Annotated in this window: 183 protein-coding genes and 1 tRNA gene (2 of these 184 only partly in view); 92 read left to right on the top strand and 92 right to left on the bottom strand. The window is 69.6% G+C overall.

Annotated elements, in window-relative coordinates; all coding sequences use genetic code 11:
* On the top strand, window positions 1-1,325 hold the 3' portion of the coding sequence (locus G6O69_RS22210; protein WP_217909887.1) for a bifunctional GNAT family N-acetyltransferase/carbon-nitrogen hydrolase family protein. The gene continues 217 nt to the left of window position 1, outside the view; the window shows 1,325 of its 1,542 coding nt (coding positions 218-1,542); its start codon lies off the left edge, out of view; its stop codon occupies window positions 1,323-1,325.
* A gap of 126 nt (window positions 1,326-1,451) precedes the next feature.
* Here the strand turns inward: G6O69_RS22210 and G6O69_RS22205 are convergent, their stop codons facing one another.
* From G6O69_RS22205 to G6O69_RS22185, 5 genes are all read right to left on the bottom strand, one after another.
* Window positions 1,452-3,803 (bottom strand): FG-GAP-like repeat-containing protein, encoded by a 2,352-nt coding sequence (locus G6O69_RS22205; RefSeq protein WP_172305510.1) that lies wholly within the window; start codon window positions 3,801-3,803, stop codon window positions 1,452-1,454.
* Window positions 3,804-4,123: 320 nt separating this feature from the next.
* Complete coding sequence (locus tag G6O69_RS22200) at window positions 4,124-6,460, bottom strand: FG-GAP-like repeat-containing protein (RefSeq protein WP_172305509.1); 2,337 nt, start codon at window positions 6,458-6,460, stop codon at window positions 4,124-4,126.
* Between the two features lie 246 nt (window positions 6,461-6,706).
* Window positions 6,707-9,937: an efflux RND transporter permease subunit gene (locus G6O69_RS22195; protein WP_172305508.1), complete on the bottom strand. Its 3,231-nt coding sequence runs from the start codon at window positions 9,935-9,937 to the stop codon at window positions 6,707-6,709.
* The gene (locus G6O69_RS22190; protein ID WP_172305507.1) at window positions 9,937-13,770 is read right to left on the bottom strand and encodes an efflux RND transporter permease subunit; all 3,834 of its coding nucleotides are present in this window, start codon (window positions 13,768-13,770) and stop codon (window positions 9,937-9,939) included. The genes G6O69_RS22195 and G6O69_RS22190 overlap by 1 nt, the downstream gene beginning before the upstream one ends.
* Before the next feature lie 12 nt (window positions 13,771-13,782).
* On the bottom strand, window positions 13,783-15,063 hold the full coding sequence (locus tag G6O69_RS22185) for an efflux RND transporter periplasmic adaptor subunit (RefSeq protein WP_172305506.1): 1,281 nt from the start codon (window positions 15,061-15,063) through the stop codon (window positions 13,783-13,785).
* A 269-nt stretch (window positions 15,064-15,332) separates the two neighbouring features.
* On the opposite strand from G6O69_RS22185, the gene G6O69_RS22180 reads away from it, so the two are divergent.
* Window positions 15,333-17,081 (top strand): DUF2330 domain-containing protein, encoded by a 1,749-nt coding sequence (locus G6O69_RS22180; RefSeq protein WP_172305505.1) that lies wholly within the window; start codon window positions 15,333-15,335, stop codon window positions 17,079-17,081.
* Between the two features lie 112 nt (window positions 17,082-17,193).
* Here G6O69_RS22180 and ald read toward each other — a convergent pair whose 3' ends face one another.
* A complete protein-coding gene (gene ald / locus G6O69_RS22175) occupies window positions 17,194-18,318 on the bottom strand; it encodes an alanine dehydrogenase (RefSeq protein ID WP_172305504.1) in 1,125 nt (374 codons plus the stop codon).
* 79 nt (window positions 18,319-18,397) lie between these two features.
* Window positions 18,398-19,183, bottom strand: a complete 786-nt coding sequence (locus G6O69_RS22170) for an HAD family phosphatase (protein WP_172305503.1) — start codon at window positions 19,181-19,183, stop codon at window positions 18,398-18,400.
* A gap of 31 nt (window positions 19,184-19,214) precedes the next feature.
* On the opposite strand from G6O69_RS22170, the gene G6O69_RS22165 reads away from it, so the two are divergent.
* The 4 genes from G6O69_RS22165 (at window position 19,215) to G6O69_RS22150 (ending at window position 22,207) form a co-directional block, all read left to right on the top strand.
* Window positions 19,215-20,417 carry an FHA domain-containing serine/threonine-protein kinase gene (locus tag G6O69_RS22165; RefSeq protein WP_172305502.1) on the top strand — a complete coding sequence of 401 codons (1,203 nt, stop codon included), beginning with the start codon at window positions 19,215-19,217 and terminating at the stop codon, window positions 20,415-20,417.
* Window positions 20,418-20,567: 150 nt separating this feature from the next.
* Window positions 20,568-20,641: transfer RNA gene (locus G6O69_RS22160), tRNA-Pro, on the top strand.
* Between the two features lie 137 nt (window positions 20,642-20,778).
* Complete coding sequence (locus tag G6O69_RS22155) at window positions 20,779-21,378, top strand: response regulator (protein WP_172305501.1); 600 nt, start codon at window positions 20,779-20,781, stop codon at window positions 21,376-21,378.
* Between the two features lie 223 nt (window positions 21,379-21,601).
* Window positions 21,602-22,207, top strand: coding sequence for a response regulator (locus tag G6O69_RS22150; protein WP_172305500.1), 606 nt, complete (start codon window positions 21,602-21,604; stop codon window positions 22,205-22,207).
* 130 nt (window positions 22,208-22,337) lie between these two features.
* Here the strand turns inward: G6O69_RS22150 and G6O69_RS40440 are convergent, their stop codons facing one another.
* Complete coding sequence (locus tag G6O69_RS40440) at window positions 22,338-22,814, bottom strand: hypothetical protein (protein WP_255215848.1); 477 nt, start codon at window positions 22,812-22,814, stop codon at window positions 22,338-22,340.
* A 150-nt stretch (window positions 22,815-22,964) separates the two neighbouring features.
* Between G6O69_RS40440 and G6O69_RS40435 the strand changes: the two genes are divergently transcribed.
* On the top strand, window positions 22,965-23,702 hold the full coding sequence (locus G6O69_RS40435) for a NapC/NirT family cytochrome c (RefSeq protein ID WP_255215847.1): 738 nt from the start codon (window positions 22,965-22,967) through the stop codon (window positions 23,700-23,702).
* Window positions 23,703-24,006: 304 nt separating this feature from the next.
* Complete coding sequence (locus G6O69_RS22135; protein ID WP_176397022.1) at window positions 24,007-24,705, top strand: hypothetical protein; 699 nt, start codon at window positions 24,007-24,009, stop codon at window positions 24,703-24,705.
* Window positions 24,706-24,871: 166 nt separating this feature from the next.
* Here the strand turns inward: G6O69_RS22135 and G6O69_RS22130 are convergent, their stop codons facing one another.
* Entirely contained in the window at window positions 24,872-30,565 is a 5,694-nt protein-coding gene (locus G6O69_RS22130) for an ATP-binding protein (RefSeq protein WP_255216478.1), read from the bottom strand.
* Between the two features lie 160 nt (window positions 30,566-30,725).
* Window positions 30,726-31,286, bottom strand: coding sequence for a gamma-glutamylcyclotransferase (locus tag G6O69_RS22125; protein ID WP_172305496.1), 561 nt, complete (start codon window positions 31,284-31,286; stop codon window positions 30,726-30,728).
* 31 nt (window positions 31,287-31,317) lie between these two features.
* On the opposite strand from G6O69_RS22125, the gene G6O69_RS22120 reads away from it, so the two are divergent.
* Complete coding sequence (locus G6O69_RS22120) at window positions 31,318-32,421, top strand: hypothetical protein (RefSeq protein WP_172305495.1); 1,104 nt, start codon at window positions 31,318-31,320, stop codon at window positions 32,419-32,421.
* 61 nt (window positions 32,422-32,482) lie between these two features.
* Here G6O69_RS22120 and G6O69_RS22115 read toward each other — a convergent pair whose 3' ends face one another.
* Window positions 32,483-33,094, bottom strand: a complete 612-nt coding sequence (locus G6O69_RS22115) for a hypothetical protein (RefSeq protein WP_172305494.1) — start codon at window positions 33,092-33,094, stop codon at window positions 32,483-32,485.
* Between the two features lie 74 nt (window positions 33,095-33,168).
* On the opposite strand from G6O69_RS22115, the gene G6O69_RS22110 reads away from it, so the two are divergent.
* The 4 genes from G6O69_RS22110 to G6O69_RS22095 all read left to right on the top strand — a co-directional run bounded on the left by G6O69_RS22110 (window position 33,169) and on the right by G6O69_RS22095 (window position 37,754).
* Window positions 33,169-34,770 (top strand): alpha/beta fold hydrolase, encoded by a 1,602-nt coding sequence (locus tag G6O69_RS22110; RefSeq protein WP_176397021.1) that lies wholly within the window; start codon window positions 33,169-33,171, stop codon window positions 34,768-34,770.
* Window positions 34,767-35,507 (top strand): ATP-binding cassette domain-containing protein, encoded by a 741-nt coding sequence (locus tag G6O69_RS22105; RefSeq protein WP_172305492.1) that lies wholly within the window; start codon window positions 34,767-34,769, stop codon window positions 35,505-35,507. Before G6O69_RS22110 ends, G6O69_RS22105 begins: the two co-directional genes overlap by 4 nt.
* Window positions 35,504-36,724, top strand: coding sequence for an ABC transporter permease (locus G6O69_RS22100; RefSeq protein ID WP_172305491.1), 1,221 nt, complete (start codon window positions 35,504-35,506; stop codon window positions 36,722-36,724). The genes G6O69_RS22105 and G6O69_RS22100 overlap by 4 nt, the downstream gene beginning before the upstream one ends.
* A gap of 118 nt (window positions 36,725-36,842) precedes the next feature.
* Window positions 36,843-37,754: a hypothetical protein gene (locus tag G6O69_RS22095; protein WP_172305490.1), complete on the top strand. Its 912-nt coding sequence runs from the start codon at window positions 36,843-36,845 to the stop codon at window positions 37,752-37,754.
* 12 nt (window positions 37,755-37,766) lie between these two features.
* On the opposite strand, the gene G6O69_RS22090 is transcribed toward G6O69_RS22095, so the two are convergent.
* Window positions 37,767-39,248, bottom strand: coding sequence for a carboxypeptidase-like regulatory domain-containing protein (locus G6O69_RS22090; protein ID WP_176397020.1), 1,482 nt, complete (start codon window positions 39,246-39,248; stop codon window positions 37,767-37,769).
* Here G6O69_RS22090 and G6O69_RS22085 point away from each other — a divergent pair.
* Together G6O69_RS22085 and G6O69_RS22080 are read left to right on the top strand one after the other, a co-directional pair.
* Entirely contained in the window at window positions 39,180-40,757 is a 1,578-nt protein-coding gene (locus tag G6O69_RS22085; RefSeq protein WP_172305488.1) for a hypothetical protein, read from the top strand. The genes G6O69_RS22090 and G6O69_RS22085 overlap by 69 nt on opposite strands.
* A gap of 473 nt (window positions 40,758-41,230) precedes the next feature.
* Window positions 41,231-42,955, top strand: coding sequence for a VCBS repeat-containing protein (locus tag G6O69_RS22080; RefSeq protein WP_176397019.1), 1,725 nt, complete (start codon window positions 41,231-41,233; stop codon window positions 42,953-42,955).
* 15 nt (window positions 42,956-42,970) lie between these two features.
* Here the strand turns inward: G6O69_RS22080 and G6O69_RS22075 are convergent, their stop codons facing one another.
* Together G6O69_RS22075 and pyrC are read right to left on the bottom strand one after the other, a co-directional pair.
* Window positions 42,971-44,569: a hypothetical protein gene (locus G6O69_RS22075; RefSeq protein ID WP_172305486.1), complete on the bottom strand. Its 1,599-nt coding sequence runs from the start codon at window positions 44,567-44,569 to the stop codon at window positions 42,971-42,973.
* A gap of 16 nt (window positions 44,570-44,585) precedes the next feature.
* Window positions 44,586-45,644, bottom strand: coding sequence for a dihydroorotase (gene pyrC, locus G6O69_RS22070; RefSeq protein WP_172305485.1), 1,059 nt, complete (start codon window positions 45,642-45,644; stop codon window positions 44,586-44,588).
* A gap of 38 nt (window positions 45,645-45,682) precedes the next feature.
* Between pyrC and G6O69_RS22065 the strand changes: the two genes are divergently transcribed.
* Window positions 45,683-46,138, top strand: a complete 456-nt coding sequence (locus tag G6O69_RS22065; protein ID WP_172305484.1) for a hypothetical protein — start codon at window positions 45,683-45,685, stop codon at window positions 46,136-46,138.
* A 22-nt stretch (window positions 46,139-46,160) separates the two neighbouring features.
* Here G6O69_RS22065 and G6O69_RS22060 read toward each other — a convergent pair whose 3' ends face one another.
* The 6 genes from G6O69_RS22060 to G6O69_RS22035 form a co-directional block, all read right to left on the bottom strand.
* The gene (locus tag G6O69_RS22060; RefSeq protein WP_172305483.1) at window positions 46,161-47,720 is read right to left on the bottom strand and encodes an HAD-IG family 5'-nucleotidase; all 1,560 of its coding nucleotides are present in this window, start codon (window positions 47,718-47,720) and stop codon (window positions 46,161-46,163) included.
* 837 nt (window positions 47,721-48,557) lie between these two features.
* On the bottom strand, window positions 48,558-52,736 hold the full coding sequence (locus tag G6O69_RS22055; protein ID WP_255215846.1) for a type IV pilin biogenesis protein: 4,179 nt from the start codon (window positions 52,734-52,736) through the stop codon (window positions 48,558-48,560).
* A gap of 12 nt (window positions 52,737-52,748) precedes the next feature.
* Window positions 52,749-53,639: a hypothetical protein gene (locus tag G6O69_RS22050; RefSeq protein ID WP_255215845.1), complete on the bottom strand. Its 891-nt coding sequence runs from the start codon at window positions 53,637-53,639 to the stop codon at window positions 52,749-52,751.
* Between the two features lie 32 nt (window positions 53,640-53,671).
* Entirely contained in the window at window positions 53,672-55,348 is a 1,677-nt protein-coding gene (locus G6O69_RS22045) for a prepilin-type N-terminal cleavage/methylation domain-containing protein (RefSeq protein WP_176397018.1), read from the bottom strand.
* Window positions 55,349-55,366: 18 nt separating this feature from the next.
* Window positions 55,367-55,954 (bottom strand): hypothetical protein, encoded by a 588-nt coding sequence (locus G6O69_RS22040; protein WP_172305481.1) that lies wholly within the window; start codon window positions 55,952-55,954, stop codon window positions 55,367-55,369.
* Between the two features lie 35 nt (window positions 55,955-55,989).
* Window positions 55,990-56,673 (bottom strand): prepilin-type N-terminal cleavage/methylation domain-containing protein, encoded by a 684-nt coding sequence (locus tag G6O69_RS22035; protein ID WP_172305480.1) that lies wholly within the window; start codon window positions 56,671-56,673, stop codon window positions 55,990-55,992.
* A gap of 254 nt (window positions 56,674-56,927) precedes the next feature.
* Here G6O69_RS22035 and G6O69_RS22030 point away from each other — a divergent pair, with 254 nt between their 5' ends.
* From G6O69_RS22030 to G6O69_RS22020, 3 genes are all read left to right on the top strand, one after another.
* Window positions 56,928-57,626 (top strand): Crp/Fnr family transcriptional regulator, encoded by a 699-nt coding sequence (locus G6O69_RS22030; RefSeq protein ID WP_255215844.1) that lies wholly within the window; start codon window positions 56,928-56,930, stop codon window positions 57,624-57,626.
* A gap of 89 nt (window positions 57,627-57,715) precedes the next feature.
* Window positions 57,716-59,308 carry an FAD-dependent protein gene (locus G6O69_RS22025; RefSeq protein ID WP_172305479.1) on the top strand — a complete coding sequence of 531 codons (1,593 nt, stop codon included), beginning with the start codon at window positions 57,716-57,718 and terminating at the stop codon, window positions 59,306-59,308.
* 5 nt (window positions 59,309-59,313) lie between these two features.
* Window positions 59,314-60,282: a phosphatidylcholine/phosphatidylserine synthase gene (locus G6O69_RS22020; RefSeq protein ID WP_176397017.1), complete on the top strand. Its 969-nt coding sequence runs from the start codon at window positions 59,314-59,316 to the stop codon at window positions 60,280-60,282.
* Between the two features lie 124 nt (window positions 60,283-60,406).
* Here G6O69_RS22020 and G6O69_RS22015 read toward each other — a convergent pair whose 3' ends face one another.
* The 4 genes from G6O69_RS22015 to G6O69_RS22000 form a co-directional block, all read right to left on the bottom strand.
* Window positions 60,407-61,879 carry a hypothetical protein gene (locus G6O69_RS22015; RefSeq protein ID WP_176397016.1) on the bottom strand — a complete coding sequence of 491 codons (1,473 nt, stop codon included), beginning with the start codon at window positions 61,877-61,879 and terminating at the stop codon, window positions 60,407-60,409.
* A gap of 253 nt (window positions 61,880-62,132) precedes the next feature.
* Window positions 62,133-63,683, bottom strand: a complete 1,551-nt coding sequence (locus G6O69_RS22010) for a vWA domain-containing protein (RefSeq protein WP_255215843.1) — start codon at window positions 63,681-63,683, stop codon at window positions 62,133-62,135.
* 158 nt (window positions 63,684-63,841) lie between these two features.
* Complete coding sequence (locus G6O69_RS22005; RefSeq protein WP_172305478.1) at window positions 63,842-64,321, bottom strand: hypothetical protein; 480 nt, start codon at window positions 64,319-64,321, stop codon at window positions 63,842-63,844.
* A gap of 244 nt (window positions 64,322-64,565) precedes the next feature.
* Window positions 64,566-65,339 (bottom strand): hypothetical protein, encoded by a 774-nt coding sequence (locus G6O69_RS22000; RefSeq protein ID WP_172305477.1) that lies wholly within the window; start codon window positions 65,337-65,339, stop codon window positions 64,566-64,568.
* Window positions 65,340-65,375: 36 nt separating this feature from the next.
* Between G6O69_RS22000 and G6O69_RS21995 the strand changes: the two genes are divergently transcribed.
* The 4 genes from G6O69_RS21995 to G6O69_RS21980 all read left to right on the top strand — a co-directional run bounded on the left by G6O69_RS21995 (window position 65,376) and on the right by G6O69_RS21980 (window position 71,276).
* Window positions 65,376-67,280, top strand: a complete 1,905-nt coding sequence (locus G6O69_RS21995) for a feruloyl-CoA synthase (protein WP_172305476.1) — start codon at window positions 65,376-65,378, stop codon at window positions 67,278-67,280.
* Between the two features lie 342 nt (window positions 67,281-67,622).
* Entirely contained in the window at window positions 67,623-68,408 is a 786-nt protein-coding gene (locus tag G6O69_RS21990) for a TetR/AcrR family transcriptional regulator (RefSeq protein WP_172305475.1), read from the top strand.
* Between the two features lie 187 nt (window positions 68,409-68,595).
* Window positions 68,596-69,639: a zinc-binding dehydrogenase gene (locus G6O69_RS21985; RefSeq protein ID WP_172305474.1), complete on the top strand. Its 1,044-nt coding sequence runs from the start codon at window positions 68,596-68,598 to the stop codon at window positions 69,637-69,639.
* Entirely contained in the window at window positions 69,636-71,276 is a 1,641-nt protein-coding gene (locus G6O69_RS21980) for a hypothetical protein (protein WP_172305473.1), read from the top strand. Before G6O69_RS21985 ends, G6O69_RS21980 begins: the two co-directional genes overlap by 4 nt.
* Window positions 71,277-71,312: 36 nt before the next feature.
* Here G6O69_RS21980 and G6O69_RS21975 read toward each other — a convergent pair whose 3' ends face one another.
* Window positions 71,313-71,714: a PilZ domain-containing protein gene (locus tag G6O69_RS21975; protein ID WP_172305472.1), complete on the bottom strand. Its 402-nt coding sequence runs from the start codon at window positions 71,712-71,714 to the stop codon at window positions 71,313-71,315.
* Between the two features lie 65 nt (window positions 71,715-71,779).
* On the opposite strand from G6O69_RS21975, the gene G6O69_RS21970 reads away from it, so the two are divergent.
* Window positions 71,780-72,292 carry a hypothetical protein gene (locus G6O69_RS21970; protein WP_172305471.1) on the top strand — a complete coding sequence of 171 codons (513 nt, stop codon included), beginning with the start codon at window positions 71,780-71,782 and terminating at the stop codon, window positions 72,290-72,292.
* 13 nt (window positions 72,293-72,305) lie between these two features.
* Here G6O69_RS21970 and G6O69_RS21965 read toward each other — a convergent pair whose 3' ends face one another.
* The gene (locus G6O69_RS21965) at window positions 72,306-72,980 is read right to left on the bottom strand and encodes a hypothetical protein (RefSeq protein ID WP_172305470.1); all 675 of its coding nucleotides are present in this window, start codon (window positions 72,978-72,980) and stop codon (window positions 72,306-72,308) included.
* Window positions 72,981-73,042: 62 nt separating this feature from the next.
* On the opposite strand from G6O69_RS21965, the gene G6O69_RS21960 reads away from it, so the two are divergent.
* The 5 genes from G6O69_RS21960 to G6O69_RS21940 are packed head-to-tail and all read left to right on the top strand — an operon-like array spanning window position 73,043 to window position 75,923.
* Window positions 73,043-73,477 (top strand): hypothetical protein, encoded by a 435-nt coding sequence (locus G6O69_RS21960; protein WP_172305469.1) that lies wholly within the window; start codon window positions 73,043-73,045, stop codon window positions 73,475-73,477.
* 14 nt (window positions 73,478-73,491) lie between these two features.
* Window positions 73,492-73,917 carry a hypothetical protein gene (locus G6O69_RS21955; RefSeq protein ID WP_172305468.1) on the top strand — a complete coding sequence of 142 codons (426 nt, stop codon included), beginning with the start codon at window positions 73,492-73,494 and terminating at the stop codon, window positions 73,915-73,917.
* A 3-nt stretch (window positions 73,918-73,920) separates the two neighbouring features.
* Window positions 73,921-74,949: an alcohol dehydrogenase catalytic domain-containing protein gene (locus G6O69_RS21950; protein WP_172305467.1), complete on the top strand. Its 1,029-nt coding sequence runs from the start codon at window positions 73,921-73,923 to the stop codon at window positions 74,947-74,949.
* A gap of 12 nt (window positions 74,950-74,961) precedes the next feature.
* On the top strand, window positions 74,962-75,273 hold the full coding sequence (locus G6O69_RS21945; RefSeq protein ID WP_172305466.1) for a hypothetical protein: 312 nt from the start codon (window positions 74,962-74,964) through the stop codon (window positions 75,271-75,273).
* 17 nt (window positions 75,274-75,290) lie between these two features.
* Window positions 75,291-75,923: a peptidoglycan-binding protein gene (locus G6O69_RS21940; RefSeq protein WP_172305465.1), complete on the top strand. Its 633-nt coding sequence runs from the start codon at window positions 75,291-75,293 to the stop codon at window positions 75,921-75,923.
* Window positions 75,924-76,007: 84 nt separating this feature from the next.
* Here G6O69_RS21940 and G6O69_RS21935 read toward each other — a convergent pair whose 3' ends face one another.
* The 3 genes from G6O69_RS21935 to G6O69_RS21925 form a co-directional block, all read right to left on the bottom strand.
* The gene (locus tag G6O69_RS21935) at window positions 76,008-77,258 is read right to left on the bottom strand and encodes a pesticin C-terminus-like muramidase (RefSeq protein ID WP_217909885.1); all 1,251 of its coding nucleotides are present in this window, start codon (window positions 77,256-77,258) and stop codon (window positions 76,008-76,010) included.
* 266 nt (window positions 77,259-77,524) lie between these two features.
* On the bottom strand, window positions 77,525-78,319 hold the full coding sequence (locus tag G6O69_RS21930; protein ID WP_172305464.1) for an SDR family NAD(P)-dependent oxidoreductase: 795 nt from the start codon (window positions 78,317-78,319) through the stop codon (window positions 77,525-77,527).
* Between the two features lie 49 nt (window positions 78,320-78,368).
* Window positions 78,369-81,320, bottom strand: a complete 2,952-nt coding sequence (locus G6O69_RS21925; protein ID WP_172305463.1) for a serine/threonine-protein kinase — start codon at window positions 81,318-81,320, stop codon at window positions 78,369-78,371.
* A 138-nt stretch (window positions 81,321-81,458) separates the two neighbouring features.
* Here G6O69_RS21925 and G6O69_RS21920 point away from each other — a divergent pair, with 138 nt between their 5' ends.
* Window positions 81,459-82,142, top strand: a complete 684-nt coding sequence (locus G6O69_RS21920) for a hypothetical protein (RefSeq protein WP_172305462.1) — start codon at window positions 81,459-81,461, stop codon at window positions 82,140-82,142.
* A 31-nt stretch (window positions 82,143-82,173) separates the two neighbouring features.
* On the opposite strand, the gene G6O69_RS21915 is transcribed toward G6O69_RS21920, so the two are convergent.
* From G6O69_RS21915 to G6O69_RS21895, 5 genes are all read right to left on the bottom strand, one after another.
* Complete coding sequence (locus G6O69_RS21915) at window positions 82,174-85,059, bottom strand: protein kinase (protein WP_176397015.1); 2,886 nt, start codon at window positions 85,057-85,059, stop codon at window positions 82,174-82,176.
* Between the two features lie 104 nt (window positions 85,060-85,163).
* Entirely contained in the window at window positions 85,164-86,063 is a 900-nt protein-coding gene (locus G6O69_RS21910) for an alpha/beta hydrolase (protein WP_172305460.1), read from the bottom strand.
* Between the two features lie 17 nt (window positions 86,064-86,080).
* Complete coding sequence (locus G6O69_RS21905) at window positions 86,081-87,280, bottom strand: SpoIID/LytB domain-containing protein (protein WP_172305459.1); 1,200 nt, start codon at window positions 87,278-87,280, stop codon at window positions 86,081-86,083.
* A gap of 181 nt (window positions 87,281-87,461) precedes the next feature.
* Complete coding sequence (locus tag G6O69_RS21900) at window positions 87,462-88,949, bottom strand: ABC transporter permease (RefSeq protein WP_172305458.1); 1,488 nt, start codon at window positions 88,947-88,949, stop codon at window positions 87,462-87,464.
* Window positions 88,946-89,743, bottom strand: coding sequence for an ABC transporter ATP-binding protein (locus G6O69_RS21895; RefSeq protein ID WP_172305457.1), 798 nt, complete (start codon window positions 89,741-89,743; stop codon window positions 88,946-88,948). The genes G6O69_RS21900 and G6O69_RS21895 overlap by 4 nt, the downstream gene beginning before the upstream one ends.
* A gap of 28 nt (window positions 89,744-89,771) precedes the next feature.
* Here G6O69_RS21895 and G6O69_RS21890 point away from each other — a divergent pair, with 28 nt between their 5' ends.
* Both G6O69_RS21890 and G6O69_RS21885 read left to right on the top strand, forming a co-directional pair.
* Entirely contained in the window at window positions 89,772-90,188 is a 417-nt protein-coding gene (locus G6O69_RS21890) for an HIT family protein (RefSeq protein ID WP_172305456.1), read from the top strand.
* 235 nt (window positions 90,189-90,423) lie between these two features.
* The gene (locus G6O69_RS21885) at window positions 90,424-90,882 is read left to right on the top strand and encodes a hypothetical protein (RefSeq protein ID WP_172305455.1); all 459 of its coding nucleotides are present in this window, start codon (window positions 90,424-90,426) and stop codon (window positions 90,880-90,882) included.
* Between the two features lie 16 nt (window positions 90,883-90,898).
* On the opposite strand, the gene G6O69_RS21880 is transcribed toward G6O69_RS21885, so the two are convergent.
* On the bottom strand, window positions 90,899-91,831 hold the full coding sequence (locus G6O69_RS21880; protein WP_172305454.1) for an SDR family NAD(P)-dependent oxidoreductase: 933 nt from the start codon (window positions 91,829-91,831) through the stop codon (window positions 90,899-90,901).
* A 100-nt stretch (window positions 91,832-91,931) separates the two neighbouring features.
* On the bottom strand, window positions 91,932-93,362 hold the full coding sequence (locus G6O69_RS21875) for a cytochrome P450 (RefSeq protein WP_172305453.1): 1,431 nt from the start codon (window positions 93,360-93,362) through the stop codon (window positions 91,932-91,934).
* Window positions 93,363-93,936: 574 nt separating this feature from the next.
* Here G6O69_RS21875 and tauD point away from each other — a divergent pair.
* Window positions 93,937-94,770: a taurine dioxygenase gene (gene tauD / locus G6O69_RS21870; RefSeq protein WP_172305452.1), complete on the top strand. Its 834-nt coding sequence runs from the start codon at window positions 93,937-93,939 to the stop codon at window positions 94,768-94,770.
* Between the two features lie 85 nt (window positions 94,771-94,855).
* Here tauD and G6O69_RS21865 read toward each other — a convergent pair whose 3' ends face one another.
* On the bottom strand, window positions 94,856-95,968 hold the full coding sequence (locus tag G6O69_RS21865) for an endonuclease/exonuclease/phosphatase family protein (RefSeq protein WP_172305451.1): 1,113 nt from the start codon (window positions 95,966-95,968) through the stop codon (window positions 94,856-94,858).
* A 452-nt stretch (window positions 95,969-96,420) separates the two neighbouring features.
* On the opposite strand from G6O69_RS21865, the gene G6O69_RS21860 reads away from it, so the two are divergent.
* A complete protein-coding gene (locus G6O69_RS21860; protein ID WP_172305450.1) occupies window positions 96,421-98,667 on the top strand; it encodes a pyridoxal-dependent decarboxylase in 2,247 nt (748 codons plus the stop codon).
* A 268-nt stretch (window positions 98,668-98,935) separates the two neighbouring features.
* A complete protein-coding gene (locus G6O69_RS21855) occupies window positions 98,936-99,904 on the top strand; it encodes a bestrophin family ion channel (protein WP_172305449.1) in 969 nt (322 codons plus the stop codon).
* Window positions 99,905-99,970: 66 nt separating this feature from the next.
* Here G6O69_RS21855 and G6O69_RS21850 read toward each other — a convergent pair whose 3' ends face one another.
* Entirely contained in the window at window positions 99,971-101,347 is a 1,377-nt protein-coding gene (locus tag G6O69_RS21850; protein ID WP_172305448.1) for a peptidylprolyl isomerase, read from the bottom strand.
* 204 nt (window positions 101,348-101,551) lie between these two features.
* Between G6O69_RS21850 and miaB the strand changes: the two genes are divergently transcribed.
* From miaB to G6O69_RS21805, 9 genes are all read left to right on the top strand, one after another.
* On the top strand, window positions 101,552-102,991 hold the full coding sequence (gene miaB, locus G6O69_RS21845) for a tRNA (N6-isopentenyl adenosine(37)-C2)-methylthiotransferase MiaB (protein ID WP_172305447.1): 1,440 nt from the start codon (window positions 101,552-101,554) through the stop codon (window positions 102,989-102,991).
* A 140-nt stretch (window positions 102,992-103,131) separates the two neighbouring features.
* Complete coding sequence (locus tag G6O69_RS21840) at window positions 103,132-103,824, top strand: hypothetical protein (protein WP_172305446.1); 693 nt, start codon at window positions 103,132-103,134, stop codon at window positions 103,822-103,824.
* Complete coding sequence (locus G6O69_RS21835) at window positions 103,821-104,408, top strand: hypothetical protein (RefSeq protein ID WP_172305445.1); 588 nt, start codon at window positions 103,821-103,823, stop codon at window positions 104,406-104,408. The genes G6O69_RS21840 and G6O69_RS21835 overlap by 4 nt, the downstream gene beginning before the upstream one ends.
* A 298-nt stretch (window positions 104,409-104,706) precedes the next feature.
* Window positions 104,707-105,210, top strand: coding sequence for a hypothetical protein (locus G6O69_RS21830; RefSeq protein WP_172305444.1), 504 nt, complete (start codon window positions 104,707-104,709; stop codon window positions 105,208-105,210).
* A 27-nt stretch (window positions 105,211-105,237) separates the two neighbouring features.
* Window positions 105,238-105,408 carry a hypothetical protein gene (locus G6O69_RS21825; protein ID WP_176397014.1) on the top strand — a complete coding sequence of 57 codons (171 nt, stop codon included), beginning with the start codon at window positions 105,238-105,240 and terminating at the stop codon, window positions 105,406-105,408.
* Window positions 105,405-106,433, top strand: coding sequence for a XylR N-terminal domain-containing protein (locus tag G6O69_RS21820; RefSeq protein ID WP_172305443.1), 1,029 nt, complete (start codon window positions 105,405-105,407; stop codon window positions 106,431-106,433). Before G6O69_RS21825 ends, G6O69_RS21820 begins: the two co-directional genes overlap by 4 nt.
* Window positions 106,434-106,619: 186 nt before the next feature.
* Window positions 106,620-107,069: an ATP-binding protein gene (locus G6O69_RS21815; RefSeq protein ID WP_172305442.1), complete on the top strand. Its 450-nt coding sequence runs from the start codon at window positions 106,620-106,622 to the stop codon at window positions 107,067-107,069.
* Window positions 107,070-107,106: 37 nt separating this feature from the next.
* The gene (locus tag G6O69_RS21810; protein WP_172305441.1) at window positions 107,107-108,492 is read left to right on the top strand and encodes an FAD-linked oxidase C-terminal domain-containing protein; all 1,386 of its coding nucleotides are present in this window, start codon (window positions 107,107-107,109) and stop codon (window positions 108,490-108,492) included.
* Between the two features lie 52 nt (window positions 108,493-108,544).
* Entirely contained in the window at window positions 108,545-108,991 is a 447-nt protein-coding gene (locus G6O69_RS21805; protein ID WP_172305440.1) for a hypothetical protein, read from the top strand.
* A gap of 23 nt (window positions 108,992-109,014) precedes the next feature.
* Here the strand turns inward: G6O69_RS21805 and G6O69_RS21800 are convergent, their stop codons facing one another.
* The 6 genes from G6O69_RS21800 to G6O69_RS21775 form a co-directional block, all read right to left on the bottom strand.
* The gene (locus G6O69_RS21800) at window positions 109,015-109,500 is read right to left on the bottom strand and encodes a hypothetical protein (protein ID WP_172305439.1); all 486 of its coding nucleotides are present in this window, start codon (window positions 109,498-109,500) and stop codon (window positions 109,015-109,017) included.
* A 110-nt stretch (window positions 109,501-109,610) separates the two neighbouring features.
* Window positions 109,611-111,065, bottom strand: coding sequence for a sigma-54 dependent transcriptional regulator (locus G6O69_RS21795; protein ID WP_172305438.1), 1,455 nt, complete (start codon window positions 111,063-111,065; stop codon window positions 109,611-109,613).
* Entirely contained in the window at window positions 111,062-112,561 is a 1,500-nt protein-coding gene (locus tag G6O69_RS21790) for a HAMP domain-containing sensor histidine kinase (RefSeq protein WP_172305437.1), read from the bottom strand. Before G6O69_RS21790 ends, G6O69_RS21795 begins: the two co-directional genes overlap by 4 nt.
* Window positions 112,562-112,564: 3 nt before the next feature.
* Window positions 112,565-113,785, bottom strand: a complete 1,221-nt coding sequence (locus G6O69_RS21785) for a hypothetical protein (protein WP_172305436.1) — start codon at window positions 113,783-113,785, stop codon at window positions 112,565-112,567.
* 80 nt (window positions 113,786-113,865) lie between these two features.
* Entirely contained in the window at window positions 113,866-114,960 is a 1,095-nt protein-coding gene (locus G6O69_RS21780; RefSeq protein WP_172305435.1) for a sodium-dependent bicarbonate transport family permease, read from the bottom strand.
* A 33-nt stretch (window positions 114,961-114,993) separates the two neighbouring features.
* Window positions 114,994-115,263, bottom strand: coding sequence for a hypothetical protein (locus tag G6O69_RS21775; protein ID WP_176397013.1), 270 nt, complete (start codon window positions 115,261-115,263; stop codon window positions 114,994-114,996).
* Here G6O69_RS21775 and G6O69_RS21770 point away from each other — a divergent pair.
* Window positions 115,262-115,546, top strand: a complete 285-nt coding sequence (locus G6O69_RS21770; protein WP_172305434.1) for a hypothetical protein — start codon at window positions 115,262-115,264, stop codon at window positions 115,544-115,546. The two genes, G6O69_RS21775 and G6O69_RS21770, sit on opposite strands and share 2 nt — an antisense overlap.
* Before the next feature lie 102 nt (window positions 115,547-115,648).
* On the opposite strand, the gene G6O69_RS21765 is transcribed toward G6O69_RS21770, so the two are convergent.
* The gene (locus G6O69_RS21765) at window positions 115,649-117,490 is read right to left on the bottom strand and encodes a long-chain-acyl-CoA synthetase (RefSeq protein ID WP_172305433.1); all 1,842 of its coding nucleotides are present in this window, start codon (window positions 117,488-117,490) and stop codon (window positions 115,649-115,651) included.
* Window positions 117,491-117,542: 52 nt separating this feature from the next.
* Between G6O69_RS21765 and G6O69_RS21760 the strand changes: the two genes are divergently transcribed.
* The gene (locus tag G6O69_RS21760; protein WP_172305432.1) at window positions 117,543-118,001 is read left to right on the top strand and encodes a PaaI family thioesterase; all 459 of its coding nucleotides are present in this window, start codon (window positions 117,543-117,545) and stop codon (window positions 117,999-118,001) included.
* A 15-nt stretch (window positions 118,002-118,016) separates the two neighbouring features.
* Here the strand turns inward: G6O69_RS21760 and G6O69_RS21755 are convergent, their stop codons facing one another.
* Together G6O69_RS21755 and G6O69_RS21750 are read right to left on the bottom strand one after the other, a co-directional pair.
* Window positions 118,017-119,078, bottom strand: a complete 1,062-nt coding sequence (locus G6O69_RS21755) for an aminoglycoside phosphotransferase family protein (protein WP_172305431.1) — start codon at window positions 119,076-119,078, stop codon at window positions 118,017-118,019.
* The gene (locus G6O69_RS21750) at window positions 119,075-120,037 is read right to left on the bottom strand and encodes a hypothetical protein (RefSeq protein WP_172305430.1); all 963 of its coding nucleotides are present in this window, start codon (window positions 120,035-120,037) and stop codon (window positions 119,075-119,077) included. The genes G6O69_RS21755 and G6O69_RS21750 overlap by 4 nt, the downstream gene beginning before the upstream one ends.
* Window positions 120,038-120,059: 22 nt before the next feature.
* On the opposite strand from G6O69_RS21750, the gene coaD reads away from it, so the two are divergent.
* The 8 genes from coaD (at window position 120,060) to G6O69_RS21710 (ending at window position 125,454) form a co-directional block, all read left to right on the top strand.
* Window positions 120,060-120,608, top strand: a complete 549-nt coding sequence (gene coaD / locus G6O69_RS21745; protein ID WP_346017075.1) for a pantetheine-phosphate adenylyltransferase — start codon at window positions 120,060-120,062, stop codon at window positions 120,606-120,608.
* A 12-nt stretch (window positions 120,609-120,620) separates the two neighbouring features.
* The gene (locus G6O69_RS21740; protein WP_172305428.1) at window positions 120,621-121,283 is read left to right on the top strand and encodes a hypothetical protein; all 663 of its coding nucleotides are present in this window, start codon (window positions 120,621-120,623) and stop codon (window positions 121,281-121,283) included.
* A gap of 170 nt (window positions 121,284-121,453) precedes the next feature.
* A complete protein-coding gene (locus G6O69_RS21735; RefSeq protein WP_172305427.1) occupies window positions 121,454-121,645 on the top strand; it encodes a hypothetical protein in 192 nt (63 codons plus the stop codon).
* A 96-nt stretch (window positions 121,646-121,741) separates the two neighbouring features.
* The gene (locus G6O69_RS21730; RefSeq protein ID WP_172305426.1) at window positions 121,742-122,725 is read left to right on the top strand and encodes a peptidylprolyl isomerase; all 984 of its coding nucleotides are present in this window, start codon (window positions 121,742-121,744) and stop codon (window positions 122,723-122,725) included.
* Between the two features lie 55 nt (window positions 122,726-122,780).
* Entirely contained in the window at window positions 122,781-123,179 is a 399-nt protein-coding gene (locus G6O69_RS21725) for a TerB family tellurite resistance protein (RefSeq protein WP_172305425.1), read from the top strand.
* Window positions 123,180-123,264: 85 nt separating this feature from the next.
* Window positions 123,265-124,029 carry a phosphoadenylyl-sulfate reductase gene (locus G6O69_RS21720; RefSeq protein WP_172305424.1) on the top strand — a complete coding sequence of 255 codons (765 nt, stop codon included), beginning with the start codon at window positions 123,265-123,267 and terminating at the stop codon, window positions 124,027-124,029.
* On the top strand, window positions 124,019-124,816 hold the full coding sequence (locus G6O69_RS21715; protein WP_255215842.1) for a pseudouridine synthase: 798 nt from the start codon (window positions 124,019-124,021) through the stop codon (window positions 124,814-124,816). Before G6O69_RS21720 ends, G6O69_RS21715 begins: the two co-directional genes overlap by 11 nt.
* A 35-nt stretch (window positions 124,817-124,851) precedes the next feature.
* Window positions 124,852-125,454, top strand: a complete 603-nt coding sequence (locus G6O69_RS21710) for a hypothetical protein (protein ID WP_172305423.1) — start codon at window positions 124,852-124,854, stop codon at window positions 125,452-125,454.
* A gap of 4 nt (window positions 125,455-125,458) precedes the next feature.
* Here the strand turns inward: G6O69_RS21710 and G6O69_RS21705 are convergent, their stop codons facing one another.
* The gene (locus G6O69_RS21705) at window positions 125,459-126,328 is read right to left on the bottom strand and encodes a hypothetical protein (protein WP_176397012.1); all 870 of its coding nucleotides are present in this window, start codon (window positions 126,326-126,328) and stop codon (window positions 125,459-125,461) included.
* Between the two features lie 705 nt (window positions 126,329-127,033).
* Here G6O69_RS21705 and G6O69_RS21700 point away from each other — a divergent pair.
* Genes G6O69_RS21700 through G6O69_RS21690 form a run of 3 tightly spaced genes read left to right on the top strand, consistent with a single transcriptional unit; the run spans window position 127,034 to window position 131,541 of the window.
* Window positions 127,034-129,499, top strand: coding sequence for an Hsp70 family protein (locus G6O69_RS21700; protein ID WP_172305421.1), 2,466 nt, complete (start codon window positions 127,034-127,036; stop codon window positions 129,497-129,499).
* Between the two features lie 27 nt (window positions 129,500-129,526).
* Window positions 129,527-129,976: a hypothetical protein gene (locus tag G6O69_RS21695; protein WP_172305420.1), complete on the top strand. Its 450-nt coding sequence runs from the start codon at window positions 129,527-129,529 to the stop codon at window positions 129,974-129,976.
* A complete protein-coding gene (locus G6O69_RS21690) occupies window positions 129,973-131,541 on the top strand; it encodes a hypothetical protein (RefSeq protein WP_172305419.1) in 1,569 nt (522 codons plus the stop codon). The genes G6O69_RS21695 and G6O69_RS21690 overlap by 4 nt, the downstream gene beginning before the upstream one ends.
* A gap of 11 nt (window positions 131,542-131,552) precedes the next feature.
* On the opposite strand, the gene G6O69_RS21685 is transcribed toward G6O69_RS21690, so the two are convergent.
* Window positions 131,553-132,512 carry a calcium/sodium antiporter gene (locus G6O69_RS21685; protein WP_172305418.1) on the bottom strand — a complete coding sequence of 320 codons (960 nt, stop codon included), beginning with the start codon at window positions 132,510-132,512 and terminating at the stop codon, window positions 131,553-131,555.
* 183 nt (window positions 132,513-132,695) lie between these two features.
* On the opposite strand from G6O69_RS21685, the gene G6O69_RS21680 reads away from it, so the two are divergent.
* Both G6O69_RS21680 and G6O69_RS21675 read left to right on the top strand, forming a co-directional pair.
* Window positions 132,696-133,826, top strand: coding sequence for a glycosyltransferase (locus G6O69_RS21680; protein ID WP_255215841.1), 1,131 nt, complete (start codon window positions 132,696-132,698; stop codon window positions 133,824-133,826).
* A gap of 17 nt (window positions 133,827-133,843) precedes the next feature.
* A complete protein-coding gene (locus tag G6O69_RS21675) occupies window positions 133,844-134,458 on the top strand; it encodes a class I SAM-dependent methyltransferase (protein ID WP_172305416.1) in 615 nt (204 codons plus the stop codon).
* Window positions 134,459-134,475: 17 nt separating this feature from the next.
* Here the strand turns inward: G6O69_RS21675 and G6O69_RS21670 are convergent, their stop codons facing one another.
* The 8 genes from G6O69_RS21670 to G6O69_RS21635 all read right to left on the bottom strand — a co-directional run bounded on the left by G6O69_RS21670 (window position 134,476) and on the right by G6O69_RS21635 (window position 146,217).
* Window positions 134,476-135,279 carry a lysophospholipid acyltransferase family protein gene (locus G6O69_RS21670; protein ID WP_172305415.1) on the bottom strand — a complete coding sequence of 268 codons (804 nt, stop codon included), beginning with the start codon at window positions 135,277-135,279 and terminating at the stop codon, window positions 134,476-134,478.
* A gap of 171 nt (window positions 135,280-135,450) precedes the next feature.
* Window positions 135,451-136,197 (bottom strand): hypothetical protein, encoded by a 747-nt coding sequence (locus G6O69_RS21665; RefSeq protein ID WP_172305414.1) that lies wholly within the window; start codon window positions 136,195-136,197, stop codon window positions 135,451-135,453.
* Window positions 136,198-136,419: 222 nt separating this feature from the next.
* Window positions 136,420-137,178, bottom strand: coding sequence for an IS21-like element helper ATPase IstB (gene istB / locus G6O69_RS21660; RefSeq protein WP_172305413.1), 759 nt, complete (start codon window positions 137,176-137,178; stop codon window positions 136,420-136,422).
* On the bottom strand, window positions 137,175-138,620 hold the full coding sequence (gene istA / locus G6O69_RS21655) for an IS21 family transposase (protein WP_172305412.1): 1,446 nt from the start codon (window positions 138,618-138,620) through the stop codon (window positions 137,175-137,177). Before istA ends, istB begins: the two co-directional genes overlap by 4 nt.
* A 390-nt stretch (window positions 138,621-139,010) precedes the next feature.
* Complete coding sequence (locus tag G6O69_RS21650) at window positions 139,011-140,552, bottom strand: hypothetical protein (RefSeq protein ID WP_172305411.1); 1,542 nt, start codon at window positions 140,550-140,552, stop codon at window positions 139,011-139,013.
* Between the two features lie 159 nt (window positions 140,553-140,711).
* Window positions 140,712-142,289 carry a hypothetical protein gene (locus tag G6O69_RS21645; RefSeq protein ID WP_172305410.1) on the bottom strand — a complete coding sequence of 526 codons (1,578 nt, stop codon included), beginning with the start codon at window positions 142,287-142,289 and terminating at the stop codon, window positions 140,712-140,714.
* 177 nt (window positions 142,290-142,466) lie between these two features.
* Entirely contained in the window at window positions 142,467-143,324 is an 858-nt protein-coding gene (locus G6O69_RS21640) for a hypothetical protein (RefSeq protein ID WP_172305409.1), read from the bottom strand.
* Window positions 143,325-143,421: 97 nt separating this feature from the next.
* Window positions 143,422-146,217: a serine/threonine-protein kinase gene (locus tag G6O69_RS21635; RefSeq protein WP_172305408.1), complete on the bottom strand. Its 2,796-nt coding sequence runs from the start codon at window positions 146,215-146,217 to the stop codon at window positions 143,422-143,424.
* A gap of 52 nt (window positions 146,218-146,269) precedes the next feature.
* Between G6O69_RS21635 and G6O69_RS21630 the strand changes: the two genes are divergently transcribed.
* From G6O69_RS21630 to apaG, 3 genes are all read left to right on the top strand, one after another.
* Window positions 146,270-147,589 (top strand): DUF4388 domain-containing protein, encoded by a 1,320-nt coding sequence (locus G6O69_RS21630; protein ID WP_172305407.1) that lies wholly within the window; start codon window positions 146,270-146,272, stop codon window positions 147,587-147,589.
* Between the two features lie 175 nt (window positions 147,590-147,764).
* Window positions 147,765-148,217 carry a response regulator gene (locus tag G6O69_RS21625; RefSeq protein WP_172305406.1) on the top strand — a complete coding sequence of 151 codons (453 nt, stop codon included), beginning with the start codon at window positions 147,765-147,767 and terminating at the stop codon, window positions 148,215-148,217.
* The gene (gene apaG / locus G6O69_RS21620) at window positions 148,217-148,609 is read left to right on the top strand and encodes a Co2+/Mg2+ efflux protein ApaG (RefSeq protein ID WP_172305405.1); all 393 of its coding nucleotides are present in this window, start codon (window positions 148,217-148,219) and stop codon (window positions 148,607-148,609) included. The genes G6O69_RS21625 and apaG overlap by 1 nt, the downstream gene beginning before the upstream one ends.
* 13 nt (window positions 148,610-148,622) lie before the next feature.
* Here apaG and G6O69_RS21615 read toward each other — a convergent pair whose 3' ends face one another.
* Together G6O69_RS21615 and G6O69_RS21610 are read right to left on the bottom strand one after the other, a co-directional pair.
* The gene (locus tag G6O69_RS21615; protein WP_172305404.1) at window positions 148,623-149,075 is read right to left on the bottom strand and encodes a hypothetical protein; all 453 of its coding nucleotides are present in this window, start codon (window positions 149,073-149,075) and stop codon (window positions 148,623-148,625) included.
* Between the two features lie 314 nt (window positions 149,076-149,389).
* Window positions 149,390-150,583 carry a D-Ala-D-Ala carboxypeptidase family metallohydrolase gene (locus G6O69_RS21610; protein ID WP_172305403.1) on the bottom strand — a complete coding sequence of 398 codons (1,194 nt, stop codon included), beginning with the start codon at window positions 150,581-150,583 and terminating at the stop codon, window positions 149,390-149,392.
* 262 nt (window positions 150,584-150,845) lie between these two features.
* Between G6O69_RS21610 and G6O69_RS21605 the strand changes: the two genes are divergently transcribed.
* A complete protein-coding gene (locus tag G6O69_RS21605; protein ID WP_176397010.1) occupies window positions 150,846-151,610 on the top strand; it encodes a hypothetical protein in 765 nt (254 codons plus the stop codon).
* A 225-nt stretch (window positions 151,611-151,835) separates the two neighbouring features.
* Here G6O69_RS21605 and G6O69_RS21600 read toward each other — a convergent pair whose 3' ends face one another.
* Window positions 151,836-152,165 (bottom strand): hypothetical protein, encoded by a 330-nt coding sequence (locus G6O69_RS21600; RefSeq protein WP_172305401.1) that lies wholly within the window; start codon window positions 152,163-152,165, stop codon window positions 151,836-151,838.
* 297 nt (window positions 152,166-152,462) lie between these two features.
* Window positions 152,463-153,605: an acyl-CoA dehydrogenase family protein gene (locus G6O69_RS21595; protein ID WP_172305400.1), complete on the bottom strand. Its 1,143-nt coding sequence runs from the start codon at window positions 153,603-153,605 to the stop codon at window positions 152,463-152,465.
* A gap of 44 nt (window positions 153,606-153,649) precedes the next feature.
* Between G6O69_RS21595 and G6O69_RS21590 the strand changes: the two genes are divergently transcribed.
* Window positions 153,650-154,426: a 4'-phosphopantetheinyl transferase superfamily protein gene (locus tag G6O69_RS21590; protein ID WP_172305399.1), complete on the top strand. Its 777-nt coding sequence runs from the start codon at window positions 153,650-153,652 to the stop codon at window positions 154,424-154,426.
* A gap of 3 nt (window positions 154,427-154,429) precedes the next feature.
* Here G6O69_RS21590 and G6O69_RS21585 read toward each other — a convergent pair whose 3' ends face one another.
* The 4 genes from G6O69_RS21585 to G6O69_RS21570 form a co-directional block, all read right to left on the bottom strand.
* A complete protein-coding gene (locus tag G6O69_RS21585; RefSeq protein WP_172305398.1) occupies window positions 154,430-155,950 on the bottom strand; it encodes a carotenoid oxygenase family protein in 1,521 nt (506 codons plus the stop codon).
* Window positions 155,928-156,923 carry a trypsin-like serine protease gene (locus G6O69_RS21580; RefSeq protein ID WP_172305397.1) on the bottom strand — a complete coding sequence of 332 codons (996 nt, stop codon included), beginning with the start codon at window positions 156,921-156,923 and terminating at the stop codon, window positions 155,928-155,930. Before G6O69_RS21580 ends, G6O69_RS21585 begins: the two co-directional genes overlap by 23 nt.
* 286 nt (window positions 156,924-157,209) lie before the next feature.
* Window positions 157,210-158,457, bottom strand: coding sequence for a hypothetical protein (locus tag G6O69_RS21575; RefSeq protein WP_172305396.1), 1,248 nt, complete (start codon window positions 158,455-158,457; stop codon window positions 157,210-157,212).
* Window positions 158,458-158,638: 181 nt separating this feature from the next.
* The gene (locus tag G6O69_RS21570; protein WP_172308297.1) at window positions 158,639-159,886 is read right to left on the bottom strand and encodes an aminotransferase class I/II-fold pyridoxal phosphate-dependent enzyme; all 1,248 of its coding nucleotides are present in this window, start codon (window positions 159,884-159,886) and stop codon (window positions 158,639-158,641) included.
* 218 nt (window positions 159,887-160,104) lie between these two features.
* Between G6O69_RS21570 and G6O69_RS21565 the strand changes: the two genes are divergently transcribed.
* From G6O69_RS21565 to G6O69_RS21545, 5 genes are all read left to right on the top strand, one after another.
* Window positions 160,105-161,292 (top strand): pyridoxal phosphate-dependent aminotransferase, encoded by a 1,188-nt coding sequence (locus tag G6O69_RS21565; protein ID WP_172305395.1) that lies wholly within the window; start codon window positions 160,105-160,107, stop codon window positions 161,290-161,292.
* Window positions 161,293-161,310: 18 nt separating this feature from the next.
* Entirely contained in the window at window positions 161,311-162,069 is a 759-nt protein-coding gene (locus tag G6O69_RS21560; RefSeq protein WP_172305394.1) for a carbon-nitrogen family hydrolase, read from the top strand.
* Window positions 162,070-162,209: 140 nt separating this feature from the next.
* Window positions 162,210-163,724, top strand: a complete 1,515-nt coding sequence (locus G6O69_RS21555) for a hypothetical protein (RefSeq protein WP_172305393.1) — start codon at window positions 162,210-162,212, stop codon at window positions 163,722-163,724.
* A gap of 14 nt (window positions 163,725-163,738) precedes the next feature.
* Window positions 163,739-165,265 (top strand): hypothetical protein, encoded by a 1,527-nt coding sequence (locus G6O69_RS21550; protein ID WP_172305392.1) that lies wholly within the window; start codon window positions 163,739-163,741, stop codon window positions 165,263-165,265.
* Between the two features lie 54 nt (window positions 165,266-165,319).
* On the top strand, window positions 165,320-166,954 hold the full coding sequence (locus tag G6O69_RS21545; protein ID WP_172305391.1) for a hypothetical protein: 1,635 nt from the start codon (window positions 165,320-165,322) through the stop codon (window positions 166,952-166,954).
* 87 nt (window positions 166,955-167,041) lie between these two features.
* On the opposite strand, the gene G6O69_RS21540 is transcribed toward G6O69_RS21545, so the two are convergent.
* The 6 genes from G6O69_RS21540 to G6O69_RS21515 form a co-directional block, all read right to left on the bottom strand.
* A complete protein-coding gene (locus tag G6O69_RS21540; protein WP_172305390.1) occupies window positions 167,042-168,361 on the bottom strand; it encodes an acetyl-CoA C-acyltransferase in 1,320 nt (439 codons plus the stop codon).
* Window positions 168,362-168,389: 28 nt separating this feature from the next.
* Complete coding sequence (locus G6O69_RS21535) at window positions 168,390-169,883, bottom strand: 3-oxoacyl-ACP reductase (RefSeq protein WP_172305389.1); 1,494 nt, start codon at window positions 169,881-169,883, stop codon at window positions 168,390-168,392.
* 52 nt (window positions 169,884-169,935) lie between these two features.
* On the bottom strand, window positions 169,936-170,865 hold the full coding sequence (locus G6O69_RS21530; RefSeq protein WP_172305388.1) for a MaoC family dehydratase: 930 nt from the start codon (window positions 170,863-170,865) through the stop codon (window positions 169,936-169,938).
* Window positions 170,866-170,937: 72 nt separating this feature from the next.
* Window positions 170,938-172,836 (bottom strand): acyl-CoA dehydrogenase family protein, encoded by a 1,899-nt coding sequence (locus G6O69_RS21525; RefSeq protein ID WP_172305387.1) that lies wholly within the window; start codon window positions 172,834-172,836, stop codon window positions 170,938-170,940.
* 42 nt (window positions 172,837-172,878) lie between these two features.
* Complete coding sequence (locus G6O69_RS21520) at window positions 172,879-173,586, bottom strand: TetR/AcrR family transcriptional regulator (RefSeq protein WP_172305386.1); 708 nt, start codon at window positions 173,584-173,586, stop codon at window positions 172,879-172,881.
* Between the two features lie 104 nt (window positions 173,587-173,690).
* The gene (locus G6O69_RS21515; protein ID WP_172305385.1) at window positions 173,691-174,554 is read right to left on the bottom strand and encodes a LysR family transcriptional regulator; all 864 of its coding nucleotides are present in this window, start codon (window positions 174,552-174,554) and stop codon (window positions 173,691-173,693) included.
* A 75-nt stretch (window positions 174,555-174,629) separates the two neighbouring features.
* On the opposite strand from G6O69_RS21515, the gene G6O69_RS21510 reads away from it, so the two are divergent.
* On the top strand, window positions 174,630-175,475 hold the full coding sequence (locus G6O69_RS21510; protein WP_172305384.1) for an MBL fold metallo-hydrolase: 846 nt from the start codon (window positions 174,630-174,632) through the stop codon (window positions 175,473-175,475).
* Between the two features lie 42 nt (window positions 175,476-175,517).
* Here the strand turns inward: G6O69_RS21510 and mfd are convergent, their stop codons facing one another.
* Window positions 175,518-179,153: a transcription-repair coupling factor gene (gene mfd / locus G6O69_RS21505; protein ID WP_172305383.1), complete on the bottom strand. Its 3,636-nt coding sequence runs from the start codon at window positions 179,151-179,153 to the stop codon at window positions 175,518-175,520.
* Between the two features lie 450 nt (window positions 179,154-179,603).
* Between mfd and G6O69_RS21500 the strand changes: the two genes are divergently transcribed.
* The 9 genes from G6O69_RS21500 (at window position 179,604) to G6O69_RS21460 (ending at window position 192,521) form a co-directional block, all read left to right on the top strand.
* A complete protein-coding gene (locus G6O69_RS21500) occupies window positions 179,604-179,918 on the top strand; it encodes a hypothetical protein (RefSeq protein WP_172305382.1) in 315 nt (104 codons plus the stop codon).
* 189 nt (window positions 179,919-180,107) lie between these two features.
* A complete protein-coding gene (locus tag G6O69_RS21495) occupies window positions 180,108-181,574 on the top strand; it encodes a hypothetical protein (RefSeq protein WP_172305381.1) in 1,467 nt (488 codons plus the stop codon).
* A complete protein-coding gene (locus G6O69_RS21490) occupies window positions 181,571-183,481 on the top strand; it encodes a hypothetical protein (protein WP_172305380.1) in 1,911 nt (636 codons plus the stop codon). The genes G6O69_RS21495 and G6O69_RS21490 overlap by 4 nt, the downstream gene beginning before the upstream one ends.
* Before the next feature lie 62 nt (window positions 183,482-183,543).
* On the top strand, window positions 183,544-184,551 hold the full coding sequence (locus G6O69_RS21485; RefSeq protein WP_172305379.1) for a MoxR family ATPase: 1,008 nt from the start codon (window positions 183,544-183,546) through the stop codon (window positions 184,549-184,551).
* Window positions 184,551-185,498: a DUF58 domain-containing protein gene (locus tag G6O69_RS21480; RefSeq protein ID WP_172305378.1), complete on the top strand. Its 948-nt coding sequence runs from the start codon at window positions 184,551-184,553 to the stop codon at window positions 185,496-185,498. The genes G6O69_RS21485 and G6O69_RS21480 overlap by 1 nt, the downstream gene beginning before the upstream one ends.
* Complete coding sequence (locus tag G6O69_RS21475; RefSeq protein ID WP_172305377.1) at window positions 185,498-187,516, top strand: VWA domain-containing protein; 2,019 nt, start codon at window positions 185,498-185,500, stop codon at window positions 187,514-187,516. The genes G6O69_RS21480 and G6O69_RS21475 overlap by 1 nt, the downstream gene beginning before the upstream one ends.
* Complete coding sequence (locus G6O69_RS21470; protein ID WP_172305376.1) at window positions 187,513-190,536, top strand: VWA domain-containing protein; 3,024 nt, start codon at window positions 187,513-187,515, stop codon at window positions 190,534-190,536. Before G6O69_RS21475 ends, G6O69_RS21470 begins: the two co-directional genes overlap by 4 nt.
* Before the next feature lie 101 nt (window positions 190,537-190,637).
* Window positions 190,638-190,838, top strand: a complete 201-nt coding sequence (locus G6O69_RS21465) for a hypothetical protein (protein WP_176397009.1) — start codon at window positions 190,638-190,640, stop codon at window positions 190,836-190,838.
* Between the two features lie 258 nt (window positions 190,839-191,096).
* Entirely contained in the window at window positions 191,097-192,521 is a 1,425-nt protein-coding gene (locus tag G6O69_RS21460; RefSeq protein WP_172305375.1) for a hypothetical protein, read from the top strand.
* A 6-nt stretch (window positions 192,522-192,527) separates the two neighbouring features.
* On the opposite strand, the gene G6O69_RS21455 is transcribed toward G6O69_RS21460, so the two are convergent.
* The 3 genes from G6O69_RS21455 to G6O69_RS21445 all read right to left on the bottom strand — a co-directional run bounded on the left by G6O69_RS21455 (window position 192,528) and on the right by G6O69_RS21445 (window position 196,382).
* On the bottom strand, window positions 192,528-192,764 hold the full coding sequence (locus G6O69_RS21455) for a hypothetical protein (protein ID WP_176397008.1): 237 nt from the start codon (window positions 192,762-192,764) through the stop codon (window positions 192,528-192,530).
* 849 nt (window positions 192,765-193,613) lie between these two features.
* Window positions 193,614-195,212, bottom strand: coding sequence for an IS1182 family transposase (locus G6O69_RS21450; protein ID WP_172305373.1), 1,599 nt, complete (start codon window positions 195,210-195,212; stop codon window positions 193,614-193,616).
* 114 nt (window positions 195,213-195,326) lie between these two features.
* Complete coding sequence (locus tag G6O69_RS21445; RefSeq protein ID WP_172305372.1) at window positions 195,327-196,382, bottom strand: SDR family oxidoreductase; 1,056 nt, start codon at window positions 196,380-196,382, stop codon at window positions 195,327-195,329.
* A 136-nt stretch (window positions 196,383-196,518) separates the two neighbouring features.
* Here G6O69_RS21445 and G6O69_RS21440 point away from each other — a divergent pair, with 136 nt between their 5' ends.
* Window positions 196,519-197,403 carry a LysR family transcriptional regulator gene (locus tag G6O69_RS21440; protein WP_172305371.1) on the top strand — a complete coding sequence of 295 codons (885 nt, stop codon included), beginning with the start codon at window positions 196,519-196,521 and terminating at the stop codon, window positions 197,401-197,403.
* Window positions 197,404-197,499: 96 nt separating this feature from the next.
* Here the strand turns inward: G6O69_RS21440 and G6O69_RS21435 are convergent, their stop codons facing one another.
* From G6O69_RS21435 to G6O69_RS21425, 3 genes are read right to left on the bottom strand one after another with little or no spacing between them, the layout of a single operon-like run.
* The gene (locus tag G6O69_RS21435) at window positions 197,500-198,102 is read right to left on the bottom strand and encodes a response regulator (protein WP_172305370.1); all 603 of its coding nucleotides are present in this window, start codon (window positions 198,100-198,102) and stop codon (window positions 197,500-197,502) included.
* On the bottom strand, window positions 198,099-199,619 hold the full coding sequence (locus tag G6O69_RS21430; protein WP_172305369.1) for an ATP-binding protein: 1,521 nt from the start codon (window positions 199,617-199,619) through the stop codon (window positions 198,099-198,101). Before G6O69_RS21430 ends, G6O69_RS21435 begins: the two co-directional genes overlap by 4 nt.
* A 7-nt stretch (window positions 199,620-199,626) precedes the next feature.
* Window positions 199,627-200,205 (bottom strand): FixH family protein, encoded by a 579-nt coding sequence (locus G6O69_RS21425; RefSeq protein WP_172305368.1) that lies wholly within the window; start codon window positions 200,203-200,205, stop codon window positions 199,627-199,629.
* On the opposite strand from G6O69_RS21425, the gene G6O69_RS21420 reads away from it, so the two are divergent.
* Together G6O69_RS21420 and G6O69_RS21415 are read left to right on the top strand one after the other, a co-directional pair.
* Window positions 200,187-200,624 carry a hypothetical protein gene (locus G6O69_RS21420; protein ID WP_176397007.1) on the top strand — a complete coding sequence of 146 codons (438 nt, stop codon included), beginning with the start codon at window positions 200,187-200,189 and terminating at the stop codon, window positions 200,622-200,624. The two genes, G6O69_RS21425 and G6O69_RS21420, sit on opposite strands and share 19 nt — an antisense overlap.
* Window positions 200,614-201,552 carry a hypothetical protein gene (locus G6O69_RS21415; protein ID WP_172305366.1) on the top strand — a complete coding sequence of 313 codons (939 nt, stop codon included), beginning with the start codon at window positions 200,614-200,616 and terminating at the stop codon, window positions 201,550-201,552. The genes G6O69_RS21420 and G6O69_RS21415 overlap by 11 nt, the downstream gene beginning before the upstream one ends.
* Window positions 201,553-201,593: 41 nt before the next feature.
* On the opposite strand, the gene G6O69_RS21410 is transcribed toward G6O69_RS21415, so the two are convergent.
* On the bottom strand, window positions 201,594-202,541 hold the full coding sequence (locus G6O69_RS21410; protein WP_172305365.1) for a hypothetical protein: 948 nt from the start codon (window positions 202,539-202,541) through the stop codon (window positions 201,594-201,596).
* Window positions 202,542-202,737: 196 nt separating this feature from the next.
* Here G6O69_RS21410 and amrB point away from each other — a divergent pair, with 196 nt between their 5' ends.
* Genes amrB through amrS form a run of 3 tightly spaced genes read left to right on the top strand, consistent with a single transcriptional unit; the run spans window position 202,738 to window position 205,243 of the window.
* Window positions 202,738-203,586: an AmmeMemoRadiSam system protein B gene (gene amrB / locus G6O69_RS21405; protein WP_346017074.1), complete on the top strand. Its 849-nt coding sequence runs from the start codon at window positions 202,738-202,740 to the stop codon at window positions 203,584-203,586.
* Complete coding sequence (gene amrA, locus G6O69_RS21400; RefSeq protein ID WP_172305363.1) at window positions 203,583-204,182, top strand: AmmeMemoRadiSam system protein A; 600 nt, start codon at window positions 203,583-203,585, stop codon at window positions 204,180-204,182. Before amrB ends, amrA begins: the two co-directional genes overlap by 4 nt.
* The gene (gene amrS, locus G6O69_RS21395; RefSeq protein ID WP_172305362.1) at window positions 204,179-205,243 is read left to right on the top strand and encodes an AmmeMemoRadiSam system radical SAM enzyme; all 1,065 of its coding nucleotides are present in this window, start codon (window positions 204,179-204,181) and stop codon (window positions 205,241-205,243) included. The genes amrA and amrS overlap by 4 nt, the downstream gene beginning before the upstream one ends.
* Window positions 205,244-205,261: 18 nt before the next feature.
* Here the strand turns inward: amrS and G6O69_RS21390 are convergent, their stop codons facing one another.
* Window positions 205,262-206,212: a hypothetical protein gene (locus G6O69_RS21390; RefSeq protein WP_172305361.1), complete on the bottom strand. Its 951-nt coding sequence runs from the start codon at window positions 206,210-206,212 to the stop codon at window positions 205,262-205,264.
* Between the two features lie 328 nt (window positions 206,213-206,540).
* Here G6O69_RS21390 and G6O69_RS21385 point away from each other — a divergent pair, with 328 nt between their 5' ends.
* The 3 genes from G6O69_RS21385 (at window position 206,541) to G6O69_RS21375 (ending at window position 209,097) form a co-directional block, all read left to right on the top strand.
* Complete coding sequence (locus G6O69_RS21385) at window positions 206,541-206,903, top strand: hypothetical protein (protein WP_172305360.1); 363 nt, start codon at window positions 206,541-206,543, stop codon at window positions 206,901-206,903.
* A 67-nt stretch (window positions 206,904-206,970) separates the two neighbouring features.
* Entirely contained in the window at window positions 206,971-208,260 is a 1,290-nt protein-coding gene (locus tag G6O69_RS21380; protein ID WP_172305359.1) for a dipeptidase, read from the top strand.
* Between the two features lie 42 nt (window positions 208,261-208,302).
* A complete protein-coding gene (locus tag G6O69_RS21375) occupies window positions 208,303-209,097 on the top strand; it encodes an NYN domain-containing protein (protein WP_172305358.1) in 795 nt (264 codons plus the stop codon).
* A gap of 40 nt (window positions 209,098-209,137) precedes the next feature.
* Here the strand turns inward: G6O69_RS21375 and G6O69_RS21370 are convergent, their stop codons facing one another.
* The 7 genes from G6O69_RS21370 to ybgF all read right to left on the bottom strand — a co-directional run bounded on the left by G6O69_RS21370 (window position 209,138) and on the right by ybgF (window position 220,177).
* Window positions 209,138-209,686 (bottom strand): hypothetical protein, encoded by a 549-nt coding sequence (locus G6O69_RS21370; RefSeq protein WP_172305357.1) that lies wholly within the window; start codon window positions 209,684-209,686, stop codon window positions 209,138-209,140.
* 246 nt (window positions 209,687-209,932) lie between these two features.
* The gene (locus G6O69_RS21365; RefSeq protein ID WP_172305356.1) at window positions 209,933-213,598 is read right to left on the bottom strand and encodes a serine/threonine-protein kinase; all 3,666 of its coding nucleotides are present in this window, start codon (window positions 213,596-213,598) and stop codon (window positions 209,933-209,935) included.
* Complete coding sequence (locus G6O69_RS21360) at window positions 213,595-214,443, bottom strand: glycerophosphodiester phosphodiesterase (protein WP_176397006.1); 849 nt, start codon at window positions 214,441-214,443, stop codon at window positions 213,595-213,597. Before G6O69_RS21360 ends, G6O69_RS21365 begins: the two co-directional genes overlap by 4 nt.
* Window positions 214,444-214,568: 125 nt before the next feature.
* Window positions 214,569-215,453 carry a DNA-processing protein DprA gene (locus G6O69_RS21355; protein WP_172305354.1) on the bottom strand — a complete coding sequence of 295 codons (885 nt, stop codon included), beginning with the start codon at window positions 215,451-215,453 and terminating at the stop codon, window positions 214,569-214,571.
* A gap of 63 nt (window positions 215,454-215,516) precedes the next feature.
* Window positions 215,517-217,610 (bottom strand): ATP-binding protein, encoded by a 2,094-nt coding sequence (locus G6O69_RS21350; protein ID WP_172305353.1) that lies wholly within the window; start codon window positions 217,608-217,610, stop codon window positions 215,517-215,519.
* A 99-nt stretch (window positions 217,611-217,709) separates the two neighbouring features.
* Window positions 217,710-219,122: a LysM domain-containing protein gene (locus G6O69_RS21345; protein WP_172305352.1), complete on the bottom strand. Its 1,413-nt coding sequence runs from the start codon at window positions 219,120-219,122 to the stop codon at window positions 217,710-217,712.
* 17 nt (window positions 219,123-219,139) lie between these two features.
* The gene (ybgF, locus tag G6O69_RS21340; protein ID WP_172305351.1) at window positions 219,140-220,177 is read right to left on the bottom strand and encodes a tol-pal system protein YbgF; all 1,038 of its coding nucleotides are present in this window, start codon (window positions 220,175-220,177) and stop codon (window positions 219,140-219,142) included.
* A 238-nt stretch (window positions 220,178-220,415) separates the two neighbouring features.
* Here ybgF and G6O69_RS21335 point away from each other — a divergent pair, with 238 nt between their 5' ends.
* Window positions 220,416-220,829, top strand: coding sequence for a hypothetical protein (locus G6O69_RS21335; RefSeq protein ID WP_172305350.1), 414 nt, complete (start codon window positions 220,416-220,418; stop codon window positions 220,827-220,829).
* Between the two features lie 71 nt (window positions 220,830-220,900).
* On the opposite strand, the gene G6O69_RS21330 is transcribed toward G6O69_RS21335, so the two are convergent.
* The gene (locus tag G6O69_RS21330; RefSeq protein WP_176397005.1) at window positions 220,901-221,647 is read right to left on the bottom strand and encodes a hypothetical protein; all 747 of its coding nucleotides are present in this window, start codon (window positions 221,645-221,647) and stop codon (window positions 220,901-220,903) included.
* Window positions 221,648-221,769: 122 nt separating this feature from the next.
* Here G6O69_RS21330 and G6O69_RS21325 point away from each other — a divergent pair, with 122 nt between their 5' ends.
* Genes G6O69_RS21325 through G6O69_RS21315 form a run of 3 tightly spaced genes read left to right on the top strand, consistent with a single transcriptional unit; the run spans window position 221,770 to window position 225,341 of the window.
* Window positions 221,770-223,602 carry an IucA/IucC family protein gene (locus tag G6O69_RS21325; protein WP_172305348.1) on the top strand — a complete coding sequence of 611 codons (1,833 nt, stop codon included), beginning with the start codon at window positions 221,770-221,772 and terminating at the stop codon, window positions 223,600-223,602.
* 42 nt (window positions 223,603-223,644) lie between these two features.
* Window positions 223,645-224,616 carry a sulfotransferase gene (locus G6O69_RS21320; protein ID WP_172305347.1) on the top strand — a complete coding sequence of 324 codons (972 nt, stop codon included), beginning with the start codon at window positions 223,645-223,647 and terminating at the stop codon, window positions 224,614-224,616.
* On the top strand, window positions 224,613-225,341 hold the full coding sequence (locus G6O69_RS21315; RefSeq protein WP_172305346.1) for a sulfite exporter TauE/SafE family protein: 729 nt from the start codon (window positions 224,613-224,615) through the stop codon (window positions 225,339-225,341). The genes G6O69_RS21320 and G6O69_RS21315 overlap by 4 nt, the downstream gene beginning before the upstream one ends.
* Window positions 225,342-225,361: 20 nt before the next feature.
* Here G6O69_RS21315 and G6O69_RS21310 read toward each other — a convergent pair whose 3' ends face one another.
* From G6O69_RS21310 to G6O69_RS21295, 4 genes are all read right to left on the bottom strand, one after another.
* Complete coding sequence (locus G6O69_RS21310) at window positions 225,362-226,255, bottom strand: hypothetical protein (RefSeq protein ID WP_172305345.1); 894 nt, start codon at window positions 226,253-226,255, stop codon at window positions 225,362-225,364.
* Between the two features lie 142 nt (window positions 226,256-226,397).
* A complete protein-coding gene (locus tag G6O69_RS21305) occupies window positions 226,398-227,321 on the bottom strand; it encodes a hypothetical protein (protein ID WP_172305344.1) in 924 nt (307 codons plus the stop codon).
* A gap of 142 nt (window positions 227,322-227,463) precedes the next feature.
* Complete coding sequence (locus tag G6O69_RS21300) at window positions 227,464-228,387, bottom strand: hypothetical protein (protein WP_172305343.1); 924 nt, start codon at window positions 228,385-228,387, stop codon at window positions 227,464-227,466.
* A 79-nt stretch (window positions 228,388-228,466) separates the two neighbouring features.
* Window positions 228,467-230,686, bottom strand: the 3' portion of a protein-coding gene (locus G6O69_RS21295) for a patatin-like phospholipase family protein (RefSeq protein WP_217909881.1). It continues 762 nt past the right edge of the window; the window shows 2,220 of its 2,982 coding nt (coding positions 763-2,982); its start codon lies beyond the right edge, outside the window; it ends in the stop codon at window positions 228,467-228,469.

The following is a 230,686-nucleotide window of genomic DNA, read 5'->3' as shown; positions in this document are numbered from 1 at the left end:
TCGACGGCTCGAACTTCACGGTCCCCCACGACTACGAGGCCCTCGGCATCGGCCAGGGCCTCGACAGCTTCGACCCCGAGGGCGACACGCTCTACGGGGTCGACATCGCCGTGCGCCCGCGCAGCCGCGGCCTACGCCTGGCCCGGCGCCTCTACGACGCCCGCAAGCAGCTCGCCCGCGACCTCAACCTCCGGCGCATGCTGATCGGCGGGCGCGTGCCCAACTACCACAAGCACGCCGAGAAGCTCACGATCCACGAGTACGTCGACAAGGTCCTCCAGCGCAGGCTCCGCGACCCCACCCTCAACGCCCAGCTCGCCAACGGCTTCTCGCTGCGCCGCGTGCTGCCCAACTACCTGCCCAACGACCAGGAGAGCCGCGGCTACGCGGTGCTGCTCGAGTGGCTCAACCCCCACTATGTCCCCCCGGAGCGCGTCGAGCCGTCCACCGTGCGCGTGGCCACGGTCAACTACCAGATGCGCAGCGTGACCAGCTTCGAGGAGTTCACCACGCAGTGTGAATTCTTCATCGACACCGCCGGCGACTACCACTGCGACTGTCTGCTCTTCCCCGAGCTGCTGACCAACCAGCTGCTCGCCCTGGTCCCGCCCGCGCGCCCCTCGGAGCAGGCCCGCGCCCTCGACCGCTTCACCGAGCCCTACGTCGACTACTTCCACCGCGCGGCCATCAAATACAACATCAACATCATCGCGGGCTCGCACCTGATCGTCGAGAACGGCCGGCTCTATAACGTCGCGTTCTTGTTCCATCGCGACGGGCGCATCGATCGCCAGTACAAGCTGCACATCACGCCCTCGGAGCGGCGCTGGTGGGGCGTCGAGCACGGCGACGAGATTCGCGTGTTCGACACGGACATCGGCAAGATCGCGATCTTGATCTGCTACGACAGCGAGTTCCCCGAGATCGCCCGGGCGGCCACGGCCAAGGGCGCGCAGATCTTCTTCATCCCCTACAACACGGACATCCGCGCGGCGCATATCCGCGTGCGGACCTGCGCCGCCGCGCGCTGCATCGAGAACCACGTCTACGCCGTGCTCTCCGGGCCGATCGGCAACCTCCCCCAGGTCCAGGGCGCCGACATCCACTACGCCCAGGCCGCGATCCTCACCCCCTCCGACGTGCACTTCCCCCGCGACGGCATCGCCGCCCAGGCCAACGAGAACGTCGAGGCGCTGATCATCCACGACCTCGACATGGCCGTGCTCCGCCGGACCCGGCGGCTCGGGAGCGTGCGGCCGTGGATCGACCGGCGCAAGGACCTCTACTCGGTCCACTTCCCCGGCGACGAGCCCTTCGAGGTCTGAGGTCGCGCTCGCGCTCGCGCGCAGCTTCGAGACCCAGACGAAGAAGAGGGCGACCGCGCTGCTGCGGTCGCCCTCTGCTTCGTTTTGGACGCTCGGGCGCCCGCAGCCGATCAGCCGATCAGCCGATCAGCCGATGTTGGGGCACAGCTCGACCGGGCCGAAGCTGTTGTTGTCCTCCACGCACTCGTTGAAGGCGCCCCCATCCCCGTCGTCGTCGACCGTCACCGACACGTCGTAGGGCGCCGTCCCGGGCGCGTCCATCGTCAGCTCGACCGAGATGCAGCCGCCCGCAGGGATCGCCGCCTCGGTGGCCACCGTCCCCAGCGCGCCGAACTCCGCCTCGCTGAAGCTCACGTCCACCCCCGGGCCCACGCCCAGGCAGCCCTGGTTGCACACCCGCACCGAGAAGGTCACCTCCGACAGGCACATGCCGACCGTCGTCAGGTCCTGGGCGACGAGGTCCGGCGCGCAGTTCTCCACGCCGCCTTGGGTGTTGCGGCGGTAGGAGTTGTAGGGGTCGCCCGCCGGGAACTCCCAGTTGTTGTCCTCGACCACGGGGATCGAGCCCTTCGCGTCGACGTTGGTGATGTGATAGGTGTGCTGATTCCAGATCGGCAGCGTCGCAACCCAGTTGTCGAGGCGGTCCTCGAACACCTCGATGCCCGAGTCACCGATCGCCCCCGCGCTGAAGTTGTTGTTGGTCGTGACCACGATCTCCGCCTTGAAGTCGCCGTCCACGTCCGCGATCACCGGGTACTCCACCCGCGTCCCCGAGCTCGTGATGTCGATGAACAGGATCTCGTCGTCCGTCATGTCCTGATCACAAGCCGCCCCGGGCGGATCCAGCTGACAGTCAGGCTCCACCCCAGGGTAGATCCGCAGGTACCACTCGTCCCCATAGATCACCTCGTTGCGCCCGTCCCCGTCGAAGTCGAACACCGACGAGCCCGTGCGGTTCGAGGACACGTCCTTGGTCTCCGCGTCCCACAGCTTCGTCAAGGTCTCGACCCCGTCGAAGCTGACCACCACGTAGCGCGCCCCGCCGGCCAGGCCGATGTCCGGGAAGCCGTCCCCGTCGAAGTCCGCGATGTTCGGCGGGCCGCCCATGCCCCCGCCGGGGATCTCGAACTGCGCCAGCAAGGTCCCCGTGGGTCCGTCGAGCACGTCGATCGAGCCCTGACGGACCAGCACCAGCTCCGGCACGCCGTCGAGTTGGAAGTCCGCCACGCCGCAGTAGCCGTCGCCACCCGATTGCCACAGCACCTCGCCCGCGAAGTCCGTGCCCACCGTGCCCGTGAAGGTGTAGACCGTCCCGCCGCCGATCAGCTCGGGACGGAGGTCACCGTCGAGATCCGCGACGCAGGAGAGCACCGCGTAGCTGCCGTTGGTCCCGAAGCCGCCGTCACCGACCCACAGCTCGTTGCCATCGCTGTCATAGATCGCCCGGCCGTAGGCGATCTCGGCGTTGCCCTGGAGGTCGAAGTTGGCGATCGCCGGCGCGCCCGAGGTCTGGTTGCCCGCGTAGGCCGCGGCCGTGGTCCACACCGGGTTGCCCTCGTGGTCGATCAGGTAGAGGTGGCTGTCGCCGCCGACGTTGATGATCTCGAGGTCGCCGTCGTAGTCGAGGTCACCGATCGCCGGGATCGCCGAGCCGTCGCTGCGCCACGCCTCGTCGCCCAGGGTCCACAGCTTCTCGCCCGTGTCGCCGTGCAGCACGCGGAGGATGCCGTTGGTCTGCCAATCGGCGGGTCGGTAGCTGTTGAAGATGACCTCGGGCACGCAGTCGCCGTCGAGGTCCGCGACGATCGGCGTGGCCATGGCCTGGACGTGGGTCGGCCAGTCGTCCTCAGCGATCTCGTGGTGCGTCCAGGTCACCTCGCAGCTGCCCTCGGTGCAGACCTCTTCTTTTTGGCAGTCCGTATCCGCGTCGCACGAGCGCGGCTGACGGGCGCCCCAGGTCCAGCGCGGGACCGGGTCGAAGACCCCCGTCTCGGGCATGAAGGTGCAGGCCTCGTTGGCCAGGTTGGGCACGCACAAGCCGAGCTCGCCGTCGCAGATCTCGCCCTCGTCGCAGTCGGACTCGGTCTGGGTCGCGCACGACAGCTCACTGCACGCGCCGCCCGGGGTCACGCACTGGCCGACGTAGCAGATCTCGCCGTCGCCGCAGCAGGCCGGGTCATCGACGCCGCAGGGGTCATCGTCGCCACAGTCGAGCACGCACGCGAGGTTGTCCTCGTCGCAGACCTCGTCGTCACCGCAGCACTCGTCACCGCAGGGATTTTCACAGCCGCCCGTGTCGGTGTCGAAGGTGGTGGTCGTCGCCGTCGTGCTCGCCTCCTCCCCCGTGCTGTCACCGCTCGTCGTCTCGGTCGCGATCCCCTCTTCCTCGACACCGATCTCATCGTCGCTCGCGCCGCTGTCACCACAGGCGAAGAGCAGGGTTGGGGCCAAGGTAAAGGCAAGCAGTGGGCGTCGCATGCGGCTGTTTTACTGGAAGTGCGCACGAGATCGCCACGCGCTCTCAGACCGAGCTCACCGAGACCCCGTGGGGAAATCGGGTTTTAGGGCTGGAGCGGCCATCTCCGCGCCTAGAGCCCAAAGCTCGCGCTGCGACGATCCCACGTAGGCACGAAGCGGCGCGCTCCGATCCGCCCCGTCCCCCGCGCAGGACGGGGGGCGCCAAACCCAGCGAGAGCCGTCCTGCATCGAGGGACAAAAACGCGCTTCGAATGAAGGAAGCCGCGGGCACCCGAGGCACCCGCGGCTTGTCACACCGACGCTCGCCCGCGCGGGCGAACTCAGCCGATGTTGGGGCACAGCTCGACCGGGCCGAAGCTGTTGTTGTCCTCCACGCACTCGTTGAAGGCGCCCCCATCCCCGTCGTCGTCGACCGTCACCGACACGTCGTAGGGCGCCGTCCCGGGCGCGTCCATCGTCAGCTCGACCGAGATGCAGCCGCCCGCAGGGATCGCCGCCTCGGTGGTCACCGTCCCCAGCGCGCCGAACTCCGCCTCGCTGAAGCTCACGTCCACCCCCGGGCCCACGCCCAGGCAGCCCTGGTTGCACACCCGCACCGAGAAGGTCACCTCCGACTGGCACGCCCCCACCGTCGTCAGATCCTGGGCGACCAAGTCGGGCGCGCAGTTCTCCACCCCGCCTTGGGTGTTGCGGCGATAGGAGTTGTAGGGGCTGCCCGCGGGGTACTCCCAGTTGTTGTCCTCGACGATCGGGATCGAGCCCTTCGCGTCGACATTGGTGATGTGATAGGTGTGCTGATTCCAGATCGGCAACGTCCCGACCCAGTTGTCGAGGCGGTCCTCGAACACCTCGACGCCCGAGTCGCCGATGCTGCCCTCGCTGAAGTTGTTGTTGGTCGAGACCACGATCTCCGCCTTGAAGTCGCCGTCCACGTCCGCGATCACCGGGTACTCCACCCGCGTCCCCGAGCTCGTGATGTCGATGAACAGGATCTCGTCGTCCGTCATGTCCTGATCACAAGCCGCCCCGGGCGGATCCAGCTGACAGTCAGGCTCCACCCCGGGGTAGATCCGCAGGTACCACTCGTCCCCGTAGATCACCTCGTTGCGCCCGTCCCCGTCGAAGTCGAACACCGACGAGCCCGTGCGGTTCGAGGACACGTCCTTGGTCTCCGCGTCCCACAGCTTCGTCAGCGTATCGACCCCGTCGAAACTGACCACCACGTAGCGCGCCCCGCCGGCCAGGCCGATGTCCGGGAAGCCGTCCCCGTCGAAGTCCGCGATGTTCGGCGGGCCGCCCATGCCCCCGCCGGGGATCTCGAACTGCGCCAGCAAGGTCCCCGTGGGTCCGTCGAGCACGTCGATCGAGCCCTGACGGACCAGCACCAGCTCCGGCACGCCGTCGAGCTGGAAGTCCGCCACGCCGCAGTAGCCGTCGCCGCCAGACTCCCACAACACCTCGCCCGCGAAGTCCGTGCCGACCGTGCCCGTGAAGGTGTAGACCGTCCCGCCGCCGATCAGCTCCGGCCGCGAGTCCCCGTCGAGATCGGCCACGCAAGACAGCACCGCGTAGCTGGCGTTGGACCCGAAGCCGCCCTCGCCGGCCCACAGCTCGTTGCCATCGCTGTCATAGATCGCCCGGCCGTAGGCGATCTCGGCGTCGCCCTGGAGGTCGAAGTTGGCGATCGCCGGCGCGCCCGAGGTCTGGTTGCCCGCGTAGACATCGACCGTGGTCCACACCGGGTTGCCCTCGTGGTCGATCAGGTGCAGGTGGCTGTCGTCGCCGACGTTGACGATCTCGAGGTCGCCGTCGTAGTCGATGTCGCCGATCGCCGGGATCCCCGTGCCGTCGCTGCGCCACGCCTCGTCGCCCAAGGTCCACAGCTTCTCGCCCGTGTCGCCGTGCAGCACGCGAAGGATGCCGTCGTTTTGCCAGTCGCTGGGGTCGTAGCTGTTGAAGATGACCTCGGGCACACAGTCGCCGTCGAGGTCCGCGACCATCGGGGCGGCCATGACCTGGACGTGCGTCGGCCAGTCGTCGTCGGCGATCTCGTGGTGCGTCCAGGTCACCGCGCAGCTGCCCTCGGTGCACACCTCTTCTTTTTGGCAGTCCGCGTCCGCGTCGCACGAGCGCGGCTGACGGGCGCCCCAGGTCCAGCGCGGGATCGGGTCGAAGACCCCCTCCTCGGGCGTGAAGGTGCAGGCCTCGTTGACGAGGTTGGGCACGCACAGCCCGAGCTCGCCGTCGCAGATCTCATCCTCTTCGCAGTCGGACTCGGTCTGGGTCGCGCACGACAGCTCACTGCATGCGCCGCCCGGGGTCACGCACTGGCCGACGTAGCAGATCTCGCCGCCACCGCAGCAGACCGGGTCATCGACGCCGCAGGGATCATCGTCGCCGCAGTCGAGCACGCACACGAGGTTGTCCTCGTCGCAGACCTCGTCGCCGCCGCAGCACTCGTCGCCGCAGGGGTTGTCGCAGCCACCGGTGCCCGTATCGAGGCCGGTGTCGAGGGTGCTCGAGCTCGAGTCCTCACCGGTCGCCTCGGTGCCGATCCCATCCTCGCTCGTCCCGACATCGTCGTCGCTGGCCCCGCTGTCACCACAGGCAAAGAGCAAGGTCGGGGCAAGCGCGAGGACAAATACTGAGCGTCGCATGACGCTGTTGTACTGGATGTTGCGACGCCGAAGATCGACAACTCGCGCGGAAAACTGGACGCTCGGGCTGCGTACGTCATCGCTGTGATCGCGGACCCAACATGATCGCCAAACATTGGCTGCGCTGATCCGATGACCACGCGTCGCGCATGAATCGAGCGAGTCAGACCGACGCTCGACACAGCCCCCTCGTCTGGTGACGCGCTCGCCCTCCGCTCGGGCGTGGCTCGATCCGAGCGAGGCCGATCAGCTGGGCTCGTCCATCGACGGCCCAGCCTCCGCCGCGTCTTCGGCCGCGCCCGCGTCCGCCCCCGCCCGCGAGCCCCAGAAGATCTTGAACATGCGCACGGCCCAGCTCTGGAAGAGCTCGCGCAGATCATCGAAGGCCGTGTAGCTGACCGGGACCACGATCAACGTCAAGATCGTCGAGGTCGTCATCCCACCGACCAGGGTCTTGCCGAAGGGGCCGTAGGGGATGCCCTCGGCCGGCGCGTCCGCGAAAGCCAGGGGCAGCATGCCGCCCACGGTGGTCAGCGCGGTCATGAAGATCGGGCGAAAGCGCTGGATCCCCGCCTGGACGATCGCCTCGGAGCGCGCCATGCCCTGGGCGCGGGCGCCGTTGATGAAGTCGACGAGCACGATCGCGTTGTTGACCACGACCCCGAGCAGCAAGAGCAGCCCGATGCCCGCGAGCATGTCGAGGTCGCTGTCGGTCAGATACAAAAACCACCACACGCCGACCACGCTAAGCGGGATCGAGGGCAGGACCGAGAGCGGGAGCACGAAGCTCTCGAACAAGAAGCCCATCAACAAGAAGATGAACAGGCAGGCCATGATCACGGCCAGGAACAGGTCGCGGTTCGAGTCGTCGAGGTCGCGGTTCTCCTGCTCGCCGTCGAAGGACACGCCGTCGGGGAGGTCGTAGTCGGCCAGGAAGGCCTGGATGCGCGCGATGGTCTCCTGGCGGGTCTCGGGGTCGAGCTCGAGCTCGATCAGCGCCGCGACCCGCTTGTTGTTGCGGACCAGCACGGTGTCGCCCTTGCGGATCTCCTTGGTCGTGACCGTGCGGATCGGGACCGCCGTCCCGGCGTTGGTCGGGACCTTGAACTCGAGCAGGTCCTCGAGCGCCTCGCGGTCCTCTTTTTTATAGAGGATGGTGACGTCGATCTCGCGGTCCTCGCCGTGAAAGCGCGGCAGCGGGCTGCCGCGCAAGGCGTAGGCCACGGTGTTGCCGACCAGGCCCGCCGACACCCCGAGGCGCTCGGCCATGACCGGGTCGAGAGACAGGGCCAGCTCCTCGCGCTGGCTGTCGTCGCTGGCCTCGCCGAGCAGCGAGACCACCCCGTCGAGCTTCTCGAGCTGGAGCTCGAGGGTCTCCTTGACCTTCTGGACCGTGCGGTGGTCGTCGCCATAGACGAACACCGGGAAGGAGCTCGACTCGGCGCCGTCGGAGTCGGCGAAGCGCGAGTGCTTCTCCCAGCCCGGGGGCGTGGGCAGCTGGTCGAAGATCGCCTTGCCGGTGTCGCGAAAGGGCGGGTCGTCCTTCTTGGGCGGGTCGAAGAAGATCTGGATCGTCGCGAAGCCCGGCTCGACCTGCACGAACTCGCCGTTGGCCTTCCATTCGCTGCGGTGCTCGGCGAACCAACCCTCGAGCTCGCGGAAGAACACGTCCGCCTCCTCCAAGGTCACGTCCTGGGGCATCGTGTAGGTGATCCGCACCTGACGCCCGCCGAGGTTTTGGTTGAGCGAGCGGCTCACCCCGGTCTTGGGGTTCATGGGCACCACCAGGCTGCCCATGGCCAGCAAGCTGATCAGCACCACGTCCACGCGCCGGCGCAGGCTCAGGCGCAGCAGCCGGCCGTAGAGCTCGGTCAGCCTGCCGAAGCTCGCGTTGTAGATGCGCTCGAGCACGGCCTTCCAGCCGCGATCGATGCGCATCAAGAGCGCGCCCAGGCTGCCCGGCTCGGCCTCCGCGAACACGTCGCGATCGAGCAGGAAGGCCGCCGCCATCGGGATCAGGATCAGCGCGACGAACAGGCTCGCGAGCAGCGAGACGCACACCGGCGTGACCATGCGGATCATGAAGAACTGCATGGTCCCCGAGCTCATCAGCGCCGCAGGCAAGAACACGACCATGGTCGTGGCCGTGGCCAGGGTGATCGGCAGCGCGACCTCGCTGGCCCCGTGCAGCGCGGCGGCGAAGCGCGAGATCCCCCGCCCGCGATAGCGCGCGATGTTCTCGGCCACGACCACCGAGTTGTCGACCACCAGCCCGATGCAGATCATCAGCCCGATCAGCGAGACCAAGTTGATGCTCTGGCCCATGAAGTACATGACCGGCAGGGCCATGAACATCGACAGCGGGATCGACAGGGCGATGACCACCGTCAGCCGCGCCCGGCGCAGGAAGAAGAGCAGCACGAAGACCGCGAGCACGCCGCCCTGGAGCCCCGAGTCGATGACCTGCTCGAGGCTAGAGACGATCGTGTCGCCCTGGATGAACATCTCCTCGACGCTGAAGCTGGCCAGCGCCGGGTCCTTCATCGCCGCTTCGATCTCGACCTTGATCCGCTCGCAGACCTCGACCGTGTTGGCCTCGGACTCCTTGATGATGAACACGGCCATGGACTCCTGGCCGTTGTAGCGGTCGTAGCGCTCCTCTTCGGGGTAGTCGTAGACGATGTCGGCGACGTCATCGAGGCGCAGGTCGTTGTCCCCGACGATGACCTGCTCGAGGTCCTCGACGCTCTGATACTGGGCCAGGGAGCGCAGCAGGTACTTGCCCTCGCGCTCGACCAAGGTCCCGCTCGCCAGGTTGAAGTGCGACTCGGTCAGCCGCTGGGCGATCTCGAAGATGTTGAGATTGGCGGCCTCGGCGAGCTCGCGGTCGATCTCGATGCGAATCTCGCGGTCTTCGCCCCCCCAGCTGCGGACCAGGCCGACGCCCTCGATGCGCTCGAGCCGGCGGATCAACTGGCGATCGATGATGTCGTGGGCGTTCTCCGTGCCCTTGGCCCAGTTGACGCCGTAAAAGGCGATCGGCAGGTTGTCCGCCGACTGCTTTTGGATGTTGACCTGCTGGACGTCGTCGGGGAGGTCGGCGCGGACCCGGGCGACGCGATCGCGGACCTCGCGATAGACCACGTCCATGTCGGCGTCCTGCTCGAACACCATGTTGACCCGCCCGCGGCTCGAGCTCGAGGTCGCGCTGATCTCGTCGATCCGCGGGGTGGTTGCGAGCTCGGCCTCGAGCGGCCGGGTGATCTTGTCCTCGACGTCCTCGGCGGTCGCGTTGCTGTAGGGCACCTCGACCGACATGAAGGGCGCCGAGGCCCCGCTGGGGATCAGCTCGAGCGGGATGTTGACGAAGGCGATCACCCCGAGGACCAGCACGCTGGCGAAGATCATCAGCATGGTGATCGGCCGGCGCAGGGCCAGGCCGACCACGGCGTTCTCGCGCTGGCGCGACTCGGACATCAGCGCGGCTCCCCCCTGCCCTCCTCGGCGTCTGTATCCCTCCCTGCGCCCGAGCCCGAAGGCGACGCCTCGTCCTCTTCGGCCTGCTCGGCCTGCTCGGCCTGCTCGGCCTGCTCGGCATGGGCCTCTTGCTGCGCCGCGATCTCGACGAACTCCGGGACCAGCTTGGACTCGTCGAGCTCGGCGAGTTCGCGTGCGAGCTGCTCGGCCGGGGCCAGCTTGACCGCGGAGCCGCTGAGCCGATCGACGAGCTGGTAGAGCGTGGGGATCACGATCAGCGTGAGCATCGTCGAGAAGCTCAGGCCGGCGATCACCGTGACCGCCATCGGCTGGCGGATCTCGGCGCCGTCGCCCAGGCCCATGGCCATGGGCAGCAGCCCGAGCACCGTGGTCAGCGTGGTCATCAAGATCGGGCGCAGGCGCACGGTCCCGGCCATCTCGATGGCCGCGGCCGTCGAGTAGCCGCGGGTCTTGAGCTGGTTGATGTAGTCGACCAGGACGATCGCGTTGTTGACCACGATGCCCGCGAGCATGATCGCGCCCAAGAAGGCGATCACCGACACCGGCATGTCGATCGCGATCAGGACCAGGACCACGCCCACGAAGGCCAGCGGGATCGAGACCAGGATGATCAGCGGGTAGACCAGGTTCTCGAACTGCGAGGCCATGATCACGTAGACCAGGAACACCGACAGCCCGAGCGCCAGGTAGAGCGAGCGGCTCGAGGTCTCCCACTCCTCGCTCTGACCGGTGACCGCGGTGCTGACCCCGGCGGGGAGGTCGAGATCGGCGATCGCCTGGTCGATGCTGCTCGACACGCTGCCCAGGCCCGCGCCCTCGACGTTGGCGGTGACCAGGCCGACGCGCTGCTGACCGATGCGGCGGATCTCGTTGGGCCCACGCCCGACGCGGATGTCGGCGACCGCCGAGAGCGGGATCGCGGGGGTCTGGAGCCCGAGCTCGGCCACGTCGAGGGCGTTGATCGCCGCGGCCCCCGGCGGGTTGACGGCGAGCTCGCGCAGCTCGTCGACGCTGGCCTGATCCATGCCCTCGACGCGCACGCGGATCGGGATCTTGCGGTCGCGGCGGTTGAACTTGCTGGCCTCCTGGCCCTGGACCTTGTCGCGCACGAGCTCGGCGACGTTGCGGATGTCGAGGCCGAGGCGAGCGAGGGCGTCGCGGTCGTAGACGATCTGGACCTCGGGGTTGCCCGGCTGGATCGAGGCCTTGACGTCGCGCAGGCCCTCGATCTGGGCCAGGCGGTCGCGCACGGCGTCCGTGGCCGCGGCCAGCTCCTCGAGGTCGTGGCCGCGGATCTCGACCTCGACGGGGTTCTTGAACGAGAACAGCACCGGGCGGGTGATGTTGATCTCGAGGTCGGGGACGTCGTGGATCAGCTCGCGGACCACGGCGAGGGCCTCGGCCTCGGCCTCGGCCGGCGAGGTCGCGGCTCGCGTGGCCGCGGCCGCTCCGGGCCCCTCGGCGCGAGACGGCGCCTCGGCCTCGGATTCGGCTGTGGGCTCGGACTCGGCTTCGGCTTCGGCTTCGGCTTCGGGACCCCCAGGGCCCCCCTCGTCCTTGGCGAAGCCGCGCTCGCGCTGGCTCTGCGCGGCCTGCTGTCCGCCGCCGGCGAGCAGCGAGATCGCCAGCTCGGCCGTGTGCTCGCCGCGCTCTCCCGACTCGTCGTTGTCGCTCTCGCTGCCGATGGTCGCGACCATCGCGCGCAGGTGCGGGACCTCCTCGCGCAGCATGGCCTCGATCGGCTCGACCATCGCGTCGGTCTCGTCGATCGGCGTGCCGACCGGGAAGATCAGCTCGACGGTGAATTCGGCCTGGTGGACCTCGGGGATCAGCTCGGTGTCGAGGCGCTTGGCCGCGATGATCATCACCGCGAACGCGCTGACGGCGAGCAGGACCACGGCGATGGCGTTGCGCAGCGACCAGCGGATGATCGCGCCGTAGAGCCGGCTGAGCGCCGCGAGCAGCTTGTCGAAGGCCCACAAGATCGGCGTGACGATCCAGCCACCGACCTTGCGCAGGACGCTGAACCCGGCGAGCAGCACCGCCCCCAGCAGCCCCGCGAGCGTGGCCAGCAGCTTGCCGACGATCTCGAGCAGCAGGTGGAGCACGAAGCGCAGCAGGTAGTAGGGCAGCAAGAGCAGCGTCCACCAGCGAAACGCGGCGAAGGTCTCCCTGAACTCGTGCACCGAGCTCCACCTGGTCAGCCGCCTGCGCAGGCGGATCTTCATGGGCTCGCCCTCGCCCTCGGGCAGCTGGCGCGAGGCCAGCATCGGGATCAAAAACAGCGCCACGGCCAGCGAGGCCAGCAGCGAGAACACCACCGTCAGCCCGAGGTCGCCGAACATCTGCCCGGCCACGCCCTCGACGAAGACCATGGGGAAGAACACGGCGATCGAGGTCAGCGTCGACGCGATCACCGCGCCGCCGACCTCGGAGACCCCGCGCAGCGTGGCCTGGACCAGCGAGTCGCCCTCTTCGCTGCACCGGTGGATCGACTCGAGCACGACGATCGAGTTGTCGACCAGCATGCCCACGCCCAGGGCCATGCCGCCCAGCGACATGATGTTCAAGCTGACGTCGGCGAGCTTGAGCGGGGCGAAGGTGACGAGGATCGACACCGGGATCGACAGCGCGACGATCAGCGTCGCCCGGCCCTGGCGCAGGAACAAGAACAAGATCAGGACGGCGAAGAGGCCGCCGAGCACCGCCGTGTCGCGGACCTCGCGGATGCTCGACTCGATGAACAGCGAGCGATCGGAGACGACCTCGAGCTCGACCCCGTACTCGTCGGCGAGCTTGGCCCCGATCTGCGAGGAGATCCGCCCGCGCACGCCCTCGGCCATGTCGACGATGTTGGCGTCGGCCTCCTTGTAGACCTCGATCATCACGGCCTCGCGGCCGTCGATGCGCGTGATCACCTCGCGGTCCTTGTAGCCGTAGTCGACGGTCGCGATGTGCCGCAAGAGCACGTCGCGGCCGCCGCGGCTGGCGACCACGAGCTCGCGGATGTCCTCGAGCTCGTCGAATTCGTTGACCGTGCGGATCAGGTAGCGGGTCCGACCCTCGCGCATGCTCCCGCCGGCGAGGTTGATGTTCTCGGACTCGAGCCGCGAGATGACGTCGTCGCTCGAGATCCCCGTGCGCCGCAGGGCGTCCTCGTCGAGCTCGACGTGGATCTCCTCTTCGAGGCCGCCGCGGACCTTGACCGAGGCCACGCCGTCGACGGGCTCGAGCAGCCGGCGGACCTCGCGATCGGCGACCCGGCGCAGCGACTTGAGGCCCGCGACCCCATCGTAGGCCTCGCCCTCACCCGAGAGGCTGAGCACCAGCACCGGGTCGAGGGTCGGGTCGTAGCGCAAGATCAGCGGCGCGGTGATCTCCTCGGGCAGGCTCGGCTTGATCAGGTCGAGCTTCTCGAGCACGTCCTGGTTGGCGTCGGCCATCTCCGTGTCCCAGGTGAACTCGAGGATCACGTCGGCGTAGCCCGCCCGCGACACGCTCGAGATCCGGGTCACGCCCGTGACCACGCCGAGGACCTCCTCGAGCGGGCGGGCGACGTCGTTCTCGACCTCGGCCGGGGCCGCGCCCTCGTACTCCGTGCGCACCGTCAGCTTGGGGTAGCTGATGTCGGGCATCAGGTTGACGGGCAGCATCGTGGCCGAGAAAGCCCCGAACACGATCACCGCGAAGAAGACCATGAGCACGGCGACCGGCCGCGTGACGGTGAAGCCGTAGCGCTCCATGGCGCGCAGGCGCTCCTGCATGGTCGACAGGTTCTCGACCAGCTCGTTCGTCTTCTTCGCCTGTGTCATGAGCGCTCGACCTCAGCCCGCCTTGGCGACCTCGTCGGGCTTCGCCCTCGCGGCCGCGCCCTCGCCGGGCCCAGCCTCCGCGTCGGCCGGCGCCTCCGCCTGTGCCGGGGCCTCTGCCTCGCCCGCGGCGTCTTGCTCGTCTGCGAGCGGCGTGCCGCGTGCGTCGACCTCCATGATCAGCGCGCCGTCCTTGAGCCCCGCCTGACCGGCGACGATCACCCGCGCGCCCTCGGACAGGCCCGAGCCGACCTCGACGAAGTCCTCGTTGCTCAGCCCGGTCTCGAGCAGCACCTTCTTGGCGCGCTCGCCATCGGCGATGAACACGAAGGTCTGCTCCTCCTCGTGGACCAGGGCCGGCTTGGGCACGACGAGCACGTCGGCGTGGACCTCGGTGGTCAGCGTGACCTCGGCGTACATCCCGGGCAGGAAGCCCTTGGCGCCGCCGGTGAGCTCCGGGGGCAGGCCGATGGTCACCTTGACCGTGCCCGTGGTCGCGTCGACGATCGGCGCGATGCGCTTGACCGTGCCCACGCCCTGGCGGTCCTTGGCGGCCTTGCCGACGACCTCGGCGCTCTGACCCTCCTCGAGGCGATCGAGCTCCTTTTCGGGCACGTAGACCCGGGCCACGAGGGTGTCGAAGTCGGTGACCTCGAGCACCTGGGCCCCGCTCGACACGAAGCCGCCCTCGTCGACGAAGCGCTGGGTGACGACGCCGTCGAAGGGCGCCTTGATCACCGTGTTCGAAAGCTCGTGGCTGCGGTCGCGCTTGTCGAGGCGCGCGAGCTCGAGGCTCGACTCCGCCTCGTCGTACTCGCTCTGGCTCGCAATGCCTTGCTTGAACAGACGCTCGACTCGCTCGAATTCGCGCTGGGCGTCGGCCAGGCTCGACTCGGCGCGCTCGAAGCCCAGGGCCTGGGCCTCACGGCGGATCCGCGCCAGGGTCTGGCCCTTCTTCACCTCGTCACCTTCTTCGAAGGACAAGCTGGTCAGGCGCCCCGTGGACTCGGCGTGGACCGTGACCTGCATCTCCGCTTCGATGGTCGAAGCCGCGCGGATCTTGCCCTCGATGGTCCCGCGCTCGACGGCGGTCAGGAGCACCGGCGTCGGCTGCTCCTCGGCCTCGCCGGCCGCCTCGGCCCCTTCGCCGCCGGGACCTCCCCGGCCGCCAGGACCTCCCGGGCCACCAGGGCAGCCCGTCGTCGCCCCCAGCGTCAGCGCGAGGGCGAGCGCGAACTGCCGAGGTGCCGGCCGAAAACGGCCAATTGGGGCTATCTCTGGCTTGGCTAGAGTCATGGCGGTAGTCGCAGGCGAGGTAGCACGAAGCGCCCCCGCTGTCCCGGGGAGAGCGCGCATCCGCCAGCGCTCGCTCGTCGCGGCCTGGGAGCCCTCCGACCGCCTTCGACTCTCGGACCCACAACCTAGTTTCGCGCTGACCATGTGCTTGCGCACTTCTTTGAACAGGCGTTCAAAGTAGTTTAATTTGATTTAACAAATGAAAAATAACTAACAATAATAGTGGACGTCTCCTCTCCCACACTCGTTACCATCCTGCGAGCGCTCCCATGCAACGCCACCACAGCCCGTTTTTGCTCCCGGCCATCGCCACCACAGCCCTCGGCCTCGGCCTCGGCCTCGCCCCCAGCAAAGCGGCAGCCTGCGGCGGCACCTTCTGCGACAACACGCCCGAGCCCATGCCGGTCGACCAGCGCGGCGAGGACATCCTCTTCGTGCAAGACGGGACCAGCGTCGAGGCCCACGTCCGCGTCCAATACACCGGCGAGGCCGAGCGTTTCGCGTGGCTCGTGCCGCTCCAGGCGATCCCCGAGATCAGCGTCGGCAGCGATCTGCTGTTCACCAACCTCTCGCTGGCCAGCGCCGCGAGCTGGACGAGCGCGCGCACCTACGAGTGCCCCGAGGACGAGCCGGGCTGGGACAGCGACGATGGCGGCGACTTCGTCGTGAACCTCGACGTCGCCAGCGAGCCCGAGGTCGTGTTCGAGGACGTCGTCGGCGCCTTCGAGGTCGTCGTGCTTCAGGGCGGGACCGCGGCGGAGGTGATCGAATTCCTCGACGCCAACGACTACGCCCAGGACGCCGACGCCGAGCCGATCTTGCAGACCTACCTCGACGAGGGCTTCTTGTTCGCCGCGGTCAAGCTCGCCGCCGGGGCCGAGGTCGAGGAGATCCACCCGCTGACCTTCCGCTTCCTCGGCGACGAGCCCTGCGTGCCGATCAGGCTCACGCGGATCGCCGCCGAGGAAGACATGGGCATCCGCGCCTACTTTCTGTCGACCGCGCGCTGGGCCCCGAGCAACTACGAGCACGTCGTGCTCAACCCGCTGCGCTACGACTGGTCGACGAACAGCGGCTACGTCGAGCTGCTCAGCCTGGCCGTCGACGAGGCCGGCGGCCAGGCCTTCGTCACCGACTACGCCGGCAGCTCGGACTCGGTCTCGATCTTCGGGCTGTTCTCGGCCAGCTGGAACGAGCAGGCCTTCGTCGACGTCGATCCGATCACCGCCATCGATCTGATCGCCGGCCAGGGCCTCAACACCCACCCGATGATCCAGGCGCTGCTGATGCAGTACATCCCGCCCCCCGATGGGGTCAGCGCCACGGTGTTTTGGAACGAGATCGAGGCCTACGCCGACCAGATCGACCTCGAGGCCTGGGACGGGGCGGCCTTCGCCAGCGACCTCAGCGAGCGGATCATCGAGCCGGGCATGCACGCCCTCGACCTGCTCGAGACCTGGCCGTACCTGACCCGGCTACACACCACGATGTCGCCGGCCGAGATGACCGTCGACCCGATGTTCCACCAAAACCCCGACCTCCCCACGGTCGACAACCTGCGCTCGACCCCCGCGCTCGAGCACTGCGGCGGCGACTCGGTCTACGACGTCGACCTCGAGGGCACGAGCGTGCAGGTCTGCCAGGAGGCGGGCACCAGCTACCCGGACTTCTCCGCCATGCCCGCGGCCCTGCGCATCGAGCAGGTCCCGGCCATGGGCGCGCCCCAGGTCGTCACCGACAACAGCGAGGCGATCCTCGCCGCCCACGCCCTCGCCCAGGCCGACAGCGAGTGCGCCTCGGCTGCGGAAGAGGAGACCGGCGACAGCGGCGAGAGCACCAGCGACGACGGCGGCGACGACGTCGGGGACGACGAGAGCGGCAGCGAGCCCTACGACCTCCCCTACGACATCAGCTGCGGGTGCAGCAGCAGCGAGGGCGGCCGCAACCACGCCCCCCTGGGCGTCGCCCTCGGCCTGCTCGTGCTCGCCTGTGTCCGCCCCCGCCGGCGCCGCGGCTGAGCGCGAGCGCCCTCCAAGCCACGACGAGAGACGGCCGGGCCTGCACACGCAGCCCGGCCGTCTCTGATCCTGGAGATCCAGGAGCTCCAGGAGCTCCAGGAGATCCAGGAGATCAGTGTACGAGCGACTCGAGGGTCGTGAACTCGACCCCGCAGGCCGTCGCCACCGCCTCGACGGTGCACACCCCATCCCAGGTGTTGACGCCCTTGGCGAGGTGACCGTCGCCGTGGATCGAGTCGAGGATCGCCTGCTCCACGCCCTTGTTGGCGATCTCCAGGCCGTAGCCCAAGGTCGCGTTGGTCAGGGCGTAGGTGCTCGTGCGCGGCACGGCCCCGGGCATGTTGGCGACGCAGTAGTGGACCACGTCGTAGGCGATGTAGGTCGGCTCCTGGTGCGTAGTCGGCCGACAGGTCGAGATGCACCCGCCCTGGTCGACGGCGACGTCGACGATCACCGAGCCGGGCTTCATACCCTGGACGAGCTCGTCGCTGACGAGCTTGGGCGCGGCCGCCCCGGGCACGAGCACGGCGCCGATGACCATGTCGGCGGTCAGCACCTTCTTCTCGATGTTCTCGGGGTTGGAGTAGAGCGTCTCGATGTTCGTGCCGAACACGTCCTCGAGGTAAGCCATGCGGTGCTGGCTGAGGTCGAGCACGGTGACCTGGGCCCCGAGCCCGATGGCGATGCGCGCCGCGGCCGTGCCGACGATGCCTCCACCGATGATCGTCACCCGCCCGCGCCGCGTCCCGGGCACGCCGCCCAGCAGCAGACCGCGGCCGCCGTTGGCCTTCTCGAGCGACCACGCCCCGACCTGCGGTGCCATGCGCCCGGCGATCTCGCTCATCGGCCGCAGCAGGGGCAGCCCGCCGTGGCGATCGGTGATCGTCTCGTAGGCGATGCCGCGGACCTTCTTGTCCATGAGCGCCCGGGTCAGCTCGGGGACCGCGGCCAGGTGCAAATAGGTGTAGACGATCTGCCCCTCGCGGAAGAGCGAGTACTCCTCGCGCAGCGGCTCCTTGACCTTGACGACCATGTCCGCCGCCCAGGCGTCCGCGGCCGCGTCGACCATGGTCGCGCCGGCACCTTCGAATGCATCGTCGGGGAACCCGCTGCCATCGCCCGCGCCACGCTCGACCACGACTTCGTGCCCGGCCTGGACCATGGCGCGCACGCCCGCAGGCTGCATGCCCACTCGGTACTCGTGGTTCTTGATCTCCTTGGGGACGCCGATCTTCATCGCGCGAGCACTATAGGTCGAAGCCCACGAGGCGGACCAGCGAACTGGCCGCGCGCGGCGGCGTGCGGCCAGCCTGTGATCAGCCTTGCGCGGGCGCGAGCAGCCGCTCACAGAGCTCGAGGAAGCCCTCGACCTCGCGCGCGGCGGTGACCCGATCCGGCAGGTGGGGGAAGTCCTCGACCTGGGCGACGACGTCGGCGGTGCCCACGGTCAGCGCGAAGCGATCGGGCGTGAACAGCCCGGCGTCGTTGGGCGCGTCTCCGATCGTGACCACCGTCTTGGGATCGATGCCGCGTTCCCCGAGCAAGCGCAGCAGCCCCGCCCCCTTGTCCGGCGGACGCTCGGCCAGGTGCACGTGGACGTTGGACCAGATCAAAAAAACACCCTCGGCCTCGGCGGCCGCGCGCAGGCGCGAGAGCTCGTCCACGTCGCGCCCGTCGCGCTCGTAGGCGACGTCGCCCAGGCGGCAAAAGGCATCCCCGGTCACCCGCAGCTTGGCCGCATGTTCCCGGTTCAGGTGTTCACCGACGGCCCTCAGGCGCGCGACGTCGGTGACCTCGCCCAGCCAGCGCGGCGCGTGGTCGGGCACGATCTCGAGCAGCCCGTTCTCCGCCACGCCAAAGGTCACGCCGGGGAGGTAGCGACATAGACCCAAGACCTCGCCCGCCGGGCGACCGCTGATCGGGATGATGGTGAAGCCCGCAGCCGACAGCCTGGTCAGGCCGGTGATCAACTCGGGTCCGAGCTTACCGGAACGCGTCAACGTCCCGTCGACGTCGCTGGCGATCACGCGGACTTTGCTCAGCCGCTCGGGTGGGAGCGTGGCCAGGGGCGCGGGGGGGAGCCTTGTTCGTGGGCTTGCCATGCGAGTCGTGTTAGGGTCGCGCTCTACCACGATGGCGCTCGAGCTGCAGCCCGGCGACGTCTACGCCGGAAACATCCAGATCCTCGACGTCCTCGGCAAGGGCGCCTTCGCCTGTGTCTACAAGGTTCTGGTCCCGGGCTACGGCGATCCCCTCGCCCTCAAGCTGACCAAGGAGCCGGTGACCGCGGGCGACCAGGCCCAACGGGCGCTGCGCGAGATCACGATCTTGCGCTCGCTGACCAACCCCCACGTGGTCCGGACCTTCGACTGCGGGCTGCGCCCCGACGGGCACATCTATCTGTTGATGGAGTTCCTCGAGGGTCAGGCCCTCGACGAGTGGCACGACTTCGAGTCCCCCCTCGACCCGCCGCGGGCGGCCTCCTTGGTCCACCAGGTCTGCCTCGGCCTGTCCGAGGCCCACGCCAAGGGCATCGTCCACCGCGACGTCAAACCCGAGAACATCTTCGTCGAGGACAACGGCCACGTGCGCGTGCTCGACTTCGGCCTCGCCCGATCCTGGGACGGCTCGCCGGTGGTCGGGGTCAACGCGACCAAGACGCACATGGTCGTGGGCACGCCCCACTACGCCCAACCCGAGCAGCTCAAGACCCGCCAGCTCTCCCCGGCCAGCGACGTCTACAGCATGGGCCTGCTGCTCTACGAGCTGCTCAGCGCGTGCTCGCCCTTCCACCACGGCCGGCTGCTCAACGAGGTCAAGCAGGAGTTCGCCAAGCAGCCGCTGATGTGGCTCAAGTGCCACGCCGAGACCGAGGCCGTCCCCCTCGACGAGCAGCCCGGCTGCGAGCGGCTGCCCGAGGCCCTCGTCCGCGGGGTCATGCGCAGCCTCGCCAAGCAGCCCGAGCAGCGCCCCCCCGACGCCGGCGCCCTCGCCAACATCCTCGGCTACGCGCTCCACCGCGACATGGGGGTGTCCGTGGCCGCGAGCTTGCGCATCCTGCTCCCCGGCGAGCGCCACCACGAAGATCGCCTGTTCTTGCCGGGCTCCTACCGCATCGGCAGCGGCGAGCGCTGCGAGATCAAGCTGCGCCACGACAGCGTCCTGCGCGTGCACGCGGTCGTCGAGTGGAGCGGCATGCCCCACCGCCCCCAGCTGCGCCCGATCATCGGAGACGGCACCGTGCAGCTCAACGACCGGCCCGTACACAAGCCGATCGAGCTCGGTCCCGAGGACGAGTTCTCCATCGGCGCGGTCCGCATGGCGATCGCCTTTTGAGCCTCCTGGCCGGCTCTCGAGGGGCTGAGGCCACTCCCCCGGGACCTCCCGGGGATCGTGCGCAGCCCGACTGAGCTTGCGCACGGTGCCCTCCCCCCTGGTAGGGCTTTGACATCCCCAGACGGCTCTGCTACCTACGCGCTCCGATTCCGGGGCGTAGCGCAGTCTGGTAGCGCGTTCGGTTCGGGACCGAAAGGTCGGAGGTTCGAATCCTCTCGCCCCGACACGAGGGGGGGCTCGCAAGGCGGGCCCCCCCCTTCGTTTTTCCGGCCCGCGGCGACTCGATCTCGATCTAGTCACTCGGCGCAACGCGCGATCACGCGACGCTGCCGGCTGGTTAAAAAACTGGCATGATCCACCGGTGTCCCGCCTGCGCGTTCTGATCATCGACGACGACGCCAAGGTCTGTGAGTACCTCCAGGAGCTACTCACGCCCGACGGCTGCGAGGTCGTGGCGATCAACGATCCCGAGCAAGGCCTCGCCAAGCTCAAGGCCAAGGAGACCTACCACATCCTGATCCTCGATCTGCGCATGCCGGGCATCAACGGCATCGAGCTGCTCGAGCAGATCCGCAAGATCGACAAGGACATCGCGGCGATCATCTTGACCGCCTACCCCAGCCTCGAGACGGCGACCGACGCCATCAACCTCGACGTCTCGGCCTACATGCAAAAGCCTTTCAGCGGCGAGGAGATGCGCGAGACCATCGCCCGCGTCGCCCGCAAGAAGGGCATCGTCGTCCGCCGCGAGGACGAGCTGCACATCACGATTGGTCAACGAATTCGCGAAGTCCGAAAGAAGCGCGAGCTGACCCTCAAGCAGATGGGTCGGCGGACCAACCTCTCGGTCTCGCTGCTCAGCCAGATCGAGCGCGCCGAGTCCTCGGCCTCCGTGTCCTCGCTCTACAAGATCGCCAACGCCCTCGACGTGCGCATCGTCGAGCTCTTCGGCGATTTTTGAGCGCCGCGCGGACTCGCTCACTCGCGCTACGCGCGAGCCCCTTCGCAAACTGATCGTTCGATCATTCGCAGCCAGAGGCCGGCCCCACCCCGCGCCTGCTCGCCCCGCGGACACCCGGACACCCACGCGCCCACCCGCCGCTTCGGCCCCGTGAAGGCCGCGACACGCTCGCAGCTCGCACACGCCCCGGGCACAGCGGCGCAAAAGCTGGCATGATTTCCCCGTGTCCTCTCGCCTCCGCGTTCTGATCATCGACGACGACGTCAAGGTCTGCGAGTACCTCCAAGAGCTGCTCACTCCCGACGGCTGTGAGGTGGTGTCGATCAACGATCCCGATCAGGGCCTCGCCCGGCTCAAGGAAGAAAAGGACAACTTCCACATCCTGATCCTCGATCTGAAGATGCCGGGCATCAACGGCCTGCAGCTGCTCGAGAAGATCCGCAAGGTCGACAAGGACATCGCGGCGATCATCTTGACGGCCTACCCCAGCCTCGAGTCCGCGACCGACGCCATCAACCTCGACGTCGCCGCCTACATGCAAAAGCCCTTCAGCGGCGAGGACATGCGCGAGACCATCGCCCGCGTCGCCCGTAAGAAGGGCATCGTCGTCCGCCGCGAGGACGAGCTGCACATCACCATCGGCCGACGCATCCGTGAGGTCCGCCGGCAAAAGGGGCTGACCCTCAAGCAGATGGGCCGGCGGACCAACCTCTCGGTCTCGCTGCTCAGCCAGATCGAGCGCGCAGAGTCTTCGGCCTCGGTGTCCTCGCTCTTCAAGATCGCCAACTCCCTCGACGTCCGCATCTCCGAGCTCTTCGGCGACTTCTGAGCCGCAGCCGCGGTCAGAGCCCCGCCCACAACCCCTGTGCCCAAGCCGAGGGCGGCGGCCCCCAGCGCCTCGTCCATGACGCGACCTGCAGCGCCATGGGCAGATCGCCTGGACCCGCCGGACATGCACACTAGACTGGCCACATGTTCGCGCTGTGGCCGACGTCCAGCGGACCGGGTGTCCGTCTCGTAGCCACACGCCTCTCCTTCATGAAGGTCCGCGCGGCGCTCCCCCCCGCCTGCGTTCGACCTTCTTGCGGCCTCCCGGGCACGAGCTTCGCGTCTTGACCCGCCCGGCACCCTACGCCCGCAGCCTCGCTGCGCTGCTCTTGGCCCTCGTCGGCTGTCGAGGAGCAGACGACGCCGGTGGCGCCCCGAACATCGGCCCGGCAGCCGGGGGCGATCGCGCCCCCGAGGTCACCGAGCCCGCCGCGCTCGCCGTGGACGCGAGCGCGCCACCTCCCGCGTGGCGCGAGCTCTCGGTCGCGCACTGGCTGCCCGGGCCGGCCTCGAAGGCGCGCCTCGCTGACCAGGCGCGAGCCGAGCTCGCGGCCGGATGCCCCGCGTGTCACGAACTCGAGCACAGTCAGTGGCGAGAATCGGAGCACGCTGGCGCATGGTCGAGTGACACCTTTCAGCGCGCATTTACTCGCGAGCCGCTGCGATTTTGTCAGCGTTGTCACGCTCCCGAGGCCGACCCAAATGCAGCCCCCAGCATTTGGAGCGGCTCATTGGGAGTAGGCTGCATTACGTGTCATTTGGATGATGATGGTGCGCACATTTGGACCGCGGGTGACAAAGCCAGCCCCCCCGTCGAGCTCGGCTGCGCGCGGCCGATCGCGCGCTCGCCAGCCTTCGCCGGACCCCAGGCCTGCGCGCGCTGCCACGAGTTCGACTTCCCCGACTCCGCGATCCGTGCGCAGCCGCTCGCAATGCAGTCCACCATCACCGAGCACCGCGCCTCGCTGGCGTCCGAGCGCGCGTGCATCGACTGTCATATGCCCGAGGGCGACGCGCACCGCTTCCCCGGCGCCCACGACCCGCGCATGCTCCGACGCGCGCTGCGAGTCCGCGCGTGGCGAGATGGCCGGCGCGTCACGCTCGATCTCAGCCCGGGCCTCGTAGGCCACGCAGTCCCCACGGGAGACCTCTTTCGCCGCCTCGAGGTCTCACTCCTCGCTGTCGACGCGGCGGGCGAAGAGCGGGTCCTCGGTCGCCGCTGGCTGGGGCGCCGATTCGCGCCTCGCCATCAGCCCAGCGGGCTCACCACCACCGACGAGATCGAAGACAGCCGCGTCGGTCCGGAGGGTCTGAGCCTGCGCTTCGCGCTTCCCTCCGAGTTGGCTGGAAACCTCCAGTGGCGAGTCGTTCACCAGCGAGTGCTCCACGCCGGGCCGACCCCCATGTCCGACGTACTAGACGGCAGCATCGAGCTCGCGCGCGGTCCGGTGCTCGACGCTCAACCTTCACCTCCGGTGTCGCCCACTGTCGATTGACCCTAAGATCGAAATAGGGTCTTTGGATCAGATGATTGCACCCACTATCATCCGACGACCTTTATGCGCACATTGCGATTCAGCTCATCTGATCTTACGATCAATCATTAAGTGAGACAAAAAACCCCACCGCCCCCTTGCGTCCCCTCGCCCTGCGGTGTAGTTTGACTACAATAAATAGTATATGAAACTCGCACTCAATACGAACCCTCTTTCCGTGCAAGAGAACCCAATACGTCCGGAGAAGATCACCATGGCCCGCCACGCTGTCGCCTTTGCCCCTCTCCTCGCTCTAACAATGTTCGTGGGTGCCTGTGACCCGGAAAACACCGGAGACCTCGAACCCCGAGCGCTGCAAGACGCCGACGCAAACGTGGACGTCACCGCCATCGAGATCGAAGACGCAGCCGAAACGCTGGTGCTCGCACTCGAGGACAATGATGACCAGGCGATGCAGTCCTGTGAGGAATCCCAGTCCGTCACAATTGAAGTATTCCACTTCCAGTTCTCGGACATTTTCGCCATCAACCTCGTCCCCACGGGCCTGTTCCCCCCCCGCCCCGACGATATCGACACTTTCATCGAGCCGGAGCTCGAAGATGGTTTCATCGCTGCATTCAAAGCCTTTGATCTTCAGGGAAATCTGATCGGTTTTGGAACGGAGCAGGAGGTCCTCGACTTCGCCAACGCCGAGACCGCGACCACCTTCACGCTGACCCTGCCCGAGCGCGGGACGCTGATGTTCGGCGAGCAGGAGGACATCGCGCCGCTGCTCGATGAGGTCAACGATATGGACGCCAGCCAGGACTATGTCCGGACCTATGATCCTCCTCGGGTCGACGTCTCGACGATCCCCGGGACGGGCCGCATCATCGGCGGGACCGGAGAGTTCGAGAACATCACGGGCAGCGCCATCGAGATCGGCGTGACCCACTCGATCGACCTGATCGAGCGCGAGTTCGACCTCGAGGTCTATATGGTCCTCGCCTATACGACCAACTGAGCGCCCCACCTCGGGGCCGCCCCCAGCCGAGAACCCAGCCGAGAACCCAGCCGAGAACCCAGCCGAGAACCCAGCCGAGAACCACGAGACGAGGCGCTCCCCCGCGAGGAGGGGCGCCTCGTCGCGTGTCATCCGGAGCAGCAAGCGTCCCCTCCCCTCCCCTCCCTCAGCCCAGCTCCGCCGCCAGCTCTTGCCAGCTCCCGCTCGCCGAGCAGCGCTCGTGGACGAGCTCGAGCTCGTCCACCGCAGGTAACTCGAGAGAGAAGCGCGTGCCGTAGTCGGGCCGGGTCTCGACCTCGAGCTGGCCGCCGTGCTCCTGGACGATACCGTGGGACACGGCCAGGCCGAGACCCGTGCCCTGATCTCGGCCCTTGGTCGTGAAGAAGGGGTCGAAGATCCGCGGGAGCACCTCGTCGGGGATCCCCGGGCCCCAGTCGCGCACCGCCAGGCAGACCCAGCCGTCGCGCATCGAGTGATCGATGCTGATCTCGATGCGCTTGCGCTCATCGTATTGACCATAGGCGGACTCGAGCGCGTCGCGGGCGTTTGTCACCAAGTTCAAGATCACCTGCTGGATCTGCTGCGACCGGCAGCGCACTGGTGGCAATGGACACTTCGCGTCGAATTCCACCATGATGTGATTTCGACGCAGCACCGAGCGGATCAGCAACAGCGAGGATTCGACGATCTCGTCGAGCTGGACGAGCTCGGGCTCCTCGCGCGCGTCCTGGCGAGAGAAGGCCAGGAGGTTGCGGACGATCTTGGCCACGCGCTGCGACTCGCGGATGATCTCGAGGGCGAAGTCCTCGACCAGGCCGCGCTCGCGCGGGCTGCCGTAGATGAGATCGGCGTAGTTCATGATGCCCTGGATCGGGTTGTTGATCTCGTGGGCCACGCCGCTGGCCAGGGTGCCCACGGACTCGAGCCGCTGCTGCTGGCGCAGCTGGGCCTCGAGGGTGCGCTTGTCGGCCTCGGCCTGCTTGCGCGCGCTGATGTCAGTGGCCACGGCCACGGCGTTGCGGCGCCGGCGAGTGCACGCGCCGAGCAGCGTGTCGTGGATGGCGATCGGCGCGAGGCGGACGGCGTACCAGCGCGCCCCGCCCTCGCGCGGGTGATACTCGAGCTCGAGCTCACGACGCTCGCCTCGCTCGAGCACGGCGAGCACGGCCTCCCGCCAGCGCCGCGCGCTGCCGCGCTCGAGCGCCCCCTCCTCGTCACCCCGAGCCGCCTCGCCCCCGTCTCCGTCCAGGCCGCGGATCCCCTGCAGCGCGCCGCCGTGGTTGCGAAAGACGACCTCGCCCTGCTCGTCGAGCAAGGCGATCAGATCGGGCGCGCCGTCGACCAGCGAGCGCCAGCGCCCCTCGCTGCGGCGCAGCGCCGCGTAGAGCTGCGCGTTCTCGAGGGTGCTCGCCGCTTGCGCGGTGATCAGTCGCAGCGCCTCGAGGGTCGTCGCGCTGAAGCCGTGGGTGGTCAGGTGGTTCTCGAGCACCAGCACCCCGAGCGGGCGCTCGCCCTTGGCCAGGGGCAGCGCGAGCGCCGAGCGGACTTCTGTGCCCTCGAGGTAGGGATCGCCGACGAAGCGCAGGTCCTCGCGGAGGTCGTCGATGACCACGGCGTGACCGCTTCGGTTGGCCAGGTTGATCAACGCCACCGGCGCGGCCTCTGCGAGCGAGCGCAGCGGCCTGAGCGTGGCGTCGACGCGCTGCTCTCCGCCCGCGCTGCGCGACTCTGCGACCAGCGAGAGCTCACCGCCACGATCGAGGATCAGCAGGCCATGGTCCGCGCCGGCGTGGGTCACCGCCGCCTCGAGCAGGCGCTCGATGACCTCCTCGAGGCGCAGGTCCTCGGTGATCGAGCCGACGCTGTGCAGCACCCGCGCGAGGTCGAGGTTGCCGCCCCCCGTGCTCGAGGCCTCACCCACCCCGCCCAGGCGCGGGCCGCCCCGCGACTCGACGCCCGGCTCCTCGCCCTCCACCTGAGACCCCGAGTGCCCGCCGAACACGGCCGGATGCTCCGCGCGCAGGCGGGCGAGCTTGACCTCTGCGCCCCAGGCCTCGTAGGCCTCCCAGGCCCGCCGCCAGATCCCGTCGACGGCCGCGTGCAGGCCACGGCGCTCGAAGCTCGCGGCCAGCTGCTCGGCGGCGACGCCTTCGATCCACCGGCAGCCCTGACGCCGCGCCTGCTGCCAGGCTCGGTCGAGGCAGACCAGGGCCTGCTCCTCCTCCCCGCGGGCGCCGTGGCGCAGGCCCCAGACGAGCGCGCGGTAGTGGGCGTAGTTGGCCGGGCAGTCCTCGGCCCAGCGCTCGATCAGCGCCTCGCAGCGAGGCACCGCCGCCGCGGCTGCGCTCCCGGGGCGCTCTCCCGCGAGCGTGAGGATGTAGTAGGAGGCGCACAGCAGCGTGTGGTTACGCGCGACGTACGAGGTGTTGTAGGCCACGGTCTCGATGTCGAGCACCCGCGCGCAGCTCTCGAAGGCCGCGGCCGGCTCGCCGAGGCACAGCTGGATCATCGCGACCATGCCCTCGGCGACGTAGTAGTTCATCCGCCCGCTCCCGAGCGCGAACACCCGCTGGGGCTCGATCAACCACGCCTCGCCGCCAAGCAGGGCCGCGCAGGCGTCGGGCTGGCCGTCGTCGGCGGCGACGCTCTGCCCCGCCAACGCCCGGCACGCCCCGCGCGCGACGTTCAGGGCGATCTCCATCTGCAGCGAGCCGCCCCCGCCCAGGGCGGCCCTGGCCTGGCGGCAGCGCCGGTCGAGGGTGCGCAGGTGCGTCCCGATCTCGAAGAGCATGCTGACACCAAAGCCAGCGACGAAGCTCGCCGCCTCGAGCTCGCCGCGCTCGAAGCCGCGGCGAAAGCCGAGCTCGAAGCGCGACACGAGCTCGGCGAAGGGCAGGACCCGATGCAGAGACAGCGCCCCGCCCATGGCCAGCAGCCACGCCTCGCTCGTCGAATTCGGCCTGCTCTCGGCGAGCTCGCAGGCGAGCGCGTGCAGCTCGGCCGCCTCGGCGCAGCGCCCGAGGCCCCCGCTGACGGCGACCGAGAGATCCGAGAGCGCCTTGGCCGTGGTCTCGTGCAGGCCGACGCCTGCACACAGCTCGACGTGCTGCGCGATCAGCTGCAAGAAGAGCAGGTTGTCGATCACGAAGACCGGGTAGATCAGCTTGGCGAAGATCTCGAGGACCCCGCCCGCGCGCGGGTCTTCGCAGCGCGGCATGGCCTGGAGCTGCGCGAGGCTCCGCCCGCGAAACCGCGACCACGCGCGCTCGATGCTCGCCAGGGCGAGCTCGAGCCCGCGCTCGGCCGGCGGCGCGTAGCCGAGGCGCTCGAGCGCGCCGAGGCCGAGCTCGGCGGCCTCGTGGTGGCGAGAGTCTGCCCACAGCAGCTCGATGCGCTTGGCCACGACCTGGGCGTAGTCGGCGTCGTCGAGCTTCCAGTCGAGCAGGTTGATCAGCGCCTCGTCGGCCGCGGCCCGCCGCCCGGACAAGGCGATCACCCGCGCGAGGGTGAACGCGAGCTCGAAGCTCAGCGCGTAGCCGGGCGCCGCCGAGCCTCGCGCTCGCGCGCCCGCGCACAGCTCCGCGCTCGCGGCCACGCCGTGGCGCAGGTAGCCCTCGGCGCGCTCGAAGGCGACCGTGGCCATGGCCCGCTTGCCCGCGCGCAGATCGAGGGCCGCGAGCTCGAGCCTGTCCGGGAGCGCGAGGCCGTCGGGGGCGCCCGCGTCGAGGTGGTCGACGATCTCGAGCAGGCGCTCTTCGGAGCGCTCGAGCTCGGCCTTGGCCGCCTGGCCGATGGTCCAGCGCAGCCGACGGTGGGCGCCCTCGTCGAGGCCGCGGCTCGCCGCGTCGCGGACGCTGTCGTGGATGAAGCGGTAGCCCTCGCCGATCCGCAGCAGCAAGCCCACGTCCTCGAGCTCACACAGCTGCGCGCTGAGCTGCTCGCGGGGCATGGCGCAGATCGAGCTCAGGCGCTCGATCTCGAAGCTCGGGCCAACGCAGGCCGCCCGCCGCAGCAGCTCGCGCGCGGGCTCGCCGAGCGCCTCGAGCTTGGCGCACATCATCTCGACGGCGTCGTCGGGGATCGGCTCGGCCTCGATCGCCTCGAGCTCCCAGCGCCAGCCCCGGCGACCACCCACGCCCCCCTCCTCGAGGCGCAAGAGCCCACGCTCGCCGAGCTGGACCAGCAGCTGACCGACGAAGGTCGGCACGCCGTTGGTCTTGCGCACGATCACCTTGGCGAGCTCCTCGAGGCCCTCGCTGCCCGGCAGCGCGTCGCGCAAGAGCGCCTCGACGGCGACCTTCGACAGCCCCGAGAGCCGGACTCGCTCGCCGCGAGGATGGGCCGCGAACGCGGCCTCGAGATCGCGCAGCGGGTGCCCCAGCCCCAGCCCGTCGTCGCGCCAGGCCGCGATCACCAGCATCGGGCCGAGCTCCCCGCGGAGCAGCCCCTCGACCAGCTCGACGCTGCCCTGACTCGCGCGCTGAAGATCGTCGAAGGCCACGACCAGCGGCCGCCCCGAGCCGCTGATCACCGTGAACAGGCGCTCGACGGCGATCTCGAGCCGGTTGCGCGCGGCCCCGAGCTCGACCGGCGGCGGCCGTCGCTGCGGGCCGATGATCAGCTCGAGGGTCGGCGCGAGCTCGACGAGCACCCCCGCGAGCACCCCCAGGCCCTCGCCCAGCAGCTCGCGCCAGCGCGCGAGGCGAGCGTCGCTCTCGGTCAGCAGCTGCTCGAAGAGCGCCGTCAGGGCCCGGCCCAGCCCGGAGTCCGGGTCTCCACTCTCGACGCCGAACTCACCACGGATCAGGTATCCACCGTAGCCAGCGACGGCGGCCTCTATCTCGCTGACCAGCGCAGTCTTGCCGATGCCCGCCGGCCCGATCAAGGCCACGCTGCGCCGCCCACCGCCCTCGACCACCGCGGCGAGGTGCTCGCCGAGCAGCGCCCGCTCGCGCCCGCGGCCATAGAGCTGATGCGGCAAGTTGAGCGCGTCGGGGTAGTCCTCGAGGCCGAGCTCGAGCTGGGCCCCGTCGTCGCCGGCCTCGACCGCGGCCCGCAGCTTGCGAAGATCGACGGCCAGGCCCGCCGCCGTCTGGTAGCGGTGCTCCGGCGCCTTGGCGAGCAGCTTGTCGACGATCCGCGACAGGCCCACGGGCAGCTCGGGGTTGACCAGCTCGACCGGGCGGGGGCGCTCGGCCAGGTGCGCGTGGATGATCTCCAGGGGCGAGACCGACTCGAAGGGCCGGCGCCCCGTGAGCGCCTCGTAGAAGGTCACCCCGAGCGAGTAGAGATCGCTGCGAAAGTCGACGGCGTGGCTGGTCCGCCCGGTCTGCTCTGGGGAGATATAGGGCAGCGTGCCCACAAACACCTCATCGTCATATATCTGCCGACGCTCGCCCTCCAGCAGCACCGAGATCCCAAAGTCGGCCAGGTGAACTCGCCCGCCCCCGGCCGCGATCAGGATATTCGTCGGCTTGACGTCCCGGTGCACGACCTTGGCCGCGTGGACCTTTGCGAGCAGCTCGGCGAGCTCGATCGCCATGGACCAAAAGCGCGCCACGGTCATCGCCTCGCCGCCCAGGTGCTCGGCGAGGTTGACCCCGGGCACCCGCTCGAACACCAGGATCATCTGCTCGCCCACGCGCTTGAGCTCGAGCGCACGCACGACCCCGTCGATGTCGAGGCCGCGGATCAGCTCGAACTCGTGCTGCGCACGGTCTTCGGCCAACTCCCCGTCGAGGTCGAAGACCTTGGCGATCACCTCTTGGCCATCGCGCACGCGCGCAGCCTGATACACCCGCGAACGAGCCGATTCGCGCAATAGACGATGTACTCGAAACTCTGCCAGCGGGAGTCCCATCACTTACTGTCATTACCTTAGCCACCTTCTTCGGGGCGCGCCGCACCATGACTTCAATTGGTCATTATTTGTCATCGCAACTACGGACACGTCGCCCGCGTGATTGTCCCAATGGCCGGGGGCGAGACACCCCGGCCCGCGCGGGCTCGCTCCGCGCCGATCAGCCCCTCGCCTGACACTCGCGCGCGACCAGGGCCGCGAGCGCCTCGACGTGGTCGTCCCGCGCGCCCATCTCGACGAGCGACTCGGCGAGGCGCAAGACATACTCGGCGTTGGGGCCGCTCGGTCCCACGCTGCGCGCGACCTGCCTCGCGATGTCCTCGAGGGCCGCCTCTCCGAGCCAATGCGGGTTGGCGGGCGTCGCCACGTAGACCAGGACCGAGGGCACCCGCTCGCCGTCCGCGGCGACGATCGCCTCGACCTCGTAGCGCTCGTAGCCGCCGCGCTCGCGATGATCGAGGGTCGCCAGCACCTGCGCCTCGTGGCCGGGCGCGACGCGATAGATCGCGCCCCAGCAGCGCGCCTGCTCGGGCGCCGGCAGCAGCGTCACCACGCGCCCGGGCCGCCCCGGGACCCCTCGGTGGTCGGGGGATCCCTGCCAAAAGCGGCGGTCGAAGCCGTGCACCCACGCGGGGCGGCGCTCGGCGTACGCGAAGGCTGGACGCCAGATCAGCGAGCCGTAGCCAAAGATCCAAAGCGGCGCGGGGCTGGGGGCGGTCATCGCCGCGAGTCTATCCGTTACACTGGCGGCGATGCTCCGCGCACCGAGCCGGGCTCCCCTCGCCCCATCGCTCCTCGCCCCATCGATCCTCGCCGTGGCCGTCATGGCCCTGGCCAGCGCCTGCCCCAAGCCGGCGCCGGTCAGCGAGCAGCCCGACGCCGCGCCTGCGGAGGTCGATCGTGGGCCCGAGCTCGACCTCCTTGGCCTGTGCCAGTCGGGCTGCGACCGCCTGACCCGCTGCGTCCCCGAGCTCGCCTCCGCCAGCGACGAGCAGCCCACGACGATCGCCACTCGCCTCGTCCAGACCTGTGCCCCGGCCTGCGAGCGCTTCGCCGACGTCGAGGCCGCCGCGGCCGTGCGCGACTGCCTCGGCCTCGACGCCTGCGGCGCCTACTGGGGCTGTGTCAGCAGCGAGGCCGCGCGGCCGTGGCTGGCCAGCGTCGCCCCGGTCGGCGATCGCAGCTGCGAGAACCTGTGCAGCCAGGCCAGCGCGTGCGCGATCAATACCGTCTGCGAAGCGGAGGCCGAGGCCGAAGCCCGCACCGAGGCCAAGACCGGGCCGGGCGGCGCCGCCGAGGGCTCCTCTTCCCGCCGCTCCTCTCGCGGCGCCAAGGCCCGCGATGGCGCCAGCGCCAGCGCCGGCGCCAGCGAGGCCGCGCCGGGCGTCGACTCCGCCGCGTCCAGCGAGCCCTGCATCACCGACGAGGCCCGGCGCAGCGAGCTCGAGGAGCACTGCCTGCTCGAGTGCCAGGGGACCCCGGAGGACAGCCTCGCCCGCGCCGAGCTCATCGGCTGCATCGACCACGGCTCCTGCGGCGGGCTGCTCACCTGCCTCGACAGCTGGGCGAGCACCGACTACGGCGACGACAGCGGCGGGCCGCTGCCCGGCGTCCACCCGGCGTGCGACGCCTTTTGCACCCGCGCGATCGTCTGCGGCGCCGAGCAGGACGCCGAGGGCGAGGCGCTCTCCCCCGAGGACATCGCCGAGCTCGAGCGCGCGATGACCAGCGCCCACGTCGAGTGCGCCGTGCAGTGCGGCAAGGACATCGACGCCGGCCAGGACGCCGCAGGCTTCTCGACCTGCGCCGCGGCCCAGACCTGCGAGGACTTCGGCGCCTGCGCCGAGACGCTCTAGGAGCCCGGTTTGAATTCGCACCGCCAGGCAAATCTTGGCGGCCCCGTGGTCGTTGTCGCTCTCAAACGCGAGCGAGCGTCGGCTCCGTGACCGCGGCGTAGCGATCTCGATAGGGGCTCTCCCCGAGCTGGGTCAGCCCTTGCTCGATCGCCACCAGCTCCTCGTCGATCCGCTCGAGCGCGCGCTCGACCTCGGCGAGCTCGGCGATGGCGAAGGGCTCGAGCGCCCGGGCCCGGGAGACCGCCCGCCACTTGTCGCGCAGCGACTCGGTCAGCGCACGGATCCCCGCCTCGTCGAGCGAGCGCGCCTCGAGCTCGAGGCGATCCCCCCGCTCGAGCGCCTCGAGCTCGCGCAACCACGCGCGCAGGTGTGTCCAGCTCTCCATCAGCGCCCGGCGGTAGCGTTGGTCCCGGACCTGGCCGAGGGGCGCGTCCGGGTCCTTGATCGCTACCGCGGCCAGGTCTCGCCGCGCGTGCACGAGCTGCACACGCAGCTCCCGGCTGGCCCTGAACACCCGCGACAGCCCCGACGAGAGGTGAGCCGGCGGCGAGACGTCCACGGGCGGCTCCGGCAAGGTCTGGCGCCGAGACAGCCAGCGCAGCTGCCCCCGGACCCAGAGCGTCAGACGCAAGCTGGCGTAGCAGACAAGCAAGAAACTGAAGAGCCAAGACACGGGTCGAAGCGATTATGTCAGCAAGCGGCCATGGTGTCAGCCGGTCGCTCTCTCCGTGTTACGTTCCCGGGCCGATGCGAGCGCAGCGCTCACTTCGCGGCCTTCGGACCGCCTCACACCGTCGCGCTGGTGGGCCATCTCGCGGGCTGCTTCGAGGATCATCGCGCGTCGCTGTACTCGCGGGCGCGCTCTCGTCCGTCCTCGTCAGCGGCTGCGCTGGCGAGGCGCCGCCCGAAGGTCGCGACAAAGCCAGCGTCACCCTCGAGCCCTGCGGCGCCGTGCTCGCGGACGCCCACTGTGGCGTGGTCTCGGTCCCCGAAGATCGCAGCGAACCCACGGGGCGACGCATCGATCTTCGCGTCGTGGTCGCCCCTGCAACCGGGCGCGACCCGGCCCCCGATCCAGTCTTCCTGCTCGCGGGCGGACCCGGCCAGGGCGCGGCGTCCTTCGCCGGACAGCTCGCCCCGGCCCTCGCCGAGATCCGTCGCGCGCGTGATCTGGTGTTCGTCGACCTCCGCGGCACCGGCTCCTCCCAGCCCCTGGTCTGCGCGTTCGAGGACTACGGCGACCTCCACGAGCTCCTCGGCAACGACATCGCCCTCGAGCGCATCGACGACTGCCTCGCCGACTACGCCCGGACCCTCGGCGAGGTCGACCTCAGCCAGTACACCACGCCCACCCACGCCGAGGATCTCGACGAGGTCCGCGCGGCCCTCGGCTACCGCGAGATCAACTTGCTGGGCATCTCCTACGGCACCCGCCTGGCCCTGGTCTACATGCGCGCCCACCCGGACCACGTGCGCGCGTCCGTGCTCGACGGGGTCGCCCCGCCCGACATCAACTTCAGCCTCGCGATGCCCAAGAACGCCGAGCAGTCCCTGCGCGCGGTGCTGGCCGACTGCGAGGCCCAGCCCGCCTGCGCGCGCGCCTTTCCAGGCCTCGAGCGCAAGCTCCTCGAGGTCCTCGCGCGCCTCGGCGAGGCTCGCGAGCTGCGCGAGGTCACCCACCCACGCACCGGCGCGGTCGAGCGCGTCGACGTCTCGCCCGCGGCCCTGCTCGCGGCCCTGCGCCTGGCCCTCTACAGCGGCGAGGCCTCGGCGCTGATCCCCTGGATCATCGACCGCGCCCACGCCGGCGACTTTGGACCGATGGCCGCGATGCTCGTGCGCATGGAGCAGGTGTCCCAGTCGATGAGCTCGGGCCTGTACTTCTCGGTGAGCTGCGCCGAGGACCTTGCCCAGCTCACCCCCGAGCGCCGCGCCGGGGCCCTCGCGGGCCAGCGCCTGTTCACCGACGCGACCAGCCTCGAGCAGCTCGAGGCCGTGTGCGCCCGCTGGCCCCACGCAGACCTCGACGCGGTCGCCCCCGACTTCCGCGAGCCCGTGGTCAGCGACGTCCCCACGCTGCTCCTGTCCGGGCGCTACGACCCCGTGACCCCGCCGAGCATGGCCGAGGCCACCCTCGCCCACCTCGGCCACGCGCGCCACCTGGTCGTCGAGAGCGCTCACCACGGAGTCTGGTCCCGGGGCTGCGCGCCCGCGCTGATGGCCGAGTTCTTCGCCAGCGCCGACCCCGAGGCCAGCTCGGGCGCCTGCCTCGACACCATGACCAAGCCGCCCTTTTTCTTGAGCGCCGCGGGACCGCGCAGCCCCCTCGCCCAGGGAGCTCAGCCATGATCGAAGCCGTCGATCTCTACAAGTATTTTGGCGAGCTCGTCGCCGTCGACGGCGTCTCGCTGACCGCCGAGGACGGCCGCATCACCGGCCTGCTCGGGCCCAACGGCGCCGGCAAGTCCACGACCTTGCGCCTGCTCTACGGGCTCATGCGCCCCGACGCCGGCAGCGTGCGCGTCGACGGCATCGAGGTCGTCGGCGATCCCATGGCCGCCCAGGCCCGCGTGGGCGTGCTCCCCGACGCTCACGGCCTCTACCCGCGGCTGACCGCCCGCGAGCACGTGCGCTACTTCGGCCGGCTCCAGGGCCTGCGCGGCGAGGCCCTCGACGCGCGCACGGCCGCGCTGATCGAGCGCCTCGACATGCAGGGCATCGCCGACCGGCGCACGGCCGGCTTCTCCCAGGGCGAGCGCATGAAGGTCGCCCTGGCCCGCGCCCTCGTCCACGGGCCCAACAACGTGCTCCTCGACGAGCCCACCAACGGCCTCGACGTCATGAGCACCCGAGCCATGCGCCAGCTGATCCGCGAGCTCCGCGACGAGGGCAAGTGCGTGCTCTTCTCGAGCCACGTCATGCAAGAGGTCTCGGCGCTCTGCGACGTGATCGTGATCGTCGCCAGCGGGCGCATCGTCGCCCGCGGCACCCCAGACGAGCTGCGCGAGCTCAGCGGCGAGTCCGACCTCGAGGACGCCTTCGTGGCCTTCAGCGAGGGCGCCCTCCGCGAGGGGGCCACGCCATGAGCACGCCGCCAACACCCCCGACCCGCCCGTCCATGCCCTGGTTTCTGGCCATGTGGATCGTCCTCGGCAAAGAGCTGCTCGACGCGGTCCGTGACCGCCGCGCGCTCTTCTCGGCCCTGCTCTACCCGCTCATCGGCCCGCTGCTCTCGGGCCTGCTCTTCGGCTTCATCGCCGACAAGCAGCGCGAGGCCGCCGACGTGGCGATCCCCGTCGTCGGCGCCGAGCACGGCGAGGAGCTGGTCTCGTGGCTGACCAGCCACGGCGTCGAGACCAGCGAGGCCCCCAGTGAGCTCGCCGCGGCCCGCCAGGCCGTGCGCGAGGGCGAGCTGCCCTTGGTGCTGGTGATCCCCGCGGACTTTGGCGAGCACCTCGCCGAGGGCTCCCCCATCCCCCTCGAGCTGATCGTCGACGGCTCGCGCAACGACAGCCGCCCCGCCGTCGGCCGGACCAAGCAGCTGATCGAGCGCTACGGCCACGGCCTGGCCACCACCCGGCTGATCGCCCGTGGGGTCGATCCCGCCGTGGTCTCACCGGTGCTCGTCAGCGAGGTCGAGGTCGCCAGCGAGCAACAGCTGGCGACCAGCGTGTTCATCTTCGTGCCCATGTTCGTGCTCCTCGCGACCTTCATCGGCGGCATGCAGGTCGCCGTCGACGCGACCGCCGGCGAGCGCGAGCGCGGCTCCCTCGAGCCCCTGCTCCTCAATCCCGTCCCGCGCTCGGCGATCGTCGCGGGCAAGTGGCTGGCCGCCGTGGTCTTCTCCGTGGCCTGCGTGGCGCTGACCTTGCTGTGCTGCCTCTACGTGCTCGAGTACACCGCCGTGCGCGACCTCGGCCTGCACATGGCCAGCGGGCCGCTCGTGGTCCTCGGGGTCCTGGCCGCCGCCGTGCCCATGGCGCTGATGGCCGCGGCCATCCAGGTGCTCGCAGCGAGCTTCGCCCGATCCTTCAAGGAGGCCCAGACCTATATCTCGCTGCTGATCTTCGTGCCCATGGCCCCGGCCATGATCGGCATGATGGCCGGCCTCGGCGACTCCCCGGGGCTGCTGGCGATCCCCGGGGTCGGGCAGCAGATCGTCGTCGAGAAGCTCTTCGGCGGCGAGAGCGTCGACCTCCTCCACTTCGTGCTGCCCACGCTCTCGGCCATCGTGGTCGCTAGCGCGTGCCTGGCGGCCACGGCGATGATGTTCCGCCGCGAGTCGGTGATCTTCGGTCGCTGAGCGCACGCACGGGGGCCAGTGGCCCGGAGTCTGGCCACTGGCAGCCCTGACATGGACAGGGTGCGAGCAGGTGCAGAAAAAAATGCACGGCAGATCATCGCGGGCCGACAAGGCAGATGTGGCAGGAACACTTCATCAAGGGCTCCTTCGTCTCGTCCGCGACGACCCCTGGCTCCCCTTCGATCTCCTCGGCCTCCCCCACCCGGTCGAGGGCTGGCCGCTCGATCGCCGGGCAGAGGTCGAGTACGAACCCGGCGACGATCGCCCGCCTCGCCAGGGCTTCCCGGACCTCGTGCTCGTGGTCGAAGACCCCCGCGATCCGGCCAGCGGCGTGGTCATCACGGTCGAGGCCCAGGGCCACCAGGACCGCGTCAAACGCTGGCGCATCCCCTTTTATCAGGCCGCCCTGGCCAACGATCACGCGCTCCCCACTTGGGTCGTCGTGATCTCGCTGTGCCCGCGCATGTCCGCCGATATCCGTGCCTGGCGAAGAGGGCCGCCGCCCCAGGTCGACGCGCTCCTCCTCGATCGTGAGAGCGTCCCGCTGCCCGCCGCGCTCGACGGCTCGCTGCGGCGACCCGCGGCGATCGTGCTGAGTGCAGTCCTGCACGCGACCGCGTCCGACATATCGGCCATCGAGGACGCCCTGGCCGCCCTGGCGCCACTCCCCAGGGAGGATCGAGCGCGCTACATTTCAATTCTGATGGCCGCGGCACCCAAGGCGCTGCGCGCCGAGCTCGAGTTACAGGAGACCAGCATGGACGACCACAACGGCCTACTTCGGATCGAACGCGCGAGCGGGACCTATCACCTGGGCTTCGAGGAGGGCCGCGAGGAGGGCCTCTCCCGCGGCCGCCGGGGCGCCTTCATCGACATGATCGTCGAGATCCTCGACGCCCGTGGGGTCGCCCTCGGCCCGCACGAGCGCGAGCGCCTCGACAGCTGCCCATCGGAGACCACGCTCCAACGCTGGGCCCGGCGAGCCCTCGTGGCCGAGCGGGCCACGGAGCTCTTCGAGCCCAGCGCGTGAGCCCAACCCGGCTCACTCGCCCGCGTAGACAAAGACCCCGCGCAGGTCCTCGGTGCGCGACAGCGGGACCCCGTCCTTCATCGAGGTCGCCTGGAAGCGGTAGTACATCCCCCGCGTCAACGCGGGGCCGGTGTACTCGACCTCGACCTCCGAGCTGCCGCTGACCCCGTCGATCGTGTCGTCAAACCAGATCTCCGTGCCCAGCGCGTCGTGGACGACGACGACATAGCCGTCCTCGCTGCTGTCGTCCGCGAACACGAAGGTCGGCGTCCCCGAGACCTCCTCGGGCTCATCGCGCCCGGGGCTGACCACGGCCAGCGCCTCGGTGACCTTGAAGCTGTCCTGGAGCTCCACGTCCTCCCCCGCGCCCACGCTGAGCTCGAGGATCTGCGTGCCGGCGATGCTGGTGTCGGGGTCGCGGACGAGCAGATCGTTCTCGAGCGAGGCGATCACCGTGTAGTCCCCCTCGGGGACCCCCGCGATCGTCCACGCCGAGGTCACGCTGGGCGCCTCACCGGGGTCCGGGGCGCGCAGACCAAAGGGCACCGGACCAAACTCGAAGACCTCGTCGAAGAGCGCCGTGGGGATCAGGACCACGGAGGTGGCGCTCCCGCCCGGGGCGTTGACGATGTTGACGCTGCCGCTGACCGAGCCCAACTCGGACCCGTCCACAGGATCGAGCACGACCCCCTCGACGTCCGCGTCGATGACGGCGACCGCCGCCGGGGAGATCTGCACCCCGCCCCGGTAGCCGCGCAGCTCGTAGTCGCCGCTGGCGACGTTGAAGAGCGTGAAGCTCCCGCTGCGATCCGCGATCGCGTAGTTCGTCGATCCCTCGGCGACGACGAGGGTGCCCGCCCCCAGGTCCCCGGTCACGGTCCCCGAGATCTGAAAGCTCCCGGCGGCGTCATCGAGGGGGATCATCCCGATCGTCGTCGAGGCGTTCTCGATCACCTTCAGGTAGTCATCCTCGCTGTCCTCGGGGTCGTCCTCGACCGCCTCGGCGTCGGCCGTGCTGACCGGGAAGGCCGGCTGCAGGCCGCTGGGGTAGAGCTGGTAGTCGGCCGCGCTCGCCTGCATGGTCAGCGTGACCGTGGTCAGCGGGTTCCCGTCGGTGTCGCGGACCACGGAGATCGGCAGGCTGTAGTGACCGTCGGCGTCGGAGATCGCCACGTCGCTGATCGGCGCGCTGGTGTCGTCGAGGGCGAGGATCCGCGCCCCCGCGATCGGGCTTTGATCGAGGGCGTCGACGACCATCCCGCGCAGCTCGATGGCGCCCGCGCAGACGTAGGCCTCGCCGCTCTCGTCGCCCTGGGGCGCGCAGACCAGACCGAGGGCGCAGGGATCTTCTTCGTCGGGGGAGCAGGCGTCTCCGAGCTCCCCCGCGGCCTCGACGTCCTGGTCGGCGCAGCCGGCGACGAGCACGTGTTCGGCGTCGCGGCCACGGTCAACGCCGGCTGGGTCTTCGACCACGAGGCCGAGCGCTGGCGTCACCTGGCGATCTTCGGCTTCGGCCCCGGCGGCGAGGAGCTGATGGCCGTCGACGTCTCGCACATGGGCAAGCTCCAGGACGACGACCCGCTCGAGGTCCTGTGGACGACGCAGACCGCCAACAACGCCGCGGAGTACGACGCCAGCTTGGGCCAGACCTGGTCGCGGCCGGCGCTGACCTACGCCACCTACAACAACCTGATGGCGATCGAGCCGCGCGCCTACCTGGTGTTCGGCTCGGGCTACGCCGTGGGTGAGGGCGACGAGCACCGCGGCCACGTGCTGTGGATGGTCGACGCGCTCACCGGCGAGACCGTGACCGACAAGACCTACATGGCCCCGCCCCAGCACGACACCAGCTACGACCCAAACGAGGCCCTCGCCGCCGTCGGCGACGTGGCCGTGGGCTCGCACTGCCTGTCTCGCTACTGGGGCGAGATGCAGGAGGCCTACTTCGCCGATCCCTCCGGTCGGCTCTACCGCTGGGACCTCGCCGCCCAGTCCGATGACCCCAGCGCCTTCCCCCACGTCGCCGACAGCGGCGGCACCTGGGTCAAGGACGGCCAGGGCTACGCCACCGCCGAGCCTGCACTGCGCCTGCCGGCCTGCCAGGGCACCGGCGACTACAGCTGCGCCGTCGGCCCGATCACCCCCAACGGCAACAAGGGCGACGTGTTCACCTTCTCGCCGGCGATCGTCGCCAACAACCGCATCGACGACATCGACGACCCCGGCGAGATCCTGCCCGCGGGCGACCGCGATCAGTTCTTGATCGCCCTGGTCAGCGGCAGCCCCAACGACGACGTCATCGACGGCGGCGTGGCTGGCAACGACTTCCACAGCAGCATCTACCTCATGGTCGACGATCACCGCGACAACCCGGACTCGGGCTTCGACGTGCCAAACGGCGCCCCGATCACCGCCCCCGGTGTCCACGCGGCCTTCATGCGCCTGCCCCTCAATCAGCTCACCCGCACGCGGACCATCGTGTTCCCCAACGACACCGTCGAGGACCAGACCCGGCCCTTCTCCAAGACGGCCCGGCCGATCCGTCCGCCGATGATCCGCGTGACCGGTGTCGCCCACGAGGGCGAGCAGCTCGACGCCGAGGTCTACTACGTCACCTACACGATCTACGAGCCCAGCGACTCGATCTGTGACTCGCGCTGGTACGACGAAGACAGCAAGGAGTGGGTCCTCGATCAGGGCGCCACCTACGAGGTCAGCTTCCGCCTGGTCGTCGACTCGAGCGGGGACTTCGACTTCCTCAGCGACTACGACCTGCCCGAGGACTTCGGCGACGGCTTTGGGACCAGCGCGGCCCTGTCGGCGGCCGTGGTCCGCCAGGTCGAAGGCTGCGACGACGGAAACTGCGGGGCGGTAATCAACCCACCCCAGACCTCGCCTTGTGACCCCAACGTCAACGCCCCTCCCCTGGGTGGGATGACCTCGATTCAGACCGGCTTCGGCGAGATCGACGGCTTCTCTCCCCTGGAGATCCCCCTGCCCTAAAGCGGCTCGCCGCCCGTGGACATCGGGCGTGCTCGCAGTCCACGCCCATTCGAAACGAGCTCAGCGTCCCCTCCGCGGCGGGCGGGGACGCTCTGCAAACGCTCGAGCACGACGGCTCGGCGGCCCAGACAGGCGCTAGCGCCTGATCCGGGGCGGTCGCGGCATCGCCCGCGAGCGCCGTGGCCGTACCGCCCGCGACCAGGTCCGTGGCTCCGGCGGAGGACTGGTCGGGGGGCTCGCGTTTGACGAGGGCGGGCTCGGCGGTGGCGTCGTCGGTGGCGTCATCGGTTGCTCGGGCATCGTCATGGTCCAAACCGACACGGGCGCAACTGCCCGCGTCCAATCCCAATGGGATATCCACGACTAACGCGAATGCTCGCGAAGCGCAAACCACCAACACGTGCAAAGCGCCCCCTCGCATTTCTTTGCTCTACCCGTCCTCAGCGACGCAGGGGCGACTACACTCGCGGACCATGACGACCTCATCCGCGCCACGCTTACTCCTGGGTCTTTGTGCGAGTGTGCTCAACCTTGCGTGCGCGGACCCGAGCAGTGAGGGCTCCGACGACGAGCCCGGAGGAAGCGACGACGCCTCGACCGAGGCACCCGACGACGAGGCCGCGCAGACCAGCGAGTCCGTTGGTGACAGCGAGTCCGAGGTCGGCGAGGAGAGCTCCAGCGGCGAAACCACGGACGAGGACAGCGGTGACGACGACAGCGGTGACGACGACAGCGGTGACGACGGAGGAGTGAAATTCGACTTCGAAATCACCGACATGGGCGGCGGCATGCCCCCGAGCTGCGAGGTCCCCGAAGGTGAGCTCGACGCCGTCCCGGAGTGCGAGCAGTCCGCCGTCGCCGGCAGCTTCGAGCCCGACCTGCAGTGGGCCTGGACCGGCGAGGACCTCCACGTCAACGCCATCACCACGCCTCTGGTCGCCAACTTGACCGACGACAACGAAGACGGGGCCGTCGACCTCTGCGACATCCCCGATATCGTCGTCATGACCCATGAGGGCGTGTCCAACAACCCGGAGCGGCTCTGGGTCCTCGACGGCGCCACCGGCGAGGTCCACTGGGATCTCGACCTCGGCCTGACCTTCTCGCAGACCCCGGCGATCGGCGACGTCGACGACGACGGCCTGCCCGAGATCGTCGCCGGGACGGCCAGCAACGAGCTCGTGATCATCAGCCACGACGGCCTCGTCCAATCCCAGGTCGCGATCGCGTGGCTGAGCAGCTACCGCACATCGTTTGGCCTAGCCGACTTCGACAACGACGGCGACGTCGAGATCTACCTGGGCAACGCCCTGCTCTCCCACGAGGGCGAGGTGATCTTCCGAAAGTCGGACGAGCCGCTGAACTACTACCACGCCAGCGTCGCCGCCGACCTCGACGCTGACGGCGATCTCGAGCTCGTGGTCGGGCGCAGCGCCTTCCACCACGACGGCTCGGTCTACTATCAGCACGAAGACATCGAGGCCAGCCACGCCCAGGTCGGCGACCTCGACGGCGACGGCCTGCCCGAGGTCCTGCTCTCGGGTCAGGCCGGCCTGAGCCTGCTCGAGCACGACGGCAGCCAGACCTTCGTCCACCAGACCCCCGGCGGGGATCTGCCCGTGTCCAACAACTGGCGGCGCCCCGCGGCGATCCACGACTTCGACGGTGACGGCTTCGCCGAGCTCGCGGTCAGCTCGGCCGATCACTACAACGTCATCGAGGGCGACTTCAGCCTCGTATGGCAGGCCGAGGTCGCCGATCTCACCGGCTCCGCGGGCGGGACGGCCTTCGACTTCCTCGGCGACGGCAGCGCCGAGGCCATCTACGGCGACGAGAGCTCGCTGTTCATCTTCGACGACCTCGGCCAGGTCCTGCTCGAGGTCCCTCGGCTCAGCCGCACGACCACCGAGTACCCCGTGGTCGCCGACGTCGACAACGACGGCTCCGCCGAGCTCGTCGTCGTGTCCGAGAGCGACCTCGATCCAGACGGATCACCCACCGTCCAGGTCATCCGCGACGTCGAAGATCGCTGGGTGCCCGCGCGGCGGATCTGGAACCAGCACGCCTACCACGTCACCAACGTGCGCGAAGACGGGACCATCCCCCAGCACGAGCCGCCGCACTGGGAGCAGCTCAACACCTTCCGCACCCAGGCGCAGTCCGAGGGCGGCGTCTGCCTCCCGGAGCCGGTCGGCTAGGATGTTTGCCACCGGCTAGCCCCGCTCGCAGGTGGCCTCGTAGACCGTCCCCGGCGGCCACGGTAGCGAGTCCACGCGGCCGCTGATCTCGAACTGGATCGCGGCCCCAGCATCGACACACTCGATGTCCATGTCGTCGCTGCTCACCTCGGTCGCTCCGCTCGCGTCGTCGAGGCTGACAAAGCAAAAGTCGACCCCCTCGGGCAGCGCGTAGCTCGAGGTCTCGGGGTCGACCACCCAGCCTTGCTCGTCGCGCAGGCACGGCTCGATGGCCACGAGGCTGTCGTCGGCGAGGCGCGCGACGAGCTCGCACTCGCCGACTGGCTCCGCCGGCCCACACCACGGGCTCAGCTGCGTCGGGCCCACGAGATTCAAGCCCAAGGCCACGCTCCAGTCTTCGTCGCACAGCGAGAAGCCCCCGAAGTCGAAGTTGCTGTGCTCGTCGAGGGCCTCGAGCTCGGCGAGGGCGGCCATCCTCGCCTGGGGCTGAGCACGCCGCGACCCGCTCTCGCAGGCCCACGGCCAGCCGAAGGTCGCGGTCCAGTCCTCGGCCGCTGGCGTGTCCAGCTCCGGCCAGCGCAGCACGCCGTCGCTGCCAAAGCCCCCGAGCACCCCGACGTAGACCGGGCGCTGCGCCATCAGGGTCGCCAGCGTCGAGGAGAAGCCCGCCATCGCGCTCAGGGCCGCCTCGTCGGGGTTGGTGGTGATCGCCCCGTCGAGGCCGCGATCGACGAGCTCGCAGCCCTGCGCGTCGCAGCTCGTGCTCGCCGCGTGGCATAGCGCGCTCGTCGGCGCGTCCGCGTCGGGGTCGGACCAAAACACCCGCTCCCCCAGCGGATCGAAGATCGTCGCCGAGCCCTCGGGGTGGGAGCAGTCGTCCTCGTCGCCGATGAAGATCACCGCCAAGCTGGCCTGCTCGCGCAAGAAGCCCTCGGCGATGTCCCCCGGGCTGTTCACCCGCTCGAGCAGCCGCTCGAGCGCGGCCAGCGGGCTCTCGAACTCGCAGCCCCCAAAGCCGCGCAGACCGACGCAGGGCAGCGCATCGGCCAGCGTGGTCCCCTCCTCGAGGTTGCCGCCGTAGCTGTTGCTCTTCGACTCGAACCACGGCCGCGTCGCCAAGTTGGCGTCGAGGGCCTCCGCCGGCGAGGGCCGCCGAGAGACCTCCGGGAGCGCGCAGGCCTGCGTGCACACCTCGCTCAGGTCCGAGCTGCCCGGGTCGAACTCGCTGGGCCCGACGAAGGCCTGCTCGGGCAAGCTCGAGCAGCTGTCCGTGAGCAGCTCGCCGCCCTGGGCAAAGTCGCCGCTGCAGGTCGGCCCGGGCACGCTCGTGGTCGTGACCGCCACCCTGACGTCGAGGGCCAACCACTCCGGCGTGTCGAGGAGCTCGCCGATCGCCCGCATGTTGGCGGCCAGCGTGCTCTGATGCTCGCGCATCGAGGGCGAGTCATCGATCACCAAGATCAGATCGATCTGCGCGGGGCTCGCGGCCGGATGGCTGGAGAACAGCTCGTCTTCGTCTCCGACTTCGTCGTCGCCCTCGATCTCGTCGCCACCACATGCTGCGAGCCCGAGGAGCAGTGCGAGCGAGAGCGGCCAATGGAGCGCGCGCGTCATGCCCGTGATTATACGGTCACGACACGGAGATTTTCCAGCGCACCTGCTCACCCGCCCGCAGGGGAGTGAGCACCTCGCCTCCAAAGGGCAGCGCCTCGGCCACCGTCCACGCCGAGCGGGTCAAGGTCAGCGTGCCGGCGTTGCGTGGCAGCCCGTAGAAGTCGGGCCCGTGGTGGCTGGCGAAGCCCTCGAGCCGGTCGAGCGCGCCGGCCTCCTCGAAGACCTCCGCGTAGAGCTCGATGGCAGCGTGTGCCGTGTAGATGCCCGCGCAGCCGCAGGCGCTGTGCTTGGCCGAGCGCGGGTGGGGGGCGCTGTCCGTGCCCAGGAAAAAGCGCGGATCCCCAGAGGTCGCCGCGCTCACGAGGGCCTGGCGATGGCGCTCGCGCTTGAGCACCGGCAGGCAGTAGAAGTCCGAGCGCAGCCCACCTTGAAAGATCGCGTTGCGGTTGTGGAGCAGGTGGTGCGCCGTGATCGTCGCGGCCGTGTTCGGCCCGGCCTCGCGGACCCAGGCCACGGCCTCGGCGGTGGTGATGTGCTCGAGCACGATCTTGAGCGCGGCGTGGCGCTCACGCAGGCGATCGAGCGACCCGGCGATGAAGCTCGACTCGCGGTCGAAGACGTCGACGCTCGGATCGGTGCTCTCGCCGTGCACGAGCAGCGGGACACCGCAGCGAGCCATGGCCGTGAACACCTCGTCGAGGGGATCGAGGGCCGTCACGCCGGCCTCCGAGTTGGTCGTCGCGCCGGCGGGGTAGAGCTTGACCGCGACCACCTTGCCCGAGGACGCCGCGACCGCCTCGATGTCCGCCGTGGAGGTCTGGCCGGTGAGGTAGAGCGTCATCAAGGGCTGAAAGTCCGCCCCGGGCCCCTCGCCCACGCGCGCGGCGAGGGCCGCCAAGATCCGCTCACGATAGGCGAGCGCGTCCGCGACGCTGGTCACCGGCGGCTTGAGGTTGGGCATGACGATCGCCCGGCCGAAGCGAGCGGCGGTGTCGGCGATCACCGCCTCGAGCGCGTCTGCGTCGCGCAGGTGCAGGTGCCAGTCGTCCGGTCGCGTGATGGTCAGCTCGTCCACACCGGGCTTTTATCAGCACGACGCGTTAGAATCGAGCCATGGCGTACGCGAACCACCGGCTGCTCCAAGCCCTGCAAACCACCGCTGCGCGCCTGCGGGCCGGCGCGCCCTACCAGTGGGGCCACCTGGGCATGTGCAACTGCGGCCAGCTCGCCCAGACGATCACCAAGCGCTCTCGGCGGGAGATCCACGAGGCCGCGCTCTCGCGTGGCGGAGAGTGGCGCGACCGCGCCCGCGAGTACTGCCCGACGAGCGGCTTTCATGTCGACGAGATCATCCGCGAGCTCGTCGACTTCGGCCTGAACACCAGCGACCTCGCCGATCTCGAGCACCTCAGCGACGATCGCGTGCTCCGCCGCCTCCCCGAAGCCCAGCGCGGCCGCGAGCTACGTCGCAACGCCCGCGAGGACGTGGTCCTCTACCTCGAGACCTGGGCCGCCCTGCTCGAGGACGAGCTCGACGCCCGCGCGCGCGCGCACAGCCCCGCCGCCTGAGCCCGCTCGCGCCGCTGCGCGCTCACAGGTGCCAGTGCGGCATCGTCCCGTGCGGCGCCCGAAAATAGTGGTGCGGGCTGACGTAGAGGAAGTTGCTGACCCGGCTGGTGTACAGGCAGGCGTAGTTCTCGAGCTGGATGCCAAAGAAGCTCGCGTCGTAGCGCTCGGCGAAGACCGAGCCCCAGTAGCGGTTGAAGGCGCGATCGACCTCGGCGCTGCGCCGCTTGACCGCGTCGGCGACCGCGTCCTCGTGGTCGCGCAGACGCTCGAGCCGAGCCTTGGCCTGCGCCCGCGTGTGGGCCAGCATCGCCGTCGCCTCGGCCTCGCTCAGCCCGGGCCCCTCGGCCGCCGCCGTCGCCCGGATCCCCGCCACGTCGACGAGCTTGAGCCCGCGCTGGAGGTAGCGCTGATCCGAGACCTCCTCGCTGAGCCGCTCCCACAGCTCGGAGAGCGTGAGCACCTCGTCGAGGGCCGAGCGATAGTCGGCCCGGACCCTGAGCTCGCGCTCGAGCTCTTCGACGATCAGCATCGTCCGCCAGCCCGAGGTCTTCTTGCTACGCACGATGTCGCCGTAGATGTGATCGCCGACGTAGATGACCTCGTCGGGCTCACAGCCCATGGCCCGCTGGAGCCCCATCTGGTTGCCGCCCTGAAAGATCCGCCCCTTCTTGGGCTCTGCCTGGGGCTTGCCGATCGCCCGCCCGCTCGCAAAGTCGATCTCCTGGAAGGGCTCGCTGCCCGTGAAGAAGCCCGGCTTGCAGCTCCCGACCACCATCCAGTCGAAGTAGCCCTGCCAGGTCTCGTAGGCCTCGCCCTCGCCCCCGAGCAGGTAGCTCATCACCGCCTGCGTGTAGGGGAAATAGCTGTTGGTCAGCAAGAACAGCTTCTTGCCCGCGGAGCGCAGCTTGTGCAGCGCCGGCCCGAGGTCGGGGTCACGGTCGAAGTAGGCGCCGACGTCGGCCTTGATCCGCGACTTGATGCTGTCGTCTTGGTGGGCCTCGTCAATCGCCCGGCGGACCTGATCCCATGCGGTGGAGTAGTCCGGCGGCCCGCCCCCACCCCACAGCTCTGGCCGCTGGTCGATGAGGTCGACGGCCGCCGCATAGAGCGTGACCTCGGGCAGGGCGAAGAGCGTGTCGACGTAGCTAAAGCGCGTGCGCTCCTGGCCGATCCGCTGGGCGCGATAGATGGCTTTGCGCTGGGGGCGGTCGAGGGGGGTGCGGCCGTGATAGACCCGGCCGACGTAGCCGTGGCGGTCCATCTTGAGCAGGTTGCCACGGTGGGTGTCGACGACCAGGCCGCGAATCGCGAACTCGGGGTCGGGCTGGACCTCGTAGAGCGCTTCGGGCCAGCCGGCGGCGACGAGCTTTTCTACGGTGGCCTCGAGCGAGAGCGCTTCTAGTCGGTCCTGGCGATAGCGCGCAAGGGTGTAGTCCATGTCGAAGCCGACGACGGGGACGGCTTCGAAGTCCAGGTCCCGATTGGTGAAGATTCGCCGCGTACGCGGGGGTTCGCGGTCGTGGCCCAGCGCGCGGAGGAGGCGTTGGATGGGTTTGGGGAGTTCCTGCTCGCTGCTGGGCATGGAGGAGGGTCTAGCTTAGCACCAAGTGGAGTCTTTGGTCTCTCGCTCGCTGGGTCTGGTTTTGGGAGTCGGGCCGTGGTGACGACGAGCACGCGCACGGGGCAGCAGGGGACCCTTCCGACTCAAACAGATCGCTGACTGCTGGCGAATTTGGGGCGGCGATTGGTGGCCTTTGCCTGGGTTGGCGCTCCGAAGTTGGGGTGCGTACGCTAAACTCGTCGGAAGGGTCCCCTGCTGCCCCTTTTGTGCGCGTCTTCGGCGGGAGGTCTGCCCGCCGCAGACGATGGGGATGTCCTTCTCCCCCGAGCGATGCTCTCCTTCACGCAGCATAGCGACTGCGACTGGAGCAGACAGCTCTCCCCCCAGCGATGCTCTCCTTCACGCCACACAGCGAGCGAACTGAAGCAGACGGCTCTCCCTCCAGCGACGCTCTCCTTCACGCCACACAGCGAGCGAACTGGAGCAGGCAGCTCTCCCCGATCGCCACCACCCTCTCCACCGTCGGAGGCGGGCAACCCCCCCCGCCAAAGACGCGCACAAAAGGGCCAGCAGGGGACCCTCTGGGCGAGTTTTGCATACGTACCCAAACTTCGGAGCGACACCACACGCAAAGGCCAAAAACCCTCTCACAGCCACCCCGTCGGAGTCCGCAAGCCTGTCTGAGCCCAGAGGGTCCCCTGCTGGCCCGTGCGCGTGCTCGTCGTCACCACCACCTCCTAAAAAGACCAAGACCCTCCCCGCCATCACCACCACCCTCCTAAAAAGACCAAGACCCCCAACAAAAAAAGGGCCCCCCCGAAACCGAGGGAGCCCCCAACCCCGCAGGGCCCCAGTACCCTAAAGCGGGATCTCCAAAGGCGTAAACCCGTTCAACTCACTCGACCCAGTCTGAATCGAAGTCATCCCCCCCACCGGCGGCGCGCTCTCGTTCGGATCACAAGGCGAGTAATCCGGCGTCGTCAACACCGCCCCACAGTTCCCGTCCGTACACTCCCCGACCTGCTCCACCACAGGCCCCTCCAGCCCGCCCCCCGAGCCAAACCCATCTCCATAGGTCCCCGGCAGCGTATACCCATTTTGGAAGTCGAAGGCCTGACCGTCCTCGACCACCAGCCGGAAGGTCACCTCATAGGTCGCCCCCCGGTCGTACACCCACTCGTTCGCCTCGTCGTCGTACCAGCGCGAGTCGCAGCTCTGCTCCCCGGGCTCGTAGATCGTGAAGGTCACGTAGAACACCTCCACCGCCTGCTGGATCCCATCCACCGCCAGCCCCGTCACCGAGATCGCCGGCGCACGGATCGGCCGCGCCATCTTCGAGAACGCCCGCGTCTCCACCTCCGTCGAGTCGTCCGGGTAGGTCAGCGTCCGCGTCCGCGAGATCTGGTTGAGAGGCAGGCGCATGAAGTGCGAGTGATCCCCCGCGGCCGTCGCCGGCGCGTTCGTGGGGATGTCGAAGCCCGCCGCCTCGTTGGGCGAGCGGTGGTCGTCCGCCAGCAGGTAGATGCTGCTGTGGAAGTCGTTGTCCTCGTCGCCGCCGTCGACCGCGGCATCGCTCGCGCTGCCGGACACCAGCGCGATCAGGAACTGATCCCGATCCTCCTCCGCGAGCAGCTCGCCCGGATCTTCGATGCTGTCGATGCGGTTGTTGGCGACCACCGCCGGCGGGTAGGTGAACACGTCACCCTTGGTCCCGACCGAGCCGATCGCGTTGATCGTGCACGAGAAGTCCCCCGTGCCCTGGCAGGCCGGGAAGCGGAACGCCTCCGTGGCCAGCGCGTAGCCCTGACCGTCCTTGGCCCAGGTCCCGCCGCTGTCCGCCGCGTGCGGGAAGCTCGACACGTTCGAGGTCTCCGTGGCCAGGTCCCAGCGGTACAGTCGGCCCGCCGGATCCGCCACGTAGGCCTCCTCCATCTCGCCCCAGTAGCGCGACAGACAGTGGGAGGACACCGCGATGTCCGAGACCGCCGCGACGTCCTCGTCCGTGTCGTAGGTCGTCCCCGAAGCCGGCGGCGCGAGGTAGGCCTTCTCGGTCACCGTCTCACCGGTGATCGCGTCGACCACCCACATCACCCGCCCGCGGTGAGCGTCGCCCACCCCGTCGCTGTAGCCCGAGCCGAACACCAGGTAACCCTTGGGCTCGAGCGACATCTGATGGTTGGGCACGCCGTAGGTCAAGGCCGGCCGCGACCAGGTCTCGCCCAGCGTGTCCGCGTAGTCCCCGGCGATCCCCGAGGTCGAGCTCGTCCACAGCACGTCGAAGGGATCGTCGTCCTGCAGCCGGCCCATGTGCGCCACGTCGATCGCGACGATCTCCGAGCCACCCGCGCCCAGGCCGAACACCGCGAGGTGCCGCCACTTGTTCGCGTCGTCGTCGAACACCCAGCCGGCGTTCGCCGTCGAGGCGATGCCGAACACGTGATCGTCCAGCGAGTTGGGCTGGCCGAAGTTGCTCGGCCCGTTGACCGAGAGCACCCGCGCGTTGTTGATCAGCGCCATCGGCAAGAAGCCGAACAGCTCGTTGCCGCTGTCGTAGTGGAAGGCGTGCAGGACCCCGAAGTCGTCGCCGATCAGCACCGCCTCCGCGTAGTCGTAGTGCACCCCGAAGCCGCTCCCGCTGGTCGTCGCCCACGCCTGGCTCGAGAACGACTTGAGCGTGTCCGGCACGTCGTCGCCCTGGGCGTTGCGCCGGCCGGCGCAGTGCGGATCGCTGATCCCCACGCTCGGCAGGAAGTTGTTGTCGTGCTCCGGCACGCGCCGGACCAGCAGCGGGGCCGCGTTCGACAGCCCCGGCAGCTTCCAGTCGTCGGGTAGATCCACGCCGATCAGCAGATCGACCATCGCCTGGATCTCCGCGCTCTCGTTGCCCGCCGTCAGCGGCGGATCGATCTTGCCCTGGCTGTCGAGGCTCATGACCAAGGACGTGAACGCCCCCGTCGCCGCGCCAGCTTCGTGGATCTTGATCCGCTGGTTGCTCTCGTCGTGGGTGTAGAGCCGGCGGTCCGTCGGCGCCGTGTCGAGCAGGCACTCGCCCGCGTCCCAGGCCCGGCCGATCGCGCACGGGCCGAAGCTCTCCTCCTCCTCGGTGTCGATCGCGAGGTCGTTGGCGTTTTGACAGTAGTCCGTCAGCACGCCGGGGTTGTCGGGATCCTCCTCGTCACAGGCCGCGCGGACCACGTGCCCGCGCCACGGCGGCGTATCCGTCCACGCGCTGATCGAAGTCTGGACCGCCGCCTGATCCGAGAGCGGATCGTCGGGATCGCTGAGCTGGAAGTCGTTGGCCACCGTCGGCGCGCCGCCGGGGACCTCCGTGTCCACGTCCTGCGTGATGATGTCGACCAGCGCCTCGCTGAGCTCCTCGTGATTGCTGGCCAGGTAGGCGCAGTCGTTGGCGGGATCCTCCGGGTCGCGGCAGGTGTCCCAGTCGAGGTCGTTGGCGCCCGCGCAGGGCGTGGTGATGTCCTCGGCGCCCGAGGCCGCGCAGGCCATCTGCTGCGCGCGGTCGAAGGTCTCCGCGTCCGCGACCACGCCGTCCGAGAGCGCGATGAAGTAGGTCTTCACCCCGAGCATCCGCCTGGTGTCGCGCAGGCGCTCGTAGAGATCCGAGCCGCCTTGCTTCCACCACGGATCCGGCTGGCCGTCGGTCACGATGATCAGCGAGAGCGGCCGGCAGACCTGGTCCGCCCCGTTGGTCCGCATGAACGCCAGGTAGTGCGCCACCGTCTCGTGGGCGAAGGGCGCGTTCGAGACCGGGACCACCGCCTTGAGCCCGGTGATGTTGTTGTCCGCGTCGAGGTAGACCGCGTACTTGGGCTGACCCATGGCGACCTTCATCGGCGTGCCACCGGTGACGTCCGAGCCGCCCGCGTACTGCTTGTCGGTGATCCCGTCGAGCATCAAGCGCGCGTCCTCGGTCGTCAGCGGGCCCTTGTCCGCCGCCGCGATCCCGGGGTCGTCGATCACCGCCTGCGAGTAGAAGGGCGCGTACAAGGTCGTGCCGATCAGCTGGTTGCGGCGGACCACGCCCAAGCGGTGCGTCTCGTCCGTCTCCGTCGCGCAGGTGTCGTTGTCGGTGCACTCTTGGTGCGAGAAGTTGTTGGCGCTCTGGCCGTCGTAGTACGAGTAGCCAGGGTTCCCGTCGACGTAGGGCCAGTAGTAGAAGTCCCGGCCGCAGACGCTCGACAGCTTGGCCGCGTCGTCGTTGCCCCAGTCGCCCCAGCTGTTGAGGGCGATCGCCTCCTGGTTGCTGTCCGAGCAGTCGAGGTTGGCCCGCCGACCCACGAAGCGCGGGAAGAACTGGACCTTGCGCACGTAGTTGCTCGAGTCCTCGTAGTCCGTCAGCGTGCCCTCGCTGAGGTAGAGCGGCTGATCCGCGAGCTCGGCGGTGCTGTTGTTGGGCATCGAGATCCCGCCCAGGTCGTCGTGACGCAGGTAGGGGAAGGGCCGGTTGTCACCGCAGAGCAGCCAAAAGCCCTGGCCCCCGAAGGGGTTCGAGGCCGGCTTCCACTGCGTCGAGTAGGGCTGGTTGACGTTCTCGATCCACGTGAAGCGGCGCTCCTCGGCGGTGTCGAGGTCGATGCAGGGCTCCGGGATCGTGTCCACGCTCGTGGGCGGGACCGCGTTGCCGAAGGTCATCAGCGCGAAGTCGGCCCGGTCCTCGTTGTCGGCGATCAGCTCGCGGATCACCTGGCGCGAGGCGTGGATCCGGCTTTGCAAGAAGCCCGCGTCCTCGTCCTCGCAATTGTCCCACCAGCACTTCGTGTCCGGGTAGGTCGCGCCGGGCTTGTAGGTCTCGTCCATGCCCATCGAGCCCGAGTTGTCGAGCAAGAACAAGATCCGCGGCTTGATCTGACCGAAGCTCTGGCCGCGGATGATGTAGAAGGGATCCAGGCGCGCCTCGCTGCGCGCGGCGTAGCCGAACACGCCAAAGGCGAGCATCGCCAGCGCGAGCGCGTGGACCAGCCCCCGCGTCAGCGCGCCCTTCATGCGACGACGTTGATGTTGATTGCGCGTAGTCATCGTCCTCACCTCTCAGCCCTCGTAACCCAGGAAGTTTTCGATGCAGACGTCGGCCGTGACGTTGTCGTTGTTGTGGCCGCCGCCGTAGCCCAGGTCCGGCGAGCTCATCGACCAGGCCTGCTTGTCACCGCCGGGCGCGAGCACGAACTCCTGCTCCACGGCGATCGTGGTGTTGCGCAGCGTGGCCATGCCCGTGAGCACGACGCGGCCGTCGCCGTCGGTGGTCCAGCTGCCCGCGCCGCCGCCGTCGATGGCGTCGGCCGAGTTGTTGCGGATCCACAAGCTGACCCGCGCCTCCGCGTCGGCGCCGGGCAGGAGGTCGCGCAGCGGGACCTGGACCCAGTCGATGTCCACGCCGTTGGCGTCGGGCAGCCGGGCGATCGCGCCCTGACGCATGCAGGGCCGCCCGGCGCAGTCCGACTTGCCCGTGACCCAGCGGTTCTTCTGACCGGTGCCGGGGGCGTCGCCGCTGCCGTCGCCGCCAGGGATGCAGTCCTCGAAGATCGACGCGCAGGCGTTTGGATCCGCGGCCGGGTTGTAGCCGATCAGCGCCTGGTCGAGGACCGTCTGCATCGCGGCGCCTTGGTTGATCGCGTCGCGCAGCTGGGCCGCGCCGAGGTCGACGGTGGCCTGGGCGGCCATCAGCGCCCGCTCGCGCGCGACCAAAGCGTTGGCCTGCGAGACCTCGCGGTTGGCCGTGCGCACGACCAGCACGCCGACCGTGAGCAGCGAGACCGTGAGCAGCATGACGCTGACCATCGTCGCGCCTCGCTGTCGACGCATGGTGGTCGCGCCTCGCTGGCCGTGGCGTCGCATGGTGGTCGCGCCTCGCTGGCCGTGGCGTCGCATGGTGGTCGCGCCCCGCTGGCGTCGGCTTCGATTATTGGCTCGGGTGTCGTTCATGTCGTCTCCCTCGAGTGAATGTGCCGACTCGGTCAGCGAAGGTCCTGAGGACGCCAGCGCGCGTTGCGGACCTGGAAGCGCTCGGTCAAGGTCCGATACTCACGATTCAGGATCACCGCGTCCATCGTCGGGCGATCTTCGATGGCGACCAATTCATTGTAGAGCGCGTCAGTCGCAACATCTGCGCCACCCGCGAGGGTGTCTGGCTTGGCGACCAAGGTCACCCGAATCACCTGCGGGCTCATGCGAAAGCCAGGCGCCGTCTTGGCCTCGGACGCCGGCCCTGCGCCGGCCCACTCCGCCGCGTTGCGCTGCGCCGTGCCCCACGACACGCAGTCTGGCGCCCAGTTCTCCTGGGTCGCGTTACCGATCCATTCGTCATTTCCGCGGTCGTCGACGGCGTCGCGCTCGTCGACCTTTCGGTTGGCCTGATTGGCCAATGGCCCGTCTCCAGGCCCCTTCTCCTCGAAGCCGACATCGGGCGCCGGGACCTCGCCATCGGCGACGGGGATCGCGAGGCTCGACCAGCCGTCGCAGCCGACCGCGACCTGCATGTCTTCGATCATCGGGCCAATCGCCACGCGCGGCGGCTGAACGACGCCGCTCGGTAGATAGAGCGTCGGCATCCGACAGCTGGCGCCCGTGCAGCCCGGGTAAGTCTCGACATTCCCGCCCGCGCTCGGATCGCCCTCGCGCCAGCCGATGATATCGGAACGCACGAGCATCGGCCGCGAAGGCACGGTGTAGTCGATCTCGTAGCGAGACCAGCGCGCGCGGCCGAGCGGCACGAGCTCGAGGCGAGGCACGCCCGCGGGGTCGAACCAGTCGCCGCCGTCGACCCCAGCGCCCGAGGCGTCGTCGGGGACGACGGTATTATTGAGCCCGAGCAAGACCTCGAGGTTCATGTTGAACTGCGAGGTGTTGCCAATCGGCAGGCTCCAGTTCGTCACGCTCCCGCCCGCGTCGACCTCCCCGGTCACCTGAATCAGCGCACACTGGGATTGGTTGGTCGGGTAATAGGGCTTTTTGTTGTCGAGCACCGGAACGACGAGCACGAAGGAGCCCGGCGCGAACATCTGACGCACGGCGCTCTTTTGCGTGCCGTTGGAATTATCGAGCAAGGTGCTGCTCTCGAATTCGATCACCGCGTTGACCCCCGAGGCCGAGGGCAGGGTCGAGACCTCGAACAGCCCCGATCCCGGGACCATGTTGAGCTCACCGCGGAACACGTCGAAGCTGTCGGCCGCGCTGGAGGTCGCCGCGGAGGTGGTGTTCGCGTCCCCGGCGAGGCTATTCGCGCCGTCGTCGGGCGAGCTGCGCCAGTGCGCCTGCACGCCGTCACGCAGCACCCAGTAGGGCTCGTTGGTGACCCCGTCGACGTAGACGTTGCCCAGGTCATCGCCCCGCATCGCGCCGGGGTTGATCAGCTTGCCCTCGCTGTTCGACCAGATCCGAATCTCGCTACAGGTCCGGCCAAAGCCGAGCCCGGCCATGCGTAGGTCCGTGCCGATCGAATGCATCGCCCCCTCGAGGGCCTGCTGCACGAGCACCTGGCGGTGGTGCATGTTCGCCGTGTCCTTTTGAATGGTCGCAAAGGCAAACACACCCATGAGCACAATCGACGAGACCAAGATCGCAACCATCAACTCGATGAGCGTGAACCCGGCCGAGCGACGAAGCTTTGCTAGCGTTTTTTGGCTGATGCTCATTGCCTTACTCGCAGTGGCTCACAGGCCCGCATCGTTGACTCGAACCGTGCGCAGCTGAACGCCGCGAACCCAGGGCAGATAGTTGGCCGAGCTCGGATCGATGTTATCCGGGATCAGGTCGCTGACCGTGACATCGGCCGGCGGAGGAAATGCCGGGTTGGTGTAGTCGATCCACAGCACGGTGACCTCGACCTGGAGCGCGTCGGGGGTGCCGAGGCCGTTCTCGGGCCAGCGATCGACCGTGCGCCCGACCCAAAAGAAGTCTGCGCGCATGCCCGGCGGCCGATCCCCGGTCGCGTTGGGCACCGCGCCATAGTCACGCAGCTCCCAGGTGCCCAGCGTCGCGTCGTCATAGGGCAGCGCTGGGTTTTGTCCGCCGTTGAAGTCGTACTCCATCAGCTCCCCGAAGCTCGTCGCCATCAGCTCGGCCATGACCTCCTGCGCCAGGCGCTCGCCCTCGCGGGTCTCCATGGACGCGCGCTGAGCCTCGATACCCCGGCTCTCCATTGCGACGAGGCCGACGACCGCGACGATGAACACGATCAGCGAGACCATGACCTCGGCCATGGTGAAGCCGGCTTCACCGCGTCGAGTTCGGCGACGCACGCCATCATTTGAGTGCTTGTTTTTTGTTCGCGTATTCATGGCGCGGGGATCTCGTCAAACTTGCGAATTAGACCACCGGGGAACATCTCGATGATCGAATAATTGGCAGAGGCTGAGCTGGCGTTCATGATGACCATGGTCATGCCCGCGTCGTCGAGGGGGTTGTCTGGATCGACGAAGCTCCCGTCGGGCATGAAGGTCAGGCTCTGAATCCCACCGAGGCAGTTGACGGGCATGGCCGCGTCGTTGGACTCGCTCGGCGCCGAGATCCCGGGGGCCATGCCAGTGATGCATGCCTGCGTGCCCAGCAGCCCTCCGTCGATCTTGTCGCGATAGTTGCCCCAGAGCAGGACCTCGTCCTTGGTCTCTGGATCCGTCCAATAGACCTCCAGACGATCGGACTGGATCTCTATCCGAACCTCGGTCTGATCATCGATCGCCCGATTGCGCGCCTGGATGACCGAGCCGACGAGGTCATCGGTGAATCGATAGTAGGCGCCCTCCCATTGATCATTGCGAATACCGATGAAGGCGACGACCGCGACGATCGAGATGACCGTGACGACGATCATCAGCTCGGTGAGGGTGAAGCCGCGTTCACCGGCGCGAGATCGCTCAGCTATGAAATATTTGCGTACAGGCCGCAAACACTTCTTAGCGCGAACTACGCCAGGCGCCTCACGCGGCGACTTTGTGCTGCTGTAAATGGATGAAATCATTTCTCTTCTACAAAATCGCGCAAAAAACGCGAAGGCTTCTTTTGAAGATGATCCGTATCCGTGCTCACGGAGCTCTCATGGATCAAGCAAGCCGCGTACCGCTGCGCCGAGGAGCGCGATTTTTATCTTTGTGATCGCCTGGATCGCCGTTTTTTCAGCACTGAAGCCCTTTTTTGACTCAGTCAGTCATCCGGCTAACATTCTTGTCGATTTTCGTAGTGATCGGTACCATGATACCCAGCCTACGGACGGCCATGGACCGAAATCAAGACGACAAGCGAGTTCTGTGGCATCTGCGCAAGATCCCCCTGTTGGCGACCGTACCACCGGCCAAGCTACAGGAGCTCATCTCTCAGGTTGAGCTGCGCGAGATTCCCCGCCGACAGGTCATCTACCTCCCCGGCGACCCCGGCGAGCAGGTCTACTTCATCAACGGCGGGCGGGTGAAGACCAGCAAGGTCACCCGCGACGGCAAGGAGCTGACCTTGGCCTACCGCGGCGCCGGTCAGATCTTCGGCGAGCTCGCCGTCGCCGACGGCACCCCGCGCGAGGAGATGGCCGAGGCGATGAAGAACGCGATCATCACGGAGCTGCCCGTCGAGGTGTTCCGCGAGCTGCTGCTCTCCGACGCCAAGCTGTGCTTCGAATTCATGTGCGAGGTCGGCAAGCGCCGCAAGCAGCTCGAGACCAAGCTCGAGCACCTCGTGTTCAAGGACGTGCAGGCCAAGCTGGCCGCGCTGCTCCTCGACCTCGCCGACGAATACGGCCAGGAGACCGAGGACGGCGTGCAGATCGGCCTGAAGATCACCCACCAGGAGATGGCGAACCTGATCGGCTCGACGCGTGAGACGATCTCGCTGACCCTGGCGCAGTTCAAGAAGAAGGGGCTGATCAACATGAACGGGCGCACGGTCGTGGTCCTCGATCAAGAGGGTCTCAAGGCCGCGACCTGAGGACCCCAGACTTGGGCAAGCGATCGCGCAGGCCCTCCCGCAAGCGGGGCTCGTCGAGCTCGACGTCGAAGCCAACGACGCTCGAGCTCGTGCTGCATCCCGACGCGCTCATCGACGACGCGCGCATGCGCGAGGCGATCGCCGACAAGCTGCGCTGGGCTCACGACGCCCGCTTTGACTGGCGCCTGCGCCGGCGCAGCATCGACGCGCGCGGCGGTCGGGTCCGCGTCCGCGCGCAGCTGGAGGTCTGGCCCGAGGGCCTCCAGCCGCCCCCCGCTCCCCTGCCCCAAGCCCTCGAGCTGCGCCCGATGACCGGCGCGGTCGAGGTGCTGATCGTCGGCGCCGGGCCGGCGGGGATGTTCTGCGCCTGGCAGCTCGCCCGCCACGGGATCCGCTCGCGGATCCTCGAGCGCGGCCAGGCCATCCGCGAGCGCCGGCGCGGCCTCGCGGCCCTCAGCCAGCGCGGCGAGCTCGACCCCGAGTCCAACTACTGCTTTGGCGAGGGCGGCGCGGGCACCTTCAGCGACGGCAAGCTCTACACGCGCTCGGACAAGCGCGGCCCGGTCCGCGAGATCCTCGAGGCCTTCGTGGCCTACGGCGCCCCCGTCGAGATCCTCGTCGACGCCCGGCCGCATATCGGCACCAACAAGCTGCCCCGGGTGATCACGGCCATGCGCGAGCACCTGCACGCGGCCGGCGTCGAGATCGAGTTTGGCTGCCGCGCCGACGGCCTGATCCTCGAAGGCGGCGCCCTGCGGGGCGTCGCGCTCGCCGACGGCCGGCGGATGCTCGCGCCCAAGGTCGTCGTGGCGCCGGGGCACTCGGCCCAGGACGTGCTCGCCTGGCTGGCCCGAGCCGGGGTCGCCCTCGAGCACAAGCCCTTCGCCATCGGTGTCCGCATCGAGCACAGCCAGCGCGCCATCGACCGCATCCAGTACGGCGAGCTCGCCGGGCACCCTGCCCTGGGCGCGGCCAGCTACCGCCTCGTGGAGCAGGTCCCGAGCGGCGCCGCGTGGTCGTTTTGCATGTGCCCCGGGGGCTACATCGTGTGCGCCGCGGCCCAGCCCGAGCGCCTCGTGGTCAACGGCATGAGCCCCTCGCAGCGCCGCGGTCGCTTCGCCAACAGCGGCTTCGTGGCCCCGGTCGGGCCCGAGCAGCTGCGCGCGGCCGGCTACGACCCCAGCGATCCCTTCGCGGGCCTCGCCTACCAGGCCGCCCTCGAGACCAGCGCCTTTCGCCTCGGCGGCGGCGCCTTCGTGGCCCCCGCGCAGACCCTCGCCGACTTCGTGGCCGCGCGCCCGAGCGACGCCCTCCCGGACACCAGCTACCACCGCGGGGTCGTGCCCAGCCGCCTCGACGAGATCCTCGGTCAGCTCGCGGCGCCCCTGCGCGAGGCCCTGCTTCGCCTCGACGACAAGATGCCCGGCTTCGCCTCGGACGAGGCGATCGCCGTCGCCCTCGAGAGCCGGACCAGCTGCCCGGTCCGCGTCCTCCGTGGCCGCGAAGACCTCGCCTCGCCGAGCCTCGCCGGGCTCTACCCCTGCGGCGAAGGGGCGGGCTACGCCGGCGGGATCGTCAGCGCAGCCCTCGACGGCGTCGCCGTCGCCGACGCCATCTCCCAGGCCGGCCGCGGCCACCAGCTTCGGGCGCAGCGCCCCGACGCCGGGCATACTTCCCCCTGACGCCCGTGGACTTTCGCAAGACCTTCTTCATCCTGCCCAACCTGTTCACGCTCGCGAGCGTGTTTTGTGGGCTCTACAGCATCGTGCTCTCCGCTCGCCTCGGTGAGGAGGGCGGCGTCAGCGACGACGAGCTGCTCTACAAGGCCTCCTTGGCCATCGTCTTTGGCCTGCTCTTCGACGGCGCGGACGGCCGCGTCGCCAGGCTGACCAAGACCCAGTCGGACCTCGGCACCCAGCTCGACAGCCTCGCCGACGTGATCACCTTTGGCGTCGCGCCGGCGATCCTCGTCTATCGCTGGGACCTCGCGGCCCTCGGCCGCTGGGGGCTGGTCATCGCCTTCGTGTTCACCGCCTGCGGCGCCCTGCGCCTGGCTCGCTTCAACGTGCTCGCGATGCGCGAGCAGCAGGCCAAGCTCGCCGAGCAGGCCAAGGGCGCGGCGCAGATCATGACCACCGAGCGCATGGGCCCGGCCCCGGCCAAGGACGCCGAGGGCCAAAAGAAGAAGCCCGCCCAGTTCATCGGCCTGCCGATCCCCATCGCCGCGAACATGCTCGTCGCCCTGGTCCTCGCCAACCGAGCGATCGGCGTGACCCATGTCAGCAACCACGCCGCGATCGCCGTGCTCGTGCTGGTGCTCAGCTACCTGATGATCAGCCGGGTCCGCTTCCGCTCCTTCAAGGACCTCCGGCTCAACCGCCGCTCGATCGCGGTGCTCGTCGTGCTCATCGGCCTCGCCGCCTTCACCTTCGTGCGCATCAACGCCCCGGCGGTGCTCGTGGCCCTGCTCAGCTTGTTCGTGATCCTCGGCCTCGCCGAGGAGCTGGTCTTCTACCGCCGGCGGCGTCGAGAGGAGCTGGCCGAGACCCGGGCGGGCGTGCCCGATGACGACGAGCGCGAGGTCCTCGAGGAGCTCGGCGTCGTCGTCCACGCCGAGGAGCCCGCCCAGGCGAGCGAGCCCCCCAGCCCCTCCTGAGCCCGCCGACCAGGCAAGCTGCGCCGCGCCGCGCCGCGCCGCGCCGCGCCACGCCGAATGGAGACGAAGACAAAGAGCCCCGCTGGCGGACCAGCGGGGCTCTCTCGCAAGCAGGACGCGCGGCTCAGCCGATCGGCGCGATCGAGTCCTGGATGATGCCCGTCAGGCAGTTGATCGCGTCGGAGAAGTCCGAGTCACAGACCGACTCGATGCAGCAGCGGATCTTGTCGTCCTCGTTGAGGGCCTCGCAGACCTCCTTGACGCGGACCGGCGGGACCGCCTGGCCGGTGAAGCCACCCATGCCGTCTTCGCCGGTGCAGCCCGGTCCGATGCCGAACTCGAACTCCTTTTGCGCGGCGCTGACCTCGTCTGCGATGTCCTCCGGCAAGATGTCGCCGTCGGGGTAGGCCCCATCCACCCACTGGCGGTAGACGAGGCTCTCGACGCCGCCCTCCGTGGGCTCGAAGGGCGGGCTTTCGTTGTGTGCCGTGACCGGCGGGACGCCGAGGATCCCGAGCATGATGACCTCCTTGTTCTGCGAGGCGATCAGCTCGTCTTGCAGGTAGGTCAGGTAGCGCGAGAGCGGGTGGAGCACGCCGGTGTCGATGGAGGTGCAGTCCGCGTAGACGCCGTTGGCGTCGGGCGTGCCACAGTCGACGCCCGCGTTCCAACACACCGCCGAGGTCGCCTGCGATTTGGTCTGGGTGTCGGGGTTGATCTCCCAGTAGGTGTCGAGGTCGGCGCTCGTGAAGTAGGCGTAGCCGTCGGGCGAGCGCACCGAGCAGTCCGCCTCGTCGGTGATCACGACCACGGCCAAGGTCGCACCATCACGCAGGAAGGGCTTGGTGCCCTGGTTCCACTGCGCGCCGGGGTTGAGGGCCTGGAGCATGGCCTCGAGCGGGGCCTCGTAGCCGCAGCCGACCACGCCCTGGGGCCCGATGCAGCTCAGCGCGCCCTCGACGTCGTTGCCGGGGACGTTGGTGTTGTCGCCCTCGAAGTGGATGAAGGAGTCCGAGGGCTTGAGCGAGACCGGGCAGCCGGAGGTGCAGGCCTCGGGGAAGGAGGGCGGGTTGCTGCCCAGGCCCGTGAAGTCGTCGAGGCGATCGATGCAGGGCGTGTCGACCGGCGAGCCCTGGGCCGGCTCGTAGCCGTCGGGCTGGAAGGCCGTGCACTGCGGGTGACCGAGGTCGGTGGTGGTCACCATGATGTTGACGTCGGGGGTCAGCGGGTTGCCCTCGCTGTCCTGGAGGTCTTGCAGCTTCTGGACCAGCAGCGGGAAGTTGGCCGACAGGTTGACCTGCTCCTCGCCCATGGTCCCCGAGTTGTCGATCACGAACAGCAGGTCGATCTGGTTGCAGGTGCTGTCACCCGCGGCGCAGCCCGGCGTGCCCGAGGTCGTGGTGTCTTCCATGTCGAGGAGCGGCCCCGTGGAGCCCTCCTCAGTGGTCTCGTTCTCGTCGCCCGAGTCGATGTCGTCGTCGGCCGAGCCGAGGGTGTCACCGAGGGTGATCGCCACCGAGGTGTTCCCCTCGCTGCCGTCGTCCGAGCACGCGAACACGAGGCCCATGGCGCCGACGAGGCCTGAAGCGAAGATCAAGTTTTTACTGGTACGGTGCATCGTTCCTCTGCAATCCAGCGGTCGCCAGAGCCTACACGCAACCCGAAGCCCAGGGCAAAAGTGCGCACACACGCGGCGAGCCGCGCCCCCAAGTGTCCAGGCGGTATCTTCGCACTCGGCCCCAGCCCCAGCCCCGTGTCCAGCCCATGGTGTTCGAGCCCAGCCCGAGCTCGCACAGTACCCGCGTACCTGCGAACTCGAGCCGAGCCCGAGCGCGACTCGTCAGTGAGGGTCAGCCCACAGGCACGAAGACTTCTTGGATCGTGTCCGTCAGGCAGCCGATCGCGGCGCTGAAGTCATCGTCACAGACCGACTCGATACAGCAGCGGATCTTGTCGTCGTAGTTGAGGCCCTCGCAGACCTCCTTGACGCGGACCGGGGGGATGGCCTGACCGGTGATCTCGCCCATGCCGTCCTGGCCGGTGCAGCCCGGCCCGATCCCAAAGGCCCATTGCTGGTAGTCGACGTCGATGCCCTTGAGCGCGTCCTCCGGCAGGATGTCCGACTCCCGCCACTTGCGATAGACGAGGTCGTGGACGCCGCCGGCGGTGGGCTCGTGGGGCGGGTCCTCGTTGTGTGCGGTCACCGGGGGCACACCGAGGATCCCGAGCATGATGACCTCCTTGTCGAGGCCAACGCGGATGTACTCCTGCAGGAAGTCGTTGTAGCGACTCATCGGGTGCAGGCCCTCGTTGCTGTCGTCGGCGTAGCAGTTGACGTAGACGCCCTCGGCGTTGGGGCCGTTGCAGGTCACGCCCGCGTTCCAGCACAGCGCCGAGCTGGCCAGCTTCTCGCCGTCGAGGGAGGCGAAGTAGTCGTCGTCGGTCATGATCGCGTAGTCCTGCACGGAGCAGTCGGCTTCGTCGGTCACGATCGCGATGGCGAGGATCGCCCCCTGGCGCAGGAAGGGCCGGGTGGTCCCGCCGTTGGGGCAGGCCGCGGGGTCGTCGGGTGACCCGCAGTTCCACGCCGCCGTGGGGTTGAGGGCCTGCATCATCGACTCGAGCGGCGACTCGTAGCCGCAGCCGTCGATGCCCTGGGGCCCGATGCACGCCAGGGTCTGCGCGACAGGGCTGTCGAGGACACCGTCGCCGTTGATGTCGACATCCTCGACCGGGGGCACGTTGTCGCCGTCGGGGCCGAAGTGGATGATCAGCTCGTCGTCGATCGGCTCGAGGCCAGGCTCGGCGCAGACCTCGGTGCAGGCCTCTTCGTAGACCGGCGGGTTGATCTGCGCGAGGCCGGTGAAGCCGTCGAGGCGCTTGACGCAGGCGCTAGCGACCGGGGCGCCCTGCTCGGGGTCATCGCTCGCGAAGGGCTTGCACAGCGGGTTCCCGAAGTCCGTCGTCGTGACCATGATGTTCACGTTCGGCTCCAGGGGCTGGCCGTTCTTGTCTTCGAGGCCCTCGAGCTGCTGGATCAGCAGCGGGAAATTGCGCGCGAGGTTGAGCTGCTCCTCGCCCATGGTCCCCGAGTTGTCGATCACGAACAGCAGGTCGATGAGGTTGCACTCGCCCTCTTCGTTGCAGCCGGGCGGGTTCGGATCTTCGGGCGGGAGGTCGAGGCAGCCGGTGATCGGCGGGCATCCGTCGGTATCTGCCTCTCCTTCGTCGACGCCGTCCTCCGTCATGGTGTCGTCGGAGTCGAGGTCGTCGGCGCTGTCGTCCTCGACGATGACGGTCGAGCCGGCCTCGTCGTCGCCGTCTTCGCGATAACTCTGACAGGCGACAGCGAGGAAGAAGGGCAGCGACGCGAGCAATGCAAAGTAAGTGGATCGCTTCATGGGAGCCGAGTTCCGAAGCGAGCTTACCAAAACTGCTGTCCCGCGGTCTTCCTCAACCCGCACATGACTCTTCGACCGCGCCAAGCACGCGAGCGCGCTCCGCCGTGCGCCCACGTTCACAGGCCCTCAGCGCATACACAGCGCCAGCCAGCGCTGACTCAGGCCAGCTCGGGCGTCGCGCGGTCGAGGGCGTCGAGGCCGTCGAGGATCGCGTCCACGTCCCCGCTCCCCTCTCCGGCGCGCGCGCTCAACCAACCAGCGGCCTCGAAAGGCTCGTGGAAGATCCGCGTCTCGGCGCCGAGCGGGAACATCTGCGCCGAGATGCTGGCGACGATGCTCCGACCCACGCCGAGCACCGTGTCGACGACCCACGCGACGGCCTCCACCGAGGGCCCGCTGCGGAAGGCCTCGGCATAGAGCGAGCGGACCTCGGCGCAGGGCGGCGGGAAGGGGCGACCCGACCAGATCAACACGCTGACCGAGTCGAAGTGACCGTGGAGCTGACGAAAGGCGTGACACTCCCGCTGCGCCCGCTCCACCGAGGGCTGCTGCGGGTGATAGAGAATGAACACGCTCCCACGGACGGCGGCGAGACCACGCGGCAGGCAGACCTGCTCGGGGAGACTCCAAGTATGCATCAACGTCGTCACCATCTTCAGCGTATAGGCTTACGCCTGGGAGGGAACTCAAAAGTGATTCGCGTGGCTTTAACGAGGGTTGGGCGGTGATTTCTAGCGCGCATCTCAGTACGCGTCGCGACCACTGTTCGGAAATTGGTCCAAAGGACATGTAGGTCTGCGCGAGGCCGCGCGGGCGCTGCTCTTCGAACCTGCGTCGGCGTGCCTGCGACGCTCGACCTGCGGAGGGAGATCGGCCCCCGCGTCACTCCGGCCCAGACGGGACGCGGACGATGGTCAGCTCGCGCAGGTTTCCCCCACGCTCGAATCGCAGCAGCGCCTCGCTGCGACCGGCGAAGGCCGCGTCGAGCTCGCGGATCGCATCGAAGGAGGCCAGCTTCACGCCGTTCACCTCGAGCAAGAGATCCCCGTCGCGCAGGCCGAGGAGCGCGGGCAAGCTGCCCGCCTCGAGCTTCGACAGCCGCAGCCCCGCCACGCCGTCGACCGAGCGCCCGGGCAGCAGCACCGCCTCGCGACCGAGCTGGCTGGGGTCGCTGGCGAGGGCGTCGATGAACGCGGCGCTGACCGTGCACCGGCGCCCCGACGCCTCGCAGTCCACGGCCTCCGCGGCGCCGGGGATCGGCTCGTAGGCGAGGCGCTCGCTGAGCTCGGCGCCCTGCTCTCGGCCCTCCTCCACGGCCCGCTGGGCGAGCTGGTCAAAGGTCTTCGCGGCCTCGTCGAGGCCGCGCGCGAGCTCCTCGCGGGCGCGCTCGACCTTGGCGTCGACCTCGTAGCGCTCCCGCGCCTGGTCGAGCTCCTCCCCCGCCCGCTCGCGGACCTGGGCGAGCTCCTCGCGAGCGCGCTCGACCTTCTCGTCGACCTCGTAGCGCTCCCGCGCCTGGTCGAGCTCCTCGCCTGCCCGGGCCGCCGCCCGCTTCGCCTGCGCCTCGGCCTCGGTCAGCAGCTCACGGCTGCGCGCCTCGTGCTTGGGGTCGCAGGCGAGAGCGAGGAGGGCGAGCGCGATCCAGGAGCGACGCATGGCCCCCAGTATAGTCACGACTGATACCCTGGTCGCATGGCCGCCCAGCTCGACCCCAAGCAAGCAGCGTGGCTGCTCCCGCACCTCGCCGAGCCCGCGGTCCGCTGTGAGCAGCGCAGCGACGGCGCGCAGATCCTGTCGAGCCTCCACCCCCTCGGCGAGGTCCCGCGCTGCCTCGGCGATCTCCTGGTCGCCAACGCTGCCCGCCACCCCGAGCGCGTGTTCTTGGGCGAGCGCAGCGATCCCCAGCGCGTCGACTCGGCGTGGCGATCGCTGACCTGGGGCGAGGCGCTGCCGGCGGTCCGCGCCCTCGCCCAGGCCCTGCTCGAGCTCGGCGCAGGCCCCGAGCGCCCGCTGCTGCTGCTCTCGGGCAACGCCATCGCCCACGCCCTGCTCAGCTTGGCGGCCATGCACGTCGGCGTCCCGGCCACGCCGGTGTCCGTGGCCTACTCGCTGATGTCCCGGGACTTCGCCAAGCTCCGGCTGATCGCCCAGCGGGTCACCCCCGGGGTCGTGTTCGTCGAGCGCCACGCCCCCTACGCCGCGGCGATCACCGCCGCGGGCCTCGACGCGCTCCCGCTGATCACCGCCGAGCTCGACCCCGCGCCCGCCGAGGCGGCCCACCGCGGCCCGGTCCACACCTTCGCCCGCCTGCGCGAGACCTCCCCGAGCGCCGCCGTCGACGAGGCCTTCGCCGCCCTCGGCCCCGACAGCGTGGCCAAGATCCTGTTCACCTCGGGCTCCACCGGCGTGCCCAAGGGCGTGATCAACACCCAGCGCATGCTCTGCTCCAACCAGGCCGCGCTCGCCGAGCTGTGGCCCTTCCTCGCAGAGGACGCCGCCGCTGGTCGCCCGCCAGTGCTCTGCGATTGGCTACCCTGGAATCACACCTTTGGCGCCAACTTCAATTTCAACATGGCGATGATGCACGCCGGCAGCCTGTGGATCGACGGCGGTAAGCCGATCCCCGGCGCCTTCGAGGCCACGCTTCAAAACCTCCGCGAGCGCGCGCCTACCCTCTATTTCAATGTCCCCCGAGGATTCGAACTATTGATCGCTGCGCTCGAGGCGGATCCCGAACTGCGCGATCATCTCTTCTCCCGGCTGCGGCTGCTCTTCTACGCGGGCGCTGCCTTGCCGCAGAACCTCTGGGCCCGCCTCGAGGCCCTGTCCGTCCTCGCCCGCGGCGCGCGGGTCATGATGGTCTCCGCGTGGGGCTCGACGGAGACCGCCCCCTGCTCCACCGTCGTGCACTGGCCCATCGAGCACGCCGGGGTGATCGGGAACCCCATGCCGGGCACGCAGATCGCGATGGTCCCCAGCGGCGACAAGCTCGAGCTGCGCGTGCGCGGGCCGAACGTGACCCCTGGCTACTGGCGCGATCCCGAGCTGAGCGCCGCTGCGTTCGACGAGAGCGGCTTTTACCGCATCGGCGACGCCGGCAAACTCGCCGATCTCCAGCGGCCCGAGCGCGGCGTGATCTTCGATGGTCGCGTCGCCGAAGACTTCAAGCTCAGCTCCGGAACTTGGGTCCACGTCGGCAAGCTCCGCCTCGAGCTGATCGCCGCCTGCGAGCCGCTGATCTCCGATTGCGTGATCGCCGGCCACGACCGCCGCGAGCTCGGCGTGCTGCTGTTCCCAAACCTCGCAGCATGCCGCGCGCGCTGCGGACTCGAGGCGAGCGCGAGCGCCGAGCGAGTTCTCACCGCTTCACCGGTGCGAGAGGCCATCGCGAGCGCGCTCGAGGGGCATAACGCCGCGCATCCTGGCAGCAGCGCACGATTCGAGCGCGCGCTCTTGCTCGCCACCCCGCCATCCATCGATAGCGGCGAGATTACGGACAAAGGCTACATCAATCAGCGCGCGGTACTCAGCCGTCGCGAGTGTGATGTCCGTGTACTCTTTGGCGACAGCCCTGTGGTGATTCGCCCCAAAGAGTAAGACAGCTTTCTAATTGATTGTCGGGCAATCTAGGGGCTCGTCAATGGGACCGGCCCGCGAGAATTTCGGGCCTTGATTTCCAGTTGAAATTGCGTGCATTCTCATAGTGACGAGCCACCCGGCGTCTTCCAGCAGGCCGAAAAATCGCCCCATGGAGGCATTATGCCTCAGAACATCTGGCCAGGACGGCCAATCGGGGTGCGCTCACAGCGAAGCTGTCGAATACATGCACCAACGAATCGACGTTTACCGCCCTTCATTGTGATTGGCGAGTTGATTGAGCTGACAGCAAGTATCAATTCAGCACCGCGCCTCGAGCGCAGCCTACGAGAGACACACAAGATGCCCAAACCCACCTTCCTCAACCTCCCCGACGAGAAGCGCCTTCGCATCACCGAGCTCGCGATCGACGAGTTTTCGACGTACCCCTACCGCCAGGCGTCACTGTCGCGGATCGTGTCCCGCGCAGGTATCGCCAAGGGCAGCATGTACCAGTACTTCGACAATAAGCTCGATCTCTACCACTGGCTCCTCGTCGACGAGCTGCCCCGTCGGCGCGAGGCCTGGCAGGCTGGCCGCGAGGGTCAAGTCGGGCGCGGTGGACTGTTCGAGACCGTCGAACAGCGCGCCCTGGCCGCGGTTGGTTTCTTGCTCGCGCATCCCCGTCTCGCTCGCCTGGCGACGACGGCCATGGAGCCGACCACCGACGCCGAGCTGCGCCCGCTCCACGAGGAGCTGCGCCGCGAGGAGCTCTCGGGGCTGACCCAGGCGATCCGCGACGCCCAGGGCCGCGGTGAGGTCCGCGAGGAGCTCGACGCCGACGCCCTCGCCCACATGATCGAGGCCCTCGTGCTCCGCGGGATCCCCGAGGCCGTCCTCGCCCACACCCGCCTGGACGTCCACGAGCTCATCGCCGAGCCCACCCGCGGGCAACAGGTCGACGAGGAGTCGTGGCGCTCGCTGGTCCGCCAGAGCCTCGACCTGATCCGCTCGGGCATCACGGCCGCCAGCGTCGGTGACGACGAGGCCGGGGCGCCGCTGGGCTGGAGCAGCCCCGCCAAGACGCCCGCCCCCGCCCCCGCCCCCGCCCCCGAGGTCAGCCCGGTCCCCGAGGCCGCGCCCCGCTGAGGGCCGCGCCGAGCTGTCCGCAGCCCAATCAGCTCAGCCACGCGCTCGCCGGTCGTCCGGCGGGCGCGTCGTGTTTTGGCGACAAAGCCATCGGCACGAAGACCGAGCGGGGTGTTGTGTTGGCTTTCACCGCGGACTGCTAGGCTCGCTCGGCCATGATCCCCCCGCGAGCCCAAGGAGCCCCGTCTTGAAAGCGATCGTCCTCGATGAGCACGGCGGCCCCGAGGTCCTGCGCCCCGTCGAGCTCCCCGACCCCGAGCCGGGGCCCGGCGAGGTCGTGGTCGAGATCCACGCCTGCGCCCTCAACCGCCTCGACATCTGGGTCCGCGGCGGCCTACCCAACCTGCGCCTCGAATACCCACACATCCTCGGCAGCGACATCGCCGGGGTGGTCCGCCGCGTCGGCCCCGGGGTCGACGCGAGCGAGATCGGCCGCGAGGTGGTGCTCAACCCGGGGCTCAGCTGCGGGCGCTGCGAGGCCTGCCTCTCGGGCTGGGACAACCTCTGCCCGCGCTATCACATCCTCGGCGAGAACACCCGCGGAGGCTACGCCGAGGCGATCGCCGTGCCCCTGACCAACCTCGTCGACAAGCCCGCGCGCCTGTCCATGACCGAGGCCGCCGCCTTCCCGCTGACCTTCCTGACCGCCTGGCAGATGCTCGTGGTCCGCGGCCAGATCGCCGCCGGCGAGACCGTGCTGCTCCACGCCGCGGGCAGCGGCGTGGGCTCGGCCGGGCTACAGATCGCCAAGCACCACGGCGCCACGGTCATCGCCCTGGCCAGCACCGACGCCAAGCTCGCCAAGGCCCGCGAGCTCGGGGCCGACGAGACCGTGCGCAGCAGCGACCCCGACTGGCCCAAGCAGGTCCGCGCCCTCGCTGGCGTCGGCCGCCGCGGGGTCGATCTCGTGTTCGAGCACGTCGGCCAGGCCACCTGGGAGCAGAGCATCAAGCTGTGCCGCACGGGCGGCCGGGTCGTGACCTGCGGGGCGTCCTCCGGCTGGGACGCGCGCACGGATCTGCGCCACGTGTTCTTCCGCCAGATCCAGATCCTCGGCTCGACCATGGGCTCGAAGGCCGCGATGTTTCGGATCGCGGCGCTGATCGAATCCGGCGCGCTCTCGCCCGTGGTCGACCGCGTCTTCCCCCTCGCCGAGGCCGCCCAGGCCCACCGCTACCTCGATCGACGCGAGCAATTCGGCAAGGTCGTGCTCGCGGTCCGCCCGACATGAGCGATCCCGCGGCCAAAGACAGCGAGAGCGGCGCGGCCCCCCCTCCGCCGGAGGAGCCGCGCCCCGGTCCCGAGCTGTGGGCCCCGCGGCTGAGCGCCGCCATCGCCCTGCTCCTCGCCCTCGCCTACATGTTCCTGGGCGGCGCCGGGCCGGGGGACTTTTGCGTCGACGATGCGTGGATCCACCTGTCCTACGCCAAGAGCCTGCGCCTCGGCGACGGCGCCTCCTATAACCCCGGCGACTGGCAGACCGGGTTCTCGAGCCCGCTGTGGATGCTGCTGCTCGCCGCCTGGCCGACCGAGGGCGACACGGTGCTCTCGGTCAAGCTGCTCGGCGCGCTGCTCCACGCCGGCGAGGCCGGCCTGGCCAGCTTGCTCGCCCTCGAGATCGCTCGCGCCCGCGCGAGCTTGGCCCGGCCGATCCCGCTGTTCTCGATCGCCTTGCTCGCGGGCGTGCTCGTGGCCACGGCGCCCACGCTGCTGCAGAGCGCGGGCTCCGGCATGGAGATCGGCCTGTGTAGCTGCCTGCTGCTCGCCGCCGTCTACACGAGCTTGCGCGAGCAGTGGCTGCTCACTGGCGTCGCCGGGGCGCTGGCCGTGCTCGCCCGGCCCGAGGCGCTGTTCTTCCTCGCTACCTTCGCCGCGATCTTGGCCGTCGGCCGGCGCCAGCGAGCCGCCGTGGCTGCGGGCCTCGGCGCCGCCCTGGGCCTCGGCGCCTGGGTGATCTACTGCCTCGCGCTGACCGGCTGGCCGTGGCCCAACACCGGCTACGTCAAGGCCGGCTCCGGCAGCCTCGCCGGCGGCCTCGACTACCTCGCAGCCCAGGTCTTCCCCTGGCAGCCGTGGATCGTCGGCTTCGGGGCCGGCCTCGCGCTGATCGCCGCCGCGCTCTACACCGACCTCACCGGCGAGGGCGTGCTCGAGGGATCCACCGGCTCGCCCAGCGATGACGCACCCGCCAGGCACGCGACGCCCAGGGCGCGCCACGTCGAGCTCGTCGCCCTGCTCGTCGCCTGGATCGTCGCGACGCTGGCGATCGCCGTCAGCCGCCCCCTCGATCCGGCGATCTCGTTCTACCAATCGCGCTACTTCGCGATCTTCGCCGCGGTCCCCCCGGTGCTGATCGCCATGGGCATCGCGCGCACCAACCGGCTGCTCTGCCTGGCCCTGACCCTACCGATCGCCGTGTTCACGGGGCTACAGATAAACGAGCTGCACACGCTCCAGCGGGCCCAGGAGCGCGGCGTCAGCCTGCTCCACGGCGACCCCGCGCGCGCGCTGGCCAGCGAGCTCCCGCCCGACGCGGTCGTCGCGGTCGAGGGCGCGGGCTCGGCCCGCTACAAGACCCCGCGGACCATGACCATCGTCGACATCATCGGCCTCAACGACGCCGAGATCGCCCACGCCGACGGCGACGCCGCCAAGGCCTGCGTGCTCCTGCGTCGCGAGCCCGACTACTTCGTGCTCCCCGATCACATCGCCGCGTCCTTGGCCAAGGTCTTCGCCCTGCGGCCGATGGCGGAGTTCGTCGATCCAAAGTGGGCGCAGATCGAGGAGCCGCGCGAGGTCCACGTGTTCTTGTTCGCCGTCGAGGGCGTCAACCCGCGCTGGCGAGCGCGCTGCACCACGGGCGAGTGAGCTGCGGGCAAGTGAGCCGCAGCGCCTCAGCCGGGCTCACAGGCGAACGCGGCCAGCACCAAAGCTGAGCTCGTCGCGCTCGCTGAGGTAGTCGTCGAGCAGCGCGCGATCGGCCGCGGACATCTGCTCGAAGCGCACGCCGACCCACTCGAGCGGGCCGTACTTGCGGCGATGCACGACCTCGGCCAGCGCGCACAGGTTGCGGCCGCGCTCGGGCAGCGGCACCGCGAGCCAGGAGAAGCGGTGATCCAGGCCTTGCTCGCCCGCTTGCCTGTCCTTGGGGCGCACGCGCAGCAGCGACATCCCATGCCGAGAGAGATCGACGACCATGAAGCCCTCCAGGGCCCCTGCCTCGGCCCCAGGGGCCACGAAGCTGCCGATCACGTGGCGAGCGTCATCGCGTCGCTCGCTGCCCTCGCTGATGGAGATCGCGCTCATCCTCACCACGCTGCACCAAGAAATTGGGATGCACAAAAACGAGCCAAAATCGTAGTGTCCCGGACGTGAAGGAATCACCCCTAAAGAAAACTCTAGGAGCCGTATTCACCACCCTCGTGCTCTTCGCCTGCAAGGGCGAGGCTAGCAAGGATGCCAAGGCGGACGCCAAGGCGGAGCCGCTGCCCATCCCGCCCAAACCCTCGAACGGCGCGCCTGTCGCCGCCGAGTTCGTGAAGTTCGTGGGCGAAGGCGAAGGCCGCGGCGTCGAGCTCCACCTCTACAACTTCGACGACAAGCCGGCCCTCGGCTACGTCGTGCTCGCGCGCTACTACGCCGGCGACGAGCTGCTCGAGGTCAAGGCCGGCACGCCCTTCGCCTCCGACTCGGACTTCACCTCGCTCGCAGGAGCCAAGTACGAGTGCGAGCCCAAGGCCCACGCGACCGTCGAGCTCGACGGGCGCGCGCTCTCGGTCCCGGCCACGGCCACCCGCGCGGAGGTGCTGGTCAGCAAGGTCGACACGACCGGCGGCGAGACGCTGTGGAGCCAGGAAAACTGGAGCGAGTGGCCGGCGGGCTGAACCCGCGGCTTCGTCAACGGTAGGGCGCGCTCGCGGCTGCCAGCAGCGCGCCCTCGAAGCCGCGCAGCTGCTCGGCGATGCGCGCCAGACCTCGGCGACGCCGACGACCCTCGCCCGCGCCGTGCTTGGCCTCGGGATCTCCGATCGTCCACCGCAGGGTCTCCCCGATCCCCGCGTCGCGCAGGCCGAGGTCCTCCAGGCGGCGGCGCTCGGCCTCGGGCAGCTCCTCGAGGCGGTGGACCCACTCCCAGGCCGAGCGCAGCGCGACCTCTGCGTCGAACTCCTGACCCTCGATGGCGCTACACACCAGGCGCGCGTCGGCGACCAGCGCAGCGAGGCGCGGGCCGAGGCTCTCGAGCTCGGCGCGCACCTCGGCGTCGAGCAGAGCCATGCGCGCAGCCGAGTCTCGCTCCTTGATCATCCGCCCCGCCCACACCCCCACGGGCGCGAGCAAGGTCATCCCCATGGCCGAGGACATGATCAGGTCGAGCATCGGATATTCGTGACTCGAGGCCGGGGCGACCGTGGCCGTGAGCGCGGCCAGGAGCAGCGAGGCCCCGCCCCAGCTCGAGAGCACGGCGATCTGGAGCGCCAAGGTGCGCCGCCGGATCCGTCGCTCTGCGAGGCCGCGATCGTCCGAGCCAGGGACCACGCCCATGACCTCGATCCGCGTCAGCGATCCCGCCACGAGCTCGACAATATCAAATCCCCTTGTGTCCTCGCCCAGTATCCACGCAAGATCACCCGGGCATGTCCAACGACGAGTACCCGATCCCGGAAGACTTCGCGCACCTCGGCGAGACCGACTTCATGCGCGTATTCGAGCATCCCGGTCGCAGCGTGGTCCTCGCCGTCCGAAAAGCAGGCACCGCATTCCCCCTCGAGGATGTCACCGCCGTCCATCGAGCGATCACCACCTTTGGCTATACCGAGACCTGGGGGCTGATCTTCGACACGCGCCCGGTCACGGGCAACAGCGACCCTCGCTTCGAGGAGGCGATCACCCGGGTCAATGATGCATTGCTGCGCCACTTCAGCCGCATGGCCGTGCTGGTCCGCTCGGCCATTGGACAGCTCCAGGCCGAGCGCCTCGTCATCCCCGGCGAGCGCATGTTGGTGACCGCCGACTTCGACGCGGCCCTGAATTTCGTCGCACCGAACAGCGATCCGAGCGCCCAGAACTGATACCTTCCGCCGCGATGCGCAACGCATGCAGCCCCCTGCTCGCCCTCGCCTTGCTCGCCCTGCCCGCTCTCGGCGGATGCAACAAGCAGCGCTACGAGCTCGACACCAAGTCGCCGGCCAACGCCGGCCGCGTCGAGATCGTGCTGACTGTCGACAAGACGGGCAACGGCGACATTAGCCTTACCTTCGAACACCTCGCCCCGCCCCAGCACATCGACGAGTCGCTGAGCGCCTACGTCGTCTGGGTCGAGAGCGCCGGCAAGGACGCCCACAAGCTCGGCGTGCTCCGCTACAAGCCCAAGAAGCGCACCGGCGAGCTCGAGGCGACCTACTCCCAAGACAAGATGAAGATCATCGTGACCCTCGAGGAGGACACCAACGTCGACGCGCCCACGGGCGCGCGGGTGCTCGAGGCCGAGGTCGTCGCGCCCAAGCCCTGAACCATGCGCGCGCTGGTCCACGCCGGCGAGCCGCCGACCCTGCGGCTGCTCGACGACGCGCCAGAGCCCACACCGGGCGCGGGCGAGGCCCTGGTCCACGTCCGCGCCGCGGGGATCTGCGCCACCGACCTGACCGTGCTCCGCGGCTACGCCGACTTTCGCGGGGTCATGGGCCACGAGTTCGTCGGCCGCGTCGATCCGAACGACGCCGATCCCAGCCTCGCCGGGCGCCGGGTCGTCGCCGACATCAACCTCGGCTGCGGGCGCTGCCGCGACTGCCTCGCGGCCGACGGCCACCACTGCGCGGCCCGGCGCGTGCTCGGCATCCGCGGCGCCCCCGGGGCCTTCGCCGAGCGCCTGTGCGTCCCCCGAGACCGCCTCGCGCCCGTCCCCGACGACCTCGACGACGAGCGCGCCGTGTTCGCGGAGCCCCTCGCCGCCGCCCTCCATGTCCTCGACGAGCTCGAGAACGTAGCCGTCGATGAGCCGATCGCGGTGATCGGCGACGGCAAGCTCGGCCTGCTCGTGACCATGGCCCTCGCCGACGCCGGGCGGCCGGTGCTGCTCGTGGGCCACCACGCCGACAAGCTCGCCCTCGCCCGCGCGGCCTCGCCCGACGCCCGCCTCGAGCTCCGCCTCGAGTCGGAGCTCGCCAGCATGGGCGAGAGCCACCGCCGCCAGCTCGCGGCAGTGATCGAAGCCAGCGGCCACCCCTCGGGTCTGGCCCTCGCCATCGCCCTCGCTCGCCCGCGCGGCCTGGTGATCCTCAAGACCACCGTCGCCGCGCCGATCCCCCTCGACGTCTCCGCCGTGGTCGTCCACGAGCTGCGGCTGATCGGCTCGCGCTGCGGGGACGTGCGCCGCGCGTTGGCTCGGATGGCCACCGGGGGTCTGGATCCGCGGCCGCTGATCGCCGGGCGCTACCCGCTCATATCGGGCCTGGATGCCATGCGTGCGGCCAAAGAGCGCGGGGCCCTGAAGATCTTGCTGACCTGCGACGATTCTCCACGCCCCCGCGCCCCCCAAAGCTGATACGCTCGCAGCGTGCGTCAACCCACGGACGTCGGTACCTACGGCCCGACGGAGCTCGCCCTCGGCTGGGAGCGCGCCCTGGTCGGACCTGCCCGCGATCGCCCCCTCGCCCGCGCCGTCGTCGGCACCTTTGGGCTGATCCTCGGCGCGAGCTCGGGCATGTTCCTCGGCGGCATGGTCGGTGTCGCGATCGCCATGGCAGTACTACCCATGGCCCCACAGCTGGCATTCTTCATCGTGCTGTTCACGACGCTCAGCTGCGCCTCGGCCGGCGCGGTGATCGGACCGCGCGTCCTCCAGCGCGAAGCCTTCGACGACTGCTGATCCAGCACCGGGACCTCATGCCTACCATCACCTTGCGCCAAGGCGACGACCTCACCTCCATCGCCCAAGCCAACGGCTTCGACCCGGCGACGATCTGGGATCACCCCGACAACGCCGAGCTCCAGGAGCTGCGCAGCAACCCCCACGCCCTGCTGCCTGGCGATCGCTTGGTCGTGCCCAAGCGCGAGGAGCGTGAGGAGCCCGTGGCCACCGGGACGTCCAAGACCTTCTACCTGAGCACCGGCCCCGTGAAGCTGCGCCTGCGCCTGACCAAGCACGGTCAGCCCCGCGCCGGCGAGGCCTTCGAGCTCGAGTTCGAGGATCAAAACACGATCTCGGGCAGCACCGACGGCGACGGCTGGATCGACCAGGTCATCCCCCACGACGCCAAGCGGGTGACCCTGCGCCTCGGCGAGGACGGCAGCGAAGAGCACCTCCTCGACCTCGGCCACCTCGATCCCCACGACTCGCCCTCGGGCATCCAGCAGCGCCTGCGCAACCTCGGCTACTACATGGACGAGATCGACGGCAAGCTCGGGCCGATGAGCAAGGCCGCCGTGCGGGCCTTCCAGGAGGCCGAAGGCCTGAGCGTCGACGGTGTCCCTGGCCCAAACACCCTGGCCAAGCTCTACGAAGTCTACGGCGGCTGAGCGGGGCGGGGCGGCGCAGGCGGAGCGGCGCAGGACAGCTCGGCCGAGCCTCACATTGGCGCGCGAAGGTCGAGCGCAGGGCCGCTACTGCCCCGACACGTAGTTCGCCTCTTTGTTGCGCCGCGTCGTGTAGGAGTCGCCAAAGTTGCGCAGGTTCGAGGTCGCGCCGGCCCAGTCCTGGGTGGTGACCTGCTTCCAGAAGTTCGGCGTGCGCCCAGCCAAGCTGCCGTACTGAAAGGTCACCGAGGCGATCACGGTCTGCCACTTGGGATCGAGGCAGCCGAACTTCATGGTCGAGGCGTTGTTGTAGGCGCTGATCAGCGAGCTCGTGGCCTGCTTCTTCGCGGCCTCGTTGATCTGCTCGGCCTCGGCCGCGGTGATCGTCAGCGGGTTCGCGTCGAGGAAGTTCTTGGCGACCATGCCCTGCTTGCCCAGGTAGGGCGTGAAGCGCTCGATCAGCGTCTCCGAGAGGCCCAGGCCGCGGAGGTCGGAGACGTTGCGCGCGCCGAGGTCGAAGCCCGAGCCCACGGTCGCGCCGCTCATCGAGTTGGCCGCGTCGGGGACGTTGGCCTGGAGCACGCTGCCCTCGAGCTCGTGGATGAAGTGCCAGTCGATCTGCGGCTCCTTGTGCTCGTCCTTGGTGCACTTGCCCTGGACGCAGTCCTCGTCCGCGGGCGTGTCCTCGACCAGCTCTTCCTCTTCCTCTTCCTCTTCCTCGACGTCGGGCTCGACCTCTGGCGGGTTGCTGACCGGCTCGGGCTTGTGCAGGGGGACCGGCGGGGCCTCGGTCTTGGTCGGGCTCCAGTTCGACTTGTCGCGCTCGTTGAAGCAGACCTGGCAGGTGCCCGGCTCGCGGATCCCAGTGATCCGCGCGCGCCCGTATTGGTCGAGGCTGCCGGTGCGGATGCTGCCGTCGGGCAGGCGGATGCGGAACGGCTCGAAGGGCACGGGGTTGTCCTCGGCGTCGAGCAGCTCGATGGCCACGGTGTAGGTGTCGACCGGCTCGCGCTCGTCACCGCCGCCATCGTCCTCGCTGTCGACCTCGCGGCGCTTGCCCGCGAAGGCCTGGCGCTGGAGCATGCGGATCGTCAGGCGACCGCGCTCGAGCATGCGGATGATCTGCTGGCGCTCGTCCTCGGCCCCGTGCCCGCGCGAGAGCAGGCCAAAGCTCAGCCGGCGCAGGACCTCGCGCTCGCTCGCGCTTTGCAGCGTGCGGATGAAGCGGGCGGCCTCGGCCAGCGAGAGCACGCCCGCGCGCTGCCCTCGCTGGGGATCGAAGCCGCTGTGGACTTCGAGCTGATACTCGTGCGCGCCGCGATTGATCCGCTCGTACATGGGGCTACCAGGCTGGGCGAGCATAACAAACTCGACACCCCCTCGGGCGCCCTGCCGCCCCGCGCTCCCTCGGCCTGACGGACCCCTCGGGGCGGATTTGGCGGATTGCGCGCACCCCCAACCAGCCCCACGACCAGGGCGACCACCGCGAGCACGCCCCCCAGCGACCAGCCACCGGCGATATCGGCCGCCGGTCCATGACGAGCATGGACCTTTGATTTTCGGGGCACCGAGCAAGCGCCCGATGCCTCGCCCTCGGGGCCTCGTCAGGGTTGGTTGAGGCGCCCCGTGATCCGCAGGAGCAGGCCACGCGGCAGCAGCCCCCCGGAGCGGACCAGGAGCTTGTTGATCAACCCCGGCACCGCCATGCGCTCGCCCCGGAGCATCGCCTGGTAGGCGTGGCGAGCGACGTCCTCCGAGCTCGCCACGACCCCGCGCTCGAACAGCGCACTCTTGGCGTTGCCCGCGACCGCGCCGAACTCCGTCGCCGTCGGCCCCGGGCAGCTGACCGTGACGCTCACCCCGGTGCCCGCGAGCTCGTGGGCCAGGGCCTCGCTGAAGTGATTCACGAAGGCCTTGCTGGCGTAGTAGGTGGCCATGTAGGGCCCAGGCTGGAAGCCTGCGGTGGACCCGAGATTGAGGATCCGCCCGCGGCCTCGCTCGACCATCCCCGGCAAGAGCAGCCGGGTCAGGTGGACCAGGGCGCGGATGTTGACGCTGATCTCCTCGAGCTCGCGCGCGAGCGCGAGCTCGGCGAAGGCCCCGCTCGTCCCAAAGCCGGCGTTGTTGACCAAAAACTCCGGGTCCAGCCCCTCCCCGGCCAGCGCCGCCGCGATCGCGTCGGGGGCCTCGGGGTCGCTCAGATCCATGGCCAGGGGCAGCGCCGTGATCGAGTGGGCGGCCTCGAGCTCGTCGGCGAGCTCGCGCAGCCGAGCCTCGCGGCGGGCGACGAGCACGAGGCCGTGGCCGTCCGCGGCGAACAGTCGGGCGAGCTCGCGGCCCAGGCCCGCCGACGCGCCGGTGATGACTGCGACTGGCTGACGCTCGCGCTGATCTTCCACCAACGCTGGCTAGCACAGCCCCCCGAGCACGACCAGCCCAAGCCGGGGCTCAGAGCCCGCCCAGGCCCATGAAGCGCTCCATGTCGATGGCCTCGAGCTGCTCGCGACCCATCGCGCCAGCGTGACCAAAGGCCGCTCGAGCCTCCGCGTAGCCGGCCTCGACGCCCACCTGGTCCCCCTTGGCCATCGCCACGCGCATGGTCAACAACCCAAACTCGCCTCGCTCGAGCGCCGTCGCATCAGTCTCCTCGCTGAGCGCCCGCGCTTGCGCGATCCAGGCCGCGGCGGCCTCGACTCGCCCGCGGACGAGCTCGAGCCTGGCCTTCTTGAGCAAGGTCGACATCACCTCGTCTTGCGTCGTTCCGGCGCTGCCCGAGAGGATCTCGAGGGTCGTGTCGCAGGCAGCCATGGCCTCGTCATAGCGCCCGAGCAAGGTCAGCGCTTCGGCCCTGGTCGTGTACAGCATGCCGCGGAGGATCAGCGGGAACTCCCCCTCACCCGACAGCGCGATCGCCTCGTCGATCGCCTCGAGCGCCTGCGCACCGTCGCCGCGCTTGATGTTCAGCGTGGCCAGGTTGCCCAGCAAATAGATCCGCGATCCCTCGCTCTTGGCGATCTGCTCGAGGATCCCCTTGGCGCGCTCGAGCGCGTCGCGGGCCACGTCGAAGCGATCCACCGCGAGGGCGGCGCTCGCCATGTTCGACAGCGCGCTCGCCATCTTCCGGCTCTCGCCGCCATAGATCGCCTCGGTCCCGTCCACGACCTCGCGCAGCAGCGCCAGGGAGACCTCCGCGTGGCCGTCCTCGAGCTCGAAGATCCCCATGGAGGTCTTGGCCACCAAGATCCGCGGGTGCTCCTCACCAACGTGCTCGCTCCAGATCTCCACCGCCTGACGCACGTACTCGCTGGCCTCTTTGGTGCGGCCGGCGTTGCGCAAGGCCGCGCCGATGTTGTGCAGCGAGTCGCCCACGTACATCGAGCGCTCGCCATAGACCTCGGCGTAGAGGTCTCGCGCGCGCTCGTAGAGGACTACGGCCTCCTCTCCACGCCCGCGATTGGAGATGGCCAGGCCGTAGTTGTTCAGCAGCATCGCACGGACGGCCGGCGGGTCCCCGGCGCGCTCGAGCAGGCTGTTGCCGACCACGTACCACAGCTCGAACACCTGCTCTTGCTCCTGCTGCCTGGCCACGGAGAGCAGCCCGGACGCCGCCCGGACGGCGAGCGCGTCCTCGCCCCCCGCAACCGCCACCGAGAAGGCAGCGCGGAGCTCGGCCTCGGCCTCGACCTCGGCCTCGCTGTCGTCGGCGACGCGCCCGAGCTCGTAGTGGGCCTCGGCCTGAACCGGCGCGTAGCCGAGCTCGTCCGCCGCGATCAGGGCGCCCTCACCGAGGGTCCGCGCCTCGTCGAGGCGCCCGGTGATGCGCAGCAAGCCGACGCGATCGAGGCTGCTCTCGATCATCGTCAGCGAGGCCCGGGCCTCGACGCCGCTGGGCGGCAGCGCGCGCGCGGACAGGGTCTCACGATCGGCGCAGGCGTCGAGGTCGTCGAGGCTGCGGACCAGCGCGCCGGCGTTGTCGAGCACCTCCACGTCCGCGTCCTCGAGCACCGTCAGCACCTCGCCAAAGCGACGCAGCCGCCGGTCGAGGCAGAGCATCCGACGGTCGAGGAGCTCCTCCGACTGAACCCCGCGCACGCGGGTGTCCTCGCAGGCCTCGACCTGCGCCTCGAGGTAGCGCCCTCGCCACGCATCGAGGCTCGCCAGGGTCCGCGCGGCCGTATCCTCGGCGTAGGGGCGCTCGACCCCCGCCAGCGCCTCGCGCACGCGATCCCGACGCGCGTCGGTCCACAGCGCGGCGAAGGCCTGCTCATCGGCCTGGCAGACCTCACCCTCACCCTCGCCCTCGCCCCGCAGCGCAAAGCCCAGCACCGCGGCCACGGCCACGGCCACGGCCCCACCGGCGAGCGCCCAGACCCGGCGCCGACGCGGAGGCTCGAGGGCGTCGAGCAGCGCCTGCATCGAAGGGAAGCGCTCCTCGGCCTCGTTCGAGAGCGCGCGCTCGAGGGCCGCGCGGACCCGGCGCTCCAGCTCGATGCCCCGCGGCGGCTCGCGCAGGTTGCCCTGGATCACCGCGAACATCACCTCCTGGACGCTCTCTCCCCCAAAGGGTCGCTCACCGCAAAGCGCCTCCCACATCGCCACGGCGAAGGCGAACTGATCCGTGCGCGCCTCGACCCCGACGCCGGAGAATTGCTCGGGCGCCATATAGGCCGGCGTCCCCAGGAACGAGCCGGTCTGGGTGACCTTCGAAGACAGCGTGATCGGAGACGAGCTCGACATCTCCGGCTCGACCGACGCGCTCGACTCGGCCGCGTCGTCCTCGAGCCGCGCGAGGCCAAAGTCCGCCACCGCCACCCGCCCGCGCTCGTCCATCAGCACGTTCGCCGGCTTGAAGTCGCGGTGGACCAAGCCCGCCTCGTGAGCCGCCGCCAGGCCCATCCCCGCCTGGCGAAACACCGGCCAGACCTCGGCGAAGGGCCGCGCCGCGTTGCCCATCCAGTCCTGCAGATCCCCCCCGGCGATGAACTCCATCGCCAGCCAGACCTGCCCCTCGTGGGTGCCAACGTCGTGGATCACGACCACGTTCGGGTGCGAGAGCTTGGCCATGGCCTTGGCCTCGCGCTGGAGCCGAGCCGCCGCCAGCTGCCGGTTGCGGCCCTTGGGGCGCAGCAGCTTGAGCGCGACCTTGCGATCCAGCTCGGGGTCGTAGGCCTGGTAGACCACCCCCATCCCGCCCTCGCCCAGGCGCTCGATGATCACGTAGCGGCCGACGCTCGCGCCACGCCCGAGCGGGCCCTCGAGCGGCGCCGCGAGGTCATCGGGCAAGCCCACGAGGGTATCGTCGAGATCCCCCTCGGCGCTCCCGAGCTCCCCGCCACCTTCCTGAGAGAGGTCGTCGGGTACCCCCTCGATGGTCTCGATGTCGGCCTGAGTCCCGGTCACGAAGCAGGCCAAGCATACCCGAAGACTCGTGAGCTCCCCGCAGCGGGGTCCGCTCACCGACAGGCGCTGGGCGAGCGCCCCCACTTTCGGCCGCCGAGATTGGCAGCCGACCCAGATCTTCGTGCTAGCGTGATCACCGTGCGTCGCCCCTGGCCCGCTCTCATCGCCACCGCCGCCATTGCTCTGCTTTTGGTCGGCCTATTTTTGTTCAGGGCCCTGACCACAGAAACAAAAGCACCCGCTCGTTCTGGTGCCCGCGTCTCCGAGTCCGATCTCGAACGCCACGCCTCGGATCCCGGCACACGTACCCCCAAGCCAGTACGCGCCCTGGACGCCCCGAACGCCCCGGACGCCACCGCCACACCCGCGCCCACGGACCAAGATACAAACCCGGCAAAGGACGAGCGCGCGCAGGCCGACGAAGTCCGCGCCAAGCTCGCCTCCGCGAGGCGAGAGCAGCAGGCCAAGGCCGACGCCAACTCGACCGCCGACGGCCAGCTCGAAGACCTCATCGGCCTCGACCCCGAGCTGCTCGAAGCTTTCTCCACAGACTTCATGCCCCTCGCCGACGAGTGCATCACCGCGGCCCGAGAGCGCGACCCCCAGCTCACCGGCATGCTCGCCGTCGAGGTCGACCTCTCGGGAGATCCAGCGGTGGGTGGCGCCGTCGAGCGCGTCGACTTCCCCGAGCAAAACGAGATCCACGAGGACGAGCTGAAGACCTGCGTCCGCGAGACGGCCCTGAGCATGGTCCTGCCGGAGCCCGCCAAGCCCGGCCAGGAGCGGATGATGCTGACCATGCCGATCGGCGAAGAGAGCTGAGAGTCTGTGACTCTGAGCTCACCGGCCGCCATCAGTACGCACGCACACCCATGAAGCGCGCGAGCATGAGCGACTCCCGCCTGTCGACGCCCATCGCCCCAGCGTGACCAAAGGCCGCCCACGCCTCGGCGTACCCAGCCTCGACCCCAGCCGCGTCCCCCCTCGCCATCGCCACGCACATGCTCAACATCCCGAGGTCCCCGCGCATGACGGGGAGCGTGTCGACCTCCTCGACCATGGCCCGGATCTGCGTCAGCCAGGTCGCCGCCGCCTCCGGTCGTCCCCGGCGCAGCTCGAGTCGCGCCTTCTCGAGCAGGGCCTCCATCACCTCGCCGCCGTCGGTGTCGGGGTTGTCCGCGAAGATCTCGAGGCCCCGATCATAGGCGGCCATGGCCTCGTCGTAGCGCCCGAGCATGGCCAGCGCGTCGCCCCGAGTCGTGTGCAGCTGGCCGCGGAGCAAGATCGGGAGCGGCTCCCCCTCGGCGAGCGCGATCGCCTGATCGATCGCCTCCAGCCCCCGCGCGCCCTCCCCCCTCGAGATGTCGAGGCCGGCCAGGTTCCCCAGCACGTAGAGCTGCGATCCCTCGCTGTCCGCGAGCGTCTCGAGGATCTCCTTGGCGCGCTCGAGCGCGTCACGGGCCTCATCGAAGCGACCCACCGCGAGCGCGGCGCTCGACATGTTCGACAGCGCGGTCGCCAGCCGCTTGCTCTTGGGCCCGTAGATCACCGCATAGCTGTCCACGACCTCGCGCAGCAGCACCAGCGCGCTCTCGGCGTGGCCGATCTTCATGTCGAAGACGGCCATGGAGGTCTTGCCCACCATGATCCGTGGGTGCTCCTCGCCGACGTGCTCGCTCCAGATCGCCACCGCCTCGGCGATGCTCTCCCGAGCCTCCTCGGTGCGGCCGAGACCATAGAGCACCATCCCGATGTTGTGCAGCGAGTCCGCGACCGGCATCGAGCGCTCCCCCTCGACCTCGGCGTAGAGCTCGCGCGCGCGTCGCTGCAAGACGACGGCCTCCTCCCCGCGGCCGCGATTGGAGAAGGCCAGGCCGTAGTTCATCAACAGCATCGCCCGGCTGCGGGGCGGATCCCCGGCGCGCTCGAGCAGGCCGTCGCCGATCATGTACCAGAGCTCGAGGGCGTCATCCCGCCCCTGCTGCCTGGTGACGGTGAGCAGCCCCGCGGCAGCCCGGGCGGCGAGCTCCTCCTCGCCGTCCACGAAGGCCAGCGAGAAGGCCTCGCGGAGCTCGGCCTCGGCCTCGACCTCGGCCTCACGATCGTCCATCACGCGCCCGAGCACATAGTGCGCCTCGGCTCGATCCGGCGCGTAGCCGAGCTCGTCTGCGGCGATCAGCGCGGCCTCTCCAGCCGCCTGGGCCCTCTCCAGCCGCCCCGCGGTGCGCAGCAGCTCCACGCGATCGAGGCTGGCCTCGAGCGCCGCCAACGCGATCCGCCCTTCCACACCGCTGGGAGGCGGCGTTCGGGCAGAGAGGGTCTCACGATCCGCGCAGGCCTCGAGGTCGTCGAGGCTGCGGACCAGCGCATCGGCGTTGTCGAGGACCTCCACGTCCGCGTCCTCGAGCACCCTCAGCACCTCGCCGAAGCGCCGCAGCCGACGGTCCAGGCATAGCACGCGGCGATCGAGCAGCTCCTCCGACTGGACCCCGCGCACGCGGGTGTCCTCGCAAGCCTCGACCCGCGCCTCGAGGTAGCGCCCCCGCCAAGCCTCGAGGCTCGCCAAGGTCCGCGCGGCCGTGTCTTCCGCGTAGGGACGCTCGACCGCCGCCAACGCCTCGCGTACGCGATCTCGGCGCGCGTCGGTCCACAGCGCGGCGAAGGCCTGATCATCGGCCTGGCAAACCTCACCCTCGCCCTCGCCCCGCAGCGCAAAGCCGAGCGCCGCAGCCACCACCACCGCCATCGCGCCGCCAGCGAGCGCCCAGACCCGGCGCCGAAGCGGGGGCTCGAGGGCGTCGAGCAGCGCCTGCATCGAAGGGAAGCGCTCCTCGGGATCATTCGAGAGCGCGCGCCCGAGGGCCGCGCGGACCTGGCGATCCAGCTCGATGCCCCGCGGTGGCTCGCGCAGGTTGCCCTGGAGCACCGCGAACATCACCACCTCGACGCGGCCGCCGCCAAAGGGCCGCTCGCCGCACAGCGCCTCCCACAGCGCCACGGCGAAGGCGAACTGATCCGCGCGCGCGTCGACCCCCGCGCCAGAGAATTGCTCGGGCGCCATATAGGCCGGCGTCCCCAGAAACGAGCCAGTCTGAGTGACGCGTGAAGACAGCGTGATCTGGGTCGCCGTCGGGATCTCCGGCTCGACCGACGCGCTCGACTCGGCCGCGTCTTCCTCGAGCCGCGCGAGACCAAAGTCCGCCACCGCCACCCGCCCGCGCTCGTCCAGCAGCACGTTCGCCGGCTTGAAGTCGCGGTGGACCAAGCCCGCCTCGTGAGCCGCCGCCAGGCCCATCCCCGCCTGGCGAAACACCGGCCAGACCTCGGCGAAGGGCCGCCCCGCGTCACCCATCCAGTCCTGCAGATCCCCCCCGGCGATGAACTCCATCGCCAGCCAGACCTGACCGTCGTGGATGCCCACGTCGTGGATCACCACCACGTTGGGGTGCGAGAGCTTGGCCATGGCCTTCGCCTCGCGCTGGAGCCGGGCCGCCGCCAGCTCCTGGTCGCTCCCCTTGGGGCGCAGCAGCTTGAGGGCGACCTTGCGATCCAGCTCGGGGTCGTAGGCCTGGTAGACCACCCCCATCCCGCCCTCACCGAGGCGCTCGATGATCACGTAGCGGTCGACGCTCGCGCCACGCTCGAGCGGGCAAGTCAGGACCTCACCGGGCGCCTGCTCCTCCCTGCCCTCGGCGATCGTCTCGATGTCGGCCTCGGCGCCCATCTCGGCACCAGCCAAACATAGCTGAAACCCCGACGTTCATGGCTAGCCAACGCGGCTGCTAGACCTGCGCGTGGCCGCCCTGACAGCCAGTGTCTGAACCTGCCCCCCCCGTACCTCGCTCAGGCCGTGCCGCCCTCACCAGCGTCATCGATGGCGGTGACGAAGCCAGCGACGCGCGCCGCGACCTCGCGCGCGGCGAGCACCGGGGCCATGTGCCCGAGCTCGGCGAACTCGACCTGCTCGACACGAGCCGCGGCGGCCTCCTGCCAGCAGCGCGCGAGGGCCTGGGCGCAACGCCGCCCGGCCAGGGTCGACTCGGCGCCGGACATGGCCAGCAGCGGCAGGTGCCCGAGGGCCTCGGCGTAGCGCGAGCCGGGGATCTCGTCCAAGGTGGTCTCGCGGACCTCCTCGAACATCTTGCGTCGCGCTCGCAGCCAGCGCCCGCGCTCGTCCTCACCGAGCTCCGCCCACGCCCCAGCGCCGCTCCAGTAGTCGACGAAGCGCTCGAGCCAGGCCTCGCTGCCGCCGAAGTCCTCGGCCAGGAAGCGCCCGTCGGCGTCGTAGTTCTCGAGCTCGCGGACCGCCGCCGCGTCTTTGGGATCCTCGCTCGCGCGCAACACCCCAAAGCAGGTCGGCTCGAAGAGCGACAGCGAGCGCAGGCGCTCGGGCCGACGCAGGCCCACCGCCAGACCCACGCGGCCGCCGTAGGAGTGGCCGACGAGATCCACGGGGCCCTCGACCAGCGCGAGCACGGCCTCGGCGAGATCGACGTCCCGCGCCGTGGTGAACGGGCCCGGCCCCGGCCAGTCATCGGTCTGCCCATAGGCGATCAGATCCGGCGCGAGGACCTGATAGCCGCGCGCGCTCAACATCTTGCCCAGGCGCCGCCACTGCAGGCCCGACAGCCCGGTGCTCCCCAGGCAAAGCGCCGCCCGCCCGCCCGGCTCCCCCCAGCGGTGTATGGCCGCTCTCAGCCCCCCGAGTTCGATGAATTGCGGCCCGCTCGATTCTCGACTCATGCGTCCAGGCTATGCCCTCAGCGGCGCCGTCGCCAGCCAAACAGCCCAATCAGCAGCAGCGCGCCCACGCTCCCGCCAAAACCCCGCGCCGGCTCGACGCTCGCGCAGTCGCAGCCCTCGCCGCTGCCAAAGGCGTCGTCGCGGAAGCCACCGTCGTCGTCGGATCCAGCGTCAGCGCCAGCCTCATCGGCGACATCCGCCGCGTCGTCCTCTCCGCTCTCGCCGCTCTCGCCGGTGGCCTCGGGCACGCAGTAGCCGTCGGTGCAGATCAGGCCGGGGTCGCAGCCCCCGCCCATGGTGCACTCGCAGCCGAGGCTGCCGACGTTGCACAGCCCGCCCTCGGAGTCGCCGTCGATGTCGGGATCGGGGCCGTCGTCGCTGGTCCCCGTGGTCGTGCCGCCCTCGTCGGTGCTCGTCTCGCCGCTGTCGGTCGTCGTCTCGCTGCCGTCGTCGGAGCTCGTGTCGTCGTCGCCGCCGAGGTCCATGATGCACTCGCCCGGCGCCTGGGTGATGTTGATGTCCGCGCCGTAGTAAAAGCGCAGGATGTCCTCGTAGTCGTAGCTGTTGTCGTTCTCGAGGCAGCGCGCGCCCCACTGCGACATGCAGCCGCGGTTTTGCCCGTAGCCCACGTCGCCCACGTCGAACACCCAGCCCAGCGCGGTCTGCTCGACGTCGTCGCCGGTCTTGCCCTCGTTGTAGGTGACCCAGCCCTCCGTGCCCACGCCGGGGGTGCCCACGCAGCTCGGCGCCGCGGTGTTGGGATCGCCGGCCACGTAGAAGGCGTAGGTCAGCACGTCGTTGTAATTGACATAGAGCCCGCTGGTCTCCTCGACGGCCTGGTAGGCCTTGGCGCTGGGCTCGGCCGAGCAGGTGTAGACCTGGCAGCCCTGGCTGTCGCACACGCTCCCGGAGTTGGCCATGTAGTAATAGGCCACGGAGCGCGCGGCGATCGCCTGGGCCTTGAGCGCCTCGAGGTTGGCCCCGCCGTTTTCACAGGTGATCACATGGGGCAGGTAGTCCGTCTCCATGTCGATCGTGCCCACCCCCTCGACGACGATGGAGCAGTAGGCGCTGTCGGGCGCGGGGACCGAGTAGCCGGTGCCGGGGGTGTAGTCGAAGCGAAAGTGCTCCTCGTCCTCGCTGGGGGTGCAGGCCAGGCCAACGCCAAAGGCGAAGCCAACGATGACGACGAGAGGAACCAGGATCGAGCGCTTCATGACGGCCAAATGGTCGCACGAGCCTCGCCGCGGGCGAAAGCCATTCGCGCTGCCCCGAGGTTTCGAGTTTGCGACACGCACCGAACCCCAGCGGGGGCCCGGCGGCTTGGTCTCGACCGCTGGCCGCGCTCACGGCGGAGCGGGCCGTTGACCTGGCCGCAGCGCGTGCGGCCGCGGGCGCTCACTGGCCCGTGAGCACCCGCGCCGGATCCGTCCGCGCCGCTCGGCCCGCGGGCAGCGCGGCCCCGGACACGCACGAGCCGACCGCGAAGCCGAAGGCCGCGACGATCAGCGCCCAGTGGAACTCGAAGTAGGTCTTGGGCTTGTAGGGAAAGTCGGGGAGATAGCTGCCCGAGACCCAGTCGAAGAGCGCCGCCGCTCCCATGGCAGTGAGCACCCCGACGGCCCCAGCCAGCAAGCCGACGATCGCGGCCTCGCCCAGGATGATCCGCCGAATGTCCCGACGGCTCGCGCCGATCGCTCGCATGATGCCGATCTCGCGCTGGCGCTCGTACACCAGCATGAAGAACACGTGCATGATGTTGACGGCCGCGATCCCCACGATCACCACGCTGACGAAGCCGAACACCATCATGAAGATGGTGATCAGCAGCGCGGCCTGCTCGGCGCCCGTGTCGGTGACGTCGAGCTGGAGGCCCTTGACCGCCGCGGCGACCGCGGCGACGTCGTCCTTGGAGCGGATCTGGAGCACCGCCGAGTGGTAGATCTCAGCGGTCTTCTCGCCGCCAAAGTCGACGTTCAGCCGGCGGATGTAACCCACGGGCATGGTCATGCCCAGGTTGATCGCCGTGTCCGAGAAGCCCACGAGCACGCCCCGGGCCTCGTAGGTCATGTCCTTGGCCGAGGCCTCGACCATCGACGCCCCAAAGGTCAGCTCGAAGGTGAAGCCGATCGCGGACTCGGGGTTGATCTTGGGGAAGCCGTGGGCCCGGCGGATCGAGCCGTTGTAGAGTTCGACGATGTGGTTGGAGACGATGATCGGGATGTAGTTGCGACACAGCGGCTGCTCGATCGGCTTGGCCGGCGGGTCCTGGTTGCGCGAGCGCGCCCGCTTGGCCTGGCGCTCCCAGGCCGCGTTCTCCTCGATCCCCCAGCAGTAGGTGTTCTCGCCGTGAGCCTCGACGCACTGCTCGTCGCTCTCGCAGGCCGTCGCCACGGGCAGCGTCTGCCAGCCCTCGTTGAAGTCGCCGGTCCCGGCCTCGAAGTCCTCGAAGGCCCAGTCGCGGTCGATGTCCTCGCGGACCAGGTCAGGCTCGACCCCGTCGGCGATCAGCTCCGCGCGCAGGTTGTTGCCGAACAGCTTCTTGCCGCCGTAGACCATCGAGGGCGCCGTCAGCTTCATCTTGGGGTAGACCTCGACGACGCTGGGGATCGCCCGCAGCTGCTCGACCTTGGCCGCGTCGATGACCTCGTTGGCCAGGGGCACGCGCAGCACGCTGACGTCGAGGTCGAAGCTCTTGGGCACGACCTCGATCTTGTCGAGAGGAAAGATCTCCCCGAGCACGACCTTGCGGACGCCGCTGCCCAGGGCCAGGAAGAAGGTGAAGGCCGCGATCCCGACGACGATGCCCACGGACGCGAGCAAGAAGTGCCGACGGTTGCGCTTGAGGTCGTCGAGGGCGATGCCCAGCAGCCGCGTGGACCTCATGAGTTCGCCCCCCTGCTGCCCTGACCGCTGGCCACGAACTCGGGGCCGGAGACGGGCTGCCAGGCCGACGAGGACTTCGGGGTCTCGGTCAACGAGCGCGAACCGAACTCGCCGGCCCCCTCGACGATGCTCCCGTCGTGAATGCGCACGACCCGCTTGCAGGCCTGCGAGATCATCGCGTCGTGGGTGACGATCACCAAGGTGATGCCCTGCTCCTCGTTGAGCTTGCGGAAGAGATCGAGGATGGCGTGCGCCGTGGACGAGTCGAGGTTGCCCGTGGGCTCGTCGCAGATCATCAGCTTGGGTCGGTTGAAGAGCGCCCGGGCGATGGCCACGCGCTGCTTTTGTCCGCCCGAGAGCGTGAAGGGCATGGCGTCGCACTTGTCCGAGAGCTCGACCTGAGCGAGGACCTCGCGGGCCCGGGCCTCCGCCGCCCTGGCGTCGAGCACCTCCCGGCCGCGGGCGAAGACCGCGGGCAAGCTGACGTTCTCGAGGCAGGTCATGTGCTCGAGCAGGTGAAAGCTCTGAAACACGAAGCCGATGTTTTGGTTGCGATAGTCGCTGATCTCGACGTCACCGAGCGCACGCAAGCGCTTGCCGTCGACCTCGACCTCACCTTCGTAGTCGCTGTCGAGGGCCCCGAGGATGTTGAGCATGGTGGTCTTGCCCGAGCCCGAGCGCCCGACGATGGCCACGAACTCTCCGGGGTCGATCTCGAGATCGACCCCTCGGAGGACCTCATTGACCACCTTTTTGGTGGTGTAGCGCTTGCGGACGCCTCGCAGGCGAATCATCGCGCGAGACGATAGACTATCGGCGACCATGAGCCAAGCGACCGTATTCGACAAGATCCTCGACGGCCAGATCCCCTGCCACCGCGTCTACGAGGACGAGCACGTGCTGTCCTTCCTCGACATCGCACCGCTGTCGCCGGGCCACACCCTGGTGATCCCCAAGCAGCGCCGCGCCTTCCTCCATGAGCTCGATGACGAGGTCGCGGCGGCGATCGGCCGCGTGCTGCCCCGCATCGCCCGCGCCGTCATGTCGGCGAGCGGCGCCAGCGAGTACAACGTGCTGCAAAATAACGGACGCGGCGCGCACCAGGCCGTCTTCCACGTCCACTTCCACATCATCCCCAGGCTCGACGAGCGCGGCCTCGGCGTGGGCTGGACGCCGGGGCAGCTCGAGCCCGAGGCAGCCCGCGAGCTGCTCGCCGCGATGCACAGCGCCCTCGCCTGAGTGACTCCCCCCTCCACCTGCTCGCTCGCGACCACGCGCGGCGTCCCGCTCGCCATCCAAGTCACCATCCAAGTCACGAGCACGGCGCCGCCGCCCCCCGAACACAGGTCCAACCCAGCTCGGGAGGTAGGGCCGAGCCACGCCCGCCCAAGCTTTGCCTGACACACGGTACCGCTCCCCCTCGCTTGCGACTACAATGACAACTGCTAGCGAGAGCGCTGGGGAGACAGGTGTCATGAACCGAGCATTCGACGGACAGCCAAACCAGCCGAGCGCGCCCCCCATCTACGGTATGGGCGCGCCATCCGAGGCCCCTCGGGCCCCACACTACGGCCACGCGGCGCCGCCTCTCTACGGCGCCGCGCAAGGTCACCAGCCCAGCGCGGGGCTCCCTCCCTACGCCCAACTCGATCCCACCAGCGCCGAGCTGCGCGAGCTCAGCGATCAGTCCAACACCTGGCTGCTCGTCGTCGCGATCGGATTTTGGCTCGGTTTTGGCCTGCTCACTGGACCGCTCGGTTGGTACTTCGGCGCGCGCATGCGCAGCAAGTACCGCGCGCTCGGACATCACCCCTGCGCCGCGGCCAACTGGGCCTGGGGGCTGGGGATCGCCAGCTCGCTCTTGAGCCTGTTCGCTATCCTGGCGCTCGTCGCGTTCATCGCCTTCATCGCCGCTGGCCTGCCCCTCTACTAGTGTGCGCGGCCGCCCCTCACCCGCGCGCGCGCAGGCACGCCTCGAGCCCCGCGCGATAGTCCGGGTAGGCGAACTCGACCCCGAGCCGCTCACGAACGCGGCGCGCGTCGACGCGTAGGTTGTCCTGCCAAAAGCTCCGCGCCATCGCGGACAGCTCGGCGTCCTCGAAGGCCACCGCTGGCGGCGGCGGCAGCCCGAGCAGTTGCGCGGCGTAGGCCAGAACCTCGTCGCTCCCGGCCGGGTTGCCGTCGGCGACGTTGAAGGCTCGCCCAGGCCCGGCGCAGCCGTCCGCGAGCGTCAGCGCGGCGGTGAGCACCTCGACGATGTCGTCGACGTGAACGCGGTTGAACACCTTGCCGGCCTTGATCACCCGCCGCGCCCGGCCGCCCTCGACCCGCTCGAGGGCGCTGCGTCCCGGGCCATAGATCCCCGCGAGGCGAAAGACATCGGCCCCGCGCGCCAGCCAGGCGTCCTCGGCGAGGACCCGGCGACGCGCCCGCGCCTTGCTCGGCCGCCGGGGCATGTCCTCGTCGACCCAGGCGCCCCCGTGGTCGCCATAGACCCCGGTCGTCGACAGATAGGCGAGCCAGCGCAGCTGACCGCGCGCGCGCAGCTCGTCGAGCGCTGCGGCGTGCCAGCGCAGCGCAGGATCGACCCGCTCGCCCTCACTCCGCTCGTCCTCTCCCCCCTCCACCTCTCCGGGCATGATCGAGTGCAGCAGGTGCGTGGCCCCACGCAGCGCCTCGCTGCCGGCCGCGTCCAGCGGCCGCTCGCCGTCGAAGGCCACCAGCGACCACCCCTCGCCCACGCCCTCGCGCGCCAGCGCGGCTCGCTTGGCCGCGACGTCGCGGGTCGTCCCGACGATCTCGAAGCCTCGCGTCTCCAGACGCCGCGCGAGGCGGACAGCGCAGTAACCAAGGCCAAAGCAAAACAGGCGCGGCGCGGGCACCCGCCAGATCTAGCAGGTTCGTCGTCTGGCGACAGCCCGCCCGCGCCCGCCAGCTGGCGAGCGACCGCGCACGACCCTCGCGCGCGACCCTTTGCTCGCCTCATCGTCGGACGCTGCCCGAGCACGACGAGCCGCAGTCCATCGAGCCCATGTCGCTGTCTCGATGATCGCCGCCCGAGCCGCCCTTGCCCGGCGCCGGCCCGGTGACCGCCATGCGAATGTCACGGTCGGGTCCGACCGAGAGGCTCGTGCGCACGGGGAGGACCTCGTCGATCTCGCGCAGCTCGAGATCGTGGCGGCTGATCAGCGTGCCCAAGGCGATCGCGCCCTCGAACTTGGACAGCATCGCGCCCAGGCAGCGGTGGTCTCCAAAGCCGAAGGGCATGAAGTCGTAGGGCCGCGGGCGCTTGCCGTAGAAGCGCTCTGGGCGGAATTTATCCGGCTCGACCCAGCGCTTGGGGTCGCGGTGCATCAGCGCCATCACCGTGCCGACCAGCGTGCCCGCCGGCAGGTTCCACTGGCCAAAGGTCCAGGGTCGCGCCAGCCGACGCGTGGTGTAAGGGGCCGGCGTCCGAATCCGCATGGCCTCGTCGAGGACCGCGTTGACGTAGGCGTTGCGCGTGTACGCGGTCGCGTCGTCCTCATCGTCCAGCGTGCTCAGCTCGGCGCGCAGGCGCGCGAGGACCTCGGGGTTGCGAAGCAGGTAGTAGAGCGCCCAGGTCAGGGTGTAGGCCGTGGTCTCATAGCCGGCCATCATCACGCTATAGACGTTGTCACGGATGACCTCGAAGGAGATCTCCTCGCCGTCATCGAAGCGCCCGAGCGCGAGGGCGTCGACCACCGCCGACGCGGAGCCCCCCTCCCGTCGCGCCCGCGCCACCGCGCGGACCAAGAGCGGCTCGAAGCGCCGCGCGGCCTCGCGGAAGCGGTGATAGGGAAGCAGGCCACCGAGCGAACGCTGCGTCTGCCGAGCGACCAAGAAACTCGGGTGGATCGCCGACGTCACCTCGGTGGCCGCCTCGGTCAAGATGTCCTCTTCGCTCTCGCTGCGCGGATCGAAGAGCACACGCACGATAACTCGGGTGGTCAATTCACTCATCGCAGTGCGGCACCCAAAGCCGTCCTGGCTGGCGATCTTGTCGCCGATCTTCTCGGCGATCTTGGCGATCTGCTCGCCCCACTTGGGCATGGCCGCGCGACAAAAATGAGGGTTGAGGGCCTTGCGTAGCCGCCGGTGCTCCGCACCGGAGGTCAGTATGACCGAGCGCCGACCCAGGACCACGTCGAAGGTCTGCGGGATACCGCCATCAAAGGTGTCCAGCGGCGCCCGGACCAGCTCCTTGATCATCTCGGGATCCGAGGTGAACACGGTCGTCCCCGTGAGGTCGCGGAGCGTGAAGGTCTGGCCATAGTCCCGCTCCCACTCCTCGAACGCGCCGCAGATATCGCCGGCCAGACGGATGGAAGAGAGCACCCGGGAGCGCGGCCCCGCGGGCAGCCGCGGCTGAGCGCCCGCAAGTGTGTTGAACATTCGAGCTGTCGAATTCATATACTAGAACACTAGGCGCACAACGCATAACAAGCAAGATTTATTTTATGTAATAGACACCAACAACTCTAACTACTTGCACTCTAGTGAGTGGCGGTGCCACCAAAGGGGCATTTTCCCCCAAGACCCAGGCGCCACCGGGACTTTAACCCCAATCCAGCCAGCACGAGAGACTCTATCATGAGAATCGTCAGGCATTCGCGATTCCTCAAAAGCATCAAAATTACAATCGCACCACAGCGTGCCAGGCATTCATCACAGATTGGGGCATCTTTCCACATCGCTAGCAGTGATCAGGTTGCAGGCCCACTCACAGACCCTGGCGCTCAGCGCAATGCACGTGATCGCCGATAGCATCGACAATTGGAGCCAATGCGTCCTTTGGATCAGCGAGCAACCTCGCTTGCGAAGCTCGCGCACCTCAGGAGAGACCGGCGGGCCCGACTTTCTCGTGGTGCCAAAACACGCGGGCTGGCACCCCTGCCCAAATCTCGCGTGCAAGCCGGGTCGCGAGATTTTTCATTGACCCCGGCGGTAGCTCTGGCAGCTTCCGCCCGTGGCACCCACCCTCGAGATCCACCCCATCGCGGGCCCGCTCGGCGCGGAGATCCATGGCGTTGATCTTCGCGCGCCCCTCGAGCCCGCGCTCGTCGAGCAGCTGCGCGCGGCCCTGCTCGAACATCAGGTGATCTTCTTTCGTGATCAGCCGCTGAGCCCCAGCGATCACGCCGCCTTCGCGCGCAGCTTTGGTGAGCCCGCGCTGCACGGCGCCTACACCCACGTCGAGGGCTTCCCGGAGCTGACGATCCTCGAGGTCACCCCCGAGTCGCCGCCCAAGATCGACACCTGGCACACGGACATGACCTTCATGGAGTGCCCGCCCCTGGGCTCGATTCTCCGCGCGCGGGTCATCCCCCCGCGCGGCGGTGACACCATGTGGGCCAGCCTCTTCGCCGCCTGGGAGGGGCTCTCGGACCGGCTCCAGCGCTACCTCGACGGCCTCGAGGCGGTCCACGACTTCCGCCACGGCTTCCGCCACAGCCTCGCCGAGCCAGGGGGAGAGGCGCGCCTGCGCGAGATGATCTCGGCCCACTCGCCGGTCCGCCACCCGGTGGTCCGCACCCACCCCGAGAGCGGTCGCAAGGCCCTCTTCGTCAACCGGCTGTTCACCACCCGGCTCGTCGGCCTCAGCGAGCGCGAGAGCGACGCCATGCTCGCCATGCTCTTCGAGCACCTCGAGACGCCCGAGTACTCGTGTCGCTTTCGCTGGCGCCCGGACTCGATCGCCTTTTGGGACAACCGGGCGACCTTGCACCGGCCGGTCAACGACTTTTGGCCGGCGCACCGCCGGCTCGAGCGGATCACCATCGCCGGCGACCTACCGCGCTGACGCTCGCCCCGGCTGCCGCCCAGCGGTGCCCTCGCAGCGGCTCAGCGGCCGCTCAGCCCCGGCTCAGCGGCCGCTCGGCGGTTGTTCAGCGATCTTCGGGGGCGACCTCGGGGTCTTTGGGCAGGTGCTCGAGGGCGTCGTCGAGCACCTCCTCGCCGACCGCGTGGGTGTCCGTATCGGCCCGCGGCGCCTCCTGAACCACGGCCGCGTCCGGGGTCAAGGTCAGCTCGATGAGGATCGGGAAGTGGTCGCTGCCGACCTTGCCCAGCCGGCGCAGCTCGACGAGCTTGAAGTGCTCCGAGTGGAACACGTGATCGAGGGGAAAGCGCGCCAGCGGGTGATCGGCGTGAAAGGTCGCAAAGGTCCCTCGCCCAACGCGGGGATCCAGCAGCCCGCTGATCTCCTGAAACAAGCTCGTGGTCGTGCTCCAGGCCACGTCGTTGAGGTCGCCAGCGACCAGCCGCGGCCCCGTCATCGCCTCGAGCTCGCGCGCGACCAGGACCAGCTCCGCGTCGCGCTGGGCGCTGCTCTGGCGTAGGTCGGCCCGGGGCGGGCGCGGGTGCAAGAAGACGGCCTGGACGCGCCGGCCACCCTCGAGCTCGATCTCCACCCACACGCTCGGCACCTCCTCGACGACCACGCGGCGGACCTCGGCGGCCGCCAGGGGCAGCCGCGAGTAGACCAAGATCCCGTAGGTGTCGTCCTGCGGGACCTTGACCGTGTGCCCGTAGCCTTCGGCCTCGAGCACGTCGATGGCGGCCATCCACGCGTGATCGGTCTCGACGGCCACGACCACGTCGGGATCGACCTCGCGCACGGCGGCCAGCCAGCGCGCGTACTCGCGGTTGTTCATGAACACGTTCGAGATCAGCAGGCGCAGCCGCGGCCCGGTCGTCTGGCCTGTGACCGCGTGGGTCTGGACGCGCGCCAGCGGCGTATAGGGAAAGATCCGCACGACCTGATAGATGACCGCGGCGGCCAGCGCCGCGACGCTCGCCCACGCCCACCACGAGAGCGACCCCCCCCACAGCTCGAGCCCTCCGAGGACGAGCACGAGGCACACCATCACCACGGTGATCTGCACCCGCGGAAAATCGAACACCCGGATCCACCAGTGCGGCTCGCGGATGAAGGGCAGCAGCGTCCCCGCGATGAAGATCCACGCGAGCGCCAGGACGATGGACTCGAGGACGAGCACGGGCAGGAGAGTGTAAGGGGGCGCCGCGCCACCTCGCCCAGCAAGCGCCACAGGGGGCCCGCGCGGGCCGATCAGCACGAGAAACGGTCTGCGCGGCGCGGGGTCCCGGGGGCGGCGCACCGCCTCGACCCGGCCACGCCCCGGCGCTCCTCCGGCCCACGCCCTTCGCTCGTCGCGGGCCGCCGCTCCTGGCCCCGCTGCGCTCGCCCATGACCTCGCGCATGCACCTGCGAGGGCTCCCTCGGCCTCGACCCATTCAAGTCAACACATTGACTACTATCAACGTCTTCCAACCGGCCAGCCGACTCCAAATATTTAAATCCACCAATTACATTCTCATGAGGTCGTCGATCCTATATATGGTTCTCTCGCTGGTGCGCGTGGCCGACCTGGAGTGACGCCAGCGTCGGCGGGAGCGTGCCGAGCTCCGAGGTCGCAATGACGCCGCCGAGATGACACAAAAACACCGTCACAACTATCGCGGTCGCGGCTTCGAGGGGCTGCTGCGTTCGGTCGAGCGCCTCGCCAGCTCCCCCGAGGCGCCCCGCCTGGGCGCGCGCACCTCCGCCGCCAGCTCCGGCAGCTTGCTCGGAGACGAGCCCGGAAATCGCCAGGTCGCGGCGTGGTTCCTCGGCCCGCGGGCCGAGAACGCCCAGCTCTTCGAGCGCCTGATCGTCGAGAGCCTGCGCGACCACGCCTTTTGGCGGCGAAACTTCCACCCCACGGACCCGCCGGCGATCACCGAGCAGATGAAGCGCGACGAGGGCTACCTCGACTCCCTCGACGTGCTCAACACCGAGTTCAACGCGATCCTGGCCGCGCTGAAGAAGTCCGCGCCCTTCTTCAGCGCGCGCTACCAGGGCCACATGACCTGGGATCAGACCCTGCCAGGCATGGCCGGCTACTTCGCCGGGATGCTCTACAACCAAAACAACGTCGCGCTCGAGGCCTCGCCGGTCACGACCCTGCTCGAGGTCGAGGCGGCCAAGGATCTATGCAAGATGCTCGGCTACCACGAGGACGGCCTCGTCCAGCCCTGGGGTCACCTAACCTGCGGCGGGTCCACGGCCAACATCGAGGCGCTGTGGGCCGCCCGCAACCTCAAGTTCTACCCGCTCTCCCTGCGCCAGGCGCTGATCGCCGATCCCAGCTTGGCCGAGGCCCGTGAGCTCACCGTGACCCTGCCCTCGGGCGAGGCTGGGAAGCTCGTCGACCTCGACACCTGGACCACCCTCAACCTCGGCGTCGACGAGGTGCTCGCGCTCTCGGGGCGCATCGAGGCCGAGTTCGGCGTCTCCCCCGAGCTCGTGAACACGGCGATCTCGCCGCTCTCGCTGCAAAACCTCGGCATGGTCGGCTTCTCCCGCCGCTTCCTCCAGGACGTGCCCGAGCCGGTCATCATCGTGCCCGGCTCCAAGCACTACTCCCTGCCCAAGGGCGCGGCGATCCTCGGCGTCGGCGCGGACTACATGTACAGCGCCCCCCTCGACGTCCACGGCCGCGTGGACATCGGCTGGGTCCAGGACACCCTCGACGCCTGCGCGGCCGAGCGCCGGCCGGTGATCTCGGTGGTCGGCATCCTCGGGACCACCGAGGAGGGGCTCGTCGACGACATCGCCTCGCTCCTCGACCTCCGCGACCAACGCTACCGCCCGCAGAACATCGAGTTCACCGTGCACGCGGACGCGGCCTGGGGCGGCTACTTCGCGGCGCTGCTGCGCACGGACGAGGGCGCCGAGCCGTTGCGCGACGGCCCCGCGCCGGTCTTGCCGATGAGCACCTACGTCACCCGTCAGTACGAGAACCTCCACCGCGCCGACACGATCACCGTGGACCCGCACAAGACCGGCTACCTCCCCTACCCCGCCGGCGCGATGTGCTACCGAAACGGCGCGATGCGCAGCCTGATCGCCTTCGAGGCGCCCTATATCAATTCCGATGGGAGCGCCGACACCAGCTTGGTGATCGGCAGCTACGGCATCGAGGGCTCCAAGCCCGGGGCCGCGGCGGCCGGCGTCTACCTCAGCCACGCCGTCGTCCCCACGACCCAGTCGGGCTACGGCAAGATCCTCGGGCGCACGCTCTACAACACCAAGATGTTCCACTACCGCCTGCTCGAGATGAACGATCCGAGCGAGAACTTCACCGTCGTCCCCGTGCCCCAGCTCGAGCTCGAGGGGGCGCTGAGCCGGTTCTCGAGCGAGGCGGAGCTGATGGCCGCGCTCGCCGAGCGCGTCGCGGGCAAGCCCCACGCCGAGATCCTCGCCAACGACGAGGCCCTCGAGCTGCTCAGCGAGATCGGCTCCGACCTCAACATCATCACCTACGCGTTCAACTTCAAGCGCGGGGGCGTGCTCAACCAGGACCTCGAGGCCGCCAACGCCTTCAACAAGGCCGTGTACCAGCACGTCGGCATCCAGGCCGACGGGCGCCAGGTCCAGGACTATCGGGTGATCCTGAGCACCACCGACTTCAAGAAGGACACCTACGGCGGGGTCTTCTTCAACGACTACAAGCGCCGGCTGCTCGCGCTCGACGATGCCCCCGAGGTCGCGAGCGAGAACTCGATCACGGTCATGCGCTCGGTGATCATGGACCCCTGGCTGAGCGAAGACGCCGGCGGTCAGCCCTTCATGGACACGGTCATCGACGAGCTGCGGACGATCCTCCGCCAGGTCAGCGCTGAATTCGGCGCCTGAACACAGCATCGCACGGGCGCTGCGGTCTGCGGCGCCCGCGTTTTTTTCCTGTCTCTCACCGGTGAACATTCGGGGCGCCACGCAGCGATCCCCCCACACGAGTAGGGCCGAGTAGGGGCCGAGTAGGGGCAGCGCAGCGCCCTCCACACGAAAATCCTGGATGTCGAGACCCGGCCCCGAAGCCGGGCCCCCGCGAAATTCTGCGTTCTGCGCCCTCTAACCCGGGGATGGGCAGACTGCGCGAAATTCCGCGCTATCGAGTCTGGACATGATCGTCTCACGCAACCTCCGGCTCCGCCACGTCCTGCACAGCACGTGGCCGAGCCTGCTCTACTTCACCGGTTTGTCGATAGCGGTCTACTTCCTTCACCATGAGTTCGACCTCAGGACGCTCTCCCTCCCCTTCAACGCGGTCGCCACGCTCAGCACCGCCTTGGCCATCTACCTCGGCTTCAAGGCCAACCAGGCCTACGACCGCTGGTGGGAGGGGCGCAAGATCTGGGGCCTGCTGGTGAACTATAGCCGGGCCTTTTCACGTGAGATCCTGACCTTCGCCCAGCCCACGGAGGCGGCCGAGCTCAACGCGCTGCGCAGCTGGCAGCAGCACATGCTGCGCAGGCACATCGCCTTCGTCCACGGCCTGCGCGTGTTCCTGCGCAAGCCCAACGGCTTCGTCGACCGGCGCGAGGAGCTGCTCAAGCCCGAGAACAGCTACGAGGACATGGCCGACTTCCTCGACCCCGCCGAGTACGAGGCGGTGACCTCGATGAAGAACCCGCCCAACCACATCTTGACCTTGCAAGGTGAGGAGCTCGTCGCCGCCAAGCACAACGGCTGGCTCAGCGACTACCGCTTCGTGCAGCTCAGCCAGACCCTGACCGAGTTCAACAACCACCAGGGCATGGCCGAGCGCATCAAGAACACCCCGCTGCCCCGGCCCTACAGCTTCTACTCCCGGGTCTTCGTCTATCTGCACGGCACGCTGGTGCCCTTCGCCTTCATCGAAGACCTGACCTGGCTCAACATCCCGCTCTCGCTGACGATCAACTTCGTGTTCTTGACCCTCGATCTCGTCGGTCACTACACCGAAGATCCCTTCGAGAACCGCATCGCCGACGTGCCGCTGACCGCCATCGCCTTGACCATCGAGGAGAACATCAAGGAGATGGCGCAGATCAAGCTGCCCGCGCACCCGCTGCCCCAAAAGCCCCCGCCTGTCGAAGGCGTGGTCTTCTAGCCGAATGAAAAAGGGCCGCCCCAGCTGGGAGCGGCCCTTTTTGCGTGGCGTTGTGCCGTCGAGGCGCTACTCGGGCACCTTGCCCTCGCCGGGCTTGGAGCCGGGCGCCGGGGCCTTGCCCTCAGCGGGGGCCTTGCCCTCAGCGGGGGCCTTGCCGTCAGCCGGCGGGGGAGCCTTGTCGCCAGCCGGCGGGGCGCCGGGGGCTCCGTGGGCGTCGCCGGCTTCCGGGGGCGCCTTGGCGTGGGGATCGACCATGCCCGCGTGGGGATCATGGGGGTTGCCCGTGCGCGGCTGGAGGCCGCTCTTGGACCGGTCGCGGGCACGCTTGCGCCGCTCGGCCTTGGGATCGGGGCCCAGCAGCTCCTCCATGGCGTTCTCGATCTCGTAGCTCTCGAGCAGCGACTCCTTGAGCTCGCGCCGGCCCTGGTGGAGCTTGCGCGCCGCGAGGCGCTCGCTGATCTGGTCCTCGAGGGCCTCGAGGGGCAGCTCGCCGGCAGGATACTTGCCGTAGACCTTGATGACGTGGAAGCCGAACTTGGTCTTGATCGGCTTGCTGACGGCGCCGGGCTCGAGGGCGAAGGCCGCGTTGGAGAACTCCTCGACCATGCGATCGGCCGAGAAGATGCCGAGGTCGCCGCCCTTGCGGGCGCTCGGGCCCTCGGAGAACTCGATCGCCAGCTGGGCAAAGTCCGCGCCCTCGGCCGTGGCCTTGGCGTAGATCTCTTCGGCCTTCTCGAGCGCAGCGGCCTCCCACTGCTTCTTCTCCTCCTCGGAGGGCTCGGGCACGGCCTCACCGGGGCCGGGGCGCTCCTCGGGGCCCACCCGGACCAGGATGTGCGCCGCACGGACGCGCTCCTTGTCCTTGGTGTAGTTGGGCTTGATCTTGTCGTACTCCTCTTGGATCTCGGCGTCGGTGACCGCGAGCTTGCCGTCGGCCTCGAGGATGGCGCGCTCGAGCAGCTCGGAGATGTAGAGCTCGCGCAGGCTCTCCTCGCTCTCACCGCGGCGGCGCAGGTGCTTCTCCCAGTCCTTGATGCCGCGCTTTTGCGCCTCTTCGCGCTGCTTGAGCGCGTCCTGGTCGTAGCTGATGTTGCGCTTGTTCGCCTCTTGGCGCAGGACCTCCTGGTAGATCAGGCGGTCGGTGATCGACTTGCGATAGCGACGGTCGGCGGTCTTCGGGATCTCGCGGCCACGGTCCTCGTACTTCTTGAGCTTGAGGTCGTAGATGGCGTGGAAGTCGGCGGCGGTGATCTCCTTGCCGTTGACGACGGCGACGGCACCTTCGGGCAGCCCGGGCAGGGAGTTGGCGCTGGCCGAGCCAGCCTCGGCACCTTCGACCGCACCGACGCTGTCGACGGCCTTTTGAGGCTCGGGGGCTTTGGTGCAGGAGGCGGCGAGCGCGAGACAGGACAAACTGAGCAAGAACGCTGCTGTACGGGGCATGGGACTCCGTTGTCGGGCACCCTCGGAGGTCGCGGCGCCCATTTGAGCGCGCATTGTAGTGTGCAGACCGAGGGGTGACCACCCCGGCTTCGCGCTCCGGCGGGAGCCCACGCACGCAGGCGCCCTTCACGCAAGCTGTCTCGCGGCTGGCACTGACACCCTGCCAATTGCACCCCACGCTGCTTGACGTATGGTCCCGCGAACATGACCAGCCTGGTCCAGATCCGTCGTCCTGGGGCCCCCGACCCCGCGCAGACGCGCGACCTCGAGGAGGCCTCCGAGCCCGCCGCGGAGGTCGGCCCCGACAGCTTGCGGATCTACATGGAGACCTTTGGCTGCCAGATGAACGAGGCCGACACCGCCCTGGTCCTCGGCCGCCTCCAGGCTGATGGCTGGGTCCGCGTCGACGATCCCGGCGCCGCCGACCTCGTGCTGGTCAACACCTGCGCCGTGCGAGAGAAGGCCGAGAGCCGGGTCTACGGCCGCACCAGCCAGCTGCTCGAGCACCGCAGCCGCAACCCCAACCTGGTCATCGGGATCACGGGCTGCATGGCCGAGCACCTGCGCGACAAGCTCGAGACCCGCGCGCCCCATGTCCGCCTGGTCGCTGGCCCGGACAGCTACCGCAACATCGCCGCCCTCGCCCGCCAGGCCGTCGCCGGCGAGCGGGCCGTGGACGTCGCCCTCGACAAGACCGAGGTCTACGAGGGCCTCGACGGGCAGCTCGATCACCGCGGCGACGGGATCTCGAGCTACGTGACGATCCAGCGCGGCTGCGACAAGTTCTGCACCTTTTGTGTGGTGCCCTTCACCCGCGGCCGCGAGCGCGGCGTCCCGCCCCGCGAGGTCCTGCGTCAGGTCCGTCGCCACGCCGCGGCCGGCGTCCGCGAGATCACCTTGCTCGGCCAGACCGTCAACTCCTACGCCTGGGAGGACGTCGACTTCGCCGCGCTGCTTCGGGCGGTCGCCGCCGTCGAGGGCATCGAGCGCGTGCGCTTCACCTCGCCCTACCCCGTCGACTTCTCCCCGGCGGTGATCGAGGTCCTGGCCAGCGAGCCCAAGGTCTGCCCCTACGTCCACATGCCGGTGCAGTCCGGCTCCGACCCCGTGCTCGCGCGCATGCGCCGGGGCTACACCCTGGACGAGTATCGCGCCCTCGTCGATCGCCTGCGCGCGGCCGTGCCCGACATCGCGATCTCCACGGACCTCATGGTCGGCTTTTGCGGCGAGACCGAGGAGGACCACCGCCAGACCCTGGCGCTGATGGAGGCCGTCGAGTTCGACTTCGCGTTCATGTTCGCCTACAGCGATCGCGAGATCACCTACGCCAGCAAGAAGCTCGAAGACGACGTGCCCCACGCGGTCAAGCAGCGCCGCCTGCGAGAGGTCATCGCGCTGCAAGAGCGCCACACCCGGGCCAAGCACGCCGCCCGCGTCGGGACCCGCGACCGCGTCCTGGTCGTGCGCACGACCAAGCGCGGCGACAAGCTGCTCGGGCGCACGCCACACTTCCGCAAGGTCTTGCTGCCCCTGGGCTGCGCCGAGCCGGGCGAGATCGTGGACGTGGAGATCACCGCGAGCACCGGTCACTCGCTCCACGCTCGCCGCCTGACGCAGGCCGAGCTGACCGAGCCGAGCGCCTGAGCTCCGCCTGCACCCCGGCCAAGGGTCCCGACCTCGCAGGCTGTCGCCGAGTCGAGGTGGTGTGGCGGTCATCGTCGCGGGTTGATCTCGCCCGTTGCCCGCGTCGATCCCTCGCGCACAGTAACGATATGGACGACGCGGTGGAGCGACCATTGGTCACCGACTACCTGCGTGTCGCCGAGCACGAAGGCCTCGACCTCGAGCTGCGCCTGCGGCTCGGGGCCGTCGAGGTCGGGCTGATCGCGGTGCGCGAGGGGGCGGTCGTCGACGCAGAGTTTCCGGGGGTCGAAGGCGACGCGGCCCTCGAGTTGATCGCCGAGATCGCGGGCCTGCGGGTCGAGCCCACGGCCAGCCAGGCGCGGCCGCGCCGGATCACCGCGAACTGGCGGACGCTCTTCGCCAGCCAGCTGCGCGCCGATGATCCCGACCGGGTCACCCGTACGAAGCTGGCCTACGCGCAGCTGCGCGCCCTCGCCCTGCTCGACGGCGAGGCCCAGGCGCAGCCCCAGGCGCGCGCGAAGACCCGCCCGGCGAGCTCCCCGAGCACGCCGACCACCTCGAGCTCGCCCGCCCTGTCCTCGGCCTCGCTGGCGATCCTCGACTCCCAGGACGCCGCCGAGCAGGCCCTGCTCGAGCTCATGCACTTCGGCGCCATCGAGGCTTACCTGCGCGGCGACCTCGAGCTCGCCCGGGTCGCTGCCTCGCGCTGCGCCGCGCTCTCGGGCAGCGCCACCGATCGCGCCAACCTCGAGCGCATACGCCTGCGCCAGCTCGAGCGCGACGCGTGGCGCCACCGGGATCACCAGGCCCCAGCCGAGGACGCAGACTCGTGATCTGGGATCTCGATCAGCTCCTCGACCAACAGCCCGACGAGCTGCGCGCCGTCGTGCTCTCTGCCCTCCCCGACGGCTTGGTGGCCTGGGCGTGGACCCGCGACGGCGGCCCCGTCGCCGCGCTCGAGTTCGCGGCCCTCGATCGGGCGGCGACCGCCTGCCTCGGCCGCCTGCAGGCGCCGCCTTCGGCCATGACGCTGTCGCTGATCACCGACGAGCTGCGGATCTTCAGCAGGCCGCTGGACCTCCGCTCGCCCGCGCGTGGGCCCGCGCAGCCAGACGGCTACCGGCTGATCGCCAACTTCGTGTTCGACGGCGCGACCCTCCCCGGGCTCGCCATGGCCCACAGCAAGCAGCTGTGCGTCCGCCTGCGCGAGGCCCTGCTGACCAGCGCCTTGCTCGAGCGCGACACGCTGCGCGAGGCGCTGATACGTGCCCTGGCCGAGCACGGCGATCCGCCGGCGCTGCTGGCCCGGATCGCCGAGGGCGCCGGGATCGCGGCCAACGCCCTCGCGGCGCCGGGCCGGCTGCCCGAGAGCGTGCGCGAGCGAGTCGCCCTCGAGCTCGACGCCGCCCTCGCTTAGGCGACCATAGTGCCGCCTGACGCGCGTCTCGGCGGCACCCTTGGCGCCGCGTTGGCGGGCAGCTTCGCCCTAGCCCAGACGAGCTGACCCACCCCTGCCCCCGGCCTCTCCCCAGCCTGGCGCAGTGCGGTCAGTTGGGCCGTTTTTTGTACGGATGGCCATGACCCACAATGACCCGATCGCGTCATGCTGAGCCATGGAGTCACGATCATCGAGAATTCAAAATTACAGTCATGCTTGAAAGCACCGTTGGGTGGTGATTTGCTCGAGCCACGGGGTGCCAAGGACGGCGCCCGCGATGAAGGAGCGAAGCAGCATGTTCGACAACATCATCCATCCAGACAGGCAGTCTCACGTCTACCCCGGCCGGACCTCGATGATCCGAACCGCGCGCGGGATCATGACCCTCCAGACCGAGATCGCCGGCGCGCCCCTGCAGGTGGTCACGATCATCGACTACCGCGGCCGCGTGCTCCAGCGCTTCACCAACGACGTGCCGGCGCACCTGACCACCGAGGCCGAGCTCACCGCCTTCGCCAACGAGCTCCACGCGACCATCGATACCCAGGTCCAGGCCAAGCTCACCGCGAGCGCGCGCCCCAACCCCGGGCGCGAGCGAGAGCGGCGCCTCGCCGTCGCCGAGCTCTATCGCCGGGCCCTCGACGCCTACGCCAAGGGTGACTCGCTCACCGCCCGCGCGCTGCTCCGCGCCTGCGATCGCATCCGCCCCGGCGAGCCTCGCGTCCGCGCTGCGCTCGAGGACCTTGCGAGCGCGGCCGGCTGCAGGGCTCCGGCCGCCTGATCGACCCGCGAGCGGCCACGCTGTCATGTGGTAACGAAAGACACGGCGTCGACACCAAGCTGCCTCGCGGACTTCGAGCATGGTCTCCAGGCCCTCGAGGTCGCAACCTTGCAGCGCTCGAACATCCATCGAGCAATGTTTTCTGGGTACATCGATGCATTTCATCCGCTAGCCGTGCGAGCCTGTGTCATGCAGTGAAGCTCGAAGACATCAACCTGGCCGACATGCTCTCCTTCAACCCGGATCATGGTCGGCTACAGCTCGGCGATGACCGCATGCTGCTCTTTCGCCAGGACTCCCTGGCCGTGCTTCGCCAGCTCCTCCACGAGCAAGTCGGCGCGCCACTCGCCCGCTCGATCCTCGCCCGCTTCGGCTACCAGTGCGGCCAGGGTGACTACCGCATGCTCGAGCAGAAGTACGACTGGGACACCGAGCGAGATCGCCTCGGCGCCGGCCCGGCCATGCACTCCTGGGAGGGGATCGTCCACGTCGAGCCGACCTTTGTCGACTTCGATCGCAGCACCGGCCACTTTCACATGACCGGCATCTGGCGAAACTCCTACGAGGCCGAGGTTCACCTCGAGCAGCTCGGGCCCGCGGACGCCCCGGTCTGCCACTCGCTCACGGGCTACGCGAGCGGCTGGGGCACCGCTTTTTTTGGCCATCCGGTGGTGGCGATCGAGACCCGCTGCGTGGCCTGTGGCGATCCCCGCTGCGAGTTCGAGGTCCGCACGCGCGAGGCCTGGGACGAGCGCGCGCGCCCGTGGATCCAGGCCCTCGAGCCCATCGAGTACTCGCTGCGCGCCGAGTACGAGCGCAAGGCCGAGCTCGTCAAAGCCCAGGCCGAGGCGATCAGTCAGCTGTCCACCCCGATCATGGAGATCTGGGACAGCGTGCTCGTGCTCGCGATCGTCGGCCTCGTCGACGCGCGGCGCTCCGCCGAGATCATGGACGCGCTGCTCGTGCGCATCGCCGAGACCCAGTCGCGCTGCGTGATCATCGACGTGACCGGCGTCGACGTGATCGACACGCGCACCGCCGACTGCCTGGTCCGCATCGTCCAGGCCGCCGCCCTGCTCGGCGCACGCTGTGTGCTCACCGGGCTCAGCCCGGCCATCGCTCAGACCCTCGTGCAGCTCGGCGCGACCCTCCAGGGCGTCCGCACCCTCCGCAACCTCAAAGAGGGCCTCGAGGATTGCCTGCGCTTTTTGGGCGCGCGCTAGTATGCGCATTTTCGAACAGGCCCGCGCCCGCGCCCACGCCCAGGGCGGGTTCCCACGCCAACCGACGCGTCGCCGACTTCGGCGACACCCCGCGGCACGACCAAACCGCCCTACCTGTCCCCAGGTAGCCACAAAACCCGGCACGCGTCGCCTCCCCCCCACTCTAGCGCTATGGTCGGGATCACGATGACGCCAGCCCTGTCGCGGCCTGGGTGCGAACATGTCCGAGAAATTCGCACAATCAGCGAGGCCCGAGCCGCGCAGACCTGGGCCCTGCGCCTGGCCGAAGAGCTGGGCTTCGAGCGTGACGCGCAGTGGCGAATCGCCATCTCCGTCAGCGAAGCGGCGACCAACATGGTGACCCATGGCGGCGGTGGGTGCCTGAGCCTGCGAGGGATCACCGAGCCCCACGAGGGCCTGCGCATCGAGGCTCGCGACGCCGGGCCTGGCATCGACGACCCCGAGCGTGCCTTTCAAGACCACGTCAGCCGCGGCGTCGACCTGCGCGAGCAGCCCTCCAACCCGCGACCGCGGGGGCTGGGCGCGGGCCTGGGCGCGATCCGTCGGCTCACCGACGACTGCGGCTGGGTGAACCTCGAGCCCGGCGGGCTGCTGTGGGCAGAGGTCTATCGCTGAGCTGTCGCCGCCCGCGATTCGGCGGTAGCGTGGATCGATGCCCTCCTCCGCGACTGCCCCCGCCTGGCGCCGCGCCCTCGAGGCGGCGCTCCCCTCCGGTCGCGTCGTCGCGGATCCCGACATCCTCGAGTCCCACCGCTACGACCACGCCAGCCTGGTCGACGCCGGGGTGCCGGCGGTCCTGGTCCGCGCGCGCTCGACCGCCGAGGTCCAGGCCGTCATGCGCGTGGCTCACGAGCACCGCGTCCCCGTGGTCCCGCGCGGCGCGGGCTCGGGCCTGGCCGGGGGCGCCAACGCCATCGACGGCTGCATCGTGCTCTCGCTCGCGGCCATGAACCGGATCCTCGCGGTCGACCCCGCGGCGATGATCGCCGTTGTCGAGCCCGGGGTGATCAACGCCGAGCTCGGCCGCGCCGTGAAGACCCACGGCCTGTTCTACCCGCCCGATCCCGCGAGCTACGAGATGTGCACCATCGGCGGCAACGTGGCCACCAACGCCGGCGGGCTGTGCTGCGTCAAGTACGGGGTCACCCGCGAGTCCGTGCTCGGCCTCGAGGTCGTGCTCGCCGACGGCTCGCTGCTGCGCTGCGGGAGCGCGACGATCAAGAGCGTCGCCGGCTACGACCTCACCCGGCTGTTCATCGGCGCCGAGGGGACCTTGGGCGTGGTCACCCAGGTGACCTTGCGCCTGCGCCCCAAGCCCCCGCCCGCGGCGACCCTGGCCGCCTTCTTCCCGAGCATGGCCGCCGCCGGCGAGGCGATCGAGCGCATCGTCCACGACCGCACGCCGGCGCTGCTCGAGATCATGGATCGGGCCACGCTGCGCGCCGTCGAGGCCTGGAAGCCCATGGAGCTCGACACCGACGCCGCGGCCATGCTGATCGCTCGCAGCGACGCGGCCGACCCCGGCGCGGAGATCGAGCGCTTCGCCGCGATCTGTGACGCGGCCGGGGCCAGCGAGCTCGCCCACAGCGACGACGAGGCCGAGGGCGAGATGCTGATGGCCGCCCGCCGCCTGTGCTACCCCGCGCTCGAGCGCATGGGCTCGACCCTGCTCGACGACGTCGCCGTGCCGATCTCCCGCATCCCCGAGATGTTCGCGGCGACCGAGGCCATCGCCGCGCGCTTCGGCCTGACCATCGGCAACTTCGGCCACGCCGGCGACGGCAATTTGCACCCCACGATCGTCTTCGACGCCCGCGACCCCGACTCCCTCGCCCGCACCCGCGCGGCCTTCGACGCCCTCGTCGAGGACGCCCTGCGCCTCGGCGGCACGGTCACCGGAGAGCACGGCGTCGGCCTGCTCAAGCGCGGCGTGCTGGCCCAGGAGATCGGCGACGCGGGCGTCCACGTGCACAAGGCGATCAAGCAGGCCCTCGATCCCCGGGGCATCCTCAACCCGGGCAAGCTCGTGCCCGACTGAATCCGCGGGCGGACGCAGCGAAGCCCCCGGTCGACGCGCTATGCTCCGGCCCATGCGCGCCCCCTCGCTCCTGCTGCCCTGCGCCCTGCTCTTTGTCCCCCTGCTCGCCTGCGGCCCCAAGGGCAAGGTCAGCGTCCCCGAGGGCGCCGACAAGACCTGGGCCGAGATGAACGAGGACGAGCGCATGGCCCACATGGGCGCCGTGGTCCTCCCGCGCATGCGCGCGGTCTTTCAAGCCCACGACCCCGAGCGCTACGCCAGCTTTGGCTGCGCCACCTGCCACGGCCACAGCGGGAGCTTCGAGATGCCCAACCCCGAGCTCCCCGAGCTCGACGCCAGCAACTTCTACAAGCAGGAGCGCCAGGAGCACGGCGACATGGTCAAGCTGATGTGGAAAGAGGTCGAGCCGACCATGGGCGAGGCCCTGGGCGTGACCTACAGCTTTGGCGGGACCATCGAGTGCCACAGCTGCCACGTCGTCTTGAACGAAGACGAGTGAGGCGAGCCGGCGCGAGCGAGGCGCTACTCGCTGGCAGCGAGCAGCGACTCCACGAAGGGCCCGAGCTCGGCGGTGTCGATCGGCCGGCCGTCTGGGCCGAGCACGGCCTCGCCGAGCCAGATGATCGCCTCGTCTCGATCCCCAAACACCCGCATGGGGAAGGCCCGCGGGATCAGCTCGATCAGCCGCTCGATCAGCGTGCGCCCAGCCTCGAGCCAGGGCCGGCTGCCCTCGAATGCCGCGGCCACGCACTGCAGGCGCTCGCCCAGGGAGGCCAGCCCGCGAGCGATCTTCCTCCGGGTCTCGAGCTTGGGCAGCTCGCTGTGACCGCGGCCGATGAGCAGCAGCGCGGCGCCGCTCGGGAACTCGTCCGCGATGGACTCGAGCTGTTTGCGGAGTTCACGGAGTAGCTCGTCGTCGAGCGCCCCATGGCTGACCCAGACCAAGATCTGGTTCCAGCGAGCGAAGAGGTGGCCCTCCCGGCGTAGCAGCGCGTCGTCGGCGTCCACCTCCCCATGGTAGGGCGCCCCGGTGCCCCGCGGCAATCGCAACCGTCCCCGCCCGCCGCGGGCCTGCGACGGCACGACATGACAGGCTCGCCCAGCCTCCCCCACCGGGCTCAGCTGCTCGCGTAGCGCTGGAGCCGGGCGAGCAGGGTCTTGCGGTCGATGCCGAGGATCTTCGCGGCCCGGGTCTTGTTGCCCCCGACGGCGTCGAGGACCCGCGTGATGTAGCGGTGCTCGACCTCGGCGAGCGGCTCGAAGCCCTCGAGCTCTTCTTCGGTCGCGACCTCACCCGGGCCGGTGTTTGGCCCGGGGAAGTCGCTCCCCGACGCGACCACGGCGCTCGCGTCGGGGAGCGCCGCCGCGGGCTTGGCCGGCTCGGCCACGGGCTCGGGGGTGAGCGTCAGCGGGCGCGGAAGATCCTCGGCCGAGATCCGCACGCCGCCGCTGAGCGCGAAGGCGTGCTCCATCCAGTTGCGGAGCTCGCGGACGTTGCCCGGCCAGTCGTAGCTGCGCAGCGCGGCCTCGGCCGCCTCGTCGAGCTCCGGCGGCCGGGGCAGGCCGCGGCGATCGGCGAGCTCCTCGAGGAAGTGATCCGCGAGCAGCAGCACGTCGTCGCCGCGCTCGCGCAGCGCCGGGACCTCGACGCGCATGACCGCGAGGCGAAAAAAGAGGTCCGCCCGGAAGCGCTGCTCACGGACCGCGGCCTCGAGATCTTGATGCGAGGCCGCGATCACCCGGATGTCGACGGCGTGCTCGCGGTCGCTGCCCAGGGGGCGGACCTTGCCCTCCTGGAGCGCGCGCAGCAGCTTGGGCTGGAGGCTCAGGGCCATGTCGCCGATCTCGTCGAGGAAGAGCGTCCCGCGGTGAGCCTGGCGCATCAGCCCCAGGCGGCGCTCGCCGGCCCCCGTGAACGCGCCCTTCTCGTGGCCAAAGAGCTCGCTCTCGAGCAGCTGCTCGGGCAAGGCGGCGCAGTTGAGGGCGATGAAGGGTCCGTCGGCGCGCAGGCTGCGACGGTGCAGGGCCCGGGCGATCAGCTCCTTGCCGGTGCCGCTCTCGCCTCGCAGGAGGATCGGCGCCTCCGTGGGCGCGAGGTGCTCGATGAGCTGGTAGAGCCGCTGCATCTTGGGATGCAGCCCGTGCATGCCCTCGAACTCTCGCGTCTCCGAGGCGTCGCGCAGGCGACGAAGCTCGCTGCGCATGCGCCGGTGGTTGAGGGCGCGATCGAGGACCAGCTGCAGCGTCGAGCGCTCGAAGGGCTTGGTCAAAAAATCATAGGCGCCGGCGCGCATGGCCTCGATGGCCGCGTCCATGCTGCCAAAGGCGGTCATCACGATGACCGGGATCTCGGGCTGATCCTGGATCAGGTCGCGGCACAGCTGTATGCCCGAGCCCCCGGGCATGCGCAGGTCCGTGACCACGACGTCGAAGCGCTGCTCGCCGGCGCGGGCCAGGGCCTCCTCGGCCGAGTTCGCGGCCTCGGCCGTGTAGCCGAGCTCCTCGAGGTCGTCGACGAGCAGCGCCGACATGGCCGGCTTGTCGTCGACGATCAGGATCCGTCCGCGGCTCATGCGACCCCCTTGGGCTGATCCGCGGCGTCCTTGGCCTTGTCCTCGTCCGTGGGCGCGTCGATCTCCGGCAGCCACACGCAAAAGCGCGAGCCCCAGCCGCGCTCGCTCTCGACCTCGATCCAGCCGCCGTGTTCACGGACGATGCCATAGACGATGGACAGGCCGAGCCCGGTGCCCTCGCCCGGCTCCTTGGTGGTGAAGAAGGGGTCGTAGATGTGGTCGATCACTTCGGGATCCATGCCGTCGCCGTGGTCGCGGACGCTGATCCGAGTATAGGGGCGGTCGGCCTCTGCGCCCGGGTGCGGGTCGAGGCCGTGCTCGACCGAGAGATCGATGCGTCCGCCCTCGGGCATGGACTGGGCGGCGTTGATCAGCAAATTCGTGATCACCTGCTGGAGCTGGCCGAGGTTGGCCTCGATCCACGCGGGCTCGTCGGCGCTCGGGGCCATGAAGCGGACCTCGGCCTTGCGCTTGCGCAGCAGCGGCTCCACCAGGGTCATCGTGCGCCGGACCATGGGCAGCGGCTCGAAGGCGGTGCGCTCGAGCTTGGCGGGCCGGGCGAAGTCGAGCAGGCCGCGGACGATGCCCTGAACCGTCTCGCACTGCTCGACGATGATCTGCGCGTCGGCGTGGACGGCCTCGCCGCGGGAGCGCCGGGCGACCCGCTGGGCCCGGCCAGCGATCACGTGCAGCGGCGTCCCGAGCTCGTGGGCGACGCCCGCGGCCAGGGTGCCCAGGGTCGCCAGGCGATCGGCCTGGCGCAGGTTCTCGACGGCCTCGAGGCGCTGGCGGGTCTCGCTCTCGAGGGCCTCGCGGGCCGTGGCGAGCTGATCGCTCGTGCGATCGAGCGCCCGCCCGAGCTCACCGATCTCGTCGAGCTGGGAGAGGTCCGAGTGCACGAACTCGCCCGCGGCCAGCGAGCGGGTCTGGGCGACCAGGGCCTGGATCGGCCGCCCGACCATCCAGCGCCCGGCGGCCACGCCGATCAGCGATGTCGTGAGCAGCAAGAAGCCCGCGACCTCGGCGAAGCGGCGCATGCCCTTGGCGAGGTGCTCGCGGCCGTCGGCCAGCGGGGTCGAGAGCTCGAGGCCGATCTCTCGCCCGTCCGGGCCCTCGAGGGGGATCACGGTCACCAGCGCGTCCTCGCGGCTGAACTGGAACAGGTCCCCCTCGAGCTCGGGGGGGAATTCGGTGGGCGCGAGCTCGACGAGAGACTCGAGCTCGCCGTGGACCTGGTCGCCGTGAAGCACCCGCACGGCGACCTCGTGCTCGCCCTCCGCGGCGACCTCGACCACGCGCTCGGCCGCCGCCAGATCCCGCTCGCGCCAGGTCAGCTCGGCGGCCTCGCGCAGCGCTCGGCCCAAGATGCGCTGGTCCCGGCGAAGATCCTGCTCGTAGATCGAGGCTTCACGACGGCTGCGCAGCCCGGCTTCGACGGCGAGCACCATGATCACCAAGGCGACCATGACGATGAGGATCTTGAGGGCGACGCGCATGAATCAAAACCACAGCTGAGTCTGGACCTGGGCGAGGTGAACCGTCGGTGCGCTGGGTCCGCTCAGTGTCTGCGTAGCAGAGTAATGGAGCTGCGCCCGAATGTGGTTCCCCCACAAGTACCAGACCAGGCCGCCCTCCCAGATCCCCTGGAGGCCGGCGTCGCTGCCCAGATCCAACACGCCTGCGCGCCCTTGGACCTCCAAGGTGCGCTCGAGGACCACGACCCCGAGCTGCGCCTGGCTGCCCCAGCCCACGTCGAAGAGCTTCGAAGTGCGCGCTTCCCACCGGCCGAAGCCCTCGGCCAGGAAGTGTAGGCGTGGGGTCATGACGACCACGTCGCCGCCCGCGACCATCCGCCGGCGCGGATCTGCCTTGGCGTCCGTGTCCGTCGGCGTGTCGGCGTGTCGGTCCGTCCACCCGTGCAGACCCAGGCCCACCTTCGCGCGACGGCTGCCTGGCTTGGCCGGGTCGAGATCGACGCCCGGTGTCTGCGTATAGGGCACGGGGCCCATGGGGTTGTAGGCCAGACGCGCCGTGACCAGGGGCTGGAGCTCGACGGGCGTGCCGTTGTTGTAGCCGCCGGCGTTGAAGACGCCGATGTCGTACTCGAAGCGCCCGCCAAAGGGACGCCCGAACACGGTCGCACCCAGGGCGCGGTCCGTGTGGAAGGCGTCGTCGACGGTGCCGCGGCCGGGCATCGACAGCCGGGGGATCGGCGTGTCCCAGGCCCGGGAGACGTGCGGCCGATACTGGCCGACGTCGACGCCGAAGGCCGCGAAGGGCTGATAGACGATCTCCGCGTCGAGCAGCCGCGGCTTGGGTCCGGCGAACTCGGGCTGGATCAGCACCCGCAGGTCGCCGTCGAGCAGGCTCGCGTGCAGGTTGGGGCGGACCATCGGCAGGCTGAAGCCCAGGGACTCGAGGCCGCCGTCGATGGTCGCGCCGTAGCGCATCACCGTGAGCAGGCCGAGGCCGAACTCGGCGTGCGGCGTCGCCAGCCAGGCGCCTCGCTCGAGGCCAAAGCCGCCCTCGAGCTTGGAGCGGGGCTTGTCCTCGCTCGCCGGCGGCTCGGGGCGTGGGGGCGGCTTGGCGACGGCGGGCCTGGGCGTGGGCGCCTCGGCCTGCGCGTCGGCGCTGGCGCTGTCCACCGAGCTGTCCGTATCCGAAGGCTCGGGCGCAGCCCAGGCGAGGCTGGGGAGCGAGAGAGCGAGACTGAGCAACATGGGAGAGAGCAAGACCAAAGGGCTCCGCGCCCGCGCACCCGAGGGCGCGCGGACGCGGAACCGAGACCAGACCACCGAGCTCACGCGACCCCCGCGAGGATGCCGGCGAGCGAGAGATACAAGGGGATACCGATCGTGACGTTGTAGCTGAAGGTCAGACCCAGCGAAGCCGCCAAGGGCAAGGTCGGGCTGGCCTCGGGGAAGGCCAGGCGCTGCACCGCCGGCACGGCGATGTAGGACGCGGCGCCGCAGAGCACGGCGAAGAGCACGTAGCTCCCGAGCTCGAGGGGCGTGCCCGTGACCAGCGCGTAGCCGTGGGCGACGAGCATGCCGATGCCCGCGAACACGTTGGGCGCGAGCAGGCCGAAGGCCACGAAGCGCCAGCCTGCGTCGCGCAGATCCTTGAGGCGCTTGGCCGCCGTCATGCCCATCTCGAGCAGGAACAGGCAGAGCACGCCCTGGAAGAGGTCGACGAAGAGCAAGTCGTCGGCCGCGACCACCGAGGGGCCCTGGGTCCGGGCGACGTAGCCCACGGCGATCCCGCCGAGGAGCAGGTAGAGGCCAGGGTTGAGGAAGACGTCGCGCAGGACCTCGGGGTCGAAGATCGAGCGCTGCCCCTCGCCTTCCTTGCCCGCGACGACGCCCTTGAAGCCGGGCTCGCCCACGACGTTGCCGTCCTCGTCCATGCCCACGCGGCGCAGCCTGGAGATCAGGATCAGCGCGACCAGGCAGCCGGGGATCTCCATGATCGCCAGCATCACGGGCATGTAGGCCGCGAACGCGATGTTCGCGGAGGTCAGCACGCCCAGGCAGGTCACGAAGGTGCCCGCCGAGTCCGAGCCGTAGTAGCCCGCGACCGCCGCGGCGTCGATCTTGCGCAGGCCCGTGCCCGCGCGGAGGATCTGATAGGCGAGCAGGCCGATCCCGAGGTTGGTGAAGAAGCCGACGACCATGAAGCCGATGGCCCGCGACAGCTCGTCGGGAGCGAGCATCGCCAGCTCCTCACCGCCGTGCCAGCCGATCGAGACCAGCAGGTAGAGGGTCAGGGCCTGGTAGAGCTGCTTGGGAAACACGAAGGGCACGCGCAACAGGGGGATTGCGAAGCCCAGGTAGAAGAACAGCAGCAACGGCTTGAAGAGGTTGTGTTGAACGTTGTGCAAGAATTCGAGGAACATCGTGGACTCCGGCGCGCTGCGCCCGACTCGGCCCTAAGCACGAAGCGTGCCGTCCCTCGAAATCCGCCAAACAGCCCGGCGACAAACACCGTGCAAGACGCGCGGGGGCGCGCCGAGGCGGCTTCCCTCACCGCGATCGAGTAGGCCTTGGACGCCGGCGAGGAGAAGCTCCTCGCTCGCCCCCGCCACGCGCAGCCGAGGCCCGCGCGATTCACTACACATGCTCGCCTTCCAGCCCTCGCGGCGGTCCTCCACCTCCTCGGTCTCGCGCTGGAACGCGCCATGCATGAGGGCAGCGATCATGGCCAGGCTCGAATTCATTCTCCTGCGCGATCGCCTCGACTCCCTCATCGCTCACCTCGAGGAGCAGGGGCTACGCCACTACACCGTCTACGAGGTCAGCTCGGGCAGCGGACCCAAGCACGGGCTCAACGAAGACCGCAACTTCGACCGCGACGGCAGCGTCCACGTGCTCGTCCTGTGCGAGACCGAGCGCGCCCGCAAGGCGCTGCAGACCAGCGCCGACATCCTCCACCGCTCCCGGGGGATCGGCTTCGTCACCCTCGTCGACGCGAGCGTGACCTGATCACCGCAGCCAGCACCCGCCCCACCCAGCAGCAGTGGCCCCGGGGGCTCGTTCGCCCCTCGCGAGCTCCCGGGGCCCCAGGGGTCCGCCAAGCCGCTCGGCTCAGATCTTCCACCCGCCCGAGAGCACGGCCTCGCGCCGCGCGGGGGTCAGCGCCACGTAGCTGCGGCCCTCGACGTCGCGGATCAGCAGCTCGTCGGCTATCGCCGCCGGATCCCAGCCCGCGTCGCGCAGCCCCATCTTCTCGTGCTTGAAGGTCCCCGTGGTCCCCATGCGCTCGACCAGGCGCAAGAAGCGGGGCTGCGCGTAGTCGGGCAGCTCCTCGACGACGTGGGCGTAGAAGGCCGCGGGCGAGAAGCCGTGGTCGACGACGAGCGCGGCCATGCCCGCCCGCCCCTCGGACCCGGGGATCTCCACGCCGTAGACGTTGCTCTCGCGCACGCCCGGGGCGGCGTTGAGGGCCTCGGCGACCTCCTGGGTCGACACGTTCTCGCCCTTCCAGCGGAAGGTGTCCCCGAGGCGATCCACGAAGTGCAGGTGCAGCAGGTGGTCGACGCGCAGGAGGTCCCCGGTGTTGAACCACGCGTCGCCGCGGGTGAACACGTCGCGCAAGACCTTGCTCGAGCTCGCCCGCTCGTCGGTGTAGCCGGCGTAGGGGTTGCGGGCGTCGATGCGGCCGATCAGCAGACCGGGCTCGCCAAAGCCCGCGCGCTCGCAGCGACCCCGCGCGTCGCGGTGGACCGCCCCGGTGGCCTCGTCCCAGCGGACCAGCGCCATCTTCCAAAACAAGAGCGGGCCGACGGTCCCGTTGAAATTCAAGAGGTTGGCGGTCTCGGCGTTGCCCTCGGTGGCCGCGTAGAACTCGACGATCCGCTCGACCCCGAAGCGGGCCCGAAAGTCGGCCCAGATGTCCTCGCGCAGGCCGTTGCCGACGAAGACACGCACCTGGTGGTCGCGGTCCTGGGGCCCCGGCGGCTGGTTGTGGAGGTAGCGGCACAGCTCCCCGATGTAGAGGCAGACGCTCGCGCCCTCGTCGCGGCACTCGGACCAAAAACGCCGCGCCGAGAAGCGCCGGGTGAGGACCAGGCGGCTGCGGTGGGCGATCGCCCCGGGCACGCCGATCACCGAAGCGTTGGCGTGATAGAGGGGCAAGGACAGGTAGAGGCAGTCCTCGCCGGTCATCTGCGCGAGGCCGCCAAAGACGTCGCCGGCCCGACGCAGGCGATGGTGCTTGACCACGGCGGGCTTTGGCAGGCCGGTGGTCCCGCTGGTGTAGACGTAGGCGGCGAGCGCCGACAATCGCAGCTCGTCGACCGCCGCCAAGGGCAGCGGCGAGCGACCGGCGACCAGCGGGTTCCAGCTCGCCCAGCGCGGGTGCTCGCCTCGGATCGTCTCCCCTGGCTGCAGCTCGACGTCGATCAGCACGCGCGCGTCGGACACCGGGAACCCGCTGGCATCACTGGCATCACTGGCGGTATCGCCCCCTCCCCCGCCCTCGCGCAGCGCCTCGAGCCCCTCGAGCTGCGCGTCGCCGACGAGGATCGCAGCCGGCCCGCAGCTGTCGAGGGCGTGGCGCAGCGCCGGGCCGGTCAGCGCGGGGTTGATCAGCGAGGCCACCGCGCCGAGCTTGACCAGGGCGTAGAAGTGAAACAAGAACGCCGGCCGGTTCTCGAGCAGCAGCGCGACCACACAGCCACGCCCGATCCCCAGCGCCTGCCAGGCCCGGGCATGGCGGTTGACCTCGGCGTCGAAGCTGCCCACGGACCAGCTGCGCCCTTCGAAGCGCAAGAAGGGGTCCCCGGGGCGCTCGCAGGCCCAGGCCTGGAGATCCGCCGCGATGTTTTGGGTCGAGTCCGGATCCCAAAAAAAGTTGGTCTTCATGGCCCGGGCCACGCTGGTCAGGCGATCGAGCTGCAGGCGAGCTTGTCCGAGGAGCGCGGGCATCGTCGCCAGTGTAGTCCTCCGAGCCCGGCCTGGCTGTGGCAAGCTCTCGGCGATGTCGGCCGAGTCCTCGATCCAGAGCCACTATCCCAAAGCCGTCGCACAGTGCTTTGGCTGCGGCGCTCACAACCCCGCTGGCCACCAGCTCCAGAGCTTCGGCCGGGGCGATCACACCGTCGCCCACTTCACGCCCAAGCCCGAGCACATGGCCATCCCCGGCTTCGTCTATGGCGGGCTGATCGCCTCGCTGATCGACTGCCACGGGACCGGGACCGGGACCTGGGCCGCTTTGAACGCGGGCGAGGCCGGCGACCCGATCCCGCGCTTCGTCACCGGCAAGCTCGAGGTCAGCTACGAGAAGCCGACGCCCATGGGCGTCGAGCTCGAGCTGATCGGCCGCGTCCGCGAACAGAGCGCGCGCAAGGTGGTCGTCGACATCGAGCTCTCGGCGGCGGGGGTCGTCACCGCCGAGGGCACCGTCATCGCGGTGCGCATGCCCGAGTCCTGGGGCTGAGCCCAGCCCGACAGCTCAACCCAACAGATCAGCCCGGGCTGGGCGGCTGGCGAGCACGGCCTCGTGCAGCGACCACTGGCCGCGCGCGCGGTGCAAGTTGTGCTCACCGCGGCCGGGGAAGCGCGCGGCGTCCCAGCCAAAGTAGCTCTCGAAGAGCGCGTCGGCGGCGAAGCGCGCGGCGAGCTCGAGGCTGATCCACTCCGGGCCCGCCAGCAGGCTGCGGCGCTCCTCGGCGTCGAGCGCCCCGCCGCCCGCGTCGCCCCAGCCCTTGGACCAGCCCGCCCACGAGGCCGCGAAGATCTCGAGGTCGAAGCGCGCCTGGGCCTCGTCCTCGCCGGCGCGGTTACACCACGAGCGCCACGCATCGCCGAGCTCGTAGGCCAGGGTCATCGGCGCGACGGTGTCGAGGTCGATGAGCGCGAGCGCCTGGGCGGCCTCGCCCTCGCCGGTGAACAGCAAATTGTTGATCTTGAGGTCACCGTGAGACGGGCGCGGGCGCACCGAGGCGGGGATCGCCGGCAGGGACTCGGCCCCCTCGAGGATCGCCTCGGCCAGGGGCGCGACCGCGTCGTGCAGCCGGTGGCCGCGGCCCTCCTCGACGGCCTCGCGCAGCCGAGCGAGGTGACGCGGCGTGTCGTGAACGCCCACGCGCAGCGCCTCGAACTCGTGGTCGAGGTCGCGCAGCGCCCCGTGCCAGCGGCCCACGAATTCGCCGGCCACGCGGGCCTGCCCCGCGCCCTCGAGGACCTCGAAGCCGACCCCCTCGAGCGCCGTCTGGAGCCGCCAGATCCCGCCGCGCTCGCCCTGGTCGCGGGTGTCGACCCACCAGCCGCCCTCGTCCGCCTGCACCAGCCGCGGCGAGGCGACCCCCTTGCGAGCGAGGTGCTCGGTGACCGCGACGATGTTGTTGTGGATCGCCGGGTCGAAGATCGGGCTGAGCTTTTGCAGCACGAAGCGCCCCTGGGCGCCCTCGACCAGGTAAGTTTGATTGATCAGCCCGCGACCGAGGGGCGAGACGGAGGCGTCCGCCAGGCCCCAGCGATCGAGCACCGACCCAAAGTCGGCGGCTGCCGTCATTGGGGCGCCGCCGCGCCACCCGGCGCCTTCGCGCCGCCTTCGCCTGCCTCGCCAGCCGACTCTTTTTTTTCGCCGGCCTCGGCCTGCTGCTGCTCCCACTGCGCCCGCGTCGGGTACTTCTCCGCGATCGCCGAGAGCTCGGCGAGCCGGCCCTCGACCATGGCCGTGTCGCGCTCGCGCTCGCCCTCGGGCAGCGTCGCCGCGCGCTCGAGGTAGGTGCGCAGCAGCGCCGCCGCGGCCTCGACCTCCTCGCGCACGGGGATCTGCGCGCGGATCACGGCCTCCTCGTAGAGCCACGCGAGGCGGTCGTCCTTGGCCCGCGCCTCGGCGATGCGGGCGACGGCCTCGTCGAGGTGCTCGGGCTGGAGCGAGAGCACCTGCCCGAGGGTGAAGATGTTCTCCGCCGAGGGATCGCGGCTGATCACCTTCTCGAGGGCGGACTGCGCGGCCTCGAACTCGCCGCGGCTGCGCAGCGCGTCGGCCAGGCGCAGGTAGAGATCGGCGTCGGCCTTGGGATCGTCGATCTTCGCGGCCTCGACCATGTAGTAGTGCGCGGCCGCCCGTCGGTTCTTGACCTTGGCCATGGACAGGCCGAGCTCCCCGTCGCAGCGCGCGCTGGCGGGGATCTTGTTCGCGCACTGGCGCAGGACGCTGCGCGCCAGGGCGACGTTCTTCACCGCCAGGTGCTCCGCGGCCTCCGCGAGCGCCGCCTCGAGGGCCTCGTCGTCGAGCTGCTCACCCTCGCGCCCCGCGGGCGCCTCGAACTCGGGGTTGCGCAGCGGGCTGTCGGAGTCCGACTTGGGCTTCTGCCCGCGGTCGAAGGGGTTGACCTTCTCGACCTTCGAGGGCTCGGGCTGCCCCTTGTCACAACCCTGCGTCGAGATCGTCGCCGTGGCCGCGAGCGTGGCGACAGCGAGCAGAAAAAAGGACTTGAGCGCGGGCGCGGACGACGGGCGCATGAAGCGGAAGTATACTGCGGGCGTGAGCGGATCAACCCCCGGCTCAGAAGCCTCCGACGGCCTCTATCTCGCGGTCTACCCGGGCTCCTTCGACCCCATCACCTTGGGCCACCTCGAGATCGTCGAGCGCGCCGCGGCCCTCTTCGACGAGGTCATCGTCGCCATCGGCCATCACCCCACCAAGCCGGGCTTCTTCCCCTTCGAAGAGCGCGTCTCGCTCATCGAGGAGGCCTGCGGCCACATCCCCAACGTCCGCGCCGCCCACTACACCGGGCTGATGATCGAATTTTGTCGCAGCGTGAACGCGCGGGTGATCGTCCGCGGGCTGCGGGCGGCCGGCGACTTCGAGCCCGAATTTCAGATGGCCCTGGCCAACCGCGAGCTCGAGCCCGGGGTCGAGACCGTGTTCTTGATCCCCGAGCCCACCAAGCAGTTCATCTCGTCGTCGCTGATCCGCGAGATCGCCAGCCACGGCGGCCCCTTCCAGCGCTTCGTCCCCAGGTCCGTGGCCGTGGCCATGGAGGCCCGCTACCCGCAGTTCTACGCGGGTGGGGGCACGCGCGAGGCCTGAGCCGCCGCGACCATGGCAAAGCCAGAGGATCAGCGCGGGGCCGGCTCCGGCGAGACCAGCCTCGCCAGGCGCGAGGGCACCGACATCGCCAAGCTCTCCCCGGGCGAGGCCTGGCGCGGCGACGAGCACGGCCTGCGCCTGCAGGCGGCGCGCGAGGCCGGCCTCGACGCCAGCGAGGTCGAGCTCGAGCTGTTCACCGAGGGCTTCAAGACCGGCATGACCCTCGATGATCCTGCCGATCACGCCATCGTCTTGCGCGGGCGCACGGTCCTGCGCGAGCGCCAGCTCAGCAAGGCCCTGCGCCCGACGATCCGCTTCCTCAAGCTGCCCGCGGACCAGCTCGCCCTGCGCGTCCACGACGGCGAGTTCGAGCTGCGCGTGGCCAGGACCGTGGCCGAGCAGGGCTCCCCCGCCCTCGACTCGGCCAAGACCGCGCTCAAGCTGTGGCTGGGCTTCGGCCTGCTCGGGCTGCTCGCCTGGAACACCCTCGAGATCGCGTGGCTCTCGGCGTTGCTGTGGGGCGGCGCGCTGCTCGGCGGGGCCTTCGTGCTCCGCCGCGGCCTCGTGTCCGGGCGGGCGATGCTCGCCGCAAGGCTGATCACCGCCTTGGCCATGCTCGCCCAGGAAGAGAAGCTGATCCTCCCCCCGGCCCGCGGCGGCGAGGGCACCCGCTAGGAGCCCGTGCTGAAACCCAACACGACACCTCGCTTGGTCTTTTCGCCGAGGGCTTTGTCGCCAAAACTTGCAGTACGCCCAGTACAGCGGCGTTTTGGCTTCGCGCCCTCGACGAAAACCCAGCGCCAGGAGCCGCGCTGGGTCTCACCACGGACTCCTAGGAGCCCGTGGTGAGCCCCGATCCCGGCCTGTGCAAGCGCTGCCTCGAGGCCAGGCGCATCGTCAGCGCCAAGGGCTCGAGCTTTTGGCGCTGCGCCGTGTCCGAGCGCGCCCCGAGCTGGCCAAAATATCCGCCGCTGCCGGTGCTGCGCTGTCCCCACTACCGCCCCGGCGAGCCCCAGGGATCCCCCGGCCCGCGCTAAAATTGGCCCCAGCCCGCCTCCTGCGGCGCTCGGGCGGCGTTCGAGCACCTGATAGGCGGTCTTTTCCCACGCAGGCCGGGGTGCTAAACCCGAGCCGTGCGCGCCCCCGTCTTGGCTCTCACCCTCGCAGGCGCCGCCATCGCCCTGCCCTGCGTGCTGGCCCCGGCGAGCGCGGCCGCGGACCCCGTCGTCCTCGATCGCGTCGTCGCCGTGATCAACGACGGCGTGATCTTGCAGTCCGACCTCGACCGCTGGCTGATGTTCGACGAGGAGATCGCCTACGAGCTCGCCTCGATGCAGAGCCAAAACCCCAGCGACGAGCAGATCGCCCGCAAGCTCGACGAGCTCACGCCGCGGGCCCTCGACAACCTCATCGGCCGCACGCTGATGCTCGAGCAGGCCACCACCTTTCAGGTCGACGCCAACGAGCAAGAGGTCGAGGCCTACCTCCAGCAGCTCGCCCGCGGGGCCCAGCTCGGCGGCGTCGCCGAGCTCAAGCAGGCCGTCGAGCAGAGCGGGCGCTACGGCACCTGGGCCGACTACCGCAACAAGCTGCGCGAGGACATCATCCTCTACAAGCTCCAGGGCATGCTGCTCAACGTCTCGGTCAGCGACGCCCAGGTGCTCGAGCGCTACCGCGAGCTCAGCAAGGGCGAGGAGGCGCAGATGGAGGTCCGCCGGCTGATCTTCCGCGCCGGCGACGACGCGGATCAGCGCGACGCGGTCTACAAGCAGGCCAAGGCGGTGGTCCGCCGCCTGCTCGACGGCGAGGCCTTCCCCGAGGTCGCCGCCGAGCTCGGCCAGAGCGGCGAGCCCGAGACCGTCACCCGCAGCTCCGTGTCCCTGCCCATCGGCGAGCGCCTGTTCAAGGCCGACGCCGGCGACGTGGTCGGGCCGCTGCGCTCGGGCCAGGGCTTCGTGGTCTTCCTCGTCGACGAGGTCGTGGCCTCGGATCTGCTCGGCTTCGAAGAGGCCAAGGGCAGGCTGCGCGCCGCCCTCGAGGACGAGGCCCGCATGGCCGCGCTGCGCGATCTCTACGAGCAGCTGCGCGCCCGCGCCCACGTCGACATCCGGCTCTGAGCGGGCCTGTTCGGTGCACCCGCGGGGGCGGCGGGCGGAGTGTATGCTCTCGCCAATGTCGACCTGGGACGAGTCCGACCCCGCCGCGATCGCCTTCTTGTTCGTCGCCTGCGCCCGCACGGCGGACGGTGAGCTGGCCGAGGCCGAGGTCGTGCGCATCGTCGAGCGCATCGCCGCCTGGATGCCCGGCGCGTCCATCGACGAGCTCCACGAGATCCTCGCCCGCGCCGTCGAACTCTTTGGCGCGGCGCCCGATCCACGCGCGCTCCATGAGCTGGTCCACGCGACCAGCGACCGCCTCGCCGCGCTGCTCGCGGTCGAGGAGCGCGAGCGCCTGGTCACCGAGCTGATCGGCCTGAGCTACGCCGACGGCCAGGTCGACATCGGCGAGACCGACTTCGTGCTCGCCGTGGCCAAGATCCTCGACGTCGAGGTCGCGCTCGCAGACGACTAGAGCGGCGATCAGTTTGGAGGCGCGTCGCGCCATTCACCGTCGGCGCCCCGCTTTTCTTTGCGCCCTCCCCCACTATCATCGCCGGATGGCCGACACCATCGACCACGCCGCCCTCGCCGCCGAGCTCGAGACCCTCTCGCCGCGGCGTCAGCTGCGGCTGATCTACGAGCGCTTCGACGTCGACGAGGTCGGCCTGAGCTTCTCGGGGGCCGAGGACGTGGTCCTGCTCGACTTCGCCTGCGACGTGCTCGGCGACCGCAAGCCGCGGGTGTTCACCCTCGACACCGGCCGCCTCCACGCCGAGACCTACCGCTACCTGGCCACGGTCGAGGATCACTACGGCCTGCGCGTCGAGGTCTGCTTTCCCCAGGCCCAAGCCGTCGAGGCCATGGTCCGACAAAAGGGCCTGTTCTCCTTCTATGAGGACGGCCACCAGGAGTGCTGCGGGATCCGCAAGGTCGAGCCGCTGCGCCGCAAGCTCGCCGAGTTTCGCGTGTGGATCACCGGCCAGCGCCGCGACCAGAGCCCGGGCACCCGCGCCGCGGTCCCCGTGTTCGAGATCGCCGAGGGCCACACCGGGCTGCCCGGCGCCCCGCTCTACAAGCTCAACCCGCTGGCCGGCATGGCCTCCGCGGAGGTCTGGGAGACCATCCGCGCGTTCGAGATCCCCCACAACCCGCTGCACGCTCGCGGGATGATCAGCATCGGCTGCGAGCCCTGCACCCGGGCGATCTTGCCGGGCGAGCACGAGCGCGCCGGGCGTTGGTGGTGGGAGGAGGCGACCAAAAAGGAGTGTGGGCTGCACGCCGCCAACCTCCGGGCGCAGATCGAGTCCGGCGATGACAGCTGAGCCGAGCGGGCCCGACGAGCTCGACGAGCTCGACATGCAGACCCTCATCGTTCACCGCGACGATCGGCTGATCGCCCTCGCCAAGCCCAGCGGGGCCCTCGTCCACCGCGGCTGGGCCAGCGAGGGCCCCGTCCTCGTCGACGCCCTGGCGAGCTGGCTCGGCGCCCGGGTCCACCCCCTGCACCGCCTCGATCGCGGGACCTCGGGGGTGCTGCTCTTCGCCCTCGACGAGGACGCCACGCGCCACGTCGGCAAGCAGTTCGAGGCCAGCGCGGTCGACAAGCGCTACTGGGCGCTGGTCCGCGGCCTCGCCCCCGAGCAGGCCATCATCGACCACCCCCTGCGCCCCCACGACGCCAAGACCGGCAAGCGCCGCAAGGCCGACGACCCCCAGGCCGAGCACCGCCTGCCCGCCCAGACCCTGCTGCGTCGCCTGGCCTGGGCGCCCTTCGAAGACCGGCGCTACTCCCTGGTCGCCGCCCGCCCGCTGACGGGTCGCACCCACCAGATCCGCCGCCACCTCAAGCACCTCGCCCACCCGATCATCGGCGACGTCCGCTACGGCAAGGGCGACATCAACCGGCTGTTTCGCGCCCAGCTGGGGCTGCACCGCCTGGCCCTGCACGCGCGCTCGCTGACCCTCGAGCACCCCGATGGCGGGCTGCTCGAGCTGCGCGCGGCCCTGCCCCCCGACCTCGCCGGGCCGCTGGCCGCCCTGGGCATCACGCTGCCCGAGCCCCCCGAGGACGACCCGCCCCTCGAGCCCGAGGCCGGACTCGACAGCTGACGAAAGCGACGCGCTCGGCCCCCGTTGGCTCGGTCATGAGCGCCCAGCCTCCCGCCCTCGCCCTGCTCGCCGTGCTCCTCCTCCCTCGGGGGCCCACGCCACAGACGAGCGACCCGGAGGAGGCGCCCGAGGCCGAGGACGCCAGGGACGGCACGGTCACCGAGATCGTCGTGAAGGACGAGCGCCCCAGCTGGCTCTTCCCCGGCCTCGACCACCCCCGCGTCCAGGCCTACTTTCGCAGCGCCAGCATGCTCGGGCCGTCGCTCTTCGACGCCGCCCCCCTGCCGCCCCGGCCGCTGGTCCGGGCGGGCAGCGTCCGCGTGCACGGGGCGGCGGATCGCCAGACCAAGCGCCTCGCTCGTCGCTTCGCTCGCAGCCTCGTCGCCGACGTCCGCCCGGCCCTCGAGGCCTGCTACGTCGACGTCCTCGCCCGCTCGCCCACGGACGCCGCCCGCCTGACCCTCGCGCTCCAGCTGGGCGCCGAGCGGGGGCCCGTGCACCTCGCCGCCGGCCAGCTCGGCGACGTCTACGGCAACGCCTGCGTCCTCGGCGTGCTCGAATTCGCCGAGCGCGAGGGGCCGGCCCTCGAGGGCGTGGCGCTCGAGATCCCCGTGTGGTTTTGGCTACAGAGCCAGTGAGCGCTCAGCCACCGAGCGCCACCTCCAAGACCGCGATGGTCGCCTCGAACTCGCGCTCTTTCGCGAGCTCGAGGGGCGTGATCGGGTCGCGATAGGACGCGCCGTAGGGCGCCGCCGGGGACCAGCCAGCGGCGATCAACGCCTCCACGGCCGACGCGACCTCGCCGTCGTGGACGCCCTCGACCACGACCTGCCCGATCAGGTCGTCCCCGCAGGCGCAGCGCTCGGGCCCGACCCCGTACGTGGCAGCGACCTCGATGAGCTGCGTGCTCGCACCCGCGAGCACGCAGCTCTGCTCCTCGCTCGTCGACTGGCGCAGGTCTGCGCCGTGCTCGAGCAGCGCCGCGAGGGACTCGGGCTGGTCGTGAAAGACCGCGCGAAAGACGGCCTCGTCGATGTCCTCCTCGGGCACGGACCCGTCCTCGAGGATGTCGCGGAGCTCGTCGGCCTGACCGTCCGCGGCGTAGTAAGCCAGCATGCTGCCGTAGGTGTTGGTCAGCACGACGACCTGCAAGGCGCGACCGATGACCACCAGCATCAGCGCGGCGCCAGCTGCCACCCCCACCTGGGCCCAGCGCCGACCCTCGAAGCGGGCCCAGGTCGTCCGCAGCCCGCGGCCGAACCAGGTCAGGCCGACGATCAGCGCCCCGACGGCCGCGAGCCCCGCGCAGACCTCGTAGTTGTCGGGGAGATCCGTGGCCGTCCCATAGAACTCGAGCTGAAGACCCCAGTCGAAGGCGGTGTTCGGCACGCCGATCGCCGCGATCAGCAGACACAGCCAGCCAATGAGCGAGACGACCATGCCGAAACGAGACAGCTCTGGCCGCGCTTTGGAGGGATCACTGGGCCGAGAGGGCGATTCTGTGTCGCTCACGCCCACGAGCGTAGAGCAAAATGCTAGCGATCGAGACGGCCGACGGAGAGGCGAAACGAAACGCAACAGTCGTCGCCTGGGAACCCCAAAAAGCAAAGAGCCCGGCAAGCAGCCGGGCTCTCTTTCGAGTCTTACACAGGGCCTTCCCTGGTCCCGTGGAGACGACGAGCGACTTCCCTGTCGCGCCGTTCGCTCGCCTTCTTTGTATCGTCTCGGCTCAGAAGTCGCAACACTTATATTGAAATTTTTTGGACACCCAGATTTCAGAGACACTGGAAGACAAGGTGTAATTTTCACCCCGAGATGGTTTCAGCACTGACCATTTTTTCAGATTCATATTGATCACCCTTTGAACGAGATTAGAACCTCGATGGAGGTACCGAAGCCACTTTCGAAGCTTTCATCGGATCAGCCGACTGTCCTTGCGAACATGGCGACTTCACGGTCAATTTTGATCGTCAGGACACCCTGGGCTGCCGATCTGACGACGAAAGTTCAGCTCCACTGAAGCCTGTTCCAGCCCAACTGGAACATCGTGCGCGACTTTGCGCCAATGGAATTCAGTGGAGTTGGAATTTCTTCTAGCGTCACGACGCCGGGAAGCCTCCCGCGCGCTCGTGCGTAGCCACGGCTCAGCGAGCGCAGATGCCGTCGCGTGCTAGGGTTTCGCGGCGCTGAGCCCACGCTTCGCACGTCGATATCACCATGTCGGACAAGGCCCTCTACGTCGGCTTCGACCTCGGGACTACCAACTCCGCCGCCGCCGTGTTCGACGGTGAGCAGACGAAGGTGGTCCGCAACAGCCAAGGCAGCAACCTGACCCCCTCCGTCGTCCGCATCGACGGGCAAGGACGGATCAGCGTGGGGGCCCGGGCGCGGCGCTTCCTCGAGCGCGACCCGAGCAACACCCACAGCGAGTTCAAGCGCCTGATGGGCACGGGCAAGGCCTTGCGCTTCCCCTCCGCGGGGCTGGACAAGCGGCCGGCCGAGCTCGCGGCGCTGATCCTCGAGTCCCTGCGCAAAGACGTGGAGGACCAGTTCGGGGTCGCCCCGCGCAAGGCGGTGATCTCGGTCCCCGCGCTCTTCGAGCTGCCCCAGAGCGCCGCGACCTCCGAGGCCGCCAAGCTCGCGGGCTTCGAGTCGATCGAGCTGCTGCAAGAGCCGATCGCCTCGGCTCTGGCCGCGGGCTGGAGCGCCAGCGACGACAGCGGGGCCTGGCTCGTCTACGACCTCGGCGGCGGCACCTTCGACGCCTCCTTGCTCGAGACCACCGACGGCTTCCTGCGCGTGGTCGGCCACGACGGCGACAACTTCCTGGGCGGGCGCGACTTCGACTGGGCGATCGTCGACTGGGCCATCGCGCAGATCGCCGACCGCGAGGGCGTGGAGATCAGCCGGGCCAACCCCGAGCACGCCAGCGCCGTGCAGGCCCTCAAGCAGGCCGCCGAAGAGGTCAAGATCGAGCTCTCGCGCAGCGAGGACGCGCTCATGGTCCCCGCCCGCGCGCTGGTCGTCGGCGACGACGAGGTCGACGTCGAGCTCGAGCTCACCCGCTCGATCCTCGAGACCCTGTGCGCCGGCCTGGTCGAGCGCTCCGTCGAGGTCTGCCGCCGGCTGCTCCGCCAGTCCCGCGTCGAGCCCGAGCGCCTCGAACGCATCGTCTTCGTCGGCGGGCCCACGCTCACCCCCTTCTTGCGCGAGCGCGTCGGGGCCATGCTCGGGGCGCCGATCAGCGAGGGCCACGACCCCATGACCCTGGTCGCCCAGGGCGCGGCGATCTACGCGGCGACCTCGGGCCTCGACGCCCGCCCGCCCGCCGACGCGAGCCAGCCCAAGATCCTCGGCCGACGCCTGTGGCTTCAGTACCCCGCGGTGTCCTCGGACCTCGCCCCTCACGTCGTCGGCCGCGTCGTCGACAGCCCCGGCCCTCGCCCCGCCCGCCTCGAGCTCCAGCGCGGCGACGGCCTGTGGACCAGCGAGTCGACCACCATCGACGGCGAGGGCGGCTTCGTGATCGGCGTCGAGCTGCTCCCGCGCAAGGCCAACGTGTTCAAGCTCGTCGCCAAGGACGCCGAGGGCGCGGCCGTGGCCGTGGATCCGCCGACGATCACCATCGTCCAGGGCGTGACGATCAGCGACCCCCCGCTGTCGCGGACCATCGGCGTGGCCCTGGCCAACGACACCGTCCGCACCTACTTCGAGCGCGGCACCCCGCTGCCCGCCAAGCGGACCTTCACCCACAACACGGTCGAGTCCGTGGCCAAGGGCAGCGAGGGCTGCGTGCTCAAGATCCCCGTGGTCCAGGGAGAGTTCGACCGCGCGCACCTGTGCCGCCTGGTCGGCACCCTCGAGATCCCCAGCGAGGGCATCACGGCCAGCTTGCCCGCGGGCGCCGAGGTCGAGCTGACCTTGGAGCTCGACCGCGGCGGCCGGCTCTCGGCCCGGGCCCTGGTCCCCAGCCTCGACCAGGTGTTCGAAGAGGTCGCCCACCTGCTCGTCCCGGCCGCCGATCCCGAGGTGCTCTTCGCCAGCGCCGAGGCCATGCGCGCGCGCCTGGGGCAGCTGCGCGGCGACGCCTTCCGCAGCGGCACCCCGGCCATGCTCGGGATCCTCGATCGCGTGGAGCAGGGCCTCAGCGAGGTCGAGCGCGACCTCGAGGCTGCGCGCGGCGGCAACGAGGACGCCGGCCAGCGCGCGCGCCGAAGCCTGATCGAGCTCGACGCGGAGCTCGAGGAGGTCGAGCAGAGCAAGCGCTGGCCGGAGCTCGAGGAGCGCAAGGTTCGGACCATGACCTGGGCGTCCTCGTGCATCAGCCAGTACGGCACCCCGCGCGAGCAGAAGCTCTTCGAGGAGGTCGCCGACGCCATCGACCGCGCGGCCAAGGAGCACGATCCCCGCGAGCTCCAGCGCCAGCTTCGCCTCGCCCGCCAGCTCGGCGAGACCGCCTGGTACCGCGACCCCGGAACCTGGGAATACCTGTTCGAAGACGCCGCCTCCCAGGCCGACGCGGCCAGCGACCTGCCCCTGGCCCAGTCGCTGATCCGCGAAGGTCGCGAGGCCCTCGGCCGCCAGGACAACGCCAGCTTGCGCCGCGTCACCGAGCGCCTTTGGCGACTGCTCCCCGCCGACGCCAAGACCCGTCGGGCCTCCTTCGACTCCGGGGTACGATAGCCGCGCCCCTTCACCCCTCCGGTCCCCATGTCCGGCAAGCAGCACCTGGCCTCGAACCCCTTTTACGTGCTCGGCCTGCGCAGCGACTGCGAGCGCGCCGAGGTCGAGCGGGCGGGCGCCACGCTCCTGGGCATGCTCGAGCTCGGCCTGAGCGCGGCGCTGCGCTACCACAGCCCCCTGGGCGAGCACACCCGCACCCCGGAGCTCGTCCGCGAGGCGATGGCCGAGCTGCGCGACCCCGAGCGCCGCCTGCTCCACGAGCTGTGGGCGACCCTCGAGCTCCCCGCCAGCAGCGAGCCCGGCGTGGAGACCTCGACGGCGCCGGCCGACACCAGCGACCCAGACACCAGCGACCCAGACACCAACACAGCCGCGTCCTCGCAGGCACAGCAGGGCGAGCCCACGCCTTCGCCCGATCTCGCCTCGACCCCCTTCCCGGCCCTTGCGACGCTCGGCCTCGAGAGGGGGCGGCGATGATCCCCGTATTCATCGCCAGCCTGCTCGTGCTCCTGCTCGCCCAGGCCTCGTCCGCGTCGCGTGGCAAGTCCGCCGGGGGCTCCTCGGCGGGCGTGAGCGCGGGCGCGGTGATCGCCCTGGCCGTGTGGCTGAGCCTCGGCCCGCTCTTTTTGGCCGAGCTCTCCGCGACCTACCGCGCCCTCGCCAGGGGCCAGTGGCGCGAGGCCGTCGAGGCCCTCCCCGTGCTGGCGCTGTGCGCCCTGACCCTCTTCCCCTGGCCGATCACCCGGCTCGTGCTGATCCCCATGGGCTGGCCGCGCCTCGCCTGGGCCCTGACCCGGCTGAGCTTTTGGATCTGGCGCGGCGACGTGCGCAACGGAGCGGCCGTCGCCGCGGCCTGGGCCGCCGCGCGCAAGCCCGAACCCAGCCCCGACCTGCTCGCGTGGATCGAGCGTCGCCGAGACGCCCTCCCCAGGCCCGGCACGGTCCGCTGGCGCATGGGCGGATCGGGGATCGTGGCCACGGGCATGCTCGCGGCCGCGCGCAACGACCGGGTCACGGCCCGGCGCATGCTGCTCAGCGTCGACGCCCTCGACGACGCGGCCTCGCCCAAGCGCGCCCTCGTGCTCACCTGGGAGTGGCTGTGCGCCGAGGCCGTCGAGCGCGGGGCGTGGCGCGAGGTCGCCAGCTTGGCCGCCAGCGCCCCCGTCCGCTCACGGAGCACCCGGCTGCTCGCGACCATCGCCGACCGGCTGCTCGGCAACGCGCCCACCCCGAGCGACGCCCAGCTCTACTGGCGCTGGCTCCTCGCCCCCCACCGCCTGGCCACCCACCCGCTGCTCACCCTCGCGCTGACCAAGCCGAGCACCACCGGCCCCAGCGAGCGCAGCGCCGGCGCCAGCCAGCTCCCCGATCCCCCGCTCCCGCCCCAGCGCGACAGCCTCGCCTTCGCCCTCGGCCTGCACGCCTTCACCCTCGGCCGCGCGCCGGAGCAGCTCGACGCCGCCGCGCTCGACCGTCTGGGCGCCGCCTGGGACCGCGCCTTCGCGGATCCTGCCCTCGCCCGCCGCCTCGTCACCCGCGGCCTCGCCCTGCGCGTCCAGGACACCGGCCCCACCCTCGCGGCCCTGCGCCAGAGCGTGCGCGGGGATCTCCTCGCCCTCGTGCGCCGCGCCAAGCTCGGCCCTGGCAGCCTCGACGCCCAGGGGGAGACCAGCGAGCTGCTCTCCCAGGCCGTCCGCGAGCTCCACGCGCAGGTCCTCGACGGCCTCGAGATCGCCGTGGGCGCCCTCGACTCGCGCGTCTCCTCGCACCGCGAGCTCCCGCCCATCGACGAGTGGCTCGGCTTCCTGGCGATCCGAGAGCAGTATGCCGAGGCCGCCTCCCTGGGCGGCTCCAGCCTGCGCCGCCTGGCCTTTCAGGAGGTCCACAGCCCGCTTTGCGACCTCGCCGTGTGGCTGTGGAACGAGCGCAGCGAGCGGGCCCTCGGCAACGCGATCTTCCAGTGGCTGCTGACCGAGGCCATCGCCGTCGACGACGCCGAGGCCATCCGCCTGCAAGAGCGCAACGTCGGCTGCGGCCTGTGAGCGCCCCCGGCTCAGCCCGCGCGCACGGCCGAGAACACCAGCAGCGTCACGTAGCCGACGTAGAGCGCCGCGAACACCCCGCCCTCGACGCGGTTGATCCGCCCGCGCTCGCGCACCGCGATCGAGAACAGCATCAGCAGCACCGTCAGCCCGAGCATCACCGCGTAGTCACGAAAGAGCAGCGCGCGCTCGACCTCTCCAGGATCGATGAAGGCCGGGAAGGGCAGCACCGCGAGCAGGTTGAAGGCGTTCGAGCCGAGCACGTTGCCGATCGCCATGGCGTGCTCGTCGCGGATGGCCGCGGCCACCGAAGCGGCGAGCTCCGGCAAGCTGGTACCCACGGCGACCACCGTGAGCCCGACGATCAGATCGCTCACCCCCAGGGCCGACGCAATCGACGACGCCCCCCAGACCACCCCACGGGACGAGCCGACCAGCAAGACCAGGCCCACGCCCAGCCACAGCCCGGCCCGGCCATAGCCCATCGAGGGCTCCCCCACCTCGTCCTCCTCGCTCGCCGCGCGCCCGCTGCGGATCGCCCGGATCAAGAAGAGCACCAGCACCGTGACCAGCACCGCCCCGTCGAAGGGACCCAGGTACAGATCCCAGAGCAGCGCGCCGGCCACCAAGGTGATCACCAGGACCACCGGCATCTCTCGCCGGACCACCTCGCGGTGCAAACTGATCGGCTTGATCAGCGCCGAGACCCCGAGCACCAGCGCGATGTTGGTGATGTTGCTGCCCACGGCGTTGCCCATGGCGATGCCGCCAGACCCGTCGAGGGCCGCCGTCGCCGAGACCAGCATCTCGGGCGCGGAGGTCCCCAGCCCGACGACCAACATGCCGACCAACAGCGGCGACACGCCCATGCGCCGCGCCAGGCTCGAGGCGCCGAGCACGAAGCGGTCTGCGCCGAACACCAGGCCAACGAGCCCGGCGACCACGGCGAGCGCTGCGAAGACGAGGCCCACGGCTGCGCAGCATACGTCATGGCTCAGCTGCCCGCGCAGCGCATACTTTCGAGAGCTTCCGCACCCCCACCTCGGGACTGGCAGCCCGTGGAGAAACCCTGCGCGGCCGCGAGCACATCGCGAGGCACGGATTGACCCTCGGGCCCCTCCCCTTCCGCCCTCGACATGCTATCCACCGGCCCGATGAGCGCACGAGGAGAAGCGCGCCCGGGGATCTCGGTCGTCATCCCGGTCTTCGACGAGGTCGACTCCCTCGAGGAGCTCTACCAGGGCGTGACCGCGTCCTGCGAGTCCATGGGGCGCGGCCACGAGATCCTGTTCGTCAACGACGGCAGCCGCGACGGCTCGGATCGCAAGCTCGACGAGCTCGCCGAGCGCGACCCTCGGGTCCGGGTCATTCACTTTCGCCGCAACTTCGGCAAGTCGCCGGCCCTGGCCGCCGCCTTCGAGCGCGTCCGCGGTCAGGTCGTCATGACCCTCGACGCCGACCTCCAGGACGACCCGGCGATGATCCCCGACTTCGTCGAGCGCATCGACGCCGGCGCCGACCTGGTCTCGGGCTGGAAGAAGCGCCGCCACGACCCGATCGGCAAGACCGCGCCCTCGAAGGTCTTCAACTGGATGGTCCGCCGGCTCAGCGGCATCCCCCTGCGCGACTTCAACTGCGGCTTCAAGGCCTATCGCATCGAGTGCATCCGCGAGCTCTCGGTCTACGGCGGCTTTCACCGGTTCTTGCCGGTGCTCGCCGGAGCCAAGGGCTTCCGCATCGAGCAGCTCGTCGTCAACCACCGCCCGCGCAAGCACGGCGTCAGCAAGTTCGGCGTCAAGCGCTTCTTCGACGGCATCCTCGACCTGCTCACGGTCCTGCTCGTCACCAAGTACCGCACGCGCCCGCTGCACTTCTTCGGCCTGCCCGGCATGATGCTCAGCGGCGTCGGCGTCAGCCTGCTGCTCTACCTGACCGTGCTGTGGTTCTTCGGCCAGCCCCTGCACGAGCGCCCGCTGCTGACCCTGGGCGTGCTCCTGACCATCACCGGCTTTCAGTTCCTCGGCTTCGGCCTGCTCGGTGAGCTGCTCGTGCGGACCACCATCACCCCACGCGAGATCTACTCGATCCGCGGGACCCACGAGCGCATCCCTCCGCTCGAGCGCATCGCCGCCCCCGACGACCTCACCTCTCAGGACGGCCCGCGCATCATCGACCCCTCGGCCGACACCCGCCGCGACCTCCCGGTGGTCCCTCCCGAGGCCGTCGCCCAGACCGCGGCCGCCTCCCAAACCCCTCCCACGCCCTCGACCCCCGAGGACGCCTGACCTCAGAGGAGCCCGTGGTGACCGCGACCAACGTCGACGAGCGCAGCTCGAATCAAAAGAAGCACGAGAGCCAAAACCCGATCCAGCGCGCGCTCATCGACCGCTTTCACGAGCAGGCGATCCGCATGGTCGGCCTCGCCAAGCCCGCCTCGATCCTCGAGCTCGGCTGCGGCGAGGGCTACGTCCTCGACGCCCTCGTCAAGGGCGGCGTCGAGGCCGAGCTCAGCGGCGTCGAGCTCGACGGAGCCGCCGTCGCCAAGGCCCAGGCCCGGCTCGGCGCCGCCGCGACCGTCGAGCAGCAGGACGCCCGCAAGCTCGCCGCCGACGGCCGCCGCTTCGACATGGTCATGATGCTCGAGGTCCTCGAGCACATCCCCGAGCCCGAGCAGATGCTCCCGATCATCGAGGCGCTCAGCAACCAGTGGCTGCTGCTCAGCGTCCCCTGGGAGCCGATCTTCTGCGCCCTCAACTTTGCCCGCGGCAAGAACCTCAGCCGCTGGGGAAACGACCCCGACCACGTCAACCACTGGACCAGGCGGGGCTTCGCCAAATTCATCGGCGAGCACTTCGAGATCATCGAGCGGCCCGGCGTCTTCCCCTGGACCATGGTGCTCGCGCGCAAGCGCGGCTGAGCCTGTCAGCCCCGCGACTACGACTGGGGCCGAACCATCAGCCCACCGCGCGCGTCGATTTCGGCGCGCAGCAGCGTGCGCTCGCGGATCATCACCTCTCGGACATGATCCCGCAGGCGCTCGGCGTCATGGTCGAAGTCCCGCGGCTCGACCGGATCCAGCACCTTCACGACCGGGAAGATCATCTCGTCGATGGTGAACACCCAGCTGCTCCGCGGCAGCGTCTCGCGCACCCCCTCCATCAGCACCGGCAGCACCGGCTTGTCGGCCCGGCACGCGAGCACGAAGGCCCCGATCTTGAACGGCCGCATCTCCCCGGTCTCCGAGCGCGTCCCCTCGGGGAACATCGCCACCGTGTTGCCCATGGCCAGCTGCTCCTCACAGCGGCGCATCATCCGGTGGCGGCTGTTGGGATCTCCGCGCTTGATGCCCACGTAACCAGCCATGGCCATCATCCACCCCAAAAAGGGCACGCCAAAGAGCACCCGCTTGGCCACCCAGCGAAACTGCTTGCGCAGAGAGAAGAGCGCCAGGATGTCGCCGCTGGACTGGTGGTTGCAGACCAGCACGTAGGCCTGGTCGTCACGCATCTTCTCGCCGTCTTGGACCTGGATCCGCCACAGCGACGCCCGCTGTAGATGGTTGGCCCAGGTGTAGGCGTACCAGTGCGAGAAGCGCCGCCGACGGTCGAAAGGCGTGATCACCAGCCATGGGATCGCCACCGCGAACCAAAACACCGTCAGGCTGGCCACGAGGTAGCCCCAAAACCACAGCGAGAAGAGCTTCATGCGCAAGGTTGGTTGGGGCTCGGCTTCGCTCATGCGCGCACAAACCTTGCCAGGATCCCGGGGGCGATGTCGAGCGATGAGCGGGTCTACGAGTGAACTTCTGGGGTTTTGGCTCACCGAAGGGACGCGGGTTGGGGGGATGTTGGCTCGTTTCGGCGGCTTTACAGTCTGGGGAGGCTGTGACTTGGGTGTGGGGTGGGCGGCTTAGTTCGGGACGTCTGCGCCTACGTAGCCCGCTTCGCCCACCACCGCGTTCCGCGGCTCTCCGTCGATGTCCGTCTTCGGATCGCCCTCTGCCCACGTAGCGAAGGTTGCTAGCTCGGCGGGTGCGTTCGCCGTGAGGTGGAAGTCGCCGTTGGCGAAGTCCGTGAACCAGTTCGAGTCCTCTCCGAAAGGCTCGGACGCGTCTGCCTCCAGGAATACCTCTTCCATAGAAGCTCCTTCACAGTCTATCTCTGGAGCAGCGCCCAAGTTTACAATAAACGTCTTTTTCACACTCGACCCGTCCCCTCCGCTCCCACAAGAAATACCATTTGCAGAACCTCCCAAACCTGCACCTATCGTCGAGTACAAAATATCAAACGTCGCCAACCCAACACTCACGGCATCCAACGTCCCTCCGCCAGAGTTCGCAGAGCTCACAAAAGAGTCCCGAACATATAGGTACCCATTATCGACAACAATAGGAACATCATCACTCTTCGCCGCCCATATGTGCGTCGCATACACGGACGAACCCGCATTCGAAATCGATATCGCAGAATCCAGTGAATCCAAAAACTTCACACCATCAACAAATAGCTTTGCCCCATTCCTCGCCTCCAACGACGGGACCGTACCTTCATTCCTCCACACAGGCTCTTCTCCTTCCGCCCCCACAAACGCCAAAACCATCGCGCCCGAAACATCCACAGACTCTTGATACCCCCCGTCCGTCATCTCATGCAGCACAATCACCCCATAATCCCCAACATCCTCAACCGCCGCCCCAATCGTACAAAACGGCACATCCTCCGTCCCCCAGCTACTTGATCAGCGTCAATTATTTTTTCCGATTGGCGACGATTATTCCTGCCGGTGCGAGACTTGCGCGTCCCCGTGCACGGCGACCTCGCGCGCGGGGTAGTTGTCGTTCGGGCAGTTGTCGCAGCCCGGTGTAGTTGTCGTCGGGCGTCAGCCCTTCTTGCGCCCCTTGGCCTTCTCGGTCCGGTAGCTGGACACGTTGAATTCCAGGATCACCGAGTGGTGCACGAGCCGGTCGATCGCGGCCGAGGTCGCCATCTTGTTGTTGAAGATCCGGTCCCACTCGCTGAAGACCAGGTTGCTCGTCAGCGCCGTCGAGCGTCGCTCGTAGCGCTCGGCCAGCAGGGTGAAGAGGACCTCGGCCTCCTCGGCCGACTGCTTGACGTAGCCGATGTCGTCGAGGATCACGAGCTCGAAGTTGTCGAGCCGACGCAGCTTCCGGGGCAGCTCCAGATCTCGCTTGGCCGCGAGCAGCTCCTGGATCAGCGAGTAGGTCGGCGTCCACAGCACCGAGCGGCCCTGCTCGACGAGGGCGTGGCCGAGGGCCGCGAGGGCGTGGCTCTTGTCGACGCCGGGCAGGCCGAAGGCCAGCACGTTGATCGCCTCGTCGAGGAAGTCGCCGGCTTGCAGCTCGCGGAGCTTGCGGACCACCGGTCGCGGCAGCCGCTTGTCGTCGAGGGTCTCGAAGGTCTTGCCGACGCTGAGCTTCGAGGCCCGGCGCAGGCGAGCGACTCGGCGAGCGTGGCGGGCCTCGGCCTCGAGGTCCAGGACCTCGGCGATCGTCGCCAGCGCTGGCTCGTGGCCGTCGGTGACCAGGCGCGGGACCAGCTCCTCGGCCGCGCTCGTCAGCTTGAAGCTGCGCAGCAGCGTGGTGATCTGCTCGGCGTGGGCGGGGGGTCGAGGGTTCACGCCGCACCTCCGAGCAGCTCGTCGTAGACGCCCAGATCGGGCTCGCCGACCTCGAGCTGCGGGACCTCGGACTCCGTGGGCTGGACCCGCTGCTTGACCGTCGCGTAGTCGAAGGGCGCGCCGGCCTCGAGCAGCTGCGCGAGTTCGGCCTCGACCGTCGACTCCATCGTCATCGCCGCGAGGTGCAAGATCCTCACGTAGTCGACGTGGCCGCGCCCGGGTCGAGCGCGCTCGAGCGCGTCGTAGGCCCGGCGGAAGATCAGCGAGGGGTACAGCTCCTCGCGGAAGCAGTAGTTGGGGAAGGCCCCGGGCTTGCGCACCAAGGAGGCGATCACGTGGCGGTAGTCGATGCGGTGCGCGCCTTCGCCTCGCAGCCGCGGGAAGGTCTCGACCACCTCACCGCCGTAGCGCAGCTCGACCTCGTTGGCGTGCAGCCGGACCTCGACCTGGTGGCCGATCAGCTGCGAAGGCACCGAGTAGATCCGCCCCCGCACCTTGATCGTGCTCCAGCGCCGGACCTTCGGCGTCTCGGTCGTGTAGGTCGGCACCGGCTTGATCGGCAGCGGCCTCAGCAAGGGGCTCTCGAGCTCGAGCTTCGCCGTGACGTGCTGGTTGTGCTCGCGCTCGAGGGTCTGCTGGACGAAGCGCTCGTAATCCTCGACGCTGGCGAAGTCCCGGCTGCCCCGCAAGATCAGCGCCTGCTTCAGCAGCTTTTTGGTTCGCCGATGCCGGACCTCGACCGCGCCGTTTTCGTGCGACTTGCCCACGTTGATGCGCCGGACCGTCTCGATGCCCAGATGCGTGCACGCGTCCGCGAAGCGCTTGTTGAGGCTCCGGCCCCGCGCCTTCTTCAGCTCGTGCGTCGCCGCCGACATGTTGTCGAGGGTCAGCTTCCGCGGCACCCCGCCCAGGGCCCACAGTGCCCGCTGGAGCCCCTCGACCAGCGCCTCGTAGCTCTCCGACAGCGCCACGCAGGCCCAGGTCCACGCGCTCGCGACCAGGACCAGCTCGAAGAGCAGGTGGCGGAAGGGCTCGCCCGCGATCGTCACCTGCAGCTCGTTGCAGTTGGTGAAGTCCAGCGCCGCTTCCTCGCCGGGCGGGTGCTCTTGCTGGAAGTAGACCTCCTTGTCTGGTCCGTGCAGCGCTCGCCAGTCCCGGACCCGCCGCTGCATCGTCCGCAGCTGGCCCTGGTTGAAGCGCTCGGGCTTCTCCTCGATCAGCTGCTTCAGCAGCGTCTTGGCTTCGAGCTCGCCCTCCTTGTCCCGCTCGAGCAGCGGGACGATCTTCTCCTCCCACACCCCCTCGAAGGGATTCTTGCGCGTCCGCCAGTGCCGCGGCTCCTTGGTCTGCGAGGGCAGTGGCCCGCTCTGCCACTTCCGCGCCGACCTCACGCTCATTCCCGCCGCCGCTGCTGCGGCCTGCTGTGTCTTGCCTTGGTTCATCTTGCTCCGTAGCAGCCGTACTTGCTCGTCCGTGACCACGTGGGGGCTCCTGCTCCCCAGCGTCCCACGCGCGTTCTGGCTGGCTCGGACCGGCAGGTTTAGTTGTCGTCGACCGGCAAAAGTTATTGTCGTCGATCACACCTCCGCTGGCGCTCTGCATGAAAGCGTTCCGGACAGCGCTGCTCCCAAGGCGAAGCCAAAGCTCAGGGTGAAAAGCTTGCGCGTCTTCATGCCTCGAGTGTCCGCTCCAGGCTCGGCCTCCGTCAAGCCGTACCTGCCCGTCTTTGCTGCCTCGTGCCTTCGTCGACAAGGATGCCCGCCCCAGCCTGGCACCCTTGCCGGGTACAGGCGGGGCCTCAGGAGAACCCGCCTGCGGCTTCAGGCTCTACCTCAGTTCGGGACGTCCGCCCCTACGTAGCCCGCTTCGCCCTCCACCGCGTTCCGCGGCTCTCCGTCGATGTCTGTCTTCGGGTCGCCTTCTGCCCACGTCGCGAAGGTTGCTAGCTCAGCCGGCGCGTTGGCCGTGAGGTGGAGGTCGCCGTTGGTGAAGTCCGTGAACCAGTTCGAGTCCTCTCCGAAAGGCTCGGACGCGTCTGCCTCCAGGAATACCTCTTCCATAGAAGCTCCTTCACAGTCCATCTCTGGAGCAGCGCCCAAGTTTACAATAAACGTCTTTTTCACACTCGACCCGTCCCCTCCATTTTGACAATATACACCACTTGCAGAGCCTCCCAAACCTGCACCTATCGTCGAGTATGCAATGTCGAATGTACCTGCCGTTACACTCACGGCATCCAACGTCCCCTCCCCTGCACTCACAAAAGAGTCCCGAACATATAGGTACCCATTATCGACAACAGAGATGGGAACACCATCACTCTTCGCCGCCCATATGTGCGTCGCATACACGGACGAACCCGCATTCGAAATCGATATCGCGGAACTCGACGAATCCAAGAACTTCACACCATCAACAAATACCTTTGCCCCAAACCTCGCCTGCAGCGATGGAAGCACACCTTCATTCTCCCACACAGGTTCTTCTCCAACCGCCCCCACAAAAGCAATGCCCTCGCCACCTACAATATCAGCAGACTCCTCATAAGACGCCCCCGTCATCTCATGCAGCACAATCCCCCCATACTCCCCCACATCCTCAACCGCCGCCCCAATCGTACAAAACGGCACCTCCTCCGTCCCCCAACTACTATCACTACACCCACCATTATCCCCATCCACATGCACCGCCTCCCCTTCAAAACACTCCCCACTGTCCAGCTCACACGCCCCACTTGCACACTGCGAGTGCTCCGTACACGCCACACAAACCCCTCCATCGCACACCGGCGCCTCCGCCGTGCACGCGCTCACGTCTTCCTCCGTGCACACCACACACTCTCCGCTTCCCTCCTCGCACGCCGGCGTCTCGGGGTACTCCGAGCTGCAGCTCACGCTCTCTCCTTCCCCACACCCCACGCAAGACCCTGCCTCGCACAGCGGCGTCGCCCCTCCACAGTCTGCGCTCTCCTCACACTCTCCTCCCGTCGTCTCCGTCCCCGACGTCTCCATCCCCTCCGTCGTCTCCATCCCATCCGTCGTCTCCTCCGTCCCCTCCGTCGTCTCTCCGCTCGTCTCCGCTACCTCTTCACACTCTCCCCCCTCCCGTCCTTCGCACAGCCAGCAGTCCAACGGCGGCGCCGTCTCGGTGCATCCATCCGACAGCACCTCCAGCTCTCCGCTGCACGTCCCGTCCGTGCAGTAACCCACCTCCCAACCGTGCTTCGCTCGGCAACCTTCGTCTCCCGCTGGCTCCTCCCCGTCGAAGCCATTCGAGCAGTCCACCTCCGCTGGCGCTCTGCATGAAAGCGTTCCAGGGAGCGCTGCTCCCAAGGCGAAGCCAAGGCTCAGGGTGAAAAGCTTGCGCGTCTTCATGCCTCGAGTGTCTGCGCCAGCCTCGGGCGTCGTCAAGCCGTACCTGCCCGTCTTTGCTGCCTCGTGCCTTCGTCGACAAGGATGCCCGCCCCAGCCTGGCACCCTTGCCGGGTACAGGCGGGGCCTCAGGAGAACCCGCCTGCGGCTTCAGGCTCTACCTCAGTTCGGGACGTCTGCGCCTACGTAGCCCGCTTCGCCCACCACCGCGTTCCGCGGCTCCCCGTCGATGTCTGTCTTCGGATCGCCTTCTGCCCACGTCGCGAAGGTTGCTAGCTCAGCCGGCGCGTTGGCGGTGAGGTGGAGGTCGCCGTTGGTGAAGTCCGTGAACCAGTTCGAGTCCTCTCCGAATGGCTCGGACGCATCTGCCTCCAGGAATACCTCTTCCATAGAAGCTCCTTCACAGTCTATCTCTGGAGCAGCGCCCAAGTTTACAATAAACGTCTTTTTCACACTCGACCCGTCCCCTCCGCTCCCACAAGAAATACCATTTGCAGAACCTCCAAAACCTGCACCTATCGTCGAGTACAAAATATCAAACGTCGCCAACCCGACACTCACAGCATCCAGCGTCCCCTCTCCTCCACTAACAAACGAATCACGAACATATAGGTACCCATTTTCGACAACAATAGGAACATCATCACTCTTCGCCGCCCATATGTGCGTCGCATACACGGACGAACCCGCATTCGAAATCGATATCGCAGAACTCGACGAATCCAAGAACTTCACACCATCAACAAATACTTTTGCCCCCAGGCTTACACGCAGAGACGGAAACACTCCCTCATTCTCCCACACAGGCTCTTCTCCAACCGCACCTACAATTGCCACACTGACACTCCCGCCCGCGAATTCAAAAGATTCCTCATACCCCCCGTCCGTCATCTCATGCAGCACAATCACCCCATACTCCCCCACATCCTCAACCGCCGCCCCAATCGTACAAAACGGCACATCCTCCGTCCCCCAGCTACTATCACTACACCCACCATTGTCCCCATCCACATACACCGCCTCCCCTTCAAAACACTCCCCACTGTCCAGCTCACACGCCCCACTTGCACACTGCGAGTGCTCCGTACACGCCACACAAACCCCTCCATCGCACACCGGCGCCTCCGCCGTGCACGCGCTCACGTCTTCCTCCGTGCACACCACACACTCTCCGCTTCCCTCCTCGCACGCCGGCGTCTCGGGGTACTCCGAGCTGCAGCTCACGCTCTCTCCTTCCCCACACCCCACGCAAGACCCTGCCTCGCACAGCGGCGTCGCCCCTCCACAGTCTGCGCTCTCCTCACACTCTCCCCCCGTCGTCTCCGTCCCCGACGTCTCCATCCCATCCGTCGTCTCCATCCCATCCGTCGTCTCCTCCGTCCCCGACGTCGTCTCTCCGCTCGTCTCCGCTACCTCTTCACACTCTCCCCCGTCCCGTCCTTCGCACAGCCAGCAGTCCAACGGCGGCGCCGTCTCGGTGCATCCATCCGACAGCACCTCCAGCTCTCCGCTGCACGTCCCGTCCGTGCAGTAACCCACCTCCCAACCGTGCTTCGCTCGGCAACCTTCGTCTCCCACGGACCCGTCGCCGCCGAAGCCGTTGGCGCAGTGGTCTGGGGTGGGGACCACACACGAAATTGTCCCCGGGAGCACGAAGCCCAAGCCAAAGCCGAGGCCCAAGATAAGAAGATGGCGCGTGTTCACCTCTCGAGTGTGGGCGCGCTCGTCGATGTGCGTCAAGTCAGATGGGGATCCTCGTTGGCCACCAGTCTGAAGTCTCGAGTTTGTCGCAGGACTTCGAAGTCGCAGGACGACGCCCGCGCCATATCGGGCCTACTGCGAGGTCGGGGGTCGACGGCTCGCAGCGGCTGAGAAGGCAGCTCGTGGTCGACATCACCACGGGCTGTTCTTCATGGCTCAAAAGGAGACGCCGAGGCCGTCCCAGCGGACGCGCGCGCTCTCGCGCGAGCGTGCCTTTTTGCGTTTACTTACGTCGATGGCGATCATGACGACGCCCGCGACTAGCGCGGCGCCCCCTACCGCCAAGGCGGCGTAGCCACCGGGCCGATAGTCCCGCGAGTCGATCGGACGCTCGGGGATCTCCTCGATCCCCTTGACCAACAAACCCGCGCCGGCGCCGACGCCCGCGAGGCCGATCACGCCCACGCCGATGCCCGCGAAGCCCAGCGGCCCGATCGCCTCGACTTCCTCGCCGCCCTCTCGACCGCCATCGCCCTCGGCTCCGTCTCCGCCAGCTTCGGCTCCCGCCTCTGCGCCGCCGTCGCCTGCGGGCGTGCGATCGGCCTGCGACTCGGCGGCGAGCTCGAGGAGATCGTCGAGCACCTTTTGAACCAACTCGACCAGCTCGGTGCGCGTGCACAGCTTGCAGTCGGACTGCCGCGCGCTGCCTGCGACGATCTCGTCGTCCTGCTCGATCGAGAAGCCCACGACGTAGCCGGGGTTCTCGGGATCATCGAGACGCTCGATCGCCACGACGATCACCGGATCGAGCTCGTCGATCGGCTCTTTGAGGCCCTCGGCGTCGAAGGCCACCTTGGCGTCCTCCTCGATCTTCGTGGCGATCGAGGCACCGTCGGAGCCAAGCTCGTCGACGTCCACGCGCAGACCTGCGCGCTTGGGGCTCGCTTCGGCCAGCGCCTCGAACACCACCAAAGTCGGCGCCGGAGGCTCGGCCGCTCTGAGCAGCGCCGGCGCGCCGAACAGCCCGACGAAGAGAGAGGTCGCACAGAGGATTGCGACGCCTTGACGCGTCACCTTGGGTCGGTCGAGGGGAGCTCGCACGGCAGAGGCCAGGAAACACCGGATCCCCCCGCTCGGCAAGTGCGTGAACCACATGGCCAGGCGTGCAGGTCTACCTGTTTCGCTTCTCGCAGATCGTGACCCAGGCCTTGACCTTCTTGTCGGACAGGTTCCTGCCCTCGTTGACGCACTGGGACCAACGCTCGAGCTCCATCAGCGCCTGCACGCGCAGCTTCGCCCGGTCGTTGCGGCTGCGCCAACACGCGCGCTTCTTGGTCAGGGTCAGGACCTGATTCCACTGGAAGGCTTGGGCAGCCTTCTCTGCGTCTTCCCGCATCCGCTTGCAGGTGAAGGTGGCGTGGGCGGGTACGACATCCTCCCCGGTGTCCGTGTCGGTGTCCGTACCCGTCCCCGTGTCGGTCTCGGTCCCGGTATCGGACCCCGTGTCCGTACCCAGACCCGTGGAGTCTGTCTCCAGCGAAGCGGGGATAGCGCCCCCTGTCGTCCCCGGTGGATCCCCCTCGGCCTCGGAGCCCTCCGCGGAATCCTCCGCACCCAACTCGGCTGCGCCCCCCTCGGCTACCTCGTCGCCGCCGCGGTCCTCGATGGAGCTGATGACCAGCCCCGCGACCAAGAGCACGATGATCGCCCCCACGATCAGATAGATCAGCGGGCGGCGCTCCTGCGTCACTGGGGCGCCCTGGGGCAAGCGGTTGATCGGCAGCCGACCACGCACGTTCTGCGGGATCTTCCCCTCGGTGAGCGAGGCCTCGAAGAGGATCGAGGTCGCCCCGGTCTGAGTCCGCGGCAGGCCGCGGAGCACATCTTCGAGACGGGCCAGGAAGATCTGGGCGGTCCGCGGGCGGCGGTCCGGCTCGAGGGCGATGCAGTCGTCGATCAGCTCGATGAGGTCCTCGGGCAGCGGCGGGAGCTCGTTGTCTTCGCGGCGCTTGCCGACCGAGGGCGCCTCCTCGGTGGTCTTGAGGGCGATGATCTCGAGCACGTTGGTGCCGTGCCAGGGCGGGTCCCCGGTCAACAGCTCGTAGAACATGATGCCCATGGCGTAGATGTCGAAGCGCTCGTCGACCTCGCGCCCCTTGGCCTGCTCGGGCGCCATGTACTCCGGCGTCCCCAGGGCCTGGCCGACGTTCGTCAGCCGCTCGGATCGGTTCGCGGAGGCCGAGATCCCGAAGTCGAGGACCTTGACCAGCTCGCCCTCGTCCCGGCCGCGCTCGACGAGCATGACGTTGTCGGGCTTGAGGTCGCGGTGGATGATCCCAACCTCGTGCGCGGCCCGGATCGCCCGGGCGACGTCCCGCATGACGTGGCAAGCGCGGGGCACCGGCATGGGGCCGTTGGCCTGCACCTCTTCATAGAGGTTGCGCCCGGTCAGGAACTCCATGACCAGGTAGAGGCGACCGTCGGACAGCTCGCCGGCGTCGAAGACCTCGACGATGTTCGGGTGGCCGGCCGCGCTGGCTGCCCGCGACTCGGCGCGGAAGCGCTGCGCGACGGCCTTGGTCCGGCTCCAGTCGTGGGTCAGCACCTTGATCGCCACCGAGCGACCCACGGTCACGTGCTCGCCGAGGTAGACGTAGCCCATGCCGCCGCGACCGAGGCGCGAGAGGATGCGGTAGCGATCGGCGATCACCGTGCCCGACTCGATCAGCTCGGCCGCGTCGAGGCCTGGCGAGGGGTGGCCGGCGCGAGCCAGCGACCGTGACTGTCGCTCCTCTTCCTCCTCGTCGTCTCCGTCCTCGCCTTCGCCACCTTCGGCCGCGCCCCGGCTGCCCTGGCTGCCGCCGGCCTCCGCCGCGGCGTCCGGAGCGTCTCCCGCCGCCGGCCGGCCCCCGCTCTTGGCACCGCTTTGGCTGGCCGCGGCGCCATCCAGGGCGCCACTTTGCTCGAGGATCTGCGTGCCGGAGGCCACGCGCCTGTTGGTCAGCTCGCGCAGGAGCTCCGAGCGCATGGCCGCCTCGACCTCGCGCGCGTTGCCAAAGAGCTTGCGCATGAACTCGGCGACCTTCTCCTGGCCCATCTCGGGCGAGTGGTCGGCGAGCCACTGGTTGAGCGCCATCATCATCGCCCGGGCGTTGTCCCAGCGCTCGTCACGGTCGCGGTAGAGGCCCTTGGAGACGATCGCGTCGAGCTCGTTGTCCACCCGGCGGCTGCGCGAGCTCGGAGCCGGGGCGTCGAAGCGGGCGACCGTGTCCGTGCTCATGCCCTCGGGCGAGCGCAGCGGGCGACCGGTCAGCAGCTCCCAGAGGATCACCGAGACGGCGTAGACGTCGGCCCGGCCGTCGAGGGGCTCGTGGCGAGCCTGCTCCGGGCTCATGTAGCCGACCTTGCCGAACACGACACCCGGGAGCGTGAGGCTGGCCTTGAGGCTCGAGGTCGCCAGGCCGAAGTCCGCCAGACGAACGGCCCCTGCCCAATCGATCAGCACATTGGAGGGCGAGACGTCGCGGTGGACCAGGCCCAGGCCGGGGAAGGTGTGGGCGTAGTGCAGACCGCGCAGGACCTCCCGGCAGACGTAGACCGCCAGGGGGACGGGGAAGGCGCGCCCGACCTCGGCGCAGCGATCCCACACGTCGGCGAGGTCCCGGCCTTCGATCGCTTCCATGGCGATGTAGAGCTGGCCGTCGATCTCCCCCGCGGCGCGAACGTCGACGATGTTGTTGTGGTGCAGGCGCACCACGAGCCGGGCTTCGTCGAGAAACCGGGTCCGGTAGTCGTGATCCGGCAGGTTCGGGCGCAGGAGCTTGACGGCGCACATGCGCGCCAGGGGTCCAGTGCCGATCCCCGCCAGGTGGACCGTAGCCATGCCGCCCTCCCCGAGGGTCGCCAGCAGCGTGAGGTCGCCAAGAACCCGCGGTGGGTCCAGCCGCTCGAGCGCGCCCATGACCATGGCGGGGACGCTACCACGGAGAGGCCGATTCCGAGTAGACTTTGCCGGCTCCATGCCCGACACGCCCAAAGCGCGCAAGGCCCCGGGGATCCTCTACTACGACCCCAACCCCACCACGGCCAAGCTGGCGACGGCCAGCTTGCGGCTGGCCGGCTACGAAGTCTACAACGCCGCCGGCCAGCGCGAAGCAGTGACCATGTTCAAGCGTCACGGCGCGGGTGGGGACAACTCGATCGTCGCGCTGCTCCTCGACGCCTCTACTGATCCAGCGGTCAGTTCTGGCGTCCTGCGAGAGCTCGTGCGCCTCCCCGGAGCCTCCGACATCCCCGGCATCCTCATCGTGAGCCGGCGCAACCCCAACCCGATCCCCGCGGCCGCGGGCCTCCCCACCGTCAGGCGTCCGTTCTCGAGCCCAGCCTTGCTCAAGGTGGTCGGCGAGACGATCGCCTCCGTCGACACCGGCCGGCTGCCCACGGACATGGCCGCCGCCCCAGATCAGCGCAAGGTCCAGCTCCAGCGCCTGCTCGCCAAGCACTTGCCTGGCGTCGCGGCCAACGAGCAGGCCCTGTCCGCGCTGCTCCACGATCTCGAGGGCAGCGAGGAGCTGCCCAGCCCACCTGGCGCGCAGAGCCTACAGGTCGATCTCGCAACCACCCGGCTCGAGTCGGTGCTCGAGATGCTCAGCGACGACTCGGTGACGGGCGTGCTCTCGCTGAAGTCCAACGAGCGCGAGGCCAAGCTCCACCTCGAGCGCGGCCGCATCCGTCTCGCGGAGTACTTCAGCGACGACGAGGACCTCAAGCTCGGCCGCTTCGTGGTCGAGGGCGGGTTCATGCGTGACGACGAGCTCGAGGACTTCTTGAGCAGCCGCGACCCCGCCCGCCGACCGCTGGGCCAGCGCCTCGTCGACGCCGGCTTCATCACGCCGACCGAGCTGGCCTCGGTGATCATCGCCCAGGCCCGCGAGATCACCTGCCACCTGCTCACCTTCCGCATCGGCGTGGCGGGTTTTTGTCCCCTCGAGCAGCTCGACGCCGTCGCCGCGAGCGGCGCAGAGGAAGGCAAGATCGAGCTCGCGGTGTCCGAGGCCCTGCTCGACGGCCTGCGCCGCCTCGACGAGGCCGCGCTCATGGGCCCGCACATGCCCGAGCTCGACGACGTCTACGTCCGCGACGACGCCAAGGTCAGCCGCATGGCCCGGGAGATCCTCGCCCGCGACGAGCTCGACGTCCTCGAGCTGATCAACGGCCGCAACTCCGTCAAGGAGATCGCCCGCCGCACCCGCACCGGCACCTTCGCCGTCGCGCGCGTGGTCTACCGGCTCAGCAAGTCCAACGTCGTCCGCCGACGCATCACCCCCGTAACGGTCTAGGAGCCCGTGGTGAAACCCAACACGACACCTCGCTTGGTCCTTCCGCCGATGGCGTTGTCGCCAAAACTCGCGGTACGCCCGGTACAGCGGCGTTTTGGCTTCTCGCTCTCGACGAAAACCCCGGCGCCAGGAGCCGCGCTGGGTTCCACCACGGGCTCCTAGGAGCCTGACAGACATGGCGCAGACCGACAGCTGGAAGCAGGTGCTCGTCGTCGATCCCGATCGCGAGAGCCGTGAGCGCGTCATCCAGCTGCTCCGCGAGGCCGCCGGCGACGAGGGCGAGGGCTCCGAGCACCACCTCGGTATCATCGAGGCCAAGGACGGCGACACGGCGTGGGCGATGCTCGAGTCGGCGCGCCCCGATCTCCTGGTCTGCGAGATCCTGCTCGAGGGTCTCAACGGTATGCAGCTGCTCCGCCGAGCCCGCGAGCGCTTCGACGCCGAGGCCCCCGCGGTCATGTTCGTCACCTCGATGAGCGCCGAGGTCGACCGCTACTGGGCCCTGCGCAACGGCGCCGCGGCCTTCGTCGTCAAGCCCTTCGAAGAGGGTTACTTTCGCGAACGCAGCGCTCGGCTCCTCCGCAACGAGGTGCCCGAATTCGATGGCAACTGGCCAAACGAGTTGTGATGCCGGAGATCTCCGAGACCACCAGCCGCGGTATCGTCGTACGCGTTCAGGCCTACTACGTCCCCGAGCGCTCCCAGCCACGAGACGGGCTGTGGTTCTTCGCCTATCAAGTGGGCATCGAGAATTGTGGTGACGAGACCGTCAAATTGCTGAGTCGGCACTGGATCATCACCGACAGCAACGGCAACACCGAGGAGGTCCGCGGCCCCGGCGTCGTGGGCGAGCAGCCGGTACTCCAGCCCGGCGCCCGCTTCCAATACACCTCCGCGTGCCCCCTGCCGACGCCCTTTGGGACGATGCACGGCAGCTATCAGATGATCACCGATGAGGGAGAGACCTTCGACGCGAAGATCGCCCCCTTCTCGCTGAATCTGCCCAACGCGGTAAATTGATCGTTTTGCCGCCTCAGCTATCCAGCGCGTCGGTGGACTCGTAGCGTGTAGAGCTCGTCACCCCGCGACGCGAGATATGCCCGTCGTCGACGAGGCGACGCAAGGAAGCCTGGAGCTTCCAGCGCGGGCCACCCACCCGCGCGCGCAGGTAGCTGGCAGAGACCTCTCCATGCGCGCCGAGGATGGCCTCGAGCACCCGCCTGTCGAAGGCCTCGCCCTTGAGGCGTTTGGCCTCCTCGAGCGCGACGGGATCGATGGGAGGGCCACCGTCCTTGGGCAGCGCGAGCTCCCCGGTGGCTTGGAGCAGCTCTCCCACGGTGATGGAGCGCAGCGTAGGTCCGTGTGGGCCGCGAAAGCAGTCCTGGAGCTTGTCCAGCGTCAGCTCGGGGCGAGAACGGATCACGGAGACCAGCGCCTGGCGCCTGGCTCCGTCGAGGATGGTTTCGATGTGATTGAGTTGCGGCATCGTCGGTGCTCGTGGAGGGGAACCCAAGTTGGCGATCTTGTCGTCGCGTGAGCGACAGGATCGATCCCGGGAATCGCCTAGAGGTCGGGGCCGACCTCCGAGCTGACGAACGGCGCACTGAGCGAATCTCACCCGGACCGGGGCATAGCCAGGAGCACTCGCTCGATAAAAATATAGAGATGAGCTCCATGAGTCAACGACATCGAGTCATCGGCTGCTCGCCAACGTTTATCGCGAGTTCATCCCGAAACCCAGCTCACAATGAATGACGGTTCATATCACAGCGTCCTTGCATCGCACACCGGGGCCCTCGCTCACGGCAGCTCGACCTCGAGATGCAGCTGCGCGCCGACGATGACCTCCACGCGCGCCGTCCCCTCCGGCGCCTCGAAGCTCCGCCCGCGGCCCTCGGCGATCAGGGCCCCCTGCCCGTCCCAGGCGCTCCAGCGACGCAGCGGCTCCCCCTCCTCGAAGCCCACGCTGGGCGCACGCCACCGACCCTCGCCGGCGTCGAAGCTCAAGCTCGCGTGCATCGCCGACGCCACGTCCAGGGGTGTCTGCGCGTCCGGGTAGCCGAAGAAGGCCGGGTCGACGTCGACCCCCCGCCAGTCGCAGTGCACGTGGGTCTCGTACTCCACCAAGAAGCCCGCGTTGTCGCTGCACGCCGCCTCGAGGGTGGACAGGCCGACGTTGACCGGATCGAGGTCGAAGCCGTCGCCGTACTGGTGCCGAGACCAGGTCGCGCCGCCGATCATCTCGTTGTAGCAGGGCGGCCGGTAGCCCGAGTTGACGACGATTGGGCCGACCAGATCGCGCAGGTCCTGGATGCGCTCGACGGCGTGGGGCTGAACCACGGCGTAGCGCCCCTTGTAGGACTGGGCGAGCTCGTCGAGGGTGAAGTTCGGGGCGACCTGCGTCGAGGGATCGACGGCCTCGAGGTCGATATAGCGGACCGGGGCTCGATAGTTGACATTACCCATGTACAAGCCGGGGTACGCGTAGCAATCCGGCGTGGGGCTGGGCGCCACCAGGGGCAAGCACACGCCGCCGTCCTCGTTGGGCCCTGGGAAGCAGGCCGCGTCGAATTCCTCGCCGCCCGTCGTCGTGTCCTCTCCGCCGGTCGAGCTCTCGCCGGTCGAGTCCTCGCTGCCCTCGCCGCCCTCGCTCTCGCCCTCGCTCGTCCCCTCGTCCGTCGAGCCCTCGCTCCCGCTCGTCTCCTCGCCTCCGCTCGTCCCCTCGTCCGTCGAGCCGTCTTCGTCTCCGGCCTCCGTACCGACCTCGTCGGCGAAGCCCTCGCCGCCCTCTCCACACTCGCAGGGGCCGTAGCCCGAGCCATCGAGGCTGCACCAACGCACGCTCTCGCTCCCGTCCGCGCAGGTGCACATCAGGCCGTCGCCGTAGTCACAGACGATCTCCCCGTCCTCGGCGCCCGTCCCCACGCTGCACCCCCAGCTCAGGCCCAAGCCAGCGCCGAGGATCGCCAGCGCTCGAAGTCGTCGAATAGCCATGCAGCGATAGTCCGCCGACCTGGCGCTGGGGACAAGACCCCAACGCGGGATGAGTGGCGTGCGGCCCGTCCTCGCGCGTCTCCGCCGGCCCCCACCTCGAGGTGAGGCCACCAAGACCGCGAATCGGCGCCGCGCTTCGCCCCAAGCGCGAGCATCCCCCACGCCCCGGCGGGCTCGACCCGCGGCCGGCTTGCAAACAAATCCGCGCACGACCGAGGACCTACCTGCCGGACGCGAGGATGCGGCGCCGGCGGAGGAAACCATGTCCATTGCTCATCGCGGCGCTCTGGCGCCGTCGACAACCTTGCTTTCGCTCTCGCTCGCGCTCGCCGCCTGCTCGAGCACCCATCAATACGACCTCGCCACCATGGACGCGAGCGCGCAGCTGCTCGACGCGCAGCCGGTGCCGGTCCGTGGCAGCGGCGTGGTCACCGATGACCGCGCGTCCCTCGAGGCCCAGCCTTCGAGCCAGGCTGCGCGCATGTTCCCCGCGGGCGCGCGTTATCGCGTAGCCATCGCCGACAAAGGCGACCTCGCCATCGCCATCCTCGATCCCCACGGTCGCCTCCTCGGTCGCCTGCACCTGCGGACCTCGACCGCAGACGCCAACGGTCAGGGCGTCGAGATCGAGTTCGAAGATCAGCTCGGCCGCCGCGCGTCGATCTCGGCGCGGACGCAGGCCGACCACATCGAAGGCTGGGCGCAAAGCGATGGCCACGGCGCGCACTGGCGCGTGCATCGCTCGGAGATCGGCGAGCTCGCTGGCGAGCGCTGGAGCCCCGCCATCCACGGGCAGGCGCGCGAGCGCGAGCTCATCGATCTCGCGGAGCTCGAGGCTGTCAGCGGAGATCTCTTTGCGCTCGCCGACGCTCTGACCCCAGCGCGCAGCGCCGCGACGGATCCCTGCGAGCTCGCCGAGCTCCTCGTGCTCGGGCAGCTCGCCGTCGATCTCACCATCCGCACGTGGCGAGGCGAGGCCCGTCGGCAGCTCCCCGCTCTCGCCCACGCCACCTGCGACGACCGCTAAAGCGGCGATCGGTCCGGAGGCGCACGCTCGGGCGCGCCTTCGGACCTCTCGACTGGGCTCCTAGAGCGGCGATCAGTTTGGAGGCGTGCTCTCAGGTGCGTCTGGGCGGTCTCGTGGCGAGGAGCGAGGCCGAAGCTGTGGTGGACCCACTGTGAGCGCCGAGCGACAAAGACCACGGGGCCGCCCAGATGTGCCTGAGGGTGCGAATCCAAACTGATCGCCGCTCTAGTTGTCTTCGGCGCGGATGATCGCGTCGACGTCGTCGACGAGCTCGCGCAAGACTGCGCGCCCGACCTCCGCGACCGCGGACTGAGCCTCACGGCGCGAGGCGATGGTCGGCGCGGCGGATCCTTGAACCTCGATCATGTGCTCGAGCATCGCAACGATCTGCCGACGCATGCTCTCGCGGCCCGCCTTGAAGGCGATGCGCGCGACCTCCTCATCGTAGGCGTCGAAGGTGTAGGGCGTCTCCTCGTGGGACGCCTCGAGCGCCTGCCAGAACTCGTCGAAGTCCTGCCAGGTCAAGACTTTGAAGCGTGCCGAACTATCGGTCATGGTCACCTGTACACAGAGGGAGCGGAGTCCCCAACCAGCACGCTACCACGCTCGACCGCCTCGTCCATCGGTCTTCGCTTCCTGTCGAGCACGCGCGCTCAGCTCGCGGACTTGGGGCGTCTCCCCACCACAGTGAGTGCCTCCGGCGCCCGAATCGGTCACGAAATCATCGAGCTTTTTCGCCCGGTGCTCTCACACGCGCCTGTCCTACCGACCAGCGCATGATCGAAAGACGAGCAAGTCCCAAGCTGGGACATATGCTTGGTCGGCGAGCGAGGCAAAGCGCCCCACTTTCATCTATAGACCCATCTGCTTGGCGATGATCACCTTCATGATCTCATTGGTGCCCGCGTAGATGCGCTGAACTCGCGCGTCCACGTACGCACGCGCGATCGGGTACTCGAGCATGTAGCCGTAGCCGCCAAAGAATTGCAGGCACTGGTCGACCACGCGGCCGAGCATTTCGCTGTGCCAGAGCTTGGCCATGGAGCACTCCTTGACCAGGTACTCCCCCGCCACGTGGCGCTGGGTCACCGCGTCGAGGAAGTGCCGGCCGACCTCGATCTCGGTCGCGCACTCCGCAAGCTTGAAGCTCGTGTTTTGAAACTTGGCGATGGGCCGGCCAAAGGCCTCGCGCTCCTTGCAGTAGGTCAAGCTGTCCGCGAGAACCTGCTCGGCGGCCGCCTGCGAGGCCAGCGCGACGATCAGCCGCTCTTGCTGGAGCTTTTGCATGAGCATCATGAAACCCGCGCCCTCGGGGCCCAGGCGATTCCCCGCGGGAACGCGGCAGTCCTCGAAGGCCAGCTCCGCCGTGTCCTGCGCGGCCATGCCCATCTTCGCCAGCTTCTTGGCCTTCACGAAGCCGGGCGTGTCCGCCTCGACCACGAACAGCGAGATGTTCTGGTGGGGGTCGGTGCTGTTCTCGGTCTTCGCGGCGACGACGCAGAGGTCGCAGAGCATGCCGTTGGAGATGAAGGTCTTCGAACCATTGAGCACGTAGTGCTCGCCTTCGCGCTTGGCCGTGGTCCGCAGGGCCGCGAGGTCCGAGCCGGTGTCGGGCTCGGTCATTGCGATCGCGCAGATCAGCTCGCCGCTGACGCAGCCCGGGAGCCAGCGCTGCTTTTGGGCCTCGTCGCCGAAGCTGTGGATGTAGGGCGCGACCACGTCCGAGTGCAGGGGGATCGCAAAGCCCGAGTCGTAGATCCGCGCGAGCTCCTCGATGACCACACACGAGTGCAGGAAGTCGCCCCCGGGCCCACCGTAGTCCTCACCCACCCACGGGCACAGCAGACCCACCTCCCCAGCCGCGAGCCATGCCTCGCGGTCGACGCAGCCCTGCTCCATCCACTGCGCTTGCTTGGGCACGACCTCGCGCTCGAGGAATTCGCGCACGGACTTGCGGTAGACTTCGTGGTGTTCGTCGTAGAGATCGCGCTTCATCGCAAGTCAGTGTATCCCGCGGGCAGGGCTGCTAGCGTTGCGCCGTGCGCCCCCCCGCCCCTCTCATGCTCAACGAGCTGCGCCCGAGCGCCACGACCATCGACGTGTGGGAGCTCGACCTCGCCAAGCCCGAGAGCGAGGCCGACCGCGCGCTGTTGACCGCGGCCGAGCTGACCAAGGGCGAGCGCATCATCATCCCCGCCAAGCGCACCCAGTCCCTGCGCGCCCGCGCCGAGCTGCGCCGCGTGCTCGGCCGCTACCTCGGCCTCGCCCCCGAGCAGGTCCGCTTCATCTACGGCGAGCACGAGAAGCCCGACCTCGACCCGGCCCAGCAGCCCGGCGCCCGCGGCCCCGCGCCGGTGCTGAGCTTCAACCTCTCCCACTCCGAGGCCGTCGGGCTGGTCGCGGTGGTCTTGTCCGAGGCGCCGCGCCAGCTCGGCGTCGACGTCGAGCACGCCCGGGAGAACCGCGACCTCGACGGCATCGCCAGGTCCTTCTTCGCCGCCGACGAGGTCGCCTACTTCCTGCGCCTGCCCGAGCGCGAGCGCCCCGCGGCCTTCTACCGCGCGTGGACGCGCAAGGAGGCCTACCTCAAGGCCCTGGGCACCGGGCTGAGCTTTCCCTCGAACAAGTTCTCGATCAGCTTCGGCCGCGACGAGACGCCGCGGGTGCTGCGGACCGAGCGAGAGGGCGACGACCCCCGGCGCTGGCAACTCCTCGACCTGCGCTGCGAGGCCCCGGGCTACGCCGCGGCCGCCTGCTGGGATGGCGCACCCCTGAGCCTGCGCCGCTTCTGGGGACCCACGAGCGCGCCGGGCTGAGTCTCAGCTCGGCGCGAAATTGCCGTGAAAGGTGGCCGGGAGGCCCTGGTCGTACCAAGCCCGGGCCAGCGGTGGGCGCCCGGGCGCCTCGGCGTCGACGACCACCAGGCAGGAGCGATCGCGGCGCCCGTCGTAGACGATGCTCAGCAGCCAGCCGCCGTCTTCTCGGCCGGCGCGGGCAGGATCGGGGACGAAGACCGCCTCGCTGGGATAGGTCTCCGCGCCAAAGTCCCACGCCCAGGTCCTTCCCGTGTCGAGGTCGACCTTGGTCAGGTGATCTTGCAGCCCCGGGCGCACGCCGCTGGTCTGCGCGTGACAGCCCAGGTAGGCGTAGCGATAGCGGCTGCCCTCGACGCCGGGCGCGACCCGGGGGAACTCGCAGCTCGGGTGCAGCGCTGCCTCGAGCTCGAGGCTCTCCCGGCGCAGGTCGAGGCGCCCGCGGACCAGCTCACCGTCGATCGCCGCGCGTATCGGCGCGGGCCGGGTCAGCTGCAGGATCCACTCGTTGATGCTCGGGAAGTCGGGGTAGCGGACGAAGTCGACGATCAGCCGGTCCTCGCCCTTCTCGCCATCCTCGAAGGCGTTGGCGAAGTGAAACGCGAAGCAGGGGTCGACGCTGAAGCGACGGATCCGCGCGGGCTCGTCGATCGGCACCGCGATGATCTCCGTGCCCAGCTCGGGGCGCCAGGCCAGGGCGTCGACGTAGGCCCGCCCGGTGAGCGCGAGGGCCAGCGGGCGCAGGACCACCGGCGCGATCAAGAAGAGCAGATGCCTCTCGCTGGCAACGAAGTCGTGGATCATCGTCGGCCTGCGCAGGGCCACGCGAGTCAGCGTCCTCGCGGGGCCCTGACGCGGGTCGTCGGGCAGCGCGAACACGTCGATGCGCGGGCCCTCGCGGTCGAAGCTCAGGCCGTAGCCGTAGGTGGTCGAGCGCGCCGCGACCCGGTGCGGGTGCGCCGAGAAGGCTCGCCCGACGATGCCGCCGAGGTCCCGCACGCCGAGGGTCTCGAGGCTATGGGGATCGAGCTCGTAGGGCGGCGAGCCCTCGTGGAGAGCGAAGAGCCGCTCGCGCCAGGGCAGCACGCTGGTGTTGGCCGCGTGCTTGACCCGCCCCTCCCGCAGCCCCCGCAGGTGGCTGCGCAGGCTCGGAGGGGGTGTCCCGAAATTCGCGAAGAGCCGGCGCTTGGCGACCCGCTCCTCCGCGCGATCCGGCGTCTCGACGTAGCGCACCGCCCCCGTCACGCGGCCATCGGCGATCCGCGTCGCGCTCACGGCCCCGTCGCCGTCGAACCAGTGCCCGTAGCGATCGCCGTAGCTGCTCAGCGCCGCCGGTCCGTTGCGAAACAAGGTCCCGCGCAGGCCCTCGGGCAAGCTGCCCTCGAGCTCGAGCTGCTCGGGACCGTGCTCTCTCGCTAGGCTGCGGATCGCCGCCCGGGCGCGGCGAAAGTCCTGGCTGCGCGGGGCGCCTGCGTTGGCCTCCGCTTCGGGTTTGCTTCCGCTCTCAGCCTCGACGCGATCGTTCATCGCTCGCCGTCATAGCACGCGGCACCGAGGCACCTCGCGCCATCCGGCGGCGGAGCACGAGCCCACCGAGCAAGCAGATCGGCGCCAGGGCCAGGCGCCAGGGTGAGCGCTCGCCAGCGTCGCCCTCGACGCCACACTCGCAGCCCTCGTCGTCGAGCTCGTTGGACAAGATCACGCAGTCGCACTGCTCGCAGCCGCTCGGCAGCAAGTCGACACCGCTCTCGTCTCGCAGCCAGCACAGCTCCGGGAGCGGCACGCCATAGACCCCGCCCTCGCCACAGTCGCCGCCGCGCGAGAGCACCCCCGCCAGGCGCCACTGCCCGTCTTCGAGCTGGACCAGCGCCGGTCCGCCCGAGTCGCCGTAGCAGGTGTCCTTGCCGTCACCGCCGGCCCGAAATTCGCGGCCGTTTTCGGTGTAGCTGGTGATCGCCGCGTCGACCTGCTGCTTTTGGCCGATGATCCCGTCCTCGTCCTGGCCGTAGCCCACGAACACGAGCTCGGTGCCCACGCCCATGGCCGCGTCGAACTCGTCTTGATCGGTGATCGGCACGATCGGGTCGACCTCGACCGCCTCGGGCAGGCGCACCCAGGCGAAGTCGTGGATCTCGTCGCCGCACTCGCTGGGCAGGCAAAAGTCCTCGTGGCTGCCCCAGGCCTCGGCCTCGATCAGCGCCGAGGGAGCGGAGATGCTGTCGCCAAAGCTGATGTCCACGCTCCCGCTCGGCGCGGGGTCGAAGCAGTGCGCTGCCGTGAGCACCAAGTTGGGCGCGACCAAGGTGCCGGTGCACAGCTTGTCGGTGCGCACGGCGACGACCGCAGGCCAGGCGCCGGGCTCGACGGTCTCGCCGCCGTAGATCGCCTGCGAGTCGGGGGCCACCTCGACCTCTGTGGCGCCCTCCAGAGGGGGCTGCGCAGCCAGAGGAGACGAGAGCGGCGCCCACAGGGCCGCGGTGAGGGCGAGAGCGAGGGCCATGCGCGAACGAGGATAGCCGCTGAGCCGTCAGCGGACTACCGCGGCTGGCTTTTTTGCCCCACCGCGTCCACGCGCCCTCGTCGCTCGGATGGGCGCCAAGCCCCTGCGCCAGGTGCTAGTGTGCGCGGCAGAGGACTTGAAGGGTCCCAGGCGCCGGACCGCCGGTTGCTGACGAGGCGCGAGGAGGGAGTTTGTCGGGCACAAATGACTGACGAGCAACGAAGTCAGCGGCCGGTGCTCCAAGCCTGGGGCCCTTCAAGTCCTCTGCCGCGCACACTAGAGCGGCTCAGGGGTCGGTGCAGGTCCCGTCGCAGGTGAAGCTCACCCCGTTGCCGTAGAACCCGTAGCTGTCCGAGGCGGTCTTCACGTCCTCGGGGTAGTTCTCCTCGTCGGCGCCGAAGCCGAAGTCAGAGTTGGTCACCGTGATCTTCGAATCCACGCTGAAGCTCTTGTTGAGGCGCAGCCCGCCGCCGCCTTGGTAGGTGGTGTCGTTGAGCGCCTCGTTGCGCTTGACCGAGCTGGTCGAGATCGTGCAGCTGTCCACGACGTTGCAGCCGTAGTCCATGTGGATCGCGCCTCCCTTGAAGTCGGCGACGTTGTCCACGAGCGTCGAATCGACGATGTGAAAGCGACCATAAGTGTGGATCGCTCCGCCGGAGTCCGCCGTGTTGTTGGAGAACACGCAGCCCGTGATGCTGACCTCGGGGACGGCGACCAGACTGCTGCTCCCGTCGATGCACAGCGCCCCCCCGAGATCTGCGCTGTTGTCGTCGAAGACCAGATTCTCCAAGCTGACAAGATTGTCGGCGTTGTTCTCGATGAACATCGCGCCGCCACAGCGGACGTTGTAGCTGCTCGGAATGCTGCCCATGCCGCCGGTGAATGTGATCCCCCGGATGACGACGTCAGTCGCCTCGATGAACAACATCCCGCCGTCGCCAGCGGGCTGCCAGGTCGTCAGCTCGGGACCCGCGCCCTCGATCGTGATCGAGTCGTCCACGGTTACCGTCTCGTTGTAGGTCCCCGGACAGATCTGGACGATGGCACCGTCGGCGGCCGCAAACACGGCGCCCGCGATGGTCGAGTAGCGCGCGGACTGGTTGTTTTCCAGGGTCAGGATCACCGGATCGAGGTCGTCGGCGCACTCGAAGTCGAACCCGTCGCCGGTGGTCTCCGAGCCCGTGTCCGTGTCCGTGCCGGACTCGCTGGACTCCTCGCTCCCGCTGGACTCCTCGCTCCCGCTGGACTCCTCGCTCCCGCTGGACTCGGAGTCCGAGCTACTCGTGTCCACGTCGTCCTCTCCCGAGCTGCTCGTGTCCACGTCCTCCGAGCCCGTGTCGCTCGTCCCAGCCGTGTCCGAGTCTCCGCTCGTGCCCTCCGAGCTCGTGTCCACGTCCTCCGAGCCCGTGTCGCTGGTGCCCGCGGTCTCGCTCTCCCCGCTGTCGTCGGAGCTGGAGTCGCCACAGGCGAAGGTCGAGGCCAGCAAGGCGAGCGTCGCCAGGGTCGTGATCGGGAATCGGGGTAAAACATGCATGAGGCGGGCACCCTACCCCTAAACGATGACTTCGACACAGTGCGCCAGAACTCCCCTGGGGATATTTTCCCAGGCGCTCGAATTGCAGCGCGGCGTGCCTCGCAAACCGCGCACACGGTTCTCGAGCCAGCGCAATCCCTGATCACGCTGGGGGCTCCAGCGCGAGCCCTCGATGCAATGGCTAACGCAGCGCCTTCAAGGCCGCGGCGACCCGAGGCAGCGCCGCAGCGATGTCCTGCTCGCTGACGGCCCCGACGCTGAGCCGAAACCAGCCCTGGCCGGACTCGCCGACGCCAAAGGCCTGGAAAGGCACGACGCCGACCCGGGCCGCGTCGAGCAGGTAGCGGCGCACGTCCTCGTTGGTCTCGAGCAGCTCCCCATCCGGCGTGCGCTTGCCAAAGGGCGCGATGCGTACGGTCAGATAGATCGCGCCCATGGGCGGGATGGCCTCGACCGGCAGGCCGTCCTCGGCGAGGGCCGCGAAGCCGCGGTAGAGCCCGCGCAGGCGCGCGAGCAGGCCGGACTTGAAGCCCGCGTGATACTCGGCGATCGCCTCGGGGTCGTCGAGCAAGCCGACGGTCGCGCGCTGCTCTGCGCGCGGCGCCCAGGCTCCCACGTGGCCGAGGATCGCCGACATCCGCTTGATCACGTCGACCGGACCGACGGCCCAGCCCACGCGCACGCCCGTGGCCGCGAAGGCCTTGGAGATGCCGTCGACGAAGATCGTCCAGCGCGCGAGCTCGGGGATCAGCTGCGGCGGGGTCAGGTGCTCGACCCCTTCGAAAGTCAGCATCCAGTAGATCTGATCGTAGAGCAGGTAGAGCGGGCGCTCGCCGGCCTGCTCGCGGCGGCGGTTCTCGGCCAGCACGGCCTCACAGATGCCCTGGAGGGCGCGATGATCGAAGGCGGTGCCCGTGGGGTTGAGCGGCGAGTTGAGGCACAACAGCCGCGCCTTGGGCAGGGCCTCGAGCACGGCGTCGCCCGTGGGCAAGAAGCGCGTCTTCGGCCCGCACACGAGCTCGAGCGGCTTCGCGCCGATCATGTGGCAGTAGTGGTTGTTGTTCCAGCTCGGCACCGGGTAGGCCACGGTCTCGCCGGGATCGACGAGCGCGCGATAGGCAGCGTAGATGCACGGCCGGGCGCCGCTGGCGATCAGCACCGAGTCGACCGGGTAGCTCAGGCCGAGGCTGCGCCCATAAAAGCGCTGGACGGCCTCGCGCAGCTCGAGCATGCCGTTGCTCGGCGGGTAGTTGGTCTGGCGCGCGGCGAGGGCGTCTTGGATATCCTCGCTCAGGCGCGTGGGGATCGGGAACTGGCCGGGATCGAAGTCGCCCACGGTGAGGTTGCAGACCTCCACGCCCTCGCGCCCGAGCTCGCGGATGTCCGCGGCGATCTTGAGGATCTCGCTGCCGACGAGCCCGCCGGCCATGGTCGACACCCGCCCCGTCGCGGCCTCGGGCGCCGCCGCGGCCGCGAATTCACCCAGGTTCAACCTCGACTCGACAGGCACGAACATGGGCAGATGATGCCGCAGGGACCAGGCCGCGACCACCGAGTGACCACCCGCGTCGACGTGGGCAAGGTCGCATGGATCCGCGCAGCGTGTTGCGCAGATCCGCGGGCGGGGCGTGCACTACACTCGCCGCGATGACCGGCGCGCGCCTCCCCTGGCTGGCCTCACGGCTGCAAGGCTTTGGAACCACGATCTTCGCCGAGATGACGCGGCTCGCCAACGCCCACGGCGCCGTCAACCTCGGCCAGGGCTTCCCCGACTTCGAGGGCCCCGCGTTCATCAAGCGCGCCGCGATCGCGGCCATCGAGGCCGGCCACAATCAGTACTGTCGCACCCACGGGCTGCCCGAGCTCAACGCGGCCATCGCCGCGCACCAGCGCCGTTTTTGGGGCCTCGACTACGACCCCGAGACCGAGGTCACCGTCTACGCCGGCGCGACCGAGGCCATCTACGCGACCTTGGCCGCGCTGTGCGAGGTCGGCGACGAGGTCGTCTTGTTCGAGCCTTACTACGACTCCTACCGCGCGAGCGTGGCCATGGCCGGGGCGCGCGAGCGCCTCGTCTCGCTGCGCGGCCCCGACTTCGGCTTCGACGTCGACGAGCTGCGCGCCGCCTTCTCGCCCAAGACCCGGGCGATCCTCGTCAACTCGCCGCACAACCCCACGGGCAAGGTCTACAGCCGCGCGGAGCTCGAGCTGATCGCCCAGCTCTGCGTCGAGCACGACGTGCTCGCGATCACCGACGAGGTCTACGAACACCTGGTCTTCGAGGGCGAGCACATCCCCCTGGCGGGGCTCCCCGGCATGCGCGAGCGGACCGTGCTGATCTCCTCGGCGGGCAAGACCTTCTCGTTCACGGGCTGGAAGATCGGCCACACCTGCGCGCCCGCGGCGATCACTCGAGCGCTGCGCAGCGCCCATCAGTTCATCACCTTTTGCAACGGCACGCCCTTTCAGCTCGCCATGGCCGAGGGCTACCGCGCGCCCGACGAGTACTTCGAGGGCTTCAGGGCCGACTACCTCGCCCGCCGCGACAAGCTCTGCGCCGGCCTCGCCGAGGTCGGCCTCGACGTCCTGACCCCCGCCGGCACCTACTTCGTGCAGACCGACATCCGCCCGCTGGGCTTCGACGACGACTTCGAATTTTGTCGCATGCTGCCCGAGCAGGTCGGGGTCGCGGCGATCCCGACTTCGGCCTTCTACTCGAGCCGCGCCCTCGGCAAGCACCTGGTTCGCTGGGCCTTTTGCAAGAGCGATCCGGTCCTCGACGAGGGCCTGCGCCGGCTGACCAAGCTCCGCGAGCGCCGCCCGGGCGCGCGCTGATGCCACGAGGACCGACCCATGAAGCTCGCCGCCCTACAGACCGACATCGCCTGGGAAGACCCCGCCCAAAACTTCGAGCGCCTGCGCCCGCGCCTGCGAGCCGCCGCCGCTGCTGGCGCCCGGCTGATCGTCCTGCCCGAGATGTACGCCTGCGGGTTCTCGATGAACACCGCCGCCATCGCGGAGCCCGAAGACGGGCCGAGCGCCCGCTTCCTCGCCGAGCAGGCCCGGACCCTCGGGGTGTGGATCTGCGCGAGCGTCCCCTTGCGACCCAGCGGCGAGGGGCTCCCGGCCAACGCGATGCTCTTCGCCGGCCCCGGCGGCGAGACCCAGCGCTACGACAAGCGCCACCCCTTCACCTTCGCCAACGAGCACCTCCACTACCGCGCAGGCGAGCGGACCACGACCTTCACCCTCGAGGGCCTGCGGCTGAGCCCCTTCGTCTGCTACGACCTGCGCTTCGCCGACGACTTTTGGGCCGTCGCGGAGGCCACCGACCTCTACGTGGTCGTCGCCAACTGGCCCGAGCGCCGCCGCGAGCACTGGAAGACCCTGCTGCGCGCCCGCGCGATCGAGAACCAAGCTTGGGTCGTGGGTCTCAACCGCGTCGGCGAAGGGGGCGGGGTCGTCTACAGCGGCGACAGCATGATCATCGACCCCTGGGGCGAGGTCGTGGTCCAGGCCAGCCGCGACGAGACCATGCTGCTCGCCGAGGTCGATCCCGCCCGCGTCGCGCAGGCCCGTCAGAAGTTCCCCGTACTCCAGGACCGCCGCTGATCTCGAGGGCAGGTACGAGCCCGCGGCGTCGCGGCTTTGCGCGCTCAGCGGGCCGCCCCAGCCTCGCCCGAGCCCGCTCGCGCACTGAATATCTGGCGATCGTCGACACCCGACGAAGGGTCTCGCTAAGCTGAGGCCCCATGGCTTCTCATCGCTTCGCAGGGTTCGCCGTCGCGGTCGCATCCCTGGCTCCAGCGGCTTGCCTCGAGCCCAACCCCTTCTATGATCCGAACTATGGCCAGGACGAGGTCGACACCGAGGAGAGCGTCGGCACCACGACCGAGACGGAGACGGAGACCGACGTCACGGAGACCGACTCGAGCTCCGAGACCGAGGAGCCGGATCACTGCGGGAACGGGGTCCAGGACGACGACGAGACCAGCCTCGACTGCGGCGGGAGCTGTGATCCCTGCGCGGACGGTGAGCCCTGCCAGGCTGCGTCCGACTGCCAGTCACAGATCTGCGACGGCACCTGTCAGGCCCCGACCTGCGACGACGAGGTGCAAAACGGCGAAGAGGTCGGCACCGACTGCGGTGGACCTTGCATCTTTTGTGAGTACACCAGCTTCATCAACGAATTCGACGACTTCGAGGGCACCAACGCCCAGCTCCCGCGGGTGACCATGTTCGAAGATGGCAGCTTTGCGATCAGCTACGTCGGCGGCGGCACGCCACGCGGACGATGGTTCGACGCGGACGCCTCCGCCATGGGCCAGGGCCTCGAGCTCGGCGTGGACCTCAGCTACAAATCCGGCGCCATCCCCCTGGGCAACGACGAGCCCGAGCAGCTCACCATCGACGCGCTGCTCGCAGGCAGCTCCGAGAACGACAACCTCTACCTGCTCCGCCACGACCCCGAAGACAACGCCATCAACACGCTCGAGATCGACTACGAGGCCAGCAACGCGGTGAGCTCGGGCGACCTCGTCGTCTCTGGCGACCGCGTGACCGTGGCCTGGGAAGAGAACAACCAGATCCTCCTGCGGCGCTGGGACTATGGCATCGGCGGAGGCGCGTGGATCGACATCCAGCCCTTCGAGGCGGAGAGCGAGCCCGGGAGCTACTGGGGAGAACAACCCGCCTTGACCCTGGGCAGCGACGGCGTCATGGCCCTCGCCTGGGTGCGCTGCGTCGCCAGCGCAAACAACCCCTGTGACGTCGTCGCGCGCCGCTTCGACATCGACTGGATCGATCCCGATCCCGTCATCGTCACCACCAACGCCGAGGCCTACGCCGCCCCCGATGTCGCCCGTGACCCCGACGGCCGGACCATGCTCGTGTGGACCCGCCTCGACCTCGGGGCCAACGACGTCACGAAGCGCCTCCTCGACGAGGACTTCACGCCCCTGGGCGAGCCCGCCCATTTACAGCTCAATGCCGATCCGCCCGTCGAGAGCGCCATCACCTACCTCCCCAGCGACAGCTTCGCCGTCGCGTGGACCGACAACGACAACGAGCGCGTACACCTGCGTCGCTTCCTCAGCGACGACGACAACTCGCCCAAGCTCCCCGACCTCGGCGACGAGGCCCCCTGGCCCGACTCCGACAACCCCAACGACGTGGCCATGGCCGCCACCGACGGTCGCCTGATCGTCGTTTGGTCGGGGATCGTCGACTCTGTCACACAGGTTCAGGGTCAAGTACTGTCATACTGAACCCAAGCAAGCCCATGACTACCTCGCGCAACGCAGCGCTCCTCTCACTCGTCAGCCTCGGCCTCGCCAGCTGCCTCGAATCCAACCCAGACTATGACCCCAACTACGAAGGTGGCGAGCTCACAGACGAGAGCACCGACGACCCCGACACGGACGAGACAAGCTCCTCTTCTTCCGACCTCGGCGAGAGCGAAGAGAGCGGCGAGGATGAAGAGGCCGGCCACTGTGACAACGGCGAGCAAGATGGCGACGAGACTGGGCCCGACTGCGGCGGGAGCTGCTCGGGCTGCGCTGATGGGCTCGGCTGCGGCGTCGGTGCAGACTGCCTGTCCGGCGTCTGCGAGGACATGGTCTGCGCCGCGCCGACCTGCTCGGATGGCGTGGAGAACGGTGATGAGCGCGACGTCGACTGTGGCGGGAGCTGTCGGCTGTGCGAGCACTCGGCCTTTCAGGCCAAGCTCGACGACTATGCTGGGTATGACGCGTTCTTGCCCGCGGTCGCGGTCTTCGAGGATGGCTACTTCGCCATCAGCTACTTCAACTATTTCGCCGATGAAGCCCGCCTGCGCTGGTTCGACGACCTTGGCGACGCCCTCGGCCCCAGCGTCGAGATTGACGAAGACAACCCATTCAATTTGTTCAACGCCTACAACGACATCGCCCTGTCCGCGAGCGATGACCTCGACGCCCATACCATTTTCACTGCCCAACCCACGGACATTCTCGATGACAACATCTGCGACCTGATGCTCCTCGAGCGTGACTTTGACGCAAGCAGCCCCACGAGCACTGAGCTGATCTCAGAGGGGAGCGACACTAGTTTTTTTGATATCGCCAGGACTGACGAGACCTTGAGTATTGTCTGGCAAGAAAACTCCCAGGTTCTGTACCGACGCTGGACGCCCACTCTCGGCTGGGTCGGCGAATCGACCAGCCCCGAAAACACCCAGCCGCTCCACACTGGCGCCCGACCAACAGTATCCGGCAACGGAGACATCGACATCATCACTTGGGTCCGTTGCACCAATGAAGACCCCCCAGCCTGCACACTTTCAGCACGCCGACGCAGCCTCTCCCAAAACATATGGCTAGATGGGAGCCCCGTCGAGATTGTTGCCGTCGATGACCCTAGCAACACCTTTTCCAGGGTGGCAATCTCCGACATTGATCGAGTCGGTCTAACCTGGTCCACGAAAACCACCATCACCGCAGCGATCCTCAACAGCTCGCTCCAAGTGGAAGACACCCCCTGGGTTCTGCAAGATGGCCTCTCCCAAGCCACAATCGGCGATATCGCGGCGCTCAGTGATGGTAGCTTTGCCATCGCCTGGCCCGACTCAAAAAATGACCGCGTGCACATTCGCCGCTACTCCTGGGCCCAGACCCCCCTCGTCACGGACTATGGCGACGAAGCCCCCTGGCCCGACTCGACTGAGCCCTGGTGGGTACGCATGGACTCGACCGACGAGTTCATCGCCGTCGTTTGGACAGCCGAGACCGACGGCATCTTCGAGGTCCAGGGCCAAGTCCTGAGCTACTGACAAGACAACAAAGGGCGATGAGCCCGAGCCCTCCGACTCCTCTCATCGCCCTTCATGGACGCCCACGCGGGCGCCCCTTCGCCCGGCGCCGAGTCCAGCTCGGCGTTCTCGAGCACCGCCCCGGCGCCGAGCCCACCAGCCGCACAAAACCCCAGCAAGCTCATGAATACCTCGCGCAGCTCAGCGCTTCTCTCACTCATCGGCATCGGCCTCGCCAGCTGCCTCGAACCCAACCCCGACTATGACCCCAACTACGAAGGCGGCGAGCTCACAGACGAGAGCGCCGACGACCCCGACACGGACGAGACAAGCTCCTCTTCTTCCGACCTCGGCGAGAGCGAAGAGAGCGGCGAGGATGAAGAGGCCGGCCACTGTGACAACGGCGAGCAAGATGGCGACGAGACTGGGCCCGACTGCGGCGGGAGCTGCTCGGGCTGCGCTGATGGGCTCGGCTGCGGCGTCGGTGCAGACTGCCTGTCCGGCGTCTGCGAGGACATGGTCTGCGCCGCGCCGACCTGCTCCGATGGCGTGGCGAACGGTGATGAGCGCGACGTCGACTGTGGCGGGAGCTGTCGGCTGTGCGAGCACTCGGCCTTTCAGGCCAAGCTCGACGACTACGCTGACATCGGAACATTCACGCCCCACGTCGCCATATTCGAGGATGGCCACTTCGCCATCAGCTATCTAAATGACTCGCTCGACGAGGCCCGGCTGCGCTGGTTCGACGACCTCGGTGATGCCCTGGGCCCCAGTGTCATAGTCGACGAGGACAACCCTTTCAATCTCCAGGCTTTCTACAATGACATTACCCTATCTGCGAGCGACAACCTCGACGCACACACGGTATTCGCAGCACACCCCACGGACCTGCTGAATGACAACATCAACGACTTGATGCTCTTCGAACGCGAGGCCGATGCGAGCACCCCCGCGAGCACGGAGATGATCTCGGAGGGGAGTTCGGCCAACTTTTTCGACCTCGCCTGGGCCGGCGATACCCTCAGCGTCACCTGGGAAGAGGACGATCAGATCCGGCACCGACGCAGGAGCCCCACTCAAGGCTGGCTCAGTGACACGAGCAGCCCCGAGAACGCGCAGGCGCTCTACACCGGCGCCTATCCCGCCTTGTCCAGCAACGGCGAGGTGGACATCCTCGTCTGGAGCCGCTGCACCATCGAGAATACACCCGAGTGCGCACTAGCCATGCGCCGGCGCAACCGCGCCCAAGACTCGTGGATCGACGGCAGCCCCGTGGTGCTCACCTCAATCGACGATCCCTTCGATACCTTCGCCCGGGTGGCGATCTCCGATAGTGGCCGTGTCGGCGTGATCTGGTCGACGGACAGCACCATCAACGCGGCGATCTTCAACAGCTCGCTGGTGCTCGAAGACACCCCCTGGGCCCTGCAAGATGGCCTCGACTACCCCATAACCGGCGACATCGCGGCGCTCAATGATGATAGCTTCGCTGTCGCCTGGTCGGACACCAAGAACGACCGCGTACACATTCGCCGCTACTCCTCGCCGCAAAACCCCGTCGTCGAGGACTATGGCGACGAGGCTCCCTGGCCTAGCGCGACTCTCCCCTTCTGGGTACGCATGGACACGACCGACGAGTTCATCGCCGTCGTTTGGACAGCCGAGGTTGACGGCATCTTCGAGGTCCAGGGCCAAGTCCTGAGCTACTGACAAGACAACAAAGGGCGATGAGCCCGAGCCCTCCGGCTCCTCTCATCGCCCTTTGTAGACGCCCACGCGGGCGCCCCTTCGCCCGGCTCAGTCCAGCTCGGCGTTCTCGAGCACCGCCCCGGCCCCGAGCCCCCCAGCCGCACACAGCCCCAGCAAGGCGTGCGTCTTGCCGGTCAGGTGCAGCTCGTTGGCCATGGTCGTGACCATCCGCGCCCCCGTCGCCCCAAAGGGGTGACCCAGGGCCACGGAGCCGCCGTGGACGTTGAGCTTGTCCGGATCCACGCGGCCCACCGCCTTGTCACGGCCGAGCCGCGCCCGGGCGAAGTTGTCGCTCGCCAGCATCTCGAGCACGCTGAGCACCTGGGCCGCGAAGGCCTCGTGCATGTCGACGACGTCGACGTCGCCGAGCTCGATGCCCGCGCGCTCGAGCGCCTTGGGCATGGCCAGGGCCGGACCCATGAGCAGCTGGTCCGCCGGATCCACGCCGACGTAGGACCACGAGGCGAAGCGGGCCAAAGGCGTGTAGCCCAGGGCCTTGGCCTTCTCCTCGCTCATGATCAGCACCGCCGCGGCTCCGTCGGTCAGCGCGCTCGAGTTGGCGGCGGTCAGGCTGCCGTTCTTGGCGAACACCGGGCGCAGCTTGGCCATCTTCTCGACGCTGGTGTCGCCGCGCACGATCGTGTCGTGGTGGACCCACTTGCCGTTGGGCAGCTCGATCGGCGCGACCTCGTCCTGGAAGCGCCCCGAGGCGATCGCCGCCGCGGCGCGCTGGTGCGAGCGCACGGCGAACTCGTCTTGGGCCTGGCGCGTGATCTCGTTGCGCACGGCCATGCGCTCGCAGGACTCGCCCATCAGCTCGCCCGTGGTCCGCTCGGCGATCTTGGGGATCCTGGGCAGGATCTCGGTGATCGGCATGAGCTGAGCGGCGATCGCCAGCAGGTCCTTGGGCGTGGCCTTACCCTTGCCCATGAGCAGCGGCCCGAGGGTGCGCACGACCTTCTGGGGCAGCTTGATCTCGGCGTTCGAGGTCGAGTCGGAGCCGCCGGCGATGACCACGTCGGCCTCGCCGCGCTCGATCGCGGCCACGGCCAAGGTCACGGCCTGGAGCCCGCTCGCGCAGGCCCGGGTGCAGGTCATGGCCTCGACGCTGGGCGAGAGCCCGAGGTCGAGGGCGATCTCGCGGCCGACGTTGGGCGAGGCGCTGGGCAGGATCACCCCGCCCCAGGTGATCGCGTCGATCTCCTTGCGCGGGAGCTCGGTGCGCTCGAGCAGCGAGGACACCGCGGCGTTCCCCAGGGCGATGGTGTCGAAGGGCAGGTACTCGGCGAAGGCCTTGACGAAGGGGGTGCGGGCGCCGGCGACGATCACCGCGCGCTGACGAACTTGGTCTTGCTTGGACACGGGCATTGGTTCGCTCCTGTGTGGGTCGGCGGGCTCAGGCGCCGACGAAAGACTGGCCGCAGACGCGCAGCACGTTGCCGGTGATGCCCTGAGCGCCGGGCGTGGACAGGAAGGTCAGGGCGTCGCCGATGTCCCGGGGCAGGCCGCCCTGGCCGAGGCTCGACAAGCGCCGCCCGACCTCGCGGATGACCACGGGGATCGCCGCCGTCAGCCGGGTCTCGATGAAGCCCGGGGCCACGGCGTTGACGGTGATCCCGCTGTCGGCGAGCTCGTCGGCCAGCCGGCGCACGTAGCCGATCACCCCGGCTTTGGTGGTCGAGTAGTTGGTCTGGCCGAGGTTCCCGGCGATCCCCGCGATCGAGCTCAGCGCGATGATCCGCCCGCCCTCGCGCACGACCCCCTCGAGCAGGGCCTCGGTGATCCGGACGAGCGCGTCGAGGTTGATGGCCACGGCTTGATCCCACTTGTCGGCCTTCATCCGCGCCAGGGTCTTGTCGCGGGTCACCCCGGCGTTGTGGATCACGATGTCGACGCCGTCGAAGTTGTCCTTGAGGAAGGTGGCGATGGTCGTCGGCGCGTCGACGTCGCTGACGTCCACGAGCAGCGGCGTGCCGCCGATCTCCCGCGCCGCCGAGCTCAGCAGCTCGTCGTCGCCGGGGCGATCGAGGCAGACCACGTGCGCGCCCTCGTCGGCGAGCAGCTTGGCCGTGGCGCGGCCGATGCCCCGGGCCGCGCCGGTGACCAGCGCGACCTTGCCCTCGAGCGGGCGCGTCCACGGGATCTCGGCGGGGTCGGCCGCGGGGTCGCCCTCCATCGGCGCGCTCACGTGCACGGGCTGGCCCGAGACGAAGGCGCTGCGCTTGCTCAGCAAGAAGCGCAGCGGCCCGGGCAGCCAGGCCTCGGCCTCCTCGCCCAGGTAGATCAGGTTGGCCGTCGAGCCGCCCTTGCCGATCTCCTTGCCCAGCGAGCGCACGAAGCCGTCGAGGGCGCCCTGGACCGCCGCGATCTCGGGGCTGGTGCTCAGCGCGGGCTCGCGGCCGATCACGACCACGCGGCCGCACTTTCGCAGGCTGCGGATCAGCGGGTGGAAGAACTCGTAGATCGCCCGCAAGCCAGCGGCGTCGACGATCTGCGTGGCGTCGAAGACCAGCGCGTCGAGGCGCAGCTTGTCGGGCAGGCCGTCGAGGATCAGCGCCCGCGGGGGCCGGCCCCAGGCGTCGCCGGCCTGCTCGAAGGCGGGCGGGATGACCACGCCGCCGCTGGCGACCAGGGCCGTGGCCCCGGCCTTCGCCAGGGTCTCGGCGAGCACGGGGATCAGCGCCGAGTCCTCGGCCGCTTCGCCCTCGCTCCCCTCGCCAAGGGGCCGCGAGTAGCCGCCGACCGCGATCTCGTAGTCGTGGAGCGGGCGCTCCTCCATCGGACCCCGGGCCCGGGTGAGGCTCTGGGGCATGGGCAGGGGGAGACCGAGGGTCTTGACCAGGCGCCGGGCCTGGGGGTTCTTGCCGAGCTGCAGCAGGATGTCGTTCATGATGATTGTCCTGGATCGGATCGTGGTTGTCGGAGCTCAGAGTCTGTGACTCTCAGTCGGGCTTGGCCGCGCGGGCCGTGCCCACGAGGTAGGCCGAGCCGCCGGGCGCGGGCCCGACCCAGACCTTGTCGTGCGCGTCTTGGGCCTCGAGGTAGAGGCCGACCTTGGCCGGCAGGGTCAGGGGCTTGGTGAATTTGACGTCGAAGCTCCCCAGGCCGCCGACGTCGCCCGCATAGCGCGAGCGGATCAGCCCCTCCCAGGCCTTCGCCATGGTCGCGAAGCCGTGGAGGATCGTGTTGCGAAAGCCAAAGGCCCGGGCGTAGGGCGGCACCCAGTGGACCGGGTTGAAGTCGCCGGTCAGCATCGCAAAGGCCAGCCCGGCGTCGGCGGGGATCTTCCAGCGCGCGAGCTCGGTCGCGTCGAGGGCCACGCGCTCGGGGGTCTTCTTGGGCTTGGGTCCCTTGGGCTTGGACTTGTCGCCCCCGCCCAGCGGCACGATCGCGTACATGGTCGCGACCACGGCGTCGGGGCAGCTGGGCGTGCTCGTGACCACCCGCTCCTCGAGCACCACCCGGCGACCGTTGTCGTCGATGTTGATCAGCTGCGCGACGACCTCGAGCGGCTCGTCGATGGGCAGCGGCGCGTTGACCTCGACGCGGCAGCCGCCGTTGAGGACCTTGAAGATCGGATAGGGCAGCGACTCGATCAGCTTGCCGACCAGCGGAAAGCCCCACTGCGGCCACAGGTGCGCGGGGACCTGGTGCTTGTAGGCGCCGGGGTCTCCGCCGCAAAAGCGCACGTAGTCGCGGACCAGCTCCGGGGGCCGCGGCGGGAGCTCGGCGCGGATCTCCGGGCCGGGCAGCGGGCCGACGCCCTCCGGGGCCTTGCCGGTGAGCTTGCGGCGCAGGGCCTCGACGGCCGTCTGCCCGAGCATTGCGAGCACGGGGCCCTGGCTACGGATGTGCTTGGTGGGGAGCGCCATTGGGGGTTCCTGAGCTTGGGGATGAGCGGGTGAGGGATGGGAGGATCGCTGGAGATCGATAGCGCGTCGCTATCACTCGGCCGCAGCGTCGCCCGCATCTTCGCGCGCGAGCTTGGCGAGCAGACGCTGGCCGGTGGTCGAGATCTCGTCGTGGAGGAAGCGGTCGCGCGGCTCACAGCGCTCGAGCCAGCGCTCGAGCAGCTCGCGGCGCTCGCCGTGGGCCTTGGCCTGATCGAGCAGGATCTCGGCGATCTGCACGTCGGCGAGGATCCGCGTGAGCCGCTCGGCGTGGAGCATGGCGAAGGCGAAGTCGCGCTTGGGGTTCCAGTCCTTGAAGAAGGACTGCGTCCAGGTCGAGACCGGCTTGTCGCCGAGCGAGCGGACCTTGTCCACGGCGGTCTTGCGGATCAGCAGCTGGACCGTATCCGCGGCCAGGACCTGGAGCTTGGCCACGCGGCGCTCGAGCGGGTCGCGGGCCGAGAGCGCGCGCCAGCGGGCCTGGGCGAGCTCGCGGACGAAGGCCTGGGGGTTCTTCATCACGGCGCCGAGCGTGTCCTTCATCGCCATCAGCGACTGGATCTGGCTGGTGCCCTCGTAGATCGGCAGGACCATGGCGTCGCGCAGCAGCTTCTCGGCGCCGTACTCCTTGATGTAGCCGTTGCCGCCGTGGATCTGGATGCAGCGCTTGGCGTGCTCCACTGCCTTCTCGGAGGCGATGTACTTGAGCAGCGGCGTCGCCCGGCGGGCCGCGGCCTTGTGGCGGGCGAGCTCGGCGTCGAGCTCGGACAGGGGCACCGGCGAGAGCTCGGGGGCGTGGTCGCGGGCGAGCTCGAGCTTGGTCCCGATCTCCTCGTGGCAGCAGGCCCAGACCGCGAGCGCGCGGATCGCCTGGATGTCCGTGCGCATCTCCTCGAGCATGTCGGCGATCATCTCGTGGCGATCGATGGTCTTGCCCATGGACGGGCGCTCGGCGGCGTAGGCCGCGGCCTTGCGGTATGCCGACTCCATCAACCCGAGAGACTCGAAGCCCACGCCGACGCGCGCGTTGTTCATCAGCGTGAGCATGTAGCGGAAGCCCTCGCCGCGCTCGCCGAGGAGCAGCGCCGGCGTGCGATCGAAGCTGATCGCGCAGGTCGCCGAGGCGTTGTGGCCCATCTTCTCCTCGACGCGATCGATGGTCGCGTAGCGCACCCGGCCCTCGGGGGTGTCCTCGTAGGTCGGGACCAAGAAGAAGCTCAGCCCGTCGAGGCCCTCGCTTCGCTCGGTCCGGGCGATCACGAAGTGGAAGCGACCGTGGCCCGAGGTGATGAAGATCTTCTGGCCGGTGACGGTCCAGTTGCCGTCCTCGTCCTGCTCGCCGATCGTGCGCAGCCGGGCCATGTCCGAGCCGGCGTCGGGCTCGGTGATGTCCATGGCGCCCCAGGCCTCGCCCGAGCCGATCTCGCTCATCCAGTCGGCGAAGCGAGTCTCGGCGATCCCGCCCGCTTCGGGGTCGAAGCGGGTCGAGCCCTCGCGGATCGAGAACACCAGCATCGCCATGGCCATGCCGCCGTGGAAGCCGTAGTGGGTGACCACCGACTGGTCGGCCCGGGCCATCAGCTCGGCGCCGAGAAAGTAGACCAAGAGCGGCGAGTTCATCCCGCCGAGCTCCCGCGGCAAGGTCAGCCAGTGCAGGTCGAGCTCCTGGATGCGATCGAAGATCGTCTGCATCCGCTCGCCGAACACCGCCTCGCCGTCGACGACCTTGGCGTGCTGACTGTCGAGCTCCTCCGAGTAGGGCGCGATCTCTTCGGCCACGAACTCGCCGATCATCTGCAGGAAATCGCGGTAGTTGTCGACGGCCTCCTCGGCGCTCGCCGGGGCGTCCTCGGCCTTGAAATTCCACTCGGTCGCGCGCACGAGCGGATCCCAGTCGATGCCGTGATCGACGTACCAGCGCAGATCGTCATTGTCCTCGAAGAAGTTGGCCATGTCGTGTGGGTCGCTTTGCTCGGGTTGAAGGGGGCGCCGCGCTCAGCCGGCTTGCTCGATGGGCGCGGGGGCGTCCGGCTCGGTGTCGACGTCGGTATCGGTGTCGGTGTCGGTGTCGACCTGAGGCTGCGGGCGCGGGCGAAACAGGGCGGTCTTTGCGATGCGCTGGAGCTCGGCGCAGTGGCGCGCGAGCAACACCTCGCGGTCGTCTTCGGGCACCAGCGCGGCGACGCTCTCGAAGGTCGCCAGGCTGCTGATCACCATGATCGACATGTGCGCCACGTAAGCCTGCGGATCGACCTCGTAGCGCAGCCGCCCGGCCTCCTGACCGCGGCGGATGTAGTCGGCCACGATCGTCGCCCACGGACGCACGTGGCTCTCGATCAGCGGCTGCATCTCCCCCGGACGATCGAGGAGCTCGCGCAGCACCAGGCGCGCGCGGTCGCGGTCGTGGGCGAAGAAGCCCACGGTGTTCGAGAGCACCGAGTCGAACTGCTCACTGCCCGAGGTCGCGGCCTGGAGCAGCTTGGGCAACGCGTCGTTCCAGTGGGCCAGGATCTCCTCGAGCACCGAGCGGCGCAGGGTGTCCTTGCTCTGAAAGTGATAGAGCAGCGAGGGCTTGCGGATGCCCACCGACTTGGCGATGTCGGCCAGCGAGACGCCCGAAAAGCCGTGGGCCGCGAACAGACGCGTGGCCTGGTCGAGGATCTTTTGCGCAATATCCGCGCGATTGGAACGAGGGGTAGGCACGAAACTACCGGACAGTTGGTCATTGCCTACCACTTGGTAGAGAGCGATTCAAGCGCGCGAATTCGTTCACAGCCGGCGAGGGCGGCGCCAGCTCCCGATATCGCTCATTGTTCGCCGATCGCGTCCGCCAGCCAGGCCATGACCGCCCGGACCCTCGGCAGCCCTTGCTTGGCGCCGTGGACGACCATCCACAGCTCGCGCGCCGGCAGCGGGCCGATCTCCCGCGCACCGACGGTGGCGGCCGCGACCTCGCGCAGCCCCAGGCGCGCCGCGAAGGCCTTGGGCAAGACCGCCACGCCCAGGCCGGCCGCGACCGCCAGGCCGAGCGCCTCGACGTCCTCGACCAGCACGCTCGCTGGCCGATCTGCAAACGCCCGCTCCGCGTAGCGCTGCTCGGGGATCTTGGCCAGGGAGCCGGTGAGCCCCAGCCATGGGATGCCCTCAGGATCGCCAGGATCCAGCTCGCGCTCGCCGTCGACGAAGAAGCCGTAGCGCTCGCTGCCCACGCGCTGCGCGACCAGCTCGCCGCGCGTGGGTCGGACGAAGCGCAGGGCGACATCGGCCTCGCCCGCGGCCAGGCTCGAGATCGCGTTGTCGGCGAGCAGGCGCAGGCGCAGCCGCGGATGCTCCCGTCGCAAGCTCGGCAGCGCGTCGATCAACACCCAGCGCAGCACCTCGCCCACGGTGCTCACCGTGACCTCGCCAGCGATCGCCGGCCCGTCCTCGAGGGCCGACTCGGCCGCGAGCGCGGCGGCGATCATTGGCTCGATCGCCGCCAGCACGGCCTCGCCCCGGGCCGTCATCTCCAGCGGCGGCCCGCGCAGCAGCAGCGGCGATCCGGCCTGCGCCTCGAGCTTGCTCAGCTGGCGGCTGACCGTGGACTGGCTCACCCCAAGGACCTCGGCCGCCGCGCTCAGGCTGCCCAGACGGACGACGCTCTCGAAGGTGTGCAGCAGGTTCCAGTCCATGCAAATACGGATTCCTGACTGCCATTTTTGTCCGTTGCCATGCGTCTGTGCAAGGCGAAGTCTGAGCTTCGCGCCATGCAGATCCACCAGCTACGCAACGCCAGCCTGATCCTGAGCGTGGGGGAGCACCGCCTGCTCGTCGATCCCATGCTCTCGGACCCGGGCGCCTTCCCCAGCTTCAAGCTCACCGGCGAGAAGCGAAAGAATCCCCTCGTCCCCCTCCCCCCTGGCACCGACGCCGCCCTCGAGGAGGTCAGCGCCGTCGTGCTCACCCACGAGCACCCCGATCACCTCGATCCCCCGGGCCTCGAGTGGATCCGCCGCCGTGGCCTGAGCGTGTGGACCAACGCCGTCGACGCCCCAAACCTCGCGCGCAAGGGCGTGAAGGTCGAGGTCCTGGGTGATGGCGCCCTGGGCATGGCCGTCGAGGTGCTCCCCGGTCGCCACGGCCACGGCCTGGTCGGGTGGCTGATGGGCCCGGTCCACGGCTACTACCTGGCCCACCCCGGCGAGCCCAGCGTCTACCTGACCGGCGACGCCGTGCTCACCGACGCGCTGCTCGAGATCCTCGATCGTCTCCGCCCAGACGTCGTCGTGGCCCCGGCCGGCGCGGCGAATTTCGGCATCGGCCGCGACATCTTGTTCTCCGTCGACGAGCTCATGACCGTGATCCGCCACGCCCCCGGGCAGGTCGTGCTCAACCACCTCGAGGCCCTGGATCACTGCCCAACGACCCGGGCCGAGCTGCGCCAGCGCCTGTCCGCCGAGGGCCTGAGCGAGCGCGTCCACGTGCCCGAAGACGGCGAGGTCCTCAGCTTCGCGCGCGCCCCCGTGGACGCGCCCCCGCCCCAGCTGCGCGGCGACCTCGGCGAGCGGCCAGGGCTGCAAAAATGGCTCACGGCCAAGTTCGCCGGCACCTGAGCACGAAGTCCTCTAGAGCGGCGAGCAGTTTGGAGGCGCGCTCTAGCCCTGCGCCGCGCGGTCGAGGCGAGCGAAGGTCACCAGCTCGGCGAGCACGCCCTCGCAGACCTCGAGCTGGCGCGAGCAGTCCTTGCCCGTGCGGTTGGGGATCGTCGCGACGATCCGCTCGCCCCCCGGCGCGAGGCGGATCCGCCCCTCGGTCGCGTCGCCCAGGCTCAGCGCCGACTTGGCCGCCAGCGGCGTGTCCTCGGCCAGGCGGATCGAGAGCTTCATCCCGCGCAGCTCGATGCTCAGCGCGTGCAGGCGCCGGCCGTAGCTCTTGCACGCCATCATCAGGGCGAAGTGTCGGGCCTCCACGGGCAGCTCGCCGTAGCGATCGTGGAGCTCCTCGAGCACCTCACGGACCTCGTCGGCGTCGCGGGCCGTGCTCAGGCGGCGGTAGAAGTCCAGGCGCGCGCCCACGTCCTCCACGTAGCCGTCGGGGATGAAGGCCGGGAGATCGAAGGCGAGCTCGGGGTCGGTCTCTCGCAGGATCGGGTCCCCGCGCAGCTCGGCCACGGCCTCGCCGAGGATCCGCGCGTAGGCCTCGAAGCCGATCGCCTGGATGCTGCCCGACTGGCGCTTGCCGAGCAGGTCGCCGGCGCCGCGGATCTCGAGGTCGTGGCTGGCCACGTTGAAGCCCGCGCCCAGCTCGCTGTGGCGCTGGAGCGCCTCGAGGCGCCGGCGGGCGTCCTCCGACAGGCGCTCGAGCGAGGCGACCATCAAATAGCAGTAGGCGCGCAGCTTGCTGCGTCCGATGCGTCCGCGCAGCTGGTAGAGCTGGGCCAGGCCAAACTGATCCGCCTGGGCGACGAACATGGTGTTGGCCCGGGGGATGTCGAGGCCGCTCTCGATGATCGTCGTCGAGACCAGCACGTCGGCGCGGTGCTCGACGAAGTCGAGCATGGTCTGCTCGAGCATCTCCGGCGGCATCTGGCCGTGGGCGACGAGCACCCGGGCCTCGGGCACGAGCTCGCGGATGCGCCGGGCGTGCTCCTCGATCCCGAGGATCCGCGGGACCACGTAGAACACCTGCCCGCCCCGGGTCAGCTCCTTGCGCACGCCCTCCTCGATCACCATGTCGCCGTGGCGAGTCAGGTAGGTGCGCACGGCCAGGCGGTCGACCGGCGCCGTGGTGATCATGCTGATCTCGCGCAGCCCGAGCAGCGACATGTGCAGCGTGCGGGGGATCGGCGTGGCCGTCAGCGTGAGCATGTCGACCGAGGTCTTGAGCTTCTTGAAGCGCTCCTTTTGCTTGACCCCGAAGCGCTGCTCCTCGTCGATGACCACGAGCCCGAGGTCCTTGAAGCGGACGTCGCGGCTGAGCAGGCGATGAGTGCCGACGACCACGTCGACGCTGCCCTCGCGGATCCCCGCGATCGCCTGCTTGGCGTCGCCGTCGGCGGTGAAGCGGTTGAGCACCGCGACGTTGATCGGGAAGGCCTCCATGCGCTCGGCGAAGGTCAGGTAGTGCTGCTGGACCAGCACGGTGGTCGGGGCGAGCACCGCGACCTGCTTGCCGGCGGCCGCGACCCGGAAGGCCGCGCGCAGGGCGACCTCGGTCTTGCCGAAGCCCACGTCGCCGCAGACCAGGCGATCCATGGGCTGCCCCGAGCTCAGATCGCCCTGGACCGCGTCGATCGCATCGGCCTGATCCGGCGTCTCCTCGAAGGGGAAGGTCTGCTCGAACTCGGCGTACATCTCCCCGCCCTCGGGGTAGGCGTGGCCGGTCAGCGCCTCGCGCTGGGCGTAGATCTGCAGCAGCTCCTCGGCGAGCTGGCGGACGTCGGCGCGGATCTTCTTGGCCTTGACCTGGAAGCTCTGCCCGCCCATTTTGTCGAGCTTGGGCGCCTTGGACTCGGCCGAGACGTAGCGCTCGATCTCGCCGATGCGGTGGACCGGCAGGTAGAGCTTGTCGCGCTTGGCGTACTCGACGATCACGAAGTCGCCCTGGATCCCGTGGGTCGCCAGCTTGGTCAGGCCCTGGTAGCGACCCACGCCGTGGACGAGGTGGACCACGTAGTCGCCGACGCTCAGCTGCGAGAGCGAGGCGACCCCGACCCCGCGCTTGCGCCGACGCTGGCGCCGGCGCGTCACGCTGCCGAAGATCTCCGACTCGCTGACGATCAGCAGGCGATCGGCCGCGCTCGAGAAGCCCTCGGACAGGCTGCCCGGGAGCACGCGGACGCGATGGTGCTCGGCCTCGGGATCCAGCGCCTGCCCGCCCAGCGCCTCCAAGTCTGCGTCCTTGCTCGGCGCCTGAGGGTTGAGGCCGTAGCCGCGCAGCATCGCGGTGAGCCGCTCGGCGTGGGTCAGGTTCGGCGCGACGAGGATCACGTCCCAGGTGTCGCGGTCGCTGGGATCCAGAGCCCCGCCGAGGACCGCGTCCTCGTGCACGCCCAGGCCGCGGATGTGATCGACCACCGGGCGCAGCAGCTCGCCGCCCTTTTGTCCGCGCGCCGCCTCGAGCTTGGCCCGCAGCTCGAGGTTGCGGCCGAGGTCCACGCGCATCAGCTTGCGGCGGTCCTTGGCCGCGCGCTCCGGCTCATGAAGGTCGAGGCGCCCCCCGACCACCGGGATGTCCTGGATCCGCTCGCGCAGCTGCTCGCGAGACACGAAGAAGCCTGCCGGCGACGCGATCAGGTTCTTGGCCGCCAGCGCGCGCGCATACTCCTGCTCGTACTCGTCGGCCATGCGCTCGCCCAGGCCCAGCAGGGCCTCGGGCTCGTCGAGGAACCACCGCGAATTCTCGGGCAGGTGATCCCACAGCGCGGCCATCCTCGCGTGGAAGATCGGCGTGAGCGCGTCGATGCCGAAGAAGTCCACGCCCGCCTTGAGGTTCTCGATCACCTGGCGAGTCGTGCTCGTGGGGACCTCGGCCTCGTCGCCCAGGCGCAGCGCGGCCAGGCGAAGATCGTGGTCGCTCGTGGCGATGGTCTCGCGCACCGGGTGCACCCGCAGCGAGCGGATCTCTCGCAAGCTGCGCTGCGAGTCCGGGTCGAACAGGCGCACCCGCTCGATCTCGTCGCCCCACCACTCGAAGCGCGCCGGGAACGGCTCGATGGGCACCCAGACGTCCATGATCCCGCCGCGGATCGCGAAGCTCCCGGGATCGCCGACCACGTCCACGCGCCCGTAGCCCGCCGAGACCAGGAAGTCCGCCGCCTCCTCGCGGCCGAGCTCACCGCCCTGCTCCCAGACCCGGCATAGCGCCGCGAACGCCTCGGAGGGGATGGTCTTGCGTAGCAAGCTGCGCAAGCTCATCACGATCAGCTCGGGCTCGTCGCCGCGCAGGCGCTCGAGGGCGGCCATGCGCGCGCCCACGCTGCGCGGGTCCGGGGACACGTCGCCGTAGGGCGACACGTCGATCTCGGGGATCAGCAAGATCCGCGTGTTCGCGTCGTCGCGCTCGCGCTCGGCGTCGAGGCCCGCGAAGAAGCTGACGTCCGCGACCACCGAGCGCGCCGTGGCTTCGTCGGGCGCGACATAGACCAGCGGGGCGTCCGTGTCCGGGTCGGCCATGGCCCGGGCGAGGAGCAGCCCCCGGTAGCCGCCCTCGGCCCCCAGCACACGGGTTCGGCGGCCCTTGCGGAGGGCCTCGAGGAGCGTGGGGAGGGCCTCGAGCGCTGCGTGGGCCATGGGCGGCGCAGGGTAGCCGATGATGACCGCGGGCGCTGCGCTTGCTCAGGCTTTGAATCGAACAACCTATATATTCTATCAGAGCACTAGGCAACCGATAGGAGCATAAATTCCTCGAGTCCCCCGCTCTGGCGTGGCAACCGTGGGCCATGAAACTCGCCATCCTCGGTGCCTCCGGCGGCTGCGGCCGAGAGCTGATGATCCAAGCTGCGCGGCGCGGACACGAGCTGCGCGCCATCGTCCGCCCGAGCGCCGATCATCACGGTCACCGGGGCGGTGGCCTGAGACCCGCGGGATCGCGCTCGCCTCTGCGCCGACTACACGCGTATGCACCCATCCACCGCCCTTCCCTCCTGCGCAGACCCGGCCCGTGCCTTGGCCCTTCCCTTCGCTCCCTCTCACCTCCGCGCCCGATACCGACACATCATCGAGTGCGCCGCATCTCCAGACATGGCCGACACAATCCCCGAGCTCAACCCGACCTCTCCCCTCGATCCCGACGACGTCCCGCCACGCTGGGAGTACGAAGGACTGACCTGGGCCCAGCACAGCGAACGCGTCCGCGGGCAGGGCCTCGAAGAGGGCCTCGTCCTCGCCCGTCGAGAAGCGCTCCTCGCCTTGCTGGAGATCCGCCACTTCGAAGCGAGCGCACGCCAGCGGCAGCGCATCGATGACTGCAAAGACGCCGACTTGCTCTCGACGTGGTTCGAGCGCGCCAAGACGGCCCCCGCCGTCGGCGAGATCTTCCGCGACCCAGGGCACTGAGCTCCCCAACCCAGACCGCGAGGGGATTCCCGGAACGGCCCCGGGCGTTCGACCCGCCGGCGACCTCTACCCCGAGGTTGGCACGTCGTGCGTCTACAACGGCGGCCCATCCCTGAACGAGCGTCACCTGCGCGACATGGTGTCAAAGCCAGCAGCCCCCACCCTGACCGACCTGCTAGGCTTGCCCCCGTGGCGCGTACCGCCGACCGCACCCTCACCGTGATCTGCGCGCTCGCGCTCCCCCTCACCGCCGGATGTCGCCCCTCGGACACGGCCAGCGCGACCCCGGTGGAAGAGGATCCGGTCGAGGACGTTCAAGGCCCCGATGCCGCGGAGTCCCCGAGCGCGCAGGCCCAGCAGGAGCAAGACGCGGCTGCCCAGCGCCGCGCAGAGGAGCAGGCCAAGGTCGAGGCCGCCGCTCAGCGCATCACGCGAGAGGTCTCTGCCGCCCGCGAGCTGCCCATCACCGGGGAGTTTGCCGTGCAACTGATCGACAAGCCCGGTGTCCGAGCCTTCGTGCACGAGGTCATGTACGAGGAGATGACCCCCGAGGAGCTCCAGCTGGTCGGCCGCATCGACGCCTCCATGGGCGTGCTCCCCGTGGGCAGCGACATGGAGCAGGTCCTCCTCGACATGTACGAGCTCGGGGTCCTCGGCATCTACGACCCCAAGCGCAAGACCTTGCTGATCGGCGACTACGTCGGGCGCATGGAGCTCGGCATGGTCGTCGGCCACGAGGGCGCCCACGGGCTGCAGGACATGCACTTCGACCTCGAGGCCCTCAACCACATGCACAAAGGCCGCAGCGACCTGGACACGGCGCAGACCTTCTTGATCGAAGGGGACGCCCAGGCCGCCTACCTCGCCTGGGTCGCCGGCGACGAGGGCCTCGCCAGCATCGGCGACGACCTGCTCCAGCTCCAGGCCGACGCGGTCCTGGCGATCGACGACTCGATGGGCATCCCCCACCCGATCCTCGCCCGCCAGCTCCAGATGCCCTACACCGACGGCACCATGAACGTGCTTCGCCTCGCCCGGGACCGCGGCTGGGCGGCCGTCGACGCGCTCTACACCGAGCTCCCGCACTCGAGCGAGCAGATGCTCCACCTCGACAAGCTCGCCGCCCGCGAGCCGCCCCTGCCGGTGAGCGTCGACCCTCAGCCCCTGCTCGATCTCGCCCCGGGGCACCGCGTGGCCTGGGAAGACGAGCTCGGCGAGGCCACCTTGCTGGCCATGCTCGCCGACGTGGCCAGCCCCAGCGTCGCCCGAGCGGCCGCCGCGGGCTGGGGTGGCGATCGCTTCATCGCCCTCGAGCGAGAGACCGAGCCGGGTCCAGCCCCGTTCCTCGTTGGCGTGATCGCCTGGGACAGCACGGCCGACGCCAAGGAATTCGAGGCGCTCTTCCGCCGCTACCTCGAGACCCACAAGGCCCAGACCCACACGCTGGCGCGCAAGGGCAAGCAGGTGCTCTTCGCCACCCACTTCGCCGAGGCCGGCGGCGAGGCGCCACTCGACGCCAAGGCCGTCGAGCGTGCGGGCTGGGCCGCCTTCTCCGTCGGCACACCGCGCAAGTCCGGCAAGTCCGCGCGCGCACGAAACCAGCCATCTTCGGCCCCCGCCGCCGTGCTGGCCACCACGAGCAGGAGCACGCCATGAGCCAGCGACCACAGCTTCGCCCCATCTACCGGCTGCTCGCCCGCGTCCAACGCCGCGAGCGCCTCGCCGAAGCCCTCGCGCTGATCGTCCGCGTGGCCCTGCCCGCCGGTCTGCTCCTCGCCGCGGTCGCGGTCATCTCAGCCAGGGCCCTGATGACCCCCATGGCCTGGGCCTGGGCCGCCTCCGCGCCGATCCCCGTGGTCCTGGCCTGGGCGATCTTCCGCCCGCGATCCCTGCGCGCCACGGCCCGCCGCGTCGACGGCCACTACCGCCTCCACGATCGCCTGGGCAACGCCATCGAGTTCGCCGAGGACGAGGCGGCGATCCCCAACGAAGACCCGCGGACCCGCGAGATCGCCGAGCTCGCCATCGCCGACGGCGCCCGCGCGGTCGACGGCCTCACCGCCAAGCCAGTCATCAGGCTCGCGCTGCCCAAGCCGCGGGTCCTCGACGGCCTCTCCCTCTCGCTCCTGCTCGCCGCCCTGCTCCTCCCTCAGCGCGAGCCCGAGCGCCTCGATCACCGCATCCTCGCCCAGGACTCGCTCCCCGAGCTCGAGACCGAGGGCCCCCGCAAGGGCGTCGACATGACCGAGGCCCAGGCCAACATCAAGGTCCTCCAGGGCCTCGAGGACTCCAAGGAAGAGGCCGTGGCGCGCATCGCCGGCGAGATGCTCGGGGTCCTCGAGGATCTCGAGAAAGGTGAGATCGACCAGGCCACGGCCCTCGAGCGCCTCGACCGGCTCGAGCAGGAGCTCGCCGCCGCCGAGACCGACATGGAAGAGCAGCTCGAAGAGGATCCCTGGATGCTCGCCGAGGGCATGCGCGAGCTCGCCGAGGATCTGCGCGAGCACGAGATCATGGACGAGGTCGCCGAGGCCCTCGCCAAGTCCGACGCCGAGGAGGTCGAGGAGGAGCTCCAAAAGCTCATGGACAAGGCCGAGGCCGAAGGCGGCGACCTCAAAAAGCAGCTCGACGACGCCCTCGCGGAGATGGAGCGCTCCTTGGCCCGCAGCGCCAAGGAGAACACCGGGACCGAGAAGGCCATGGAGCAGGCCGAGCGCGAGATGAAGCGCCAGGAGAAGAACCCGGCCGAGGATCCCGAGGAACAAGAGCGGGAGATGCAGCGTAAGAAGGAGCGCCTCGAGGAGCTCCGCCGCCAGCACGAGCGCGAGCAAAAAGCCCGCGAGAAGCTCGACCAGCTCCAGCAGCTCTCGCGTCAGTCCAAGGGCAGCAGCCAGTCCAGCGGGGCCAAGCAAAAGCGTCAGGACGCCGGCAAGCAGCTCAGCAAGGGAGCCAGCGACGCGACCAAGAAGGCCCGCCAGATGAAGCAGCTCACCGAGGTCCGCGACTCCCTCGATCAGGCCAAACAATTCGTGCGCCGCGCCAACCAGGACAGCGAGTCCAAGAACCGCCGCAAGCAGCAACAGCAGCGCTTCTCCAAGGCCGCCAAGGGCAAGAAGGGCAAGGACGGCAAGCCCGCGACGATGCTCGTCGAGGGCGAAGTCGGCGACAACCCCGACGGCATGATGATGGGCGAGGGCCAGGAGGGTCAGGGCGAGGGAGAGGGCGACGGCCAAGGCGAGGGCCAGAGCCAAGCCATGGGCCAGCAGCCTGGCGCAGGGGTCGGCCCCGGCATCGGCGAAGGCAGCGTCGAGGCCCTGGGCGACCCCGAGCGCACCGACGTCGACGTCAACAACGAGCGCGTCGACGCCCAGCAAGGCAAGGGCCAGACCCGCGCCGAGGTCATCGAGACCGCGAGCCAGGAGGGCTTCGCGACCGAGTCCTACAAGAAGGTCTACCGCGACTACAAGAGCTTCGCCCAGTCGGCCATGGACAGCGACGAGCTCCCCGAGGGTCAGCGCACCCGTGTCAAGCGCTACTTCCGAATGGTCCAGCCACAGGACTGATCGGACACGCCTCACTCCCACCTCAAAACCACCAGCGATCCGCGCTACCCTACACGCCCCCAATGTCCGAGACCGAAGCACCCGACACCGCCGCTCAACTCGAGGCCCTCGCCGAGGACCTCCGCAAGCTCGTCGACGAGGTTCAGCGCGTCGTCGTTGGCCAGGACGCGGTCATCCGCGGCGTGATCACCTGTCTGCTCGCCGGCGGCCACGGCCTGCTCGAGGGCGTCCCCGGCCTGGGCAAGACCTTGCTGATCCGCACGGTCGCCGAGGCCGTGTCCATGAGCTTCAACCGCATTCAGTTCACCCCCGACCTGATGCCCGCCGACATCCTCGGCACCTCGGTGCTCGTCGAGGGTGAGGACGGCAGCGTGGGCCGCACGCTCCAGTATCAACCTGGGCCGATCTTCGCCAACATCGTGCTCGCCGACGAGATCAACCGCGCCACGCCCAAGACCCAGTCGGCGCTGCTCGAGGCCATGGCCGAAAAGCAGGTCACCGCCGGCGGCCACACCCGCAAGCTGCCCGCGCCCTTCTTCGTGCTCGCGACCCAAAACCCCCTCGAGCAAGAGGGCACCTACCCCCTGCCCGAGGCCCAGCTCGACCGCTTCTTGTTCAAGATCAACGTCGACTTCCCCGACGAGGAGGAGTTGATCGCCATCCTCGACCGGACCACCGGCAGCCACCACAGCGAGATCCAGCCGGTGATCGACGGCCCGCGCCTGCTCGAGCTCCAGGCTTTGGTCCGCGCCATGCCGGTGACCCCGAGCCTGACCCGCTACGTGGTCCGCGTGCTCCGGGCCACGCACCCCGACGACAAGAACGCCACCGACGGGGTCAAGCGCTACGTCCGCTTCGGCGGCAGCCCGCGCGGCGCCCAGTCGGTGCTGCTCGCGGCCCGGGTCCGCGCCGCCCTCGAGGGCCGGCGCTCGCCCTCCGAGGACGACGTCAAGGCCGTGGTCCCCCAGGCCCTGCGCCACCGCGTGCTGCTCAACTTCGAAGGCGAGGCCGAGGGCGTGTCGACCGACGCGGTCCTCGAAGAGGTCCTGGCCAAGGTCCCCACCGACTGATGGGCCTGCGCGAACGCATCGGCCTCGGCGGCGCCAAGGCCCGTCGGCAGCAGGTCGTGCTGCCGGACATCTTCGACGAGGAGTTCCTGCGTCAGCTCGAGCTGCTCCAGGTCATCGCGCGTCGGTTGATCCGCGGGCGCCAGCGCGCCGAGCGAAAGACCAAGAAGACCGGCAGCGGGCTCGAGTTCGCCGACCACCGCGAGTACTCCCCCGGCGACGACATCCGCAACGTCGACTGGAACGTGCTCGCTCGCCTCAACCAGACCCTGGTCCGGCTGTTCGAAGAGGACGAGGACCTGCCCCTGCGCCTGGTCGTCGACGTCAGCGACTCGATGCTCACCCGCGGCGGCCAAAAGCTGCTCTACGCCCAGAAGATCGCCGCCGCCTTGGCCTACGTGGGCCTCGCCGGCCTCGACCGCGTGGGCCTGACGGCGATGAGCGGCAAGGTCCACGAGACCCTCCCGGCGATCCGCGGCAAGGGCCGAATCTTTCGCGTGTTCGACTTCCTGCGCAACGCCCCCCACGGCGGCCCCACCGACATCTACGCCGGCTGCAAGCGCGTCGCTGCCCAGTCGGCCCTGCCCGGCGTGACCGTGGTGATCTCCGACTTCTACGACCTCCAGGGCGCCTTCGACGGCCTCAACATGCTGCGCTTTCGCAAGCACGAGGTCGTGGCCATCCAGGTCGTCGACCCGATCGAGGCCAACCCCCTCGACACCGGGGCCCGCGGCGACGTGACCCTGGTCGACGTCGAGGGCGAGTCGAGCCGCGACGTGACCTTGAGCGTGGCCCTGCTCGAGGCCTACGCCGAGGCCCACGAGCGCTTTTGCAAGCACCTCGAGAACAAGTGCCGCGCCCGCGGCATGCCCTACTTCCGCGCCTCCATCGACGAGCCCTTCGATGATCTCGTGCTGCGGATCTTCCGGCTCGGGGGGGTGCTGCGCTGATGGAGTTCGCAGGCTGGGCAGCGGCCGACCTCGCGGTGCTCTTCGCCGCCGGGGCCGGCGTGGTCACCCTCCTCTACCTGCTGCGCATGCGCAGGCGCCAGATGGTGGTGCCCTTCGCGGACCTGTGGGAGCAGGTCACCCGCGAGAGCGAGACCCGCCGGCTGTGGCGAAAGCTCCGGCGTTTGTTCTCTTGGCTGGTCCAGCTGCTGCTCTTGGCCCTGGTCTGCCTGGCCCTCGGGGATCCCCGCCCGGAGGTCTGGCTGCGCGAGCCGGCGACCACCGCCATCGTCATCGACACCTCGGCGAGCATGGCCGCCCAGGCCGACGAGGACGGCGACACCCGCCTCGACCTGGCCCTCGAGCGCGCCCGCGCCGAGGTCGACGCCCTCGGCCCAGCCGACCGCGCGCTGATCATCGCGGCGGGCAGCGAGGTCTCGGTGCCCGCGCCGCTGACCGGTGAGGGCGGGACCTTGCTGCGCGCCCTCGACGAGAGCGTGCGCGTGGGCCCCGGCGAGGCCGACCTGTCCCGCGCCCTGCTCCTCGCCCGCAACGCCCTGGCCGACCAGGCCACCCCGCGGATCCTGGTGCTGACCGACGGCGCCCTCGACGACGCCGGGCTCACGGCCCTGGCCCGCTGCACCGAGCGCGCCCAGCAAGAGGGCGAGGCCCGCTGTGAGGTCCTGCCCCTGGGCGAGGATCAAGAGGTCGGCAACGTGGCGATCACCGCCTTCGCCGCGCGCCGTTACCCCACCAACCGCGACAAGGTCGAGGTCCTCGTCGAGGTCCAAAACCTCGGCGCCGAGCCGGCCAGCTTCGAGCTGCGGGTCACCGCCGACGAGCTCCCGGTGGGCGGCAAGGTGTTCGAGCTCCAGCCCGGCGCGGTCGAGCGCGAGGTCCTGCCCAAGCTCGACGCCGCCCGCGAGCGCCTCGTCGCCGAGCTCGTCCCCCTCCCCGACGACCCCGCGAGCGCGGCCGCCCTCGGCCCGGCCATCGACGACCGCGCCTACGCCGTGATCCCGCCCCTCGACCCCATGGACGTCGCGCTCGTCACCGACGGCAGCAACCTGTTCCTCGAGGCCGCGCTGCTCACCCTCGACGACTACGTGCGCCTGACGACCCTGCCCCCCGAGGAGGGCGCCCCAGGCAACCCGGCCATCGACCAGGCCAACCTGGTCTTCTACGACCTCGCCGACACCCCCCTGCCCGAGTCCCTGCCCGACACCAACTTGGTGATCTTCGACCCCTACCGCCTCGAGGACTCCCCGGTCCCGGTGCGCAAGCTCGCCGATCTCCGGGCCCCGCGGCTCTCGGAGCAGCGCAAGGACCACGAGCTCCTCGACGGGGTCGTGTTCAAGGACGTGAACATGAACCGGGGCACCAGCTTCGAGCTCGACCCCGGCGACATCGCCCTGGTCAGCCACCTCGGCGCCCCGATGGTCGTGCTGCGCGAGGACGACACCCACGGCATGTTGCTGATCGGCTTCGACCCGCGCGGCTCGGACCTCCCGCTGCGCACGGCCTTTCCGCTGCTCGTCGCCAACGCCGTCGACTACTTCGGCCGCCGCGAGGCCGGCTTCGTCGCCGCCGTGCCGATCGGGGCCAGCCGCGAGCTCGCCCTCGCCGACTTCGGCGTGCCCAGCGAAGGCGTGAGCCTGCTCGAGGTCACGCCCCCGGATCCCGACCCCGACGACGACAGCGAGCCCACCCCGGTGCGCGTGCGCGCCCAGGACGGGCGCTTCCGCATCCGCGCCCTCGTCCCCGGCGTCTACGGCATCACCGTGCGCGACGGCGAGGCCGCCGACGCCCACTTCGAGGTCGCCGTCAACCAGGCCAACACCGCCGCCTCCAACCTCGAGTCCCGCCTCGACGAGGACGTCGTCCCCGAGGCCAGCGCCGCCGGCGAGGCGCCCGAGCCGGCGCCCCTGTCCGAGGGCCCGCTGTGGACGCTGATCATGCTCGCCGCCGTCGCGCTGATCGTCGTCGAGTGGGCGAGCTACCACCGAAGGAAGACTGTATGAGCGCGCCCTCTCGCGAGCCGAGCACCGGCGGATCACGCGTCGGCCCCGACCTCAGCGGCGTCCGGGCCAGGCTCGCCACCCGCCCGGGCAAGCGCGCCGCCAAGCGCGGCAAAGGTGGCAAGGGCAGCAAGGGCGGCCGAGGCGGTGAGCTCTTGCGCCACCCCCTCGCCCTGCCGGTGATCGCCCTGCTCGCCGGCCTGCTCGTGGCCCGGATCCTCATGGGCGCCATCCCCCTACGCGGCGCCCTCGAGCTCGACTTGCCGCTGTGGCTCGCCGAGCTGCTCAGCGAGCAGCCCGGCGACCAGCGGCTGATCATCGCCCGTCCCCACGCGCTGTGGCTGATGCCCGTGGCCCTCGGGCCGTTCATGATCGTCATGGCCACCCGGACCCTGGTCGACGTCCGGGCGTTCCAGGTCGTCTTTCAGGTGCTCTTGCGCCTGCTGGTGCTCATGGCCGTGGCCCTCGCCCTCGCCCAACCCAGCTTGCGCTCGCCGATCCGCGGCAAGACCGTGGTCTTCGTCGTCGACGTGTCCGAGAGCATCGACGACCAGCAGCTCGCCGGGGCCCAGCAGCTCGTGCGCGCGGCCATCGACCTCGCCGCCCAAGAGGAAGACCAGGGCGTCGAACGAGAAGATCGCACCCGCGTTCGCCTGGTCACCTATGCCGGTCGCGCCCACGTCCACGACCTCCTCGAGCTCGACCCCGAGGACGGCTCCAGCGGCGCCGACGCGCTGACCCTCGCCCGCGACCCCGACAGCGCCCTGGCCTCGGACCACGCCAGCGCCCTGCGCCTGGCCGAAGCTCTCCTCGACCCCGACACCGAGGGCCGGGTGGTGCTGATCACCGACGCCACCGGCGACCTCGCCGAGCGCGAGGGCCTGGGCCAGGCGATCTTCGACCTCGAGGATCGCGGCGTCGCCGTGCACACCCGCAGCTTCCCCGCCGAGGTCCGCGGCGACGTGCTCATCGAGGCCGTGCACCTGCCCCGGGAGCTGCGCGTCAGCCAGAGCTTCGAGGTCGCCGTCGACATCGTGGCCACCAAGCCCGGCAAGGTCCGGCTCTACCTCGACAAGAACGGCAAGCCCAACCCCATGGAGCCGTCCCAGGAGGTCGAGCTGCGCGGCGGTCGTCAGCAGGTCAAGCTCGCCGCGCGGGTCACCGACCCCGGCCCCGTGCTCTTCTCGGCCCGCCTCGACACCAGCGAGATCGCCGCCCAGGACAACCGCAGCGCGCTCAACGACAAGGCCGCCGTGGTCGGCGAGGTCGTCGGGCGTCCGCGCGTGCTCCTGGTCAGCACCGACCCCAGCGCCGCCCTGTCCCGGGCCCTGGGCGCCAACCACCTGTCCGTCGACTCCGTCGCCCCAGCCGAGGTCCCCGCCAGCGGCGAGGGCCTGCGCAAGTACGACCTCGTGGTCTTCTCGGACATCCCCTCGCGCTGGATCTCCTCGGCCCAGGAGGCCGCCATCGTCCACTACGTCAAGGAGCTCGGCGGCGGCTTCATCATGGTCGGCGGCGAGAGCAGCTTCGGCGTCGGCGGCTGGGGCGGGAGCACCCTCGAGCAGGTCCTCCCGGTCCGCTTCTCCGGCGAGCGCCAGCGCGAGCAGCCGACCTTGGCCCTGGTCCTGGTCATCGACAAGTCGGGCTCCATGTCCAGCGAGGACCGCCTCGACCTGGTCAAGGAGGCCGCCCGGGCCACCGCGCGGACCTTGGACCCCAGCGACGAGATCGGCGTGATCGCCTTCGACAGCTCGCCCCAGGTCCTCGTCCGCCTCCAGCCCGCGGCCAACCGCCTGCGCATCTCCTCGTCGATCAGCCGGCTCACCGCCGGCGGCGGCACCAACGCCATGCCGGCCCTGCGCGAGGCCTACCTCCAGCTCGCCGGCTCCAAGGCCCTGGTCAAGCACGTGATCTTGCTGTCCGACGGCGAGTCGCCCGAAAACGGCATCAACGCCCTGCTCGGCGACATGCGCGAGGCCAACATCACGGTCTCCTCCGTGGGCGTGGGCGAGGGCGCCGGCAAGGACTTCCTCTACCGCGTCGCCGAGCGCGGCCGCGGGCGTTACTTCTTCTCCAAGGACGGCACCGACGTCCCGCGGATCTTCTCCCGCGAGGCCCGCGAGGTGAAGCGCAACGCCCTGGTCGAGCGCGCCCTCTACCCCCGGGTCACCAAGCCCGTGCAGCTCCTGCGCGGCATCGACTTCGAGCGCGCCCCCGGCCTGCGCGGCATCGTGCCGGTCAAGCCCAAGGCCCAGTCCGAGGTCATCTTGCGCACCCACCTCGGGGATCCGCTGCTCGTCCGGGCCCGCCGTGGCCTGGGCCGCGTGGCCGCGTTCTCGAGCGACGCCAAGCCGCGCTGGGCCGCCAACTGGGTCAGCTGGAGCGGCTTCTCGCGCTTTTGGTCGCAGCTCGCCCGCGACACGATGCGCCAGGGCGCGGGCCTGCTCGGCGGCGCCACCATCAAGGTCAGCCCGGCCGCGGATCCCGGCGCCTGGCGGGTGATCGTCGACGTCGAGTCGCCCGAGGGCTTCGCCAACGACCTCGCCGGCGCGGTCACGATCGTCGACCCGGCGATCCCCGAAGAGAAGGACGCGCAGGGCGAGCTCGTCGACAACGGCCGCGAGCGCGAGGTCCTGCTCGAGCTCACCGCCCCTGGCCGCTACGAGGCCGTGATCCGCGACATCGAGGCCGGCCAGCGCCTGCTCAAGGCCAAGCTCTACGACGACAGCCTCAGCCCGCCCCGGCTCGCCGCCGAGGCCATCTCGCAGGTCAGCGTCCCCTACCCTGCCGAGCTCTCGCCCCAGACCCTCGAGCCCAACGGCGAGTGGCTCGCGGGCCTCGTCGAGCGCGGCAGCACCGAGGGCTCCATCGACGCCGTCGTGACCACGCCGGGCGACCCCGGCGGGCGCACCCGGACCAAGTCCTTGTGGCCGCTGGTCCTGGTCTGGCTGCTGCTCCCGCTGCTGGCCGTGGACCTGCTCTTGCGCCGGGTCAGCTTGGGCGTACGCAAGATCGGCGCCTGATCTCTCGCTACGAGCGAGACCTCGCAGGCGCGGCCCAGATTTACTCGGGGCCGCGTCTGTGACTTTGGGAGGGCGCGCAGATCCAAGCTATAGCGGCGTTCGTGCCAACGCGATCACGCCCATGGCCGAGCAAGCTCGGCCTCACCTTGCCCGCCCTCGCGCTCTCGGCCATCGCCTGTCGCACCACCTCGGGGCCCGACACCACCGCTCCCGACGCTGCCCCGGCCACGCCCCCAGCGACGAGGCACAGGCCGAGCCCGCGCTCGAGCCCGCCCTGCGCGTGCGGATCACTCCCGCGCTGACCCCCGCCCCCACCGTCGCCGTGCAGATCGAGCTGCACGGCCCCGCCGAGCCCGCCCCGAGCCTGCAGCGCTGGGGCATGCCCGGCCCCCTCGCCGACCAGACCCTCGCGATCACGGCCACCGACGCGCGCGGATCGATCGACGTCGAGCTCGAGCGCGACGACGCCGGCGGCCTGCACCTCATCCTCGCGCGCGCCCCCCCAGCGGCCCCTGCGCCTCGACTACAGCCTGGCGCCCACGCCCACCGCGAGCGCCAGCTTGCCTCGCCTGAGCGTCGACGATGGGCTCTTCTTCGCCACCGGCGAGGCCCTGCTCCTGCTCCCCGAAGACCCGGAGCGCCTCGCCGATCGCCTGCGCCTGGACCTCGACGTCGACCCCGCCGCCTTCGTGGACCCCAACGCCGACGCCTCCCCCACCGGCCTGCCCGAGGCCCGCGCCGCCTCGAGCTTCGCCGCGACCGCGTCCACCAGCCTCGAGGGCTGGCCGTTCGAGCTGCGCCGCGCGGCCTTCATCGCTGGGCCGCTCGAGTGGGTCGAGCTCGACAGCATGAACGGCCACGACCGCTGGCTCGGCGCCGGGCCGAGCCGCTTCGACCACCGCTGGTCCGCGGCCGAGACCGCCGGCGTGCGCACGGCCATCGACGGCGCCATCGGCCTGCCCACCCTCGATCCCCTGGTCACCCTGCTCATCTCCGGCCCGCGCGCGCCCACCGAGCCGACCTTCGTGGTCGAGCTGCGCGGCCGCGGCCTGGTGGTCCACGCCGATCAAAACGCCTTTTGGGACGCCAGCGCGCGCATGAACGTCGCCCAGGCCCTGAGCGCGCGCTGGCTCGGCGGCCGCGTGCTCGTCCACGAGGCCCCCGAGCTCGACCACCCCGAGGCCCGCACGCTGTGGTTCACCGCCGGCACCACCCGCTTCATCGCCCGCGAGCAGCTCTTCGAGCTCGGCCTGCTCGCCGACATCGACTACGCCGCCGAGATCGACTGGGTCGAGCTCGAGCTCGCCACCAACCCGCTGCGCAACCTCGACTCGGCGCAGCTCGCCGCGATCGTCGACAGCAAAGATCCCCGCGCCGGCCTCGTCCGCGCCCTGCTCACCGCCCGCGGCGCGATCTACATGGCCTGGCTCGACCAACGCCTGCGCACCCGCGACTCCAAGTGGGGCAACGACGGCGTCAGCGAGTCGCTGCGCATGTTGGTCTCCGACGCCGTCGCCAAGCAGCGCCGCGAGTACCCCCTGAGCGAGCTGCTCCACTTCGCCGCCTTTCAGCTCGACTACGAAAACCCGCCCGAGGCCATGCTCGACCAGAAATTTCAGGCCGTCGTCGGTGACGGCCAGCGACCCGAGCTCCCCGCCGACACCTACGGGCCGTGCTTCTCCCCCAAACGCCGCAAGCTCCGGCCCTTCGCCCTCGGCTTCATCGACACCAGCGAGCCCGGTGCCGAGCGGCCCAGCTTCACCATGCTCGACCCCGAGGGCCCCGCCGCCGCCGCTGGCCTGCGCGCGGACGATGTCCTGGTCGAGCTCGACTATCTCCCCGGGGATCCCAAGTCCGAGGTTCGCCTGAAGGTCGAGCGTGGGGGCGAGGTCGTGGACATCGACTACCTGCCCGAGGGGGCATCGACGCGGGTGATCCAGTGGGTTCGGGATCCCTCGGTGCCGGTCGAGGCTTGCGTGCGCTGAGCCGCCTCAGGGTATCCGATGGCCAAAGAAGTAGCGCACGCCGTCCTCGTAGCGCTCGGCCTCCGGGCTCGCCAAGAACCGCTCTGCGATCGCCGCCGCCTGTAGCGGGCGCCAGCGGCCCTTGACCTTGGGATCGAACATCGCGCGACAGTCGATGCCTGTCGCCGCCTCGAAGCGCCGGCGCACCCAGCTGGGTAGATACTTGTACTTCGCCGTCGACAACGCGATCAGCCGCTCAGCCATACCTCGTACGCTCGTGAGCTCTCCTCGCCACAGCAGCACCTCGTCACTTCCAAAGCGGTTTGCCAGTTCATCACAGCGCGCCGCTACGGAGCTCCTGTACGCATCGAAGCGCCGACCACCGAGACCACTGAGCGTTGGGACAATCGCAGAGTCGATCACAGAGGCGACATACATGAGGATGACGCTGTCTTCATCGTCTTCATCGTCAGGATCACTCGCAATCGACTGGAAGATCTCGAGCATCGTGGGGACATCCTTCAGTCGCCCACGGAGCGCCAACGCCTCACTCCAGTAGCAAAGTCCCTCTGCCATGAGCTGACCTGTCGACAGGCGCACGAGTAGTTCTTCAAACGCACTTCCTGGCTCCGCGAGCCCCATCAAGTCACGACATGATGTATGAAGAACGTCATGACTCGCGCCTGCCACATCCAGCGCAACGCGAACATGACGAAAATCTCCACACACCGCGCTCTGATAGGCTGAAACCCAGGCCTTCCCGGGGTCAATCCTAGGGTTTGAAAACGAGGACTTCGGGGGCGAAGTCGAAAACCCGAAGCACCCCTTCCCCTCCCAGTCAAAATCCGTGTACATCACAGCGCCACCACCCGATCATTGAAATCCCGGCCCCCCTTCCGCCTCGACCTTCACGTCCGTGGACCAAGCCCACCGCGACGACCACCACGCACCACTGTCGCCCCAAATGATCGACCTGCGCGCCGCCCCCCGCGACCATGGAGCTGGTGTTCCGCGTGATCTGCATGGGCGCCCAGGCAGCTTACTCCCCGGGCACGACAGGGTCGACAGCAAACTTGGGCCGCCTAGAGCGGCGACCAGTTTGAATTCGGTGAGCTACGCCGCATTTGCCAGCTTCGGGCACTCCAGCTCATGCTGGATGACCTGCAGATTGACGAGCACTGCCGCTCGCGTGGAGTCGTACTCATTCTTGCGCATGCCGAGGTAGCGAGCTCGGTTGCCTTGGCGCTGGCCGACATGAGTGAGCGTATGCTCGACGACGACGCGCTGTCGCAGTCGCGCGCGTCCGCGCGGTGCTCGTTGGAGGACCCGTAGTTTCGCTTGCAACGGCTCGTTGGCGGCGATTCGGAGGCCTCGGCCCCGGTCCGAGGTCGTGCACTTGGGCTTGAGCTCGCAGGCGTTGCAGACATCAGCCTCGAAGCGGGCGCTCTCGCCGAGGAGCATGGGTTGGGTCTGTCCCCCTGGGCAGGTCACCGTCTGGCTGACGAAGTCGAGGCTGAAGTCGGTCTTGGCGAATTTGTCGCCGTTGGACTGCCGCCATGGCTTGCAGATGACCTCGACGCCGCTGGCCACGAGTTCGGGGACGTCCGAGCTCTCGATGTAGCCCCGGTCGAAGTGCAGGCTCGCGAGTTCGAGGCCCAGATGTTCGACTCGGTCGACGAGCGTGGGGAGGCTGTCTTTCTCCGGCTGGTTCGCCGGAGCCACCGTCACAGCGAGGATGAGCTTGGTGTGAAGACTGACGACGACGTGGCGCTTGTATCCGTTGAAGGACTTCGTCTTGGTCTTGCGACCGTGACGCATGTCGGGGTCCTCGACGGACACACGCCGGTCTTTCGCCACGCCCCGCTTGATGCGCTGGCCTCCGCGGTCGGGGTCGGGCTCGAGATCCTGTCCACGTAGCTGCTCGAGTAGCGCGAGCTGGTCTTGCAACGGAGGCTTGCTGCTCTCGCTCGACAGGTTCGTCTCGACCCACTGTTCGAGCGTCTCAATCTGTCCGAGCAAACGGTTCAACGCCGCGCTCTTGGCCGCAGGGTTGGACCAGTCGATATCGAGCGCCTTCTTGATGCTCGGCTCCGCGAGCAGCGGGATGCCGAGCTCGTCGACGAGCAGCTCCGCCGGTCGAGCGCGTAGCTCGGCGACGCACAGCACGACCTTCCACGCCGCGTGAGCGAGGAGGTTGAAGGTGTCCTCGACCCGACCCGCACCTCGAAGCGGGCTCGAGTCCACGGCGACGTCGAGCTTCTTGGGCAGCTTCTTGAAGTCGAAGGCGCCAGTTCGCTTGGCGAGCTCCCGAGTGCGCTCGAGCAGCTTGCGGTCCATGTCGTGAGCGATGAGCCGCTCGCGGAAGTTGAACAGCGAGCCCTGGGAAAACGGCGGGTCATCGCAACCAAGGCAGCCGAGGACCAGCTGCCATCGAGCATCACAGGCGGCGAGTTCGACGGCCTCCGAGTCCGACGCGTTGGAGTAGCCCTGAAGCAGTAGGGCCATGGCGAGCAGTGCGGGCGGCATCGGGTTCTTCCCGGCTCCGGTGTCGCGGTACATCTGCTCGAGTTCGGCTTGGAAGTCGTCGTCGAACAGCTCGAGCCGGTGGTCACACAGGAAGCCAAACAGCTTGCGCTTCTTGCCGACGCGCTTGCGGATGCGGGCTTCGCGGGGAGACAGAGTGACGGGAGGGTTCCAGCGGGGGAGCGTCATGCGTGGCCTCGTGCGAGGCCTACGGGATCACGACCGCCAGACGTTGTCGAACCGCGCCGCTAAGCGATCGGAATCTATTAACAATTCAAACTGATCGCCGCTCTAGGAGCCCGCTCAGCTCGCCCGCGCCAGCTCCCCTGCGTCCGCCTTTATCAACCCGCGCTCGCCAAACCACGCGACCTCGTCGCGGATCGTCTCTTCCATCGGCCGAAAGCGGACCCCTAGCTCGCGCTCGCTCTTGCTGGAGTCGAAGCGAGTCCGCTCCGCTTCTCCGCGCACCGTCCTGACAGTGGCCATGCTCAGCAGCACGGGGCGCCCGGTCAGCCACGCGTAGGCCTCGCTCAGCGTGGCGATCACATAGACCACAGGCACGGGGATCTTGCGCTTGGGGCCCTCGCGTCCGGTCGCCCGCGTGTAGATCTGCAAGAGCGTCGCCGCGTCCACGTGGCGCCCGGCCGCGAGGTAGCGCTCGCCTCGGCGCCCCTTCGTGGCCGCGGCGATCATCGCCTCGGCCACGTCGCGCGCGTCCACGAAGGCGAAGGTCGTCGGGGGGATGCCCGCCAAGTCACCGTGCATGAAGTCGAGGGTGAATTGACCGGCGGCGGTCGGGCCGGCGTCGCCCGGGCCGTGCATCCAGGCGGGGAGCACGAAGCAGCCGTCGACCTCGGGGTGGCGGTCGAGGAAGGCTTCGACCTCACGGTCGGAGTAGAGCTTGCTGCGGTAGTAGTCGCTCTCGACCGGCTCTTGGCGCGCCATGGTCTCGTCGATGGTCGAGCGCGGCGGGCCGTCGAGCACGGCGGTGGAGCTCGTGTGAACGAAGCGACGGATCCCCTGGCGATGCGCCGCCTCGAGCAGCTCGCGCGTCCCCTGGACGTTGACGCGCTCGAGCTGGGCCCAGTGGCTGCCGCCCTGGAAGCTCTCGCGAAAGTAGGCCGCGGTATGAAAGAGCACATCCGTGCCCTTCAGCGCCGCTTCGAAGCCCCCGATGTTCAACATGTCGCCGACCACGACCTCGACGCCCTCGAGGCCCTCGAATTGCGCGCGAGCCTTGTCGGCCGAGCGGGCGAGGGCGCGGACTCGGATACCCTGCGCGACCAGGGCGCGGACGAGGTTGGAGCCGAGCAGGCCCGTGGAGCCGGTGACGAAGGCGAGCGTTGGCTTGGTCTTCATGGCGCCCATGGTGATCCGCGACGCCTGCCGGCGGTACACCCAGGGGCGACAACCTGTTTTTCACCAATGAAAAACAAATGCATCCCTGAGCGCAGTATCCGTTGATGAAGGCCAGCCTGCGTGAGATCGTTTTTAGGTGACAAAATCCCAGCAGCCCTCCTGGGACGACCTCAAGATCCTCTTGGCGGTCCACCGACACCGCTCCTTCCTGGCCGCGGCGCGGGAGCTGGGCATGTCCACGGCGACCGCGACCCGGCGCATGTCGGCGCTCGAGCATAGCCTCGGTCAGAAGCTGGTGATCCGCACGAGCCAGGGGACCTTCGTCGAGCCGGGCGCGGAGGCCCTGGTCCGCGCGGCCCGGGACTTCGAGCTCGAGATCGGCGGTCTGCACCGCGCGGGGCAGATCGATGGCGAGGTCAAGATCTCGGCGGGCGGCGGCTTCGCGCCGGCCCTGGTCGAGGTGCTCGAGACGCTGCGCCGCAGCCACCCCAAGCTGCGCTTCGAGCTGGTGATCGAGAACCGCCGCGCGGCGATCGGCCAGCGCGAGGCGGACATCGGGCTGCGCACGGTTCGCTCGCGCTCCGCCGACGTGGTCGAGCGCAAGCTCGGCGAGCTCCAGCTGGGACTCTACGGCGCGCGCGCACTGATCGAGCGCCTCGGCGGCGCAGCGGCCGTGGCCGACGACCTCGGCCGCGCCCCCTTCGTGGTTCAGCACGAGCAGGCGCAGCTCGGCGGCCTCGGCCGCCTCCTCGCCGAGTCCAAGGCCAACGTGGCGCTGTCGACCAACTCTCCGCGGGTGCTCCAAGACGCCATCTGCCTGGGCGTGGGCCTCGGCGTGCTCCCGGTCGCCGTGGGCAGCAGCGAGCCCGGGCTCCTGCGCCTGCCCCTGCCCGAGGCGCTCCCGGCCCTGCCCTGTTGGACCGCCGTCCACCGGGAGCTGCGCGAGGTCCCGAGGATCCGCGCGACTCTCGACGCCCTCGCCGACTACTTCGACGCCCACGTGGACGCGGACGGAGCTTGATTCAGGCGACCCGAGCCCGCTCCCAACTCGCGGGGCTGTCTTCGACCGCGAGCTTGTCGAGTCCGGTCGACCCCTGTCCGGCCCACGGGCTCCAGTTCAGTCCTCGTCGCTGTCTTCGCCGCCCTCGCCGCCCTCGCCCCCCTCTTCGCCGCCCTTGTAGCCGCGGGCCAGCTTGCGCTGGAGGCTGCGCCGGTGCATGCCCAGGCGCCGCGCGGCCTCGGACACGTTGCCCTGGCAGTCCGTCAGCACGCGCTGGAGGTGCTCCCACTCGAGCTGATCCAAAGGCGTGGCCGTGGTCGCCGCGGGAGCGTCGAGGAGCACCGGCTCGGTGCGGTCGAAGGCCGCGAGCAGCTCGTCGATGGACGCCGGCTTTGTCAGGTAGTGGACGGCGCCGAGCTTGATCGCCTCGATCGCGGTGGCGATCGAGCCAAAGCCGGTCAGCACGACCATGCGCAGCCCCGGCAGCAGCCGGCGCAGCTTGGCGACGACCTCGAGGCCGCTGTGCCCGGGCATGCGCAGATCGATCACCGCGCGGTCCGGTCGCCAGGCCTCGGCCTCGGCTAGAGCCTCGTCGTAGTCGTGGGCCACGACCACCCCAAAGCCGCGCCGGCGCAGGCCGCCGGCGAGGGCCGTACAAAAGGCGCGATCGTCATCGACGATCATGATGGTCTCCGCGCTCGAGGGGCTGTCTGCGCTCATGGCTGGTCCTCCATGTCGGCGTGGGCCAAGGGTAGCTCGACATGCGCCGTGGTGCCCTCCCCCGGGGTCGAGTCGAGCTCGATGCTGCCCCCGAGCTGGCGCAGGTGGGCGCGGGCGAGGTAGAGGCCCAGACCCATGCCCTGGCCTTCCGGCCGCGTGCTGTGAAAAGGATCAAAAGCCGCGGCCAGGCCCTCGGCGTCCATGCCCACCCCCTGATCTCGGACCTCGATGATCAGCCGATCCCCCCGGGCCTCGAGCGCGACCGACACACCCCGGCTGTGATCTCCGGTCTGCCGGCAGGCCTCGGCCGCGTTGCTGACCAGCTCGCGCAGCAGCTGGCTGAGGACCTCGAGGGGCTGGCGACAGTGGCGGGTGGCCACGTCGCCGCGAGCCTCGACGCGCAGCGGCGGCTCGAGGGTCGGGAGCGCGTCGAGCTCGGTGAGCAGCGCGGTGATCGGCCAGGAGTGGCCGACCCCCAGGGCGCTGACCCGCAGCTCGGGGCTGGCCATGCGCGAGACGATCAGCTTGCAGCGCGCGACCTGCTCGCGCACCGTCTCGCGGGCCTCGTCGGCCTCCTCCTTGGACATGTGTGGGAGCTCGTCGACGAGCAGCGCGATCGTCCCCAAGGGCGTGCCGAGCTCGTGCGCGGCCCCGCCAGCGAGGGCGCCGATCGCCGTGAGGTGGCGATCTTCGAGGGCGACCTGGCGCAGGCGCGCGAGCTCGTCGCGCTGGCGAGCCAGGGCCAGGGCGATGCGCTGGACGAACACGGTGATCAGCGCGCCGACGATGCCAAAGGCGACCCACATGCCGCGCTGGTGGCCCTCGAAGTGCTCGCCGTGGCCGCTCGCGGCCTCGGCCTGCGCGCTCGCCTCGCTGCCAGTGTGCATGTCGTGCATGTCGTGCATGGCCTGCTCGCCATGTCCGTCGTGCTCGTCATGCTCGTCATGTCCGTCATGGGTCATGGGCGAGCCGCCGTGCTCCATGGAGACCATGGTCACCGCGTCCTCGACCGCGTGCGCACCCTCCTCGACGGCCGCGAACGCGAACAGCCCCGCGAAGCAGGCCACGCAAAAGCCCGCCAGCGCCCAGGTCCAGCGCGGCGAGACCTGCGTGGCCAAGGTGATCGGCAAGAAGTAGAGGGTCGTGAAGGGGTTGGCCGGGCCGCCGCTGAGCGCGAGCACGAAGGTCAGGGCGACGACGTCGATCAGCAGGTGGCCGACGGCGAGGCCTTCGCTGGCGCGATCGTGGCGCAGCGCCGACATGCTCCCGAGGTTGAGGCCGGCCCAGACCGCGACGCAGATCATGATCGCCAACGGGTGCTCGCTCCGCGGGATCAGGCCCGCCGGCAAGCTGTCTCCCGCGAGGACCGCCAGGATCACCGCCGCGCCGACGAGGGCGACCAGCACCCAGCGCGCGGCGATCAGGTTGCGCAAGGTGATGCGCGCGTTGGCTGGAGGGAGCGCTCCCACGGGCCGCTGGCGATCGCCCTCACCGCTGACTTTGTCGCGCGCGCCCATGCGCCGCTCACTCTACGCAAAAGCCGAAGCTCAGGCTGTCCTGGGCCCCGCCCTCGGCGAGCTCGAGCGCGAAGGCGACCTCCCAGTAGCCCTCCATGTACAGATCCAAGCTGGCGACGCTGTACTCCCCGGGGTTGCCGGTCGCGCTGACCACGGGGGCGACGCTGCTGCCGTGGCCGTGATCGGGCATGGTCGGGGTGACGGTGATCCCGAGCTCGTCGAGAACCAGGCCGTCGGCGTCCGTGAAGTTCAGCACCCAGGTGTTGTCGCCCATGGCCGGCGGCGCCGGTGCGGCGGACACGAAGGTCGCGCGGACGAGCTCCCCCGAGCGGCTCAGGCCCACGGCGAAGTGATCACCGCGCGCTTCCTGGGCGCAGACCGAGCTCTCGGTGTCGCTGTCCTCGTCCTCACCGTGGTCGTGGTCTTCCTGGCAGGTGCCCAGGCCATCGTGGATGTCGCAGATCTGCCCGGCTTCGATGTCGCAGTCCGTCGCGCTCTCGCAGGGAGAGCCGATGCCATCGTCGTCGCAGGCGAAGAGCACGAGGCACAGCGCCGCGATCGGTCCGAATGCGCAGGTCCGAGACATGGCGGCAGGCTAGCCGGCGTGGCTGGGTCCACGGCTGCGACAAGATGTCGCGGCGTCATCACGTCGCAGGACGCCTGTGCGCCGCCGGGCTAGGAAGCCGCGTGCCCTCGCCCTCCCGCTCGCTCGCCGCGCTCGTCCTGCTCGCGCTCGGCGGGCTCGGCTGCCTGTCGAGCTTCGCGCCCAACTTGCGCGCACGCGGAGTCCACGAGGCCCTGCACCCGCAGACCACGGGCGAGGTCTGCATGGGCTGCCACGTCAGCGAGCGAGACGCCCTGGCCCAGCCGGACACGCCCACGGCCGCGCCGATCGTCGCCGACTGGATGCTCGCGGACGAGCGCAGCTGTACCGGCTGCCACCGCGTGCGCGAACCGAGCCCCGGGCGCCACGCCCAGCGAGGAGCGGGCCCGCGTGTGCCCTGAACGTCGCAGCGCGCTCTGCCCCCGCCGCCCCGCCCTGAACGCGCCGCGGCGGGTGCTCGCGGCGCTCTCGACCTTGCTCGTGGCCGCGGCCCTCGCCTTGCTCCCCGCCCGCGCCCGCGCCCACCACGTCGCCGGCCACGGCAGCTCCGAGGGCGTGCGCAGCATCAACAGCCTCGGCAGCCGCGGGGCCTCGGCGAGCACGCGGCTGATGCTCCTCGACGAGTTCACCCACACGGGCTCCGGCCTCGTCCCCGCCCAGCGCAACGAGCTGACCTTGCTCGGCGAGTACGCCCCGATCCCGGCGCTCTCCTTTGGCGCCCAGCTGCCCTTCACGGTCATCGCCGAGCACCCCACCGACGCCGAGGACCAGACCCACGTCGGCTACGGCGACACCCGTGCCTTCGTCCGCATGACCCCCTACGCCGACAAGCTGATCCACCGCACCTTGACCTTCGGTGTGGCGGCGAGCTTCCCCACGCGCAGCTTTCGGACCACCGTGGACGCCGGCCGGACCTGGACACTCACGCCGAGCCTGATCTTCACGCGGACCTACGCCAAGCTCTACTGGCAGGCCCTCGGCCTGGCGACGATGGAGTGGCGTCCTGCCGGCGTCGCCCTCGATCTCAGCGCGGGCGCCCAAGTCGGCGGCCGCCTGCTCGAGGGCAAGATCGCCGTGGGCGGCGGCGTGCTCGTCGACGTCCGCACGGTCAACGCCTGCCGCAGCGTCGCCGGCGAGCTGGCCTACTGCGCGGGCAACCGCGCCGGCGAGCAAGAGCGCGAGGTCGGGGCCACGCGCGCGACGGCCCTGGCGACCTTCGCCTGGAACATCGACACGCGCTGGTCCCTCAACCTCTCGCTTCAGGCGCCCTTCACCCCGCGTCGAGACTTCGACTTCGGGACGAGCGTGGGCGTGGGCGTGGTGTTCTGAGCAAACGCCCACGCCCACACCCACGCCCACGCAAGCCGCGACTACTGGCAGTACACGCCGATCTGGAACTCGTAGTTGTACGAGCCCGCGCCGCCACAGCCCACGCCCACGTTGGGCAGCGGGTTGCACGAGTTGGCGACGTAGTACTGGCTGTTGGGGACGATCGAGGTCCCGGCCGGGCAAGGGTCGCCCCACTGGTTGATGAACTCCTGCGTGTCCCAGGTGCCGCCGGTGAACAGGTCGACGTTGACCTGGGCGCCGTCCTCACAGTCGGCGAGCATCTCGGCCGCGGTCCCGCCGGCGATGCACATCTTGCGGGTGCCGACCGGCTCCGCGCTCACGGCCGAGGGCGCGTCGCAGCAAAGATCCACGGTCACGATCGCGTTGCTGCCGTCGTGGGTGCAGTCGGTGACCAGGGCGGCGTCGACCGGCGAGCTGATGTCGCTGCCCACCTGCTGGTTGCAGGCGTTGCGGTAGTGCCAGCTCGACAGGCTGCTCTCGGCGTTGGCGATGGCGTCGTCGCAGGTCCAGCCGGGATAGTAGAGCCCGCCCACCGCGGCCTGCTCGTCGAGGTCACAGGTCAGCCCGGGAGGCGCCTCGCAGCACAGATCCACGGTCACGATCGCGTTGCTGCCGTCGTTGGTGCAGTTGGTGACCTGGGCGGCGTCGACGGGCGAGTCGATGTCGCTGCCCACCTGCTGGTTGCAGGCGTTGCGGTAGTGCCAGCTCGACAGGCTGCTCTCGGCGTTGGCGATGGCGTCGTTACAGGTCCAGCCCGGGTAGTAGAGCCCGCCCACCGCGGCCTGCTCGTCGAGATCGCAGGTCAGCGTCGAGGCGCGCAGCGATTCGTCACCGGAGGCGCTCACGTCGAGGCCCTCGCTGGGCTCCATGGCGATCGGCTCGTAACCGGCCTCATCGACGTCGCAAGCCGAGGTGAGGGTAGCGAAGGTGGCGAGAGCGGTGAGGACGAGGTGCTTGGAGGTCTTCATGCACCGCCCCTTTCGTCGCCAGCGTCAGCGATCGAACGCAGCTGGCTCAAAAAAATTCACGACGCTCCAGCGTTGCCGGGTGCCGCCCCCGCCGCCGTCCTCGCGCTCGCCGCCGACATCGCGGAGAAGGACCACCAAAGCCCGCCTGCGCAGCATCTGCGGGACTCCCAGCCCCGGCGCCTGGCATGCTCGAAGGGTGCACGCCCACTCCCGCCCCCCCGCGGTCTCGGGTCGCTTTTATCCGGGTCGACCAGCCCAGCTCGCCGAGACCGTCGACGAGCTGCTCGACGCGGCCCCCCTGCCCGCGCGCCCGGGCGCGTCGATGGCTGTGCCCCAAGCCGTGCCCAAGGCCCTGATCGCCCCGCACGCCGGCTACGTCTACTCCGGCCCCATCGCCGCCAGCGCCTACGTCCACCTGCGGGCCGCGGCGGCGCGCATCCATCGAGTCGTGCTCCTCGGCCCGGCCCACCGCGTCTACGTCGAGGGCGTGGCCCTGCCCGCCGCGAGCCGCTTCACCACCCCCCTGGGCGCGCTCGAGGTCGACGCCGAGCTCGCGGCCCGCGTCGCCGCCTTGCCCTTCGTGGTCCACAGCGACGAGGCCCACGCCCTCGAGCACGCCCTCGAGGTTCAGCTGCCTTTTTTGCAGCGCGTCTTGGACCACTTCACGATCCTCCCCCTGGTCGTCGGCGCGGCCAGCCCGACCCAAGTCGCCGCGCTCCTCGAGCAGGTCTGGGGCGGCCCCGAGACGCTGATCGTGATCTCCAGCGACCTCTCCCACTACCACGGCTATGACCAGGCGCGGCGCCTCGACGCGGACACGGCCGCGCAGATCGTCGCCAACCATGGCCCGGGCATCGACCCGAAGCGCGCCTGCGGAGCGCGCTGCATCGACGGCCTGCTCGAGCTCGGGCGCCGGCGGCCGCTGGACATCGAGCTCCTCGATCTGCGCAGCTCTGGAGACACGGCCGGCCCCCGGGATCAGGTCGTGGGCTACGCGGCCTTTTGCGTCCACGAATACGAACACGAACACGAGGTCTTGCCATGAGTACACGCGGCGACATCCTCCTCGGCCTGGCCCGCGCCGCCGTCGCGGAGACCCTGGGCATGCGCTGGCCGCTGCCGCCGGCGGCCACCATCGAGGCCTCCCCCTGGCTCCAAGAGCCCGCGGCGACCTTCGTGACCATCGAGCGCGGCGAGCAGCTCCACGGCTGCATCGGGACGATCGAGGCCCACCGCCCGCTGCGCGAGGACGTGGTCCACAACGCGCGCATGGCCGCCTTTCGCGACCCTCGCAGCCGACCTCTGCGCGCCGACGAATTCCCCAGCGCCCACTTCAGCGTCTCCGTGCTCGGGCCACGCTCGCCGCTGCGCTTCACCACCGAGGCCGAGGCCCGCGCGGCCCTGCGCCCCGAGATCGACGGCCTGGTGCTGCGCTGGCGCGGCCACCGGGGCGTGTTCTTGCCCCAGGTCTGGGGCTCGCTGCCCACGCCCCGCGAGTTCCTCGATCACCTCAAGCGCAAGGCCGGCCTGGGCATGGATTTTTGGGCCGCCGACGTCCAGCTCGAGCGCTTCGAGGTCGACAAGTACTTCGAGCCCCACCACGCCCAGCCGCCGAGCGCCCGCGACTCGGAGCGGGCGTGAGCGCCCACCCGGCCCGCTACTGGCACCCCCGCGCCGACGGCCGGGTCGTCTGTGATCTCTGCCCCCGCGAGTGCGCCCTGTCCGAAGGCCAGCGCGGGCTGTGCTTCGTGCGTCAAAACCAAGGCGGCGCCCTGGCCCTGACCACCTACGGCCGGTCCTCGGGGCTGTGCATCGACCCGATCGAAAAAAAGCCGCTGAGCCACTTCTACCCCGGGTCCTCCGTGCTCTCCCTGGGCACCGCCGGCTGCAACCTCAGCTGCAAGTTCTGCCAGAACTGGGACATCTCCAAGTCCCGCGACATGGACACGTTGGCCGAGACAGCCTCGCCCACGGCGATCGCCGCGGCCGCCTCGCGCCACGGCTGCAAGAGCGTGGCCTTCACCTACAACGACCCCACGATCTTCATCGAGTACGCCATGGACATCGCCGCGGCCTGCCACGAGCGAGACCTGAAGACCGTGGCCGTGACCGCCGGCTACATCCACGCCGCGCCACGTCGAGACCTCTATGCGGTCATCGACGCCGCCAACGTCGACCTCAAGGGCTTCTCCGAGGACTTCTATCGCTCGCTGACCGGCGCCCACCTGCAAAGCGTGCTCGAGACCCTCGAGTACCTCGCGCGCGAGACCGCCGTCTGGCTCGAGATCACGACCTTGGTGATCCCCGGGCACAACGACGGCGAGGCCGAGCTGCGCCGCCAGTGCGAGTGGATCCTCGAGCACCTCGGGCCCGAGGTGCCCCTGCACTTCTCGGCCTTCCACCCCGACTTCGAGCTCCTCGACGTACCCGCGACCCCGCCCGCGAGCTTGCGCCGGGCCCGGGCCATCGCCAGGCAGGTCGGCCTGCGCCACGTCTACACGGGCAACGTCCACGACATCGAAGGCGACACCACGAGCTGCGCGCGCTGTGGGCAGGCGCTGATCATCCGCGACTGGTACGCGCTGCTCGAGTATCGCCTCGACACCGCGGGCGCCTGCCCCAGCTGCGGCGCTGCGCTGGCGGGCTGCTTCGATCCTGCACCCGGCGACTTTGGACGCCGACGCCTGCGCGTACGGCCGTGAAGCTCGAAGGCGAACGCCTCAGGTCCCCGGCGGCTTGGAGCCGGGCGGACGCTGCTGAAAGCCGCCGGGCTGCCCCTGGGGTTGACCGCCCTGCGTGGGTCGGGGCGGATAGCCGCCCTGCTGCGGCTGTTGTTGCTGCTGCGCGTAGCCCTGCTGGCCGTGCTGCGCCTGCGCGTAGCCCTGCTGGCCGCCCTGCGTGGGCCGGGGCTGATAGCCGCCCTGCTGCGGCTGCTGCGGCTGCTGCTGGGCATGGCCCTGCTGGCCGTGCTGCGTCTGCGCGTAACCCTGCTGACCCTGCGGCTGCTGAGCGTACTGCGCCTGCGCGTAGCCCTGCTGACCCTGAGCGACACCCGGCTGGCCGGGCTCCGCGGGCACGGGCAGCGAGGGCACCTGCACGCCACACAGGCGCGCGAACACATAGCCCGCGCCAGCAAAGACGATCACCGCGGTCAGCAGCGTGGTCAGCGAGCCCGCCACGGCCGACCAGCTCGGCCACAAGAAGATCGTGGTCAGCAGGTTGTCGAGGCTGAGCACCGTCGTCACGGCCCCGCTCAGCGCGATCGCGCCGGCGGTCAAGCGCATGGCCTTGGGGAACTGCTCGTGGTTGGTGCGCGGAACGCCAAACATGAGCGCGCCGCCCAAGGTGATCGCGCCGACGAGCAGATCGGGGAGCACGATCTTGAGGGTGGCCAAGAACTCGTCGAAGGTGATCAGCAGGTGCAGCAGGCCCTGGAGGCCGCCCGCAAACAGCGCAGTGCCCACGAGGAGCAGCGCCGAGATGATCACCTTGAGCCCGAGCTGATCGTCGTCCTTCCACGGACAGCCAGGCGCGAACAGCTTGCCCAGCACCAAGAGCAGGTAGATCACCCCGGCGATCGGCAGCGCCCACAGCCCTCCGACGAGGGTGCTGAGCGAGCCGCCGGATGGCAGCGTGGGGATCGAAGGCGCGAGCGCGAGGGGGATCGACATCTCCCACACTCTACCAGGTGTGGGTCTCGCTCCGCTGCACCCAAAACTGAGGCGCGCGCGCGAGATTACAGCTGCACTGGAAGCATTCCGGCCTGCTAAAAAATGGCGAGACGCGCATCGAATATGCCTTTTGCGCGCACACGATTTTCAATGATTCGCGACTAGAACTTACATGTATGCAGGCACGATCATCAATATTTCCATGCCTCGAAAAACCCGACAATTCGCGCTCCCAGACGGCATTTTTCAATCTTCAACGCAAAAATCCACTGTCACTGAACCGGCACTCTGCGCGATTCGAAATCATCACTTGCAAAGTATGATGTAGATGGTCAACAGTGAATTGGTGCCCCTGAGTTCGTTCAAGTTTCACACCCAGCGCGGCCACGCACGGCTGCGCTTCACCGACGGTCAGGGTCGAGATCTCGAGGGACACGCGGTCCTCCCCATGGCGGCCTTCACCGCGGACCTCATCGCCGAGATCGCCAGCCGAAGCCGGGGCAAGCTCCGCGGCTTCAGCGTCGATCTCGGGCGCGGTGTGCTCCGCGCGACCATCGACAAAAACGGCAGCGTAGAGGTCGTGCGCATCGATGGACGCGACTTCGAACGCGAGATTCGCCCGCGCTCCGGGGCGCTGATCGAGTGGGCCGAGTACCACTTTGGCGGCAAGCTGGAGCCCGATTGGTCGTGACGCCGGCGCTGATCTCGAGTCGCGCGCGGGCCGTGGCCGCGCCACTTCGATGTGCGAGACTGCGGCCATGGCCAGGCTGTCTCTCGCGCCCCTCGCACTCCTCGTCTCGCTCGCCGGCTGCGAGCGCGGCCCGAGCGTGGCCCCCGAAGACAGCGCGCAGGCGCAGACCCAGACCGACGCCGCGGCCGGTAGCGAAGGTGGGGACCTCGCGGCGCGAGCCGACGCCCTCGCCCACCGCGTGCTCATCCTCGACGGCCACGTCGACGCGCCCATGAAGGCGGCCCAGGCCGCGGAGCAGGGCCAGCCCCCGCCGCCGGTCCACGACCACGCGCAGACCAACTTCGACCTCGCCAAGGCCCGGAGCGGAGGCCTCGACGCCCCCTTCATGTCGATCTACACGCCGGCCTCGCTGCAGGCCGAGCCCGGGGCGAGCAAGGCCTTCGCCGAGGCCAACATCGACTACGTCCACTCCCTCGCGGCCGAGCACGCCGAGGTCTTCGCTCTCGCGCGCACGCCAGACGAGGTCCGCGCCAACTTCGCGGCCAACAAGATCTCGCTCCCCCTGGGCATGGAGAACGGCTCCCCCCTCGAGGGCGAGCTCGCCAACCTCGCGCACTTCCACGCCCGCGGGGTCCGCTACATCACCTTGGCGCACAGCGAGGACAACGCGATCTGCGACTCGTCCTACGACGATCGCCACACCCACCAGGGCCTCAGCGCCTTCGGCCGCGAGGTCGTCGCCGAGATGAACCGCCTGGGCGTGATGATCGACGTCTCGCACATCTCCGACGACGCCTTTTGGCAGGTGATGGACCGCAGCGCGACGCCGGTGATCGCCTCGCACTCCTCGTGCCGCCACTTCACGCCGGACTTCGAGCGCAACATGAGCGACGAGATGATCCGCGCGCTCGCGGACCAAGGCGGGGTCATCCAGATCAATTTTGGCGGCTCGTTCTTGTCTGCCGACTACCGCGCGGCCAGCGACGCCCAGCGCGAGGAGATCATGGCGCAGTTCGAAGCCCGCGGCCTGAGCTGGTCCGACCCCGAGGGCCAGGCGCTGGCCGATGACTACCGCGCCGCGCACCCGATCCCCCCGGTCGACGTCGCCCTCGTCGCAGATCACATCGACCACGTGGTCGAGCTCGTCGGGGTCGAGCACGTCGGCCTCGGCTCGGACTTCGACGGCGTCGGCGACAGCTTGCCCACGGGCCTCGAGGACGTCTCGATGTACCCGAACCTGCTGCGCCTGCTGCTCGAGCGTGGCTACAGCGAGGCCGACATCGAGAAGATCTGCTCGGGCAACGTGCTGCGCGTGTGGCAGGCCGTGGAGGACCACGCCCGCACACTCGCAGGCTGAGCGGGCGTTCGCGTCGCCGCCGCCGCCATGCTAGGCATGGGCGTGGCCAGCCCATCCGACGCGCCCAACATCGCCATCTACGCCGACTACGAGAACGTCGCCCTCGGCGCCCGCGAGGCCAAATACAAGAGCTTCGACATCGAGCTGGTGCTCGAGCGCCTGCTCGAGCAGGGCAACGTGGTCGTGCGCAAGGCCTACTGCGACTGGACGCGCTACAAGGCGGCGCGCAAGGCCCTCCACGAGCGCGGCTTCGAGCTCGTCGAGGTCCCCCACGTGAAGATCTCGGGCAAGAACTCGGCCGACATCCGCATGGTCGTCGACGCCCTCGACCTGGCCTACACCAAGCCGCACGTGTCGATCTTCGCGCTGATCACCGGTGACAGCGACTTCTCGCCCCTGGTCGGCAAGCTGCGCGAGAACGGCAAGCACGTGATCGGCATCGGCGTGCGCAAGTCGACGAGCGACCTGCTCGTCGAGAGCTGCGACGAATTCATCTACTACGACGACCTCGTCCGCGACCGCAAGGGCGCACAAAAGTCGACCAAGACCCGGCGCAAGACCTCGGCGTCTTCCTCCGAGGAGCAGCGCAAGCTCGAGGCCCTCGAGCTCGCCCTCGACACCGTCGAGGCCATGTTCCGCGATCGCACCGGGACCTTGTGGGGCTCGATGGTCAAGCAGGCGATCAAGCGCAAGCGGCCCAACTTCTCGGAGAGCTACCACGGCTACCGCAGCTTCAACGAGCTGCTCGAGGACGCGAGCGCCCGCGAGCTGCTGGTGATCGAGAAGGACGCCAAGTCCGGCGGCTACGTGGTCGTCGAGCTCGGGCCCGAGGCCTGAGAGGCCTGAAGCTCGCGCCCGATGCTCGCGGTCCGAGCGCTCAGCAGGCCGCGGCCGCGGCCGCGGCCGTGACCGTGTAGGGCGGGAGCACGTTGAGGCGCTCGAAGTCGAGGCCGAGGCTCTGGACCAAGGTGATCAGGTCGTCGACGTGCAGGCGGCCGCTGGCGAAGGCCGCCTCGATCGCCAGGGGATCCCCGATCTCCTCGCGCTCGTCCTCGCTGACCGCCACGGCGCGGCGGCGGCCGTCGGGGAAGTGCAGCGCGAAGGCTCGCATCCCGGGGTCGGGCTCGCCGTGGATGACCACGACCCGGACACCGCGGCGGATCGCCAGCTTGGTCCAGCACGAGCTCGGGCGCAGGGCCAGGCGCCCCGACTCGTCGGAGAGCACGGTCCAGCCCTGGTCCCGGCAGTGGCGCAGGTACTCTCGGTCTGGCCGGCGGTCGCGCTCGTCCTCGACGAGGCCGAGGACGGCGATACCGGGCACGGGCTCACCGATGACTTCACAGTCGCGGTAGCCGGAGTCGGCGAAGATGGCCTCGACTTCATCGTCGTCGAGGTCGCCCTGAATCATCACGAGGCTCAGCTGCATGTTCAATCGCTGACAGGGTTGGTCGCGGGAACCGGGGCAATGGGACCACGGTAGGCAGAGCTCGGCAAAGATCCGACACATAGGCGCTGAAATGACGTCCAGGCAGGGCTGAGATCGCTTTTCTTGCGATCTCGAGGCACGCTGGATCTCCAGTTTTTTTCCTGGCTGGCGCGGCTTGGTGAAGGCCGCGCTGCTGCCTCGCGGCTCGGGTCATTCGAGCCACGTGGCAGCAGCGTGGCGCCGCCCTCAAGCGCCTGGAGCTGCATCCGCGTCTGCGCCCGCGTCCGCGAAAGCCCGGACCTCGGCCAGGGCGCGCTCGAGGCCCTCGAGGTCGCCGGCCGAGGCCTCGCTGCGGCGCGCCTCGAGCACCGCCGCGGCCGCCGCTGCGCGCCGCTGGGCCTCTGCCTCGTCACCGAGGGCCCGCGCCGCGCGGCCGATGTCGAGCTCCACCTCCCACAGGTGCTGCGAGCCGAGGCGGGCGAGGCCCTCGCGGGCCTGCGTCGAGGCTGCGCGCGCGGCCTCCCAGTCGCCGCGCGCGAGCTCGCAGCGGCCGAGCTCGAACAGGGCGATGGCCGCGTACTCGTGGCGACCGACGGCCTCGCAGGTCTCGTGACCGCGGCGAAAGCTGGCCGCGGCCTCGTCGAGATCCCCGCGGGCCCGGAGCACGCGGCCCAGGCCCACGCGGGCGTCCGCCGCCGAGGCCACGTCACCGAGCTCGCGGCAGATCGAGATCACCCCCAGCATCCCGCGCAGCGCCTCCTCGCGCGCGGGCTGCTCGTCGCGCTCGGCCAGCACCATGGACAGGTTGGCGAGCTCGATCATCTCGCGGCGGCGCAAGGAGAGCGCCCGAGCCTCGCGCAGGGCCGCCCGAAAGTGGACGATGGCCTCGCCCTCGCGGCCGCGGCCCGAGTCGACCACGGCCTGCACCGACTCGGCACAGTAGAGCGCAAGCGGCTCGCCGCAGGCCCGGGCCTCGGCGGCGGCCTGCTCGGCGTGGGCCTCGGCCCGCCCGAGCTCGCCCCTGCGCGCCTCGACCCAGCCGAGCTCGCGCAGGGCGAGGACATGGAGCACGCGCAGCTGCGGCTCGGGAGTCGCCTCGACCACCGGGCCGAGGACCTCGGCTGCTCCGCGCCAGTCGCCGAAGCGGGCCAGGGTGTGGCCGAGGGCGACCCGAGCCTCCCACTCGGCCTCGAGGCGCGCGGCCTCGCCCCCGAGCAACGCGGCCGCGGAGGTCTGCGCCCGCGCCAGGGCCTCACGCCCGACCCGCGCCGACTCGTCGAGCTCGCCCTTGCCGAGGTGGCAGCGCGCCAGGGACAGCGCGGCCTCGAAGTGGACCAGGGCCAGGGGCTGGAGCGGCCCGGCGGCCCCGGGCAGCCGCGACTCGTCCTCGCCGCCGCGCCGGGCCAGGCGATCGAGGGCGGACGAGGCCGCGCGCAGCCGCGTGATGCCCTCGGCGAAGCGACCGACTCGCGCGTCCAGGGTCCCGGCGAGGGCGTCGATGCGCGCGCGCTCGGCCGCGCCGAGGACCCCCAGAGGATCCCCGCCAGCGCGCTCGAGGGCCTCGACGGCGACCTGGGCGTGCTCGAGGGCCCGCTCGGCGGCGTCGTGATCGTGGCGCCCGAGCGCCTCGCGGGCGGCGTGCATCCCCCAGGCCAGAGTCCGCGGCCAGTCGGCGATCGCCCGGTAGTGCCCCGCGAGGATCTTGGCGATGCGCTCGGGCGCGTCGAGGCCGACGAGGGCCTCGACCACGGCGCGGTGCAGCCGGCGACGCTTGCGGGTGCCGATGCGCTCGTAGAGCACCTGCTGGACCTTGGCGCTGCGCAGGGCCAGCTCGACCTCGCCGCCGGCGACGGGATGCTCGACGAGCAGGCCGCGGGCCACGGCCTCGTCCACCAGATCGTCGAGGGCCCCGCCCTCGCCCATGCCCATGGCGCGCTCGAGCACCTCGAAGCGAAACTGCTCGGCGATCACGGCGGCGACCTCGAGCACGCGCAGCAGCGGCTCCTCCAGCGAGGTCAGCTGGTCCCCCACGGCCGAGCTCAAGCTCGCGGGCAAGACCTCACGGCCGAGGCGTTCGCTGACCCAGCCGCCGGCTCCGTCCTCGGCCGGGTGGATGCGCTCGCTGGCCACGAGGTGGCGGATCAGCTCCGAGAGGTCGTAGGGGTTGCCGCCGCTGACCCGCCGCAGACGGCGGAGGTCGCGGGGGTGGATGTGCAGGCGGCCGAACACCGCCTCGAGCCAGGCACGCAGCTCGTCCTCATCGAAGGGGGCGAGCACCAGGGTCGTCCGCGCCCGCAGCCCGACGAGGCCGAGCAGCCAACGCGAGAGCTCCGTGCCCGCGTCGGCCCGCGCGGCCTCGCTGCGCGCCGCGGCCACGAGCACCACCGGGGCGCGGGCGTGACCGCCACGCAGGAGGTAGCCCAGAAACTCGAGGTCGCGGCTCGGCGCCCGGTGAAGGTCGTCGAGCACCAGCACCACGGGGCCCGCACCACCTGCCCCATCTGCAAAGCGCCGCTCGAGCTCGGCGAAGCCGCTGCGTCGGTCCGCGCCGACCTCGACCTCGTCGTCGCGCTGGCCGGTGCCGGCCCCGAGCATGCGCAAGAAGGTCTCGGCCGCTGGCGCCCGGTCGCCGTCGTGGGCGTAGAAGCGACCCTCGAACACGGTCGCACCGGTCGCGCGGGCGTCCTCGGCGAAGCGCCGCAGCAGCCGGGTGCGCCCCGCCCCGGCCTCGCCGAGGACCAGCGCGAAGGGGACCTCGCCCCCGACCTGCGCGACGGGCAGGAGATCGAGGAGCGCGTCGAGGTCGAGGCGACGCCCGACGAAGGGCGGCATGGCCAGCGCCGCCCGGACCCGCTCGGCGTCGTCCTCGGGGTCCTGGGTGGGCTCGTCGCGGGCCTGGGTGGGCTCGTCGTGGAAGCCCTCGGACTCGCCGGCGCCCGACAGCGAGGCGCCGCTCGAGGTCAGCGGACCCCAGCCCGCCTCGCCCTGGCTCCCTCCTCGGCCCGACCCGCGACCCGCGACGGCCGTGCGCTGAGCCGTGAGGCGATCGCTGCCGGTGCCCAGAGCCATCGCCGCCAACGCCAGCGCCGAGCCGGGGCGCGCCGCCGGGTCGTGGGCGAGGGCGGCCGCGATGGCCGCGCAGATATCCGCGGACAGGTCGGGGACCAGCGCCCGCGGATCTTCGCGCTCGCCCTCGCAGATCCGCACCACGGTGGTCACGGCGTTGCTCGCTCGATAGGGCGTCACGCCGGTGGCGAGCTCGTAGAGCATCACCCCGAGGGCGAAGATGTCGCTGGCCGGCCCAAAGGCCCCGGACTCGATCAGCTCCGGGCTCATGTAGCCGTAGGTCCCGACCAGGCGCTGGGGCCCCTCCGGGCGCAGCTCGGGCTCGTCTTCGAGCACGGCGGCCAGACCGAAGTCGAGGACCTTGACGATCTCGCCGCCGTCGTCGCTGCGCGCGAGCATGACGTTGCCCGGCTTGAGGTCGCGGTGGACCACGCCGCGGCGGTGACCGGCCTCGACGGCCTTGCACACGTCCGCGAAGATCTCGAGAGCCCGCGCCAGGGGCGGGCGCCCGGCCGCGAGCACCCGCGCGAGGGTCGGGCCCTCGACGTACTCCATCACCATGTAGGGCCGGCCGTCCTCGGCCTCGCCAAAGTCGAACACCTGGACGACGTTTGGGTGGCGGACGCGGGCCAGAGCTCGAGCCTCGCGCAAGAAGCGAGCTCGGTTGCGCGCGCTGCTGCGCTGCGGGAGGACGGACTTGATCGCAACGACGTCGCCGAGGGGGCGGCGCTTGGCCGCATAGACCGAGCCCATGCCGCCGGCACCGATCTGCTCGGTGATCTCGTACTTGTCCGCGATCACCCGACCCGGCCGCCACTGCGGCTGAGCGACCTGGCGCTCGCTCATGGCGCGCGCTCCTCGACGCGCTCGGCCTGTCGCGCGTCTGCTGGGAGCAACCCACGCGCGCGCGCGCGACCGACCAGCCGGCCCGGGTAGTCCGTCATGATCGCGTCGACGCCCAGGTCCATGAGCATGTTCATCTGCGCTTCTTCGTCGATTGTCCACACATGAACCTGGAGGCCGCGCTCATGGGCCGCGCGGACGAAGCCCCGCTCGACGACCCGCAGGCCGTTGTGCGCCACGGGGACCTGGAGCGCGTCGAACTCCACGGGCAGCACGCCGGCCAGGCCGACGCGCGCTGCCGCCCAAAACGAGAAGATCTCCGCCTTGCCCGCCGAGGTCGCCACGCTGCCCCGGGCGAGGTTCCGAAACCCACGCACGAGGGCGTCCTGCTCGCTGGCGACGAGCACGCGATCATGCACCCTGCGATCGTCGATGAAGCGCCACAGCGCGGCGATCATCGCCGGCTGGGCTTGCTTGATCTCGATGTTGACCCGCACGCTGGCGTCGAGCTCGAGCACCTCCTCGAGGGTCGGGACGAGCACCCCCCGACCGCGGAAGGGGAAGCTGTGGCCGTCTGGGGTGAAGTGGTAGCCGGCGTCGAGGCGGCGCAGCTCGGCCAGAGAGTACTCCCAGACCTTGCCGCGTCCGTTGGTCGTCCGCTCGAGTTCGTGATCGTGGAAGCAGACGATGTGCCCGTCGCGGGTCATGTGGACGTCGGTCTCGATCCACCCGCAGCCCGCCTCGAAGCCCCCGCGGAAGGCCTCCATGGTGTTCTCGGGCCACAGCGCAGCGCCCCCGCGATGCGCGAAGCAGGCGAGCCCTTCGGTTCGAAAGTATGGCCGGGACATCTAGGAGCCCGCGCTGGGTTCCACCACGGGCTCCTAGCAGCCGCGCGAGCGTCGAGGACGGGGACCTCGCTGCGCGAAGACGTGGTCGTGGACGTGGTCGGTCTCGGCATGGACGACTGGGACGCTTATATACTCTCCACCCAGCGCCCGGGGCTGGCTTCGCTGACCAGACCCAGGAGCTCGGCCTGGCACAGCGCCAAGGTGGTCGCCCCAGGATCTGCGCTAGCGTCTGCGCTCAGCCCCGCGGGGCCGGCCTCTGCCAGCGCCCGCTCGAGCCAGCGCAGCTCCTCGGGCCACGCCACACCTTCGTCACTGGCGCCACACAGCCACGCTTCGAAGGCCGCCGTCAGCCTGGCCAGGGCCGCGGGGTCGCCGTCGTGGGGCGGGGCGGGCAGGCCCCGCGCGCCCGCCCCGATCAGCGCTCCGCAGCCGCGGGTGCCAGCGAGGGCGGCCAGGGGCAGGCCCGCGCGCAGAGCCAGGCGGCCCGTGAGCGAGGAGCCCGAGCGCAGCCCCGCCGCGGCCACGAGGACCGCGTCGCACAGGCCGACGACCAGCTGGTTGCGCGAGGCGAACATCCCTCGACGAGGCTGCGCCCCCCGGGGCTGCGCGAAGAGCAGGCCGGCCTCGGGTGCCTCGAGCATGGCCGCGAACAGCCCGCGGTGCCCCGGCGGGTAGAGGTAGTCGCTCCCACAGGGCAGCACCGCCAGCTGCGCGATGCCCCGCTCCACGGCCAGGCGGTGGACCGCACCATCGACACCCAGGGCCCCGCCAGAGACCAGCGACCACCCCAGCGCCTGCGCGCGCGCGAGCACTGGGGCGAGGGCGGCCAGGGTCGAGGCCCGCGCGGCCCGGCTGCCGACCACAGCCAGGCGCGGGCGCGGTGGGATCGGTCCGGCGAGATCGTAGCTGTGCTCGGGGCGGCCGCGCAGGCCGAGGGCGGCGCGAGTGACTGAGCGCGTGTGAAGTTCGGGGCCGAAGCCCGGGCGTTGGCGGCGATCGGAGGCTGACACACCGGGGTCTTCGGCCCGCGCGAGCGCGGCGTGCACTCGCAGACCAAAAAACACCGACAAAGATCAGGGCATGGACCAGCTCTCCCCGCTCTCTGCGCTGAGCAGGGCCGGGAGCAGCACGCGGAAGATCGCGCCCGACTCCTTGGGCTCCTCGATCATGATCCCCCCGCTGTGCGCGCGGGCGATCTCGAGGGCCGCCGCCAGACCCAGGCCCCGGCCGGTGAGCTTGGTCGAGAAGAAGGGCTCGAAGATCCGCGGGCGCGCCCCGGCGTCGATCCCCGCTCCGCTGTCGCGGACCCGCAGCCAGACGTAGCGCCCCGGATCCAGAGAGGTCTCGGGCGCCAGCCCCTCGAGGTCGGCCGCCTCGAAGTCGTCGACGCCCGTGGTCAGGCTCAGCTCGCCCCCCGCCTCGCCGATGGCCTCGGCGCCGTTGCTGACCAGCTCGAGCACGAGGTGGCGCAGCTGGGCCGGGTCGCCCTCCACCGGGGGGAGCTCCGGGTGCAGCGAGAGCCGGACGCCGATCTCTCCGGGCACGACCGCGTGGATCGGCTCCGCGAAGCCGGCGATCAGCGAGCTGAGATCGAGGCGCTCGGCCTCGAAGCGCCCGCGCCGGCTGAAGGCCAGGAGCTGACGGACGATCTGCCCGGTGCGGTCCGCCGCGGCCTCGAGATCGAGCAGGCAGATCGCCGCCAGGCCTTCGGGGTCGAGCTCATCGAGGGCGATGCCCACGTTGCCCAGGGCGCTGCTCAGGAGCTCGTCGAGCTCGCCGGCCATGCCGCCGACCAGCACCGAGAGGCTCTCGAACTTGTGCGCCTTGGCCCCAAATTCACGCTGCGAGCGCTCGAGCCGGCGGCGCTCGCTGACGTCCTGGGCGAGGGCCTGGACCACGGGGCCGAGCTCGCCCTCGCGGCGCACCCTCACCGTCAGCGCGAGCTCGCGGATCTCGCCGTCGACGAGCAAGCGGTGCTCGAGCTGGAGCCGCCCCGTCCCCTCACGAACGAAGACCTGGAGCGCCTGCCGGGTCCGCTCGACGTCCTCGGGGTGGAGCATGGCCAAGAGCCCCTCGAGGCCCTGGCCCTCGGCGGGGCCCGCCCCGCACAGGCGCTCGAAGTGGGCGTCCCAGTCGAGGCGATCGCCCTGGACGGTCCAGGTCCAGCGGCCGATCCGCCCGAGCTCCTGGGTCTCGGCGAGCTCCCCCTCGCGCTCGCGCAAGACCTCGCTCGTGCGCACCTCCTCACTGACGTCCGTGACCACCCCGCCGTACCACCGCGCCCCGTCCTCACCCTCGATGGGAAACTTCACGCCTCGCCACCAATGGATCTCCTTGTCCGGGCCGAGCGCGGGCTCGAGCACGTGGACCGGCGCGTCGGTCTCGCGAACCTCGTCGTCGATGGCCCGCGCCCTGCCTGCGAGGCTCGCCGGGAGCAGCTCGACCTCGAGGCGGCCGACGACCTCCTCGGCCGAGATCTGAAAGCGATCGACGAGGCCAGCGCTGACCCAGCGCAGGCGGCCGGCCTCGTCACCGAGCAGCGCGATCTGACCGCTGCCGTCGACGAAGTCCCGCAGTCGCCGCTCGCCCCGCTCGCACTGGGCCTCGAGCCCTCGCTCGCGGCGGCTCGCCAGCAGCTGCGCCGTCGCGACCCGGCAGACCTTGAAAAACGGCTCGAGCGCGTCGACGAGGGTCATGTCGAAGCCCCCGCCGCGGTTGACGAGCACGAAGAGCGCCGCGCACTCGCCGTCGACGACCACCGGCAAAGCCGCGAGGTTGTCGATCGCCGGCATCAGCGGCTCGTAGCCCAACAACAGCGGCGCCTCGAGCTGCCCGAGCCGGGCCAGGGGCGCCAGCTGGCGCATCTCGACCTCGTCACCCCCGAATACGTCGTGCAGCCACAGCGAGAGCGCGCCGTTGAGGTCGACGGTGGTCGCCTCGATCTCGATGAGGTCGAAGCCGACTTCGCCCTCGCCCCCTCCCTCGCCCTCCCCCGGCTTCACCGTGCGCAGCACCAGGCAGCCCGCCGCCGCGCCGCTCGCGTCCAGCAGCTCGAGCAACATCTGCTTGATGACGCCCGCGCCCTCGAGCCGCCGCGAGCTCTCGCTCAGGCGATCGAGGACGCGCTCCGCGGCCGCTTGGATCCGCGTGGGGTCGAGCTCGCTCATGGCGAGCATCCTACCCCGAGCGTCGCCGGGAGAGGAGCCGCGGGCCGCGGCAGGGGGCGCTCGACGGTGGCCCTGGACCGCGGCTCTGGACCGCGGCGCTCAGTTGCCCAGGCGCAGCTCGCCGGACGCCTCCGCCGAGCCGTCCTCGCTGCTCGCCGAGCCGTCCGCGTCGGCCGAGCCGCCGCGCCGGCCGGCGCTGTAGGGGTCGAAGTCCGGGGCCTCCTCGCCCGAGGCGACCAGCTCCACGTGGTCGCCGGTCACGACCTCGCGCTCCGAGTGCGTGAGCACGGTCAGCGCGCTGGTGCCCTCGATCTGCAAGACGAGCAGCCGGGCGTAGACCTCCCGCGGGTAGCCCTTGTCGTAGGGCTGATGCAGGCGGTGATCCGGGGTGTAGCCGTCGCCCTTTTGGACCACGTCCAAGGTGTTGCCCCGGCGCACGCCGTCCTCGGCCCCGATGTTGACGATCACGAACATCGTCTCGCCGTTGATCGTCTGCTCGCGGATCGTCTCGACGACGAGGCCGTTGGTCGTCGCCTCGTTGGCGGTGGGCTGCACCCGGACGAAGCGGGTCTTGAGCTCGCCGACCCGCTGGCCGCGCTCGACCGGGCGCACGGAGTCGACGATCGTCGCCTGCGCGGACTTCTCGGCCACCTCCTGGATGTAGACCTCGCCGACGACCTCGACGAGCCAGCCGATGCGCTTGGCCTTCTTTTGCCGCCGCCCCTTCTTGCCCTTGACGGTGATGTCGTAGACCGGCTTCTTCTTGCGATAGACGCTCAGCCGCTCCCCGGGGATCGGCGGGTTGTCCTCGGCGTAGCCGATGTAGGCGGTGTCGAGAGTCGACATCATCACGTGGGGGTCGGCGCCACCGACGATCTCCATGGACTTGTCGAGCTCCTCCTCGTCGATGAAGGCGTAGCGCTCGAGCAGGTAGGTCTGGCTGGTGTCCGGGGTCGGATCGTAGGTCTTGGCGTAGCGCAGGCTGTCGCCCTCGGACCCGCCCACGCCGCCGCTGGCGTAGGGATCGCTCAGCCGGATGCGGTCACCAGGGAAGATCCAGTGGGCGTTGGTGATGTGCGGGTTGTACGACCAGATCTTCGGCCACAGGTACATGTCGCCAAAGTAGTAGAGGCAGATCCCCGAGAGCGTGTCGCCCTCCTGGACCACGTGATAGTCGGGGATGCCCTCGCTGTAGCCGTCGCTGAGGTAGGCGCTGGTGTCGACGATGTCGTAGCCGAGCTGATCCCCGGTCCCCGTGGGACCGTAGGTCTGATCGGCGGTCTGCTGGCGCTGGCGATCGAGCACCCCCGGGTCAGCGGTGGTGTTGGGGTCGAAGCTGGCCTCCGAGGGCGCCGAGAACCCGCCGATGCTGACACCGCTGCCGGCGCTGACCGTGGTCGTGCTCGCGGCGCTGCCCTGGCTCGAGCCCGAGGGAGGAGCCGCCTCGACCTGCAGGCCGACGAGGGCGAGGACACAGAGCGCGGAGGAAGGAAGGAGCGTGCGCGTGATCATGGTGGGTCCTCGGGATCTCAGTCGTCGAGCTCGGCGAGCTTGCGCTTGGCGATCTTGCTGGCGTTCGAGCGTGGGTAGGCGGCGACGAGCTGGGTGAGCACGTCGCGGGCGTTGGCGGCGTCGCCCAGGCGGCCGTAGCAAAGGCCGATCTTGAGCAGCGCGTCGGGGGCCTTGTTGCCGCCGCCGTAGCGCTCGACTACGGCCGTGAACGCGGCCAGGGCGTCGGCGTAGTGGGCCTGGTCGTAGGCGGCCTCGCCTTGCCAGTAGAGCGCGTTGTCGGCGTAGTCGTGGTCGGGGTGGGCCGTGACGATGGCCTCGAAGGCCTGCTCGGCGTCGGCGTAGCGGCCGTCGCGGTAGATCGACATCGCCGCCTCGTACTCGCGGACCACCGGGCCACCGCGACCGCGGGAGCCCTTGGCCGTCGCCTGGCGCGGGCTCTCCTTGGTCGCCTGGACCAGCTTGCTGCCCACGAGGCGGTAGCTGGCCGTCTCGCCGTCGGCCGCCTCCGAGGGCGCCCCGGCGTCGCCCCTGGCGTCGACATAGTCGCCGAGGGCCGGGTCGTCTCGGCCGTAGTCGGGCGCCCCGCTGTTGGGCACCGTCGACAGCGAGACCGAGGCCCGCCGTCCCATGTGTGCGCTGGTCGGGGGCGGCTCCGGTGCGGCCGCGGGGCGGCTCTCGATGGACCGCTCCTTGGGCGTAAGCTTGATCACGGGGAGCTCCTTGGGCCCCTCGCTCGTGTCCTGCTGCTCCCAGCCCTGCTGATCCCACTCCACCTCGCCAGCCTCGGCGCTCAGGGAGATGGGCTCTCCCCCGCGGCGCGTTGCGACGGCCCAGTCGTCCTCGCGCTCGAGCAGCCGCAGCTCCTCCTCGAGGTTCTGGATGCGCGTCCGCAAGCTGGCGTTCTCGCGGCGCAGCGCGTCTATCTCGGCGCTCGCCTCGGCAGAGGGGGTCTCGCTCTCGACGGGTTCGTGGGCGCAGCCGAGGCCCGCGAGCGCCAGCCAGGCGCTCGCACAGATGCTCGGGAGCGTGGGAAGGGAGAATCGCTGAACCGGCATACAGTCCTCGGCGCGCGCAGGTCGGCGCGCAGCGTTAAGCTAGCAAGCTCGCCCCCGTGGCCGAAAAAACCCACGAAGGGCCCTGGCGCCAAGGCGAGAATTGACCCAGCGCTCGCGTCGACGATGGCGAGGGGCGGCCCGGACGCCCCCTCTCCACCGCGCCGACCCAACGCACTGGTCCCCCCGCCCGGCTTGCTCGGCATCGCGCGATTCAGCGAGGATGCCCGTAGGAACCCACATGTCAGCTCGACGCCGGATCACCGCCCTCGCCTTCACCACCACCCTCGTGGTCTCCCTGCTCAGCCCGCTCCCGGCGGCCGCGGACAGTCAGGGGGAGACCGGGACCATCGACTCCGTCGAGGTTTACTCGCCCTCCTCCGACGACTACGCCAAGTACCACGGCCGGCTCTTCGTCACCGGCGCCCGCGGGCAGGCCGAGTACCGCTGGGGTGGGACGACCTGCGGCAGCAAGACCATCACCGACGCCATGGCCACCCAGCTGGTCGTGGCCCTGGACGCCGAGAACACCCAGATCGTGCCGCGCTTCAAGTCCGGCCAGGGCGGCAAGCGCTGCCTGGTCGGCTTTCAGCTCGAGCGCGAGGACAGCTCCAAGGGCAAGAGCAAGGACAAGGGGAAGGGCAAGGTCAAGTAACCTGCGCCGCGCCCCCTGGTGCGATCACCCCTGTCGCTTCGCACAGGGGTAGCCGCGCCTGAGGAGCCCGCTCAGACCGCGGCGGGCCGGCGGGCGTCGGCCGCAGGGCGCCGGAAGGGTCCACCGCTGCGACCCCGGCTCAGCGCCCGCCGCTGGGCCCTGAGCGCGCGCTCAAGGCTGCGCCAGCGCCGAAGATCGGCCTGGGTCTGGGGGTCCTCGTCGAAGGTCCGCTGGATCTCCAAGGTCCCCCTGGCCACGAGCGACTCGCCGATCCGCGCCCCCAGGGCCGCCGCGCCGACGACCAGCGAGGCCGTGATCACGATCAGCAAGAGCCCGCCGATCAGCGGCATGTCGGCGTCGTCGACCACCCAGTAGAAGCTCAGGCCCATGATCGCCACGGCGAGGGTCACCCCCCACGACAGCGCGGCCCGGCGTACCCAGCGGACGCGCCGCGCGGTGTCCTCTCGCGCCGCGAGCTCGCGCTGGGATCGAGCCTCGGCCAGGGCCCGGATCCGCGGCAGGGCGCGGCGGTCTCGCTCGCTGCACAGCTCGAGCTCGCCCTGAAAGTCCCCCCGGCGCACGACGACGCGCACCCGCGCCTGCCCGCGCTCGCCTCGCCCGACCCCACCGCCGCCCTCTTCGTCGCTTTCGTCGCTGGGTTGGCGCTGGATCTGGGTCTCGTAGCCCAGCTCCTCGGGGAAGATCGAGCGCCAGGACGAGAGCACGCCGCCCACGAGCGCGGCGAAGTCCTCGCGGACCTCGGTCGGTCGATGGCCAGCCAACGACACGGCCCAAGCGATCTCCCGTGCACCCTCCATTGTCTTTCAAAGTAGGCCCAATCATGGGGGGCGTCCAGGCGAGCGCAGCCACGCTCGCGCGCGCTCGCGGACCTGGCGCCTCCATGCTGGTCGCCGCTGTAGCGAAGCTGTAGCGTGCGACGGTGACCAGCGCTTCCCTCCGCAGGTGGACGTCTTGGATCCGCGCCTCGGCCCAGGGACCGCTGGCACCTCTGATCGCCCGCGTCGGCGGTGAGGCCCTGATCTCGCGCCCACAGCTGGAGCTGCTGTGGCGAGGCGCGGCCCGGGAGGTCGGCCTGCGCGTGCTGATCTCCGCCGCCCGCGAGCGCATGATCGACGCCAGCGAGGACGCTGGCGCCCTCGTGCTCCGCGGCCTCCCGGGCGGCGCCATGACCCTCCCCCTCCGTGGGCGCCGCCCCTTCGAGCTGCACCGCGTGGACCAGGCCCGCCTCGATCCGCGGGACGATCTTCGCCTCGACGCGGGGCTGGGACTCGCGGGTGGGCCGGCGCCGCTGCTCGCCGCGCTCTTCGATCACGAGGGCTGCCCCGCGCCCGCGCGCGCCCGGGTCCTCGCCGAGCTCCAAGATGGCGTCTTCAACCTGGCCAGCGCCCGGCTGGCCGACGCCCTGCGCTCGCTCGCGGCCCGGGCCACCGAGGGCGAGGGCGCTGCCGATCCCCGCCTCTCGGATCCCGAGCACTTCGTGACCGAGGGTCACCCCTGGCACCCCATGGCGCGCACCCGCCTCGGCCTCGGCCACGCGGACGTCCTGCGCCACGCGCCCGAGCTCCTCGCCCGCGCGCGGCTGCCCTTCGTCGAGGTCGAGGCCGATCTCCTCCAGGTCAGCCCGGCCTGGCTCGAGCGCTCGGAGCAGCTGTCTGGCGCCGCCCACCGAGACGCCCGTGCCCGTGGGCGCCTGCGTCTGCCGATCCACCCGGTCCAGGCGCGGCGACTCCCGAGCCTCTTCCCCGCGGCCTGGTCGAGCGGCGCCATGCGCCTCGTGGACGACGGCGCCCTCGACGCTCGCTCGCTCCTCAGCCTGCGCACCGTGGCCCTCGACCGCCCCCCGGCGGGGCCGCCCTTGCACCTCAAGCTCGCGCTGAGCGTGCACACCACCTCGGCCCGGCGCCGAGTCTCGCCCATGAGCGTCGCCAACGGGCCACGCGTGAGCGCCCTGCTCGAGCGCATCCTCGCCACCGATCCCCACACCGCCCCGCTCTCACTCATGGCCGAACACGCCTGCGTCGGCCTCGACCCCGAGCGGGCGGGAGCGGCCGCCGGCGAGCTCGGGCTGATCGTCCGCCGGGCGCCCCCCGCCAACGCCTGGGTGTGCGCGGCCATGGGCGAGCGCTGGCCGGGGGAGGAGGCCCGGGTGCTCGAGCGTGCCTGCGCCGGCTACCCCGGCGACCGCGGCCAGCGAGTCCGCGCGCTCCTCGACGACTGGCTGGCCAAGCTCGCGGGACCAGCCCTGCGCCTGCTGTGCCTGCACGGCGTGGCCCTCGAGGTCCACCTGCAAAACACCCTGGTCGCCGTCGAAGACGGGCGCGTGCGCGGGTTTTGGATCCGCGACCTCGGCGGCATCCGACTGCACGCCCCGCGCCTGCGCGCCGCCGGCTGGGACCTCGCCCTCGCCCCCGACTCCTTCATCATCACCGAGGATCTCGAGGAGGTCCGCGGCAAGCTCGAGCACACCCTCTTCCACGCCAACCTCGCCCACCTCTTCGAGGTCGCCGCCGAGGTCGGCGGCGTCCCCGAGGCGCAGAGCTGGGCCCGCGCCCGCGCCTTCGTCGACGCCACGCTCTCGCGCTGGGCCGCGGCCCCCGAGCTCGCCACCGGCCATCGCGCCGCCCTGCTCGACGACCGCGCCCGCCTGCTCGCGCCGCGCGTGCGGGCCAAGGCGCTGTTGCGCATGCGCATGCACGATCGGATCAGCGACTACGACTACACCGAGGTCGACAACGCCCTCGCCGGCCGTTGAACCTGCTACCTTTCCGGCCCGCCCTCCCAGCCCGCACTCGCTTTGTCCCGGCTCCACCCCAATTTTCTGATCTGCAGCGAGCGCTCCGGCTCGAACCTGCTGCGCTCCCTGCTCAACGCCCACCCCGAGATCTACGCCCCCGAGCCGATCCACCTCGGGGCCTTCTGGGAGCGCGTCGAGGAATTCGGGGACCTGCGACAAAGCGCCAGCTGGCGCGCGCTGCTCGCGGCGATCGTCGAGTTCCTCGCCGGCTGGAAGGGCAGCCTCCACCCCAGCTTGCGCCTCGACGTCGCCAGCCTCGACGCCGCCATCCCCGAGCGCAGCTTCGCGGCGATCTACGACCACCTCTACGCCCTGGGGCTCGCGGCCGCGGGCAAGCGTCGGCTGTTCATCAAGGAGAACCACACGGCCCAGCGCGCGCCGATCTTCCGCGCGGCCTACCCCGACGCCAGCTTCGTCTACCAGGTCCGGGATCCGCGGGACTTCCTGGCCTCGTGCAAGGCCTTCCCCAGCTACAAGTACGGCTCGGCCCAGGCCGCCATCGAGATCTGGTGTGCCGACCAGCAGGCCACCATCGAGCTGCGCGCGCAGCTGCCCGCCGGCCGCGTGCACGCGGGCAGCTACGAGGCGCTGATCCACGACCCCGAGGCCGAGCTCGTCCGGCTGTGCGCCTTCTTGGCCGTGGACTACGCCCCCGAGATGCTCGAGTTCTACAAGACCGAGGACGCCCGGCGAGCGGCGACCCACGCCGCGTGGCGAAACCTCGGCAAGCCGATCATGACCGGCAACGCCGGGCGCTACGCTCAGACCCTGACGCGCGATGAGATCGCCATGGTCGAGGCCCACTCCGGGGCGCTGATGGATCGCCTCGGCTACCCGCGCAGCCTGGCCGCCGCGGACCTCCCTCCCCTGCCCCCGAGCGCCCCCGACGCCCGGCCGCCGCACCTGCGCCACGTCGACGAGGCCTCGGGCAGCGCCGTCGTCCATCGCATCATCGACCGCCACCTCCCATGAGCCCCCTCGAGTACGCCCTGCTGATGGTCGCCGGCCTGCTCACGGCGACGCTCTCGGGGGTCCTCGGCATGGGCGGCGGCGTCACCTTGCTCGGGGTGATGACCGCCCTGCTCCCCGCCCCAACGGTCGTCCCGGTCCACGGCGTCGTCCAGCTCGTATCCAACTCGACCCGCGCCCTCGGCCTGCTGCGCAACGTGGTCTGGCGGGTGGTCTGGCTCTACGCCCCGCCCATGGTGCTCGGGGTCGCCGCCGCCACGGCGATATGGTCCGGCGACAAGCTGGTCTACCTGCGCCCCGCGGTGGGCCTGCTGCTGATCGTGTTTTTGATCGTTCGCCGCAAGGCCCCCAAGCTGCGCAACCCGCCGCGCTGGGTCTACGCCGCCCTCGGCCTGGTCGTGGGCTTCGCCAGCGTGTGGATCGGCGCCACCGGCCCCATGCTCGCGCCCTTCTTCCTGCGCGACGACTTTGAAAAGGAGCAGGTGATCGCCACCAAGGCCGCCTGCCAGGCCCTGGGCCACATGCTCAAGATCCCCGCGTTCTTGTTCTTGGGCTTCGACTTCCTCGAGCACGCGCCGCTGCTCGGCGGGCTCGTCGTCACGGTGATCGTGGGCACGCTGGTCGGCCGGGCGATCCTCACCCGGCTCGACCGCGAGCGCTTCGTCGGCCTCTTCGAGGCGATCTTGCTGCTGCTCTCGCTGTGGCTGATCGTCGGCGTGTTCGTCTGAGCCACCCGGCTCGGCTTGGCTCAGCTCGGGGCGAGCAGCTCCGCCACCGAGGGCACCGAGCCGACACGCCCGGCCCAGACCTCCAGCTGCTCCGCCGGAGCCGCCTCGATCTGTGCCCACTGGCCCGCGTCGGGGACGAGGCCGTTTTTTGCAAACAGCGCCGCGAGCAGGCGCTGCATCCCCTGACGCTCGCCCTCCCGACGGCCGGCCAAGAAGGTCCCACACTCTCGTTCCAATTGACTGACTTGCATGCGTTCCTCCACGGGCATCGCGCCCAAGATGTTCTGACGGTTCGCCTCCGAGAGCGCCGCCAACACCGTCGCAGTATAGCGCTGTCGAAGCTGCGCCGGCTGCTGGCGCGCGACCTCCAGGGCCGTCACGGCCACCTCGAGATCCCCATGGTGGCCGTGCAGCGCCCCCGACAAGATCGCGTCTGTGGGGTGTAGGAGCCCTCTCGCAACCGATTCGACCCGCGGGACGCTGCGCCGGTCGAAGAGGTAGGGCTGAATCTTCAGGGCCGACCCAATCTCCCAAGTGGCCAGATTCCGGGACACTCGATCTTTCAAGCTGACGATGCCCAGATGCACGGGGAGGTCGTGACGATCCACGAGCAACCCCAGGTACGCCGCGATCCGGCGGCGTTTGATTGGATCATTGTCCAGCTGAACCTCGACGATGATCATCGTCCCGCCACCGGGGTGCGCGGGGTCCTCCAGCATCAGCAGCAGATCCATGGTCCGCGGGAGCACCCTCAGGACGCGCTGTGCGTCGCGGTAAAAGGCCGTGTGACGGTCCACCAGCCGGTTGGGCGTGGTCGTCAGCACCCGCCCGTCGATGCCGCGGACCAGGCGAACGACCAGGGAGGGATCGAGGAGAAAGAGCGAGACGAGACCTTCGTGGAGCGTACTGATCATGACGCAGGGTCTTCGGCCCGCGTCGCCAGCAATTGCATATTATTTTTACGCACGAAGCTGCGCCAGCTCCGTGGGCTACCAGTCTGCGATGCAGGGTCCGGTGCTCCAAGCCTGGGCCCCCTCGGGTCCTCTGCACCGCACACTATCCCCTGCTGGGCGCGAGCAGCTCCGCCACCGAGGGCACCGAGCCGACGCGCCCCGCCCAGACCTCCAGCTGCTCCGCCGGAGCCGCCTCGATCTGCGCCCACTGGCCCGCGTCGGGGACGAGGCCGTTTTTTGCAAACAGCGCCGCGAGCAGGCGCTGCATCCCCTGGCGCTCGCCGAGCTGCTGGCCTTCCTCGCGCCCCTCCCGACGGCCGGCCAAGAAGGTCCCACACTCTCGTTCCAATTGACTGACTTGCATGCGTTCCTCCACGGGCATCGCGCCCAAGATGTTCTGACGGTTCGCCTCCGAGAGCGCCGCCAACACCGTCGCAGTATAGCGCTGTCGAAGCTGCGCCGGCTGCTGGCGCGCGACCTCCAGGGCCGTCACGGCCACCTCGAGATCCCCATGGTGGCCGTGCAGCGCCCCCGACAAGATCGCGTCTGTGGGGTGTAGGAGCCCTCTCGCCACCGATTCGACCCGCGGGACGCTGCGCCGGTCGAAGAGGTAGGGCTGAATCTTCAGAGCCGACCCAATCTCCCAAGTGGCCAGATTCCGGGACACTCGATCTTTCAAGCTGACGATGCCCAGATGCACGGGGAGATCGTGACGATCCACGAGCAACCCCAGGTATGCAGCGATCCGGCGGCGCTTGATTGGATCATCATCCAGCTGAACCTCGACGATGATCATCGTCCCGCCGCCGGGGTGCGCGGGGTCCTCCAGCATCAGCAGCAGATCCATGGTCCGCGGGAGCACCCTCAGGACGCGCTGTGCGTCGCGGTAAAAGGCCGTGTGACGGTCCACCAGCCGGTTGGGCGTGGTCGTCAGCACCCGCCCGTCGATGCCGCGGACCAGGCGAACGACCAGGGAGGGATCGAGGAGAAAGAGCGAGACGAGACCTTCGTGGAGCGTACTGATCATGACGCAGGGTCTTCGGCCCGCGTCGCCAGCAATTGCATATTATTTTTACGCACGAAGCTGCGCCAGCTCCGTGGGCTACCAGTCTGCGATGCAGGGTCCGGTGCTCCAAGCCTGGGCCCCCTCGGGTCCTCTGCACCGCACACTATCCCCTGCTGGGCGCGAGCAGCTCCGCCACCGAGGGCACCGAGCCGACGCGCCCCGCCCAGACCTCCAGCTGCTCCGCCGGAGCCGCCTCGATCTGCGCCCACTGGCCCGCGTCGGGGACGAGGCCGTTTTTTGCAAACAGCGCCGCGAGCAGGCGCTGCATCCCCTGGCGCTCGCCGAGCTGCTGGCCTTCCTCGCGCCCCTCCCGACGGCCGGCCAAGAAGGTCCCACACTCTCGTTCCAATTGACTGACTTGCATGCGTTCCTCCACGGGCATCGCGCCCAAGATGTTCTGACGGTTCGCCTCCGAGAGCGCCGCCAGCACCGTCGCAGTATAGCGCTGTCGAAGCTGCGCCGGCTGCTGGCGCGCGACCTCCAGGGCCGTCACGGCGACCTCGAGATCCCCATGGTGGCCGTGCAGCGCCCCCGACAAGATCGCGTCTGTGGGGTGTAGGAGCCCTCTCGCAACCGATTCGACCCGCGGGACGCTGCGCCGGTCGAAGAGGTAGGGCTGAATCTTCAGGGCCGACCCAATCTCCCAAGTGGCCAGATTGCGGGACACTCGATCTTTCAAGCTGACGATGCCCAGATGCACGGGGAGATCGTGACGATCCACGAGCAACCCCAGGTATGCAGCGATCCGGCGGCGCTTGATTGGATCATCATCCAGCTGAACCTCGACGATGATCATCGTCCCGCCGCCGGGATGCGCGGGGTCCTCCAACATCAGCAGCAGATCCATGGTCCGCGGGAGCACCCGCAGGACGCGCTGCGCGTCGCGGTAAAAGGCCGTGTGGCGGTCGACCAGCCGGTTGGGCGTGGTCGTCAGCACCCGCCCGTCGATGCCGCGGACCAGGCGAACGACCAGGGAGGGGTCGAAGAGAAAGAGCGAGACGAGACCTTCGTGGAGCGTACTGATCATGACGCAGGGTCTTCGGCCCGCGTCGCCAGCGATTGCATATTTTTTCTCCGCGCGAGACCGCGCCCACGCCACACGCCTCTCAGGCGAGCTCTTCTTCGATGAGGCTCCTCGACAGCGCCGTCATCCACTCGGCCACGCTCGTGTTCGGGCCGATGCTCTGACCCGCCATGACCTCGCGATCGAAGAGCTCGTCCCCGATGTGCCGACCCAGGCTGCGGTAGGCCTCGAACTGCGCCTCGTCGAAGGACTGATCCCCCGTCGACTGGTGCGGGAAGCTGGGGTTTTGCCGGCGATACTCGAGCAGGTCGTCGCGCTCGTTCCCCGTGACGCTGGACTTGATGTAGAGCAGCAGGCCCTTGGCCAGGCCCGGGCCGTAGTCGATGGTCCCCAGGGCGACGTGCTCGCGGCTGTCCCCGTTCTCGCCCAGCCCGATCGGGCCGGAGTCGATCTCGATGGTCACGCCCAGGTCGATATGGGCGAAGCGGATCAGCTTGAGCAGCGCGCCGCAGCGCAACTCCGGATCGGCCTCCCCGTCCACGGCGATCACGAAGCGGCACTGGCGACGCAGCAGCTCGTAGACGCCGAGGTTCTCGAGGTGCCCGCCGTCGGAGATGTTCTGGAACAGGCTGCGCTCGTCGACGCTGCCACGCAGCTCATCGAGCAGGCAGAGCATCCCGGGCGCCTGGATCCGACCCAAGCTCCCCGGCCTGGCGCGCAGCCAGTAGCCCATGCGGACGTTGAACAAGGTGATCAGCAAGGGCGCCCCGGGCACGGTCATGGTGCCCATCTGCGAGGACACGGCGGCGCCGGAGATCGCCATCGCGGCGCCGAGATCGATCTCGGGGTTGAGGCGCTCGAGCTCGGGCGTCTTTTGATAGCCGAGGATCGGGCTGCCGCAGTAGCGCTTGCTGAACGAGAAGAAGTCCGTGTCCCGCCCGCGCAGCTCGAGGTTCTTGCTGCCCGGCAAATTGAGCGCGGCGTTGAGCAGGTGGTAGGGGGCCTTGTGCTGGGAGTTGAGCTCGCTGAGGGGCTTTTGAGCGATCGCGCGGACCTCTCCCTTCCCGTCCTCGGGCCGGTCGACCAGGTAGGCGCGGCCGAGGCGGTCGCGGTAGATCCGGTGCAAGGAGGTGTGGTTGACGTCGACGCCCACGCTGGCCAGCAGCGCCAGGCCGATCGCTACCGCCAGCACGATCCCCGCGATGGTCCAGTCCGAGACCTCGCGCCCCTCCCACATCCACTCGCCGGAGAAGAGCACGTCGTAGATCTTGAAGTAGGCCAGCAAGATCACCCCTCCGCTCAAGCTCAGGGTCACCCCCTGGAGCAGCTTGCCGACGAAGCGACCGATGGCCTGAGCAAGCACCTGGAGCACCGGGCCGAGGACGACCTGCGCCCCGGCGGCGACGGCCGCGAGCAGCTCGGGGTCTTGGCTCATGAGCGCGCCGAGGACGTTCCCGCCAGCGCCCGAGCCGGCCGACAGCGCATGAAAGCGAACATGCGCCCACACGAAGAGCGGAGGCGCCGCGACGATCCCCGCGGTCACGATCGTCAGCCAGGCCAGCAGCTTGCTCCCGTGCTTGCGCAGCGACGAGTCCGGCCTGTTCGAGAGGCGCTGAAAGATCGGGAAGAGCAAGATGAAGACGCCGTAGATACCCAGCACGGGCATGGTCCACGCCGGCATGGGAGGCACCATGCTCGCCGCTTCGACCTCGTCTCCCGCCGCTTCGGCGTCCTCTCCCCCTGCTTCGGCGTCCCCCGAGGAGCCGGCACCAGCCACGCTCGCGTCGCTGGTCTCCGAGGGCTCCCCTTCGCGGTCCACCTCGCTGCCTTCGGCGGACGCGGGCGCCTCCTTCCAGCGCTCGCAGAGCCCGCTCGTCGAGTCCTCACAATAGCTGTCGAGGGTCTGGCCGCCCAGGCCGGCCCAGGTCAGCGAGAAGCCGACCAGCACCATCCCCAAGAGCGCGGGCATCAAAGCCACCAGATTGACCAGCGCGCCTTGTATGTACTGCACGAACACACCTGCGAGGTCCAGCGCGCCGCCCTCGAACAAGAACTTGCTGTGGTTGCGAAGGTGCCGCAGCGCCCCCGACTCGACCTCGACCTCGTCGCTGCGCCGGAAGGGCAGCTCGTCCGCGCCGGGGCCGACGTCCTCCGCCTCGCTGTCGAGGTAGCTGCTCAAGAAAGTCCCCGTGTAGCCGCCCCCCGAGACCGTCGACAGGTAGTCGACCTGCTCGAGCATCCCCTTGGCCGCGAGGGCCTCGACCACGCCCAGGGAGAAGGTCGCCGAGCGGATCCCACCGCC

The organism is Pseudenhygromyxa sp. WMMC2535 (assembly GCF_011083025.2).
Note: the sequence above shows the minus strand (reverse complement) of the source record. Positions and strands in the feature narration are given on the sequence as shown.

What these genes read in the sequence shown, in the direction of transcription:
- G6O69_RS22205 (WP_172305510.1), bottom strand. Translation starts at nt 3,803, where the DNA reads ATGCGACGCCCACTGCTTGCCTTTACCTTGGCCCCAACCCTGCTCTTC.
- G6O69_RS22200 (WP_172305509.1), bottom strand. Translation starts at nt 6,460, where the DNA reads ATGCGACGCTCAGTATTTGTCCTCGCGCTTGCCCCGACCTTGCTCTTT.
- G6O69_RS22195 (WP_172305508.1), bottom strand. Translation starts at nt 9,937, where the DNA reads ATGTCCGAGTCGCGCCAGCGCGAGAACGCCGTGGTCGGCCTGGCCCTG.
- G6O69_RS22190 (WP_172305507.1), bottom strand. Translation starts at nt 13,770, where the DNA reads ATGACACAGGCGAAGAAGACGAACGAGCTGGTCGAGAACCTGTCGACC.
- G6O69_RS22185 (WP_172305506.1), bottom strand. Translation starts at nt 15,063, where the DNA reads ATGACTCTAGCCAAGCCAGAGATAGCCCCAATTGGCCGTTTTCGGCCG.
- G6O69_RS22180 (WP_172305505.1), top strand. Translation starts at nt 15,333, where the DNA reads ATGCAACGCCACCACAGCCCGTTTTTGCTCCCGGCCATCGCCACCACA.
- ald (WP_172305504.1), bottom strand. Translation starts at nt 18,318, where the DNA reads ATGAAGATCGGCGTCCCCAAGGAGATCAAGAACCACGAGTACCGAGTG.
- G6O69_RS22170 (WP_172305503.1), bottom strand. Translation starts at nt 19,183, where the DNA reads ATGGCAAGCCCACGAACAAGGCTCCCCCCCGCGCCCCTGGCCACGCTC.
- G6O69_RS22165 (WP_172305502.1), top strand. Translation starts at nt 19,215, where the DNA reads ATGGCGCTCGAGCTGCAGCCCGGCGACGTCTACGCCGGAAACATCCAG.
- G6O69_RS22130 (WP_255216478.1), bottom strand. Translation starts at nt 30,565, where the DNA reads ATGGGACTCCCGCTGGCAGAGTTTCGAGTACATCGTCTATTGCGCGAA.
- G6O69_RS22125 (WP_172305496.1), bottom strand. Translation starts at nt 31,286, where the DNA reads ATGACCGCCCCCAGCCCCGCGCCGCTTTGGATCTTTGGCTACGGCTCG.
- G6O69_RS22120 (WP_172305495.1), top strand. Translation starts at nt 31,318, where the DNA reads ATGCTCCGCGCACCGAGCCGGGCTCCCCTCGCCCCATCGCTCCTCGCC.
- G6O69_RS22110 (WP_176397021.1), top strand. Translation starts at nt 33,169, where the DNA reads ATGCGAGCGCAGCGCTCACTTCGCGGCCTTCGGACCGCCTCACACCGT.
- G6O69_RS22105 (WP_172305492.1), top strand. Translation starts at nt 34,767, where the DNA reads ATGATCGAAGCCGTCGATCTCTACAAGTATTTTGGCGAGCTCGTCGCC.
- G6O69_RS22100 (WP_172305491.1), top strand. Translation starts at nt 35,504, where the DNA reads ATGAGCACGCCGCCAACACCCCCGACCCGCCCGTCCATGCCCTGGTTT.
- G6O69_RS22080 (WP_176397019.1), top strand. Translation starts at nt 41,231, where the DNA reads ATGACGACCTCATCCGCGCCACGCTTACTCCTGGGTCTTTGTGCGAGT.
- G6O69_RS22075 (WP_172305486.1), bottom strand. Translation starts at nt 44,569, where the DNA reads ATGACGCGCGCGCTCCATTGGCCGCTCTCGCTCGCACTGCTCCTCGGG.
- G6O69_RS22065 (WP_172305484.1), top strand. Translation starts at nt 45,683, where the DNA reads ATGGCGTACGCGAACCACCGGCTGCTCCAAGCCCTGCAAACCACCGCT.
- G6O69_RS22060 (WP_172305483.1), bottom strand. Translation starts at nt 47,720, where the DNA reads ATGCCCAGCAGCGAGCAGGAACTCCCCAAACCCATCCAACGCCTCCTC.
- G6O69_RS22055 (WP_255215846.1), bottom strand. Translation starts at nt 52,736, where the DNA reads ATGACTACGCGCAATCAACATCAACGTCGTCGCATGAAGGGCGCGCTG.
- G6O69_RS22050 (WP_255215845.1), bottom strand. Translation starts at nt 53,639, where the DNA reads ATGAACGACACCCGAGCCAATAATCGAAGCCGACGCCAGCGGGGCGCG.
- G6O69_RS22045 (WP_176397018.1), bottom strand. Translation starts at nt 55,348, where the DNA reads ATGAGCATCAGCCAAAAAACGCTAGCAAAGCTTCGTCGCTCGGCCGGG.
- G6O69_RS22035 (WP_172305480.1), bottom strand. Translation starts at nt 56,673, where the DNA reads ATGATTTCATCCATTTACAGCAGCACAAAGTCGCCGCGTGAGGCGCCT.
- G6O69_RS22030 (WP_255215844.1), top strand. Translation starts at nt 56,928, where the DNA reads ATGGACCGAAATCAAGACGACAAGCGAGTTCTGTGGCATCTGCGCAAG.
- G6O69_RS22010 (WP_255215843.1), bottom strand. Translation starts at nt 63,683, where the DNA reads ATGAAGCGATCCACTTACTTTGCATTGCTCGCGTCGCTGCCCTTCTTC.
- G6O69_RS22005 (WP_172305478.1), bottom strand. Translation starts at nt 64,321, where the DNA reads ATGCATACTTGGAGTCTCCCCGAGCAGGTCTGCCTGCCGCGTGGTCTC.
- G6O69_RS22000 (WP_172305477.1), bottom strand. Translation starts at nt 65,339, where the DNA reads ATGCGTCGCTCCTGGATCGCGCTCGCCCTCCTCGCTCTCGCCTGCGAC.
- G6O69_RS21995 (WP_172305476.1), top strand. Translation starts at nt 65,376, where the DNA reads ATGGCCGCCCAGCTCGACCCCAAGCAAGCAGCGTGGCTGCTCCCGCAC.
- G6O69_RS21990 (WP_172305475.1), top strand. Translation starts at nt 67,623, where the DNA reads ATGCCCAAACCCACCTTCCTCAACCTCCCCGACGAGAAGCGCCTTCGC.
- G6O69_RS21980 (WP_172305473.1), top strand. Translation starts at nt 69,636, where the DNA reads ATGAGCGATCCCGCGGCCAAAGACAGCGAGAGCGGCGCGGCCCCCCCT.
- G6O69_RS21975 (WP_172305472.1), bottom strand. Translation starts at nt 71,714, where the DNA reads ATGAGCGCGATCTCCATCAGCGAGGGCAGCGAGCGACGCGATGACGCT.
- G6O69_RS21960 (WP_172305469.1), top strand. Translation starts at nt 73,043, where the DNA reads ATGTCCAACGACGAGTACCCGATCCCGGAAGACTTCGCGCACCTCGGC.
- G6O69_RS21955 (WP_172305468.1), top strand. Translation starts at nt 73,492, where the DNA reads ATGCGCAACGCATGCAGCCCCCTGCTCGCCCTCGCCTTGCTCGCCCTG.
- G6O69_RS21950 (WP_172305467.1), top strand. Translation starts at nt 73,921, where the DNA reads ATGCGCGCGCTGGTCCACGCCGGCGAGCCGCCGACCCTGCGGCTGCTC.
- G6O69_RS21940 (WP_172305465.1), top strand. Translation starts at nt 75,291, where the DNA reads ATGCCTACCATCACCTTGCGCCAAGGCGACGACCTCACCTCCATCGCC.
- G6O69_RS21935 (WP_217909885.1), bottom strand. Translation starts at nt 77,258, where the DNA reads ATGTACGAGCGGATCAATCGCGGCGCGCACGAGTATCAGCTCGAAGTC.
- G6O69_RS21910 (WP_172305460.1), bottom strand. Translation starts at nt 86,063, where the DNA reads ATGAGTCGAGAATCGAGCGGGCCGCAATTCATCGAACTCGGGGGGCTG.
- G6O69_RS21905 (WP_172305459.1), bottom strand. Translation starts at nt 87,280, where the DNA reads ATGAAGCGCTCGATCCTGGTTCCTCTCGTCGTCATCGTTGGCTTCGCC.
- G6O69_RS21900 (WP_172305458.1), bottom strand. Translation starts at nt 88,949, where the DNA reads ATGAGGTCCACGCGGCTGCTGGGCATCGCCCTCGACGACCTCAAGCGC.
- G6O69_RS21895 (WP_172305457.1), bottom strand. Translation starts at nt 89,743, where the DNA reads ATGATTCGCCTGCGAGGCGTCCGCAAGCGCTACACCACCAAAAAGGTG.
- G6O69_RS21890 (WP_172305456.1), top strand. Translation starts at nt 89,772, where the DNA reads ATGAGCCAAGCGACCGTATTCGACAAGATCCTCGACGGCCAGATCCCC.
- G6O69_RS21885 (WP_172305455.1), top strand. Translation starts at nt 90,424, where the DNA reads ATGAACCGAGCATTCGACGGACAGCCAAACCAGCCGAGCGCGCCCCCC.
- G6O69_RS21875 (WP_172305453.1), bottom strand. Translation starts at nt 93,362, where the DNA reads ATGTTCAACACACTTGCGGGCGCTCAGCCGCGGCTGCCCGCGGGGCCG.
- G6O69_RS21860 (WP_172305450.1), top strand. Translation starts at nt 96,421, where the DNA reads ATGACACAAAAACACCGTCACAACTATCGCGGTCGCGGCTTCGAGGGG.
- G6O69_RS21855 (WP_172305449.1), top strand. Translation starts at nt 98,936, where the DNA reads ATGATCGTCTCACGCAACCTCCGGCTCCGCCACGTCCTGCACAGCACG.
- G6O69_RS21850 (WP_172305448.1), bottom strand. Translation starts at nt 101,347, where the DNA reads ATGCCCCGTACAGCAGCGTTCTTGCTCAGTTTGTCCTGTCTCGCGCTC.
- miaB (WP_172305447.1), top strand. Translation starts at nt 101,552, where the DNA reads ATGACCAGCCTGGTCCAGATCCGTCGTCCTGGGGCCCCCGACCCCGCG.
- G6O69_RS21830 (WP_172305444.1), top strand. Translation starts at nt 104,707, where the DNA reads ATGAAGGAGCGAAGCAGCATGTTCGACAACATCATCCATCCAGACAGG.
- G6O69_RS21815 (WP_172305442.1), top strand. Translation starts at nt 106,620, where the DNA reads ATGACGCCAGCCCTGTCGCGGCCTGGGTGCGAACATGTCCGAGAAATT.
- G6O69_RS21810 (WP_172305441.1), top strand. Translation starts at nt 107,107, where the DNA reads ATGCCCTCCTCCGCGACTGCCCCCGCCTGGCGCCGCGCCCTCGAGGCG.
- G6O69_RS21805 (WP_172305440.1), top strand. Translation starts at nt 108,545, where the DNA reads ATGCGCGCCCCCTCGCTCCTGCTGCCCTGCGCCCTGCTCTTTGTCCCC.
- G6O69_RS21795 (WP_172305438.1), bottom strand. Translation starts at nt 111,065, where the DNA reads ATGAGCCGCGGACGGATCCTGATCGTCGACGACAAGCCGGCCATGTCG.
- G6O69_RS21790 (WP_172305437.1), bottom strand. Translation starts at nt 112,561, where the DNA reads ATGCGCGTCGCCCTCAAGATCCTCATCGTCATGGTCGCCTTGGTGATC.
- G6O69_RS21785 (WP_172305436.1), bottom strand. Translation starts at nt 113,785, where the DNA reads ATGTTGCTCAGTCTCGCTCTCTCGCTCCCCAGCCTCGCCTGGGCTGCG.
- G6O69_RS21780 (WP_172305435.1), bottom strand. Translation starts at nt 114,960, where the DNA reads ATGTTCCTCGAATTCTTGCACAACGTTCAACACAACCTCTTCAAGCCG.
- G6O69_RS21770 (WP_172305434.1), top strand. Translation starts at nt 115,262, where the DNA reads ATGGCCAGGCTCGAATTCATTCTCCTGCGCGATCGCCTCGACTCCCTC.
- G6O69_RS21775 (WP_176397013.1), bottom strand. Translation starts at nt 115,263, where the DNA reads ATGATCGCTGCCCTCATGCATGGCGCGTTCCAGCGCGAGACCGAGGAG.
- G6O69_RS21765 (WP_172305433.1), bottom strand. Translation starts at nt 117,490, where the DNA reads ATGCCCGCGCTCCTCGGACAAGCTCGCCTGCAGCTCGATCGCCTGACC.
- G6O69_RS21760 (WP_172305432.1), top strand. Translation starts at nt 117,543, where the DNA reads ATGTCGGCCGAGTCCTCGATCCAGAGCCACTATCCCAAAGCCGTCGCA.
- G6O69_RS21755 (WP_172305431.1), bottom strand. Translation starts at nt 119,078, where the DNA reads ATGACGGCAGCCGCCGACTTTGGGTCGGTGCTCGATCGCTGGGGCCTG.
- G6O69_RS21750 (WP_172305430.1), bottom strand. Translation starts at nt 120,037, where the DNA reads ATGCGCCCGTCGTCCGCGCCCGCGCTCAAGTCCTTTTTTCTGCTCGCT.
- G6O69_RS21740 (WP_172305428.1), top strand. Translation starts at nt 120,621, where the DNA reads ATGGCAAAGCCAGAGGATCAGCGCGGGGCCGGCTCCGGCGAGACCAGC.
- G6O69_RS21725 (WP_172305425.1), top strand. Translation starts at nt 122,781, where the DNA reads ATGTCGACCTGGGACGAGTCCGACCCCGCCGCGATCGCCTTCTTGTTC.
- G6O69_RS21720 (WP_172305424.1), top strand. Translation starts at nt 123,265, where the DNA reads ATGGCCGACACCATCGACCACGCCGCCCTCGCCGCCGAGCTCGAGACC.
- G6O69_RS21715 (WP_255215842.1), top strand. Translation starts at nt 124,019, where the DNA reads ATGACAGCTGAGCCGAGCGGGCCCGACGAGCTCGACGAGCTCGACATG.
- G6O69_RS21710 (WP_172305423.1), top strand. Translation starts at nt 124,852, where the DNA reads ATGAGCGCCCAGCCTCCCGCCCTCGCCCTGCTCGCCGTGCTCCTCCTC.
- G6O69_RS21700 (WP_172305421.1), top strand. Translation starts at nt 127,034, where the DNA reads ATGTCGGACAAGGCCCTCTACGTCGGCTTCGACCTCGGGACTACCAAC.
- G6O69_RS21695 (WP_172305420.1), top strand. Translation starts at nt 129,527, where the DNA reads ATGTCCGGCAAGCAGCACCTGGCCTCGAACCCCTTTTACGTGCTCGGC.
- G6O69_RS21690 (WP_172305419.1), top strand. Translation starts at nt 129,973, where the DNA reads ATGATCCCCGTATTCATCGCCAGCCTGCTCGTGCTCCTGCTCGCCCAG.
- G6O69_RS21680 (WP_255215841.1), top strand. Translation starts at nt 132,696, where the DNA reads ATGAGCGCACGAGGAGAAGCGCGCCCGGGGATCTCGGTCGTCATCCCG.
- G6O69_RS21670 (WP_172305415.1), bottom strand. Translation starts at nt 135,279, where the DNA reads ATGAGCGAAGCCGAGCCCCAACCAACCTTGCGCATGAAGCTCTTCTCG.
- istA (WP_172305412.1), bottom strand. Translation starts at nt 138,620, where the DNA reads ATGAACCAAGGCAAGACACAGCAGGCCGCAGCAGCGGCGGCGGGAATG.
- G6O69_RS21650 (WP_172305411.1), bottom strand. Translation starts at nt 140,552, where the DNA reads ATGAAGACGCGCAAGCTTTTCACCCTGAGCCTTGGCTTCGCCTTGGGA.
- G6O69_RS21635 (WP_172305408.1), bottom strand. Translation starts at nt 146,217, where the DNA reads ATGGTCATGGGCGCGCTCGAGCGGCTGGACCCACCGCGGGTTCTTGGC.
- G6O69_RS21630 (WP_172305407.1), top strand. Translation starts at nt 146,270, where the DNA reads ATGCCCGACACGCCCAAAGCGCGCAAGGCCCCGGGGATCCTCTACTAC.
- G6O69_RS21625 (WP_172305406.1), top strand. Translation starts at nt 147,765, where the DNA reads ATGGCGCAGACCGACAGCTGGAAGCAGGTGCTCGTCGTCGATCCCGAT.
- apaG (WP_172305405.1), top strand. Translation starts at nt 148,217, where the DNA reads ATGCCGGAGATCTCCGAGACCACCAGCCGCGGTATCGTCGTACGCGTT.
- G6O69_RS21615 (WP_172305404.1), bottom strand. Translation starts at nt 149,075, where the DNA reads ATGCCGCAACTCAATCACATCGAAACCATCCTCGACGGAGCCAGGCGC.
- G6O69_RS21610 (WP_172305403.1), bottom strand. Translation starts at nt 150,583, where the DNA reads ATGGCTATTCGACGACTTCGAGCGCTGGCGATCCTCGGCGCTGGCTTG.
- G6O69_RS21605 (WP_176397010.1), top strand. Translation starts at nt 150,846, where the DNA reads ATGTCCATTGCTCATCGCGGCGCTCTGGCGCCGTCGACAACCTTGCTT.
- G6O69_RS21600 (WP_172305401.1), bottom strand. Translation starts at nt 152,165, where the DNA reads ATGACCGATAGTTCGGCACGCTTCAAAGTCTTGACCTGGCAGGACTTC.
- G6O69_RS21595 (WP_172305400.1), bottom strand. Translation starts at nt 153,605, where the DNA reads ATGAAGCGCGATCTCTACGACGAACACCACGAAGTCTACCGCAAGTCC.
- G6O69_RS21585 (WP_172305398.1), bottom strand. Translation starts at nt 155,950, where the DNA reads ATGAACGATCGCGTCGAGGCTGAGAGCGGAAGCAAACCCGAAGCGGAG.
- G6O69_RS21580 (WP_172305397.1), bottom strand. Translation starts at nt 156,923, where the DNA reads ATGGCCCTCGCTCTCGCCCTCACCGCGGCCCTGTGGGCGCCGCTCTCG.
- G6O69_RS21575 (WP_172305396.1), bottom strand. Translation starts at nt 158,457, where the DNA reads ATGCATGTTTTACCCCGATTCCCGATCACGACCCTGGCGACGCTCGCC.
- G6O69_RS21570 (WP_172308297.1), bottom strand. Translation starts at nt 159,886, where the DNA reads ATGGCCGGCGGGCTCGTCGGCAGCGAGATCCTCAAGATCGCCGCGGAC.
- G6O69_RS21565 (WP_172305395.1), top strand. Translation starts at nt 160,105, where the DNA reads ATGACCGGCGCGCGCCTCCCCTGGCTGGCCTCACGGCTGCAAGGCTTT.
- G6O69_RS21560 (WP_172305394.1), top strand. Translation starts at nt 161,311, where the DNA reads ATGAAGCTCGCCGCCCTACAGACCGACATCGCCTGGGAAGACCCCGCC.
- G6O69_RS21555 (WP_172305393.1), top strand. Translation starts at nt 162,210, where the DNA reads ATGGCTTCTCATCGCTTCGCAGGGTTCGCCGTCGCGGTCGCATCCCTG.
- G6O69_RS21550 (WP_172305392.1), top strand. Translation starts at nt 163,739, where the DNA reads ATGACTACCTCGCGCAACGCAGCGCTCCTCTCACTCGTCAGCCTCGGC.
- G6O69_RS21545 (WP_172305391.1), top strand. Translation starts at nt 165,320, where the DNA reads ATGGACGCCCACGCGGGCGCCCCTTCGCCCGGCGCCGAGTCCAGCTCG.
- G6O69_RS21540 (WP_172305390.1), bottom strand. Translation starts at nt 168,361, where the DNA reads ATGCCCGTGTCCAAGCAAGACCAAGTTCGTCAGCGCGCGGTGATCGTC.
- G6O69_RS21535 (WP_172305389.1), bottom strand. Translation starts at nt 169,883, where the DNA reads ATGAACGACATCCTGCTGCAGCTCGGCAAGAACCCCCAGGCCCGGCGC.
- G6O69_RS21530 (WP_172305388.1), bottom strand. Translation starts at nt 170,865, where the DNA reads ATGGCGCTCCCCACCAAGCACATCCGTAGCCAGGGCCCCGTGCTCGCA.
- G6O69_RS21525 (WP_172305387.1), bottom strand. Translation starts at nt 172,836, where the DNA reads ATGGCCAACTTCTTCGAGGACAATGACGATCTGCGCTGGTACGTCGAT.
- G6O69_RS21515 (WP_172305385.1), bottom strand. Translation starts at nt 174,554, where the DNA reads ATGGACTGGAACCTGCTGCACACCTTCGAGAGCGTCGTCCGTCTGGGC.
- G6O69_RS21510 (WP_172305384.1), top strand. Translation starts at nt 174,630, where the DNA reads ATGCAGATCCACCAGCTACGCAACGCCAGCCTGATCCTGAGCGTGGGG.
- mfd (WP_172305383.1), bottom strand. Translation starts at nt 179,153, where the DNA reads ATGGCCCACGCAGCGCTCGAGGCCCTCCCCACGCTCCTCGAGGCCCTC.
- G6O69_RS21500 (WP_172305382.1), top strand. Translation starts at nt 179,604, where the DNA reads ATGGCCGACACAATCCCCGAGCTCAACCCGACCTCTCCCCTCGATCCC.
- G6O69_RS21490 (WP_172305380.1), top strand. Translation starts at nt 181,571, where the DNA reads ATGAGCCAGCGACCACAGCTTCGCCCCATCTACCGGCTGCTCGCCCGC.
- G6O69_RS21485 (WP_172305379.1), top strand. Translation starts at nt 183,544, where the DNA reads ATGTCCGAGACCGAAGCACCCGACACCGCCGCTCAACTCGAGGCCCTC.
- G6O69_RS21480 (WP_172305378.1), top strand. Translation starts at nt 184,551, where the DNA reads ATGGGCCTGCGCGAACGCATCGGCCTCGGCGGCGCCAAGGCCCGTCGG.
- G6O69_RS21475 (WP_172305377.1), top strand. Translation starts at nt 185,498, where the DNA reads ATGGAGTTCGCAGGCTGGGCAGCGGCCGACCTCGCGGTGCTCTTCGCC.
- G6O69_RS21470 (WP_172305376.1), top strand. Translation starts at nt 187,513, where the DNA reads ATGAGCGCGCCCTCTCGCGAGCCGAGCACCGGCGGATCACGCGTCGGC.
- G6O69_RS21455 (WP_176397008.1), bottom strand. Translation starts at nt 192,764, where the DNA reads ATGGCTGAGCGGCTGATCGCGTTGTCGACGGCGAAGTACAAGTATCTA.
- G6O69_RS21450 (WP_172305373.1), bottom strand. Translation starts at nt 195,212, where the DNA reads ATGACGCTCCCCCGCTGGAACCCTCCCGTCACTCTGTCTCCCCGCGAA.
- G6O69_RS21445 (WP_172305372.1), bottom strand. Translation starts at nt 196,382, where the DNA reads ATGAAGACCAAGCCAACGCTCGCCTTCGTCACCGGCTCCACGGGCCTG.
- G6O69_RS21435 (WP_172305370.1), bottom strand. Translation starts at nt 198,102, where the DNA reads ATGAGCGCAGACAGCCCCTCGAGCGCGGAGACCATCATGATCGTCGAT.
- G6O69_RS21430 (WP_172305369.1), bottom strand. Translation starts at nt 199,619, where the DNA reads ATGGGCGCGCGCGACAAAGTCAGCGGTGAGGGCGATCGCCAGCGGCCC.
- G6O69_RS21420 (WP_176397007.1), top strand. Translation starts at nt 200,187, where the DNA reads ATGCGCAGGTCCGAGACATGGCGGCAGGCTAGCCGGCGTGGCTGGGTC.
- G6O69_RS21425 (WP_172305368.1), bottom strand. Translation starts at nt 200,205, where the DNA reads ATGTCTCGGACCTGCGCATTCGGACCGATCGCGGCGCTGTGCCTCGTG.
- G6O69_RS21410 (WP_172305365.1), bottom strand. Translation starts at nt 202,541, where the DNA reads ATGAAGACCTCCAAGCACCTCGTCCTCACCGCTCTCGCCACCTTCGCT.
- amrA (WP_172305363.1), top strand. Translation starts at nt 203,583, where the DNA reads ATGAGTACACGCGGCGACATCCTCCTCGGCCTGGCCCGCGCCGCCGTC.
- G6O69_RS21390 (WP_172305361.1), bottom strand. Translation starts at nt 206,212, where the DNA reads ATGTCGATCCCCCTCGCGCTCGCGCCTTCGATCCCCACGCTGCCATCC.
- G6O69_RS21385 (WP_172305360.1), top strand. Translation starts at nt 206,541, where the DNA reads ATGGTCAACAGTGAATTGGTGCCCCTGAGTTCGTTCAAGTTTCACACC.
- G6O69_RS21380 (WP_172305359.1), top strand. Translation starts at nt 206,971, where the DNA reads ATGGCCAGGCTGTCTCTCGCGCCCCTCGCACTCCTCGTCTCGCTCGCC.
- G6O69_RS21370 (WP_172305357.1), bottom strand. Translation starts at nt 209,686, where the DNA reads ATGCAGCTGAGCCTCGTGATGATTCAGGGCGACCTCGACGACGATGAA.
- G6O69_RS21365 (WP_172305356.1), bottom strand. Translation starts at nt 213,598, where the DNA reads ATGAGCGAGCGCCAGGTCGCTCAGCCGCAGTGGCGGCCGGGTCGGGTG.
- G6O69_RS21360 (WP_176397006.1), bottom strand. Translation starts at nt 214,443, where the DNA reads ATGTCCCGGCCATACTTTCGAACCGAAGGGCTCGCCTGCTTCGCGCAT.
- G6O69_RS21350 (WP_172305353.1), bottom strand. Translation starts at nt 217,610, where the DNA reads ATGAGCGAGCTCGACCCCACGCGGATCCAAGCGGCCGCGGAGCGCGTC.
- G6O69_RS21345 (WP_172305352.1), bottom strand. Translation starts at nt 219,122, where the DNA reads ATGATCACGCGCACGCTCCTTCCTTCCTCCGCGCTCTGTGTCCTCGCC.
- ybgF (WP_172305351.1), bottom strand. Translation starts at nt 220,177, where the DNA reads ATGCCGGTTCAGCGATTCTCCCTTCCCACGCTCCCGAGCATCTGTGCG.
- G6O69_RS21335 (WP_172305350.1), top strand. Translation starts at nt 220,416, where the DNA reads ATGTCAGCTCGACGCCGGATCACCGCCCTCGCCTTCACCACCACCCTC.
- G6O69_RS21330 (WP_176397005.1), bottom strand. Translation starts at nt 221,647, where the DNA reads ATGGAGGGTGCACGGGAGATCGCTTGGGCCGTGTCGTTGGCTGGCCAT.
- G6O69_RS21315 (WP_172305346.1), top strand. Translation starts at nt 224,613, where the DNA reads ATGAGCCCCCTCGAGTACGCCCTGCTGATGGTCGCCGGCCTGCTCACG.
- G6O69_RS21310 (WP_172305345.1), bottom strand. Translation starts at nt 226,255, where the DNA reads ATGATCAGTACGCTCCACGAAGGTCTCGTCTCGCTCTTTCTCCTCGAT.
- G6O69_RS21305 (WP_172305344.1), bottom strand. Translation starts at nt 227,321, where the DNA reads ATGATCAGTACGCTCCACGAAGGTCTCGTCTCGCTCTTTCTCCTCGAT.
- G6O69_RS21300 (WP_172305343.1), bottom strand. Translation starts at nt 228,387, where the DNA reads ATGATCAGTACGCTCCACGAAGGTCTCGTCTCGCTCTTTCTCTTCGAC.